This is a genomic window from Leclercia sp. UBA5076, from assembly GCF_002416465.1.
In the GTDB taxonomy this organism is placed as follows: domain Bacteria; phylum Pseudomonadota; class Gammaproteobacteria; order Enterobacterales; family Enterobacteriaceae; genus Enterobacter.
This window is the reverse complement of the sequence record NZ_DIAO01000011.1, coordinates 55,954-249,747: the sequence shown is the minus strand read 5'-3', so window position 1 is coordinate 249,747 and position 193,794 is coordinate 55,954. Positions and strand designations below refer to the sequence as shown.

Sequence of the window (193,794 nt, the reverse complement as noted above, 5' to 3'; positions counted from 1 at the left end):
TTCGCCTTACCCGGCCTACGGCTATCCCTTTCTTGAAACTTTCTCACCTTTCACATGCAGACTCGACATTTGCCCGATTCCTGGTTATTGTCAGCTATCTGGATGTCTAAACGTTTATACGTATGCTGTGAGGATGTAAGGTTATGCCGATTCGGGTGCAGGACGAGCTACCAGCCGTCAATTTCTTGCGTGAAGAAAATGTCTTTGTCATGACGGCTTCGCGCGCTACAGGTCAGGAAATTCGCCCTTTGAAGGTGCTTATCCTGAACCTGATGCCAAAGAAGATTGAGACGGAAAATCAGTTCCTCCGCTTGCTCTCAAACTCCCCGCTGCAGGTCGATATTCAGCTGCTGCGTATTGATGCGCGCGAGTCCCGTAATACGCCTTCTGAGCATCTCAATAACTTCTACTGCAACTTTGAAGATATCCGTAACGAAAACTTTGATGGCTTGATCGTTACCGGTGCGCCGCTTGGCCTGGTTGAATTCAACGACGTGGCCTACTGGCCGCAAATCAAGCAAGTGCTGGAGTGGGCCAAAGATCATGTCACTTCAACCCTGTTCGTCTGCTGGGCGGTCCAGGCGGCGCTCAACATTCTGTACGGCATCCCTAAACAAACCCGTACCGAAAAGCTCTCTGGTGTCTATGAGCATCATATTCTGCATCCTCATGCGCTGCTGACTCGCGGGTTTGATGACTCCTTCCTGGCGCCGCATTCGCGCTATGCCGATTTCCCGGCTGCATTGATTCGTGACTACACCGATCTTGAGATCCTCGCGGAAACCGAAGAGGGCGATGCCTATCTGTTTGCCAGCAAAGACAAGCGTATTGCCTTTGTCACCGGTCATCCGGAATACGATCCCGATACCCTGGCGAGCGAATATTTCCGCGATGTGGAAGCGGGTTTAAATCCGGACGTACCGTACAACTATTTCCCGCAAAACGATCCGCAAAACAAACCGCGTGCCACCTGGCGCAGCCACGGCAATCTGCTGTTTACCAACTGGCTTAACTACTACGTCTACCAGATCACGCCGTACGATCTGCGCCACATGAATCCGACGCTGGATTAATCTTCTGACGATCCTCATCCTGTAGCGTTTCAGCTCTCCAGTTAAGGCACCTTTGGGTGCCTTTTTTATTTCCGAAATTAACCCCGTCTGTAGATATATTTTTAAACTCATCTTTATCAGTAAGTTACATAGCATTTTAATTAAAAATGGAAATTGTTTTTGATTTTATCGTAGAGCGAGATAGTCTTAACTCTGCTGAACGAAAACTACACAAGGATCTTTCGTTCGCGTGGGGGAAATAAATTCGGATCAATGACGAGGAGCAGCGCAATGAATCAACAGGCAACCATTATCGATGAACTGTCCTTTACTCAACCGCATGGTGAGCAGGAGAAGCAGATCCTGACCGCCGATGCCGTAGAGTTCCTTACCGAGCTGGTGACCCGCTTCACGCCAAAACGCAATAAATTACTGGCGGCACGCATTCAGCAGCAGCAAGACATTGATAACGGCAAGCTGCCTGACTTTATTTCGGAAACTGCTTCCATTCGAGAAGGGAACTGGACGATCCGCGGTATCCCGCAGGATCTGCAGGACCGACGCGTTGAAATCACCGGCCCGGTAGAACGCAAGATGGTGATCAACGCGCTGAACGCCAATGTGAAGGTCTTTATGGCCGATTTTGAAGATTCACTGGCACCCGACTGGAATAAAGTGATTGATGGGCAGATCAACCTGCGTGATGCGGTTGATGGCACCATCAGCCACACCAACGAAGCGGGCAAAATCTACCAGCTTAAGCCCAACCCGGCGGTACTGGTTTGCCGCGTACGTGGCCTGCATTTACCGGAAAAGCATGTCACCTGGAACAATGAGGCGATCCCCGGCAGCCTGTTCGATTTTGCGCTCTACTTCTTCCATAACCATAAAAACCTGCTGGCAAAAGGCAGCGGACCTTACTTCTATCTGCCAAAAACCCAGTCATGGCAGGAAGCGGCCTGGTGGAGTGAGGTCTTTAGTTACACTGAGGACCGTTTTGAACTGCCGCGCGGCACCATCAAGGCCACGCTGCTGATTGAAACGTTGCCTGCGGTCTTCCAGATGGATGAGATTCTGCATGCCCTGCGTGACCACATTGTTGGTCTGAACTGTGGCCGCTGGGATTACATCTTCAGCTACATCAAGACCCTGAAGAACCACCCGGATCGCGTTCTGCCCGATCGTCAGGTGGTGACGATGGATAAATCTTTCCTCAATGCCTATTCGCGTCTGCTGATCAAAACCTGCCACAAACGCGGCGCCTTCGCGATGGGCGGAATGGCAGCGTTTATTCCCAGCAAAGACAGCGAACGTAACACCCAGGTGCTGAATAAAGTGAAGGCTGATAAAGAGCTGGAAGCCAGCAACGGCCATGACGGCACGTGGGTGGCGCACCCCGGCCTGGCAGATACCGCCATGGAGGTGTTCAACCGCATCCTGGGCGATAACAAAAACCAGCTGCACGTAACCCGCGAAGATGATGCGCCCGTTACCGCTGCACAGCTCCTCGAGCCGTGCGAGGGCGAGCGCACCGAAGAGGGGATGCGCGCCAACATCCGCGTGGCCGTGCAGTACATCGAAGCGTGGATCTCCGGTAACGGCTGTGTACCGATTTACGGTCTGATGGAGGATGCCGCCACCGCCGAGATCTCCCGCACCTCTATCTGGCAGTGGATCCATCATCAGAAAACGCTCAGCAACGGCAAGCCCGTCACCAAAGCCCTGTTCCGCCAGATGCTGTCGGAAGAGATGCTGAACATTCAGGAAGAGCTGGGCGAGCACCGCTTCAGCAGCGGCCGCTTCGACGCCGCCGCGCGCCTGATGGAACAGATCACCACCTCAGATGACTTAATCGACTTCCTGACGCTGCCGGGCTACCGCCTGCTGGCCTGATTTCACCACATAACAATATGGAGCATCTGCACATGAAAACCCGTACCCAACAGATCGAAGCATTACAGAACGAGTGGACTCAGCCGCGCTGGGAAGGCATTGAACGCCCTTATAGCGCTGAGGATGTGGTGAAGTTGCGCGGCTCGGTAAACCCGGAATGCACCCTGGCGCAGCTGGGTGCCGCCAAAATGTGGCGTCTGCTGCACGGCGAGTCGAAGAAAGGCTACATCAACAGCCTCGGCGCGCTGACCGGTGGCCAGGCGTTGCAGCAGGCGAAAGCGGGCATTGAAGCGGTCTATCTGTCAGGCTGGCAGGTGGCGGCAGATGCCAACCTCGCGTCCAGCATGTACCCGGATCAGTCCCTCTATCCGGCGAATTCCGTCCCGGCCGTGGTGGAGCGAATCAACAATACCTTCCGTCGTGCGGATCAGATCCAGTGGGCATCCGGTATTGAGCCAAACGATCCGCGCTTCGTAGATTACTTCCTGCCGATTGTGGCCGACGCCGAGGCGGGCTTTGGTGGGGTTCTGAATGCCTTTGAGCTGATGAAATCGATGATTGAAGCCGGTGCAGCGGCTGTCCATTTCGAAGATCAGCTGGCGTCCGTGAAGAAGTGTGGACACATGGGCGGCAAAGTGCTGGTTCCGACTCAGGAGGCGATCCAGAAACTGGTAGCTGCCCGTCTGGCCGCTGACGTCATGGGCGTCCCGACGCTGGTGATTGCCCGTACCGATGCCGATGCCGCAGATCTGATCACCTCCGACTGCGACCCTTACGACAGTCAGTTTATTACCGGCGAACGCACCAGCGAAGGGTTCTACCGTACCCATGCCGGCATTGAGCAGGCGATCAGCCGCGGTCTGGCGTATGCTCCCTATGCTGACCTGGTGTGGTGCGAAACCTCCACCCCGGATCTGGCGCTGGCGAAACGCTTTGCCGATGCCATCCATGCGAAATACCCGGGCAAGCTGCTGGCCTACAACTGCTCGCCCTCCTTTAACTGGCAGAAAAACCTGGACGATAAAACGATCGCCAGCTTCCAGCAGGAACTGTCGGAGATGGGCTACAAATACCAGTTCATCACCCTGGCCGGCATTCACAGCATGTGGTTCAACATGTTCGACCTGGCGCACGCCTACGCGCAGGGCGAGGGCATGAAGCACTACGTCGAGAAGGTCCAGCAGCCGGAGTTCGCGGCAAGCCAAAAGGGCTATACCTTCGTCTCGCACCAGCAGGAGGTGGGAACAGGCTACTTCGACAGAGTGACCACCATCATTCAGGGCGGTGCCTCCTCCGTCACCGCCCTGACCGGGTCGACCGAAGAAGCGCAGTTCTGATAACGGAAACGCCCGGTGGCGCTGCGCTTACCGGGCCTACGGTTCTGTTTCCTGGGGTGAGGGACATCTATGTCGCGTGGCCTGGAATTGCTGATTGCGCAGACCATTTTGCAGGGCTTTGATGCTCAGTATGGCCGTTTTCTGGAAGTGACGGGCGGGGCGCAGCAGCGCTTCGAGCAGGCAGACTGGCACGCCGTGCAGCAGGCCATGAAACAGCGTATTCATCTCTACGATCATCATGTGGGTCTGGTGGTAGAGCAGCTGCGCTGCATCACCGGCAGCATCGATATCAATGCCGCTTTTTTGCTGCGGGTGAAAAGCCATTACACCCAGCTTATGCCGGACTATCCGCGCTATGAGATTGCAGAAAGCTTTTTTAACTCCGTCTACTGTCGGCTGTTTGATCACCGCTCGCTGTCACCGGAGCGGCTTTTTATTTTCAGCTCTCAGCCGGGGCAACGTTTCCGCACCCTGCCGCGTCCGCTGGCGAAAGATTTCTATCCTGAACAGGGATGGGAGGCGTTGTTAACCAAAGTGTTAGCCGACCTTCCCCTGCGCCTGCCGTGGCAAAATCGCCCTCGAGATGTCGGGTATATCATCGCCCATCTTTGCGAAACGCTCGGTGCAGACAACCTGCGCAACTGCCATCTGCAGGTGGCTAACGAACTTTTCTACCGCAACAAAGCCGCCTGGCTGGTGGGGAAACTGATTACCCCGGGCGCCACGCTGCCGTTTTTACTGCCCATTCACCGCAGCGATGAAGGTGAACTGGTGGTGGATACCTGCCTGACTACCAGCGCCGAAGCGAGCATTGTTTTCGGCTTCGCCCGTTCCTACTTTATGGTTTACGCCCCCCTGCCAGGCGCGCTGGTGGAGTGGCTGCGTGAGATCCTGCCCGGTAAAACCACCGCTGAGTTGTATATGGCGATAGGGTGCCAGAAACATGCGAAAACCGAGAGCTACCGGGAATATCTGCACTATATCACCCATGCGGATGAGCAGTTTATCGAGGCGCCAGGCATTCGCGGCATGGTGATGCTGGTCTTTACCCTGCCGGGTTTTGACCGGGTGTTTAAGGTGATAAAGGATAAATTCGCCCCGCAGAAAGAGATGTCTGCCGCCCATGTGCGCGCCTGCTACCAGCTGGTTAAGGAGCACGATCGCGTCGGGCGCATGGCGGATACCCAGGAGTTTGAGAATTTTGTTCTCGATAAGCGACAGATTGCGCCGCAGCTGATGGCGCTGTTGCTCCAGGAAGCGCCAGAAAAAATCAGCGATCTGGGGGATAAAATCGTCATCAGCCATCTCTACATTGAACGGCGCATGGTGCCGCTCAATATCTGGCTGGAGCAGTCAGAGGGGCAGGCGCTGCACGATGCGATTGAAGAGTACGGCAATGCCATCCGGCAGCTGGCGGCAGCCAATATCTTCCCGGGCGACATGCTGTTTAAAAACTTTGGCGTCACCCGTCACGGGCGGGTCGTATTCTATGACTACGACGAAATCTGCTACATGACGGAAGTGAATTTTCGTGAAATCCCGCCGCCGCGCTACCCGGAAGATGAGCTCGCCAGCGAGCCGTGGTACAGCGTCTCGCCGGGGGATGTCTTCCCGGAGGAGTTTCGCCACTGGTTATGCGCTGACCCGCGTATCGGAGCTCTGTTTGAAGAGATGCATGCCGATCTGTTTCGCGCCGATTACTGGCGTGGCCTGCAGACCCGCATTAAGAACGGGCATGTGGAAGATGTTTATGCTTACCGGCGTAAGCAGCGGTTTAGCGTGAAGTATGCGGCTTAACGCCGGGTGGCGGCTGCGCCTTATCCGGCCTACAGAGTTTTGTAGGCCCGTGCAAGCGTAGCGCCGCCGGGCATTGAAGACTTAACGAATCCCACCATACGCCAGCGTCACCTCTTTCGCCGCCTTAATCACCAGCGCTCCCAGCTCTGTCACCCGGTCGTCGGTCATGCGTGAGATAGGCCCGGAGATGGAGATAGCGGCAAACGGCTCGCGGTGCTCATCATAAATGCAGGCGGCAATACAGCGCAGGCCGAGAGCATGCTCTTCATCATCGAAGGAGTAGCCACGCTTGCGCGTCAGGGCTAAATCCTCTTTCAGATGGACCGGTGATACCAGCGTGGCATGGGTATAGGCGTGTAAACCTTTGCGGTGCAGCAGACCCGTTACCTGCTCTTCGCTGAGCTGGGATAAAAACGCTTTTCCCGCCCCGGAGGCGTGCATCGGCAGCTTGCCGCCAATCGGGGCCGACATGCGCATCAGTTGGGTACACTGCACCTGGTCGATAATAATCGCCTGGTGATCGCTCTGATCGAGCACCGCCAGGTTGACCGTCTCGCCGGAGTCTTCCATCAGCTTGCGCAGGATCGGATGGACAATGGCGAGCAGGTTACGGCTCTGCAAAAAGCTGCTGCCGACAATAAACGCGTGGGCACCCACGGACCAGTGCCCGAGCTCGCCCACCTGACGAACAAAGCCCAACTGCTGCATAGTGGTCAGCAGGCGATGGGTGGTGGAGTTTGGCAGACCTGCCTGCTGGGCCAGCTCCGTTAGCGCCACGCTGCTGTGCGACTCGGCTATCCATTCAAGGAGCTTTAACCCCCGTGTCAGGGACTGGACTTGACCGCCCGCCTGGGCGGTCGCGGCGGCGGGTTTTCTGCCGCGTTTAGCGGGAACGGTGGCGACCATGGCAGGCTCCTTTTTTCTGTATCGTGGAAATCATTTTCGTTTTATTTGGATGTTTTGCAACCGTTATCCTGACTGATCGGATGAGTCATGCTGAACATGTCTCATGTTACCGCGGTGTGACTTTTCCCCTTAGCAAGATTATGCCAGTATGGACTGCTGGCCTTTTGGCCTGGTTGAGCGTTGTCGGGAGCAAGTGTGAGCAGCAAAGTAGATCAACTGCGTGCGCAGTTAAATGAACGCATTCTGGTACTGGATGGCGGTATGGGCACCATGATCCAGAGCTATCGTCTGAGTGAAGACGACTTTCGCGGCGACCGTTTCGCCGACTGGCCCTGCGATCTGAAAGGTAACAATGACCTGCTGGTACTCAGCAAGCCAGAGATTATCGCCGCCATTCACTACGCCTATTTCGAGGCGGGTGCGGATATCGTTGAAACCAACACCTTTAACTCGACAACCATCGCCATGGCGGATTACGAGATGGAATCCCTGTCGGCGGAGATCAACTACGAGGCAGCGAAGCTGGCCCGCGCCTGCGCCGATGAGTGGACGGCCCGCACGCCAGAGAAACCGCGCTATGTGGCGGGCGTACTTGGCCCGACCAACCGCACCGCCTCTATCTCGCCGGATGTGAACGATCCGGCTTTTCGTAATATCACCTTTGACCAGCTGGTGACCGCGTACCGCGAGTCCACCAAAGCGCTGGTGGAAGGCGGTGTCGATCTGATCATGATTGAAACGGTCTTCGATACGCTCAACGCCAAAGCCGCCATCTACGCGGTGAAAGAGGAGTTCGAAGCCCTGGGTGTCGACCTGCCGATTATGATCTCCGGCACCATCACCGATGCCTCTGGCCGTACCCTTTCCGGGCAGACGACCGAAGCCTTTTATAACTCCCTGCGCCACGCCGATGCGCTGACCTTTGGTCTGAACTGTGCGCTGGGGCCGGACGAACTGCGCCAGTATGTGCAGGAGCTGTCGCGCATCGCGGAGTGCTACGTCACTGCCCACCCGAATGCCGGTCTGCCAAACGCATTTGGTGAGTACGATCTCGATGCCGCCACCATGGCGGCGCAGATCCGCGAGTGGGCTGAATCCGGGTTCCTGAATATCGTCGGCGGCTGCTGCGGCACCACGCCAGAGCACATTGCTGCCATGAGCAACGCGGTGGCGGGCCTGGCACCACGTAAGCTCCCCGACCTGCCGGTGGCCTGTCGACTGTCTGGTCTTGAGCCGCTGAACATTGGCGATGAGAGCCTGTTTGTGAACGTTGGCGAACGTACCAACGTGACCGGCTCCGCGAAGTTCAAACGCCTGATCAAAGAAGAGAAGTACAGCGAAGCGCTGGACGTTGCCCGCCAGCAGGTTGAGAGCGGGGCGCAGATTATTGATATCAACATGGATGAGGGGATGCTCGACGCCGAAGCGGCGATGGTGCGTTTCCTCAACCTGATCGCCGGTGAGCCGGACATTGCCCGCGTGCCGATTATGATCGACTCCTCGAAGTGGGAAGTGATCGAAAAAGGGCTGAAGTGCATTCAGGGTAAGGGGATTGTTAACTCCATCTCCATGAAAGAGGGGGTTGAGCCCTTTATCCATCACGCGAAGATGGTGCGCCGCTACGGTGCCGCCGTGGTGGTGATGGCCTTTGACGAAGTGGGCCAGGCGGATACCCGTGAGCGCAAAATTGAGATTTGCCGCCGCGCATACCAGATTTTGACCGAAGAGGTCGGCTTCCCGCCGGAAGACATCATCTTTGACCCGAACATCTTCGCCGTCGCCACCGGGATTGAAGAGCACAATAACTACGCCCAGGACTTTATCGGCGCGTGTGAAGACATCAAACGTGAGCTGCCGCATGCGCTGATCTCCGGCGGTGTCTCGAACGTGTCGTTCTCGTTCCGCGGCAACGACCCGGTACGTGAAGCGATCCACGCCGTATTCCTCTACTACGCCATCCGCAACGGGATGGACATGGGGATCGTCAACGCTGGCCAGCTGGCGATTTATGACGACCTGCCACTGGAGCTGCGCGACGCGGTTGAGGATGTGATCCTGAATCGCCGCGACGACGCCACCGAGCGCATGCTGGAGCTGGCCGAAAAGTATCGCGGCAGCAAAGCTGATGACAGCGCCAACGTTCAGCAGGCGGAGTGGCGTACCTGGGATGTGAAAAAACGCCTCGAATATTCGCTGGTAAAAGGGATCACCGAGTTTATCGAGCAGGATACCGAAGAGGCCCGCCAGCAGGCCACGCGCCCGATTGAAGTGATCGAAGGGCCGCTGATGGACGGCATGAACGTGGTTGGCGATCTGTTCGGCGAGGGCAAAATGTTCCTGCCGCAGGTGGTGAAGTCCGCCCGCGTAATGAAGCAGGCTGTAGCGTATCTGGAGCCGTTTATCGAAGCCAGCAAAGAGAAGGGCTCCAGTAACGGCAAGATGGTCATCGCCACCGTAAAAGGCGACGTGCATGATATCGGCAAAAACATCGTCGGCGTGGTGCTGCAGTGTAATAACTACGAGATTATCGATCTGGGCGTGATGGTGCCGGCGGAGAAAATCCTCAAAACCGCACGCGAAGTGAATGCCGATCTGATTGGCCTTTCCGGACTGATCACCCCGTCGCTGGATGAGATGGTCAACGTGGCAAAAGAGATGGAGCGCCAGGGCTTTACCCTTCCGCTGCTCATTGGCGGGGCGACCACCTCAAAAGCGCATACCGCGGTGAAGATTGAGCAGAACTACAGCGGGCCGACGGTCTACGTGCAGAACGCCTCGCGCACGGTTGGCGTGGTTTCGGCGCTGCTGTCCGAAACCCAGCGCGACGACTTTGTTGCCAGAACCCGCAAAGAGTATGAAACGGTGCGCATTCAGCACGGGCGTAAAAAGCCGCGCACCCCGCCGGTAACGCTGGCTGCGGCGCGGGATAACGACCTGGCCTTTGACTGGTCGAGCTATACGCCGCCGGTCGCCCATCGCCTCGGCGTGCAGGAGGTGACGGCCAGCATCGAGACCCTGCGCAACTACATCGACTGGACGCCGTTCTTTATGACCTGGTCGCTGGCCGGGAAGTACCCGCGCATTCTGGAAGATGAGGTGGTAGGCGAGGAGGCGAAGCGCCTGTTTAAAGACGCCAACGACCTGCTCGACAAGCTCAGCGCCGAGAAAACCCTTAACCCGCGCGGCGTGGTGGGGCTGTTCCCCGCTAACCGCGTAGGCGACGATATCGAAATTTATCGCGATGAGACGCGTACTCACGTGCTGACCGTAAGCCATCATCTGCGTCAGCAGACCGAGAAGGTCGGGTTTGCCAACTACTGCCTGGCCGATTTCGTCGCGCCGAAGCTGAGCGGTAAAGCGGACTACATCGGTGCCTTCGCCGTGACCGGCGGGCTGGAGGAGGACGCGCTGGCGGAGGCCTACGAAGCGCAGCATGATGATTACAACAAAATCATGATCAAAGCGATTGCCGACCGTCTGGCCGAGGCGTTTGCGGAATACCTGCACGAGCGGGTGCGTAAGGTGCACTGGGGTTACGCGCCTACTGAGAATCTCAGCAATGAGGATCTGATCCGCGAGAACTACCAGGGGATCCGTCCGGCGCCAGGCTACCCGGCCTGCCCGGAGCATACCGAGAAAGGCACTATCTGGCAGCTTCTGGATGTCGAAGCCCATACCGGCATGAAGCTCACCGAGTCCTTCGCCATGTGGCCGGGTGCATCGGTTTCCGGCTGGTACTTCAGTCACCCTGACAGCAAATACTTCGCCGTGGCGCAGATCCAGCGTGACCAGGTGGAAGATTATGCCCTGCGTAAAGGGATGAGCGTGGCGGAGGTGGAGCGCTGGTTAGCGCCAAACCTCGGCTACGACGCCGACTGACCTGACTGCGCCGCCGACGGTCAGGGCCCGGCTCACGTCACGTTTCCTTACAACAAACAGGGCACCCAATGGGTGCCCTGTCTCTTTCTTACATTTAAGCCCTTATACTGGAAGAAGGCTCAGCGATCCGCGCCACAACGTAGGCCGGATAAGGCGTAGCCGCCATCCGGCAATACCGCGCGCAATGAGCCTCAGGACAACGCATAACGAAAAGGAGAACCTGTATCCGTGCTGACTCTGCTACATCTGCTTTCTGCCGTGGCGTTGCTGGTCTGGGGCACCCATATTGTCCGTACCGGCGTAATGCGCGTTTTTGGCGCCCGCTTACGTACCGTTCTCAGCCGCAGCGTTGAGAAAAAGCCGCTCGCGTTCTGCGCAGGCATTGGCGTCACCGCGCTGGTGCAAAGCAGTAATGCCACCACCATGCTGGTCACCTCGTTTGTGGCCCAGGATCTGGTGGCGCTGACGCCTGCGCTGGTGATTGTTCTCGGTGCCGATGTAGGGACCGCGCTGATGGCGCGGGTATTGACCTTTGATCTCTCCTGGCTGTCGCCGCTGCTGATCTTTATCGGCGTGATATTTTTCCTTGGCCGTAAGCAGACCCGGGCCGGACAGCTGGGGCGCGTGGGGATCGGCCTTGGGCTGATTCTGCTGGCCCTGGAGCTGATCGTTCAGGCCGTCACCCCCATTACGCAGGCGAGCGGCGTCCAGGTTATCTTCGCTTCGCTGACCGGCGACATCATGCTGGATGCGTTGATTGGTGCGGTGTTTGCGCTTATCAGCTACTCCAGCCTGGCGGCGGTACTGTTAACCGCGACCCTGACCGCGGCGGGGATCATCTCCTTCCCGGTCGCCCTCTGTCTGGTGATTGGTGCGAACCTTGGCTCCGGCCTGCTGGCGGTACTAAACAACAGCGCCGCCAATGCCGCAGCGCGCCGCGTAGCGCTTGGCAGTCTGCTGTTTAAGCTGGTGGGAAGCCTGATTATTCTGCCGTTCGTTAAGCCGCTGGCGGACCTGATGGATAACCTGTCGCTGCCGGAATCGGAGATGGTCATCTACTTCCACGTCTTCTATAACCTGGTGCGCTGCGTGGCGATGGTGCCCTTTGCTGGGCCAATGGCGCGCTTCTGTGAACGTATCATCCGTGATGAACCGGAGCTTGATACCCGTCTGAAACCGAAACATCTTGATACCAGCGCGCTGGATACCCCGGCGCTGGCACTGGCCAATGCCGCCCGCGAAACGCTGCGCATGGGCGATGCAATGGAGTTAATGCTGGAGGGGCTGAAAAAGGTGGTGCATGGCGAGCCGCGGGAAGAGAAAGCGCTGCGTAAACTCGCCGACGATATCAACGTGCTCTATACCGCCATCAAACTCTATCTGGCGCGGATGCCAAAAGATGAGCTGGCGGAAGAGGAGTCCCGCCGCTGGGCGGAGATCATCGAAATGTCGCTCAACCTGGAGCAGGCCTCCGATATCGTCGAGCGCATGGGGAGCGAAATCGCCGACAAATCGCTGGCGGCCCGCCGGGCATTCTCCCTGGAAGGGGTTAAAGAGCTGGATGCACTGCACGATCAGCTGCTCGCTAACCTTAAGCTGGCGATGTCGGTCTTTTTCTCCGGCGACGTACCCAGCGCCCGCCGTCTGCGCCGTAATAAACACCGGTTCCGTATTCTCAACCGTCGCTATTCCCACGCGCACGTTGACCGTCTGCACCAGCAGAACGTGCAAAGCATTGAGACCAGCTCCCTGCACCTGGGGCTGCTTGGCGACATGAAGCGCCTTAACTCCCTGTTCTGCGCGGTGGCTTACAGCGTCATGGAGCAGCCGGATGAGGACGATGATCGGGATGAGTATTGATCTGGAAAGCGCCTCGCAGAACGGAGCGGCGAGGCGTGAGTAAACACATCGCCTGGTTTAATGTTATGCCATGGATGATATGTATAAAATTTTATACAGGGATGTGTTATGCTGCCAGAAAGACCGACCCTGCGCCCGATAGCCTGGGTAGGGAGTGCGTTCGATGATTTGCTCTGTTTTCCCGAAGAGGTCCGCCGGGAGGCTGGCTATCAGTTGCACCGCCTGCAGGCAGGGTTAGAGGCGGCAGACTGGAAGCCAATGACAGAGATTGGCAGAGGCGTGGAAGAAGTCAGATTGCGCAGTAGTTCAGGGGCTTACCGTATCCTCTACCTGGCCCGTTTTGAAGAGGCTGTTTATATCCTGCACTGTTTTATAAAAAAAAATCCGACGTACATCCGAGCACGATAAGCGTATCGCGAAAGCGCGTTTTCAGAGCGTAATGGAGGAGCTAAGGAGTGGAAAATGAGTCAGGCCATTGATTGTAAAATTCGCCATATCACCCCTACAGAGGCAAATATTTTTGCCGAACTCGGCTTTAACGAGCATGAATCTAAACATCTGCAGGAGGATGCCCAGAAAGAAGTCGAACAACTGTTGCTGCTTAAACGACAGCTGATGCAAGAAATTTCAGCATGGATTGCTGAGCATAACCTTCGTCAGGCGGACGCCGCGGAGAAGCTCAATGTCTCACGACCGCGTGTGTCAGATGTCGTGAATCTTAAAACCAGCAAGTTTACTCTTGATACCCTGGTGATGATGCTCAGCAAACTTGGGAAACCTGTCTCAGTGACGGTAGGCTGATCTTTTTACCAGCCGAAACCTAAGGTATATTTCGCCTCTACAGGAGAAATTATGCTGCCAACTCAATCCACCCGATTAAACAAATACATTAGCGAGAGCGGGATCTGCTCGCGCCGCGAGGCTGATCGTTACATCGAACAGGGCAACGTGTTTATCAACGGTAAACGCGCCACCATTGGCGATCAGGTCGTTCCTGGCGATGTGGTCAAAGTGAATGGTCAAACGATCGAGCCCCGTAACGCAGAAGACCTAGTGTTTATCGCGCTGAATAAACCGGTTGGCATTGTCAGTACCACGGAAGATGGCGAGCGTGACAACATCGTGGATTTCGTCAACCACAGCAGCCGTATCTTCCCGATTGGCCGCCTGGACAAAGACTCCCAGGGGTTGATTTTCCTCACCAACCACGGCGATCTGGTGAACAAGATCCTGCGTGCCGGTAACGACCACGAAAAAGAGTACATCGTCACGGTTAACAAACCGGTGACGGACGACTTTATCCGCGGCATGGGGGCAGGCGTTCCGATCCTCGGCACGGTGACGAAAAAGTGCAAGGTGAAGAAAGAGGCGCCGTTCGCGTTCCGCATTACCCTGGTTCAGGGGTTAAACCGGCAGATCCGCCGCATGTGCGAATATTTCGGTTACGACGTGACGAAGCTGGAACGTACGCGCATCATGAACGTCAGCCTCTCCGGCATCCCGCTGGGCGAGTGGCGCGATCTGACCGATGATGAACTGATTGAGCTCTTTAAGCTGATTGAGAATTCATCCTCGGAAGCAAAACCCAAAGCCAAAGCCAAACCGAAAACCCAGGGCATCAAACGCCCGGTGGTTAAGGCTCCGCAATCGGAAGAGAAAAGCCGGGCGAAGCCTGCCGGAAACGGAAAGCGCTTTACGTCGCCAGGCCGTAAAAAGAAAGGGCGCTAATCAGCGCCTTCCACGGGTTGGGGTATTCGCCGACCAGGAAAACGTCGCCTCTTTATCTACTTTATAAGCCTGCTCTTTTCGAAGTTTGCGGGCTTTTTTGGCATCCAGCTCACGCTGCGCCATCAGTTTGTCGATGTACTCTTTTTTGAGGTGATTGGTTTCGGCGTTGGTCAGCAGACGGCCATGGGCGATACGCGCGCGGTCGAGCAGAGTTTTCAGTTCGCGCTGCTCGCTTTCCGTCATCTCTTTCTGGGTCAATCTTGGTGTGGACATACCTGAAGCCTCCTGTGAAAGAGGCTTCAGTGTAAAGCATGCCTTCGCTGCGGCGAAGTGAATTAACCTTCCTTCACCACATCGCTTTTCTTTTGTCCCTCGAGCGGCTTACCCGACCAGTAACCCGCCAGCAGCGAGCCGGAAAGGTTATGCCATACCGAGAAGAGCGCGCCCGGCAGCGCAGCCAGCGGCGAGAAGTAAATTTTGCCGAGGGCCGCGGCCAGGCCGGAGTTCTGCATCCCCACTTCAATCGCCAGCGTGCGGCAGGTGGATTCGTCAAAGCCGAACAGCTTCCCGCCCCAGTAGCCGCCCATCAGGCCAATAATGTTGTGCAGCACCACGGCGATAATCACCACAAAACCGACAGAGGCAATATGCGCCGCAGAACCGGCGACCACGGCGCTGATGATCGCCAGAATGCAGACCATGGAAAACGCCGGCAGGTACGGCTCAACGGCTTTCACCAGCCGTGGGAACAGATGATGAATCACCAGCCCCAGCGCAATCGGGATCACCACGATTTGCAGAATGCTCAGGAGCATTCCCATCACATCCACCTGAATGTGGGCATCCACATACAGACGGGTCAGCAGTGGAGTGGCGACCACGCCAACCAGGGTGGAGACGGAGGAGATAGTCACCGACAGCGCCACATCTCCTTTCGCCAGATAGATCATCACGTTGGAGGCGGTACCGCTGGCCACGCTGCCCACCAGCACCATCCCGGCGGAGAGGTCTGGCGGCATCTTAAAGGCGATAGCGAGCGCCCATGCTGCCAGGGGCATCACCAGATAGTGCAGAAAGATCCCCGCCGCGACCGGGGCGGGACGTGACAGGACGCGTTTAAAATCGTCGATTTTCAGGTGCACGCCCATGCCGAACATAATCAGCATCAGCAACGTAGTGACCCACGGGCCGACAGGGGTAAACGTGGTGGGCGTATAATAGGCTATAACAGAGAGCAGCAGCGCCCATAGCGGGAACAGCCGGGTGATGGCGGATAACATACAGATTCCTTGCGATTTGTTGTGTTGTGTCGTTATTAAAAAAGCCGGGATCGAGCCCGGCTTAGAGGTATTGTTTATCGTGCTAAGTAATTTTGTTCAATCAAATAATATTCATGATCGCTGACGTACGCTCTCCCAGCTCAGGCCAAAGCGGGCCAGATATTTGCGGAGCCTGTCGGCATCGTTAGGATTCGCTTTTTTCAAACGCGAGACGGCAAAAAGTTCGCGTCCGGCCTCAGACAAGGAGGCACTGCGGCGACATACCTCCAGCACGGTTTCCAGTTGACGCAAATCGAAAAGGTCGATCGCCATTTCTGCCGTAGCCGGTAGCGAAACAGCCTGCCAGTCACTAAGCAGACGGGCAATTTCCTCCTCAACCAATGCCAGCGTGATGCGACCCTGCTCGGCAAGCGTGGCCATTCGCGCCACAGAAGAGCCCAGTTCACGAAAGTTACCGCGCCATAACGCCTGCGGAGAGTCAGCAAAACGCAGATAGCGCTCGCGCGCCTCTTTGTCGAAGCGAACCTGAGATTGTGCTTCGGTCGCAAAGCGTTGCAGTTCGTACTCCACGTTGGGGGCGATATCTTCCCGGCGCTGCGCCAGGCCGGGCAGGGCAAAACTCCACATATTGATACGGGCGTAGAGATCTTCGCGAAAACGACCTTCCGCCACCCACTGGCGCATATCCCGGTGCGTGCCGGCAATCAGCTGAAAATCGCTCCTGACCTCTTTATCGGAGCCAAACGGGAAGAAGGTTTTTTCTTCGATAGCTTTTAACAGCATGGCCTGTTCATCGAGACCCAGTTCGGCAATCTCATCTAAGAACAGCACGCCGCCGTCGGCCTCACGCAGCAGCCCGGCGCGGGCGGCGACTGCCCCGGTAAATGCCCCTTTAACATGGCCAAAAAGAGTCGACATGGCGTTGTCGCCCCGCAGCGTAGCGCAGTTTACCGCCACCAGCCTGCCGGAAAGCTGATGACGAGATTGCTTAAGCTGGTAAATACGATTGGCGAGAAACGATTTTCCGGCCCCCGTTGGGCCAGTCAGCAGGAGAGGAGCGGTTGAGCGCAGCGCCACACGCTCAATCTGATCGATCAGGGCGTTGAAGGTGGCATTGCGGGTATCAATCCCGGCTTTCAGGAACGAAACGGATTCCTGCTGTTCACGCTGAAAGCGGCTGGTCAATGTGGCATAACGGCTTAAATCCAGGTCGATGATCGAATAACGTCCGACGGGGACGGCCTCTTCTGGCGCCTCCCTGCTGGCAGGGCCGGTCTGGATCAGGCTGGCGGGGAGATACCGCGCTTCGGTCAGCAAAAACCAGCAAATCTGCGCCACGTGCGTGCCGGTGGTGATATGGACCAGGTACTCTTCATGTTCGGTGTCAAACTGATAGCGTGTGGCGAAGTCGAGGAAGGCGGCGTAGACCTCTTCAAAATCCCAGGGATCGGCTATGGTGACGGGACATGCGCGCACGGTGGTATGTGGGGAAAGCTGGCTGATATCTTCCGTTATCTGTTCCGCCATCCCCCGGTCCTGCGGCTGGTGGAGTAGTTCAAGCCTGTCGACGGGGAGATCGGGCTGCAGACAAAGTGCGACCGTTGGGCGCCATTTACGTAAGCGGTTAGCCCGCTTGCCGCCCTTATCCATCACCGTACCCAGTACCCCAATAACCACTCGCCGCTTTTTCATGTTTATCCTGAAAGATAAAAACTGATATTGAAAGATAAAAATATTCTGTGGATTAAGCAATGTCCGTGAAGGGCTTCTAAGTTAATTTCATTTTAATCAATGAGATATATTTAATCGGTGCTGGCTGTACCTTTTGGCACGCTTCTGGCAATACCTGTTACTAACAGACAAAGTAAATGGGTTGGCCGTGAAAGTTTCAGGCGACCCTGAGGGTGAGTACCATGAAACAGACTGATTTTGATGTTTTAAGCGCGCAGCACAGCGCACCGGTAAAAATGTGGACGCACGGGGTGCCCGTTGAGCCAGAGGCGCGCGAACAGTTGCTCAATACCGCAAAGATGCCGTTTATTTTTAAGCATCTGGCGGTGATGCCGGATGTGCATCTCGGAAAAGGCTCCACCATTGGCAGCGTAATCCCCACTAAAGGGGCGATCATTCCCGCGGCGGTGGGGGTGGATATTGGTTGCGGGATGATTGCCGTGCGGACATCTCTGCTGGCAGGCGATCTGCCGGATAACCTTCACGGACTGCGCAGCGCCATTGAACAGGCGGTGCCGCACGGGCGGACCAACACCCGCTCCCGTCGCGACAAGGGAGCATGGGCAAAGACGCCGGATGAGGTGGATAACCACTGGGCCCGGCTGGCGCCGCGCTTCAAACGGCTGACGGATAAATATCCGCAACTGCTGAAAACCAATAACCATCAGCATCTGGGGACGCTGGGCACCGGGAACCACTTTATCGAGATCTGCCTGGATGAGCAGCAACGCGTCTGGGTCATGCTGCACAGCGGTTCGCGTGGCGTGGGCAATGCCATCGGCAACGTGTTTATCACGCTGGCGCAGAAGGATATGCAGCAGCATATTGCCAACCTGCCTGACAGAAACCTGGCCTATTTCCAGGAGGGGAGCCGGCACTATAACGACTACATCGAAGCCGTGGAGTGGGCACAGGATTTTGCGCGCCATAACCGCGAGGTGATGATGTCCCGCGTGCTGGCCGCGCTCTCGCGCATTGTGCCAAAGCCTTTCCTCACGCAGCAGGAGGCGGTGAATTGCCATCACAACTATGTCCAGAAAGAGCGTCATTTTGGTGAAGAGGTTCTGGTGACGCGCAAAGGGGCGGTGTCGGCGCAGAAGGGCGAGATGGGGATCATCCCCGGGTCGATGGGGGCGAAAAGCTTTATCGTGCGCGGCCTGGGCAATGAAGAGAGCTTCTGCTCCTGCAGTCATGGGGCAGGGCGGGTGATGAGCCGCACGGCGGCCAAAAAACGCTTCACCGTTGCCGATCAGGTTCGTGCCACGGCCCACGTCGAGTGCAGAAAAGACAGCGAGGTCATCGATGAGATCCCGATGGCCTATAAAGATATCGATGCCGTCATGGCGGCGCAGGCGTCGCTGGTCGAAATCGTCCATACCTTGCGCCAGGTGGTCTGTGTAAAAGGATAAAAGAGATGGCTGATAACGGTGTAGATGCCGCCATGCGCGAGCGCGTGCGGCAGCAACTTAACGAGATAGAGCAACGGTTCAATGTGTCCGTGCTGTACGCCTGTGAGTCGGGCAGCCGGGGCTGGGGCTTTGCGTCGCCGGACAGCGATTATGACGTGCGCTTCCTGTATGTGCATAAACCTGACTGGTATTTGCGCGTCGAACCGCAGCGGGATGTGATCGAGCTGCCCATAGACGACGAACTGGACATAAGCGGCTGGGAGTGGCGCAAGGCGCTGGGTTTGCTGAAAGCGGCCAACCCCACGCTTATCGAGTGGCTGGATTCGCCGGTGGTCTATCAGCAGAGCGACACGGTAATCACGGAGCTGCGCGCGCAGGTACCCGCCTGGTTTTCACCCGTGCGTGCGCGCTGGCACTACTACTCTATGGCGCGTAAAAACTTCCGCGGTTATTTACAGGGCGAAGAGGTGCGGCTGAAGAAGTACTTTTACGTCCTGCGTCCGCTGCTGGCAGTGCGGTGGGTGGAGGCCGGAAAAGGGATGCCGCCGATGCGTTTTGCTGAACTGCTGGCGGGAAGCGAGCTTGATGCGCCATTACGTCAGGAAATCGATGCCCTGCTGGCAATAAAACAGCGTGCCGGGGAAGCGCAATATGGTCCCAGACGCCCTTTGCTGCACGCTTTCATCACCCAGGAGCTGGCGCGGGGCGAAAACCCGCCCACGCTGCCGGACAGCCGTCATGGCAAGTTAGCCTCGCTGGATGCGCTGCTGATGAGAACGGTGCTGGCAGGATAAAAAAAGGGCCCGGTTGTCCGGGCCCTTTTTTGTTATTCAAACAAGTTATGATGCAGTTTCTGCACGACCTGCTCGGCTTCATGGCCTGGTACCAGGAAGCAGAGGTTGTAGCTGGATGCGCCATAGCAAATCATGCGGATGTTAAACGGATCCAGCACGCCAAACACCTCTTTGCCCACGCCGCTGGCGCGGGACAGCTCGTTACCGATGATCGCCACCAGGGCGAGATCTTCTTCCACCTCGACGCGGCACAGCTCAGAGAGCTCCATCAGCAGAGATTGCGTCAGTAGGGTATCGCCGGTGGAGGTTGAGCCGGTGGTGTCCAGCGTCAGGGCGATGTTCACCTCTGAGGTGGTGACCAGATCAACCGAGATGCTGTGGCGCGCCAGAATGCTGAATACCTCGGCCAGGAAGCCGCGGGAGTGCAGCATGCTCAGGCTGTGCAGGGTCAGCAGGGTCTGCTTGCGACGCAGGGCGATGGCGCGGAACAGCGGTGGGTTTTCGGTGGTGTTGCACACCATGGTGCCGCCCGCTTTTGGATCCTTGCTGGAGCCGACGAACACAGGAATGTCGCTGCGCACTGCCGGCAGTAATGTCGCCGGGTGCAGCACTTTCGCGCCGAAGGTCGCCATCTCGGCGGCCTCTTCAAAGGCGATCTCGTCAATACGTTTTGCCGCCGGCACCACGCGCGGGTCGGTGGTGTAAATGCCCGGCACGTCCGTCCAGATATCCACGCGGGAGGCGCGCAGCGCCTCGCCCAGCAGGGCTGCGGTGTAGTCGCTGCCGCCACGGCCCAGCGTGGTGGTGCGGCCTTTCGCTTCGCTACCGATAAAGCCCTGGGTGATGACAATCCCCTCCGCCAGGCGCGGCGCCAGCTGTTGGGTGGTTAGCTCGGCAATGGCCTCAATATCCGGCTCGGCACGGCCAAAGCGATCGCTGGTGCGCAGCACTTTACGCACGTCAAACCACTGCGACTGAACGTTACGCTCGCGCAGCACTTCGACAAACAGCAGGGTCGACATCAGCTCACCGTGGCTGACCAGCTCGTCGGTCAGGGCGGTGGAGGTGGCCAGAGAGGCGGCTTCGGCCAGGGTGATGATATTTTCCAGCAGGCGCTCAATCTCTTCGCTGATGACGCTCGGATCGCGCAGACGGCTAAGGATATCGAACTGAATTTTGTGCAGCGCTTCCAGCTTCGCCTGGCGCTCGCTCGCTTCCAGCCCTTCTGCCAGGGCTACCAGCAGATTAGTGACGCCCGCCGAAGCGGACAACACCACCAGCCGGGTATTCGGATCGGCCAGCACCACATCGGCGCTGCGGTTCATGGCATCAAAATCGGCCACGCTGGTACCGCCAAACTTGGCGACAACAAAACTCGTCATAACAACCTCGTGTCAGGGAAGGAAAAAAGCGACCATGGCACAAGGACAAAATAGTTTTATCGGTGCAGGCGCAAATACCGTGTGTATAAATAAAATGTGCAGGGGATCCTGTCAACGCTGGGATTATGCGGATTTTTCATGCTGCATTCCATATGAGAAACAGGACTTATAACAGCTATACTTTTGGAGCTTTTGCACTGCACTTGATGCAAGCCAGGCCAATGGCATAAAAACCATCACAATTTTTAGCGGCAGAGGCTACAATCGACCGAGGTCACAATTCTCAATTCAGAAGAGTATTGCTATGAAAAATATCAACCCAACGCAGACTGCAGCCTGGCAGGCATTACAGAAACACTTTGATGAGATGAAAGACGTTACTATCGCGGAGCTGTTCGCGAAAGACGGCGATCGTTTCAATAAGTTCTCCGCGACGTTTGACGATCAGATGCTGGTCGATTTTTCCAAAAACCGCATCACTGAAGAGACGCTGGCAAAACTGCAGGATCTGGCGAAAGAGACCGATCTGAGCGGTGCCATCAAGTCCATGTTCTCTGGCGAGAAGATCAACCGTACTGAAGATCGCGCCGTACTGCATGTTGCACTGCGTAACCGTAGCAATACTCCAATCATCGTTGACGGCAAAGATGTGATGCCTGAAGTGAACGCCGTGCTGGAAAAGATGAAAACCTTCTCGGAAGCAATCATCTCAGGTCAGTGGAAAGGCTACACCGGCAAACCGATCACCGATGTGGTGAATATTGGTATCGGCGGCTCCGACCTTGGCCCATTCATGGTGACCGAAGCGCTGCGCCCGTACAAAAACCACCTCAACATGCACTTTGTCTCTAACGTCGATGGTACTCACATCGCCGAAGTGCTGAAAAAAGTGAACCCGGAAAGCACCCTGTTCCTGGTGGCGTCCAAAACCTTCACCACCCAGGAAACCATGACCAACGCCCACAGCGCGCGCGACTGGTTCCTGCAGAGTGCCGGTGACGAGCAGCACGTGGCGAAACACTTCGCGGCGCTCTCCACCAACGCTAAAGCGGTCGGCGAGTTCGGCATCGACACTGCCAACATGTTCGAGTTCTGGGACTGGGTTGGCGGTCGTTACTCCCTGTGGTCCGCTATCGGTCTGTCCATCATCCTCTCCGTGGGCTACGACAACTTTGTTGAGCTGCTCTCCGGCGCGCATGCGATGGACAAACATTTCTCTACCACTCCGGCGGAGAAAAACCTGCCGGTACTGCTGGCGCTGATCGGTATCTGGTACAACAACTTCTTTGGTGCAGAAACCGAAGCGATCCTGCCGTACGACCAGTACATGCACCGTTTCGCAGCCTACTTCCAGCAGGGCAACATGGAATCCAACGGTAAATACGTTGACCGTAACGGCAACGCCGTGGATTACCAGACCGGCCCAATCATCTGGGGTGAGCCAGGCACCAACGGCCAGCACGCGTTCTACCAGCTGATCCACCAGGGCACCAAAATGGTACCGTGCGATTTCATCGCCCCGGCTATCACTCATAACCCGCTGTCTGACCACCATCCGAAGCTGCTGTCGAACTTCTTCGCGCAGACCGAAGCGCTGGCGTTCGGTAAAGCGCGTGACGTGGTTGAGCAGGAGTATCGCGATCAGGGTAAAGATCCGGCGACCCTGGATCACGTGGTGCCGTTCAAAGTGTTCGAAGGCAACCGTCCAACTAACTCCATCCTGCTGCGTGAGATCACCCCGTTCAGCCTGGGCGCGCTGATTGCCCTGTATGAGCACAAAATCTTCACCCAGGGCGCGATCCTGAACATCTTCACCTTTGACCAGTGGGGCGTTGAGCTGGGCAAACAGCTGGCTAACCGCATCCTGCCTGAGCTGGGTGACAATCAGGATATTAGCAGCCACGACAGCTCTACCAACGGTCTGATTAACCGTTATAAAGCCTGGCGCGCATAATTCTGCTGCGGTCTGTCTGCCCGGTGGCGCTACGCTTACCGGGCCTACAAAACCCCCGTAGGCCGGGCAAACGGAGTGCCGCCCGGCAGATCTGCACAAAATATAAACAAAAAATATAGATCCCCGTCACATTTTTGCGTTATACAGGAATCTCGTCCCGGAGAATGAGGTGCTGTATGACATCCCTGACTCGCCCGCGTGTTGAGTTTATCTCAACCATTCTGCAGACCGTGCTGAACCTGGGTCTGCTGAGCCTTGGCCTGATCCTGGTCGTCTTCCTCGGTAAAGAGACGGTGCATCTGGCTGATGTGCTTTTCGCCCCTGAGCAAACCAGCAAATACGAGCTGGTTGAAGGGCTGGTGGTTTACTTTCTCTACTTCGAATTTATCGCCCTGATCGTCAAGTACTTTCAGTCTGGCTTTCACTTCCCGCTGCGCTACTTTGTCTACATTGGTATCACCGCGATTGTGCGACTGATCATCGTCGATCATAAATCGCCCCTCGACGTGCTGCTCTACTCGGCGGCTATCCTGCTGCTGGTGGTCACCCTCTGGCTGTGCAACTCGAAGCGACTGAAGCGGGAATAAAAAAAGGGCGGCCCGAGGGCCGCCGAAAACAGTCACAAGTTTGGATCAAGACATCAAGGCAAAGTTGAGGGTTGCAGTGGAATAACAATGAAACTTAACCTTTCACGCCTCCCGCGGTCAGGCCGTTCACCAGCCAGCGCTGGGCCAGCAGGAAGACGACGGTGATCGGGATAGCGGAGAGGACAGCGGCTGCGGCAAAGTCGCCCCACAGATAGTTTTGCGGGTTGAGGTATTGCTGCATCCCTACCGCCAGGGTGTAGCTGTTCACATCACGCAGCAGCAGTGAGGCGACCGGCACTTCGGTAATGGCGGCGATAAACGACAGAATAAAGACCACCGCCAGAATCGGCACGGAGAGCGGCAGCAGCACCAGGCGGAACGCCTGCCACGGGGTGGCGCCATCCAGCGACGCGGCCTCTTCCAGCGAGTTGTCGATGGTTTCGAAATAGCCTTTGATGGTCCAGACGTGCAGCGCAATCCCGCCGAGGTAGGCGAAAATCACCCCACCGTGGGTGTTCAGACCGATAAACGGCACATACTGGCCGAGGCGGTCAAACAAGGCGTACAGCGCCACCAGGGACAGGACTGCCGGGAACATCTGGAAAATCAGCATCCCTTTCAGCAGCGTCGCTTTCCCTTTGAAGCGCATACGGGCAAAGGCGTAGGCGCAGGTGGTGGAGAGCGTCACGATACCGATGGCGGTGATGGTGGCGACTTTCACCGAGTTCCACAGCCACAGCAGCACCGGGAACGGCGGCGGGGTGACGCGGCCATCAGCATGTTCCACGCTGAAGCCCAGCGCTAACTTCCAGTGCTCCCAGGAGATTTGCTCCGGGATCAGGCTACCGGTGGCGAAGTTACCCGAACGCAGGGAGATGGCGATAACCATCAGCAGCGGGAACATGATTGCCGCGATAAAAATCAGCAGACCCAGGTGGGTGATCAGTAAACGTAATTTCTGCGATTTGGGTTGGACCATAGCCATTTTCAGTACCCTCCTTAGTCAAACTTCATGCGGGTTGCTTTCAGGTTCACGATTGCCAGCGCGCCCACCAGCAGGAAGATCAGGGTGGCAATCGCCGCCGCCAGACCGAAGTCCTGACCACCGCCGCCTTCGAAGGCGATACGGTAGGTGTAGCTCACGAGCAGGTCGGTATAACCGGCTGGCGTAGTGGTGCCGAGACGGTCCGGGCCACCGTTGGTCAACAGCTGAATCAGCACGAAGTTGTTAAAGTTAAAGGCGAAGCTGGCAATCATCAGCGGCGTCAGCGGCTTGATCAGCAGCGGGAGCGTAATCTTAAAGAAGTTCTGGAACGGGGTGGCTCCGTCCATGGCCGACGCTTCATACAGGTCATCCGGGATCGCCTTCAGCAGCCCCATGCACAGGATCATCATGTACGGATAGCCGAGCCAGGTGTTGACGATGATGATCATGCTGCGGGCGGTAGTCGGGTCGCTGAACCACGCCGGTTTGATACCAAACAGGCTGCTCAGCATCATGTTGATTTCACCAAAGCTCTGGTTGAACAGCCCTTTGAAAATCAGAATCGAAATGAACGACGGTACGGCGTAGGGCAGGATCAGCAGGACGCGGTAAATCGCTTTGCCTTTCAGGGCTTCCCACTGCACCAGGCAGGCCAGCACCATGCCAACGGCCACGGTCAGGATCACGGTCAGTATCGAGAAGACCACGGTCCAGACAAAGATGGCGAAGAACGGTTTCTGAATGCCTTCGTCGGTAAAGACGCGGGTAAAGTTATCCCAGCCGATGGTGACGGTATAGCCCGGGCTGAGCTTATCGTCGCCCCAGGTGCCGTCAGCATTCACGGACTGGTAGAAGCCGATGTCGTTATTCGGGCGGTACTTCACGCCGGTCTGGTTGTTGGTGAGTGTGCTATCATCGCCCAGCGTGTACAGCGGGCGGGTGCCGGAGAACTGGCGCAGCGAGCTCATAATGACTTTGCTTTCGTCCGGCAGTTCAGCGGTAATCTGGGTCAGCGCCTGACGGTTCTGGGTGATGACGCGCAGGTTGGCGCGTTCCCCATCCGGCAGGGCATCAGCTTCTTTCAGGGCCAGTTTCTGCTCGCCGCCAAATTTAAAGGCGTCGGAGACGTAATATTTGCCTGCGGCATCGTCGGTCAGCGCCAGCTTCCATTCGTCACCTGCGGGATAGAGACCAAAGTTAAAGGTCTTACCGGCCTGATAGGAACGATCCATCAGTACCTGCTGGGCGCGCTCCTGGGCGAGCTGGTTGGTGCTGCTGTAGTTGGTGAAAGCGATGGCGATGGTGCAAATAAGCGGGAACAGGACAAACAGCCCCATCCCGGCAACGCCTGGATAGACATAGCGCCAGGCGTAGGCTTTGCGGTTAGCAAAAATATAGAGGCCGACCGAGCTTAAAATCAGCGTCATGGCGGCAAACAGGTACTCCCCCTGGGCGTACATCAAAACAATAAGGTAACCCACCAGCAAACCCAGCAGACCAATCACTGACCATTTCAGCGTGTCGCTTTGCCACCAGTGTTTCTTTTTAACGACATCCATGGGGATCTTCCTCTACAACTGTGAAAACTTATTGTCAGGTGGCGCTCCGCTTACCTGACCTACGGCTCAAACCGTAGTTGTAGGGCGGGTAAGCGAAGCGCCACCCGCCGCTTTTACTTACTTAGTGATACGACCCTGAGCATCTTTCAGCGCAGCATCCACAGTCTGACGACCGCTGGCGGCGTTGATCACCGCGGTACGGGTGGCGTACCAGAAGGCAGCCATCTGCGGGATGTTAGGCATGATTTCGCCCTTCTCGGCGTTGCTCATGGTGGCGGCGATACGTGGATCTTTCGCCAGCTGCTCCTGGAAGGATTTCAGCGCGACGGCGCCCAGCGGTTTGTCCTTGTTCACTTCGTCCAGACCCTGATCGGTCAGCAGGTAGTTTTCGAGGAACTCTTTCGCCAGCTCTTTGTTCGGGCTGGCGGCGTTGATACCGGCACTCAGCACGCCAACGAACGGTTTAGACGGCTTGCCTTTGAAGGTTGGCAGCACCGCGACGCCGTAGTTGATTTTGCTCTTGTCGATGTTGGACCACGCCCACGGACCGTTGATGGTCATCGCGGTTTCACCCTTGTTGAAGGCCGCTTCGGCGATGGAGTAATCGGTATCCGCGTTCATCTGTTTGTTCTTGATCAGGTCAACCAGGAAGGTCAGACCCGCTTTCGCGCCCGCGTTGTCCACGCCGACGTCTTTCACGTCGTATTTGCCGTTTTCAAACTTGAACGCATAACCGCCGTCGGCTGCAATCAGCGGCCAGGTGAAGTACGGCTCTTGCAGGTTGAACATCAGCGCGCTCTTACCTTTCGCCTTCAGCTCTTTATCCAGCGCCGGGATCTCTTCCCAGGTTTTTGGCGGGTTCGGTACGAGGTCTTTGTTGTAGATCAGGGAGAGCGATTCAACCGCAACCGGGTAAGCGATCAGCTTGCCGTTGTAGCGCACGGCGTCCCAGGTGAACGGGAACAGCTTGTCCTGGAAGGCTTTATCCGGGGAGATCTCGGCCAGCAGGCCAGACTGAGCATAGCCGCCGAAACGGTCATGGGCCCAGAAGATAATGTCAGGGCCGTCGCCGGTTGCAGCAACCTGTGGGAATTTCTCTTCCAGCTTGTCCGGGTGTTCAACGGTGACTTTAATGCCGGTATCTTTCTCGAATTTTTTACCCACTTCAGCCAGGCCGTTATAGCCTTTGTCGCCGTTAATCCAGATTACCAGCTTACCTTCTTCAATTTTGGCGAGCGCAGGTGCGGAAATCATCATTGCTGCAAGGGCGGACAATGCGAAAACGCGTGCGCCAGTCTTGATATTCATATCTGCCATCCTTTTTGGTGATGTGCTGTGGATACATTGAGGTGGTTCAACGTCGCTCAGTCTCCTTATTTGACATCCTCTTTCCATCCTCCTGGCCCCTACGCCCCACCCCCTCTTTATGTGATCTGCGTTGCATAAATTTCAGTTATGTGTCCTGGCGCACACAAAAGAGCGATGAATTTTGCCGGTGACATCACGAATTTTGCCTCCGCCCCCGGGGGGCGCTGGCGGAGTCCACTCTCTCATCCTCCCGCCTCCTCCCCCATAAAAAAGGCTGGGGGTGGAGGATTCGCGAAATGCCCCGATACCGCATAGTCAGCCCATATTGAATGTTTCTGTTGATGACAGGCTGTAACGAAGGGAGTAGGGCATGGCGAGCGTAGAACTGCGTAACGTAACGAAAGCCTGGGGTGACGCGGTGGTATCGAAAGATATCAATCTCGATATCCAGGAAGGTGAATTCGTGGTTTTTGTTGGCCCGTCAGGCTGCGGTAAATCCACGCTGCTGCGTATGATTGCCGGTCTGGAAACCATCACCAGCGGCGATCTGATGATTGGCGATACCCGCATGAACGATATTCCGCCTGCGGAGCGTGGCGTCGGGATGGTCTTCCAGTCCTATGCGCTTTATCCCCACCTCTCCGTTGCCGAGAACATGTCGTTCGGCCTCAAGCTGGCGGGCGCCAAAAAAGAGACCATCAACCAGCGCGTGACCCAGGTTGCAGAAGTGTTGCAACTGGCGCATCTGCTGGACCGTAAGCCGAAGGCCCTGTCCGGTGGTCAGCGCCAGCGCGTGGCGATTGGCCGTACGCTGGTGGCAGAGCCGCGCGTGTTCCTGCTCGATGAGCCGCTGTCGAACCTCGACGCCGCGCTGCGCGTGCAGATGCGTATTGAGATTTCCCGTCTGCACAAGCGTCTTGGTCGCACCATGATTTACGTCACCCACGATCAGGTCGAAGCGATGACTCTCGCCGACAAGATTGTGGTGCTGGATGCCGGTCGCGTGGCGCAGGTGGGTAAACCGCTGGAGCTCTATCACTACCCGGCAGACCGCTTTGTTGCGGGCTTTATTGGCTCGCCAAAGATGAACTTCTTGCCGGTAAAAGTCACCGCCACTGCCATCGATCAGGTTCAGGTTGAGCTGCCGAACCGCCAGCAGGTGTGGCTGCCGGTAGACAGCGTAAACGTCAACGTGGGGGCCAACATGTCCCTCGGGATCCGTCCTGAACATCTGCTGCCAAGCCACATCGCTGATGTGACCCTGGAGGGCGAGGTTCAGGTGGTTGAGCAGTTAGGTCACGAAACACAGATTCATATCCAGATCCCAGCCATTCGTCAGAACCTGGTCTACCGCCAGAACGACGTGGTGTTGGTAAAAGAGGGTGCCACATTCGCTATCGGCTTGCCGCCAGAGCGCTGCCATCTGTTCCGTGAGGATGGCACCGCATGTCGTCGGCTGCATCAAGAGCCCGGCGTTTAAGCAATCCCAATAATAAGCACGAAACCATCAGGTGAAGTGTTCAAAGAAAAGCAATGATCTCAGGAGATAGAATAATGATTACTCTGCGCAAAGTCCCTCTGGCACTCGCCATTGCGGCAGGCATCCTGTCTGCCCAGGCCGGCGCTGTAGACTTCAAAGGTTATGCTCGTTCTGGCATTGGCTGGACCGGGAGTGGTGGCGAACAACAGTGTTTCCAGGCAACAGGTGCACAGAGCAAATACCGTCTTGGTAACGAATGTGAAACCTATGCCGAACTGAAACTGGGTCAGGAAGTGTGGAAAGAGGGCGACAAGAGCTTCTACTTCGACACCAACGTAGCCTACTCTGTTTCTCAGCAGAACGACTGGGAATCAACCAGCCCGGCCTTTCGCGAAGCTAACGTGCAGGGTAAAAACCTGATTGAATGGCTGCCAGGTTCCACTATCTGGGCCGGTAAGCGCTTCTATCAGCGTCATGACGTTCACATGATCGACTTCTACTACTGGGATATCTCCGGTCCTGGTGCAGGTATCGAAAACATCGATCTGGGCTTCGGTAAACTCTCTCTGGCAGCGACCCGTTCTTCTGAGTCCGGCGGCTCTTCTGCATTTGCCGACTTCGATGCAAATGGCGACCGTATTTACGACAATATCGTACCAAACGATGTCTTTGACGTTCGTTTAGCCGGTATGGAAATCAACCCAGGCGGTACGCTGGAGCTGGGCGTTGACTACGGTCACACCAACATTCCTGACGACTACTACCTGCAGCCTGGCGCCTCTAAAGATGGCTGGATGTTCACCGCTGAACATACTCAGAGCATGCTGAAAGGCTTTAACAAGTTTGTTGTTCAGTACGCAACAGACTCCATGACTTCTAACGGTAAAGGTATTCCGCAGGGTGCGAGCCTGAACAACGACGGCTCCATGATCCGCGTTCTTGACCACGGTGCTGTCACCCTGGCTGACCAGTGGGATCTGATGTACGTCGGTATGTACCAGAACATCGACCTGGACAATAACAACGGTACCGAGTGGTGGACCGTCGGTGTTCGTCCGATGTTCAAATGGACGCCAATCATGTCCACCTTGCTGGAAGTGGGCTACGACAACGTCAAATCTCAGAAAACTGACGACACCAACAGCCAGTACAAAATCACCCTGGCCCAACAGTGGCAGGCTGGCGACAGCATCTGGTCCCGTCCGGCTATCCGCGTCTTCGCAACCTACGCCAAGTGGGATGAGAAATGGGGTTACGCGAACAATGGCGATGCAGGCTACACCTCTGGCGTAGCGTACAACGACACCTCCGCGAAAACCTTCAGCCGTGGCGACAACGATGAGTGGACCTTCGGTGCCCAGATGGAGATCTGGTGGTAAGTCGTAACACCTGATGTATTGACCTAAAAGAGGGGCGCAAGCCCCTCTCTTCATAGGGTGCTGCGCGCTATTGCCTGGCCACCGCAGTGCTAACGCAATCTGAGGTAAACATAATGAAAATGAAAAAAAGTCTCGTCGCGCTGTGCCTCTCCGCAGGTCTGCTGGCAGGAGCTCCTGCCATCACGCTTGCGAACGTCAATTTCGTCCCACAAAACACCAGCGCTGCGCCTGCGGTTCCGGCAGCCGCGCTGCAACAGCTGGTCTGGACGCCTGTCGATCAGTCCAAAACCCAGACCACCCAACTTTCTACCGGCGGCCAGACCTTAAACGTGGCGGGGATCGCCGGCCCGGTGGCGGCGTACAGTGTGCCGGCTAATATCGGCGAAATCACCCTGACGCTGACAAGCGTGGTGGAGAAACAGACCAGCGTATTTGCACCGAACGTGCTGATTCTGGATCAGAACCTGACGCCGTCTGCCTACTTCCCAAGCGAATACTTCACCTACCAGGAGCCGGGCGTAATGAGCGCCGATCGTCTGGAAGGGGTCATGCGCCTGACGCCAGCCCTGGGTCAGCAGAAACTGTACGTCCTGGTCTTTACCACCGACAAAGATCTGCAGCAAACCACCAAACTGATCGATCCGGCGAAAGCCTATGCCAAAGGCACCGGCAACGCCGTACCGGATATTCCGGACCCGATTGCCCGTCATGTGACGGATGGCCAGCTGAAGCTGAAAGTCTCCACTAACAGCACCTCCAGCGTGCTGGTCGGTCCGCTGTTTGGCTCCTCCGGTCCTGGCCCGGTCACCGTAGGCAATACCGCGGCACCGGTCTATGCTGCGCCAGCGGTTGCACCTGCTGCGGCTCCGGCTGCCGCGCCAGCCGTTGCCCCGGCCCCGGCGAAGAAGAGCGAGCCGGTACTGACCGATACCGAAGCCTACTTTAATCAGGCCATTAAGCAGGCAGTCGCAAAAGGTGATGTCGATAAAGCGCTGAAACTGCTGGATGAAGCAGAGCGTTTAGGCTCGACCACTGCCCGTTCCACCTTTATCAGCAGTGTAAAAGGCAAGGGGTGACCGTCTCCCCACAATGCTGATTTTGTCAGTAGTTTGGTGCGCCCCTGTGGGCGCACTTTTTTTTGTGATTTACACCGCTGTTGCATCTCTGTTGCGATAATGTTCGCTAACTCACGTTTGCCCGCCCCCATTAGGCGTTTCTGCGATACAATAGCTTTACGTTATGTATTGGAGAGACTGGCATGTCACACCCCGCGCTTTTGCTCCTGCGTGCGCTGCGTTATTTTGACGAAATCCCTGCGCTGGAACCGGAGCAGCTCGACTGGCTGCTGCTGGAAGATTCCATGACTAAACGTTTTGAGCAGCAGGGCAAGAACGTCACCGTTACCCTCATTCAGGAGGGATTCGTCACGCCTGACGCGGTGGCGGATGAGCTGCCATTATTGCCGAAAGAGGCGCGCTACTGGCTGCGGGAGATCCTGCTCTGTGCCGACGGCGAGCCGTGGCTGGCCGGGCGCACGGTGGTGCCAGAATCCACTCTTACCGGGCCGGAGATGGCGCTGCAGCAGATGGGCAAAACCCCACTGGGACGCTATCTGTTCACCTCCTCCGAGCTGACCCGCGATTTTATTGAAATTGGACGCGATGCCGGATTATGGGGACGCCGTTCCCGCTTGCGCTTAAGTGGTAAACCCTTAATGCTGACCGAGCTGTTTTTACCGGCGTCACCGTTGTACTAAGAGGAAGAGAAAATGGAGTGGAGTCTGACGCAGAACAAGCTGCTGGCGTACCACCGCCTGATGCGAACGGATAAGCCGATCGGTGCGCTACTGCTGCTGTGGCCGACCCTGTGGGCGCTGTGGGTAGCAACCCCCGGGCTGCCGCCGCTGTGGATCCTGGCGGTATTTGTGGCGGGTGTCTGGTTGATGCGAGCCGCGGGCTGTGTGGTTAACGATTATGCCGATCGCAAATTTGACGGCCACGTGAAACGCACCGCGAATCGTCCGCTGCCGAGCGGTGATGTCACGGAGAAAGAGGCGCGGACGCTGTTTGTGGTGCTGGTCCTGCTCTCCTTCCTGCTGGTGCTGACCCTCAACACCATGACCATCCTGCTCTCCGTGGCAGCGCTGGCCCTGGCCTGGGTCTACCCGTTTATGAAGCGCTATACCCATCTGCCCCAGGTGGTGCTGGGCGCCGCCTTTGGCTGGTCGATCCCCATGGCCTTTGCCGCCGTCAGCGAAAGTGTGCCGCTGAGCTGCTGGCTGATGTTCCTGGCCAATATCCTCTGGGCGGTGGCCTACGATACCCAGTACGCGATGGTTGACCGCGACGATGATCTGAAGATTGGCATTAAATCGACGGCCATTCTGTTTGGTCGTCAGGACAAGCTGATCATTGGGATTTTGCAGGTCGCGGTGTTGGCACTGATGATGGCAATTGGTTACCTGAACCAGCTGAACGGGGCATTTTACGGGGCGGTTGCGGCGGCGGGTGTGCTCTTTATCTACCAGCAAAAGCTCATTGCCAACCGCGAACGCGAGGCCTGTTTTAAAGCGTTTCTGAACAATAACTACGTTGGTCTGGTGTTGTTTGTCGGGTTAGCGATTAGCTATTGGGCATAAAAAAGCCGGGTGGTGGCTTCGCCTTACCCGGCCTACGATTTGGCAGAATATGTAGGCCGGGTAAGCGTTAGCGCCACCCGGCTTTTTTACGCACTATTCTCCCTGCGTCGCGCTCTCAATCGTTAAGCGCACGTCAGAGGTGATCAGCTCTGCCAGCATCTGGTAAACCTTCATCGTCTCTTCCGGCTCGGCATCACCGCTGTCACTGATATAACCCTCATCACGTAGCGTCAATACCAGCGAACTGAAGACCGCTTTGTCGAAGAACTCCGGCGCGTTGATACCGTGCAGCATCGACAGACGCTGGGCCAGAGTACGGCTCTCTTTCTCCAGCGTACCGCGGTTGATCGACGGGTTGGCGCTCAGCAGCCAGAAGGTGATGGCGTAGCGCTGCACAGTCTCGCGCGCACCCGCCGCCAGCAGCTGTAGCGTGCGTGAGCGGGACGGGTTGATCACCAGAACGTCCTCTTTCTGCGTCATCAGCCCCTGGCGGACCAGCTCTTCAGTATGCTTATCCAGCACCTCTGCCAGCTCGTCGCTGTTCCAGCGCAGGAACAACTCGGCTTTCAGCATCGGGTAGAGAGCGGTGACATGCTCCAGCAGCGCCTGACGGCTGATCTGGCGATGCTGGGTCACGATGGCGGCCATCAGCGAAGGCAGCATCAGCATATGCGCGATGTTATTGCGGTAGTAGGTCATCAGCACCGCCTGCTCGCGCGGCAGAATGATGATATCGCCGATCGTGTCTTTCTCGACCTCGAACTTGTTCATCTGCAATGCGTGATCGATGAGCTCGCTGGCGCTGGCCGTCGGCACCGTGGCATCGGCGGCGTAGGGCACGTTGCGCATCAGGTTCAGGTAGCAGTCGATCTGCTCGGTCAACTGCTCGCGGGTGAGCGAGCGCTGGCGTGAGGCAAGCAGGGCGGTACAGCACAGGTTCATAGCGTTCGCCGCCCCGGCGTTGTTAATGCGCACCATCAGATCGGCAGCAATGGCGTTCACCGTCGGCGTCAGCCAGGCCGGACGCACCGCTTCGATCGGATCGATGGACTCACGCCACTCCGGTACACGGTGGTTGAGGTAGGTCATCAGCGGCATCGGCTCGCCGAAGTTAACATACCCCTGGCCGAGGTTACGCAGCTTGCTCAAACCACGCAGCATCTGCAGCAGGCTCTCTTTCTCTTTGGTGGCGCCGCGCAGCTCTTTGGCGTAGGTGCCCACTTCCATCACGTGCTCGTAACCGATGTAGATCGGCACCAGGGTGATAGGACGCGTACCGCCGCGCAGCATCGCCTGGATAGTCATCGACAGGGTGCCGGTCTTCGGATCGAGCAAACGCCCGGTACGGGAACGGCCACCCTCCACAAAGTACTCGACGGAATAGCCGCGGCTGAACAGCTCGCCCAGATATTCACGGAAGACGGTGGAGTAGAGCTTGTTGCCTTTAAAGGTACGGCGAATAAAGAACGCACCCAGACGGCGGAAGATCGGCCCTGCCGGCCAGAAGTTAAGGTTAATGCCCGCCGCAATGTGCGGTGGCACCAGCCCCTGGTGATAGAGCACGTACGAGAGCAGCAGGTAGTCCATGTGGCTGCGGTGGCAGGGCACGTAGACAATTTCATGGCCGTCATGGGCCAGCTGGCGCACACGCTCGGCGTTGTGCACGTTAATCCCCTGATAGAGACGGTTCCAGGTAAAGCTCAGGATACGGTCGCTGAGGCGGATCATCTCGTAGGAGAAGTTGGCGGCAATCTCTTCCATCAGGGCGATGGCGTTTTGCTGCGCCTTCTCATGGGAGATCTTTTTGCTGCGCGCTTCGTCTTCGACGGCACGGGCAATGGCTTTCGACGCCAGCAGCTTATTGAACAGATCCTGGCGAGCAGGCAGGCGCGGGCCTACCGCGGCAAGACGCTGGCGGGCAAAGTGCATACGCGCCACGCGGGCCAGCTTCTGGGCGATGGTTTTATCCGTGCCGTGCTCATCGGCCATGCGGCGCAGGGAGACGGAAGGTGAAAAACGGACAAAGCTGTCGCGGCCCAGCCAGTTGACGGCGAAAAACTTCTGCACCCCGTTGAGCATGCGCAACGGCGGATTCTCTTCGCCTTTATCGCGCCCCGGACGACGGCCAAACATCACCGATACCGGCACCATCTGCACATCCAGCAGCGGGTTGCTGCGGTGCAGGTCGAGGTAATCATGGAACAGCTTAATGGACTCTTCTTTCGGCGTGTACCAGGTGAATACGCGAGGTCCGCCGTGGATAAAGATGTAGCGTGGCAGTTGGGTGCCGTCGATCTCCAGCGGCTCCAGCGGATCCGGGAGATCGTGCGCCAGGCATTGGGCGCGGAGCGTCAGCAAGTCGGCCTTCGAGTTGTAAGGCAAAACGTACATAATAGGACGCGAGGTATCGAGTCCCAATTCCAGCGTGGGAACCGCCGGAATAGACTTGCTTTTTACCAGGACGCTTAATGGTAAATTAAGTAATTTGTAGTAAATTCGTGGCCAGCCAGACATAAACGATGTAAAGCCTCTGGTTAAAAATGCAATTGCGGCGCAAGGATAACAGAAAGCGCGCAAAATTTCTGTTGTTACCCGTCATACTTCCGGCGGCAGCGCAGCGCGCTTAAGCCACCGTTTCTGACGCTATTTTCGAAGAAAGGTTTCTTTTAATGGCCAACAATACCACTGGGTTAACCCGAATCATTAAAGCTGCCGGCTATTCCTGGAAAGGCATTCGTGCTGCCTGGATCAATGAAGCCGCTTTTCGCCAGGAGGGGGTAGCAGTCATCGCGGCGATTATTATTGCCTGCTGGCTGGACGTTGATCCCATCACCCGCGTACTCCTGATTGGATCGGTAATGTTGGTGATGATAGTCGAAATTTTGAACAGTGCGATCGAGGCGGTGGTCGACCGCATTGGCAGCGACTTCCATGAGCTTTCGGGCCGGGCGAAAGATATGGGCTCTGCCGCTGTGCTGATGGCGATTATCGTTGCCCTGTTTACCTGGGTCACGCTGCTTTGGGGACATTTGCGATAAGCCTTCAGAAACCGAACAAGTCTCTGGTTTTTTATGCGGTTTGTGGTTCCAAAATCGCCTTTAGCTGTATATACTCACAGCATAACTGTATATACACCCAGGGGGCGGAATGAAAGCGTTAACGACCAGGCAGCAAGAGGTGTTTGATCTCATTCGGGATCATATCGGCCAGACGGGTATGCCGCCGACGCGTGCAGAAATCGCGCAGCGTCTGGGCTTCCGTTCTCCAAACGCCGCTGAAGAGCACCTTAAAGCCCTGGCGCGTAAGGGTGTGCTTGAGATTGTCTCCGGCGCGTCTCGTGGTATTCGTCTGCTCGTTGAAGCAGAAGAGGGCCTTCCGCTTGTCGGTCGTGTCGCCGCCGGGGAACCGCTGCTGGCGCAACAGCATATTGAAGGCCACTATCAGGTCGATCCGGGCATGTTCAAACCGAGCGCGGACTTCTTGCTGCGCGTCAGCGGGATGTCCATGAAGGATATCGGCATTCTCGACGGCGATCTGCTGGCGGTACATAAAACGCAGGATGTGCGCAACGGCCAGGTCGTTGTGGCGCGCATAGATGATGAAGTGACCGTTAAGCGTCTGAAAAAACAGGGCAACACGGTACAGCTGCTGCCGGAAAACAGCGAGTTTTCCCCGATTGTTGTCGATCTGCGTGAACATAACTTTTCCATCGAAGGGCTGGCGGTAGGCGTCATCCGCAACGGTGAATGGTTATAACCTCTTTCTGACAGACTGCGGCAACGCCGCAGTCTGCTTTTCTTTTTTCTCCCGGTCATACACATGTCTCTGCTGACTGCTTCAGACAAGGCGTTGTGGCGTCTTGCCCTCCCGATGATCGTCTCCAATATCAGCGTCCCGCTGCTGGGGCTGGTGGATACCGCCGTTATCGGCCATCTTGACTCTCCGGTCTATCTGGGCGGTGTCGCCATCGGCGCCACGGCAACCAGTTTCCTGTTTATGCTGCTGCTCTTTTTGCGTATGAGCACCACCGGTCTCACCGCTCAGGCCTATGGCGCGAAAGATCCGCTGCGTCTGGCCCGGGCGCTGGTGCAGCCGCTGATCCTCGCGCTCGGCGCCGGTCTGCTGATTGTGCTGCTGCGCACACCGCTTATCGATCTGGCGCTACATATCGTGGGTGGCAGCGAGGATGTCCTGCATCAGGCGCGGCGCTTCCTTGAGATCCGCTGGCTCAGCGCCCCGGCATCGCTGGCTAATCTGGTGCTGCTCGGCTGGCTGCTGGGGGTGCAGTATGCCCGGGCACCGGTGATCCTGCTGGTGGTGGGTAATCTGCTCAATATCGTGCTGGATCTGTGGTTGGTGATCGGGCTGAAAATGAACGTGCAGGGGGCCGCTCTCGCGACCGCTGTCGCCGAATATGCCACCCTGCTGCTTGGCTTGTGGATGGTCTGGCGGGTGCTGGCTCTGCGCGGCATTTCCCTGGCGCTGCTGAAAGCGAGCTGGCGCGGCAATATCCGCAAGCTGCTGGCCCTGAACCGGGACATTATGCTGCGCTCGCTGCTGCTGCAACTCTGTTTCGGCGCGCTGACGGTGCTGGGCGCGCGTTTGGGGCCGGAGATTATCGCCGTTAACGCCGTGCTGATGACGCTACTCACCTTTACCGCCTACGCGCTGGATGGTTTTGCCTATGCGGTTGAAGCGCACTCCGGGCAGGCCTATGGCGCCCGGGAAAGCGGCCAGCTGCGCGAAGTATGGCGGGCAGCCTGCCGTCAGTCTGGCATGGTGGCGCTGGCCTTCGCGTTTGTCTATGCCCTGGCGGGTAACCCGATCGTGGCGCTGCTGACTTCGCTGCCAGAGCTGCGCGCGCTGGCGAGCCATTATCTTGTCTGGCAGGTGATTTTGCCGGTGGTGGGGGTCTGGTGCTATTTGCTCGACGGCATGTTTATCGGCGCAACCCGTGGCGCAGAGATGCGCAACAGTATGGCCGTCGCGGCCGCCGGGTTTGGTCTGACGCTGTTCACCTCGCCCTGGCTGGGTAATCACGGCCTGTGGCTGGCCCTGAGCGTGTTCCTGGCCCTACGGGGGCTCTCTCTGGGCTGGATCTGGCGCCGGCACTGGCGCAACGGCACCTGGTTTCAATAACGGCTTCACCTTACTGAATGGTAAAAGATTCCGAATAACAAACCCAACGCCGCACGCTTATCTATAATTATTATCACGTCCAGCACGAAATCTATTTCAGGACGAACTTATCCTTAACGACCGAGCGAAGAGGAATCGATGATGAATAAAGACCAAGTCGGCGGTAACTGGAAGCAGATCAAAGGTAAAGTAAAAGAACAGTGGGGCGACCTGACTGACGATGACATGACCGTTATCGAAGGTAAACGTGACCAGCTGGTGGGGAAAATTCAGGAACGCTATGGTTATGAGAAAGACCAGGCGGAGAAAGAAGTTGGTGACTGGGAAACCCGTAACAACTATCGCTGGTAATTCAGCTCTACCCGCAGGTACAGGGATGTGCACCCAGGGCGACCTTCAGGTCGCCCCTTTTTTTATGCTCAACGCGGCTTCTTTTTCAGCTGGATAGAGTGGTCATGCTGGCAATTTTCCTGATGGCGGCAGGCCTCGACTTCTACGCAGTTGCGGCACAGACCGTGCGCTTCAATCACGTTGTGACGCAGGGCAAATCCCATCTTCGCCGCCAGAGTATGCATGATGTCTTCCACCCCTTCCGCGCCTTCTTCCTTCACGCTGCCGCAGCGATCGCAAATAAACATCGCTGAGGTGTGGGTAGGCTGATCGAACAGGTGGCACAGCACATAGCTGTTGGTCGACTCCACTTTATGCACAAAACCCTGCTCAAGCAGAAAATCGAGCGCCCGGTATACGGTAGGGGGTTTCGCCTGCGGCTCGCTTTCGCGCAGCAGATCGAGCAGGTCGTAAGCGCTGATGGCCCCGTTTTGCAGGCTCAGCAGGCGCAACACTTCAAGGCGCTGCGGAGTCAGGCGCACATTGCGTTGCGCACAGAGCTTTTCGGCTTGTGCTAACAGTGCCTGCATTGTGGTCGTTTCCATTTTGCACCTCGAATAACGTGGAATAACAAACCGCCAGTTTACCATGTTCTGGCCTAAACGCCGAGATCCAGCAGGTGTGCTACCCTGACGAAAAACCACGGGGAACCAAAAGATGAAAAGACCGGACTGTATTCGACACTGGCGTGAGGTAGAAGGGGCCGACAATTCAACCTATCCCGATAGCACAGAGCGTTTCTCCATTGGCGCGCCCCTGGCTCGAGCGCTTGGCTTAGGCCGCCTCGGTATTCACCATGAACGCCTGCCGCCTGGGCGTCGTACCTCCTATCCACATGCCGAAAGCGATGAAGAGGAGTTTATCTTTGTGCTGGAGGGTTATCCCGAAGCCTGGATCAACGGGTATTTATGGAAGCTGGAGCCGGGGGACAGCGTAGGATTTCCGGCCGGGACGGGGGTTTGCCACACCTTTATTAATAATACCACTGAAGAAGTGCGGTTATTAGTGGTGGGCGAAGCCAATAAAAAATATAACCGAATTTATTATCCGCTAAATGCAGTATATGCCGCCACCCGTGAAGATCGCTGGATCGATCACCCGCCACAATTTTTTGGTCCGCATGATGGAAAACCCGGGCGAAAATAAATTCTTGTTCTATACCTATTTAAAGCCATAAGGAAATCAATAGCTTATCTAATACTAAAGTTTAAGACATATTTAGCTTCTAATACTTTTTTCACAGAGGACGTATTTCCCTGCGCGGCGTATAGCCGCCGGGGTTAATTTACCCAAAATAAGTCAGGTGTCCTGTGAAAATAAAACTCAAACTTTCTGTGGCGGGAATTGCCACCGGTATTCTTTTGTCTCATCAGGCTGGAGCCGCAAATACCTGGACGGAAGCACGCGGCGATGCAATGGGCGGAACAGGCGTTGCATCGGCCCATTATGGCAGCGGGGTGTTAATTAACCCGGCGCTGTTGGCAAAATCAAAAGAAGAGGATGACGTCGCCATCATTTTCCCCTCCGTGGGAGCGCAAATTAGCGATAAAGACAATTTGCAGGATAAGATCGATGAAATCAGCGATGAGATCACCGACGATCGGCAGATGATCGACGATCTGACCGTGGCGCAGATCGCCGCCGATCCGCAAGGCACGCTTAGTGAGCTGCAGAGAGCCGCCGGCAGCCTTGCCGATCAGCTGGAATTTCTTGATGGCAAAACGGCGCATGCCAACGCCGGCGGTGGGATAGCCGTGAGCATCCCGGGTTCCGGCCTGTCGCTGGCGTTTGTCGCCAAAGCTAATGCCCATGCCCGCGTCAGCTCAGAAATCGATCCTCAGGACATCGATTTTTTACGCCGATTGCAGGGTAGCCCGGGAATGACCAACCAGATGGCGCTGAGCGCGGCGCGCAACGGCAGCGACGTGATTACCCGCAATCTTAACTCTGTTGCCATGGGCAGAGGGGCCATCGTCTCCGATTATGGCGTGGCGATTGCCCGTCAGTTTACGGTAAGCGACCTGCCGGTTTCGGTGGGCGTCACGCCGAAACTGCAGCAAACCTGGCTCTATAACTACACCACCTCCATTTATACCTACGACAGCGGCGACTTTAACAGCAGCCGCTACCGTAACGACGATACCAGTTTTAACGTCGATGTCGGCGTGGCGGTGGACTTTGGTGAGAACTGGACGGTGGGCCTGAGCGGGCAGAACCTCTTATCACGTGATATTGATACCAATGACATCCGCATTCTCAACGGGCGTACCGGGCAGGTGGTGAGCTATCAGGACACATACCAGATCCGCCCGCTGGTCACGGCGGGTGTCGCCTGGCATACCGGCCTGCTGACCCTCAGCGCCGATGGCGATCTGACCGAAACCCGCGGCTTTAAGAGTGAAGAAAACGCGCAGTATGTCGGCGTGGGGGCAGAAGTGACCCCGCTGAGCTGGCTGGCGGTACGCGCAGGCTTTCGCGGTGACGTGAGGGGCACCGACAGCAACGTCTTCACGGGCGGGTTAGGCTTTGCGCCGTTTAATACCGTGCATATCGATTTGACCGGTATTTACGGGGAAGATGAAACCTGGGGGGCCGGGGCCCAGTTGAGCCTGACCTTCTGAAGGCATCCGGAGGCGCTCGGCCTCCGGCGAATATGTGCTATAGTAGCGCCCCATTTTCACCAGATGCTTAAAACTTCGCCATGTCGTCAGAAAACTCGTCCCGCTATCCTGCCCACCGTTTTTCCATCGCGCCGATGCTCGACTGGACAGACAGACATTGCCGCTACTTCCTGCGTCTGCTGTCGCGCCACACCCTGCTCTATACCGAGATGGTGACCACCGGGGCGATCATTCACGGCAAGGGTGACTATCTCGCCTACAGCGAAGAGGAGCATCCGGTGGCGTTGCAGCTGGGCGGCAGCGATCCGGCGGCGCTGGCGCACTGCGCGAAGCTGGCTGAGGCGCGTGGCTACGACGAGATTAACCTCAACGTCGGCTGCCCTTCCGATCGTGTGCAGAACGGCATGTTTGGCGCCTGCCTGATGGGTAATGCGCAGCTGGTGGCCGACTGCGTGAAAGCGATGCGTGACGTGGTCTCCATTCCGGTGACGGTAAAAACCCGCATCGGCATCGACGATCAGGACAGCTACGAATTTCTCTGTGATTTTATCGGTACGGTGGCTGGTAAGGGGGAGTGCGAGATGTTTATCATCCATGCCCGCAAAGCCTGGCTCTCTGGCCTGAGCCCGAAAGAGAACCGTGAGATCCCGCCGCTGGATTACCCGCGCGTGTATCAGCTGAAGCGCGATTTCCCTCAGCTGACCATGTCCATTAACGGCGGCATCAAGTCCCTTGAAGAGGCGAAAGGGCATCTGCAGCATATGGACGGCGTTATGGTGGGCCGTGAGGCGTACCAGAACCCGGGCGTGCTGGCGGCGGTAGATCGCGAAATCTTTGGTGTGGACGTTGCCGATCGTGATCCGGTGGCGGTGGTGCGGGCGATGTACCCTTACATTGAGCGCGAGCTGAGCAACGGCACCTATCTGGGCCACATCACCCGTCATATGCTGGGGCTGTTCCAGGGTATTCCGGGGGCGCGCCAGTGGCGCCGTTACCTGAGTGAAAACGCCCATAAAGCGGGTGCCGATATCGAGGTGCTGGAGCAGGCGCTGCGTCTGGTGGCAGACAAACGATAATTTTCACCAATACTTCGTCAAATTCACCACGCCCGGCACCGCATTGCCGGGCGTTTTTTTTCAATATCAATAGGTTATTTTTGGCACGGATCTTGTAAATATCACATCAGCGTATCGTTGTGATGCATTTGGGAGAGAGCCATGCTGGAACTACTTTTTGTGATTGGATTTTTTGTCATGCTGTTGGCAACCGGCGTCTCGTTGCTGGGGATCATCGCCGCACTGGTGGTTGCGACAGTGGTGATGTTTATTGGGGGACTGTTTGCCCTGATGTTGAAACTGTTGCCGTGGTTGCTGTTAGCCGTGGCGGTGGTGTGGGCAATACGGGCGATTAAATCGCCAAAACTTCCACGCTATCAGCGCAATAACCGTTTTCGTTACTAAGGTATTGAGCGGTTCGTCACATCCTTGCAACTTTTACGGCATCATCACTTAGAACAGAATAGGATTTAGTTATCGAATCTGTCACTATGACCGCCGTTAAAGAATTCATCGCGCTGTACCCTACATACAGCCGAACTAAAAAAAAGCAAAGCAAGAAAGGGCTTCCCAAGGGAAGCCCAATTTTTTATCAAGGGATAAGCAAACTCGATCCCTGCGTCGCCCGACTCTCCAGCGCTTCATGCGCGCGTTGCGCATCACTCAGCGGATACTTCTGCGCCTCGGCCACATCCACCTTAATGACCCCGCTGGCAATCAACGAGAACAGCTCGTTGCTGGCCTCGACCAGTTCGTCATGGTTGGTGATATAGCCCTGCAGCGAAGGACGGGTGGCAAACAGCGACCCCTTCTGGTTAAGAATGCCGAGGTTAACGCCGGTCACCGGGCCGGAAGCATTGCCGAAGCTGACCATCAAGCCGCGACGTTGCAGGCAGTCCAGCGAAGCTTCCCAGGTGTCTTTCCCCACCGAGTCATACACCACACGCACCTTCTTGCCGCCGGTGATCTCTTTCACCCGCTCAACAATGCTCTCTTCACGGTAGTTAATCACCTGCCAGGCACCCGCCTGGAGCGCGCGCTGCGCCTTTTGCGCATTGCCGACCGTACCGATAAGTTTAGCCCCCAGCGCTTTCGCCCACTGGCAGGCGATCAGGCCCACACCGCCGGCGGCAGCGTGGAACAGAAACTGTTCGTCAGGTTTGATTTCGTAGGTTTTACGCAACAGGTAGAAGACCGTCAGCCCCTTCAGGAAGGAGGCGGCTGCCTGCTCACAGGAGATGGCGCCGGGCAGAATCGCTGCTTTATCTGCCGGGACGTTATGGACCGAGCTGTAGGCGCCGAGAGCCGATTGCGCATACACCACGCGATCGCCCTCTTTAATATGTTTTACCGCACTACCGACTTTCACCACCACGCCCGCCGCCTCGGTACCCAGACCGCTCGGCAGAGCAGGGGGCGGATAGAGCCCGCTGCGGATGTAGGTGTCGATGTAGTTAATACCAATGGCTTTGTTTTCGACCTGGACTTCGTTCTCCCCAGGCGCGGTGGGAGTGAACTCTACCGCCCTGAGAACGTCCGGGCCGCCGTGTTTATGAAATTCAATACGCGTTGCCATGCTCCCTCCATTAGAATTAGAAAATATGGTAATCTTTCGACCCACTCTCTATCTCGGTAACTCCATTCACTATGGCAGGAAACAAACCCTTCAACAAACAGACTGAACCCCGGGAACGCGATCCCCAGTTAGCCGGATTAAAGGTCCCGCCTCACTCGATCGAAGCGGAACAGTCGGTGTTGGGCGGTTTAATGCTGGATAACGAACGCTGGGACGATGTCGCCGAGCGCGTGGTCACTGACGATTTCTACACCCGCCCGCACCGCCATATCTTTACCGAAATGGCGCGTTTGCAGGAGTCAGGCAGCCCTATCGACCTGATCACGCTCGCGGAATCGCTGGAGCGTCAGGGGCAGCTGGAGTCGGTAGGCGGCTTCGCTTATCTGGCTGAACTGTCAAAAAACACCCCAAGCGCGGCGAACATCAGCGCCTATGCGGACATCGTGCGTGAACGTGCGGTGGTACGTGACATGATTTCCGTTGCCAACGAAATCGCCGAAGCTGGTTTCGATCCGCAGGGGCGTAACAGTGATGAACTGCTCGACCTGGCCGAATCCCGGGTCTTTAAAATTGCCGAAAGCCGGGCCAATAAAGACGAAGGGCCGAAGAACATCGCCGACGTGCTTGATGCCACCGTGTCGCGTATTGAGCAGCTGTTCCAGCAGCCGCACGATGGGGTGACGGGCGTTAACACGGGTTATGACGATTTGAATAAAAAGACGGCCGGTTTGCAGCCGTCGGATCTGATTATCGTCGCCGCCCGTCCGTCGATGGGTAAGACGACCTTTGCGATGAACCTCGTCGAAAACGCGGCGATGTTGCAGGATAAACCGGTGTTAATCTTCAGTCTGGAGATGCCCTCCGAGCAGATCATGATGCGTTCTCTGGCCTCGCTGTCCCGCGTGGACCAGACCCGGATTCGTACCGGGCAGCTGGACGATGAGGACTGGGCGCGGATCTCCGGCACCATGGGTATTCTGCTGGAAAAACGTAATATCTATATTGATGACTCCTCCGGCCTGACGCCAACGGAAGTGCGCTCCCGTGCGCGCCGTATCGCCCGCGAGCACGGCGGCATTGGCCTGATCATGATCGACTACCTCCAGCTGATGCGCGTCCCGTCGCTCTCTGATAACCGAACGCTTGAGATCGCCGAAATCTCCCGCTCGCTGAAAGCGCTGGCGAAAGAGTTGCAGGTGCCAGTGGTTGCGCTGTCGCAGCTTAACCGCTCCCTGGAGCAGCGTGCCGACAAACGTCCTGTTAACTCCGACCTGCGTGAATCCGGCTCTATCGAGCAGGATGCCGACTTAATCATGTTCATCTATCGTGACGAGGTTTATCACGAGAACAGCGACCTGAAAGGGATCGCGGAAATTATTATCGGTAAGCAGCGTAACGGCCCCATCGGTACGGTGCGGCTTACCTTTAACGGCCAGTGGTCGCGTTTCGACAACTATGCTGGCCCGCAATACGATGACGAATAACTCTCCGACCTTCTTTTAACAAGGATTTGCAATGCAAGCGGCAACAGTTGTCATTAACCGCCGCGCTCTGCGACACAACCTGCAACGCCTGCGTGAACTGGCGCCCGCCAGCAAGCTCGTTGCAGTCGTGAAAGCGAACGCTTACGGACACGGTCTTATTGAGACCGCGCGAACGCTCCCTGATGCCGACGCCTTTGGCGTCGCCCGTCTCGAAGAAGCCCTGCGTCTGCGCGAAGGGGGGATCACCCAGCCGATTCTGCTGCTCGAAGGCTTCTTTAACGCCGCCGATCTCCCGACTATCACCACGCAACGGCTGCATACCGCCGTACACAATCTTGAGCAGCTCGAAGCGCTGGAAAACACGGTGCTCAGCGAGCCCGTCACCGTTTGGATGAAGCTCGACACCGGCATGCACCGTCTGGGCGTGCGTCCGGAGCAGGCGGAGGCGTTTTACCAGCGCTTAAGCCAGTGCAGGAATGTACGTCAGCCGGTCAATATCGTCAGCCATTTTGCCCGCGCCGATGAGCCTGACTGTGGTGCCACCGAGCAGCAGCTCGATATCTTCAACACCTTCTGCGAAGGCAAGCCGGGCATGCGCTCGATTGCGGCATCCGGCGGTATTTTGCTCTGGCCGCAGTCTCATTTCGACTGGGCACGTCCAGGCATAATCCTGTACGGCGTCTCGCCGCTGGAGGGTAAGCCCTGGGGGCCGGACCTCGGTTTTCAGCCGGTAATGTCGCTCACCTCCAGCCTGATTGCGGTGCGTGAGCACAAAGCCGGGGAGCCGGTCGGCTACGGCGGGACCTGGATCAGCGAGCGCGACACCCGTTTAGGCGTGGTGGCGATGGGCTACGGCGACGGCTATCCGCGCGCGGCGCCATCCGGGACGCCAGTGCTGGTGAATGGCCGGGAAGTGACCATCGTTGGCCGTGTGGCGATGGATATGATCTGCGTCGACCTCGGGCCAGAGGCCCTGGAGAAAGCGGGCGATCCGGTGACGCTGTGGGGTGAAGGTTTGCCCGTGGAGCGGATCGCGGAAATCACGAAAGTAAGTGCTTACGAACTTATCACGCGACTGACGTCGCGCCTGGCGATGCGATACCTGGATTGAGCGTGACTTTGCTTGTAGGGATGAGAGAGCGCCAGTAATTTTCGCCCGGGTCGCCAGGGTGGTGGCGATGGAGCCACCCTGGCACGTTCACCGGTTCAGATGTATCAGAGAAGCAAGGAACGTAAGGTGAACGGAACCACCACCTGAGTCGCAGGTTCCCCCTCATCCTCAGGTTGAAGAAGCCGACTGTGCCCGTTTTTTATGAAGTGCCACGCAACGTGTCGACCATACCCCATCTTCATTAACATCCTCTCGATCTTCTTCCACTTCCGGTTTATTGTTGAATTCCCTGCCTCATTATTATCCGGAGAACCATCGCGTGTTCCAGAAAGTCGACGCCTATGCTGGCGACCCTATCCTCTCCTTAATGGAGCGTTTCAAAGACGATCCGCGTGGCGATAAAGTTAACCTCAGTATCGGTCTTTACTACAACGAAGCGGGCATCATCCCGCAGCTGCAGGCCGTTGCCAAAGCCGAAGCGCGTCTGAACGCCACGCCACACGGTGCGTCGCTCTATCTGCCGATGGAAGGGCTTAACAGCTACCGTCACACCATCGCCCCGCTGCTGTTTGGCGCAGACCATCCGGTGCTGGCACAGAATCGTGTTGCAACCATCCAGACGCTGGGCGGGTCAGGCGCGCTGAAGGTCGGTGCCGACTTCCTGCACAAATATTTTCCGGAGTCGGGTGTCTGGGTGAGCGATCCGACCTGGGAAAACCATGTCGCCATCTTTGAAGGCGCGGGCTTCACGGTGAATACCTATCCGTGGTTCGACGACCAGACTAACGGCGTACGCGTTGGCGCCTTGCTGGAAAAACTGAGCACCCTGCCGGAACGCAGCATCGTGCTGCTGCATCCATGCTGCCATAACCCGACCGGTGCCGATCTGACGAATGCGCAGTGGGATGCGGTTATCGAGGTGCTGAAAGCCCGCAACCTGATCCCGTTCCTCGACATCGCCTACCAGGGCTTTGGCGCCGGGATGGAAGAGGATGCTTACGCCATCCGCGCCATTGCCAGCGCAGGTCTGCCGGCGCTGGTCAGCAACTCCTTCTCCAAAATCTTCTCGCTGTATGGCGAACGTGTCGGCGGTCTGTCTGTGGTCTGCGAAGATCAGGATGCAGCCGGGCGCGTGCTGGGCCAGCTGAAGGCGACCGTGCGTCGTATCTACTCCAGCCCACCAAACTTTGGGGCGCAGGTGGTGGCGACCGTGCTCGGCGATGACGAACTCAAAGCCGAGTGGCTGGCAGAGGTGGAAGCGATGCGTACCCGCATTCTCGCCATGCGTCAGACGCTGGTGGATGTGCTGAAGGATGCCGTTCCGGGGCACAACTTCGACTACCTGCTACAGCAGCGCGGCATGTTCAGCTATACCGGCTTCAGCGCACAGCAGGTAGACCGCCTGCGCGACGAGTTCGGCGTCTATCTGATTGCCAGTGGACGCATGTGCGTTGCAGGCCTGAATAGCGGCAACGTTCAGCGTGTGGCGAAGGCCTTTGCCGCTGTAATGTAAGCACTTACTCACGACCTCCTTCTTTAGCGAAGGGGGTCGTTAAGAAGTACAGCCGCGCTTTGTGATATCCCTCTTTCTATTGCGACGGAGAGAGAAATTCTCCTTTCCTTCCCCTCCCGCTGCGGTTATTTTCGATGGGGCTTTTGACCATCTGCTCAAAAATAAAACAACAATCTGAATATTCTGGGGAAAAAATGCGCAAGATCCTACTGGCGCTCAGCGCTGCCTGCTTATTGCTCTCGCTCAGCAACCCAGCCGTGGCTCGCCCCTCTTCACCTCCACCGTTATATCCAGGCACAACCGCCGCCAGATTGGCTGAGCAGGCGCCCGTCCACTGGGTTTCCGTCGCGCAAATTGAAAAAAGTCTGCTCGGGCGTCCACCCATGTCGGTGGGGTTTGATATTGATGACACCGTCCTGTTTTCCAGCCCTGGTTTCTGGCGGGGTAAAAAAAACTGGTCTCCGGAGAGCGATGAGTACCTGAAAAATCCGGCATTCTGGGAGCAGATGAATAACGGCTGGGATGCGTTCAGCATTCCCAAAGAGGTGGCGCGGGCGCTGATCGCCATGCACCTGAAGCGCGGCGACAACATCTGGTTTATTACCGGGCGTCATTTCACTAAAACCGAAACGGTCACGAAAACCTTGCAGGACGCCTTTCTGATACCCGCCGTATCTATGAATCCGGTGATTTTTATTGGCGGAAAGGGGGAGAGGACCAAAACGCCGTGCATTGCCCAGAAACAGATTAAGATTTACTACGGCGACGCGGATAGCGACATCAACGCGGCGCGTGAAGCGGGTGCCAGGGGGATTCGGGTTTTGCGGGCGTCGAACTCCACCCAAAAACCGCTGCCTCAGGCGGGAGACTTTGGGGAAGAGGTGATCGTTAACTCAGAATATTGAGTCTCTTTTGGCGCAGGAAAGAACACTTTTTAAGCAGATTTACCTGCTGCGGGTTTTACCTTTCGTCGTATTGCTGCACACTTAGAGGGATCAACCTGTAAAACGGAGCAGCACATGTGGTATCAGCAAACCCTGACCCTGCGCGCCAGGTCTCGCGGTTTTCACCTGGTGACGGATGAGGTCATCGGTCAGATTCGCGATCTTCCCCGCATCAACGTGGGTTTACTTCATCTGTTGCTGCAACACACGTCAGCCTCTCTCACTCTTAACGAGAACTGCGATCCCACCGTCCGTTCCGATATGGAGCAGCATTTTCTCAAATCCATTCCCGATAATGCCCGCTGGGAACACGATGACGAGGGGCCAGACGACATGCCTTCCCATATTAAATCCTCCACGCTAGGCGTCTCTTTACTGCTGCCGGTCAATCATGGCCGTCTGCAGCTGGGCACCTGGCAGGGGATCTGGCTGGGAGAACATCGTATCCACGGCGGTTCGCGCAAAATCATCGCCACGCTACAAGGGGAATAAAGATGACAATTTCGGAGATACTTCAGTACTGCATGAATAAGCCGGGTGCGGAGCAAAGCGTGCACAGCGACTGGAAGGCAACCCAGATCAAAGTCGCCGACGTGCTGTTTGCGATGGTGAAAGATGTGGAGGGGCGTCCGGCGGCCTCGTTAAAAACCAGCCCTGAACTGGCGGAACTGTTGCGCCAGCAGCACAGCGACGTGCGTCCCAGCAAGCACCTGAATAAAGCGCACTGGAGCACGGTCTATCTGGACGGGTCGATTCCTGATTCGCAGATTTATTACCTGGTGGATGCCTCTTACACGCAGGCGGTGGAACTGCTGCCGGAGATGACCCGGCAGCAGCTGTCAGTATAACTACTTCAGAAGCGGTTTAAGGAAGCGGGCGGTGTGCGAGGCTTCGCACTCCGCGACGGTTTCCGGGGTGCCGGAAACCAGTATTTCACCGCCGCCGCTACCGCCTTCCGGACCGAGATCGACAATCCAGTCCGCGGTTTTAATCACGTCCAGGTTGTGCTCAATCACCACGATGGTGTTGCCCTGATCTCTGAGCTGGTGCAGCACGTCGAGAAGCTGCTGGATATCGGCAAAGTGCAGACCGGTGGTCGGCTCATCCAGAATGTAGAGCGTCTGTCCGGTGCCGCGTTTGGAGAGTTCACGCGCCAGCTTCACGCGCTGCGCCTCCCCGCCCGAGAGGGTAGTTGCTGACTGGCCCAGACGAATGTAGGTCAGACCAACATCCATCAGGGTCTGGAGCTTACGCGCCAGCGCCGGAACGGCATCAAAGAACTCGCGCGCCTCTTCGATGGTCATATCCAGCACTTCGTGGATGGTCTTGCCTTTATATTTGATCTCCAGCGTTTCGCGGTTATAGCGTTTGCCTTTGCACTGGTCGCACGGCACGTAGATATCCGGCAGGAAGTGCATCTCAACTTTGATCACCCCATCGCCCTGACAGGCTTCGCAGCGCCCGCCGCGCACGTTAAAGCTGAAGCGGCCCGGCGTGTAGCCGCGTGAGCGCGATTCCGGCACGCCGGCAAAGAGTTCACGTACCGGCGTGAAGACACCGGTATAGGTCGCCGGGTTAGAGCGCGGGGTACGACCAATCGGGCTCTGGTCGATATCGATCACCTTGTCGAAGTGCTCAAGCCCGGTGATGTCACGGTACGGCGCGGGCTCTGCCAGCGTTGCACCGTTCAGCTGAGTCTGCGCAATCGGGAACAGCGTGTCGTTAATCAGCGTCGATTTACCGGAACCTGACACCCCGGTAATGCAGGTGAACAGGCCGACCGGCAGGGTGAGCGTCACGTCTTTCAGGTTGTTGCCGCGAGCGCCGGTGAGCTTCAGTACTTTTTCCGGGTTGGCAGGCACGCGCTGTTTTGGCACCTCAATCTTGCGTTGACCGCTCATGTACTGGCCGGTCAGGGACTCCGGCACCGCCATGATGGCGTCCAGCGGCCCTTCCGCCACTACCTGGCCGCCGTGGACACCCGCGCCCGGCCCGATGTCGATCACGTGGTCGGCGGCGCGGATGGCATCTTCATCATGCTCGACCACAATCACCGTGTTGCCGAGGTTACGCAGGTGGATCAGGGTGCCAAGCAGACGTTCGTTGTCACGCTGGTGCAGGCCGATAGAGGGCTCATCCAGTACGTACATGACGCCCACTAAGCCCGCACCAATCTGGCTCGCCAGACGGATACGCTGGGCCTCGCCGCCGGAGAGCGTCTCTGCGGAGCGGGAAAGCGTCAGGTAGTTGAGGCCAACGTTCACCAGGAATTTCAGACGATCGCCAATCTCTTTCAGCACTTTCTCGGCGATTTTCGCCCGCTGGCCGGAGAGCTTCAGGTTGGTGAAGAAGTCCATCGCATGACCGATGCTCATGTCTGAGATGGCCGGCAGCGGCGTGTTTTCCACATACACATGGCGCGCTTCACGACGCAGACGGGTGCCGTCACAGGTGGCGCAGGAGCGGTTGCTGATGAACTTCGCCAGCTCTTCACGCACGGCGCTGGATTCGGTCTCTTTGTAGCGGCGCTCCATATTGTGCAGCACGCCTTCAAACGGATGGCGACGCACCGAGGTATCGCCGCGATCGTTCATGTATTTGAACTCGATGTTCTCTTTACCGGAACCGAACAGGATCACTTTGTGCACGTTCGGGCTCAGGCTGCCCCACGGCGCTTCAACGTCAAATTTATAGTGCTCTGCCAGCGACTTCAGCATCTGGAAATAGTAGAAGTTACGCTTATCCCAGCCGCGGATGGCGCCGCCAGCCAGCGACAGTTCGGGATTCTGGATCACCCGATCGGGATCGAAGTACTGCTGTACGCCCAGGCCATCACAGGTCGGGCAGGCGCCCGCCGGGTTGTTGAACGAGAACAGACGCGGTTCCAGCTCGCGCATGCTATAGCCGCACACCGGGCAGGCGAAATTGGCGGAGAAGAGCAGCTCCTCCGCTTTCGGGTCGTCCATATCGGCAACTACCGCCGTACCGCCGGAGAGATCCAGTGCGGTCTCGAACGACTCCGCCAGGCGCTGGGTCATATCGTCACGCACCTTAAAGCGGTCGATCACCACCTCTATAGTGTGTTTCTTTTGCAGTTCCAGCTTCGGTGGATCGGAGAGATCGCACACTTCCCCGTCGATACGGGCGCGGATATAGCCCTGGCTTGCCAGGTTTTCCAGCGTTTTGGTGTGTTCGCCCTTACGCTCTTTAATGATTGGCGCAAGCAGCATCAGGCGTCTGCCTTCCGGCTGCGCCAGCACGTTGTCCACCATCTGGCTGACGGTCTGCGCCGCCAGCGGGACATCGTGATCCGGACAACGCGGCTCGCCTACGCGGGCATAGAGCAGACGCAGGTAGTCATGGATTTCGGTGATGGTCCCGACGGTGGAACGCGGGTTGTGGGAGGTCGACTTCTGCTCAATAGAGATGGCAGGCGACAACCCTTCAATATGGTCGACGTCCGGTTTTTCCATCAGCGACAGGAACTGACGCGCATAGGCAGAGAGCGACTCAACGTAACGACGCTGACCTTCGGCATACAGGGTGTCGAAAGCCAGAGAGGATTTGCCTGAGCCTGAAAGCCCGGTGACGACAATCAGCTTGTCGCGAGGGATGACGAGGTTGATATTCTTGAGATTGTGGGTGCGGGCGCCCCGTACTTCGATCTTATCCATTCACCTTTCCCGGTAGGTAGATACACGGAATGCCTGGTTTGTTTGAAGGACAACCGGCATAAACGATTAATTATGACACAAATTGACCTGGCTGGATATACAGTATTGAGATGCAAATTCAGATTCGTTGTGCAAAAATAGACCACGAAAAGAGTTGGGTGGAATCCGCCTCGCAGCTATGAACATGCGGCATGGAAATGGTACACTCGCGCGTTTACACTATTTAGAAATTGTTTTCAGGAGACACGATCATGGCCAGCAGAGGCGTAAACAAGGTGATTCTCGTCGGTAATCTGGGCCAGGACCCGGAAGTACGCTATATGCCGAGTGGTGGTGCAGTGGCCAACATTACGCTGGCTACCTCCGAATCCTGGCGTGATAAAGCGACCGGTGAGATGAAAGAGCAGACCGAATGGCACCGCGTCGTGCTGTTTGGCAAACTGGCCGAGGTGGCCGGTGAGTATCTGCGTAAAGGTTCTCAGGTCTATATCGAAGGCCAGCTGCGTACCCGCAAATGGACCGATCAGTCTGGCCAGGAAAAATACACCACTGAAGTGGTGGTGAACGTTGGCGGTACCATGCAGATGCTGGGTGGCCGTCAGGGCGGTGGCGCGCCAGCAGGCGGCGGCCAGCAGCAGCAGGGCGGTTGGGGTCAGCCTCAGCAGCCGCAGGGCGGCAACCAGTTCAGCGGCGGCGCACAGTCCCGTCCGCAGCAGCCATCTGCGCCAGCGCAGTCCAACGAACCGCCAATGGACTTCGATGACGACATCCCGTTCTGATCTCTTGCAGAACGAAATAAAAACCCTGCCTGGCAGGGTTTTTTTATACCTGAGGGTCAGGAAAGGGTGAGTTACGGCTGTCGCCACTGCCTGATATGCTCGATCAGGGCACGCAGTTTTGGCGCCATATTGCGACGTTGCGGAAAATAAAGATAAAACCCTGCAAATTCAGGCAGGTAATCATCCAGTATGGATACAAGCTGCCCACTTTCAATATAGGGCCTGAATGTCTCCTGAGGAGCAAAAGTGATGCCGCCGCCGGCAAGGGCGATGTTCAGCATAAGACGCAGATCGTTAGTGGTGATCTGCGGATCGATGGCCACATCGAAAGGGACGCCTGCCTCCTCAAATTCCCAGCGATAGGGTGCTACATCCGGGGAAGGGCGCCAGCCGATACAGCGATGGCGAACCAGCTCCCGGGGATGTCGGGGGGCGCTGTTGGCCGCCAGCCAGGAGGGCGATGCAACCACCATTTCCCGCTGCGGCCCCGTCAGAGGCACGGCGATCATATCTTTTTCGATAACCTCTCCCAGCCTCACGCCGGCATCATAGCCCGCCGCCACGATATCGAACTCCTCATCCGACACCAGAATATCAATAGTCACACCCGGATTCGCTGCCGCAAAGGAGGCGAGCAAGGGGCCAGAAAGAAACTCTTCGGCTATTGATGTTACCGCAATCCGCAGAAGCCCGCGCGGCGCGCTGTCCGGGGCGATCTCTTCAAAGGCCGCTTCGATATTTGCTAAAGGCAAAGATAAGGCGTTACGCAGCCGCTCGCCTGCTTCGGTCAGGTTTACCGAACGCGTTGTGCGCATGACAAGCAGGGTTTCGAAAGCATCCTCAAGACGCCTTATACCCTGGCTGACTGCCGACCGGGTGACGCCAAGGCGTGCGGCGGCCGCGCTGAAGCTGTGCTCCTCGGCGACCGCGAGAAAAAGAGGCAGGAGATTAAGATCGACCTTCATTGTTTAGATCTGCTAACCAGTGAGTCAAGTGATAGCAGGATACAAGAAACAATCTAAGGGTTCTATTATCTTCCTGAACTCAACTGAAGGAGCACATCATGAATAAAGTTATCTTAATCACGGGCGCATCCAGCGGTATTGGTGAAGGTATTGCCAGAGAGCTTGGGTATGCTGGCGGGAAGGTATTGCTGGGGGCACGCAGGCTGGATCGCATAGAAGCCATTGCGGCAGAGATCCGCAATACGGGCGGCCAGGCTGAAGCCCATGAGCTGGATGTTACCAGCCGTCAGTCGATGGCTGGCTTCGTCCAGGCGGCAGTCGAAAAGTGGGGGCGCGTTGACGTTTTAATCAACAACGCAGGCATTATGCCGCTTTCACCCCTTGCGGCGGGGAAACAGGATGAATGGGAACGTACCGTTGACGTTAATATTAAAGGTGTTCTCTGGGGAATTGGGGCGGTACTTCCCATTATGGAGGCGCAGGGCAGCGGTCAGATTATCAATATTGGCTCTATCGGTGCCCTTTCCGTTGTGCCAACGGCCGCCGTCTATTGCGCCACAAAATTTGCAGTACGGGCAATTTCGGATGGTTTACGCCAGGAAAGCTCGAATATCCGCGTAACCTGCGTTAATCCCGGCGTGGTAGAAAGCGAACTGGCTTCGACCATCACCCACAAAGAAACCATGGCGGCGATGGACGCCTATCGTGCCATTTCGCTCAAACCCGCTGATATTGCCCGCGCCGTGCGGCAGGTTATTGAGGCACCCGAAAATGTTGATACCACCGAAATAACCATCAGGCCTACTGCGTCAGCAAATTAAAGCTGAATATTGTACGCGTTTCGCTATTAACAGGGCCTGATAAATAAGCGTGATGAAAAAATAACGCTGGTCTTGAGTAAATTCGTCCCATTTGTTTACGGCAGATTTAATTCTGTTAAAAAACGTTCGCTGAAATCAGGTGGGGATAGTATTTCCGTTTCGCTGGAAAGCTATCCAGCCGTATACCGATCCGATTAAAGGAGATCAGACATGAAAAATATGACTGGCTTAATGGCAGGTATTGCTTTATCTGTGATGTCATTCTGTAGTGTGGCACAGACAGTAAGCGCAGTTGACTCCACTCTGGATGGCGCGGAAGCAAAAATAGCGGTCCAGGCGCAAAAGGCTGGTGCGTCATATAAAATCACCAGTGCGCGCTTTAATAATAAGGCTTACGTAACGGCTGAACTGACCAAATAAATTTGCATAAGCATTGCAAAAAAAAGCTGCCCGGCGGGCAGCTTTTTTTGTTTTACCATGGCTGTTCGGTGGGCATAATAAATAGCTCTGCCACGTCCACATGGTCCGGCGCCTGTAACGCGTAGAGAATAGCGTCAGCGATATCGGCAGACTTCAGAAATGTCATCTGCTCTTTTAACTGCTCCATCCGGGCGCGGTAATTCTCGTCACTGATATGCTCAAATAACTCGCTTTCAACCGCGCCAGGCTGTAGCGAGGTAACACGGATATTGAATTCAGGCGATATCTCCATGCGCAAAATATCGCTGAAGGCCGCTACCGCGTGTTTGGTCGCACAGTAGACACCCAGTCCCGGAAAAGTTTTACGCCCGGCGATCGAGGAGGTATTGATAATATGTCCTGATTTCTGGGCCTGCATAACAGGGAGTACCGCTGCGACGGTATTAAACAGGCCCTTAATGTTGACGTCTACCATACGATGCCATTCTTCAAGTTTAAGGCTGGCGATGTCCGAAATGGGCATCAGCCCGGCATTGTTAAAGGCGATATCAATGCGGCCATAGGTTTTGTGCAACGTCGCCACGCCTGCAGATACGGAGGCCTGGTCTGTCACATCCATTTCCAGCGCGATGGCTTTACCGCCAGCAGCCTCAATTTCGCTGACCAGAGCCTGCAGGCGATCCAGGCGGCGCGCGGCGAGGCCAACTTTAACGCCATGTGCGGCTAATTTTTTGGCGGTAGCAGCACCGATGCCGCTTGATGCCCCGGTCACGATGGCGGTTTTACCGTTGAGTTCCATAATTGATCCTCTTGTGAATGGATTTCAGCGCTTCAGAAAGAACCTCTGAAGTACGGAACAATCATGTCTCTTTCACCCGGTCTCTTCGCGCGGCGGATTGCTCAAACTGTCGTGATTTTGCTACGACGATAATCGCTACGATATTTTGAAGGCGATATGCCGGTTACCCGGCGAAATGCTGAGGCAAAATGGCTGGGGCTGTTGTAACCCACGGTCAGGGAGATACTGATAATGGAATCATCTGTTTCGGAAAGCAGGCGACGCGCCTCTTCCATCCGCAGTCGGATAAAATAGTGGGAAGGCGAAAGCCCGGTAGACTGCTTAAAGACGCGGCTGAAGTGAAATTCGCTCAGTCCGGTCAGACAGGCCAACCGCGCCAGGTCAAAGGGCTGAGCCAGATCGTCACGCATCGCCTTAAAGACCCGGTGTAATTTAAACGCCTGCAGGCCGCCGCGATGCCGCTTCGCATCGGTCCGGTAAGTACGTGCCAGATGGACCGCCAGCGCCTGGGCGATACCCTGAATAAACGGGCCGCTGGGTTGATTTTGCTGGTAAAGCTCCGCGCGTATATGTTCCAGCAAAGCGGACAGCGTTTCGTCCCGCTCTCCGGAGACTTCGCGCAATTCAACGCCCTGCATCATGGCTACGCCAATATAGACGTGCATTACGATGAACGGCGCGCCTGGCTCGGCTCGCCATCTCATTTCGGTGGGCGAATCTGCCGTAGTGAGAAAAAAATCCCCTGCGACAACGGGGTTTGCTATCCACCCTTCTCCCGGGGAGCGTTCTTCAACCAGGGCACAGCCTGAAAGTATCCACACAATGAAGGGCTCCGGCACGGCGGGAATAATAATCTTTTCCTGGACCTGGCGACGCGTCAGGATTTGGACAAATACATCCCGGGAGGAGAGCGCCCGGTGTTCCTTCTGCAACTCCCCGGGAATGTATTCTTCGAATGTCTCTGCGGAAGTACGCTGGGTCATGTTAATCGACTAGGCCAGTTTTACCAGGTTCAGGGCTGGCAGAGGACCGCCAGGGAACTGTTGCAGATGACCACCCGTTTCAAGGCTGCCTAAATCTATAGTGGCGAAGCCCATTCGCGCGGCCAATGCTTCCACTTCGGATTTCGCCCCGGCATCGTCTCCAGAGATAAACACGACGCGGCGTCCGCCCGCCTGGGCCGGATCCTGCGCCAGCACGCTGGCCAGAAGCGTGTTGAAGGCTTTGACGACGCGGGCGCCGGGTGCCCACTGCGTCATCACCTGGCTGGAATTTTTTCCACCCAGTTCGGCCAGGGTAAAGCCGGGTAAAATCACCGGATTGGTGGCATCAATCAGGATACGTCCACTCCAGTTTAGACCGCTTAGCGCGGCTTCGGTGCTGCTCCAGTTGGTGCTTACAAAAACTATCCCGGCTTCAGCCGCTTGCTGCACGGTACCCGCGCGAGCCCTGTCGCCTAACGCGTTCACCACTTCCGCCAGGCTGTCGGGGCCACGGCTATTGCTCAGAATAACGTTCAGCCCGGAATTGACAAGCTGTCTGGCAAAAGCCTGCCCGATGGCGCCAGCGCCAATAATACCCACGGTTTCTGTTTTCATCGCTTGTTTCCTTAAATGTATGGTTGAGAAGCTGACCAAATAGTAATCATCGCCATTCCATCTGTGTAGCCTATATAATTAGATGGATCCCATCTAACGGAGCGATACATGCTTGACGGTATGTCTATCGATCAACTGCGTACGTTTATTGCCGCAGTTGATGAGGGCAGTTTCTCGGCCGCTGGGCGCAAATTACGGCGGGCGCAGTCGGTCGTCAGCGCGACGCTGGCGAACCTTGAGTCTCAGGTTGGCTTTCCGTTGTTTGAGCGAACGGGGCGCTATCCCAGACTGACGGAGGCGGGGCTTGCCCTGCTGGAGTCAGCGCGTATTGCAACGGCGGGAATGGACGCGTTCAAGGCTAAGGCACGCACCCTGGCTGAAGGGCTGGAGCCTGAACTTGTGGTATCCGTGGATGTGATGTTTCCTGTTGAAAAATTGACTGCCGCGGTGCAAGCCTTTCAGCAGGCCTTTCCTGCTACGCCCTTGCGTCTGTACGTGGAGGCGTTGGGTGGGGTACTTCAGCCTTTACTGGCCGGTAGCTGCCGGGTGGCGGTAATCGGCTCGCTACCCGATTTACCTGCGGGTTGTGCAGCTGAGTATCTTCTCAGCGTAGGCGCCGTAGCCGTGGTATCGCCAGATCATCCGCTGGCTAAAATAGCCGGCCCTCTCCTTCGTTCGGTTGTGCAGGAGCAGGTGCAACTGGTGTTGGCCGATCGTTCCACGCTCACTGCGGGGCGCAACTTCGGCGTTATGTCGGGCAAGACATGGCGTATAGGGGACATGGGAGCGAAGCATGCATTCTTACGCGCGGGGCTGGGTTGGGGCTATATGCCTTTGCCAATGGTTGAGGAAGATCTTGCCAGCGGTCGGCTGGTCGCTTTGAATTTACAGATGCAGCCTGACGTTGGCGCGGGATTTTCAATGTACGCCGTACATTTGAGGGAATACCCTCCAGGCCCGGCCGGACGCTGGTTTATCAATAAGCTCAAAGCGCATGCAAATGAATAAGGTGAATTAGCGATCTGACAACCAGGCCGGCGATGGTCATAAAAAAACCAGACCCTGGTCTGGTTTTTATCGCTGGAACTAGGTGTACATCATTGGCCAGTCCGGCGGCGTATGGCTCATTGCCTCAACCATGATCGTTTTAACGTTATTCCAGACCGCGGCCATATCCAGCAGGGTGATGCCCAGCAGGCCGGTGGCAAACCAGCATGCCGCCGCCAGACCCAGACAGGTGCTGATCACCGCCAGTACTGCGTAATCCGACTTTTTAAACTGAACGTTCAGGGTGCTGGCCAGAAACATCAGCACCGCGCTCAACAATTCCCAGCGTGCAAAGACAACACCGGTGGTAATAGCTGCCATAAGACCGATCCTCAAAGATATCCGCCGCCGGGTATAGCGCGACGTTGCCCGGACGTGGCAAACTGGCTATCGGCAAGCTCAGACTGACAAAATGAAACGATGTTTTGCGTTACATCATATGTGTGAACTATATCACATTTGTTCTTTTATTCGCCAGTGGGCAAATGCATGAAAATGGCCTTTTTTAACCCTTTATTTAATATGGTTATAGGGCCGCAGGAATATATCTTTAATCAGCTAATTGCTCGGGTTGCGGTAACTTTATCGATAATTCATTGAGATAAGAAAACGTGTACAGGTAACCTGTGGTTGTACAATATTTACAGCCTCAGACCTATGGATTATGCTTCATCCGGTTACGTAATTAGCCCGTAATAAATAAATCAGGCTTTTACTGGTTATTATTTGCTGTACTTTTAATTTTACACACACATCTTTTTTCGACAGGGTCAGACAGCCGTAATAATAGATGCTGGCTGCGTATCCTTTCACTCCTGATTTATTCGTTGCGACATTTTTTATCTCGTTAAATGAGCGACGAATAAAACGATGAAGCAAGCAAATCGAGAGAATATAAATGACAGTACGCGGGCTCTGCACGCATTAGCTAAATTAATGCCAAAATTATCGTCGCAGCAAACCTTAACGGATCTTCTGCAGACGATTAATCATACCTTTGGCGCCCAGACCAGCTGGGTAATGGTGGAGGACGATGCGGGTCAGCAGCAGGTAGTCAGCGTCGGTGAATTAACCTGCCATTCCTCAGAAATTAAAGCCTTTCTTTCCAGCACGTTATTGCAGCGTCACCACCGCGCATGGCGGGTCATCTGTTGGAAAGAGAAGACCGGTACGCTTTTATTTCCTGCCATGCATCCGGGACACAGGCAACTACAGTGTGGCGTGCTGTATAAATTGTCGCTGCAACAGGATCGCTGCAACGGCTACTTCTTCCTCGGCTTTGCGCAACCGCAAAGCAGCATCACCGTGCTGAAACAGGTGGTGGTGATCCTGGTCGAAAAACTGAAGGACTATTTGACCGGTCTCGTTGCCCGTGAGCGCACGGCAAAAGAGATGCAGCGGGTGATCACCCAGTATAAAACCCTGTTTGAGCGGGCGCCGGTACTGATGAACTCCTTTGACCGCCATAGCCGCTGCGTATTGTGGAATGCCGAGTGCGAAAAGGTGTTTGGCTGGACGATGGTGGAGATCAACGCCCATGCCGATCCGCTGGCGCTCTTTTATCCAGACCCGGAGGAGCGCCGCCGGGTGCACGAGTCGGTGAATACCACCCCGCTGAACGATATGTACGAATGGCATCCGCTACGTCGGGACGGGGTTCAGCTGACCATCCTGTGGTCGAATATCTCTCTGCCGGACGGCTCAATCCTCAATATCGGGCTCGATATTACCGCGCGTAAAAAAGCGGAGCAGCAGCTGGAGATGAAGGCGACCACCGACGATCTGACACGCTGTCTGAATCGCTCTGCCATCCTGCAGCAGATTGGCGCTGCGCTGGAGGCCTGCCAGCGCGAAGAGGCGGATAGCCACTTCTCTGTCATGATGCTCGACCTGGATTTCTTTAAACAGATTAATGATAAGTGGGGGCATCTGGTGGGCGATGCTGCGCTGATGCATTTTTGCGACTGCCTGCGGAGGGTGATCCCCTCGGGGGCAGCGCTGGGCCGGGTAGGGGGAGAGGAGTTTTTACTGCTGCTGCCAAAGACCCGCAGTGACGCGGCGGTGCAGCTCTCCATGGTACTCCGTCAGGCGCTCTCTCTCACGCCGCTCAAGGTCGGCAGCCGCACCTTAACACTCTCTTTCAGTGCGGGCGTGGTGGAGGTGAATGGAAAACCACGCGATACCTCATCGCTACTCATTAGCGCAGATAAGGCACTTTACGATGCCAAGCGCGGCGGAAGAGGTAAAACAATCGTCGCGGTTGATTATTTATAAATCACTTCAATCATCCTGACGGGTTAAATAGCACAAAATTTCATGATGAAGTTGCGCTTTTTTCATTCTGTAGGTAGTTTGGCTTAATCGACGATTTTCTGTTGAGTTATCCGGGAGCCTGGCTTCCTGGAACGGTAATTATTTAACTTAATAAACACGAAACGAATACTTTCAGTTTGGCTTACGGACAAATATTATCGGCATAACTCAATATTAGGTTATTGGCGTTAAAAGTCAGTTGCTAACTTCGCATGATTCATGCAACGTAATCACCTGTTTAGCAAAGCATCCGGCCTTCATGACTACAGGCACATAAAAAGCAGGGATAATAGGGCGGAAATGAATCGTAACGCACGGGACAAGGTGCTGAGGATAGTCGGGGTTATCATGGTAGTTTTGCTACCTGTGATGCTTGCGCTATGGTTTGCTCAGCAACGCGCGGTCAACGAAACAAGCAGTCAACTTCGCTCATTTGCCGCACTCGCTTTAGACAAAACCGAACTGGTTATTCAGCAGGTTGAGCTGGCACGTCAGGCGGCTGAAAAATACTCGGGTGATATTTGTACACCGGATCACCGACAATATATGTTAAATATTGTCCGGGGCCGACTCTACATTGCCGACCTGCTGTACGCCGAAGGTAAAGCGTTTCTCTGCTCAACAACCAGCACGCCTGAAAACCCCTATTTAATTTCTGCTGCCAATTACCAACGCGCGCCTGACGTCTCTATCTATTATTACCGCGATACGCCATTTTATGCGGGATATAAAATGACCTATATGCAGGTCGGTAATTATGTGGTGGTGGTTAATCCTCTGACCTATAGCGAAGTCATGTCATCCGACCGCTCCCTGGCGTGGGGGGTATTTGATACGGTGAACAACGACTTTTTCTCCATTAGTGAACAGGCAAAAGAAAATGCCTTAAAAAAGCTGATTGGCGATAACGAAGCTATATTCCAGAAAGAAGGTCGTTTTTACACTATTGTTCGCTCCGAGAAACGCCCGATTGCCGCGATTGTTTCGACCACCAATCAGCGTTTTTATGAAGTTCTCTATTATCAGGCAACGTTAACCCTGCCGCTGGGCATGATCAGCAGTATTATCATTTTACTGATGTGGTCGCGGACGCGACGCGAATTTAATTCACCAGGCCGCTTATTGCACCGGGCATTAAATAAAAGACAACTATGCCTGCATTACCAGCCGATTATCGACATAAAAACAAATGCGTGTGTCGGCGCAGAAGCGCTGTTGCGTTGGCCTGGTTTTAACGGTCCGGTAATGAGCCCGGTAGAGTTTATCCCGCTGGCAGAAAAAGAGGGGATGAGCGAACGCATCACCGATTATGTGGTAGAAGAAGTCTTCAGCGATCTGGGCCATTTCCTGGCCTGTAACCCGCATCTCTATATCTCCATTAACCTCTCGGCAACGGACTTCCACTCTTCACGCCTGATTGCGATGATCACCGATAAAGCCCGACACTATAATGTGCGGGCCCAGCAGATCAAAATTGAAGTGACGGAGCGCGGTTTCATTGATGTTCCCAGGACCACGCCGGTGATCCAGGCATTTCGCCAGGCGGGATATGAAGTGGCGATTGACGATTTTGGTACCGGCTATTCCAACCTGCACAACCTCTACTCGCTGAACGTGGATATCCTCAAAATCGACAAGACCTTCATCGATACGTTGACCACCAACAGCACCAGCCATCTCATCGTCGAGCACATTATCGAAATGGCCCAAAGCCTGCGCCTGAAAACCATCGCGGAAGGGGTAGAAACCGTGGAGCAGGTGATGTGGTTGAACAAGCGCGGCGTTCAGTATTGCCAGGGCTGGCACTTTGCCAAGGCGATGTCACCGCAGGATTTCATGACCTGGCAACATCAGCCCGTCGCGGCAGCCCTTGCTCATAGCCACTAGTTAAGCTGATGGCGATAGTCGCTGGGGGTGCGATCAAATTCGCGGCGGAAGACGCGGGAGAACGTCTGCTGGGAGACATATCCCAGATCCATGGCGATATCAAAAATGGGCCGCTGGGTGGTGCGTAACGCCTGGGCAGCCAGCAATAATCTGCGTTGACGAATGTATTCGCCCAGCGTCTGGTGCGTGACGGCGCGGAACATTCTCTGTAAGTACCACTTCGAGTAACCCGACTTCTTCGCCACCACATCAATACTCAAAGGTTGATCGATATGGTCATCCATCCATTCAATAAGTGTCTGAATAATTTGTTGATGTGACATAGAGCAGCCTCTCTCTGGATACACCTGTATCGGTTGATTCGTCGTTTTGTCTGCGGGCGAGTATAATTCCTCAAGTTAACTTGAGGTAAAGAGGTTTTATGGAAAAGAAATTACCGCGGATTAAACCGCTGCTGTCGCCGGGCGAGGTGGCAAGGCGTAGCGGTGTGGCGGTCTCTGCACTGCACTTCTATGAAAGCAAAGGGTTAATTAAAAGCATCCGCAACGCCGGCAACCAGCGCCGCTATACCCGTGACGTGCTGCGCTATGTGGCGATCATTAAGATTGCCCAGCGTATTGGCATCCCGCTGGCCACCATTGGCGAGGCGTTTGGCATCCTGCCGGAAGGGCATACCCTGAGCGCAAAGGAGTGGAAGGCCCTCTCTTCCCAGTGGCGCGATGAGCTGGACCGGCGCATTCACACTCTGGTGGCGCTGCGCGATGAGCTGGATGGATGTATTGGTTGCGGATGCCTGTCGCGCAGCGACTGCCCGCTGCGTAACCCTGGCGATAAGCTGGGCGAACAGGGTACCGGCGCGCGGCTGCTGGAAGAGGATTAGCCGGACATATAAAAAACTAAAGCGCCACAACAGGGCGCTTTAGTTATTCCCGGTCTTTGTCTTTCTCTCTATCCCGCTGGTTCACAGGAGGGTTTCCCCCGACATCAACACCCCTCAGTCGAGCATCTGGTGGAGGTTCCGGCTTGTGCTGACACTTTAAGTCTAGGCCGCAGCCTTAGCTTTGCCAGCCTCATCGCGCAAAAACTCGGCAAAATTTTTTCGCCAGGTTGTGCAATTTTCTATAGTTAGTGGATACGCCTGACTGGAGATAACAATGATAACGGTCCACCACCTCAATCAGTCCCGATCGCAGCGCGTGCTCTGGGCGCTGGAAGAGCTCTCGCTGCCTTACCAGATCGTTCGTTATCAGCGGGATAAGACCATGATGGCCCCCGCCACGCTGCGTAAAATCCACCCGCTGGGAAAATCTCCGGTGCTGGAGGACAACGGCCTGATCCTGGCGGAATCGGGCGCTATCCTCGAATATTTGCAGGAAACTTACGATCCCGGGGGACAGATGAAGCCGCAGGAGCGTGAGCTAAAACTGCAATACCGTTTCTGGCTCCATTACGCAGAAGGCTCGTTAATGCCGCTGCTGCTGATGAAGCTGGTCTTCGCCAGCCTCGGTAAACCGCCCGTCCCGTTTGGCCTGCGAACGCTCGGCAAGGTGCTGGGGCAGGGGGTAGAGAAGGCCTATCTTAACCGCCAGCTGGAAACGCATGCCCGCTTTCTGGAGTCCTCGCTGGAGAAGCATCGTTGGTTCGCCGGGGATCATCTCAGCATGGCGGACGTGCAGATGAGCTTTCCGGTCTTCGCCCTGCTGGAACGCGGCGGCATAGATAATCTTCCCCGCCTGCAAAACTGGAAGAAAAATGTCGAAATGCGTCCGGCCTGGCAGCGGGCGATCCAGCAGGGCGGGCCGTTCGAGATCCCTGGCGGGTCCTGAAATTGTTATCAAATTGCGCATTCACGATAACGTTTGCGCATACTCTGTTCACTTCTTCACCGCCTCGCACGCATTTTAGCGAAAAACGTCAAAGTTAAGTTGAAAATGCCCGCATTGAGGACGGATAATCGTTTGCCTTCATTTCGACACCCGTTTTGTCAGCGCAAAGCTAAACGTTTGCTTTTTTTATGACTCCCCTTTTTGTCATAAACGCAGCACAAGGATATGACGTTTAGCGGGTCGTGGAGTGTCCGTCACGCTGACAGACGACAATTATAATTTTCAGGGGATGTTTTCTATGTCTACGCCATCTGCGCGTACCGGCGGTTCACTCGACGCCTTTTTTAAAATTTCTGCCCGCGGCAGCACCGCGCGTCAGGAGATCGTTGCCGGTCTGACGACTTTCCTGGCGATGGTCTACTCGGTGATCGTGGTGCCGGGCATGCTGGGTAAAGCTGGTTTCCCACCGGCGGCGGTCTTTGTCGCCACCTGTCTGGTTGCCGGTGTCGGCTCCATCGTGATGGGCCTGTGGGCTAACCTGCCGCTGGCGATCGGCTGTGCCATCTCGCTGACCGCTTTTACCGCGTTCAGCCTGGTGCTGGGTCAGCAGATCAGCGTGCCGGTTGCGCTGGGCGCCGTGTTCCTGATGGGTGTGCTGTTTACCATTATCTCTGCCACCGGTATCCGTAGCTGGATCCTGCGCAACCTGCCGCAGGGCATTGCCCACGGGACGGGGATTGGTATCGGTCTGTTCCTGCTGCTGATTGCCGCCAACGGCGTGGGTCTGGTTATCAAAAACCCGCTGGACGGTCTGCCGGTTGCGCTGGGTAATTTCGCCAGCTTCCCGGTGATCATGTCGCTGATTGGCCTGGCGGTGATCATTGGTCTGGAAAAACTGAAAGTGCCGGGCGGCATCCTGCTGACCATCATCGGCGTCTCCATTGTCGGCCTGATTTTCGATCCTGCCGTACACTTCTCCGGCGTATTCGCCATGCCATCCCTGAGTGACGAAAACGGCAACTCGTTGATTGGCAGCCTGGATATCGTAGGGGCGCTCAACCCTGTCGTGCTGCCAAGCGTACTGGCGCTGGTGATGACCGCGGTCTTCGATGCCACCGGTACCATCCGCGCGGTAGCCGGTCAGGCGAACCTGCTGGATAAAGATGGCCAGATTATCGACGGCGGCAAAGCGCTGACCACCGACTCCCTGAGCAGCGTCTTCTCGGGTCTGGTCGGGGCGGCACCTGCTGCGGTGTATATCGAATCGGCGGCGGGTACGGCGGCAGGCGGTAAAACCGGTCTGACGGCGATCACCATCGGCGTGCTGTTCCTGCTGATCCTGTTCCTCGCGCCGCTCTCGTATCTGGTGCCGGCTTACGCCACCGCCCCTGCGCTGATGTATGTGGGTCTGCTGATGCTGAGCAACGTGGCGAAGATTGATTTTGCCGATTTCGTCGACGCAATGTCCGGCCTTATCACCGCGGTATTTATCGTGCTGACCTGTAACATTGTTACCGGCATCATGATTGGTTTTGCCTCGCTGGTGATTGGCCGTATCGTCTCAGGCGAATGGCGTAAACTGAACATCGGTACGGTTGTGATTGCCGTCGCGCTGGTGGTCTTCTACGCGGGCGGCTGGGCTATCTAAGCCATATGCGGCGTAAAAAGACGGGTGGCTCAGGCCGCCCGTTTTTATTTTCAGGACACATCTCGTTGTCTTATGCGTTACTCTGGGAAAGGTACATTAAGGCACGATGCCAGTGGCCTAAACGAACAGAATTATCGCAAACAGGGAACGCATGGAAATTTTCTTCACAATACTCATCATGACCCTTGTGGTCTCACTTTCCGGGGTAGTTACCCGCGTACTGCCCTTTCAGCTACCGCTGCCGCTCATGCAGATTGCCATCGGTGCTCTGCTGGCCTGGCCGACGTTCGGATTGCATGTCGAGTTTGATCCGGAACTGTTTCTGGTGCTGTTTATTCCTCCTTTGCTTTTTGCCGACGGCTGGAAAACGCCCACGCGCGAGTTTCTTGAGCACGGGCGCGAGATCCTGGGTCTGGCGCTGGCGCTGGTGGTTATCACCGTCATGGGGATCGGTTTTCTCATCTACTGGGTGGTGCCGGGGATCCCGCTGATACCAGCCTTTGCACTGGCGGCGGTGCTGTCGCCAACGGATGCCGTGGCGCTCTCCGGCATCGTCGGTGAAGGGCGCATGCCGAAAAAAATCATGGGCATCCTGCAGGGTGAGGCGCTAATGAACGACGCCTCCGGTCTGGTGGCCCTGAAGTTTGCCGTTGCCGTGGCGATGGGCACCATGATTTTTACCGTCGGCGGCGCCACCGTAGAGTTCTTGAAAGTGGCGATTGGCGGTATCCTCGCCGGGTTTGTGGTGAGCTGGCTGTATGGCCGTTCGCTGCGCTTCCTCAGCCGCTGGGGCGGTGATGAACCCGCCACGCAGATCGTACTGCTGTTCCTGCTGCCATTCGCCTCTTATCTGATTGCCGAGCACATTGGCGTGTCGGGCATTCTGGCGGCGGTGGCCGCGGGGATGACCATCACCCGTTCCGGCGTGATGCGTACCGCGCCGCTGGCGATGCGCCTGCGTGCCAACAGCACCTGGTCGATGCTGGAGTTTGTCTTTAACGGCATGGTCTTCCTGCTGTTGGGCCTGCAGCTGCCGGGCATTCTTGAGTCTTCGCTGGTGGCGGCAGAGGCTGACCCGAACGTCGACACCTGGATGCTCTTTACCGATATCGTGCTGATTTATTCCGCGCTGATGCTGGTGCGTTTCGGCTGGCTGTGGACGATGAAAAAATTCAGCGTCCGCTTCCTGAAAAATAAACCGATGGAGTTTGGCTCCTGGACGACCCGTGAACTGCTGATTTCCACCTTTGCGGGCGTGCGCGGGGCGATCACCCTGGCCGGTGTGCTCTCCATTCCGCTGCTGTTGCCGACCGGCGATGTCTTCCCGGCCCGCTACGAGCTGGTGTTCCTGGCCGCCGGGGTGATCTTGTTCTCGCTGTTTGTCGGCGTGGTGATGCTGCCCATCCTGCTGCAACATATGGAGGTGGGCGATCACGTCCAGCAGCATAAAGAGGCGCGTATCGCCCGGGCGGCCACCGCGGAAGTGGCGATTGTCACCATCCAGAAGATGGAAGAGCGCCTGGCGGCCGATACCGAAGAGAACCTCGATACGCAGCTGCTGAAAGAGGTGAGCTCGCGGGTCATTGGTAACCTGCGCCGCCGTGCGGATGGCCGAAATGACGTAGAGAGCTCGCTGCAGGAAGAGAACCTGGAGCGTCGCTTCCGCCTGGCCGCGCTGCGCGCCGAACGTGCGGAGCTTTATCATCTGCGCGCCACCCGGGAGATCAGCAACGAGACGCTGCAAAAACTGCTGCACGATCTCGATCTGATGGAAGCCCTGTTGGTTGAGAAGCCGTAATGGTTGATTGCCCGGTGGCGCTGCGCTTACCGGGCCTGGTAAACCGTAGGCCGGGTAAGGCGACGCCGCCACCCGGCGCTATTCTCCCACCCAAAACCCTTCACAACATTTCAACCACGCCTGAGCGCTGTGCGACAGATAGACCCCTTCCCGCCAGATCATCCCCAGCTGCCAGTGCAGATCGCTCTGGAGCGGGATCCAGCGCAGGGTCTTTTTATCCAGCCGTTCGCAGATGGGCTGCGGCAGGATGGCAATTCCCACCCCCGCCTGCACCATGGCGGCCAGAAAGTCCCACTGCCCGCTGCGCACCGCGATACGCGGCTTAACGCCGTGCTGGTTGAACAGCTGCATCAGCTGGCGGCTGAGGGCAAAATCTTCGTTGTAGATCAGCAGCGGATGCTCGGCGAGGAGTTCAGGGTTGATGGCGTCGAGCGACAGCCAGCTGCCGGAGCGCGGCACCAGCACACAGAGCGGATGGCTGAACAGCGGCAGCGCTGTCAGACCGCTATCCTCTTCCACCGGCAGGGCGGTCATGGCCAGATCCAGCTCGCCGTTGATCACCGCCTGCTGGACGGTTAAGCCGCCAAATTCAGAAATTTTTAGCTCCACGCCGGGATAACGCTGGCGAAACAGGCCGATGGGTCCCGCCATCATCATTCCCACCATTGGCGGGATGCCGAGGCGCAGTATGCCCTTGTTCAGGTGGTTGATGTCGCCAAGCTCGGCCTCCAGCTGGCGAAACTCCGCCAGGATCGCCAGCCCGCGCTCAAACACCACGCGGCCTGTGTCGGTCAGCAGCAGCTTGCGCCCGTCGCGGATCAGCAGGGTACAGTTGAGTTCATCTTCGAGGTTTTTCAGCATTTTGCTGATGGTGGGCTGGGTAACAAAGAGCTTCTCCGCGGCGCGGGTAAAACTCTGCTGGCGGACCACTTCGACAAAGTAACGCAGCGTGCGTATGTCCATGACTATTCCTCGAAACTATACCTTTGATGATTTTAATTCATTTCAGTCAATTACGGGCGCTGACTATACTGGCGCTCCGTCTCATTTTGAGGAAATCCCCCATGACCGTGGCGTTAGGTCGCGTTACGCCTGCCGTCGTGCAACGACTCCAGGTACCGGTTCAGGTCCTGCTCTATGCCGCTCTTTTTGTCTTCGCTGAATACCTTGTTCGCTGGCTCCATCTGCCGCTGCCGGCCAATCTGGTCGGCATGGTGCTGATGTTCAGCCTGATCCTCTGTCGCGTTATTCCTCTCAGCTGGGTGCGGGCGGGGTCGCGCTGGCTGCTGGCGGAGATGCTGCTCTTTTTCGTTCCGGCAGTGGTGGCGGTAGTCAATTACGTCCAACTGCTGATGGTGGACGGCTGGCGTATCTTTGCGGTGATCGCCCTGAGCACGCTGATGGTGCTGGGCGCGACCGCGTGGGTGGTGGATAAAGTCTACCGCTTTGAAATCAGCAGGCAGAAACATGACTAACTTTCAGGTCAGCGTCCTCTGCCTGGTGGTGACGCTGATTATCTATTTTGCCAACAAGCGCCTCTACCGCCGCTTCCGTAAACTGCCCCTGATGCCGCTGGTTTTCACCCCGATCCTGCTGGTGATGATGCTGGTGTGGGGGCATATCTCGTGGCAGAACTATATTGGCGAAGCGCACTGGCTGCTGTGGCTGCTGGGTCCGGCGACCATCGCCTTTGCGGTGCCGGTCTACGACAACCTCGCGGTGATAAAACGCCACTGGATGTCGCTCTCCGCCGGGGTGATCACCGCCACGGTGGTGGCCGTCACCAGCTCGGTCTGGCTGGCGCGGTTGTTTACCCTGTCGGACGAGATCCAGCGCAGCCTGGCGGTACGCTCCGTCACCACGCCCTTTGCCCTGGCGGCGGCAAAACCGCTCGGCGGACAGCCGGATCTGGTGGCGCTGTTCGTGGTGGTCACCGGGGTGTTTGGTATGGCGGTAGGGGACATGCTTTTTCTGCGCCTCTCCATTCGCGAAGGGATGGCGAAAGGGGCCGGGTTTGGCGCGGCCTCCCACGGGGCGGGCACCGCGCGCTCCTACGAGCTGGGCCAGCAGGAGGGCGTGGTGGCAAGCCTGGTGATGATGCTCTCCGGCGTGGTGATGGTGCTGGTGGCGCCGCTGGTGGCGTGGGTGATGTTCTGATAAATGCCGGGTGGCGCTGCGCTTACCCGGCCTACCGGTTCTGAATGCGGCGCTAACGGTTCAACCGCCGCACAATCCGCTCCACCTTCTGGCGGAAATCCGCCGCGACCTGAGCGGATGCCTGGCCCTGCTCCAGTTTTTCCCGCGCCGAGGTGAACTGGTCGATCACCTGCAAGTCCTCAATATAGGGCGTGGCGACAACTGTGGTGTGCAGCGACTGCGCCTGGCGTAGCCCGGCAATCACCGGATCCTGCGGGTCAATCACCCCTTTCTCCGTCAGCTGCGCCTCCGCCGCCTTGTTGAGCGGAATGCCGCGCTCCAGCCCAAGAGCCTCCACCGACTGCGGATCGTTAAGCAGGTAATTCACCAGAATCGCCGCCTCTTTCGGATGTTTAGTGGATTTTGCCACCGACAGCATCTGTGCCGTTTTGAAGTAGACCCCGGACTCCTCTGTGCCGGGCTGCATCACGTAATCGCCCAGCACCAGTTTCGCCGGTGGCGTCATGTTGTTGGCAAACATGCGAATGGTGATGTTCCAGGTGAAGAGCCCGCCCCACTCACCGTTAATCCACGGCTTCATCTCATAGAGGTTGCCCTTGCCGTAGGAAGAGAGGGTCTTTGGCGACGGCAGAACGTGGTCGTCGCTCAGACGTTTCACAAAATCGAAGGCCTCGACCCACTGCGCGTCGTTCCAGGCGAAGGTGCCATCACTGTTGAACATCGACTTCTGGTGGGTCTGCATCATGTACGCATTGAGCAGCAAAATGACATCCTGATCGACCATGGCGTAGGGGTAGTAGTTGTTGCCCAGCGTCTGCTGGAACACTTTCCCGGCGGCAAAAAAGTCGTCCCAGGTTTTCGGATACGCCAGCCCGGCTTTCTGCCAGGTGACGTCGTTGTAGTAAAAGACCGGGGCGTTGACCGAAATCGGCAGGCCATTGAGCTTGCCTTTCACCGTGGTCGATTGCAGATCCTGCGCCTGGTACTGGCTTAAATCGAGCTCCGCTTTCAGCTTATTCAGGTCGTAATACCCTTCGCCGTTTTTGGAAAAGAGGATCAGCCAGGGCCAGTTGGTCTGCATTACGTCCGGCTCGGTGCCGCTCGCCATCTGGGTGGTCAGGCGCGAAAGATGCCCGTCCCAGCCGGTATATTCGGGCTTCACCTTAATCTCCGGATGCGCTTTTTCGAAGGCTTCCAGCGCTTTCAGTGTCGCCTGGTGGCGGCTGTTGCCACCCCACCACGACATGCGTAGTTCAACGGGCGATTGTGCCCAGACAGAGGTACAGGAAAATAACAGCGATGCGATAACACCTGAAACGAGTTTTTTCATTATTGTCTCCGGAACAGAGGCATAAATATTGTTATTAAACAGGTGAGTAACTGCACAATACTACCGGCGGTTCCGGCGCGGCAGCGGGCCGCGCCGGCGTGAGACGCTTAGCGTTTCGTCAGACGGGATACCAGCTCAAACTCCTTAAAGTTGACCGGACGCTGCTGCTGCATGGAGATATTGCCCGCAATGCCGGTGAGGATAGACATGGCCCCGGCACGGTGGTCGGCTGCGCGCTGCAGCGGATCGTGGCGTGGCGCGCCGAACAGGTCGGCCAGCATCGCGTTGTCGCCGCCGCCGTGCCCCCCTTCACCGAGGCTGAATTCCGCTTTCCAGGGTTCGGCAAACATCGGGAAGACGGTGAGGTCGCACTGCTCCAGGCTGCCCTCATTTTCCCGCTCTCCCCCGGCGTTGACGTAGGACTTCTCGACAATCTTCATCTCCAGACGCCCTTCGGTGCCGTTAAAGACCACATTCAGCCCTTCCCACGGCAGGTAGGCATTGAGGGAGTAGGTGAGCTGAACCTGGTTCTGGTATTTCACCAGCACCGACATCGTATCTTCGATGGTGATCCCGTCGCTGAAGACGCTCTGGTCGCGGAAGTAGCGATCTTCGTGTTCGGCGTCCAGATAGAGCGCCTTAAGTTGCGCATTCTCTTCCATATGCAGCGCAAACGGGTCGTCTTTCGCGTCGGCAAAGCCGTGGGCGCGCGGGTAGAACCGGGTCACGCCGCGCTTCTCCGCATTCTCCCTGCCGTAGAACTGCAGGCTGCCTTCGGCGTAAACCCGTTCCGGGTAGCTGCCCAGCCAGAAGTTCATCAGATCGAAGTGGTGGGTGGATTTATGCACCAGCAGGCCGCCGCTGTTGCGCTTTTCCCGATGCCAGCGGCGGAAGTAGTCCGCGCCGTGTTCGGTGTTAAGCAGCCACTCGAAATGGACCGAGGTGACCTTGCCGATCGTCCCCTGCATCAGCAGTTCGCGCACTTTACTGTGGTGCGGCGCGTAGCGGTAGTTGAAGGCCACGCGCACGCTACGGCCCGTCTCTTCAATGGCATCGAGTATGCGCAGGGCGCGCTGTTCGTCGATGGTCATCGGCTTTTCGGTGATCACATCGCAGCCGGCGTGCAGGGCGCGAACGATGTAGTCGTCATGGGTGCGGTCCATGGTGGTGACAATGACGACATCGGGCTGCGTCTCGCGGATCATCTCTTCAAACTGCGCCGCCTGCCAGGTGGAAACCGGATCCGCCCCTTCGTTTTTTAATAACTGATTGGCGTACTGCATGCGCGTCTTGTTAGTATCACAGAACGCGACCAGTCTGGCATTTTCCCGCCAGGCGCCACCGATGGCGGAAATATATAAACCCGCGCGACCGCCAGTCCCGACCAGAGCATATTTTTTCATGGCATCCTCGATTAAATAACAGAATTAATATCAGCAGGTGACGCAATGAAACGTATTCCCCATCAACTGATGGAGCTGAACAGCACGTTTATCTGGCACTGGCCCTGGTTTATTCAGGGGGTAAAAAGCGCGAAACAGCACGGTTTCACTGGCATCATCCTGCACCAACAGGAACTGCTTTCAATACTTGCGACGCCCTCGCCGTTAAGCCAGAAACTCAACGTCGAGAACCTTATTCATCAGCAAAATTACGCCCTGCACTATTTAAAACGCGTCGACCGTTACCTGGCGGAAAATAATTTATCGTTCTGGCTTCAGGGTGAGGCCGCGCCCAATGACGACATTATTAAGCGTAAATTTCCGGAACTGACGTTCGACGAAAAGCACGCGCCCGATTTCTGGCACCCTTTTTATGCCGCGATACTGCATCCGCTTTTACAGGCGCTGCCCCATCTCGGCGGGCTTATTCTCAGCCTGACGACGCCAGACTTTCAGACCAGCCGCTGGCAGCAAAGCCTGCATGATGTCTGGAGCCTGCTGCGCGCCCAGGGAAAAAAGCTCATCCTGCGCGACTTCATTGACAACAGCTGGCCGCGACAGCAGCTCTCCGGCATTCTGGCGACGCTCCCGGACGACGTGCGCGCCTCGGTAAAAGCCACCGAGCTGGATTACCACCCCGGTTTTGCCAACCATCCCAACATCGCCACCCTGCCGGGTCATAAAAAGTGGATCGAGTACGATCTCTTCGGTATCGGCTACGGCTGGAGCGCACTGCCGTGCTATCTGGCCGATGAGATTGGTGGCCGCTTAAGCTGGGCGCTCAGCGCCACAGAAAACGAAATCGAAGCGATTACCTCCCGCGTGAGCTGGCAGTGGTTACCCGACAGCCGGGTGATGGACTCCGTCAACGCCATCAACCTGTTTGGCCTCTCTGCCGCCAACCATGCCGCCGATGCCGCGCTGCCCGCTACCTTCGAGCGCTGGGCGGAACACCATCAGTTCGGCTTTCGCGCTTTGGCGGACAAACATCAGCTTTCGGCCATCCTCCACGCCAGCTACGACTGGCTGTGCAAAACGCCAAACTTCCTCGGACGGCGGTTGCACTACCAGAGCCAGATCCCGGAGAGCATCGCCCAGGCGCAGCAATTGCTCCATACGGACACCCGTAGCGCTAACTGGCTGCACGCCTGGCAGCCGCTGATGCCCGCCGACGATCCCGCCCTTGGCAAAGAGCAGCGTGAGCGGGTAGCGCTGGAAAAAGAGGCCGCCTGCTTCCTGGCGTCACGTACGCTGCACAACCTGCGTGAACTGATGCCGCGTATGACCTGCCCGGACGACACCCTGGCGATCCTGCTGGCCGCCTGGCGCAGCGCGGAGATCTACAGCCAGATGTTCTCTCACGTCGCCGCCGCCGTGACCGACGTCGTGTGGCTGGATCACTACGGTCCGCAAAGTCTGCCTGCCGACATCCTGAAGCAGCATCAGCAGCGGCTGCTGCACTTCAGCGACACCCTGGATCGCTGGCTGACAGATCCGCCCGCCAGCAGCCCGCTCTTCCTGCCGCTGTTGCTGAGCCCGGCGCGGCTGGAGCGCTTTGCCAGAAGCCTCGGCGAGTCGCTGTAACTAAAGAATAAAAACTGCGGTCGGGGTTGTCTGTATACCGCGGGTAGGGAAAGCGGGGGATCGGCGTGGAATAGGGAAAAGTGTGATGGACGTTGCGGATTGCAGATAAAGCCTGTGATCCGCATCGGCTTTTTCTGTTCTGGCGACGTGATAAACGTCACCAGAAGGGGAAAAAAATGTGATCCCCGACCAGTGGCCGGGGAGGGGGTTTTAGTGCGCGCGGCCCTGTTCGACACCCAGGCCGGTTTGGGAGCGGATAAACTGGGCGCGGAACTTCTCGCGCTCCAGGTTGCCTTCCGGCGAGTTATCAGTTGCCGAGAAGACCCAGATGCCGATAAAGGCCACGGCGATGGAGAAGAGCGCCGGGTACTCATACGGGAAGATGGCGCTTTCGTGGCCGAGGATCTGCACCCAGATGGTCGGACCGAGGATCATCAGGATCACCGCCGTCAGCAGGCCGAGCCAGCCGCCAATCATCGCTCCGCGGGTGGTCAGCTTCGACCAGTACATAGAGAGCAGAATGATCGGGAAGTTGCAGCTTGCCGCAATGGAGAAGGCCAGCCCCACCATAAAGGCGATGTTCTGATTTTCGAACAGGATCCCCAACAGAATGGCGACGACCCCCAGGACCAGAACGGTGATTTTGGAGACCTTCAGTTCGTCGCGTTCAGAGGCGCCTTTACGCCAGACGTTGGCATAGAGGTCGTGGGAGACCGCAGAAGCACCCGCCAGGGTCAGGCCAGCCACCACCGCCAGAATTGTGGCGAAGGCCACGGCGGAGATAAAGCCGAGGAACAGGTTGCCGCCCACCGCGTCAGCCAGATGGACTGCCGCCATGTTGTTGCCGCCAATCAGCGCGCCCGCCGCATCCTTGAAGGCCGGGTTTGCACCCACCAGCATGATGGCGCCGAAGCCGATGATAAAGGTCAGGATGTAGAAGTAACCCATAAAGCCGGTGGCGTAGAAGACGCTTTTCCGCGCTTCGCGCGCATCTGACACCGTGAAGAAACGCATCAGAATGTGCGGCAGGCCCGCGGTACCAAACATCAGGCCCAGCCCTAACGACAGCGCCGAGATCGGATCTTTCACCAGCCCGCCGGGGCTCATGATCGCTTCCCCTTTCGGGTGTACCGCCATCGCTTCGGTAAAGAGGTTATTAAAGCTGAAGCCGACATGCTTCATCACCATAAAGGCCATAAAGCTGGCGCCGAACAGCAGCAGTACCGCTTTGATGATCTGCACCCAGGTGGTGGCGAGCATGCCGCCAAACAGGACATACATCACCATCAGCACCCCCACCAGCACCACCGCGACATGGTAGTTCAGGCCGAACAGCAGCTGGATCAGCTTGCCGGCCCCCACCATCTGGGCAATCAGGTAGAGGGCTACCACCACCAGCGAGCCGCAGGCGGAAAGGGTACGAATCGGCCCCTGTTTCAGGCGATAGGATGCCACGTCGGCAAAGGTATAACGCCCCAGGTTACGCAGGCGTTCGGCGATCAGGAACAGGATGATCGGCCAGCCGACGAGGAAGCCCAGAGAGTAGATCAGCCCGTCGTAGCCGGAGGTATAGACCAGCGCGGAGATGCCGAGGAAAGAGGCCGCCGACATAAAGTCACCGGCGATGGCCAGCCCGTTCTGGAAACCGGTAATGTTGCCGCCCGCGGTGTAGTAATCGTTACGGGAACGCACGCGTTTCGACGCCCAGTAGGTGATGTACAGCGTCAGCACCACGAAGATCAGGAACATCACAATCGCCTGCCAGTTGGTCGGCTGGCGTTCAACCGCGCCGCCAATGGCATCGGCGGCATTTGCCGCGAGGGGGAGGGCGGCGGCAAGCGCCGTCAGGACTCTCTTCATGATGCTTTCACCTCGCGCAGTACCGCTTTGTTCAGACGGTCGAACTCACCGTTAGCGCGCCAGACGTAGACGCCGGTCAGCACAAACGAAACGACGATCACACCGATACCGATAGGGATGCCGCGCGTGACGTTGGTGCCCGCATGCAGCGGCGTGCCCAGCCAGTGCGGCGCAAAAGCGATCAGCAGGATAAAGCCCACGTAGATGATCAGCATGATAATAGAGAGAATGAAGGCAAACCGTTGCCGTTTATCCACCAGCTCCCTGTAGTGCGCACTGTTCTCTATCTGCTGACAAATATTGTCATTCATCACAGAATCTCCAGAGGTATCCCCCTTCGGTTTTCACGCAGCCTGAGCAGTCACGTGCCTGCAACGCGAAATCCTTTGGGGTGGTTTTTATATTCCCCTCTCCCTTTAAGGGAGAGGGCTAAGGTGAGGGTATTACGATGGCATTGCGATGGCCTGCTTCTCTTCGAGCAGTTTGTCCACCACGCCAGGATCGGCGAGCGTAGAGGTGTCGCCTAAATTGCTGGTATCCCCCGCCGCAATCTTGCGCAGAATACGGCGCATGATTTTGCCGGAGCGGGTTTTCGGCAGCGAGTCGGTCCAGTGCAGCACGTCCGGGGTGGCAAGCGGGCCAATCTCTTTCCGCACCCAGTTACGCACTTCGGTATAGAGCTCGGGTGACGGCTCTTCGCCATGGTTTAAGGTGACGTAGGCATAGATCGCCTGGCCTTTGATGTTGTGTGGAATACCGACCACCGCCGCTTCGGCGATTTTCGGATGCGACACGAGGGCTGATTCGATCTCGGCGGTCCCCAGACGGTGGCCGGAGACGTTCAGCACGTCGTCCACGCGGCCGGTGATCCAGTAGTAGCCATCTTCATCACGACGCGCGCCGTCGCCGCTGAAGTACATATTTTTGAAGGTGGAGAAGTAGGTCTGCTCAAAGCGATCGTGATCGCCAAACAGGGTGCGCGCCTGACCCGGCCAGGAGTCGGTGATGACCAGGTTGCCTTCGGTGGCCCCTTCCAGCGGCGTGCCTTCGTTATCCACCAGCGCAGGCTGAACGCCAAAGAACGGACGGGTCGCGGAACCGGCTTTCAGCTGAGTGGCGCCCGGCAGCGGGGTGATCATGAACCCGCCGGTTTCGGTCTGCCACCAGGTATCGACCACCGGACATTTCTCGTTGCCGATCTTCTTCCAGTACCACTCCCAGGCTTCCGGGTTGATGGGCTCACCCACGGAACCGAGGATACGCAGGGAGGAGCGGTCGGTGCCTTCAATCGCCTTATCGCCTTCCGCCATCAGGGCGCGGATTGCGGTCGGGGCGGTGTAGAGAATATTGACCTGGTGTTTGTCCACCACCTGGCTCATGCGCGCCGGCGTCGGCCAGTTTGGCACCCCTTCAAACATCAGGGTGGTGGCGCCGCAGGCCAGCGGACCATACAGCAGGTAGCTGTGGCCGGTGACCCAGCCCACATCGGCGGTGCACCAGTAGATATCGCCCTGATGATAATCAAAGACATACTTAAAGGTGGTGGCCGCATAGACCAGATAGCCGCCGGTGGTGTGCAGGACGCCCTTCGGCTTGCCGGTGGAGCCGGAGGTATAGAGGATAAACAGCGGATCTTCCGCATTCATCGCTTCCGGCTGGTGCTGGTCGCTGGCCTGTTCAATCAGGTCGCTCCACCAGAGGTCGCGCCCCTCATGCCATTCAATGGCGTTGCCGGTGCGCTTGAGCACAATCACACTGTTGACGCTGTTTACATTGGGGTTTTTCAGCGCGTCATCGACGTTCTTTTTCAGCGGAACGGCACGGCCAGCACGCACGCCTTCGTCGGCGGTGATCACCAGTTTGGAGCTGGAGTCGATAATGCGCCCGGCCACCGCTTCCGGCGAGAAGCCGCCAAAGATCACGGAGTGCACGGCGCCGATGCGGGCGCAGGCCAGCATCGCCACGGCCGCTTCCGGCACCATCGGCATATAGATGGCAACCACGTCGCCTTTCTTGATGCCCTGCGCCAGCAGCACGTTAGCAAAGCGGCAGACATCGCGGTGCAGTTCACGGTAGGTGATATTTTTGCTCTGGGTGGCGTCGTCGCCCTCCCAGATGATCGCCGTCTGGTCACCGCGCTCGGCGAGATGGCGATCCAGACAGTTGGCGGCCAGGTTCAGCGTACCGTCTTCATACCATTTAATAGAGACGTTACCTGGGGCAAAAGAGGTGTTCTTGACCGTCTGATAGGGCGTGATCCAGTCAAGGATTTTGCCCTGCTCGCCCCAGAAGGCGTCAGGGTTGGTGATGGAGTGTTGATACTTCTCCTGGTACTGCTCAGGGTTAATCAGGCAGCGGTCCGCAATATTTGCGGGAATGTCGTGTTTATGGACTTGGCTCATGGTTTTTGTTCTCCTTGTAGGATGTTAATAATATGTCGCAAAAACGTTAATTGTAGGGGCTTTGGCAGCTTTGTTTACTATTTGGGCGACAGATCACGCAAATGTTAAAGAGAACAAAAAACGCGCAAATGACACTTTGAAGGAAAATAATTGCTCTTGTAGATTATTTGCTTTTATGGATAAAAAAGCGTTTTCATTACAAAAGGTTATTTATCATCACCAATATAAATTAGCGTAATGACCTTTTTTGTCAGTCAAATGCCTCGTTCTTAAAGGCTTGCGCAGCATGCCGTGCAAATGGTACTGATACCGCGCGTTAAAAAACCCCATAAATGAACGCAACACAATTCATACCCTTTCAGTATGTGTCGTCCCCTTCGTTTTACGAGTACGAACACTTCGTTGAGGAAGTCTCTTGTTATGAAAAATTTGAAAGTCAGCCTGGCCTGGCAAATTTTGCTGGCCCTTGTGCTGGGTATCTTGCTGGGTAGTTATCTGCATTATCACAGTGACAGCCGCGAATGGCTGATCGCCAACTTACTGTCACCGGCCGGCGATATCTTTATTCATCTGATCAAGATGATTGTGGTGCCGATTGTCATCTCGACGCTGGTGGTGGGGATTGCCGGGGTGGGTGACGCGAAGCAACTGGGCCGCATCGGCGCGAAAACTATCCTTTATTTCGAAGTGATCACTACGGTGGCCATTGTTCTCGGCATCACGCTGGCGAATCTGTTCCAGCCGGGGGCGGGCATTGATATGTCGCAGCTGGCGACGGTGGATATTTCGAAATACCAGAGCACAACCGCCGATGTGCAGAGCCACTCTCATGGCCTGATGGGGACGATCCTGTCGCTGGTGCCAACGAATATCGTGGCGTCGATGGCGAAGGGCGAAATGCTGCCGATTATCTTCTTCTCGGTGCTGTTTGGTCTGGGGCTGGCGTCGCTGCCCTCCGCCCACCGCGAGCCGCTGGTGACCGTGTTCCGCTCCATCTCTGAAACCATGTTTAAAGTGACCCACATGGTGATGCGCTATGCGCCGGTAGGGGTGTTTGCGCTGATCTCGGTGACGGTGGCGAACTTCGGTTTTGCCTCCCTGTGGCCGCTGGCGAAGCTGGTGCTGCTGGTGCATTTCGCCATCATCTTCTTCGCGCTGGTGGTGCTGGGCTTAGTGGCGCGCATGTGCGGGCTGAGCATCTGGATCCTGATCCGCATCCTGAAGGACGAGCTAATTCTGGCGTACTCCACCGCCAGCTCTGAAAGCGTGCTGCCGCGCATCATCCAGAAGATGGAGGCTTACGGCGCGCCGGCGTCGATCACCAGCTTCGTGGTGCCGACCGGCTACTCCTTTAACCTTGATGGCTCCACGCTGTACCAGAGTATCGCCGCGATCTTTATTGCCCAGCTGTACGGCATTGACCTCTCCCTGTGGCAGGAGATCGTTCTGGTGCTGACGCTGATGGTGACCTCGAAAGGCATTGCCGGCGTGCCGGGCGTGTCGTTTGTGGTGCTGCTTGCGACCCTGGGCAGTGTGGGTATTCCGCTGGAAGGACTGGCGTTTATCGCCGGTGTTGACCGTATCCTCGACATGGCGCGTACCGCGCTGAACGTGGTGGGTAACGCGCTGGCGGTGCTGGTGATTGCCAAGTGGGAACATAAGTTCGACCGTAAAAAAGCGCTGGCCTATGAGCGCGAGGTGCTGGGGCGGTTTGATAAGACGGCTGACCAGTAAAGTGAAAAGCCGGGTGACGCTTCGCTTACCCGGCCTACATGACCTTAGGCCCGGCAAACATAGTGCCGCCGGGCATTTACTCCCCGCTTAACGCATCAAACTCCTCACATCCGGTATCAAACCCTTCGCTACAGCTCAGATTCAACCAGTAGAGCGCCTTCTGTTTATTGGGGGTGATAAATCCCTCCTCGCCCTGCTTAAAGATCTGGCCCGCCCAGTACTCCGCATAGCCTGTGCGTGACAGCGTGGAGCTTTGCTTAAACCACCGCGCGGCCTGCACATCATCCTGCGCCACTTCCACGCCGTTGGCGTAGATCAGCCCCAGCAACTGCTGGGCATCAACGGCGGCGTCGTCTTCGGTATTCTCAGCGACCTTGTGCAGTAAGCTCAGCGCCTGCGGATAGTCGGTCTTCCCGGCCCGGGTGTTTACCAGCAAACGCGCCAGCATCACCGCGCCCGGCGAGCTGCCCGCCACCGTGGCCTGCTGCGCCAGCCCTTTGGCCTGAGCGAAATCGCCGTGCTTTAACTTGATTTGGGACAGCAGGGCCATGGCATCGATATCGCCGTTTTTCGCTGCTTTTTCGGCCCAGGTTTCGGCCTGCTTATCATCACCCGAGCTGTAATATGTTTCGGCAAGGTAATACTGGGCACGGCTGTCGCCCGCCTCAGCCTGCTTCCGGTACTGGCCGCCAACCTCCTCGGCGCTCGCCAGAGAAGTAAAAAGGATCAACAACAGATAAAGAGGTTTCATGCGTTATTTTCGTAGGAGTAGATACCGGGCAGTATAAGCGCGTGATGTGAAGAAAAAAATGGGTGCATTAAGACCTCAACCTCCCACAAGCCGGGCGGGTCTCCCCGCCCGCTGAAGTTAGCCTGCTGCGCAGGCTAATTTAGCCGCCACTTCGTGTTGTTCACTCTTTATTGTGAGTTCGCATAACTTACCGCGATTAATAAAGGCGAATATCACGATAGTCAGACAAATAATAACTATTATGCCTGCGACATATTTTAATGGCGTCATGCCCTTTACTCCTTGCTAACAAAAGAAGAAGGGGCTATCCTCAACTTGTTGGGTAGTTGAGGGATAGCCCCGGTTAATGGAAACATTTCCGGGGTTTTTCACTTTCTGTCCCTCAATACGGCTTAAGACAGAAAGCCTTAAGCACCCGCCGATAATCTTATCCCTCTGAAGTAAAAAGAAAAGATGTAATTTTTTTTGTGCGAAATTACATTTCTATGGAATACTGCTCGCAAAATAATATTCGGTTTTTAAATTTATATTTCATAAATAAAAGAGGGGTGAATAATTCATCCCTCTTTATTCGCTGTTCCGTTAATTACAGGTTATCCCATCGCGGTTTCCCGTAAACGCTTTTTCAACGCATTATATTCATCGATAACATAGCGCTCGGCGGCAACCTGATCCGCTATCGGCTCGAGGCGCACGGCACAATATTTATATTCCGGCGTTTTGGTTATCGGGCTCAGGTTTTCCGTTACCAGCTCGTTGCAGGCACCAATCCACCACTGGTAGGTCATGTATACCGCACCTTTGTTTGGCCGATCGCTCACCTGGGCCCGGGTGATGACCCGGCCTTTACGTGAGGTGATCCACACCAGGGCGTCATCCTCAATGCCCAGCTGTTTGGCATCCCCGGTGTTGATTTGTACATAGCCGGGCTCATCCGCCAGCGCCGACAGCGCCGCACAGTTGCCGGTCATGGAGCGGCAGGAGTAGTGACCCACTTCGCGCACGGTGGAGAGCACCATCGGATACTCTGGCGACAGCGTATCCATCGGCGCCATCCAGTCGCAGGTGAAGAACTGCGCCAGCCCGTTCGGGGTATCGAATTTCTCGGCGAACAGGTACGAGGTGCCCCGATCTTCCGGCGACTCGTCCCGGCAGGGCCACTGGATATAGCCCAGCTCGCCCATCTTCTCGTAGGTTGCCCCCTTAAAGGCCGGGCAGAGCTGGCGCAGCTCGTCCCAGATTTGCTGGGTGTTGTCGTAGTGCATCGGATAACCCATCCGGGTGGCAATCTCGCTGATAATCTGCCAGTCGGTTTTCAGGTCCCACTTTGGCTCCACGGCTTTGAAGAAGCGCTGGAAGCCGCGATCGGCTGCGGTGTAGACCCCTTCATGCTCGCCCCAGGAGGTGGAGGGGAGGATCACGTCCGCCGCCGCCGCGGTTTTGGTCATAAAGATATCCTGGACAATCACCAGCTCCAGATCGTCAAAAGCTTTGCGCACCGCCGAGAGCTCAGCATCGGTTTGCAGCGGGTCTTCGCCCATGATGTACGCCGCCCGCACCTCGCCGTGGGCCGCGCGGTGCGGCAGCTCGCTGATACGGTAGCCGGGGTTCGCCGGCAGGCTCTCCACGCCCCAGGCTTTGGCAAATTTCTCGCGGTTTTCCGGAAACTTAACGTACTGGTAGCCCGGATAGGTATCCGGCAGTGCCCCCATGTCGCATGCCCCCTGCACGTTATTCTGGCCACGCACCGGGTTGACCCCCACATGGGCTTTGCCGAGATTGCCGGTCAGCATGGCAAGGCTGGTGAGCGCACGCACGGTTTCCACCCCCTGCCAGAACTGGGTCACCCCCATGCCCCACAGCAGGGTAGCGGTGTTGGCCCCGGCATACAGACGTGCCGCCTGACGGATCTCCCCCGCACTTACGCCGGTAATGCTCTCCACCGACTCCGGCGTATAGCGTTCAACGATCTCACGGTACTCATCAAAGCCCTCCGTGCGGCTGGCAACGAAGGCCCGATCGTAGAGCTGCTCGGCAATAATCACGTGGCCGATGGCGTTGAGCAGGGCGATGTTCGAGCCGTTTCGCAATGCGATATGCATATCGGCAATGCGGGCGGTTTCGATGCGCCGCGGATCGCAGACGATGATTTTTGCCCCGTTCTGTTTCGCGCGCAGAATATGGTTGGCGACAATCGGGTGCGAATCCGCCGGGTTATAGCCAAAAATAAAGACTAACGCAGTGTTATCAATCTCGTTGATGGCATTGCTCATGGCGCCATTGCCGACCGACTGGTGCAGACCTGCAACCGAGGGGCCGTGTCAGACGCGGGCGCAGCAGTCGACGTTATTGGTGCCGATAACGGCGCGCGCAAACTTCTGCATCAGATAGTTGGTTTCATTCCCGGTGCCGCGTGACGAGCCGGTGGTCTGGATCGCATCCGGGCCGTGCTTTTTCTTGATGGCGGTGAGGCGACTGGCCACATAATCCAGCGCCGCTTCCCACGAAACAGGCGTCAGCTTGCCGCCGCGCGTTCTGCGGATCATCGGGCTTTTCAGCCGCGGGGTGAGGATTTGGGTATCGTTAATAAAATCCCAGCCGAAGTAACCCTTCAGGCACAGCGTGCCCTGGTTGGTTTTGCCGTTGGCCGCCTCCGCCCGGACGATTGTGCCGTTATCGACCACCAGGTTGATCTTGCAACCTGATGCGCAATAGGGGCAAACCGTGATGACGTTTTTCATCGATCTCGCTCCAGTTTCATATGATGCTGATATGTCGGTTGAGTATGCCGCCTCTAAGCCGCATTCTTGTTGTGGTTTTCCCCTGACTTTACGGGTGAATCCTGGGCAATACCCTGACGAAAAACAGGCCTGCGGCAAAAATTGCGGCGGCGGAAGTGACGGGGGATGTGACGGCGGTTGAAGATTCGTGATGGAAAAAGCGTTTGGGCTGGAGCCTTGCACAGAATGGGCCAGACTGATCTTTATCTTCTCTATGGGGTCCCGTAATGAAACCAGCAATTCTGGTGGTCGATGACGACACCGCGGTCTGCGAACTGTTGCAGGACGTTCTCAACGAGCACGTCTTTACCGTCCATGTCTGCCACAACGGGCAGGATGCGCTGCGTCTGGCCAGCCAGATGCCGGATATTGCACTGGTTTTGCTCGATATGATGCTGCCGGATATCAACGGCCTGCAGGTGTTACAGCAGCTGCAAAAACAGCGTCCTGAGCTGCCGGTCATTATGCTCACGGGTCTTGGTAGCGAGTCGGATGTGGTGGTGGGGCTGGAGATGGGGGCGGACGATTATATCGGCAAACCCTTTAACCCCCGGGTGGTGGTGGCGCGCGTTAAAGCTGTGCTCCGCCGCACCGGCGCGCTGGCGGCAGAGCCTGCGGCGGTCCCGCGGGCGGGCGGGATCGGCTTTAACGGCTGGACGCTGGATACCGCCCGCTGTGAGCTGATTGACGCCGCGCGCAACGTGGTCTCCCTGACCCAGGGCGAATACGGTCTGCTGCTGGCGCTTACCCAGAATGCCCGGCGGGTGTTGAGCCGGGAACAGCTGCTGGAGCTGACCCACAGCGAAAGCGCGGAGGTGTTTGACCGCACCATCGACGTGCTAATCATGCGCCTGCGACGGAAAATCGAAATCAATCCCCATCAGCCGCTGCTGATTAAAACCATCCGCGGGCTGGGCTATGTCTTTGCCGCCGACGTGCAGCATGGCGACAGGGCGGCCTAGACCAGGGGGTTCTCCTCAATAAACAGCTGTAGCTCCTGCAACGTTTTTGCCCCGTCGATGGCGTTGGCGGCCAGCAGGCTGGCCCGGGCGCAGGCGTGCGCCATCTGAATACTCTCCGTCAGCGACAGCGATTCGTGGCAGCCATACAAAAATCCGGCGCAGAAGGCATCGCCAGCCCCGACGCTGCCGACAATCTCCTCCTGCGTAAGCCGCCACGAGGGGAGCCAGCTTCCCGCCTGGCCCGGCTCCTGACCCCACGCCCCCTCCGGGCAGTGGATCACTACCCGTGACGTCACCCCCGCCGCCAGCAGATCTGCCGCCGCCGCGGCAATATTAACGATCACCGGCGTATCCTGGTCATCGCGCATCGGCAGGCCGCTGAACTCGCCCGCCTCCAGCTCGTTGATCACCAGATAGTCGAGATGGCGCAGGGCAGGGAGCACCAGCGGCTGATAGCGCGGATCGCCCTTACGCGACACCAGATCGAGGGACGTTTTAAACCCCAGATCGCGCATCTGCGCCAGCAGCCGCGCGCTGCGGGTGCCATATTCTTCGTCCGGCATATCCAGGCTGTCGAGCAGCAGCAGATAGCCCAGATGGAAGATCTTCATGCTGTAATCGAGCCGGTCAAAGGCGGGCAGATCCAGCAGGCGGTTCGCCCCCGGTGAGTGGAAAAAGGTGCGCTGGCCGCTGGGGTCGATCATTACCTGCGACATGGAGGTTGGGGCAAAGGTGGTGCGCTGTACCCGCTGGCGGTTGACGTGATACTGGTCGAGCATGGCGAGAATGTAATCCCCGTCGTTATCCTCCCCCACCAGCCCGACCGCCTGTAGCGGGATCCCGGTATGCATTTTTGCCACGGTTAACAGCACGTTGAGCGGTGCGCCGCCGGTGGCGCGCTCGCTGTGGGTGATCTCCGCCAGCCAGCCGCGCTCCGGCCACTGCACAATCTGGTGGACATGGTCCACCAGCATATTACCCGCCGCGATAATGCCCCGGCGTTCCATTATGCTTGCCCCGCGCTGCCGAAGATGCGCATCTGCGCGGCGACGGTGTCGGTAATCGCCTCTTCGATGCCCAGCAGCAGCTCAGCAAACTCGTCATACAGCGGCTGCCGGTTGGCCATGCGCTGCTCCACGGCCCCCAGCGCCGCCTGGGACATGCCGGTATAGAAGTTAATTTTGTGGATCCCAAGCTCAATGGCCCGGCGAAAATCGGCGTCACCGATCCCGGAGCCGCCGTGCAGCACCAGCGGCAGGCCGGTTTGCTGGCGGATAGCGTCAAGGCGCGTAAAATCGAGCTTCGGCTCCCCCTTGTACTTGCCGTGGGCATTGCCGATGGCTACCGCCAGGGCATCAATGCCGGTCTGATCGACAAATTCCCGCGCAAGGGCCGGATCGGTGAAAAAGGCTTCGTCGGCGTGACCGTACAGGGCGCCGCCCTCATCGCCCCCCACCGCGCCCAGCTCCGCCTCCACCGACACGCCCACCGCGTGGCACATCTTCACCACTTCCCGCGTCTGGCGGATGTTCTCCTCGTAGCTCAGCGTGGAACCATCGAACATCACCGAGCTGAACCCCAGACGCAGCGCCCGCACCACCGCCTCGAAATGCAGACCGTGATCGAGGTTCAGCACCACCGGGATGTCATGCCGGGCGGCTTCGAACTTCACCGCCTCCACCAGGGAATCGAGCGACACGTACTTAAAGTGCACTTCGGCAATGTTGATGATAAAGGGCGAGCTCTCCTGGCGGGCCGCGGCAAAGAGCGCCCGCAGGAAGTGAGAGTCGAGGACGTTAAACGCCCCCAGCGCGTAACGCTGTTCCCGGGCGTGCGCCAGCCCGTCGGCGAGAGAGATAAGCGGCATGTTCACTCCTTACAGACGAAACAGGCTGTACTCGTTACACAGCACCAGCACGGCCGGTTCGTCTTCATCAATGTTGTTATAGCGGGCGGTGGGGTGCAGGAAGTGGTTGTCGGTGTCGTCATCATTCACCGAGGAGACCTCGCCCACCAGCACATCCCCAAAACCCGCCTCACTCCAGAAGCTGTGGTACAAACCGGGCGGCAGACAGATGCTCTCTCCCGGCGCGAGACGGATATGGCTGCCTGCCGCGTGGGTCTGCTGGCACCCGTCGATGGAGACCGTAATATCGCCATCCTCTTTCTGCTCATTTTCATCGGCGTTCCACAGCTCCAGAATCAGATTGCCGCCGCCGCGGTTAATGATGTCCTCGCGTTTGCGCCAGTGGAAATGCAGCGGCGTGACCTGCCCGTCGCGCACGTGCATGATCTTTTCCGCATAGCATCTGGCCCACGGCTTGCCGCCGGGCGAGCCGTTGCGCAGGGTAAAAAGGGTCAGCCCCTGGGCGGCGAAGTTATCGCCGCCGAAGGCGGTCACGTCCCAGCCGAGGCGAAGATCGAACACCTCGCGCCAGGCCTGTGCGTCGAGCTGCTGCCAGCGGGCAGGGGGAAAGCTGGCAAAGGGGGGCAAATGCACATCGTGCATGGAGAAAAACTGCCGCGTGTGGCCGAGGATTTCGTTAATTTCGGAGCGTTTCATGGTAACTCCTTACGTGATATGCAGAGCCCCTGATAAAGAGGCTCTGCACCGATCTCACTTAACCGTCCAGCCCTTATAGGTGCCGACGTTGTTCTTATCGATCATCGTCACCGGGATCAGCACCGGCTCTTTCGGCGCCGGTTTACCCTGCAGAATGCCATAGCCAATCTCCACCGCTTTCGCCGCCATCACCTGCGGGTCCTGCGCCGGGGTGGCGATAAAGAGGGAGTTTTCGCGCTTCAGCGCCTCTTCCGCATCCGGGGAACCATCCACGCCAACGATAAAGAACTCGTTACGTTGCGCCTGTTTCGCCGCCAGATCGGCCCCGATCGCCGTCGGATCGTTGATGGCGAACACGCCGTCGATCTTCGGATTGGCGGCCAGCAGCGAGGTCATCACCTCCAGCCCGCCTTCACGGCTGCCCTTGGCGTTCTGGTTATCCGAGAGCACCTTGATATCCGGATGTTTTTTAAATTCGGTCTGGCACCCTTCCACGCGGTTCTGTACCGCAGAGACCGGCGGTCCGTTGATGATGACCACGTTGCCTTTGCCTTTCAGACGGTCGGTAATCAACTTACAGGCCATCTCGCCCGCCTGGGTGTTGTTGGAGGTGATGGTCGCATCGGCACCCTCTGCCGCCACGTCAACCGCCACCACCACGATCCCGGCATCTTTCGCGCGCTTCACCGCCGGGCCGATCCCCTTCGAGTCTGCGGCGTTAAGAATGATCATATCGACCTTAGCGGCGATGAAGTTATCAATCTGCGACACCTGCTGGCCGAGATCGTAACCGCTGGAGACCAGCGTCACTTTCACGTTATCTCCCGCCAGTTTGCGTGCTTCCAGCTCCGCCCCTTTGGTGATCTGCACAAAGAACGGGTTGGCCAGGTCACCCACCGTCACGCCGATGGACTTCAGCTCTTTGGCCTGGACAAACGGGGTTGCTGCAAGCAGTGCGCCAGCACAGAGCGCGGTAACAAGAGGTTTTAAACGCATATTTTTCGTCCTCGTTATGTAGGGTATTGTTGTTATGCACTTTGATGGTGTCGGGTACGGTATTTGTCGATCAGTACCGCAATGATGATCACCGCCCCTTTGATCACCAGTTGCCAGAAGTAGGAAACGCCCATCAGCGTCATGCCGTTGTTAAGGGTGGCGATAATCAGCGCCCCCACCAGCGTGCCGGTAATGGTGCCGATGCCGCCGACAAAGCTGGTGCCGCCGAGGATCACCGCGGCGATGGCGTCCAGCTCATAGCCGGTGCCGAGGTTGCCGTTGGCGCTGTAGAGTCGCGAGGCGCTCATCACCCCGCCCAGACCCGAGAGCAGGCCGCTCATGCCGTAGACAAACAGCAGTACCATCCAGACCTTGATGCCCGTTAAGCGCGCCGCCTGCATGTTGCCGCCCACCGCATAAATGTGTACCCCGAGGGTGGTGCGGCGCAGGATGAACCAGCAGATGACGATGACCGCGAGGGCGATCACCACCAGCCATGGCACCGGCCCGAGGTAATTATTGCCGATCCACTCAAAGCTGATGCTGGAGTTAATCACCGTGGTGCCGTCCGCCAGCAGATAGGCCGCCCCGCGCAGCGCCGTGTAGGTGCCGAGCGTGACGATAAAGGGGGGCAATCCGGCAAAGGCCACCAGCGCCCCGTTGATGGTGCCCAGCACCAGCCCGAGCATCAGGGCCGCCGGGACCGAGAGCATGGAGAGCTCCGGCATCAGCGACACCACCATCGCCGCCACTGCGGTGGTGCCCAGAATCGAGCCTACCGAGAGGTCGATGCCGCCGGTCAGAATGATGAAGGTCATCCCCGCCGCCAGCACGATATTGATGGAGGCCTGACGGGTAATGTTCAGCAGGTTGCTTTCGGTGAAGAAGTTCGGGGCGATAAAGCCAAAGACGGCGACAATCAGGATCAATATCGGCAGGATCCCGATGGTTTGCATCAGATCGCCCATCAGCATTTTTTTGGCGGAGGCCGCTTTGGCCACCTGTTGCGGACTATTTTGTTGGCTCATGATTTTACCGCCTGGTGATGAGAGTCGTTAACGCCGGTTGCCAGCGTCATAATGTTTTCTTGTGTGATATCGGCCCGATGCAGCTCGCCGGCGATGCTCCCTTCGCGCATCACATAGACGCGATCGCTCATGCCCACCACTTCCGGCAGTTCGCTGGAGATCATCAGGATCGCCACCCCTTTGCGCGCCATCTGGTTCATGATCCGGTAGATCTCGCTTTTGGCCCCGACATCCACGCCGCGGGTCGGCTCGTCGAGGATCAGAATGCGCGGGCCAATCGCCACCCAGCGGGAGATGAGCAGCTTCTGCTGATTGCCGCCGGAGAGGCCGCCCGCCCGCACCTGGGAATGCGGCACGCGAATGTTAAGCAGGGCGATGGCGTCATCGGAGATCGACTGCGCTTTTTTGCGGTTAAGCATGCCGAAGGTGGCGTCGCGCTCCAGCGTCGCCATGGTGATGTTCTCCTGCGCCGCCAGCTCAAGGAACAGCCCCTGCTCCTTGCGGTTCTCGGTTAAAAAACCGATGCCGTGCTCAATGGCGGCACGCGGGGAGTGGATCACCACCGGCTCGCCATCCACCTCAATCATGCCGCCGGTGGCCTTGCGCACGCCAAAAATCAGCTGGGCCAGCTCTGAGCGTCCGGCCCCCACCAGCCCGGCGAGCCCGACGATTTCGCCGGAGCGCACCAGCAGGCTACAGGGCTGCACCTTGCCACCGTCGGTCAGATGGTGGACATTCAGGCGCGGGCTGCCGAGAGGGATATCGCGCTCTTTATTGAACAGATCGCTCAACGGACGCCCGACCATCATCCGCACCAGTTCAGCGGCGTTGAGCTTGTCGCGGGTCAGGCTGCCGACGTACTGGCCGTCACGCAGTACGCTGACGCGATCCGACAGCTCATATACCTCCGCCATGCGGTGGCTGATGTAGATGATCGCCATCCCTTCATCGCGCAGGCGCAAAATCAGTTCAAACAGACGATGGGTTTCGCGAGAGGAGAGGGCGGCGGTGGGTTCATCCATCACCAGAATGCGGCTGTTGCGGTGCAGCGCGCGGGCAATCTCCACCTGCTGCTGCTCGGCGATGGTCAGCTTCATCACCAGATCGGTGGCCTTAAACTGGGCGCCAAGCCGGTCAATTACCGCCTGGGCCTGGGCCGCCATCTCTTTACGCTGCACCAGCCCGCCGCGCGACAGCTCGCTGCCGAGGAAGATGTTTTCGGCCACGGTAAGGTTTGGTGCCAGCTGCATCTCCTGATAAATCAGGGTGATGCCTGCCGCCAGGGCATCTTTTGGGCCTTTGATGTGAAACGGCTTGCCGTCGATCAGGATCTCGCCGCTGGTGGCGATGTAAGCCCCGGCGAGAATTTTCATCAGCGTACTTTTTCCGGCGCCGTTTTCACCCATTAGCGCGTGGATCTCACCGGGGAAGACCGTCAGATCCACACCCTTCAGCGCGTGAAAGCTGCCAAAGGTTTTGGCAATGCTGCGCATCTCTAAAACCGGGGTCCTGCTCATGGCGGATCTCCTGTGACGTTCGATATCCGCACTTCATCACAGCCCGGTAAATGCAAAATGTCAGAAGTCGTTCATATTTGTCATAGTTATGAATAGTTAATGTGGATCACAGTTACGCCACGGAGCCAACATGCCTTCACGCCGTCCCCCCTTCTTCGCCAGCGCCCGTGGCCGCCTGCTGATCTTCAATCTGCTGGTGGTGGCGGTGACCTTAATGGTCAGCGGCGTGGCGGTGCTGGGCTTTCGCCACGCCAGCCATATCCAGGAGCAGGTGCAGCGCCAGACGCTGGACGACATGACCGGCAGCATGAATTTGTCGCGGGAAACCGCCAACGTGGCGACGGCGGCGGTACGTTTGTCGCAGGTGGTGGGGGGGCTGGAATATAAAGACGAAGCCAACCGGCTAAAGCAGACCCAGACGGCGTTGGGCCATTCGCTGGCGCAGCTTGCCGATGCGCCGCTGGCGCAGCAGGAGCCGGCGCTGGTGGCGCGGATCATTCGGCGCAGCAACGAGCTGCAACAAAGCGTGACTGGGATGCTGGAGCGCGGACAGCGACGCCACCTGGAGCGTAATGCCCTGCTCAGCGCGCTCTACCAGAGCCAGAGCTATCTCCGTCATCTCCAGGAGATCAACCGCCGCTTCGCCAGTAACGTGCCCGATGCCCGCCTCCTCAGCGAGATGGACCGGCTGATCGTCGCCGCCATCGAAACCCCTTCGCCGCGGGCGACCATCCAGCAGCTTGATACGGTGACGGCGATGCTGCCCCCTGGGGCCACTCAGCCGGTGGTGGGCTTTGTGCTGCCCGATTTTAACGCCGAGCTGAACAAGCTCGGCCCGCTCTCCCGGCAGCTGGAAGAGAGCGATCTGTCGATCAGCTGGTATATGTTTCACATCAAAGCGCTGGTGGCGATCCTCAACAGCGATATCAATCAGTATGTGGAGCAGGTGGCGCAGGCATCCCAGCTGCGTACCGCCCAGAGCCATCAGGAGCTGCGCTCCATCAGCGTCTTTATTACCCTTTCCGCCGTGCTGGCGCTGATCATTACCGCCTTTGCCTGCTGGTACATCTACCGCAACCTGGGCACCAACCTGACCGCCATCTCCCGGGCGATGTCGCGGCTGGCCCACGGGGAACAGGATGTCTCGGTGCCTGCGCTGCAACGGCGGGATGAGCTGGGCGAGCTGGCGCGGGCATTTAACGTCTTTGCCCGCAATACCGCCTCGCTGGAGCACACCACCCGGCTGCTGAAAGAGAAAACCTCCCAGATGGAGGTGGATCGCATTGAACGTCAGGGGCTGGAGGAGGCGCTGCTCCACAGCCAGAAGATGAAGGCGGTGGGTCAGCTGACGGGCGGGCTGGCGCATGATTTCAATAACCTGCTGGCGGTGATCATCGGCAGCCTGGAGCTGGCCGACCCCCATTCACCGGATGCGCTGCGCATCAGCCGCGCGCTGAAGGCCGCCGAGCGCGGGGCGCTGTTGACCCAGCGCCTGCTGGCCTTCTCCCGCAAACAGTCCCTGAACCCGCACGCGGTGGAGATGAAACCCCTGCTGGAAAACCTGGCCGAGCTGATGCGCCACTCCCTGCCCGCCACCCTTTCACTGGAGATCGAAGCGCAGACCCCGGCCTGGCCGGCGTGGATTGATATCAGCCAGCTGGAAAACGCCATTATTAACCTGGTGATGAACGCCCGGGATGCGATGGAAGGGCAAAGTGGAGTGATAAAAATCCGCACCTGGAACCAGCGCGTCACCCGCAGCGACGGACGCAGGCAGGATATGGTGGCGCTGGAGGTGATCGACCACGGCTGCGGGATGTCGCAGGCCATTAAATCCCGGGTCTTCGAACCCTTCTTTACCACCAAGCAGACCGGCAGCGGCAGCGGGCTGGGGCTGTCGATGGTGTATGGCTTTGTGCGCCAGTCCGGCGGGCGGGTGGAGATCGAAAGCGCGCCCGGGCAAGGCACCACCGTGCGGCTGCATCTGCCCCGCGCCACCCAGCAGGCACTTCCCCAGCCAGAGACGCTGGCGGCCGCCGCAGCGGTACAAAGCGACCGGCTGGTACTGGTGCTGGACGACCAGAGCGATGTCCGCCAGACCCTGTGCGAACAGCTGCACCAGCTGGGCTACCTGACGCTGGAGGCGGAAACTGGCGAGCAGGCGCTGCAGATGCTGAACGCATCGTCGGATATCGAGATGTTTATCAGCGACTTAATGCTTCCCGGTACCCTGAGCGGCGCGGAGGTGATCCAGCAGGTTCGCCAGCAGTTCCCGCATCTCCCCGTGCTATTGATGAGCGGCCAGGATCTGCGCCCGGCACATAACCCACAGCTGCCGGACGTGGAGCTGCTGCGCAAGCCTTTTACCCGTGCGCAGCTGGCGCAGGCGCTGCAAAAAATCGGTGCCATGTTTAAGAATTAATCAATCGTGTCCGCTGCATGGGTGATGTTAATCTGCGCAAAAATGAGCGGATTAGGATATAAAAGGACTTATGCCGGTACTGACGAGAGGGGACTCACATATGATCGTGATGCCTACAACCTATAGCCCGATGACAGTCGCACGCGCCTTTACGCGGGTGGAAGAGATTGAACTCTCAGGGCGATTGCTGCATGTCATCTATGATCCCCAGACGCCTCGCGCGGCAATCATTGAAGCGGATATCGAAATCTTTGAAGGCATACCGCGACATCGGGTTGTGGCAGCGCTGGATTTACAGCGCAAACCTGCACTCGGTAAAGATATCGTTGCTGTTGAACGCTGCTGGGAAGATGCCCACATCCTTCAGGTTGAAGGCGTCTGTGTTGATCCTGGCGAGCGGGATAAAGGGCTGGCAACCCGACTTTATGAGGCATTAATCCTCCAGTGCGGAATTACGCTAATAAGCGATTTTGAACAGTACGAAGGCGGTAAAATGCTTTGGCAAAAGATTGCCCGTGAATCGGATCAAATCGCTGTGTTCGTACTGGATACCGAGCAAGGCGCATTTTGGCCTTATGATGGCAGTAAAGTGATTTACGATGGCGGCTGTATTCCTGAGGAGCGTATCTGGAGTGTTTCGCCTGACCAAAAATGCCATCGCGTTGTTTTAGTGGCCGAGAACAGGCAACGTGCGAATCACCTTATGGAAGAAACTTCCCCTTACAGAATTTGAGATTCCTCCGCTACTCGCTCCACCCGCTGTTTATTACCGTAAAGCCAGCTCACCTGCGAGACTGGCTTTATGAAACATTACTCTACCGCCCTGTTATTGGGTCTGCTCTCATTAACCAGCCATCTGGCTCACGCTGATATTGTTGACGACACCATCGGCAATATTCAGCAGGCGATTAACGACGCCTACAACCCCAACAGCGACCGCAGTAACGATGACGATGACCGTTACGATCGGCGTCGCAGCAGCGATAACCGACAGTATGAAGAGCGCCAGCGCCAGCTGGACGATCGCCGTCGTCGCCTGGATGAACGTCAGCGCCAGCTGGATGAAGACCGGCGTCGTTTAGAAGATGACGAGCGCAGGCTGGAAGAGGATTACGATCGGCGGTAATGCCAATGCCCGGCGGCGCGCCGCTTGCACGGGCCTACGGTTTTGTAGGCCGGGTAAGGCGAAGCCGCCACCCGGCATTGCGATACCTCAGTCCAGCGCCAGTACCATCCCGTCATACCCCGCTTCAAACCCCACAGGGAGCGGGTTGTCCATCATCCACACGTCAAACTCATGGCTGATATGGGTCAGGATCACCTGCGGGCAGACAATTACCTGATTGAGCGCAATAACCGTATTTAAATCGCAGTGGTTGCGCGGGGGCTCGTCCTGCGGCGCATGGCTACAGTCAATCACGATCGCCTGCGGCTGGTTGTTGAGCAGAAACTTCACCGTTTTCTCCGGCAGTCCGGCGGTATCGGAGAGCCAGGCCACGCGGCTGTGGGCGCTCTCCAGCAGATAGCCAAAAGTCAGCTTCGAATGGTTGAGCGGCAGCGGTGTCACCCGCAGGCCCTGGAGTTCAAAGACCACAAACGGCTCGAGAGTATGGCTAAAGTCGAGAAGGCCGGGATGTTTAAAGAGATCGTCGCACCCGGCTTCATCTGGCGGGCCGTAAACCGGAATGGTCGCCCCCACGCCCCAGCGCAGCGGAAACAGCCCCTGGACATGATCCATGTGGTAATGGGTGAGTAAAATCTGCTGAAAACTGCCCGCAGGCCAGTCGTCCATCAGGTGCGGGATCCCGGCATCCAGCAGCGTCACCGCATCATTGAATTTGACCACCGCGCTACAGGGGCGACGGCGATAATCTTCCTGCAAACGCGCCCGGCGGCAGGCCGGACAGTCGCAGCCAAAAGCGGGCACCAGCTGGGCGCCACCGGTTCCCGTTAACGTAATGGTCAGACTCATGGCGCCTCCTTACAGAGGTTTAGTGAAGCGGAAGTGGCTCTGGGTATACCCTTCACGAAGATAAAAGCGGTGCGCATCGAGACGCTTTACGCTGGTGGAGAGCTCGGTCATCTCCGCCCCGGCGTGGCGGGCCTCTTCTTCCGCCCAGGCCAGCAGCCGGCTGCCGACCTTCAGACCGCGCGCCTGTGGCATCACCACCAGCTCCTGGATCTCGCCGATCCAGTTGGCGTGATGCAGGTGAAACTGCATGTGCAGGCCGATCATCCCGATGATATGTCCATCCTGTTCGGCCAGCTGGTATCGCATATTGTGATCCTGCAGATTGGCCGCGAACCCCGTATGAAACGCCGAACGGTCAAGCTCCGCCTGTTTTAACTCACAGATCAGGCCATAGACCGCATCAACGTCCTCCGCGGTGGCGGGGCGCAACTCACACTCGGGCATGGTTTTTCTCCTTCTGGCTAATGAGTGAAAGGAAGTTGTCGACAGACTGATGCAAACTGCCGTCGTTGTTAAGGATCGGGCAGTCGGACGGCGTATAACGGGCGGCGCGCGCCAGCCGCTGGTCGATCTCTTTAGCGCTCTCCCGCCCACGCGCCTGCAGCCGGCTACGCAGGATCTCCGGCGACACCTGCAGGCAGATCGGCAGCAATGCCCCGGCGTAACGCGCCTGCGCCTGGGGCAGATGGGCGCGCGAGCCGTTTACCACCACGTCGAACCCGGCGTGCAGCCAGAGATCGATCTCCAGACCCACCCCATAATAATAGCCATTAGCGTGCCAGCTCAGGGCAAACAGATGCTGCCCGGCGCGGGTAAAAAACTCCGGCTCGCTGAGGGCGATGTGGTTTTCGCTCCCGGCAGTAGCGGCGCGCGTGATATAGCGGTGCGCCACCAGCAGTTGTGGATGAGGCTGCTCGCGCAACGCCGCCAGCAGGCTATCTTTTCCGGAGCCGGAAGGCCCCATTAACCAGATTAGTCTTCCCATCAGAACACCCGTTTTCCCTGACGCCAGACGTGGTCGATATGAATGTGCTCGCCTTTACGGTGCGCCAGCACCAGGTCCGCCCGCTTGCCTTCGCCAATCACCCCGCGATCGTGCAGGTTGAGCGCCTGCGCCGGGTTGCGGGTCACCAGGCGGATCGCCTGCGGCAGGGTAAAACGATTCTCCTCGTCGCCCGCTACCCGGAACGCCGCATCCAGCAGGCTGGCGGGGTAGTAATCGGAGGAGAGGATATCCAGCAGGCCGAGGGAAGCGAGCTGGCTTGCCGCTACGTTGCCGGAGTGCGAGCCGCCGCGCACGATATTCGGGGCGCCCATCAGCACGTTCATTCCGTGCTGGCGGGAGGCCTCTGCGGCTTCGAACGTGGTAGGAAATTCGGCGATCACACTGCCAAGCTGCCGGGATTCAAGCACATGATTCGCGGTGGCGTCGTCATGGCTGGCGAGGGCGATATTGCGCGCCCGGCACAGCGCAGCAATGGCCTGGCGGTTGGGCTGCGACCAGCGGGCAGCAAGCTGAAGCTGCTCCTCTTCGTAGCGCGCCATCTGCGCGTCGTTGAGGGCATATTTACCCTGATAATATTCACGATACTTTTCGATATTAGCGAACTGGCGCTGGCCCGGAGAGTGATCCATCAGCGACACCAGAGTGACCGGCTCACGGTCCACCAGCTTCTCGAACAGCGGCAGGGTGGTGTGATGGGGTAGCTCGCAGCGCAGGTGCAGGCGGTGCTCGGCGCGGTTGAGGCCGCGCTTCTGCGTCTCCTCCACGGCGTTGATCATCTTCTCCAGATTTTCAAGACGATCGCCGCCGTCGCGCACGTCGCCAATCGCCACCGCATCCAGCACCGTGGTGATGCCGCTGGCGACCATCATCCCGTCGTGGCTGCTCATTGCCGAATGGGCGGGCCAGTCCACTTTGGGCCGCGGGGTGAAGAACTTATCCATGTTGTCGGTGTGCAGCTCAATCAGCCCTGGCAGCAGCCAGCCGCCTTCACCGTCCATCGCTTCCGGCAGGCGGCTTTGGGTTTCGGCAAAGGCGCGAATGATGCCGTCCTGAATGTCGATGGAGCCGTCAACGACCTCGTTTTCCAGCACCAGTTTTACGTTATTGACGATCATGCGGTGATCCCCATCGGGTGCAGACGATCCGCCACGCGATCCCGCACCGCGTCGTCGTGGAAGATCCCGACGATCGCTGCGCCGCGCGCTTTGGCCTCTTCGATCAGTTCAATAACCGCTGCGCTGTTTTTGGCATCCAGCGAGGCGGTCGGTTCATCGAGCAGTAAAATCGGGTAATCGACGATAAAGCCGCGGGCTATATTCACCCGCTGCTGCTCGCCGCCGGAGAAGGTGGAGGGGGCGAGATGCCACAGGCGCTCCGGCACGTTAAGGCGCGTCAGCAGGCTGGCGGCTTTGGCGGCGCAGATGTCGCGCGGTACGCCCAGATCCAGCAGCGGCTGCATCACCACCTCCAGCGCCGGAACGCGCGGGATCACCCGTAAAAACTGGCTGACCCAGCCAATGGTGGTGCGCCTGACGTCCCGCACCTTACGCGCCGGGGCCTGCACCAGATCGACCCATTCGTCGCCGTGGCGCACATGGATATGGCCTTCGTCCGGCAGGTAGTTGGCATACAGCGAGCGCAGCAGGGTCGATTTGCCGCTGCCGGAGTGGCCGTGCAGCACCACGCATTCGCCATTTTTTACCTCAAGGGAGGCGTTTTGCAGCACCGGCAGGCGCACGCCGTTTTGCTGGTGGAGTACAAAGGTCTTACTTACGTTTTGTACGTGGATCATTTTGGCCTCGTGGCGTTTTCTTGCCGGGTGGCGCTGCGCTTACCCGGCCTACAAGGTGCTGGATTCATTGCCGGGTGGCGCTTCGCTTACCCGGCCTACAAAGAGCGCGGTTCGTAGGCCGGGTCAGGCGAAGCCGCCACCCGGCAACAGCAACCTCAATTCTGCAATACGGACGACACCAGCAACTGGGTGTAAGGATGGTGGGGATCGTCGAGTACCCGGTCGGTCAGCCCACTTTCCACCACTTCGCCGCTCTTCATCACCAGCAGACGGTCCGCCAGCAGGCGGGCAACGCCCAGGTCGTGGGTGACAATCACCACCGCCAGGTTCAGCTCCACCACCAGACCGCGGAGCAGATCCAGCAGGCGGGCCTGCACCGACACGTCCAGCCCGCCGGTAGGTTCATCCATAAAGACCAGCTTCGGATGGGTAACCAGGTTGCGGGCGATCTGCAGGCGCTGCTGCATCCCGCCGGAGAAGGTGGTGGGCAGGTCGTCGATGCGCGACGCCGGGATCTCTACCTCCTCCAGCCACTGTTTCGCCGTCGCGCGGATGTCGCCGTAGTGGCGCGCGCCGGTGGCCATCAGCCGTTCGCCGATGTTGCCCCCCGCCGAGACCTGGCGGCGCAGGCCATCCATCGGATGCTGATGCACCACGCCCCACTCGGTGCGCAGCAGGCGACGTCGCTCGGCCTCGCTCATGCCATACAGCGAGTGGCCGTCATAGAGAATGTCGCCGTTCTGCGGCGTCAGGCGCGCCGAGAGGGATTTCAGCAGGGTGGTTTTGCCGGAGCCGGACTCGCCGACAATCCCCAGCACTTCCCCCGGCCACAGGTCAAACGACACGTCGCTGAAGCCTTTGCCCGGCGCATAAAGGTGGGTCAGGTTAGTGACCGAAAGCAGCGGTTTCATTGGCTGTTGGCCTCGCTCTGTTGGCGGCAAAAATCGGTATCGGAGCAGACAAACATCCGTTTGCCGGTGTCATCCAGAACCACTTCGTCGAGATAGCTGTGCTTCGACCCACAGATGGCGCACGGCTCATCCCACTCCTGCACCGTAAACGGGTGATCGTCAAAGTCGAGGCTCTCAACCCGCGTGTAGGGCGGCACGGCGTAGATGCGTTTTTCGCGCCCGGCGCCAAAGAGTTGCAGGGCGGGCATCATGTCCATCTTCGGGTTATCGAACTTCGGGATTGGTGACGGGTCCATCACGTAGCGCCCGTTCACCTTCACCGGGTAGGCGTAGGTGGTGGCGATGTGGCCGAAGCGGGCGATATCCTCATACAGCTTCACCTGCATTACGCCGTACTCTTCCAGGGCGTGCATGGTGCGGGTTTCGGTTTCGCGCGGCTCGATAAAGCGCAGCGGTTCGGGGATCGGCACCTGGAAAATCAAAATCTGATCTTCAACGAGCGGGGTCTCCGGGATGCGGTGGCGGGTCTGGATCAGCGTAGCGTCTTCGGTGCGCTCGGTGGTGTTCACCCCCGTCACGCGCGTAAAGAACTGGCGGATCGAGACGGCGTTGGTAGTGTCGTCCGCCCCCTGGTCAATCACCTTCAGCACATCCGCTTCGCCAATCACGCTGGCGGTGATCTGAATCCCGCCGGTGCCCCAGCCGTAGGGCATGGGCATTTCACGGCCACCGAACGGCACCTGATAGCCGGGGATGGCGACCGCTTTTAAAATGGCGCGGCGGATCATGCGTTTGGTTTGCTCATCCAGATAAGCAAAGTTGTAGCCGCTGAGGTTAGCCATTGTCGCGCTCCTGTTGCAGACGTTTAAGCAGCTCCAGTTCAGCCTGGAAATCGACGTAGTGCGGCAGCTTGAGGTGCGAGACAAAGCCTGCGGCCTCGACGTTATCCGCGTGGGCCAGCACAAACTCCTCGTCCTGCGCCGGGCCTGTAATGTTCTCGTTGTAGTCGGGAGCCTGAAGGGCGCGGTCAACCAGCGCCATCGCCATCGCCTTGCGCTCGCCCATGCCGAACACCAGGCCGTAGCCGCGGGTGAAGTGCGGCGCGTCGTTATCCGGGGTGACGAAGCCGTTCACCATTTCGCATTCGGTTATCAGCAATTCACCGACGTTCACCGCAAATCCCAGCTCTTCCGGCACAATATTGATGTCGATATAGCCGCTGCGGATCTCCCCCGCGAAGGGGTGGTTACGGCCATAGCCACGCTGGGTGGAGTAGGCCAGCGCCAGCAGGTAGCCCTCGTCGCCGCGCATCAGCTGCTGCAGGCGCGATGAGCGTGAACAGGGGTAAACCGGCGGCGTGCGGGTGATATCGTCTGGCTCATCGCCGCAATCCTCTTCCGCTTTCGCCAGCCCCTGGTTGGCCAGCAGGCTAAAAACGTGCGGCGCGGCGTCCTGCTCGGTGTGTGAGGGGGTAAGGCGAGGGGCTTCGCCGTTTGCCAGCAGGGTAAAATCGAGCAGGCGATGGGTGTAATCGTAGGTCGGGCCAAGCAGCTGGCCGCCGGGAATGTCTTTATAGACCGCCGAAATACGGCGCTCCAGGCGCATCTCTGCGGTGTTGATGGGCTCGCTCACCGCCAGCTTCGCCAGCGTAGTGCGGTAGGCGCGCAGCAGGAAGATGGCCTCGACGTTATCACCGCTGGCCTGTTTCAGTGCCAGGGCCGCCAGCTCGCGATCGGCGATGCCGCCTTCGGTCATCACCCGGTCAACGGCCAGGTTCAACTGCTGTTCAATCTGGGCGACGCTCAGCTCGGGGATCTGCTCATCGCCCCGGCGTCTGTGCTCCTGCAACGCGTGGGCGGCGGCGATCGCCTTCTCGCCCCCTTTGACGGCAACGTACATCAGCACACCTCCACGTGGGTGGTTCGCGGGATCGCCAGCAGGCGCTCGCCGCAGGTCAGCAGCAGGTCGATGCCCAGCGGAAACGGGTGCGGGCGCTCGGTCAGCTCGTGAATGATGCACTCCGGCAGCTGCGGGGCGACCATCCGCTCCTCGGCGATGCCGGCCCCGGTCAGGCGCAGCATGCGTCCGCCACTCAGGCTGGAGACCTGCAAAATCAGGGTGGCGCTGGTCTCCGGCGCCACAGCGGTGCCCTCGCTCAGGGCGTTGAGCTGCTCGTGGCCGATCTGCTCGTCGGCGACGGCGAACACCGCCTGCTGCGGCTGCTCCACCAGCGGGGCGCTGGTATGAAAACGCAGGTTGCTGCTGACGATATCGTTGCTGACGGAGCCCGACAGCCAGACCGGGGTGTCGTTATCGGCCAGGGTCAGCAGCACGCTGGTGGTGGCGAGGTTCAGCGGCTGCCAGCCATGCTTAAGCTGATGCAGCGAGACGATGACGCCCGGCTCGCTCATCGCTTTCAACAGACGACGAAAGCTGTGCTGGGCATCCTGCACGGCAAGGGTAAAAGCGGGGTGAAGTGTCATGCGTTGTCTCCGCGAACGAGCGTAAAGAAGTCGACCCGGCTGGTGTTCACTTCGGCCTGACGGGCGGCAAGGCGTGCGGCGCGGTCGGCTTCCAGCGGGGCAATAACGGTTTCCATCAGGGCCTGAAAATGGGGCGCTTCCTGCAGCAGGGCGTCCACAACGGCGCACTGCTCGGCGTGGGGTTTGTTACGCCCGAGCAGGTAGCTGTAGCCGAGGGTGCCGCTGGCAAGCCGCACTACGGCGCGGGTCAGGGTGGCATCGCCAGCAAAGTAACGTGCCCCGGTGCCGCCCATCCGCGCCTGGATCTGCACCAGTCCGGTTTCAGGCGCGCGGATCAGTTCATAAGCGGGCGACAGGCTCAGCGCCGACATCCGCGCGGCAAGCGCCGCAGGCTGGCTGTGGGCGAGCACCGCCATCCAGTGCTGGCGGGTGGAGGTATCGAAATGCATTCAGTGCTCCATGGTGAATTCAATCATGTCGGCGCGGGTCAGGCTGACGGAGTACTCCGTCGCGTTCACCTCGCCGTCACGGTGGTTAAGGGTGCGCACGCAGAGCAGGGGCGCCATGTTGGGGATCTCCAGCACCTTGCTCTCTTTGGCCTGGGCGCGGCGGGCGCTGATGCGCGTCTGGGTGCGTTTGAGCGCAACCCCCGTAGCATCCTGCAGAAAGTCATGCAGCGAGCCGCTGGTGAAATGTTGCAGCACCGGCCAGAGGGCCAGGTCCGCGAAGTAGTGATCGATCTGGCACACCGCCACGCCATTGACCCGGCGCAGGGTACGCAGGTGGATGACGTTGTCCCCCTCCTGGATCCCCAGCGCATCCGCCACGTGGCTGGAGGCCGGACGCAGCACCGAGAGCAGTTTTTCGCTGGTGGGGTGGCTGCCCTGATCCAGCAGGTTCTGGCTGAAACGCGCCTGGGCGTTGAGCGGGTAGTCGAACGGGCGCATCAGCACCAGCACGCCGACGCCCTGGCGGCGCTGTACCCAGCCGCGCTCCACCAGCTGGTCAATGGCCCGCCGCAGGGTGTGACGGTTGACTTCATAGCGATCGGCAAGCTGCTGTTCCGCAGGTAGATAGTCCCCGCAGCGGTAGTGCGTGCGCAGCTCTACTTCGAGCTTCGCCGCAATCTCTTGCCAGCGGGTAGGGTAACTGGTCGGATGTCTGGATAAGTGCATACAAATCAAAGCCTCGCTTCTCAGATGAAGTGCTTACGCAAACGTTGAGAGAGGAAGTCCAGCAGGCTGACGGTGATGATGATGAGCACCATCAGGGCGCAGGTTTGCTGGAACTGGAAACCGCGAATCGCTTCCCACAGGGTGACGCCAATCCCACCTGCGCCCACCATGCCGACAACGGTGGCGGAGCGGACGTTAGACTCAAAGCGGTAGAGGGAGTAGGAGATGAGCAGCGGCATCACCTGGGGCAGCACGCCGTAAAGGATCTCTTCAATTTTGTTGGCACCGGTGGCGCGAATGCCTTCGACCGGGCCGGGCTCAATGGCTTCTACCGCTTCCGAAAGCAGCTTGGAGAGTACGCCGGTGGTGTGAATAAAAAGCGCCAGCACCCCGGCGAAGGGACCGAGACCGACGGCGACCACGAACAGCATCGCAAAGACCATTTCGTTGATGGCGCGGCAGGCGTCCATCAGGCGGCGCACCGGCTGGTAAACCCACCACGGCACAATGTTGTCGGCACTCATCAGGCCGAAGGGAATGGAGAGCACCACGGCCAGGGCGGTGCCCCAGACGGCAATTTGCAGCGTGACGGCCATTTCGCTGAGGTAGTCCTGCCACTGGCTGAAGTCCGGCGGGAAGAAGTCGGCGGCGAAGGTCGCCATGTTGCCCGAGTCCTGGATCAGCGTCAGCGGGGCCATTTCCGCGCCCTTCCAGGAGATAACCAGCACCGCCAGCAGGATGGCCCAGCTTATTAGCGAGAACCAGCTGCGTTTTGGCGGTGGGAGGGTGATGGTTTGCATGTGTGCTCCTTAATCTGTTCTCCCTCTCCCTTAAGGGAGAGGGGACTTAATCACTGCACCGCTTTGGTCACGCTGGTCATCGCGCCCAGCGCGGCGGTCAGGCGGTCGAGATCGTCCAGCTGCGCCTGAATTTCAGACAGCTTGCTGTTCTTCTCTTCCTCTTTCAGCGTCTTGTTGTCCTTTACGCCCTGGATCTGTTTGAACAGCGCCAGCTGGCGAATCGGCACCAGCTGCAGGTCGCTGGAGGCGCGGAACGGCGCCCAGCCCAGGCGTTCCAGCACGGTTTTCTCTTCCGCGGTTTTGCCGTAGTTCATAAAGAAGTCGTACACCTTCTCCTTGGTGCTTTCGGAGAGGTTCTTACGCCACACAATCGGGTCGCCCGGGATCAGCGGGGATTTCCAGATCACCTTCAGTTGTTTCAGCTTGTCTGGCGCGGAGGTCTTCAGCTTGTCGAGGTTTTCGGTGTTGTTGGTGGCAACATCCACCTGTTTGTTGGCGACGGCCAGGGCGTTGGTTTCATGCCCGGCGTTGACCGTGCGTTTGAATTCGCTGGTGGAGACATTGTTTTTGGCAAAGACGTAATAGCCCGGCACCAGGAAGCCCGACGTGGAGTTGGGATCGCCGTTGCCAAAGGTGAGCTCTTTACGTTTGGCGAGCATGTCGTTGAGGTTGTTAATTGGACTGTCTTTATTGACGATCAGCACGCTCCAGTAACCCGGGGAGCCGTCGGCGGCCACGGTTTGCGCAAAGACCTGACCGTTGGCACGATCCACCGCTTCCATCGCCGAGAGGTTGCCGTACCAGGCGATATCCACTTTATTGAAGCGCATCCCCTGGATGATGCCCGCGTAGTCCGGGGCGAAGAAGGCGTTCACTTTGATCCCCAGTTTGGTTTCCATATCTTTCAGGAACGGTTCCCACTGAGGCTTCAGGTTCTGCTGTGATTCCGTCGAAATAATGCCGAAATTCAGCGCTTTTTCCTGCTCCTCTGCAAACGCAGGGCTGAACAGGGTGCTGATGCTGAACATGCTGGTGAAGGCCAGCGCGGCAACCGTCTTATAGCTCATTTCCATTCCTCATTGTGGGGACGTTAAGCAGCCTGCGCGCGCTCTTCGACGCGGTTAATGCTGCGGTAGAGATGATCAAAGCGTTCGTTATCAAACTGATGGCTGGCGCCATCGAAGAAGACGTGCCCCTGACGCAGGGCGACGATGCGCTCGCAGTAGCGCAGGGCGTAATCCACCTGGTGCAGCGTGACCACCACGGTGATGCCGTCCTTGCGGTTAATGTCGCGCAGGGTTTCCATGACGATGCGGGCCGACTCCGGGTCCAGCGAGGCGATCGGCTCATCGGCGAGAATGATTTTGGCTTTCTGCATCAGCGCCCGGGCAATGGCCACGCGCTGCTGCTGACCGCCAGAAAGGGTGGAGACGCGCTGGTGGGCGAAGTGGGCCATGCCGACGCGGGTGAGCGCCTGCAGCGCCTCCTGCTTCTGAGCTGGCGAGAACCAGCGCAGACAGGTGCGCCAGAACGGGGTGCTGCCGAGCGCACCAATCAGCACGTTCTCCAGCACCGTCAGGCGGTTTACCAGGTTGAACTGCTGGAAGATGTAGCCGGTCTGGGCGCGGCTTTTGCGGATATCACTCGCCAGACGGCCCGCGCGCTGCACGGTATTACCCAGCAGCTCAACGTGGCTTTCTGAGGTTTTGTCGCAGGTGATGAGGCCGCTTAAGTGGCGCAGAAGAGTGGATTTACCTGAACCGGATGGCCCGAGCAGCGCTACCATTTCGCCCTGCTGGACGGTCAGATCAACGGCATGCAGAGCCTTGTTGTGATGGAAGGTCTTGCTGAGTTTCTCGACACGGATGACAGTGTGCATGGGTAAGGCCTCAATTCAAATGTGGCCTCATGCTGGCGGATCAATGTGACATTTAGGTTAAGTGTTGGTTGCGAGAGTTTGAAGAGTTGAGGTGAAAGCGATGACAGGCGATCAACGAGAAGGGGGAGGTATTTGTAGGCCGGATAAGCGAAGCGCATCCGGCAAAAGTGCCCGGCGGCGCTGCGCTTGCCGGGCCTCAAAAGACAACGACAAATCAGTTCTTCTTCACGAACTCGGATTTGAGCTTCATCGGGCCGAAGCCGTCAATTTTACAGTCGATATTGTGGTCGCCCTCGACCAGACGGATGCCCTTCACTTTGGTGCCGATCTTCAGCATTGAAGAGCTGCCTTTGACCTTCAGATCTTTAATGACGGTGACGTTGTCGCCATCCGCCAGCAGGTTGCCGTTGGCATCTTTAACGATCAGCTCATCGCTCTCGGCTACGGGTTCTGCGTTGTTCCATTCGTAAGCGCATTCCGGGCAGATGAACATACCGTTATCTTCATAGGTGTATTCAGAGTTGCATTTAGGACAGTGTGGAAGCTGCATGGTGTTCTCCTCAAAATAGTGCGAACCGGCGGCAATGAGGCCCGCCAAAAATCGACAGGTTGTCGAAAAAGGCGGCAAGTATAGCGCATGTCCTTACTTTTGTCGGTGATATTATTTTTCGCTTTTGGCTAAAAAAAGCGTTTCTGATGACAGGGTCTGTCAGTGACTCAGGTAATGATAAGTACCCGGCGCGAGAATGAAACGCTTGCGAATGAAAGCAATAATATTTTATTGCGGCAAATTGATACGCCGTGTCATTTCGGATAAGGTTAAGGTGCTAATGATATTCACCGTAAATGTTTTTATAGCCATCCCCGGGCTTGCAGGGATGATTACCCCCTCATTTTTGGTGGGCGATTAAAGATGGTTTATCCTGAAATTTATTAAATTTGAGCTACGCTCTTAGTCTTTCGGTTTCCCTGACCGAAGGAGCGCGCTCCGCTGCTTTCAGCGCTTAAAGAATATATTTGATTGTCATCAGGCAATTATTTTGCGTCGAACATATTTGCTACACGGAATCATATAAGCCGATCCTTCATTCTTAAAATAATTCGGTTATATAAAATTTGTGTTAAGGGAAGGCTTTTTACTATGCATACACAAACAATATTTGAGTTAAGCCAGGAAGCTGAAAGACTGCTGCAACTCTCATTGCAGAATCTCGAGTCACTAAGCGCCATGCCTGTTGCGATGCTGGACAATGCAACATCGGCCATTACCGGCGAAACCAGCAACGTTTTACCTCTACATTTTAGTACCCGTGGTTTAGAAGCGCAGCAGTCCATGCTGAATAATGAACTGCGCAAAATTACCCGTCTGGAGATGGTGCTGGCGATTGTGGGCACCATGAAAGCCGGTAAATCGACGACGATTAACGCCATTGTGGGAACGGAGGTGTTGCCCAATCGCAACCGTCCCATGACCGCCTTGCCGACGCTGATCCGTCATACGCCTGGTCAGAAGGAGCCGGTGCTGCATTTTTCTCACGTGGCGCCGATCGATACATTAATAAAACAAATGCAAAAGAAGCTGGCCAATTACGATCGCGGCAAGCTGGCCCAGCAACTTGAAATTGATAAAGATATGAATGCGTTGCTGGGGCGCATTGAAACCGGCGAAGCGTTTGAAAAACATTATTTAGGCGCGCAGCCGATATTTAATTGTTTAAAAAACCTGAATGATTTAGTGCGACTTTCTCAGGCACTGGGAACAGATTTTCCCTTCTCCGCCTATGCAGCGATTGAGAATATCCCGGTTATTGAGGTGGAGTTTGTCCATCTGGCCGGGCTGGATGGTCATTTGGGGCAATTAACCCTGCTGGATACCCCCGGGCCGAATGAGGCCGGGCAACCGCATCTGCAAAAAATGCTTACTGAGCAGCTCGCCCGCGCTTCGGCGGTGCTGGCGGTAATGGACTATACGCAACTGAAGTCGATTTCGGACGCCGAAGTGCGGCTGGCTATTTCTGCCGTCAGCAAATCGGTACCGCTCTACGCGCTGGTCAACAAATTCGATCAGAAAGACCGCAACAGCGATGATGAAGAGCAGGTGCGGGCGATGATCTCCGGCACCCTGATGAAAGGCCATATCTCTCCGGGGCAGATCTTCCCGGTCTCCTCGATGTGGGGATACCTGGCGAATCGGGCGCGTCATGAACTGAATCAGCACGGCAAGCTGCCGGATCACCAGGAGCAGCGCTGGGTGCAGGATTTTGCCGAAGCTGCGCTGGGCCGCCGCTGGCGGACTGCCGATCTGGACGATATTGAGCACGTTCGCCACTCCGCCGATCTGCTGTGGGAGGATTCCCTCTTTGAGCAGCCGATCCGTAAGCTGATTTATGCTGCCTACGCCAATGCCTCGCTGTATGCGTTACGCTCGGCGTCGCATAAGCTGTTGAACTATGCCCAGAACGCCCGGGAGTATCTCGATTTCCGCTATCAGGGGCTGACGGTCGCCTTCGACGAGCTGGAGCTGAATATCGCCCGCCTGGAAGAGGATATGGCGCTGTTGCAGTCCCGCCAGGCGTCGGTAAGCAATGAGGTGCGGCATGAAGTTGGACAGGCGCTGGCGGCGACCGACCTGTTTATCAGCACGCAGCAGAACGATATCAAACATGCGGTCGCGCACATCTTCAACCCGGATAATTTGCTCGATCTGGCCGGGTTTAAGCCGCACACGCTCCATGCCGAGGCGTTAGCTACCCCGGGACAACTGGTGCTGGACGATGAAGGTCAGGCGCAAATCCTGCTGAGCAAAATCCGCTCCTCCTGTGAAATGATCCTGCTGGATGCACAGGCAAAAATCGGTCGCGAGCTGTCGCTGCGGTTTGACCAGCTGGAAACCACGCTGGCCCGCTCCCTGAACGACGCCATGCGGCCCATTGAAACGCGGATTAAAGAGGAGCTAAGCCATGCCGGATTCCGCGCGCGGATCAGCTTCCCGGCGTTTCAGGCAAACCAGCTTAACTTCAATACCCGGGGGCTGTTCAGCGATGCTATCGCTCAGGAGAGCCTGCCGGCTGGCCAGGGGCAGGGAACCAGCAGTGCGCTGCGCGACACGGTCTCCCGCTGGTTGAATAATCCGGGCTGGGGCTGGGAAGATTATGTAATGACGCGGACGCGCTATGTTATTAACGTGTCAGAGCTTCATGAAAAATTTAAACAGCATATAGATCACTTTTGTGAACAAATTCGTAAAGCTTTGGCTGCGCAGGTCGATGTCTCTGTTACAGCGGGTATGGCGACATTCTTTGCGGAATTCTCTTTATGCCTTGCAGGGTTACAGGAAAGCTTGCGTGATAGCCTCGCAGTGCGTCAGCAAAATGAGCATGCCACACGGGCGCTCAGCCAGCTGTTGCAGCAATGCATTACGACTGCGACGTGGATTCAGGAAGATACCCGACTGTTACGCGATGATATTCAAACGTTATTCGCGGCAGAGCAACCATGACAAAACAACTACTGGACGGTCCCGGACGGACGCTGGAATGTATCCATCCTAAATTTATGGTCGACCTGGTGCAGGGGGCTGACGCGCAGCGTCACACCTCTGTGGTGTCGCAACAGCAGCACTTTCGTGAACGTTTAACCCAGGAGATCATGGCGCAGTCTCATCTTCGTCAGTGGGCCATGGGGGGAATGTTCAGCGAAAATGCTGTGCTGCGACTCGGGCTGGCAGAGAAGCTGGCGGGCATGTTCGACCCCGGCCATCTGGCGCTGACCCGGATGACGCACATTCTCTCCACGCTGCGCCAGCAGGCCAGCCTGCGTAATCAGCCGCCGATTGGCGTGGTGCATCAATACGAAACCCTCTCCGCCCATTTTCAGCAACGTGCGCAGTTCAAAGAGAAGGCGTTAACCCAGCGCGGATTAACGGTGCAGGCAGGCGTTCACAGCGAGCAGATTTTTACCCGCTGGCGCGCCGGGCACTACGACGGCTGGTCGCTGGCCGGTCGCGGTTATGTGGCGCTGGAGGAGCTGCGCTGGGGGGCGTTCGGTGATGCCTGTCGGCTGGCGAATGCGGACGTCAGCGCCATGTTGAAAGATAACCTGTGCAGCATGGTGGCTAACTATCTGGCGCAGGGGATCAACGCTGCACCTAATACCCGCCATTTTTATCACCAGTGGCTCACCACGCCCAGTACGCCGGGGATTATCGACCATAAAGATATGCTGGGCTGGCTGGGTGACTGGTGTGATGTGGAGAGGCATCCGGTGTGCTGGTCGGTGACGCAAAGCTGGCAGAATGTGGCGCTGGGGATGCCGAGATTGTGTTCGGCGGCGAGGCTGGCGAAAGCGATGGTGGAGGAGGTTTTTGGGGAGTAGGGGATTCCCTCTCCCGTGAGGGGCTGAGGAACCCTCAGTCATTTTCTTATGCTTAACGCAATGAAATAATTAGAGAGTAATAAAAGACTTACAGCGACTCCCTGGTCCGGCTGAAAATCGCTGAGGCGTTGACCGTAGGCCGGGGCGAGGCGCAGGGATGCGCCGAGAGGGCGTGACCTACATGGATGTAGGATCACGCCCGACCCGATAGCCGAAGGGAATAAGCCGAAGGAACCGCGAAGCGGCGATTTTCTTTGCCGGGAGCCGGGGTAGCCAGGGGGGAGGCGGCGAGCCCCCCTGGCACGTTCACCGGTTCAGGTGTGACAGAGAGGCAAAGAACGTAAGGTGAACGGAACCAACAACGGAGTTGCATGTTCCCCCTCACCCTAACCCTCTCTCAAGGGAGAGAATAGTCCGGGCGAGGGCTTATATCTCAGTGGTGCAGTGATTCAACCGGGCGCTGTTCTTCGGTCGTGGTTGGGACGTTGCCAAAGCGTTTGGCGTACAGCGCGGTAATAATCGGCACCAGAATCGCGGTGACGATGACGCTTGCAGCAACCAGCGCGGTAGCGGAGGCGGCAACCGGTTCGAACGCCGGGTTAATCTGGGCGATAATCACCGGGTTTGCCACCGCAGCGCCTGCTGCGGAAGAGGCGGCGACACCCGCAGTACCATTCCCGCCGCCGATAACGCGGTCGGCAATAATCAGTGGGATACCGGTGATAACGATAACCGCCACACCCAGCACGATACCCAGCAGACCCGTATCGAGGATAACGTTCAGGTTGATGGTGTTACCCAGCGCGAAGCCGAAGAACGGGATCAGAACCGGGGTCGCTTTGCTGAAGAAGTCGCGCAGATCGTGGTCCAGGTTGCCGAGGGCAAAACCGATCAGGAACGGCAGGACGGCGCCGACAAAGTGGTGCGGTTCAAAGGAGGCCAGACCGGCGGAGCCGAGGATCAGCATGGTCATCAGCGGGCCAGATTCCAGAGACATCAGCACGAACGCGCCGGACTCCTCTTTGGTGCCGTACTGGTTCATCAGGCTGGCATACAGGCCACCGTTGGTCATGTCCATTGCAGAAACAATGGCCAGCACCGAGAGGCCTGCGAAGAAGCCGGTCTGAATACCGTTTTCCGGAATAAACATGGCACAAACCATCGCCACAATCCACGCCACGGCAATTTTGGTAATTACCAGCGTACCGGATTTACGTAATACCGTACCCGTTGCACGTAAATTTATGGAAGCGCCAATACAGAAGAACCAGACCGCAAGGATCGGTACTGTGCCGGTAATCATGCCTTTGGTGAATCCACCAAAATAGGCTCCAGTATTAGGCGCTAAGGTATTTAAAATTGCACCCAGAACCAGCGGAACCAGCATCATCCCTCCGGGGATGCGTTCTATCGCGGCTTTAATCTTCATCATCAACCCTCACATCTCATCGCGCATCGCCAGCGGACAAGTGATATTTAATAATCTAATGAATTCAACGAATTGTGACCTGGTGGCGTCAGCGGATTCGTCATTCATACAGCAGATATAACCAGTTTGGTTTTTTTAAGCCTTCACTCAAAGGCCACCAGACTCGTTGTAACGGGCTTATGATGCGATCGTTGGAATTGTGATTCAATCAAAATAAAACAGTGTTTTAGTTATCTTCGTCACATATTTTAAGGAAACACGATATTTGCCTCTTGATTATTAAAACCGCTGTAAATGCATTGTAAAATAATGTCGTTCTTTTTTAATTTCACAGCAAATAATAACGTTCGAAAGGGTATTTACAGAACCAGACATAAGAAACAACTGATGGGCATGTATTTACAGTTTTGACACTTCTGGTGATAACCATAAAAAAATATGTGAAGTTGATCACACATATAAACGCTGGTAGGGTAAAGGCTGTCATTCACAGCCCAGACAGGCGTCAACAGGTTCGGTTGTACCGGTCCGAAAGGTCAGTGTAAGTAAACCTGCTACGCTTGAGAGACGAGAATGCGCATGAAGCGCTTCCCGGGTTCCATAGAGCGCATTTTTCAGCGCTGTGGTGAGGACTGGGCTTAGTCTATGAGGATAGCAATGCTTAAAAGGAAAAAAGTTAAACCGATCACCCTGCGCGACGTCACCATTATTGACGACGGCAAACTGCGTAAAGCGATCACCGCCGCCTCGCTCGGTAATGCGATGGAATGGTTCGATTTTGGTGTGTATGGCTTCGTGGCCTATGCGCTAGGTAAAGTCTTCTTCCCCGATGCCGATCCCAGCGTGCAGATGATTGCCGCCCTCGGGACCTTCTCTGTTCCTTTCCTTATCCGACCGCTGGGTGGCCTGTTCTTCGGGATGCTGGGGGACAAGTATGGCCGTCAGAAAATCCTCGCCATCACGATTGTGATTATGTCGGTCAGCACCTTCTGTATTGGTCTGATCCCGTCGTACGCCAGTATTGGCATCTGGGCGCCGATCCTGCTGCTGCTCTGTAAGATGGCACAGGGCTTCTCGGTCGGGGGTGAATATACCGGGGCGTCGATCTTCGTCGCCGAATACTCCCCGGACCGTAAGCGCGGCTTCATGGGCAGTTGGCTCGACTTTGGCTCCATTGCCGGGTTCGTGCTGGGCGCGGGCGTAGTGGTGCTGCTCTCCACCGTGGTGGGCGAAGAGAACTTCCTCTCCTGGGGCTGGCGTATTCCGTTCTTCCTGGCGTTGCCGTTGGGCATTATCGGCCTCTACTTGCGTCACGCCTTAGAAGAGACCCCGGCGTTCCAGCAGCATGTTGATAAGCTGGAGCAGGGCGATCGCGAAGGGCTGCAGGATGGACCGAAAGTCTCGTTCAGAGAAATTGCCACCAAACACTGGCGCAGCCTGCTGACCTGTATCGGTATGGTGATCTCCACCAACGTGACCTATTACATGCTGCTGACCTATATGCCGAGCTATCTGTCGCATAACCTGCACTACTCGGAAGATCACGGCGTGTTGATTATCATCGCCATTATGGTGGGCATGCTGTTTGTCCAGCCGATCATGGGTCTGCTGAGCGACCGCTTTGGCCGTCGCCCCTTCATTATTTTTGGCAGTGTCGCGCTGTTCGCGCTGGCTATCCCTGCCTTCATTATGATTAACAGCAATGTGATCGGGCTGATTTTTGCCGGCCTGCTGATGCTGGCGGTGATCCTTAACTGCTTTATCGGCGTGATGGCCTCCACCCTGCCGGCGATGTTCCCGACGCACATTCGTTACAGCGCACTGGCGGCGGCGTTTAATATCTCGGTGCTGATCGCCGGTCTGACCCCTACGCTGGCGGCGTCGCTGGTGGAGAGTACCCAGAACCTGATGATGCCAGCGTACTACCTGATGGTGATTGCGGTCATCGGTCTGGTAACCGGCATTTATATGAAAGAGACGGCGAACCTGCCGCTGAAAGGGGCGACGCCTGCTGCGTCTGACCTTCAGGAAGCGAAAGAGATCCTGCGTGAGCACCACGACAACATTGAGCAGAAGATAGAAGATATCGATGCTGAAATTGCGCAACTGCAGGCGAAGCGTTCCCGACTGGTCGATCAACATCCCCGCATCAATGAGTAAATAACAAAACCCGGCTTCGGCCGGGTTTTGCGTCTTTTGTCACCATAACGTCACAGCATATAAGGTAGATCATATTTTCTATGGTTTTCCTGATTTTGCCTGCGTAATCGTTTTTTTTCATACCGAAAAGGAATACGACTAAAGTTTATTGGCGCTTTGATTGAATAGTGCTTACGCTGTATACAAGCAGATGCCTCTAAAAAATCGACGCTTTGAGCGCTATGAGAGAAGTGTATGCCGGGTTCAACACCAATGTAGTTGTGAATGCAGACAGACCCTGAGATGCTGAATCTTTTCGGTAACGTATCCTTGCGCGAAACAGCATTTTATTATTTTTATTACGCTTACTAGTGCAATTAGCACAAAAAAATAATACCGATGCTTAATTATAAGTAGGTCAGGACATGCTGAGAAATTCGCAGAAGATCATCCATGGAGGTTACTCAGTATTCATTAAATTAATTGATTTCTTCTCAATTAATTTAATTTTGATGCTGAGTGGTTGGTGGTTGAAAATGGAGTCTTTCGACACTGTGATTTTGATCAGCTTGTTGTACTCCATCTCGTTTTTACTGTTTGGTGAGTACACAGAGTGTTATCTGTATCGGCCTAAAAACAACAAATTACGCAACCAGCGGCGTCTTCTTCTGACGGCGTTTCTGGCCATCCTGTTTATCGGCATGGTGCGCCTTTTAGTCGCGAAATTATATTCTTTAGGTTATCTGAGCTTTATTGATGTGCGCAATATCCCGGCAATGCCGCTCTGGTATGCCTCGCCGATCCCTTTTCTTTACGTGAGCCGGCTGATTATCTTTAAGCTGTCGACTAAAAAACGTATCAGAGTGGCGATTATCGGTATCACCGATAACGGCCTGGCGGCGGAAAAGGCCCTGCGGCTGGAATATGCGGACGTGCAGCTGGAGCTGGCCTTCTATGATGAACGTGGCCCGGAGCGGCTGGGTGAACTGGCGAAAAGAATTACCAGTCCTTATAACGGGCCGGTGATCAAGCTGGTAGAGGAGGCGAAGGCGGGCAGAGTGGATGAAATCTACATCGCCCTGCCGATGGTGGCGCTGCAGCGTATACGCCATTTTTTAGCCATGATGTCTGATACCACTGTCAATACCTACATCGTGCCAGACTTTTACGCTTACAGTACCAATACATCGCAGATACGCTCTATCCATAACTTACAAACGATCGGTATTTTCACTTCGCCGCTGGATGGCGGAGGTTCGTTTATTAAACGCGCAGAAGATCTGGTGCTGGGCAGCGCGATTATGGTAATGATTGTCTCGTTAATGATCGTCATTGCCATCGGTATCAAGCTCACCTCGCGCGGCCCGGTTTTCTTTAAACAGGATCGTTATGGTCTGAGCGGGCAGAAGATCAAAGTCTGGAAGTTCCGGACCATGAAAGTCATGGAAAATACCGACACGGTGATACAGGCGACACGAGATGACCCCCGGGTCACGCGCTTTGGAGCATTCTTACGTCGGACGTCTCTGGATGAACTACCGCAGTTCATCAATGTTATTCAAGGAAATATGTCGATTGTCGGCCCGCGGCCTCATGCTGTGGCGCACAACGAGCTTTACCGTAAGCAGGTCGAAAACTACATGATTCGCCATAAAGTAAAGCCTGGGATCACAGGTTTAGCGCAAATTAATGGCTATCGTGGCGAAATTGATGCGCTATATAAAATGGAAAAGCGAGTCCAGTACGACATTGAATATATTCAGAACTGGTCCTTTTGGTTAGATATAAAAATCATCATTAAAACCATTTTTAAGGGATTTGTCGGTAAGAATGCATACTAAAATAATTATTATCGCTGGGATGATAGCGTCTCCGGTCGCGTTAGCAGAATTAACGCCAAAATCACACATCGGCTGGGCGGGCATCGACTTTCAGAGCAACGTCGCTGTGGATTATGGGCATAACGATAACGTGACTTTCCAGCCTCACGACAGCGACGAAAAAGGCTCCGACTTCCAGGGGCTCAAGCCGGTCCTGAGCATGAACGGGGAGCGGGGCCAGGATAAGTACCTGCTGATGTACTCCGGGGATTATCGCCACTACTCGAGCGATTCTGCGGATGATTATGACGATCACTTTTTTCGCTTTAAAGGCGACTGGCGATTTGGGCTGATGCATGGCCTGACCCTGAATCTGGAAGATTCCCTTGGCCATGAGGAGCGCGGGCGCGGCGTGACGGAAGGGTTCCTGCCCGAACAGTTCCGGCAATTTGGCGTGAGGTCACCGTTAACCACCAATTTGTTCAACGGTGAGCTGCGCTATAGTTACGGTGCGCCAGATGGCCGTGGAAGAGCAGACCTGGCGTTGATACACCGCAAGTGGACCTTCGGCAATACCGGCCAGGTTGAAAGCAAGGATGAGGACTTTGCACAGTATATCCGCGAACAGGAGTGGGACGAAAATACGCTGATCGCAGAAATTTTCGATCAATACACATCTAAGACGCGTTTTCGCTATAGTTTTATTACCAACCAGTTTCGCTATGGCCATGCGTCAGAAAAAGACAGTAATGAATACTATTTGCGTTATGGCATTCAGTCGCAGCTGACGGGCAAAACGAACGTTGATATGAACGTGTCGTGGCTTTATAAAACCTTTGAAAATAACCCTGGATCGAAGGATTTTAACGGGATTAACTGGGATATTCTGGGTGAATGGCGACCTCTCCAACAGTCACTTTTTACGTTAAGAACATCCCAAAGTATTAAAGACCCTTCCGAAGCGGGAGGATATAATTTAGTCACGGAGTACGGCGTTTCATACAAACATTTTTGGATGAATAACCGGTTAACGACGTTGCTTGATTACGCATACATTACAGAAGACTACAAAGATCAGGACAAGGACCGTCACGATAAGAATGGCGTGTTTTCATTTATTGTAGGTTATGACCTCACACCATCGATTAATTTTGGTGTGGAATATCATCTAGATACGCTTAAGTCTAATAAAGATACCGATACCTTTACCATCGGCCCTAACGACGATCGCGTGGTGACTGAAACGTTGGGCTACGATCAATCTTTGATTATGCTTACAGCTAAGGTTCAGATTTAAAATGAAAATAATGAAACTGTGCGCGTTTTTACTTCTCAGTGTCCTTTTTGCTGGCTGCAAATCACCGCAGCCGACGTTAAAGGACAATAGTGTGGTCGATACAGCAAATTATTTACTGGGCTCAGGGGATATCGTCAACATTAACGTTGCCGGTCAACCTGACCTGACCATGAAAGTAGTACTTGATAATAGTGGGGCTATTAATTACCCCTATATTGGCAAGCTGGAATTAAAGGGCAAAACCGCAAGCCAGGTCGATGCAGAGATTACGCAACGCCTGCGTAATGGCTTTGTGCTTAATCCCATGGTGACCGTAAATATCGCCGAATTCCGTAAGTTCTATATCTCTGGTGAAGTTGAGAACCCCAATGGCTATTCCTATGAGCCGGGTATGACCGTGGAAAAAGCCATCGCGCTGGCGGGGGGTTATACCGACCGGGCAGACCGTACGGATCTCAGCATTCGTCAATCATCCTCCGGTGAGTTACTCGAAAATGTTGATGTTACCCACTCCGTTCTCCCGGGCGATCTCGTAATTATTGGCATAGGGTTCTTCTGACCATGAAACTATCAATAGTGGAAAATGGCAAAAAGCGAGAAAGCGCTATCGATATCGCCAGATTTGCCAGAGAAATTAAAAAGAACTCCTGGAAAATCGTTCTCTCCGGCGTGATTGCCGGGGCGATTGCCTGGCCATTAATGAGTTTGATGTCATCGAAGTATGTTTCCACTGCCACGGTACTGATTAAAGCTCAGCCGGACAATGTTTCACCTTTCCAGAAAGTGGAAGGCTATGACTCCACCCGTAACGGGTACTACGAAACGCAAAACGCGCTGATGCAATCGCGCGTGGTGCTTGAGCAAGCCATCCGCACGCTAAAACTCGATCAAAACCCGGCGTTTAACGGTGAGGGGTCTGGCAGTAGCGCAACGCCTGCAAATGAACAGCAGCGGGTTGATCATGCCCTGAAAACGCTGCAGAAGGATCTGACGATCAGCAACGTGCGTACGACCCATTTGTCTACCGTCTCCTATGAATCCACCTCGCCACAGCTGGCGGCGGATATCGCCAATGGCGTGGCGGAGTCGTTTATTAATTACACCCTTGCGCTCAAGCAGCAAAAAACAGCGAAGGCGAGAGAAGATAACCAGCAGAAGCTGCAGGAACTCCAGCAGCAAATGGTGCAGCAAAAGAGTGCGCTGGATAGCTATCTGGCAAAAGAGGGGCTGCTAACCTTCCGTGGCGTTGATGGCTTTGAAACGGAGCAGATGGGCATTATCACCAACCGCCTGGCAAACGCGACCGAGCGCCGGGTAGCGGCGGAGTCTGTTTATAACGAAATCCGCTCCGGTGGCTCGCGGGGGCAGGTCATTTCACTGCCATCTATCTCAAATCACGCCCAGATCCAGGATCTACGCATTGCCCTGATCCAGGCCAACAGCGAGCTTTCCCAACTGGAGAAATCCTACGGTCCCCAGCATGACAAAGTGATCCAGGCCCGGGCGCGTATCAGTGCCATTCAGGCGCAAACGGCGATGACGCTCAGGGAGCAGGAGGCAGGAATACGCCAGACCTACGAGGCGGCGCTGGCGGACGAAAAAAATTACCAGAAGCAGCTGGAAGAGCAGAAAGCGAACTTCCAGAAGCTCTCCCTGAAGCGTGACGGCTACAACGATCTCAAGCTGGCGCTGGATAAAACCGAAGAGATGTACAAGATGGCCTATCAGCGCACGCAGGAGCTGGCACTACCCGGCTCTTATTCCGATGCGGATGCGGAGATCTACGATCCTGCCGTGCCCGCAGCGCAGCCGGCTAAACCGAACAAGCCGCTGCTGATGCTGATGATTGTGCTGCTGGTGATGCTCTTCTACGTGATGTACATCATGGTGAAAACGGCCACGGACAAGTCGGTGAACAGCCTGAGCCAGATGCAAAAACGGCTGAATCTGATGCCGCTGGGTGAGATCCGCCGCTTCAAGGGGGTGGGAGGACGCAGCAAAATCCGCGATCTGATGATGAGCGATCCGCTGAATGCGGACGTTATTCACAGTATGCGCACCCAGATCATGCTCAGCAGCCATCCGCTGCAGGTGATTACCGTGACGTCGGCGGAGGGTGGAGAGGGACGGACGCTGCTGGCGAATCTGCTGGCGAGCTCCTTCAGCTTCGACCAGAAAACGCTGCTAATCGATATGGACTTCTTTAACAGCGACGGGCTGTCGGGCGAGCTGGGCTCACCGAAGGCGCCAGGCGTGGCAGAAGTGCTGCGCGGCGACAACGCGACCGACAACGTGCTGGTGAAGATCAACGATAATCTCGATTTCCTGCCGCGCGGCAATACGCCGGTCTCGGCGCTGCTGCTGCTGTCGCCTGAACGGTTAAAACCGCTGATTGATTCGCTGCGTAGCCGCTACCAGCGCATCATTGTCGATGTCGCCGCCGTGAATCAGAGCCAGGAAGTGCAGCTGGTTAACCAGGTAACGGACGGCCTGATCTTTGTCCTCAAAGCGGGTCTGAACACCGCCGACACCACTGGACCGGCGATTGAGAAAGCGACCCACCACCACAATGTGATTATCGGCGGCGTGCTGAACCAGGTCGTGGATAAAAATCTGGAGAGTAAAGAGGGACTGCGTTCACTTAACTACCATACGCATGAACTGATGAATAACACAGGCCGGGCATGAGTCTTCTCAAGAGCGCCTCCACGATCGCAGGGTCATCAGTTATTTCACAGCTGATTGGTGCCCTGTCGATCTGGCTCATTTCGCATAAGTACGATCTTGGCGAAGTGGGGCTCTACGCGCTCAACTACAGTATTGCCCTGATTGGGGCGCAGGTCTGCACCTTTGCCTCGCAGCTGTTGATCCCCAGACAACAGGATGACGAGCTGGCCCAGAATGTGGTGTTTTGTCTCCTGCAAAGCCTGACCATCGCCATTCCTTATGCGGTGCTGACGGGCTGGCTGTTTCACCAGAATATGCTCTTTCTTTACCTGCTCACGCTCTCGAATACCTGGGTGCTGGTCGCCGAGAACCTGTCGCTGCGTACGGCAAACTTTCGCTTTCTGGTGGTGCAACGCATCTCCGTCTCGGTGGTGGTGGTGGTCTCCGTGCTGCTCACCCACCAGGTGATGGCGTTTTACTGGATGTGGGCGATCCTGATGATGGCGCTGACCAGCGCCTGCATTCTGCGGGCGTTTGATATTCGCACCGTCACCCTGCATCACCTGTGGCCCTCCAGTAACCTGGCGTTCCTGAAAAAAAATATCCACCACATTACCAAAGTGGGCAGTGCCGAAGTGCTGGCGATGGCTAATAACAACCTGCCGATTATGCTCATCAACTTCTGGTTCTCGGCCTTAACGGCGGGCTATTTCTCGGTGGTGAGCCGCTTCTGTCTGGCCCCGGTGGTGATTGTCGGCAATGCGGTGCGGAACACCATTTTCTCGAAATGGTCGATAGATTTCAGAAACAACGTCTTCAACTACGAAGAGTACACGAAGGTCCGTCTGCTGCTGTTGGTGCTGGGGGTGATCTGCACGCTGGGGGTCTTCATCTTCTACCCGATTGTGATGAATCTGGGCTTCAGCGAGGAGTGGATCGCCTCCGTGCCGACCTCGCGCTATATGCTGCCCTACCTCTTCCCGGCGCTGGCGGTCTGTCCGCTGACGGTGATTGAACTGATTTTCGGCTCGCACCGCTACTTCCTGCGGATCCAGCTTGAACAACTGGCGATTGTGGTTATCGCGTTCCTCGTTGTGCCCTATTTTTACAATGACTATGCGACCTCCATCATCTTATTTTCGATTCTGACGTTCATTCGCTACGCCTTCATCTACCTGAAGGTGAATAAGCGCGCCGACATTCTGAAAAACGGGTCAGTGGCATCATGAATCTTAATACCGGACATTACTTACAAACCTTCACCCTGCTGACCCTCATCTTCATCGGGCTGGTGCAGTACTTCACCGGTGAGTTGGCGGTGCTGTGGCTCCCCTTCTTCATGACGATGCTGATGGCCGGTTTCCTCGTGCTGCAAACCCGCCATGAACCCGTGCGGCTGGATGCGCAGGAAGCGATTGTTCTGACGTTGTATCTCTCGTTTATCGTGCTGGCGGGGATTTCGACCCTGTTCCAGGGCGGGGCGCTGATTACCCTTATCGGGTTTAAGAATGAGATTGCGCTCTCGCTGGTGATGCTCTGCCTTCTGCTGGGCTTCTGCCGGGAATCGCAGATCTATCAGGTGACGCGCGGCCTGTACTGGATTTTTTATATCCAGTTCCCGGTTGCGCTCTACCAGCTCCTCTTTGTGGTGCCGCAGCGCGTGGCGTTACACGGCGAAGAGGAAAAATGGGACTCCGTGGTGGGGACGTTCGGTGGTGACCCGATGGGTGGCGGCAACACCGCGGCGATGGGGCTGTTCTGTCTGCTGATCATGCTGCTGAAGGTCTCGGAGTATAAGCATGGGCTGACCAGCTTTAAAAACATGGCGTTGCATATCGCGCTGGGGTTTGTGATGTGCATTATTGGTGAAGTGAAATTCGTGATCCTGCTGTCGCCGTTGCTGCTGGGCTGGGTGTGGCTTATGCCCTCCTGGGTCAAAGAGGCGAGTCGGGTGAATTTAGCCGTGCTGCTCTCCATTCTGGTGGCGATGGTGTTGTTAATCGGGCTGGCCATTGTCATTCTCGCCTACAGCTATACCGCCGCTTATGGCATCGATATGTCGGAGAACCCGTTCACGGTTTTCTTTGGTTCACTCAGCTATATTTTCGACCCGAATTTCATCTTGCCAGGCGGGGAGATCGGGCGTTTTACTACCCTGACGTTCTGGCTCCAGCATAACGACCTGTCGGGGTTGCCGGGCACGCTGTTCGGCTACGGGCTGAATGCCACCAACAGCGGTAGCTTCCTCTCGCCAGGTTTCCTGAATCAGGTCTATAACCTGATCCTCGACAGTACCGCCATGAGTATGCTGCTCTGGGAAGTGGGCGTGGTGGGCACGCTTATATTTATTGGGCTATTTGTTTATATACTGAAAGTGGTTCAGCCTGAACCTCTGTTATCCGTTGACCAAATTGATAAACAAGATCTCCAGCTTCTGAGCTTTGCACCGGCATTTAATGTTTTTGCCATCGCCTGTCTGCTTAGTCTGCCCTACAGTCAGATACTGATGATCGTGCCAATGCTGCAATTCTTATTCTATTTATCTTTAGGTTCCAGCTTGATTATCCGCCGGACCGTACGCCGTTATACGGGGCTCTATTGATGTACAAACCGTTTATTACCGTAAGTATTAAAACGTTTAACGAAGCCGAGTGTATTGAGAAAACCATCGACAGTATTCGCAGCCAGATCGTTGAGTATCCGCATAAAATTATCGTTGCCGACAGTCTTTCTACGGATAACACCCAGCAGCTGGCCAGCGATAAAGGGGTGATGGTGGTGTCGTTAACCGAACCGGCAGACCGCTGTTGCGGTGTCGGGCATCAGCTGGGCTACCTTCACAGCGAAGGGGAGTTCATTCTGCTGATGGATGGCGATATGGAGCTGGAGCCGGGCTTTATCGATCGGGCGGTGGCGTTTCTGCAGGAAAATCCTGGCTATGCTGGCGTGGCCGGCACGGTGGAGATGGACGACGCCTCAAACTATGAGTTTACCTCCCGCAAACAGCGCATCAATAAGATCTATCCGCTGGGCGACTGCGACCATTTAGGTGGTGGCGGCCTGTATCGCCTGTCGGCGATTGCCGACATCGGTTATCTGACCAACCGCAGCCTGCACGCCTATGAAGAGGCGGAGCTGGGCATTCGCCTGCTGACCGCGGGCTACAAACTGCATCGCCTGAACGTGCCCTATTTCCGCCATACCTCCTACACCATGCCGACCTTTAAAATGCTGCGCTATCGCTGGAAAAGCGGGTTTCATCAGGCGCCGGGAGAACTGCTGCGCAGCGCATGGGGCAAGCCCTGGTTTCGCGATGCGCTGATGCTAGTGAAAAACGAAGTGATTTTCGCAAGTTACATCTTTATCGTTCTGATTGTGTTCTTCACTTTCGACGTCAGCCTGATCGACATTGCGCTGCTGCCGTTGCTGGCCTTCATCCTGCTGAAAACCATTCGCAACCGCTCATTAAAAAACGGCCTCAACAGCGTGATTAATCTGGCGGTGCTCTCTGCCGGGCTGGTTAAAGGCCTTTTCCACCCCCTTCGCGATCCCAGGGTGCCACCGGGCAATAAAGTTATTCATGAGCAGGTAGAGTAATGAAAGTCTTACTGGTGAATAAGTTCTTCTTTATTAAAGGAGGAGCTGAAACGGTCTATTTTCAGGAACGTAACATGCTGAAAGAGGCCGGGGTGGAGGTAATTGATTTCTCAATGCAGCACGAGAAAAATTTTCCCTCTGACTATGCGGACTACTTCGTCACTAATGTGGATTACCACAAAGAGGGCGGCCTGCTGGCGGGAGCAAAAACCGCCATCAGCTTTATTCACAACCGGGAGGCGTGCAAAAAAATGCTAGCGCTGCTGCAACAGACGCGCCCGGAGATCGTCCATTTCCACAATATTTATCATCAGTTGACGCCTGCGCTGATTAAAGTCGCCCGGGATTTCGGCTGTAAGACGGTGCTAACCGCTCACGACTATAAAATTATGTGTCCCTCCTACTCTATGCTGCGTGACGGCAAGGTGTGTGATGCCTGCGTGACGGGCAGCGTGTTTAATGCGTTTCGCTATCGCTGCCAGGAGGGCTCGGCGGCGAAGAGTTTGCTGCTGTCCTTAGAAGCGACCTGGCAGTACATCGCGCAAAATTATCAGGCGCTGGATGTGATTGTCTCCCCGAGCGAATTTCTGCGTAACGAGCTGAGGCGCTCGCTGCCGGACTCCCGTATCGATGTCATCGTGAACGGTATTGACGATAGTCAGCAGCCGGAAGAGGGCCCGGACGAAGGCTATCTGCTCTACGTTGGCCGCCTGAGCCGTGAAAAAGGGGTGCCGACGCTGACCCAGGCGCATCAGCTTATGCGGAATAAAATGCCGTTAAAGGTGGTCGGCCACGGGCCGCTGTATGACGACATGGTAAAAACCTTCCCCCATGCGGAGTTCCTCGGCTATGTGCAGCAAGGGCCGGAGCTGGATGCGCTGATTAAACATGCCCGGGCGGTGGTGCTGCCTTCTGAATGTTATGAGAACTGCTCCATGGCGGTACTGGAGGCGATGTCGTTCGCCCGCCCGGTGGTGGGGGCCCGAATTGGCGGCATCCCGGAGCAGATACGACACGGTATTGAAGGATTGCTGTTTGAACCTGGCAACGCTCAGGATCTGGCCGATGCGCTGGACGAGATCGCGGAAAACCCGCAGCAGGCCCGGGAGATGGGGCAGAAAGGCCGCGAAAGACTTTGCCAGAAATACTCACTGCGTAAGCACATGGAGACGTTGCAGGCGCTCTACCGCGAGCTGCTCGACGGGCGATAACATGGCAAAAAAAATCACGGTGTTGGGTACCCGCGGCATCCCGGATGTCTTAGGCGGCGTCGAAACCCATTGTCAGAATCTCTACCCGGCTATCCGCCAGCAGTGTGAGGTGGAGATTTGCGTTATTGCCCGGTCACCCTACGTACCCTACCGGCGCTCACGCTACAAAAACGTGGAGACCCTGGCGCTGTGGGCGCCCAAAAAACGCAGTTTTGAGGCCATTGTGCACTCTGTTATTGCTGCGTTGAGGACATTCGTCGATCGATCCGATATTGTTCATGTTCACGCCATCGGGCCGGGTCTCGTGGTGCCGCTGTTACGCCTGCTGGGTAAACGCGTAGTCTTTACCCATCACGGGCCGGATTACGATCGCCAGAAGTGGGGCAAGATGGCGAAAAAAATCCTGATGCTCGGCGAGAAAGTGGCGGTGAAGTATGCCCACGAAGTGATTGTGATCTCCGAGGTGATCAACCAGCTGATCCAGCAGAAATACCACCGTTATGATGCACATCTGATCTACAACGGGGTTAACGTGCCGGGCCCGCTGGATAAAGAGACGATCGATAAGATCCTCGGGCGCTACGAGCTGCAGCCCGAGCGCTATATCGTGATGGTCGGGCGCTTTGTGGAAGAGAAGGGGATGCATGATGCCATCGCCGCATACCAACAGTCGGGCCTGACGCTGCCGCTGGTGCTGGTGGGAGATGCGGATCATCCCTCGGAGTACAGTTTGCGTTTGAAACAGCTCGCGTTTGACACGCCTGGCGTGGTGATGACGGGGTTTTTAAAGGGCGAGGCGTTGCAGGTTGTCTTCTCTCAGGCGTCGCTCTTTGTGATGCCATCGTACCATGAGGGTTTACCCATTGCGCTGCTTGAGGCGATGTCCTATTCCCTGCCAGTGGTGGTGAGCGATATCCTGCCGAACCTCGAGGTCGGTTTGCCGGATGAAACCAGTTTTAAGCTGGGAAACGTTGCTGATTTAGCAGCAAAAATGGCAAGCCAGGCGCATTTGCCCCGCGTTGATTACGGCGATTTTCTGAAGCGTTACAACTGGGATGAAATCGCCAGGAAAACCGTCTCCATTTACCACAAATTAGACAAATCAATAGGTTAAAATTGACCAGTAAGCCCAGAAACCCGATCGTTATCGATCGTTTTTACGAAGTGCTTGATAAGAACGTGACCGCTCAGCTGACGCCTGAGCAAAAAGAGGAGATCGAGAGCGCGATCGTCTCGATCACCCTGGCGTCGCGGCACCGGATCGATATCCGTAAAAGTTTCCCTTTCTTCGGCAAACGCCTCTATATGGTGTTTTTACTGGGGCGGGATCTCCGCACGCGGTCGCGCCCGGAGTCAAAGCTGTCGCGTATCGTGGTCACTTTTCTCATTCTGTTTGCCACGCTGTTCCTGCTGTGTTGCGTGCTGCTGACGCTCTATATGATCAAATCAGCCCTGGGGATAGACCTGTTCCAGCACTTTCACGTCGGGATCTGGGACTGGTGGCTCAACCTGAAATATCAGTAATTAACAGGAGCCATATGGCCCCTGTTTACCCTGCCGGTAGTCAGGCGTTGTAGCCGTCGGGGTTGTTCTTCTGCCAGTTCCAGGCGTCGCGCATCATTTCATCTAAATTGCGCGTCGCCTGCCATCCGAGAAGCTGGCGCGCCAGCGATGAATCTGACCAGCACTCTGCCACATCGCCGGATCGCCTGCCAACGATGCGGTAATTGATTCTGGTCTGCGCCGCTTTTTCGAATGCTTTGATCAGGTCAATCACCGAATAACCGACGCCGGTACCGAGGTTGATGACCTTGAAAGCGTCCCCTTCGTCTTTATGATCCAACGCCGCCAGGTGGCCGTGGGCCAGGTCCATCACATGAATATAATCACGGATGCCCGTTCCGTCAGGCGTGGGATAGTCATCGCCAAAGACGGTCAGACACGGCAGCTTGCCGATAGCAACCTGAGAAATATAGGGTACAAGATTATTAGGGATCCCGTTTGGATCTTCTCCCAGGCGCCCGGAAGGGTGCGCCCCCACCGGATTAAAATAGCGCAGGCAAGTGATCCTGAATTGCGGTTGCGCCGCCGCGAAATCTCGCAAAATCTGCTCCACCATCAGCTTGGAAGTGCCGTATGGGTTAGTTGTACCGCCGGTAGGGGACTTTTCGCTTAAGGGAACGGTATCGGGATTGCCATAAACCGTGGCCGAGGAGCTGAAAATAAGGCTGGCGACACCCGCCTGCTGCATTTCCTGTAGAAGCACCATCGTCCCGGCCACATTATTTTCATAATAGGCGAGAGGATGTGCAATAGATTCAGATACCGATTTAAGGCCAGCGAAGTGAATGACGTCGGTGATGCTGTGTTGAGTGAAAAGGCTTTTTAAAGAGTCGCGATCCAGAATGTCAGCAATACAGACTATTGGCCGTTTGCCCGTTAATTCTGCGACCCGGATTAATGACTCCTGCGAGGCATTTGAAAGGTTATCAATGACAACGACCTCTTCTCCCCGCTCGAGTAATGCCAGTACCGTATGTGAACCAATATAGCCTGCACCGCCCGTAACCAGAATCGCCATATTAACGCCCTCAAAAAGCCAGCAGTGGCCCGCGCACTGACGTGGCGGAGCAGGGGAGCTCTTTTACAGTGTTTATCCTGTCACTCTGGTTAGATTAGTTCTGAATACCGCTATTGTCACTTAGCTAAAAAGACGCTTGCGGTGATTCACCATCACTTTATAGGCCAGCTTTTTAAGGGTGGAAAGTAGGCTGAAAGTCAGGTGTTTTGTATCGTAGACAATATAGTTATCGGTAAAGTTTAACGTGTGGATACCGTCACTGTTATTAATCGACGGGCTTATTTTACCGACCAACTTTTCTTCATATTTATGCGGCGTCAGATTGGTCAATTCCTTGATGAATATGGATTTTCCATAAAACCCAGCACTGCACTCCTGGGTAAAGAGGTAGGTTTTATCGTTGATCGAGTAGGGCTTTCCGGCGCCTCTGGCATGCATATTACAGATATCCAGGTCAGGAGAAATTTGCTGCCAGTCACCGAGAATAGCGTCTGAGGTGTGGATCACTAGCTCATTGTCCATGGTGGTGGAGGCCATGAAATTCACGCCATTCAGCTCAAAGATTACGTTATCCGTCACGGCCATATCGGAAACCAGGACTTTCACCTTTTCCCAGCGCGCGGGAAAATCAACCGACTGGAACAAAATGACCTCTTTCCGCTCTGCCGATTCCGGGATCATAAACAGTTTGCCGTCGAGTTCGAACAGGAAGGGAAAGGAGAGATGACATTTTAAGTCGTCAAACCCCTCGAGCTTAACGTCTTCTATCTCCTCCAGGTCTTTATTAAGGACACGGCAGCGCAGTACCCCCTTTGAGGTGAGGAAGGAGAAAGCTTCATAAAAAACATACAGCCGTTCACCTTTATCGATAATAAAAGGATCGGCCTGGAAAATATATTTTTTATCAAGCTGCCGTGCTTTCGCATTACAGAGAATATCCAGCGTGTTTTCCGGGAAAACATGCTGGCCGTGGCTGTTGATGACCATAATGTCCCAGGACTCATGGAAGAACAGCTTCTTGATTATTCTGTTATTTTTATTGAACATTTTACCATGGTACTCATGAGTAAATATGAATAAACTCAGAAATAAGCGGTGTCTTTAGTCCCAGAAGTATGAAAGGTGAATCATAACACTCGCTCTTCCCGCGCAGTAACATATCAACATTAGCCCAGCGTTTACGCATGGAAATAGTAATATTGGGTGAGTCCGGGAATATATCGTGTGAAATAAAATCTTCTCTGTTGGATGTAACACTCTGGGGAAAGGAGTATTTAATGTGCATTTACAAACTGCCACGCCGTAAAAATCGGTTGTTACTTCTGGTCGCCGGAGCACTGCTATTCCTTTCAGATGGCGCCTGGGCGGAGAGCGCAGACAGGTTACAAACGGTGAATCCGGCCGCCCTTAGCGGTCCTCTGGCAAACCCGGGAAACGGTGTTGCCCGTTTTCACGATCAGGACTTAAGCATTGCCGACTATCCGGCGACGGGTCTTGAGTATCGACGCTACTACTGGCGCGAAGTGGAACCGCGAGAAGGAGAGTACAATTTTGCGCTGGTGGATGAGGGGTTTGCTGCTGCGGCCGCGCATCAGCCGGCCATGAATGTCGGTCTGCGGTTTATGATCCTCGATGGGCCGGAGTCTGGCTCAGAGATCCCCCAGTGGCTTATCGATAAAGGGATCAAAGGCACCTGGACGCCGGATCACAAAACCTTTGCCCCCGATCTGGACGACCCCACCTATATGGCTTATGCCCGGCGCCTGCTGCAGGCGTTTGGCGCGCGCTATAACAATAACCCGGAACTGGCGTTCATTGATATCGGGATGGTCGGCGCATGGGGAGAGTGGCACAACAGCAATTTCCCGAACCTGCCGCCGTTACAGGAGCGCTATCCGCCCGCGCTGCTCAACCAATACGTTGATATGCATTTCAGCGCCTTTCCTGACACACCCAAAATCATGTTGATTAACGGCTATGATTCCGTGGCCTATGCGGCAAAAAAAGGGGCTGGCTGGCGGGCGGACTGCTGGGGAGACTGGCGTAACTTCAGCCCCACATGGAGCCACATGGCCAAAGATTACCCGGAACGTATCGCGGCGACGCAGTCAGCCTGGCCGGGGTTCAACGAGGCATGGAAAAAAGCGCCGGTCAGTCTGGAGATTTGCGGTCATATGGCGGAATGGCTGACCGAGCAGAAGTATACGCGCGAAGAGGTACAGGCCACCTTTGACTGGGCGCTGGCGCAGCATGCCAGCACCCTGAACATTAAATCTACCGAAATACCGAAGGTCTATCGCGATATCGTCGACAAGGCGCTGGCCAAAATAGGCTATCGCTTCCGGGTGGTATCGCTGACCCATCCGGCGAGCGTGCATGCAGGAGAGGCCCTGTCGCTCAATAGCCAATGGTCAAATGAGGGTGTGGCGCCCGTTTATCTGCGTTATACGCTGGCCTGGCGGCTGCAGGACAATCAGGGGAGCACGGTTGCCCAGGGCAGCGCCGGGGATGATATCCGTCAGTGGCTGCCGGGCAGGCACAGTTCGGCTTATCAGCTGGCTACCCCGCGTAACCTTGCGGCAGGACGCTATCAGTTGGATGTGGCATTGGTGGATAAACACAACAAAGCGCGTATTCAGCTGGCTAACGAGGGGAAACGCAATGATGGCTGGTACCGGCTGTCGACGGTGATGATTGAGTGAGGGGCGGTTTGGGTTAGCCAGAACACAGGAAAGCAAAAACCCGCCTTTTGGGCGGGTTCTTTAAATAGTGGTGCCCGGACCCGGACTAACGCCGGAGGCGTTGAACAGCGTGCTTGCCGCGCTGGCCCCGAAGGGGTGAGCCGCTTGCGGCGAATAATCGAACATCGTTCGATGAAGAGTCCGGCTCTCAGAAAGCAAAAACCCGCCTTTTGGGCGGGTTCTTTAAATAGTGGTGCCCGGACTCGGAATCGAACCAAGGACACGGGGATTTTCAATCCCCTGCTCTACCGACTGAGCTATCCGGGCAACGAGGCGCATTAAACCGTAATCACATACAATCGTCAACCTTATTTCGGGAATTGCTGTTCAACTGCTTAAGTTTGCGGCAATCTGTCGGTTTGCGCGTCGATTTTGCACAAATCTTCCAGACAGAAAAACTATCTCAGGCAATGCTGACAGCGAAAAAGGGGGCGCGACGGTGAAAGACTGGCTTGAGCTGCGACAGCATGCGGATACGGGAATAGAAACGATCAAGGCGCACTTTGAAGGGCATGCCTTTGATCCTCACTGGCACGACAGCTATCTGGTTGGTATCACCCTCAGCGGTACCCAGCAGTTCCATTGCCGTCGTGAACGTCATCGTAGCCATCCGGGTGATGCGTTTCTGCTTGAGCCGGGCGAGATCCACGACGGTGATGCCCCTGTTGCGGGGGGCTTCACCTATCTGACGTTCTATCTCGATGAGCGCTGGTTGACCCAGACCCTGCATGGCCTGTATGACTCGACACCCGGAAGCTATTCGCTGCATTTCACGCAGACCTTGACCCGCGAGCCGCAACTGGTCCGCGCCATTGGCGACACCTTTGCGACGCTGCACACTGACGAGATGAAGATCGTCCAGCAAAGCACGATGGATAATCTGCTCTCTCAACTGACCTCCCATTGCTACTGGCGCAGAAAATTGCCCTCACAGTTGCAGAGCGCGGCGGTGGCGCACCGGGCGCGGGACTATCTCTATGCCCACCTGGGCGACAATATTGGCCTCTCCGATCTGGCACGGGAGACCGGCACCGATCGCTTCACACTCACCCGTTGCTTTAAGCGCGAGTTTCACCTGGCACCCCATGCCTGGCTGATTCAGCTGCGGCTGGCGAAAGCGCGGCAGTTTCTGGCGCGTGGGGATCAGCCCGTCGATGTAGCGGCAGCGCTGGGGTTTGCCGATCAAAGCCATTTAGGGAGCTGGTTCCAGCGCGCCTATCGCATTACGCCTGCCCACTACCGTAGGTTGTGCACAAACCTTCCAGACGTTTCCAGAAAATAACGGCAATGTCAGGGCTCTTATAAAAAGGAGCCACCTGTGAATATGTTGCCGTTTCTGTTGTTTGCTTTTGTCGCCTCGATAACCCCAGGCCCCACCAATATCCTTATTCTGACCAACAGTCAGCACTACGGCGTGAAGGCGACCCTGCCTGCGCTGGTGAGCGCCTGCGCGGCAGCGAGCACCATTGTGCTGATTTCGGGGGCCGGAGCGGGCGAGATACTGAGGCAGTATCCACTGGTGCGCCAGGTGATGAGCTGGGCCGGGGTGTTGTGGTTAAGCTGGATGAGCTGGCAGCTTTTTTGCGCGCCTGCGGCAAATTTATCCGGGCATAATTATACCCGCTTCACCGCGCGTGCCGCGGCGCTATTGCAGGTTATCAATCCCAAAACCTGGATGATGGCGCTGGCGGTAGTCAGCCTGTTTGCGCCAGCGGGAGAGGGGACATTACGGGAGATCGCGCTGATGGCGCTCTGCTTTTTACTGATTTCGGTGGCCTGCCTGCTGTGCTGGGCATGGCTGGGGCAGGCGGTAAACAGGCTGTTTCGCACCCCTGCCGCCATGGTGCGTTTTCAGCGCCTGATGGCGCTCTGTCTCTTCATTTCCGCCTGGGCGGGGATGCTGGCTTAGGTCAGCGCCCCACCTTTGCGACATTGCGCGAAGTGCAGGATATCTTCCGCCAGTCGCTGGGCAGTATCGACATCGGCCTGGCTTCGATTCACCAGCATCCGGCTAAGACAGCCTTCTATGATCAGATCCATCTGCTTTGCCACCATTGCCGGGTCGTCCACTTCGAGGGTGGTCAGCAGCTCATGCGTAAAGTCATGTGAGGCGCGTTTTTGCTGATCGGCCAACTGGTGGATCGGGTGGCCGGGATCCGGGTAAAAGGTGCAGGCGGCAATAAACAGACAGCCCGGATAGCGGTGATTACGCACGCATTCGGTGAGCGCGGAATAGCGCGCCAGGAGCTTTTGCTCCGCCGAGAGCTCCGTGTTAAGCATCAGTTGCCTGCGCCAGGTGTCCACCTGCTGGCTAAGGTAGCGCAGGGCATCGTACAGGAGCGCTTCTTTATCGGGCCAGAAACGACGTAGTTCATCCAGAGGATAATTGACACGTTCAGCAACCATCTCTAGCGAGGTGCTGGCTATCCCTTGTATTTCAAGCAACTGTAGGGTTGCGCCCAGAACATCTTCACGTTGCACGGTTTATTCCTCCGTCTACTTTCGTACTTTCCCGCTTAAAGTGTCGTTTACGGTTGGCGATTGCGCAAATGCGCACTGAACGCGGCGGCATTCATAAAGCCCGTTACCCGTTGAGCATGCTGCTCTTCACCCTGAGCGTTGAAAAACAGGATGGTGGGCAGACCGAGCACGTTGAGCGCCTTCAGCAGGGCCTTGTCCTCTGGACCGTTCGCCGTGACGTTGGCCTGCAAAAGGACGGTATCGTTCAGGGCGTTTTGCACCTGCGGGTCGCTGAAGGTGTATTTTTCAAACTCCTTGCAGGCGACGCACCAGTCGGCGTAGAGGTCGAGCATCACCGGCTTTCCTTGCGCCTGAGCCAGCGCGCGGTGTAAGTCGTCGACGTTCTTAACCGGCATAAAATTCAGGTGGGCCTGGCTTTGCGCGGCCGGCGCGCCAAATGCCCAGTCCTGTAGCGGACGCACGCTGACCAGCGCGGCGGCCAGCAGCAGAATTTGCACAATGCGGACCCAGGGCTTGCGGGCACTAAGGCTGCTGATAAAGGCCCAGCTAAAGAAGGCCACGCCCAGCATTGCCCACAGGCGCTGACCCCACACATCGCCAATGACGCGCTCGAGCAGGAAGACCGGCAGCGCCAGGATGACAAAGCCAAACGCGGTTTTGACCGTCTCCATCCACGGGCCGCTTTTCGGCAGCAGACGGTTACCGAATACCGTCACCAGAATCAGCGGCAGACCCATTCCCAGGGCATAGAGATAGAGCGTGCCACCGCCGAGCCACATATTGCCGCTCTGGGCGATGTAGAGCAGGATCGCGCTGAGTGGCGCCGTGGTGCAGGGCGAGCAGATCAGCCCGGCGATGGCGCCCATGGCAAACACGCCCCCCACGGAGCCGCCCTGCTGACGGTTGCTCATCAGCGTTAAGCGGGTTTGTAGAGACGAGGGCAACTGCAGGCTGAAGAGACCAAACATCGACAGCGCCAGCAGGATAAAGACGATCGACAGCCCGATGAGCACCCAAGGATGCTGGAGCGCCGCCTGAAACTGCAGCCCAGCCGCCGCGACGATCAGGCCGAGAGCGGTATAGGTGAGCGCCATCCCCTGCACGTAGCTAAACGCCAGCAACAGCGCGCGGGCAGTAGAGAGGCGCTGCTTACCGCCGAGCACGATGCCGGAGATAAGCGGATACATAGGCAACACGCAGGGCGTGAAGGCGATGCCAATGCCGATCAGCAAGGCCCAGAAGGCGGAGAAGGGCAGTTCACTGCCGCTATTGTGTGGGGCCGTTTTCCCCTTCTCAGGAGAGACGGGAGCGGATACAGCAGCCGCTTTGACTTCGCTCAGCGGCACCACTTTCGTCTCTGGTGGATAGCATAGCCCGGCGTCGGCACAGCCCTGATAAGTGACCGTCAGGGTGGCGCCTTTGGCGGCCTGATCCACCGTCACGGGAACTGACAGCTGGCCCCGGTAGATTTCGCTTTTGCCGTAGAATTCGTCTTCGTGGGCGACGCCAGCAGGCAACTGGAGTTTGCCGACCTGCGCCTGAGCGGGGGTGATGCTGATCTGCTTGCGATAGAGGTAATATCCCTCCTTCACATTCCAGTTGAGAGTCAGTTCGTGCTGGTTTTGCTGAAAATCGAAGACGAAAGCCCGATCGGCAGGGGTGAAGTTCGAGCGGCCGGGTGCATCAAACAACCCGGCAAAGACTGATGTGCTGCACAGCAGCAGGATTAGCGTAAGGAAGCGTTGAGCCATGAGAGATAGTCGTTATCGCCGTGAAGCACTGGCAGCACCAGCAGCTCCGGAGTCTGGTAAGGGTGATGCGATTTGAGGCAGTCGAGGAGCGCTTGCTGTTTCGCCACGCTCGATTTGAGCAGCATCTGCACTTCATACTCCTGTTCCAGTTTGCCTTCCCAGTAGTAAAGGGAGGTGGCGCCGGGGAGGATGGTCACACAGGCGGCGAGCTTTTCTGCCAGGACTTTGGCCGCCAGATCCTGAGCGGTCGCTTCATCGGGGGCGGTACAGAGTACAACAACAGTGTCAGGCGTGTTCACAGGTCGACCTCGTTATCGCAAAAAAATCACTATACCACGACGGGACGCTGCTCATTAATGAATCGGGCCGCTAAGCGGCCCGACTTTAACTCTTTTTACAACCAAAAAGGATTTACAGCACAATCCCGCCGATGATGAAGCCGAGGATCACGCACAGGGTAATGGCGATCACGCCCGGGATCAGGAAGGCGTGGTTAAAGACATATTTACCGATGCGGGTTGAGCCGGTGTCATCCATCTCGACGGCTGCCAGCAGCGTCGGGTAGGTAGGCAGCACAAACAGCGCGGAGACGGCAGCAAAAGAGGCAATGGCGGTGAGCGGTGAAACGCCCAGCATCAGCGCCGCAGGCATCAGCGCCTTGGTGGTGGCCGCCTGAGAGTAGAGCAGGGTCGCGGCAAAGAAGAGCACCACCGCCAGCAACCACGGATAGTTATGCAGCAGGTCGCCCGCCACGGTCTGGATGTCGGTGATGTGCGCTTTCACGAAGGTATCGCCCAGCCAGGCCACGCCCAGTACACACACGCAGGCGCTCATACCGGATTTAAAGGTGCTGGCGTTGAGCACTTCGCTGGTGTCGATTTTACAGGTGATACTAATGAGCGTGGCGATGGTCAGCATGAACACCACGATCGCTTCGTTACGCGGCAGGACCGGGTTCTTGATCAGCCCAACGGTATCGCTGATGGCGGTGGCGTAGAACATCACCGCGACAATGCCGATCAGGAACAGCAGCACGGAGCGTTTCGCGTGTGGCTTCAGGATAAACGCCTGGCTGCCGCGCAGCTTCACTTCGCCTTTTGCCAGACGCTCCTGATAGACCGGGTCGTCTTTCAGCTCGGCGCCGAGGAAGTTACAGAACACCGCGGTGATCATCACAGCAATCAGGGTCACCGGAATACAGATCGCCAGCAGCGTCAGGTAGCTCACGCCCAGCGGCTCAAGGATACCGGCAAAGAACACCACTGCCGCCGAAATGGGCGAGGCGGTGATGGCAATCTGCGAGGCGACAACGGCAATAGAGAGCGGACGGGAGGGACGGATGCCCTGCTCTTTTGCCACTTCGGTTATCACCGGCAGGGTGGAGAATGCGGTATGGCCAGTACCGGCCAGAATGGTCATAAACCAGGTGACCAGCGGAGCAAGGAAGGTAATGTATTTTGGATGACGGCGCAGCATACGCTCCGCCAGGCTCACCAGGTAGTCCATACCGCCTGCAACCTGCATGGCTGCGATAGCGGCGATAACGGCCATGATGATTTCAATTACGTCAAACGGAATAGCGCCGGGTTTAATCTGGAGAAAGAGAGTGAGGACAAGTACGCCGAGACCACCGGCGAAACCGATGCCGATCCCCCCGAGTCTTGCGCCTAAGTATATCGCCAACAGGACGATGACGAGTTCTGCTCCGAACATAAGTGCCTACCTTGCTCATTAACAAGTTGATATTAAATTGTTGTGTTTTGGTAACGCCTAAAAACAAAAAAGGCACGTCATCTGACGTGCCTTCATGAAGTTTAACCTGAACTATTATTGTTCACTTTCATCCGTATATCTTTTTGCTTTATAGGCCGGGTGCATTAAGTTTTGCGCCGAGAAGATATCATCCAGCTCGGCTTCTGTCAGCAAGCCACGTTCAAGTACGACCTCTCGCACGCTCTTACCGGTTTCTGCACAGATCTTACCGACGATGTCGCCGTTGTGGTGACCGATGAACGGGTTGAGGTAAGTGACGATACCGATGGAGTTATAGACGTAGCTTTCACATACCGCTTTGTTGGCGGTGATGCCGTTGATGCATTTTTCCAGCAGGTTGTAGCAGGCGTTGGTCAGGATATGAATGGATTCAAACATCGCCTGGCCAATCACCGGTTCCATAACGTTCAGCTGCAGCTGACCCGCCTCGGAAGCCATGGTAACGGTAATGTCGTTGCCGATGACCTTGAAGCAGACCTGGTTAACCACTTCTGGCACTACCGGGTTCACTTTGGCTGGCATGATGGAGGAGCCCGCCTGCAGTTCCGGCAGGTTGATTTCATTCAGACCGGCACGCGGCCCGGAAGAGAGCAGGCGCAGGTCGTTACAGATCTTGGAGAGTTTCACCGCCAGGCGTTTCAGCGCACTGTGCACCATCACGTAGGCGCCGCAGTCTGATGTGGCTTCAATCAGGTCTTCTGCTGGCACCACCGCCAGGTTAGAGACTTCGGCCAGCTTCTGCACCGCCAGCTGCTGATAGCCGTCCGGGGTATTCAGGCGCGTACCGATGGCCGTTGCGCCCAGGTTCACCTCAAGCAGCAGCTCAGAGGAGCGCATCAGGTTTTTGGTCTCTTCATTGAGCAGCACGTTAAATGCGTGGAACTCCTGACCAAGGGTCATTGGTACCGCGTCCTGCAGCTGGGTACGGCCCATTTTCAGGATGTCCTGGAATTCGACGGCCTTGTTCTGGAAACCTTCGCCCAGCTGGTTAATGGCATCAACCAGCTTCACGATGGAAGCGTATACGGCGATACGGAAACCGGTCGGATAGGCGTCGTTGGTAGACTGGCATTTATTGACGTGATCGTTCGGGTTCAGGTACTGGTACTCACCTTTCTGGTGGCCCATCAGCTCAAGGCCGATGTTTGCCAGTACCTCGTTGGTATTCATATTCACTGACGTACCCGCGCCGCCCTGATAGACGTCCACCGGGAATTGATCCATGCACTTGCCGTTGTTCAGCACTTCATCGCAGGCGGCGATGATGGTATTGGCGATACTTTTCGGAATGGTTTGCAGCTCTTTGTTTGCCATTGCTGCCGCTTTCTTCACCATTACCATGCCACGCACAAACTCAGGGATATCACTGATTTTGCTGTTGCTGATGTAGAAGTTTTCAATCGCTCTCAGAGTGTGAATACCATAGTAGGCATCCGCTGGAACTTCCCTGGTACCCAACAAATCTTCTTCGATACGAATGTTGTTTAACATGTGAACCTTCTTTTCAAGCTGCCGATTGATGTACTAAACGCACAGTACATATGTGGTTATGTCTATTTTCTGACCGACGATTATCCCCTGAATCGACCAGATACCCGGAATGATATGCTGATGATAGCGAATTGCCGTAACCTGGATCACTTATTATGGACCCGGTGACATGATATTTATCAATCTGTGAAATGAATCACCGCTTTAATATTTCCAGAAAAAATATCCGTGCAAACCGATTGAATTTTGACTAAACGCCTCCATCTCTGACAAACGCGAATCGCAAATTGTTACCGACAGGGGCCATAACGGCGTCTGCCACACAGGAGAAGCCAGTGCGCTGGATACCGTTAGCTGCAATCTTTCTTTATGTTTATATAGAGATTTCTATTTTTATTCAGGTCGCCCACGTGTTTGGCGTCCTGCTGACCCTGGTTCTGGTCATTTTTACATCGGTGATTGGCATGTCACTGGTGCGCAACCAGGGTTTCAAAAATTTCCTGTTAATGCAGCAGAAGATGGCCGCCGGGGAGAGTCCGGCAGCGGAGATGGTCAAAAGCGTGTCGCTGATTATCGCCGGCCTGCTGCTGTTGCTTCCGGGTTTCTTTACCGATTTCCTGGGGCTGCTGTTGCTGTTACCGCCGGTGCAGAAACACCTGACCCTGAAGCTACTGCCGCATCTGCGTTTTAACCGGATGCCGGGCGGCGGGTTTAGCGCCGGAACGGGCGGTGGGGAGACCTTTGACGGGGAGTATCAGCGTAAGGATGAGCAGCGCGATCGCCTGGACCATAAAGACGACCGTTGATATCAGTAGCCCGGCGGCGCTGCGCTTGCACGGGCCTACGAAACCGTAGATTCTGTAGGCCCGGTAAGCGAAGCGCCACCGGGCGTTAATTAAACCGCACCACGCTTCGGCAAGAACCACCACAATCCCGCCAGCATCACAATGGCGTACAGACTCTTCCATCCCACCATCGCCAGCAGCAGTAAACAGAGTACCCCACCAATCATCGCCAGCACTTTATAGCGTCCTTTTAGCAGGCGACATCCCGCCAGCATGCACAGCAGATAGATCATAATGAAGATGCCGTTGGCATAGACGATAAGCGCGTCGAGGTTGATATCCAGCCAGTAGATTGCCAGGGTGCTTATCACACAGCAGCCCAGCACCGCGTTCAGGGCGTTAAGCGGGAGCTGGCGTCTGGACAGGCGGGCGAGAGGGCTTTTGGGTTTGTACAGCGCCTGGGACCACACTAGCCGGGCAAAGCTCTGAATGTAGATATTCAGGCTGGCGAAGCAGGCGAGGTAACCAATCACGCAGGCAACCCACAGCGCTTTCACGCCAAATAGCTGGACCACGATGGCGGGAAGCGAGGCTGCCGCAGCCATATCGGCACCATAGGCAGTGAAATGAAGCACCAGCACCGTACAGGCCCAGTAGACCGTACCTGCCAGCAGCAGCCCTATCATCAGCGCCCGCGGGAAATCACGTTCCGGCTGTTTAAACTCTGAGGCCAGATGCGCAAAGGCTTCAAGACCGACGAAACACCAGAACATGACGGAAAGGGCTGCGAATAGCTGCAAATGATCGAGATCGGTTAAGGCAGGGAAGGGGATCTGTGTCACCTGAAGATCCCCTGCCCACCAGATAGCGGCAATCAGCGCCACAATCAGCACCGCCACCAGGGTTTGCAGGTTGGCGCTGGAACTGGCGCCGCGTGAGCCGACCCACCAGACGATGGCCAATGTACCCAGCTCAGCCAGTAAGAGCTGCGCGTCATGCCAGCCAAACAGCGCCTGGCCAAACCCCGTCGCAATATGCAGGGCGGCAGGTAAGCCCACGGGGATAACAGAAAGGAACAGCCAGCCGGTGACGCGCTCCAGACGCGGGCCAAATGCCATCCCGACAAAGTGAGCCACCCCACCGGCGCTCGGGAAGTGTCGCCCGAGAAGCGCAAAAACAATCGCCACCGGGAAGACCAGCACGATGAGCACCGGCCACGCCCAGAGACTGTTATCACCCGCCACCAGGGCCGCCAGCGCCGGTACGGCAAACACCCCCGTGCCTAATAAAGAGGTTGAAAGTAAGCCAACACCCTGCGCGAGTCCCAGCTCTTGTTTGAGTCCACTCATTCCATTGTCCTGCCGCCATCAAAAGAGAGGCGATGGTAACACTTTCACAAATTTTTTTTCGACTACCCCTTGAAGGGGTAAAACCCCATCCCCATCTCTCAGGGCACTAGCCGGAAAACCGCTTACGGCCCGGCGTCACCCATAACTGATAATGACTTTCTCAAAGGAGAGCTATCAATGAGTATTCGTCCGTTACATGATCGTGTGATCGTCAAACGTAAAGAAGTTGAAACCAAATCTGCGGGCGGTATCGTTCTGACCGGTTCTGCAGCAGCAAAATCAACGCGTGGCGAAATCATCGCTGTCGGTAAAGGTCGCATTCTGGAAAACGGAAATGTGCAGCCGCTGGACGTTAAAGTTGGTGACATCGTCATTTTCAACGATGGCTACGGTGTGAAATCCGAGAAGATCGACAATGAAGAAGTGCTGATCATGTCCGAAAGCGACATTCTGGCAATTGTTGAAGCGTAATCCGCGAACGACACTGAACATACGAATTTAAGGGAAAGATTAAAATGGCAGCTAAAGACGTAAAATTCGGTAACGACGCTCGTGTGAAAATGCTGCGCGGCGTAAACGTACTGGCAGACGCAGTTAAAGTGACCCTGGGCCCGAAAGGCCGTAACGTGGTTCTGGATAAATCCTTCGGCGCACCAACCATCACCAAAGATGGTGTTTCCGTAGCGCGTGAGATCGAGCTGGAAGACAAGTTCGAAAACATGGGTGCCCAGATGGTGAAAGAAGTTGCCTCTAAAGCGAACGACGCTGCAGGCGACGGCACCACCACCGCAACTGTACTGGCGCAGGCTATCATCACTGAAGGTCTGAAAGCCGTTGCTGCGGGTATGAACCCGATGGATCTGAAACGTGGTATCGACAAAGCTGTCGCTTCCGCTGTTGAAGAGCTGAAAGCGCTCTCCGTACCGTGCTCTGACTCTAAAGCTATTGCTCAGGTTGGTACCATCTCCGCTAACTCCGACGAAACCGTAGGTAAACTGATCGCTGAAGCGATGGATAAAGTCGGTAAAGAAGGCGTGATCACCGTTGAAGACGGTACCGGTCTGGAAGACGAACTGGACGTGGTTGAAGGTATGCAGTTTGACCGCGGTTACCTCTCCCCATACTTCATCAACAAGCCAGAAACTGGCGCTGTTGAGCTGGAAAGCCCGTTCATCCTGCTGGCTGATAAGAAAATCTCCAACATCCGTGAAATGCTGCCAGTTCTGGAAGCCGTTGCGAAAGCAGGCAAGCCGCTGGTTATCATCGCTGAAGACGTTGAAGGCGAAGCGCTGGCAACGCTGGTGGTTAACACCATGCGTGGCATCGTGAAAGTGGCTGCGGTTAAAGCACCTGGCTTCGGCGATCGCCGTAAAGCGATGCTGCAGGATATCGCTACCCTGACTGGCGGTACCGTTATCTCTGAAGAGATCGGTATGGAGCTGGAAAAAGCGACGCTGGAAGACCTGGGTCAGGCGAAACGCGTTGTTATCAACAAAGACACCACCACCATCATCGATGGCGTGGGTGAAGAAGATGCCATCCAGGGCCGTGTTACTCAGATCCGTAAGCAGATCGAAGAAGCGACCTCTGACTACGATCGTGAAAAACTGCAGGAGCGCGTTGCTAAACTGGCAGGCGGCGTAGCCGTTATCAAAGTGGGTGCCGCTACCGAAGTTGAGATGAAAGAGAAGAAAGCCCGCGTTGACGATGCCCTGCACGCGACCCGTGCTGCGGTAGAAGAAGGCGTGGTTGCCGGTGGTGGTGTTGCTCTGGTTCGCGTTGCAGCGAAACTGGCTGGCCTGACCGCTCAGAACGAAGATCAGAACGTGGGTATCAAAGTTGCGCTGCGCGCAATGGAAGCGCCACTGCGTCAGATCGTTTCCAACGCCGGTGAAGAGCCGTCTGTTGTGGCGAACATGGTGAAAGCGGGCGAAGGTAACTACGGTTACAACGCTGCTACCGAAGAGTACGGCAACATGATCGACTTCGGTATCCTGGACCCAACTAAAGTGACCCGTTCTGCGCTGCAGTACGCGGCCTCTGTTGCTGGCCTGATGATCACCACCGAGTGCATGGTCACTGACCTGCCAAAAGGCGATGCCCCTGATTTAGGTGCTGCTGGTGGTATGGGCGGCATGGGTGGTATGGGCGGCATGATGTAATCATGTTGTTCTGCACCTCGCAGAAATGAACAAACCCCCGGTCAGAAATGATCGGGGGTTTTTCTTTTGGTCATCTTTTAGGTATAAGGTTTAGACGCGGGCAGCACGTGCCCAGCTTATTGAAAACGAGGAATAACATGCGCGTTAAAGTGGGTGCAGGGATCATAGCGGCAGCGTTGCTGCTGGCGGGGTGTAGTTCCGGTAACGAACTCTCTACTGGTGGGCAGAGCGTTCGCTTTGTAGAAGATAAGCCGGGCAGTGAATGTCAGCTGGTCGGTACCGCAACCGGTAAACAAAGTAACTGGCTTTCAGGGCAGCATGGCGAAGAGGGCGGTTCAATGCGCGGTGCGGCAAACGCTCTGCGTAATCATGCAGCGGAGATGGGCGGGAACGTGATTTATGGCGTAAGCAGCCCAACCCAGGGTTTACTGTCGAGTTTTGTCCCGACCGCCAGCGAAATGCAGGGCCAGGTTTATAAGTGCCCGAACTGATTTGATTGGTGCCTTTTTCAGTGATGAGAGGCACCTTTTTTATAAAAGCTATCAGGCGCTAATTTGTGCATTTATTTCTGAATAAAAAGACTTTAGATACTGCATGCACTCCTCCAGCGTCATCATTTTACCCGGCTCAGAAGGGAAGTATTTGCTAAATATCTGGCTGGGCTGGCACTGGGTATGAACTTCTATAAGTTTTGGATTTCTTTCAGCCATGCGCATTATAACGCTGTTTTCATGTTCTGATGGATGTGGGGCGCTGGTTTTAATTAAAGCACCAGAAATAATTTTCTTACCCTCGTCCGTATCGCAACAAAAAAGTATGGCCAAAGAGTGCGTAAAAAGATTAAGTTTCCACTCATCTGGAGAATAATATTGGTAGTCGACACCATGAGCTTTTGTCAAATCTACAGCACAAAGCATCAGAAAATCCATCGTTGAACTCAAATAATGAGTTACATCACTATCATCACAATTTTTTAACGTCTGCTGAATTCCTACTAAAAGCGCCTCTACCTGCATATCATCAATACGCAACGAGACTATCTGTTCATTCTGAAGTACCAGGATCAGCGTTGACCAGCTCTCTCCTGGTTTTAATGTAATCGACATTACGCGTTTTTCCGGGTTTGGTTGCTGTATTTCCGAAAGGTCGATCATTGGGGTATTAGATATTAAGCGCTCATTAAAAGCAGTAAGTTCTGTTTTATAAGCCTCGCCTTCATTATTGAGACGCTGCAGTACTGCTACCATTCTGTTCTGAAGGACTAATAGTAAATCAGCCAGCATCTGAACTTGAAAATAATATGTATGGCAAATTTCATTTTGCAGTTTGGTTTTAAGCATGAGAGCCATAAAACGTCCTTCATATTTAATCCCTGCAGTATTGAAACCAATAAATGAACCTTGCATGCGACTCTCCTTGTGTGCTGTTACGCTGAAATTAGTGTATTGGGTTGCGATAAATCAATAATGCGATCGGCTGAAGCAATAGTGGACGGCCGATGAGCAACAATAATTCGGGTAATACTTAAACCAGATATAGACTGGTTAATAGCAGATTCGTTTTTAAGGTCGAGATGGCTGGTTGCTTCATCCATAAATAAAATGCTGGGCTTACGATAAAGTGCACGTGCTATCAAAATACGTTGCTTTTGGCCGCCAGAAATACCTAAGCCAAGCTCACCCACAATGGTTTCATATCCCATCGGCATTTTCATTATTTCGTCATGGATGTTACAGCGACGTGCGCATTCGATAACAAAATCCATATCTGCGTTATCTTCAAAACCGCTGATATTTTCAATAAGCGATCCTGAGAATAGTCTGTCTTCCTGGAGTACGCAGGCCGTTCCCTGGCGAAAATTATTAAGCCCAATTTTCTGAATATCGAGGTTGTCCGCCAGAACATCACCAGTTGTCGGAGACAGCAGGCCACACATAACTTTTAACAGCGTAGTTTTTCCCACGCCGGAAGGGCCAACCAGAGCCACTGATTCACCGGGTTCGACGATGATATTTAAATTTGAGAAAATTGGCTGTGAGAACGGATCGTACTGATAGCTAAGGTTTTTTACCTCTAACTTAACGCCGGAATTTTCTGTAAAGATACGCCGCGAAGGCAACTCTTTTTCTGGTTCACTAAAAACAATCTCAGAAAGACGCTCATTATGTAATGACAGCATACGCAACTGCATGACCAGATCGACCAAACTGGATGCTCGCTGGGAGAATTGCCCACGATAGGCATTAAATGCCATAAACATACCGAGCGTCATATTATTTTCAATCACCATAATAGCGCCAAGCCAAAGCACTGCAACCTGATCGATAGAGGTAATTAAAGTATTGATACCGCCAAACATCATGTCGAAACGAGTCTGTTTTATACCAGCATTACAAGCATCGATATTAATGTTCAACCAGTGCTGTGAACGACGGTCTTTTAAATTCAATGCCTTGATAGTCGAAATACCATATAGTGACTCCATGAAGTGTGAACTGGAGCGAGCACCCTTTATAACCTGCTCTTCAGAAACTCGACGATAGAAACTATAGGTAGCGAATCGCATAATGGCATAGCACAATGTGAAACCTACAACCACCCAAACCAGCCAGCCGCCATAAAGCGTTAACATCACCAACAGGCCAATGGTCATTATTGTGTCGATAATGCCTGTCACAATACTATTAGTAAAAGTTGCACGAATAGTATCCAGCGATGAGAAACGAGACTGAATGTCACCTAAATGCCGTTTTTCAAAAAAGGATAACGGTAAACTCGCCAGATGATCAAAGAGCGTTGTTTTCCACTGAATATTGGTGAGGGTATTCAGCGTCAATGAAGTCCATGCCCGAAGCATGCTGATAAACATGCGGAATAGAGTAAAGAACACCAGACCAATACAGATAACTGACAGTAAGCTCTGATCGTGCGCCATAATAACATGGTCAGTGACCAGCTGTGTTCCAATCGGTAATAATAAACTGATAGCTTCAACCACTACCGAAAAAGCGAAGATTTTTAGCAGGACGGATTTCAAGCCTACAATATTACGCATAAGATCCAGCAGGCGTAGACGAGACTTAGCATGCTCTTGCTGGAAATTTTTGTCCGGCCAAAGCTCCAACGCAACGCCAGTGAAGTTGTTGGACATCTCCTGAATGCCAATAATTCTTTTGCCCAAAGCAGGATCATGCACTATGAAGCTATTCTTACGCACTTTAGTCAGTACAACGTAATGGTTCATACCCCAGTGGATAATGCAGGGGAGCTTTAGTTGTTTTATTTCATCGAGATCGAGAGAAAGCGCCCGGCTTTTCAGTCCAGTATGCTCAGCTGTTTTACTCAGAGACATTAGTGTTACGCCCTGAGAAGGACTGCCGTAACGGTGGCGGAAATTAAATAGATCAATATTGAGTCCGTAGAAGCCGCAAATCATAGCCAGGCAGGCAATCCCGCATTCTGATGCCTCTGACTGAAAAATAACGGGTGTTTTATGACGGATTGAAAAGTTAAGTTTATTTATAATCGTTTTAAAAATCTCTTTATTCATCAATCGGCCCGCTCACGCTTTGCATAATTTTATAGAAAGGGGTAAACATCCACATATAAAGAGGACGTTCCTCCAGGAAAACCACAGCCTGCGCCTTCAAACCATTTGAAAGCGTAAGTACTTTCCCATTATAATTAAATTCTTTATTTTTAATTTTTATAATGGCTTTATAAAGCGCTAAATCTTGCTGGTTAGAACCATTACTTACGTTGGTATATTCAGCCATCTCCTGTCTCGAGGCAGGAACTGATGAAAGCGTAAGAACTTCACCAGGGAACTGACCAAACTTATCCGCCGGGAATGCATCGTAGCGTATATTAATAATATCCCCTTTCTTAATGTAGGGGATTGCGTTATTTGGCAACCAAATTATTAGGTAATATTCAATGTTTCCTGTCGGTTTAATTTGCGCAAGACTGCTGCCATTTTCAACCATCTGGCCTTTAGTAACGGCCAAAGATTCTATTTTACCATCGATTGTTGCTTTGATAATAATATTGCCATTTGCATTTGACTCTACTAATTGGTTTTTAAAATCATTTATTTGATTGTTCTGGCCAGAAATTTGATTGTCAAAGTCGGCCGCTTTAGTAACTTTATCACTGTTCGCTTGTGTAAGCTGAGTTTCAAGCTGCATTTTTTGACTAACAAGAGACTGATAAGCGCTTTGTTGCTGAAAGTATAACGAATGTTGATAGTTATATTGGTCTTTTGTAATCAATCCATCTTTAAGATACTTATCGTAGCTGGCCAGGTTAGTATGCATTTTATTTAACCCTGCCTGAGTGTTTATCAACATGCGGCTAGTTTCTTCCAGTGAATCTTTTATAGTTGCAATTTGTTTTTCGATGGCACGCAATGTTTCTGATTTGTTATGCGAAAGTTTGCTAATTATATTTTCCGCATTCGCTATTTTTTGATCAATAACTTCGATCTGCGCAGTATTTACGTTACCATTAATGGTGCTACGCGAAATGTCCAGTTTATAAAGCGGCTGTCCTTTATTTACAATTTCGCCCACTTTGACATACTGATTAACAACAAAACCTTGCTGAGGAGCAAAGACGTTAACAGAGTGAGGGAGAGTGATAACTTCACCTCGAACATCAATACGTTGGGTAAAGGAGCAAAAAATAAGTGACAAAACAAGTACAGCAATAAAAGTAAAAGCCAGTAGAGTGACTATCCAGGCTGGCATTCCTGCTAATAGTAATGCCTTTCCTTTCCAGTGATTTTTTTTATATTCAATCGCTTCCCTGCGATAAATTTTTCTCAGCATAACTACCACTTATTTCTGCTTTAGTAATAAAGGCCTGAATTATCAGGCCTTATTTAAGTATAAAAGGATTTATACTATTTTTTTATATAACCATTCGGTTATACATTAGCTCCATGGAGCGAAGGTTCCACTAAAGAAACCGTTAGCGCCCGCAGAAGATTGCTCTAAAGCAAAATCCCAACCGCCCATGGCGCCATAAATAGCGCCGCCAATGGCACCGACTACCAGACCCCAAATCATCCCAACACCCTGACCAGCTGCGCCAACGCCAAGCAGACCACCGCCGTTACCGCCCTGGGAGCCGCCAATGATTGAGCCATACATAGCAAATGCTGCTCCAGTAATTAAACCGGAGGCAACCGCTTCAAAACCGTTGCTCACAACACTGGTAATTGCTGAGCCGAGAGAAGAAAAATCCCAGGAATAGCCACCAGAGATAGCTTCCATTTCAAATGTAGTTAAATTTTGCATGTTTAATCCTTTAAGTGGTATGTCAAAATATATTTCTTTTAGGCCATTCACTAATAACTGACCTGCTGAAAATATAACTTTTACTATGAGGTTGAGCAACTAAATTAAATATTAAGATATAATTAAATGGTCGTTTGTTTTCTAAAAAAAAAGAGATTTTCACAATCTCTTTTTTTTAATTTTGGATCTGTTTACTCTTCTTGAATGACAACTTCTAGTATAGCTTTTACATTTCCTGTGGTGATTTCGTTGATATTGCTGCTCGATCTATAATAGTCTGCTGTAAAGGCAAAGGATTGAGATGTTGTTACATTATTAATATAGTATTTATCCATATCATAAAAAACGATTGGTTTGTTATCTTTTTTGAAAATAATGCCTACATTACTTGCTGCATTGGCACCAGTTAACATATTATCAATGATGCCATCACCATATGCGCTGGTTCCTGTTATGGGGTTGAACCAATAGGTTACTTTGTTACCCAGCGCGTTTGCTGGACAAAGTATATTCATAGTAATCGTTTTTTGAGCCGGAGTTATTCCTCCTCTTGATACTGATAGAAGTGTATTTTTTTCAATTCTATTTAGTGTTACCTGACTTGAGCCTGCAACTGATATATCACATGAGCTATCTTTAAAAGTGATATTACTGATTTTAACATTTGCGTTGACTAAAGTCCTCTCTGCAGGTTTTGGGTTAGTGACTAAATTGCCAACAGAGAAATTGATTGATGCATCAGCACTTGTTCCAGATATGTCAATAACAGATTTGGTTTTTATCAACCAAATCGTTATAAATTCATAATCATTATTAGACTTTTCGATCGGTACTATCGTTGATCCCACAACTGCAGGTTTTACCGAACCATTTTTGCTGGCTAAAATATCTGAAACCTGAAAACCGATGCCGTCAATACCGGTCGCATATACGGGCTTCCCTTGTAATCCAGTAACGCCCGGCACTTCAGGGGCGGTAGATGAAATTATATACTGATCACCCAAGACCTTACTACACGAGAAAGTTTTATAATGTCCAGTACCAAATTTCTTGCTGAATAATACCGAACCAACCGGAATAGATGGGTCGGTCGCTATTTTAGGCGATATGGAAAGGGTTAATAATTTGCTGCTGCCGTCATAAGTACACTTTGCCATAGCATCGCTATAACAAAATATAATTCCCAAAAAAAATAATACTTTCTTCATAAATTCAACTCCCTTGAAAGTCATTAGCGGCATATGGCATCAATTTGATTAACTCCACTGACACCCTCTTCCCTTGCCGATAAATCAAATGATGCACGGCATTGCTGAGCGGTGCTTTCTCCCCACTTGACATCGAGAATACCGGTTTGCTTAAGGCCAGAAAAGTAAACCATGCCAGCATCACCCACTATGTTAGTTTGCTTGCTAATATCATTTAACAACAATGCAATGGCACCAAAAGGAACGTTTTTACCATCATTTGTTTTAAGATGGATAAAAGCACGCTGCCCAATTTTTCCTGAATAATTTGTGCGCACTATAGCTCCGCGGGTGGGTACCACCGTTTGAGTTGTTTCCGGTAATTCCATATTATCAGCCAACGTTGAGCTATCCAGCGTAATATCAGTCCGGCGGTAAGGCGTTACATATGGAACAATTGCATAGCCGCGATAATCTGTAGAAATGGTGGCATCGTTAGTCAGTTTTACATCATTTAACCCAGGTGCTTTTACCAGAACTGCAGCGTCGGTTATATCCTGACCAAAAGTGAGGCCATCAGCATGGGCAATAACGCTTCCGCTGGCACCATAATCAATACGCTGACTATTACGATTATAGCTATAACCCGCGTTAATACTACCTCGTGAGCCGTTATAGGTTGCGCGCATATCGCCGCTATAGTAATCCTCTCGGTTGCTGTACCCCTGCTGAATACTCCACTCCAGGCTATCATTTTCGAGCCCGATACCACCGATAGCGACAGATTGATCAGTTGAGCCGGGATTACTGTTGGTTAACTGATAGCTGGTATAGGTGCCAGGCAGCCAGTTACTCAGAGGAACAGTTACTGTCAGATTTACCCGCTGGTCGTCCTGAGCATCTTTGCCTGAACTGTTGCCATTCCAGGTATAGCGGTTATAACTGTAACCGAGATAATAAGTAATGCTGTTCCAGCCACCGTTATAGCCGATGCTTATCGATTTGTTGGTGCGCTTATTATCCCAATAATCTTCAATAAGTCCGCTGATTGATAAACTTCCCAGGCCTTTTCCTAAGTTTTGGTTTACTGTCAAATTTGTTCTGTTGCGCAGTGCGCGGCCAGCTGAGTAGCTACCGTCATTAGAATAGGTATCCAGCACATCAGTTAATGTATTGAAACCTTTTGTAGAGTAACGATAACCCGCAATGGTAATGTTAGTCCCTGTTTCAATAATGTTTTTACCGTAGCGTACCCGCCAAGATTGCCCGGATGTTTTTTCCTGGTCGCGTTTTTTTGACCATGCCTGGATAACATCCACAGAGATGGCACCGAGATCGCCAAGATTATAACCAAGGCCTGCTGAAATGGACTGGTAATGTGAAGAGAACTGGGTTCCCCCATAAACTGTTGTACTACTGGTCGCCCCATAGCTGGCCGTGGCTTGGGTAAACGGTGTTTCATCAACACTGTTATCGTAGGGACGGTATTTACCTGAGGTAATTTCATACTCAACTTGTTTTTCACGAAGCATCAGCGGGAGCGTCGCAAATGGCACGACAAAGTTTTGTGTTGTACCATCGGATTCTTCGACAGTGACATAGAGATCGCCGCTACCACCGCTGGGGTACATGTCGGTAATCTCGAAAGCTCCAGGTGCGACGTAAGTCTGATACACCTGGTAGCCGTTCTGTTTAATCACCACACGGGCATTGGTTTTTGCGATACCGCGTACGATCGGCGCATAACCACGCATACTTTCTGGTAGCATGCTGGTATCTGTCGCTAATTGCAGGCCTGTAAAGGGAACGCTATCAAAAATGTTAGACAGTGAAGAGCTTTCCCCGATTACCAGATTACTGTTAAGTGAACGGATACTGCGTTGCATATAAAGATAGGCAGAATCCCATGCTCCCTCATCACTACGGGTTTTATTCCAGGTACTGAGATTGCGGATACGCCATGCCCCTACATTCAGCCCGGACTGTAGGTTCAGGCTATAATATTCATCCTTGGACTCAAGATCCTCTGAACCGCTGAACTGATAATTCACCAGCAGCGCATTGATGCCGTCATCAAATTGCTCTGGAGGTATATATCCCTGAGCGGTTGTAGACATCGCAGCCTGGGGGATCGAAATATTAAGCCGCTGTGTTGCAAAGTCGAATACGGTTTCAGTATCAGGAATTACATTAAGGTTGGCGCACCCTTGCTTATTTTCCTGTAAAGCGGGAAATGAACTCACTTTGACGCCATACCTGGATAACATCTCCAGGCTTAAACAAGGGGCAAGTTTAAGTTGGTCGTCATTAGCGTTGGCATTGCTGTCAATAACAAAATTAATGCTTTTTGTCTCAAGGTAACGACCATTAAAGATGATATCTACACGGTACTCCCCTGGTGCCTGGGCATGTCTGTTCTGAAAAACTGATAAATCTGGAATATCTAAGGGACTGCCATTATTTGCAGAGTTAATAAATGCGGGATCAAAGAAATCGCGTGCATATGCCTTATTGTTTAATTCGTGGTACAACGCACAAAGCATTGCCAAACACAGAGTTGATAACTTTAATAGCCCTTTATTTTTATTTTTCATAGACACATCCCTTTTTATTGCTAACATCTATCACAAAGGTGAAGAGTATAAAGATCCTGCTCCGCCATAATCATTTACTATCTTCCAGCTAATACTGGATGCATTGATGTCTTTAATATCAATTTTCTTAGTCGAGAATGGCGATATTGTTCTCACATCAAGGTTTATATCTGTATTTCCAAGATTAACCATATTAAAGTAGTAAAAAAATGGAGTAGGATTCTTAAGCGTTATGGTTTTACCGGACTTACGCCATTCCAGTTTTTTTGCTTCAGTGTTCGGCGATAAACTATTTATTGATTTCGGCCGATAAATGAGGCGCATACGATGACGAACTGCAAGCTGAATGGTGTTATTATTAGCATAGGTATTATCAGAAGGGGGAATCGCCATCACGTTGAAAAAGAATAAAGATTCGCGGTCATCTGGTGCATCAACTTTAGTTGTAGCAAAAAGACGTACCGTATTTTGCTGTTTAGCTTCCAGACGAAACAACGGAGGAGTGGCTAGAAATGAAGGTGATTTCCCTGCCGGAGTCTCAACCCATGATTTAATTAAATAAGGCATGTCATCTTTGTTTTCAATTTGTGCGGTGATTTCACGCGAACCTTCTTTGTAAAGATAGCGAGTTGACTCAATTACAATGCCAGCATGAGCGAGATTACTTACTAATAATGTGCACGCCAGGTTAACGATAAATAGAATAGTTCTGAGCATACGGATTTCTCAAACAGAGAGAGCCTGAGCGCATACGCCCAAGCTCTAAAAGGATATTACTTGGTGGTGTAATCGATAGTAAAGGTTGCTACACCTTTAACCGGACCTTCAGTGACAGAACTTGTTGAGTTAACTTTTACATAACCGGTGGTATAGTTCAAATAGGTCACTTTACCAGCCGTGTAAGATTCATTCATAACATTACCATCGAAGGATACGCGGGAACCATCGCTAACCTTCTGAATACCAATGCCGATACCAGCAGCGCCGTTTTCTGCAATATTGTCCAGGATGTCAGCGCTTGAACTGGTAGTACCGGTTACGGCAACGGTCAGGCCATTTACGTTGGAAGCATTCGAGCTGCCCAGAGCACAGTCTTTAACTTCAAAACCGAACTTCTGTGCTTTAAACAGAGTATTTGCTGCCTGTCCATTTGCTTCACTTGTGGTGACAGTAGCCAGACGAACAATACCGTTGTTCAGGGTACCAGTCGGAGTCACGACGCAAGAAGTAGAGGAGTCAGAAACTTCACCAAGAACAGTCACTTCTGCATTGTTAATTGCCAGAGCCTGTGCGCTTACAACTGCAGAAGCAGCAACCATTACAGCTACGATTGTTTTTTTCATTTGTTTAATCCATTTAAAAGTACTAGGGTCCTAAATAGTTGCCAGCCTTACGGTTATCGTTATTAAGATAATAACTAATACTAATAACAATTTTTATTAATACTAACGTGGTTGACACTATAGTTACTTGCTTGCCATTCCATAAAGCACAAATCGTGTTCGAAACACGTATACTGTTGCCCGGTGGAAGCTACATAAATTAAAAATGTTCTCTCCAAAAAAAGCATGTGAATGTTTCATCATTTTACTTTCGCAATGGTGATTCATATTGTGTTTAGCCAAGGTGAAGAAGGAGATGGTTAATGTGAAATCAGAATTATCATTTTTATCTGGATGTGATAATCTTCATTCATATAAGCCAAAGCACATGCACCTGGTGTTTAAAGTATCTTTTTTCAAAGAGTTATGTATCTATCATGGTTTATGTTTATGGTTTTTGGTGATGTATTGTTATTTTGCATAAATAAAGGGTAGGGAGATTCTTTATGTTATTCAATTCTTACATGATAAATGATAAAGTTATATTTAATGTGAATAAGAGTGAACTTCAGTCATTAACGGATAATGGTGTTACGGTGACCTTAAATGCGCCTACAGCGCGATGTTTGCAGCTATTACTTGATAGTTCCGGAAAAGTGATTTCGCGTGAGAAATTTTTGGATGAGGTTTGGAATGCGAGAGGAGTGGTGGTTTCAGAAAATACGTTTTACCAAAACATTTCACTCCTCAGGAAATCTTTAATCAGAGCCGGGCTCAATAACGAAATAATTATAACGGTAAGAAGACGTGGTTTTGTTATTTCTGAAGGAACGGTAATCAAAATGCTTCCTCCAGACGAGAAGGCAAGTTCTGGGGATCAAATTCTTCATAAGAGAATTATTCAGGATGTAAATAAAAGTCAGTTGCTAGCAATACAAACGGGACTACCAAAGAAAAAAATGGAGGGTTATTCATATAATATATCAAAGCTTTCAGTAAAACTGTCATTTTTAACACTTGTATTAATGGGGTTTATGACAGTAGCTAATATAATAATATGTTTCATTTAAATGAAGGGGGAATGATTTTATAGAAGCTTGTGAGGATCTTTTTTATTATTTATCCCAAGTGTTAATGTGACTGTTTTAAAAACCCAAAGCATGAGATCCCGCTTTTTAACGGGGTGGAGCGTGCGTCGGATGGTGTTACGTTTGAGGCTGCAGGTTGTGGGAGTGCACTTTCTTACTATTGCCTATTAGTGCAAACCCCAATTCCGAACCTTTCATAAACTTTTTTGCTGAAGTGAAGATAGCATCAACGGATATTGCCCACTGTTTCATATGATGGGTCCTTTTTAATAATATTCAGCCAGCCCCCATACTTCTGAAAGGAGATAGGGGGCTACCGGTATTTGTTACGGCCGAAAGAAGGCTCAGGAACGCTGCTTCAGGCCCAAATCCAGCGGCGTCTTACTGGGCTCCCCCCCAATCTCACGCGCCAGCTTAGGCACCATATAACCGGACACCAGGGTTAACAATTCACGCATTATGGCGCGCGCTTCTTCATCATCGACCATAAAGTGCGCCGCACCCTGCACCTTATCCAGTACATGGATGTAATAGGGCATTACCCCGGCATCAAACAGGGCATTACTCAGGTCGGCCAGCGTTGCCGCACTGTTATTCACACCACGCAGGAGAACGCTTTGATTGAGTAATGTCACGCCAGCACGTCGCAGTTTTGCCATTGCAGCCCGAAACGTATCGTCAATCTCGTTGGCATGGTTGATATGGTTGACCAGCAAGATTTGCAGCGAAGAACGCGCCAGCCGGTGAGTCAGCTCATCGGTAATACGTGCCGGGATCACAATGGGTAAACGGCTGTGAATGCGTAGCCGCTTGATGTGCGGGATCGCTTCCAGCTGCGTAATTAACCACTCCAGCTCATGATCTTTCGCCATCAGTGGGTCACCGCCAGAAAAGATGATCTCATCCAGCTCCGGATGAGCGGCGATGTAATCAAGCGCCGTCTGCCAGTTACGCTTGTTCCCCTGGTTATCGGCATAGGGGAAGTGGCGACGGAAACAGTACCGGCAATTTACCGCGCAGCCGCCCTTAACCAGTAACAGTGCGCGATTACGGTACTTGTGCAGTAAACCGGGCACCACGCTGTTCTGCTCTTCAAGGGGATCGGTGCTGAAGCCGGGGGCGGCGATAAACTCATCCTGCGCGGTCAGCACCTGTTTTAAAAGCGGATCGTCAGGGTTGCCTTTTTCCATTCGCGCAACAAAAGCGCGGGGAACACGCAGCGCAAACAGACGTTTTGCGTCACGCCCGGCAAGGAGTTTTTCGTCAGCGTCTACATTCAAAAGACGGAGTAGTTCATCAGGACTGGTGATTACATCGGCAAGTTGCAATAACCAATCTTCTCTGGACGGGGTATTTAGGGTTACAATATGCGCCATTTTGTGGCTTAGCTACCAGTTAACAATTTCAGAGGGCCTTATGGCGACTTACTATAGCAACGATTTTCGTGCCGGTCTTAAAATCATGATGGATGGCGAACCGTACGCGGTTGAAGCCAGCGAATTCGTTAAACCAGGTAAAGGTCAGGCATTCGCACGCGTTAAGCTGCGCCGCCTGCTGACCGGTACCCGTATCGAGAAAACCTTCAAATCCACCGACTCTGCCGAAGGCGCAGACGTTGTTGATATGAACCTCACCTACCTCTACAACGACGGTGAATTCTATCACTTCATGAATAACTCTACTTTCGAACAGCTCTCTGCTGACGAGAAAGCCGTTGGCGACAGCGCGAAATGGCTGCTGGATCAGGCGGAGTGCATCGTGACCCTGTGGAACGGCCAGCCTATCGCTGTGACCCCACCAAACTTCGTTGAGCTGGAAATCGTTGAAACCGATCCAGGTCTGAAGGGTGACACCGCAGGTACTGGCGGCAAGCCAGCTAAACTCTCTACCGGTGCTGTGGTTAAAGTTCCACTGTTCGTCCAGACTGGCGAAGTGATCAAAGTTGACACTCGCTCTGGTGAATACGTTTCTCGCGTGAAGTAATTCATTTCGGGATGTTGGGCGCAGCACTCTGCTGCGCCTTACCATTCTAAAGAAGGGTCATGGAAGATGTCGCGTCCACTCAAAATTATCCTGATGACAATGATTGCCAGCGCTCTGCTTTCCGGCTGCAACACCGCCCGTGGTGTTGGGGAAGATATCAAAAGCCTGGGTAACGCAATTTCGCACGCCGCCTCCTGATACTTTCTACTTTTCCTAAAAATTCTTCCTTTTCCGTCACTCGTCGGGATCCTGGCTATGCTTATGTTGCTGTACACAATAACTTTGCCTAAAAAAGGAAGACATTATGCTTAAGAAAACATGTGTAGCGATCTTTTCTGTCCTGGTGCTTTCATCTGTATTAACCGCCTGTAATACCACTCGCGGCGTCGGTGAGGATATCTCCTCTGGCGGCAGCGCGATTTCTGGCGCAGCAACTAAAGCACAGAACTAAAGCACAGGCGTAATTTTGGGCGGTACGGTGCTGAATATCCAATCGCCGTACCCTCAGTTTACCGCTCAGGGCAGTGACAGAAACGGCGAGTACCGGGTATCCATGTGCAATTTCATCCGAATATTGCGCTTGTAGGTATAAACCGTTTTTCCATGAATCCTCAGTTTGCTGGCAATGATGTGGTTGCTGGCACCCTCCATCCATAGCATTAACACCTTCTCCTCCTGGCGCGTTAATAGTGGCGTCGCGACGGGCCCTTGCTCACTGACTTCCTGCGCGGCTAAGGCTTTATTAACCGTCTGTGCCAGCATCTCCAGCCGGACCGTTTTAGACAACGATGCCCATAATGGGAACGTATCTAAAAATGCTGACATTTCAGGATGTTCTTCGGAATGCAGCAAAATGAAAGGTATGGTTTCACTGGCGCTCATCACCGAAGAAAGCTGCTGGATGTGCTGAATATCTGACATAAAGCCTTGAAAATCAGCGATGACTAGCGCCGGTTTCCACTGCAGAATATGCTCTCTGGCAAGATAGAGATTGTTAAGGCCCGTCACCAACACGGGTGAAGGAAACAGCCCTGAATGATTGATCCACATTTCCAGGCCCTTACGGGTGTAATGACACCGGTCAATCAAGAGAATTTTGAACATTTTATTTCGCAATTGGCAAAGTAGGGTCGCTTCCTGCTATCAGGAAGAGCCTCATCATAAAGAAGTCGGATGAGTAATAAATGACTGAATTTCGCAGCGAATTGCGTCTATTTCCTGGCTTTAATATCTCAACTATTGAATAAAACAAACGAGTTGAAAAATGAATTCAGGCTCTTCACAATAGGAAATTCCTATCCCTTACAGGACGACCTGTAAGTGTTTCTTTCATCGGGGACGGCCCCAGACTGTTATTTAAGTTAAGGAGCCTCATATGTCCTGGATCATTCTTTTTATTGCCGGTTTACTCGAAGTGGTATGGGCCATCGGCCTGAAATATACCCACGGCTTTACGCGCCTCACCCCCAGCGTGATTACCGTTTCCGCCATGATTGTGAGCATCGTGCTGCTCTCCTGGGCCATGCGTTCGCTGCCGGTGGGCACGGCTTATGCCGTATGGACGGGGATTGGTGCGGTAGGGGCAGCTATAACCGGGATTTTACTGCTGGGCGAGTCCGCGAGCCTGGCGCGTATCGCCAGTCTCGCATTGATTGTTGCCGGTATTATCGGGCTGAAGCTCAGCACCCATTAATGGGTCTGCTCAACCCAGATAAACTTACTGACATCAAATCCCTGACGCGTTGCGGAATTCAGTAACGCTTGTTTCACCTCATCTGAAATCGTCGGTGTGCGGGAGAGGATCCACAGGTAGTCACGATCTGGCCCGCACACCAGCGCATGCCGGTAATCTTTATCCAGCGCAATCACGTTATAGCCGCCATAAAAGGGGCCTATGAAGGAGACTTTCAGCGCTGCGGTATCAGACGCGCCGGTAAAGTACGCCTTGCCCGTCACCTTCTGCCACATGCCGCGTGCAGGATTGTAGCCCCGGTTGATCACCTGAATTCCCCCGTCTTGCATCAGGCTGTAATTCGCCGTCACTTTTTCCAGTCCACGTTCAAAACGGTGGTCAAAGCGGGCAATTTCATACCAGGTACCAAGGAATCGCTGGACTTCAAAAGGACGAACGACCGTCACGCCCCGGGGTGGGGTAGGGGAGCTACAGGCAACAACCAGAAACGCAACGGTAACTGCGGCGATGACAGGCAGGATGCGCATAGGAATATCCTTACAGGATTTTTGTTAAGTGTAGAACCTGTCAGGAATTTTGCTCTCCCACCGGCAGGCGGGAGAGCGGGGGAGAGATCACATAAAGACGACGGCAACCAGCGTGACGACGCTCAGAATAGCCGCCAGACCGTAGAACACCCATTTACCGTTAGGCACGTGGATCTTCAGGTCATGCATGGCGTGATGGATACGGTGCAAACCGCACCACAGCGGCAGAACAATCATCAGGAAGATGAATACCCGACCAATAAAGCTGTGGGCAAAGGCCAGCACCCGCTCGTAGCTCAGCGCATCGCCAGGATAGAGCCCCAGCGGCAGCATAATGCCTACCAGCAGAATAATGACCGGCGCGATAATGGCGCACCACATGCCGCCTGCGCCAAAAAGCCCCCAGAAGAGGGGTTCATCGGAGCGTTTTGGATTTGGATTAATCACGGTGCTCTCCTTACCAGAACAGGGCTACGCCAAGAATCACCACGGTTACTACCGCAGTCACCACCCAGAGTCCTTTAATGACTGGCTCTGGCCCAAGTTTTTCGTTTTTCACGATAATATTTGCTGCTTTTGGCGCCAGTTCAAACCAGGTTTTGGTATGCAACAGCGCCGCCGCCAGTACGATGATATTGAGGATCACCACAATCGGATTCTGCAGGAATCCGACGAAACCGGCCCAGCTTTCCGGACCGTGTTTAAGGGCAAACAGGCCGTACATCAACTCAATACTGAACCACACCGCCGGTACTGCCGTGCCTTCACGCAGCATATAGAAGCGATAAAACGGCAGATTTTTCCACCAGGTGGACGGCATCGGCCGTACATAGGCTTTGCGTTTAGTCGTCATCATGCACTCCTTAGCGTGGTTTCAGGGTGGCAATAAGAAAGTCTTTCGAACTTTCCACCTTACCCTGTTGGATCGCGGCGGCCGGATCGACATGCTTCGGACAGACTTCCGAGCAGTAGCCGACAAAGGTACAGGTCCATACGCCGTTCTGGCCGTTCAGCTGCGTCATACGTTCCTTCTTGCCGTGATCGCGGCTGTCTTCGTTGTAGCGGTGCGCCAGGGTAATGGCTGCTGGCCCGATAAACTCCGGATTCAGGCCAAACTGCGGGCAGGCGGCATAACACAGACCGCAGTTGATACAGCCGGAGAACTGGTGGTATTTGGCCATCTGCGCCGGGGTCTGTTTGTTCGGCCCTTGGTCTGGCGTGCGCGGGTTACCAATGATGTACGGCTTAATGGCTTCCAGGCTTTCGATAAAGTGGGTCATGTCGACCACCAGATCGCGCTCAATCGGGAAGTTCCCCAGAGCTTCGACTTTCATGCCCTTCGGGTATTCACGCAGGAAGGTTTTACAGGCCAGCTTCGGCACCTTGTTGACCATCATGCCGCAGGAGCCGCAAATGGCCATACGGCAGGACCAGCGATAGCTCAGGTCCGGCGCCAGATTGTCTTTGATGTAGCCCAGCGCATCCAGCAGGGAGGTCTGTTCATCGTAAGGCACTTCATAGAAAGCACTGTGCGGGGCGCTATCCACTTCCGGGTTATAGCGCACCACTTCGACTTTCAGGGTTTGCATCTCAGCCATTCGCCGTCTCCTTCTTATCGGCTGCTTCCGCTTCTGCCCCGTAAACGCGTTTCGCCGGTGGCAGCGTGGTGATTTTCACGTCGCTGTAGTCCAGACGGGTCGTGCCGTCCGCATCGCGATAAGCGAGGGTGTGCTTGAGGAAGTTCACGTCGTCACGCTCGGTGCAGCCTTCGTCCAGACGCTGATGCGCGCCGCGCGACTCTTTACGCGCCATGGCGGAGTGCGCCATACATTCGGCCACATTCAGCCCGTGGCCCAGCTCAATGGTGTAGAGCAGATCGGTGTTGAAGACGCTGGAGGTATCCGTCACCCGCACGCGTTTGAAGCGCTCCTGCAACTCAGCCAGCTTATCGATGGTTTTCTGCATCAGCTCCGGCGTACGGTAAATTCCGCAGCCCTCTTCCATAGAGAGTCCCATCTCATCGCGGATCTTCGCCCAGTTTTCGCTGCCTTCCTGATTCACCAGATTTTTCAGGCGCTGCTCGACATCGGCTGCCTGCGCATCAAGCGCGGCGCCGTTCGCCTCACCAGCAGCAGCGGCGCGCGCAACGGCCTGCTCCCCGGCCAGACGGCCAAACACCACCAGTTCCGCCAGCGAGTTTGAACCCAGGCGGTTAGCCCCGTGCAGGCCAACGGAGGAGCATTCGCCCACTGCAAACAGGCCCTGAATGCGGGTTTCACACTGCTGATCGGTTTCAATACCGCCCATGGTGTAGTGTGCGGTGGGACGCACAGGAATCGGATCTTTAACCGGGTCGACGCCGACATAGGCTTTGGACAGTTCGCAGATGAACGGCAGACGTTCCAGCAGTTTTTTCTCACCCAGGTGGCGCAGATCGAGGTAGACCACATCCCCGCGCGGGGTAGAGATGGTGTTGCCTTTGCGCCACTCATGCCAGAAGGCCTGAGAGACTTTATCGCGCGGGCCAAGCTCCATATATTTGTTCTTCGGCTCGCCAAGCGGGGTTTCCGGGCCCATGCCATAATCCTGCAGATAGCGATAGCCGTTTTTATTGACCAGAATACCGCCTTCACCGCGGCAGCCCTCGGTCATCAGGATCCCGGAACCCGGCAGGCCGGTCGGGTGATACTGTACAAACTCCATGTCGCGCAGCGGAACGCCGTGCTGCAACGCCATGCCCATCCCGTCGCCGGTCACGATGCCACCGTTGGTGTTATAGCGGTAGACACGCCCGGCCCCGCCGGTCGCCATCACCACGGCATTGGCGCGGATCTGGACCAGCGTACCTTCCATCATGTTCATCGCCACCAGGCCGCGAGCCTGGCCGTCATCGACCAGAATATCGAGGACGAAATGTTCGTCGAAGCGCTGGATCTGGGGGTACTGGAGTGACGTCTGGAACAGGGTGTGGAGCATGTGGAAGCCGGTCTTATCGGCGGCAAACCAGGTACGCTCAATTTTCATACCGCCGAAGCGCCGCACGTTGACGCTGCCGTCATCCCGGCGGCTCCACGGACAACCCCACTGCTCAAGCTGGGTCATTTCCGTCGGACAATGATGAACGAAATAATCAACGACATCCTGCTCGCATAGCCAGTCGCCGCCGGCCACCGTGTCGTGGAAGTGATAATCAAAGCTGTCATGATCCTGCGCGACGGCGGCGGATCCCCCCTCGGCGGCAACCGTATGGCTGCGCATAGGATATACTTTTGAAATCAGGGCGATTTTAGCGTTCGGATTAGCCTGGGCTGCAGCTATCGCTGCGCGTAATCCTGCTCCGCCAGCGCCTATAATGGCAAGATCGGCTTGAAAGGTATGCACGACATTCCTCCAGATTTTTGATATTCGCATCACGACTACCCTTGGGTAGTGCAGGGCCCAGGAGGGCAAATGCGAAGGCGATTCCACTGCTCCTTTATGGGTAACGCAGTATAGCCGCAGGGAAAGAAGGGAAATTTGACGTGTTCGATTTTTTTGCGGTTATTTCCCTTCATTTATCACTGCAATTGATGAATTGCGTCACGTAATTATTGGAGGTTATGAAAACCCTAAAATTCATTGGGCAAAATTTGTCTCCGCCCTGGGTTGCGAGTAGACTTCGTCCCCTTGTCTGAAATCGGAGAAATTCTCATGAGCGAAACGGCCACCTGGCAGCCGAGCGCATCCATCCCCAATCTGTTAAAACGCGCTGCAATTATGGCGGAGATCCGCCGCTTCTTTGCCGACCGCGGAGTGCTGGAGGTGGAAACGCCCTGCATGAGTCAGGCGACGGTCACGGATATTCATCTGGTGCCGTTTGAAACCCGTTTTGTTGGCCCTGGTCACTCTCAGGGGATGAATCTCTATCTGATGACCAGCCCGGAATACCATATGAAACGCCTGCTGGCAGCCGGGTGTGGCCCGGTGTACCAACTGTGCCGCAGTTTCCGCAACGAAGAGATGGGGCGTCATCACAATCCGGAATTCACCATGCTGGAGTGGTACCGTCCGCACTATGACATGTACCGCCTGATGAACGAGGTGGACGACCTACTGCAACAGGTGCTGGAGTGCCCGGAAGCGGAAACGCTCTCTTATCAGCAGGCTTTCCAGCGTCATCTGGAGATTGATCCGCTCTCGGCTGACAAAACGCAACTGCGTGAAGCGGCAGCGAAACTGGATCTCAGCAATATTGCCGATACCGAAGAAGATCGCGACACGCTGCTGCAGATGCTCTTTACCTTTGGTGTTGAGCCGCAGATTGGCAAAGATCGTCCGACCTTCGTCTATCACTTCCCGGCAAGCCAGGCGTCACTGGCGCAAATCAGCACGGAAGATCACCGCGTGGCGGAGCGCTTCGAGGTTTACTTTAAAGGTATTGAACTGGCGAATGGTTTCCATGAGCTGACCGATGCCCGGGAGCAGCAACAGCGTTTCGAACAGGATAACCGCAAGCGTGCCGCACGCGGCCTGCCGCAACAGCCTATCGACCACAACTTACTGGGTGCGTTAAAAGCGGGCCTGCCGGACTGCTCCGGTGTGGCGCTGGGTGTCGATCGTCTGGTGATGCTGGCGCTGGGCGCCGAGCAACTGGGTGATGTGATTGCGTTTACCGTAGATCGCGCCTGAGATGTTGTTTGCCCGGCGGCGCTGCGCTTGCACGGGCCTACGGATTTTGTAGGCCGGGTAAGCGTAGCGCCACCCGGCATTTGCACTACAAACTCCCCGCCGGGCGCTGCTTCGCCGCCGACGTCAAGGTTCTTCCCGTCTTACGTCCATCCAGCGTTTCCAGGCGCATCTGGAACGGTGGGAACGGCATATCGATGCCGTGTTCACGGAAGCCCGCCAGAATCAGCTGGTGGATCTCATGACGCAGCGGCATACGATGGCCCATCTCCGCCGCGTAAATACGCAGTTCGAAAATCTGGATCCCCTGCTGTAAATCCACCAGGAACACTTCCGGCTCCGGGGTGCTGATCACCAGCGAGCAGCGCTCGGCCGCCGTGTAGAGGATCTGCGTTACCTCTTCGCTGTTGGCATCCGACGGTGCCGGCACGGTCAGGACCACACGCGTGACGGAGTCAGACAGCGACCAGTTAATAAACTGCTCGGTGATAAACGCCTTGTTTGGCACGATGATCTCTTTGCGGTCCCAGTCGCTGATGGTGGTAGCGCGGGTGTTGATTTTGGTGATGCTCCCGGTCAAATCGCGGATCGTCACGGTATCGCCAATACGAATCGGCTTTTCAAACAGGATGATCAGGCCGGAGATAAAGTTGGCGAAGATCTCCTGCAAACCAAACCCGAGCCCCACCCCGAGCGCAGCCACCAGCCACTGCAACTTCGACCACTCAATGCCGATCATCGAGAAGCCCACCAGCCCGCCAAAGAGCATCAGCAGGTATTTGGTGATGGTGGTGATGGCGTATCCGGTTCCTGGGGTCAAATCCAGATGCTGCAACAGGGCCAGCTCCAGCAGCGCCGGGAAGTTCCGGATCAGCTGGGTGGTGATGATGAAGACCAGAATGGCAATCAGGACTGCGCCGAGCGTAATCGGCTCCAGACTCTCCACGCCCTGTACCGTCGAGGTTACATCCCAGAGGGTGATGTTCTCCAGGAAGCCAAACGCCGAATGAATTTCCGACCACAGGAAGATAACGGAGAGCAGGGCGATCAGCATCAGGATGGATCGTACCAGCCGCAGTGACTGGGTACTGATGGCATCCAGATCCAGCTCGGTTTCATCTACCTCTACTGCCCCCTCGGTACTGAGCATGTGAGGTGGCTCCTCTTCACCGCGCGCACGCTGGGCGAGGATTTCGGCCCGGCGGTTTTTCGCCCGGTCGAAGGCCAGGCGACGGCGCTGGATCAGCATCCAGCGGCGGATCACGTGGTAGACCACCAGCAGCAGGAACCAGATCGCTACCGAGGTCTCAAGACGCGCCAGCAACGCCTGAGCGGTGGCCAGATAGCCGACGGCCGCCGCGAGGATCGCCGCCAGCGGGGCGCCGAGCAGCAGATTCCACAGCATATGGTTGACCATGTTATCGCCGCTACCCTCTTTGTCGAGATAGAGCGGGATCCCGGCCTTCTTCAGGCTCAGCGTCACCACCGCAAGCGCACCGCAAATCAGCATAAAGCAGAGGCGACCCAGCGAGCCGGAAAACTCCCGATCGTTGAGGTTATCAAACATGATCAGCGCCATAATCAGCGGCACGATAAGCCCGATGCTCATCAGGTAGTAGCGCATGGCCCGCGCCACGCGATTACGCGGCCAGCCAAAGTGGGCGACAAACAGCCCGTTCGGACGCGCGAAGGTGGCGCAGATCATCACCACCCACAGCAGCGGCACGGTAGCCGTTACCCCGAAACCTATCGCCACCGCCAGCGGGTAAGGCCAGGCTTCGCGCAGGCCATAACCCAGGGTCATCCACAGCACCGGCAGCGGTGAGGCAACCAGAATCGACCAGAAAACCGTGCGCAGCGTGAGCCAGAAATGATCCTGCGTCACCTTGCCTACACGGGCGCTGGAGCGGTCAAGGAAGCGGGTGAAATGGCGACGCGAATAAATGCTGAATCCGACCAGGATCAGCGCCCCCAGCAGCGGGAAAATCGTCTCCTTGCTGGTGAGCATCATAATGCTGGCTTTGCCAAGCTGGCTGAAGGTATCCAGCGAAATCAAGCGGCGCAGGTCCTGAACAATATCAATCGGCCAGGAGAAGGAGACGGGGCGCACGTCCGAGGTCCAGAACAGATAGCGGTGGGTCGCCTCGTTGACCTCTTTTAACGCATCTTCCAGCTGGCTGTTCGATACTTTCAGTTTGGTCAGTTCAAGCAGCAGCGTATCGCCGCCCTGCAACAGAGAGTTCAGCAGCTCGCGCTGCGTTCTCAGCTGGGCTTCCAGAATCCGGTTTTGTTCGGCGGTCAACGGCTTGCCATCCGGCTGGTGGATCTGGCGCAACTGGGGCTGCTTATTCAGTTGATCCTCAAAGCGCAGTCGCTGTACGCGCAGCTGTGCCATTTCGGTATCCAGCTGCTGCGGTTTTGGCATCTCGGGCAGACGCGCAACCTGAGCGCGCAGCGCCTCGCCCAGCAGATTCGACGAACCCAGCCACTGGGACTGTTCGCGAAGGGTATTCAGCGCCTGGCGCACCTGCAGGGTCTGACTGGTTGCCTGACGTTGCTGCGAGGCCACCAGATCCATACGCTGCGCCTGCTGGTTAAGCGCGGCCGAAAGCTCCCGGTTGACTTTGAATTGCTCCACGATGCCGGACGGCAGGTTCTCGCTATTCTCCGCCAGCATCTCGGTGCTTTCCAGCGCCCGCTCAGCTTCACGCTGGCGCTGGCTGTTCAGCTGATTGCGCAGCGCCTGAAGATAAGCGTCCAGCTGCTCACCCTGCTTTTTCGCCAGCTCAGAGCGCATACGGGCCAGCTCCTGACGGTTGTTAGCCGAGAGTTGCGCCAGCTCCAGTTCATCCACCAGGGCTTTTAATCTGGCGGACTCCGCCTGCATGCCGAGATTCTGTGCCTGGTTAAGGGGGGTATTGCCGGTTTGCGCCCCGGCCCGGCGTTCAACCTCATTGAGCTGGCGGCGGGCGTCGGTTTGCTGCTGTGGTAGCTGATTCAGCGAGTCGGCGATATCCCGGGCACGCTCCTGCTCCTGCTGCGCCTGGCGGGTTTTTTCCAGTAGCTGGCTGCTGACCTGTAGGATCTCCTGGTTGAGCGCGTCAGAGGTTAAGCCCGCGGGCACCTGACGTGGCTCTTCACGGATATCGCTCAGCTGCGCGCGGAGGGTTTGCGAAAGTTTGGGGAAATTATCGATAACCTGCTGATACTGCGTGGCACGCTCAAGGGAGCCTTTACGCTCCTCAAGGGCGTTCAGCGCAGCCTGGAGCACCTCTACGGTTTCTGGCTGGGCGGGTTTTGCCGCCTTTGCCTGCTCCAGTTCTTGCGTGATTTGTTTGGTATCGGGGGCCGTCGCTGCGTAGGCCCCCATACTGAGGCACCAGGCCATCAGAAAAGTGATAATCAGGCGCACGTCAGTTTACCTTTTGCTTAGCTTACGTCTTTTTTATCGTCGACCAGTGGGCTGGCTTCGTGTTCGGCGGCAATCTCTTCTGCTGGCAGTGGCGCAGGCTCTGCATCCGTGGTGACGAAGGGCTCTGTTGATACCGCCAGCGGCTGGCCGAGCTTGGTCACGGACAGACTTTCAAGCTGCTCTACCAGCTTCACTTTACCCTGCGCAAACAGGTTGATAACGGTGGAGCCGAGCTTGAAGCGGCCCATTTCCTGACCTTTAAGCAGCGCCACGGAACCTTCGCTTTCGCCCGCAGGCCACGTCCAGCGTTTGATGATCCCTTCACGCGGCGGCGTAATGGTGCCCGCCCAGACCGTTTCGATGCTGCCGACAATGGTCGCACCCACCAGAATTTGCGCCATTGGGCCAAACTCGGTGTCGAACAGGCAGATAACGCGCTCGTTACGGGCAAACAGGTTCGGTACGTTTTGCGCGGTGAGGTGGTTAACCGAGAAGAGATCGCCCGGTACGTAGATCATCTCGCGCAGGATACCGTTGCACGGCATATGCACGCGGTGGTAGTCACGTGGCGACAGGTAGGTGGTAGCAAAGGTCCCGTTGCGGAACAGATCCGCCATCAGGTAGTTACCGGCCAGCAGGGCTTCCAGGCTGTAGTTGTGGCCTTTAGCCTGCAAAATTTTGTCGTTTTCGATAGCACCCAACTGGCTGATCACGCCGTCGGCAGGCATTACCAGCACGTTCGGGTCAGTGTTCAGGGGGCGTACTTCATCGCGCAGTGGGCGGACGAAGAAATCGTTGAAGGTGCGGTAGCTTGCCGTATCCGGCTTCTGCGCTTCCTGCATATCGACCTTGTAATATTTCACGAACAGATCGATTACCAGCTTAGTCAGCCAGCCCGCTCGTTTGCTTGCGCCCCAGCCCGCCAGGCGAGTGAGCCACAGTTTCGGCAGAATGTATTGAAGCGAAAGTTTAAATGAGTTTAACAAGGTAGCCTCCAGGCCATTGTTTTGTCGTTCCTGAGCCGGCTGTTAAACAGCCGGAACCTGAAAAAAGGGGACGATTTTAGCGACGCTTAGCTTAGTTGTCAGTCATCAGATTCAGAAAAGCTTTTACGCGTTTTTACCTGAGCCATGCTTTCGAGAATGCGGTGGTAGTTTTCAAAACGGGTTTCCGCAATTTCACCGTTTTCGACCGCTTCACGAATGGCGCAGCCCGGGTCGTTGTCATGCTTACAGTCGCGATATTTGCACGCGCCTAGGTAGTCGTGGAATTCGACAAAACCGTTAAAGATTTGTTCCGGTTCAAGATGCCAAAGACCAAATTCACGCACTCCAGGGGAGTCGATCACATCGCCGCCGTGCGGGAAGTGATAGAGGCGTGAAGCGGTAGTCGTGTGCTGGCCAAGACCGGAGGTGTCGGAGACATCGTTAGTCAGGATCTCCTGCGGCAAGCCAAGCAGATTATTCAGCAGGCTGGATTTGCCCACCCCGGACTGGCCCGCAAAAATGCTGATGCGGTCGGTCAACGCCTCTTCAAGCGGCTTCAGGCCATCCTGAGTGCGGCTTGAGACCATCAGTACGCGATAGCCAATCTTGCGATAGATATCCATCTGCTCGTTAACAAATGCGGTGCCTTCGGCGTCGAGCAGATCAATCTTATTCAGGACGATCAGCGGCTCAACCTGCAGGGTTTCACACGCGACGAGATAACGGTCGATAATGTTCAGCGACAGTTCGGGCAGAATGGCCGAGACAATGACAATCTGATCGATATTGGCGGCAATCGGTTTTACGCCGTCATAAAAGTCGGGGCGGGTTAATACCGACGAGCGCTCGTGCACGGCTTCGACGATACCTTTCACCGTCACGCCTTCAGCAGCGGCTTTACCGGGGCGCCATACCACGCGGTCACCGGTTACCAGCGAGCGGATGGTGCGACGAATATTGCAGCGGTGAACGTCGCCGTCGGCAGACTCTACATCAGCATGCATACCGAAGCGGCTAATCACGATGCCTTCCGCGGGCTCGCCAAACAGGTTGTCGTCGTAGTCGACCTTTTCTGAAGTGGTTTTAAGGCGGCGCTGATGGTTAGCTTTAACGCGGCGCTGCTGCCCTTTGGAGAGTTTATTTTTACTCAATCGTGCTGGCTCCTGGTCGCCCATATTGGGCAAAACCTCTATGATACACACTAATTAATAGTAGTTAACCTGCCACGGCCGGTTATGCGAGAAGGGTGGAAAATAACATGAGTGCAGATGAAAACAATCTGATTTGGATCGATCTGGAGATGACCGGGCTCGATCCTGAGCGCGATCGCATTATTGAGATCGCCACGCTGGTCACTGACGCGAACCTGAATATCCTGGCGGAAGGGCCGACCATTGCCGTGCACCAGTCCGACGAACAGCTGGCGCTGATGGATGACTGGAACGTGCGCACCCACACCGGCAGCGGGCTGGTGGATCGCGTGAAAGCCAGCACCCAGGGCGACCGCGAAGCCGAGCTGGCGACAATCGAATTTCTGAAGCAGTGGGTACCGCAGGGAAAATCACCGATTTGTGGCAACAGCATCGGCCAGGATCGCCGCTTCCTGTTTAAGTACATGCCGGAGCTCGAAGCGTATTTCCACTACCGTTACCTGGACGTCAGCACCATGAAAGAGCTGGCGCGTCGCTGGAAGCCGGAAATTCTCGACGGCTTTAAGAAGCAGGGCACCCACCAGGCCATGGACGACATCCGTGAGTCGGTGGCGGAGCTGGCCTACTACCGCGAACATTTTATTAATTTATAAGCGATCTTTCCGGCAGGCGTGCGCCTGCCGGGGCATAACGCTTTAAATCTGCACAATGTGACGAATATTGCAGCACTTGAACTAAATTTATAAAAAAACGCTTTTTGGGGGGTTGCAGCAGAAAGGATTTCTCGTATAATGCGCCTCCCGTAACGACAGAGAATTCATCGTTACGACAGCACAGATTTTGCGGGAATAGCTCAGTTGGTAGAGCACGACCTTGCCAAGGTCGGGGTCGCGAGTTCGAGTCTCGTTTCCCGCTCCAAATCTGTTTGCTGAGAAGTAAGACCACCAATCGCAGGATTTTGAGTTGCAACAGCAGCTTGAAAGACGAAGATTAAGCGGGAATAGCTCAGTTGGTAGAGCACGACCTTGCCAAGGTCGGGGTCGCGAGTTCGAGTCTCGTTTCCCGCTCCAAATTTGTTCGCAAAGAAGTAACACCACCCAAGCGGGAATAGCTCAGTTGGTAGAGCACGACCTTGCCAAGGTCGGGGTCGCGAGTTCGAGTCTCGTTTCCCGCTCCAAATTTTTTCTCCTCCTCCAGATATCCACCGCGGAAAGCCCCGCCGGGGACGACTTGTTTCATTTCTGACAAACTCTTCTTAACAGACTTATCCACAGGTTAATCTCTTTTTACCGAATATTCAGAAACTTCGCCTGATGAATAGTAACGTTTTAATGTATTGAAATTTATAAAGAAAATTTCATTTCAAAATGTTAGCTCGATCACTTGACCAATAGCCAGAACCAGACTCTCTCTGCCTTTTAATTTTTATTCACAGGCTGTGGAAACATCATGCATCTCTCGGAAGCCCTTTTTCGACGACCCTTACCAGCCTGAGTTTCTGCGGAGATTGCACCTCAACCACGCAGGCATTTCGTTTGGCGATTTGCTGCGCAACCGCCCACTCTATGTGTTCATCGAGAAGTGGGTGCTCACCTCGGCGACTTTCCAGCGCCCGGAGATTGGCTTCATCCCAGGGGGCATTTCCCAGCGCAACGGCGATATTACGCAACCAGCGCAGGTGACCAATACGGCGAATCGCCGATCCTTCCGTCACTTTCAGGAACCAGGCTTCGCTCCAGGCAAACAGCTCTGTCAGCGGCGGCGCGTGTAACGCCTTGCGCGGGCTGAAGTCGTCCTCTTCCGTTAGCTGTGAATAACGGTTCCACGGGCAGATCAGCTGACAATCATCGCAGCCGTAAATGCGATTGCCGATTAACGGCCGAAACTCTTCCGGGATCGCCCCTTCCAGTTCAATGGTCAGGTAGGAGATGCAGCGGCGGGCATCGACGGTATAAGGCTCGACAATGGCACCGGTAGGGCAGATGGTCATACAGGCCACACAGCGGCCACAGCCTTCTTCGACCGGCTTATCCACCGGCAGGGGAAGATCAATCAGCAGTTCTCCGAGGAAGAAGAACGACCCGGCGTCGCGGCTGAGGATAAGTGAGTGCTTACCTGTCCAGCCGAGCCCGGCTTTTTCCGCCAGCGGGCGCTCAAGAACAGGCGCAGAATCGACAAAAGGTCTAAAATTCAGCGTGGCGCACTGCTCCTGAATCATTTCCCCAAGCTTTTTGAGCCGGTTACGCAACAGTTTATGATAGTCACGCCCCAGGGCATAACGGCTGACATACCCCAGAGAGGGGTTCTTCAGCGTACTGGCAAAAGCGGCTCCGGTGGGAAGGTAGTTCATACGCACGCTGATCACGCGCAGGGTTCCCGGCAACAGTTCATGCGGGCGGGCGCGCATCATGCCGTGACGCGCCATCCACTCCATCTCGCCGTGGTATTGATTATCCAGCCATGCCTGCAGTTTGGGCTCGCTGGCAGAGAGATCGGTATCGGTGATACCCACGTGTTGAAAACCAAGCTCAGCGCCCCACTGTTTAATGTTTTGCGCTAACTGATTGAGATCGAGGGGCTGTGACATGACGGACCATACTGTGAAGAAAAACCCCGCAAGTATACCACACTCTGTCTGGCCCGCGGACGACCTGCGGCGCGCCGAAAAAGAGGCGGCAGACAGTCTGGGCATTACCCTTTATGAACTGATGCGGCGTGCGGGTGAGGCAGCGTTCACCGTTGCCCGTACCGCTTACCCGCAATCCCGCCACTGGCTCATCCTGTGCGGTCATGGCAATAACGGTGGCGATGGCTATGTTGTCGCCCGACTGGCGCTTGCCGCAGGCATTACCGTTACGCTGCTGGCGACAGAGAGCGACAAACCGCTTCCGGAAGAGGCCACAGACGCGCGGCAAGCCTGGCTGGATGCGGCAGGGATTATCCACGCTGCGGATACCCCCTGGCCGGAAGGCATCGACCTCATCGTTGACGGCCTTCTGGGAACAGGTTTGCGCAGCGCGCCTCGCGACGAGGTCGCCGGATTGATCGCCCACGCTAACCAGCATGCGGCCCCCATCGTTGCGCTGGATATTCCCTCCGGGCTGGTTGCTCAGACGGGCACCACGCCAGGCGCGGTCATAAATGCCGACCATACGGTGACGTTTATTGCCCTTAAACCGGGCCTGTTGACCGGTAAAGCGCGCGATGTGGTGGGCACGTTGCATCATCACGCGCTTGGGCTGGAGGGCTGGCTCGCCGGGCAGGAGACCGCCATCACCCGCTTTGATGCCTCGCATCTGGCGCAGTGGTTGCCGCCACGCCGTCCAACTTCCCATAAGGGCGATCATGGCCGGCTGGTGATTATCGGCGGCGACCATGGCACAGCGGGCGCTATTCGCATGACCGGCGAAGCGGCACTGCGCACGGGGGCTGGGCTGGTGCGCGTCCTGACCCGCCGCGAAAATATTGCCCCGATCGTTACCGCCCGGCCTGAACTGATGGTGCATGAACTGACGCCGAAGGCGCTGGATGACAGTCTGCAATGGGCCGATGTGGTGGTGATTGGCCCCGGTCTCGGTCAGGAGCCGTGGGGGAAGGAGGCACTACGCAAGGTCGAAAACTTTCGCCATGCGATGCTATGGGACGCTGACGCGCTGAACCTTCTGGCAATCAACCCGGATAAACGTCACAATCGCATCCTGACGCCGCACCCCGGCGAGGCCGCGCGGCTGCTTAACTGCAGCGTTGCAGAAATTGAAAGCGATCGCTTACATTCTGCCCAGCGTCTGGTAAAACGTTACGGTGGTGTTGTGGTGCTGAAAGGCGCCGGTACCGTCGTCGCCAGCGAGAGCGGAGAGACAGGCATCGTGGATGTCGGCAATGCCGGAATGGCGAGCGGCGGCATGGGCGACGTGCTTTCCGGTATTATTGGCGCGTTGCTTGGACAGAAACTGGCGCTTTATGATGCCGCCTGCGCAGGCTGCGTCGCGCATGGTGCAGCTGCCGATCGGCTGGCTGACCACTATGGCACGCGCGGCATGCTGGCAACCGATCTTTTTGACACGCTAAGGCGTGTCGTTAACCCGAAAATAACTGACGTAGAAAATGATTAATCGCGTGATCCCTTTACCCGACGAACAAGCAACTTTAGATCTCGGCCAGCGCGTGGCGCAGGCCTGCCAGGGCGCAACAGTCATCTATCTGTATGGCGACCTTGGCGCGGGTAAGACCACCTTTAGCCGGGGCTTCTTACAGGCGCTGGGACATCAGGGTAATGTGAAAAGCCCGACCTACACGCTGGTCGAGCCCTACACCCTGGAAAACCTGATGGTCTACCACTTCGATCTTTATCGCCTTGCCGATCCTGAAGAGCTGGAATTTATGGGGATCCGTGACTACTTTGCCAACGATGCCATTTGCCTGGTCGAGTGGCCGCAGCAGGGGACCGGTGTTTTACCTGAACCCGATGTTGAAATTCACCTGGAGTATCAGGCGCAAGGGCGTGAAGCCCGCGTGACTGCTCTCTCCGCATCAGGAAATTCGATACTGGCGCGTTTAGCCGGTTAAGTTAAGAGATAACGGGATGATTAATCGCGTTAAAAGTTGGCTGATAGCTGCAACGGTGCTGTTTTGCGCACAGGCCGGGGCGGCAACCTTGTCCGATATTCAGGTTTCCAACGGAGACACTCAGGCCCGGATCACCTTCAGCTTTATGGGCGATCCTGAGTATGCGTTTTCGCAGGACGATAAGCGCAGCGTCGCGCTGGATATTAAACAGACCGGCGTTATCAAGGGGCTGCCGTTACAGTTCAGCGGCAACAACCTGGTGCGCAGCATTCGTTCCGGTACGCCAAAAGATGCGCAATCCCTGCGTCTGGTGGTGGATTTAACGCAAAACGGCAAGACCCGGGCGGTGAAGCAACAAAACGGGGCGAACTATATGGTGGTCTTTACCATCAACGCCGATGCACCACCGCCACCTCCGCCGCCACCGGTCGTGGTCAAGCGGGTGGAAGAGCCTGTCGTTGCACCGCGCCCTTCGGAGCCCGCACGAAATCCGTTTAAATCCGGCAGCGATCGTATTACCAGCGTCACCAGTAGCAACACGGTGACCCGTCCCGCGGTGCAGGCGCGCCCGGCAAGCGGCGATAAAGTTATTATCGCCATCGATGCTGGACACGGTGGCGATGATCCTGGCGCCATCGGGCCGGGGGGAACGCGTGAGAAAAACGTGACCATTGCCATTGCCCGTAAGCTGCGGACCTTGCTGAACGACGACCCGATGTTTAAAGGCGTGTTAACCCGTGACGGTGACTATTTTATCTCGGTCATGGGCCGTTCTGACGTGGCGCGTCAGCAGAATGCCAATTTCCTGGTCTCAGTGCATGCCGATGCAGCTCCCAACCGCAACGCGACGGGGGCGTCCGTATGGGTACTTTCCAACCGTCGCGCCAACAGCGAAATGGCAAACTGGCTTGAGGAACATGAAAAGCAATCCGAGCTGTTAGGCGGGGCGGGCGACGTGCTGGCGAACAGCCAGTCGGATCCCTACCTGAGCCAGGCGGTACTGGATTTACAGTTCGGCCATTCCCAGCGTGTCGGGTATGATGTAGCGACTAACGTCCTGAATCAGCTGCAAAGTGTCGGTTCCCTGCATAAGCGCCGCCCGGAACATGCCAGCCTCGGCGTGCTGCGTTCGCCGGATATTCCGTCCATTCTCGTGGAGACGGGCTTCATCAGTAATAACGGTGAAGAGCGCCTGCTGGCCAGTGACAGCTACCAGCAGCAGATTGCCGAAGCGATTTATAAAGGCCTGCGTAAGTACTTTGATGCGCATCCGCTCCAGTCTGCCCCACAGGGTGGCGCGGGGCAGACCGCCAGCGCCATGTTACCGGGCGAGTCAACCTCGACCAATTAAGGAGCTATCATGCCGATTCAGGTTCTGCCGCCGCAGCTTGCGAACCAAATCGCCGCCGGTGAGGTGGTAGAACGACCTGCGTCGGTAGTGAAAGAGCTGGTGGAAAACAGCTTTGATGCGGGCGCCACCCGCATCGATATCGATATCGAACGCGGCGGAGCGAAGCTCATTCGGATCCGTGATAACGGCTGCGGCATCAAAAAAGAGGAGCTGGCGCTGGCGCTGGCTCGTCACGCAACCAGCAAAATCGCCTCCCTCGACGATCTTGAAGCCATTATCAGCCTCGGTTTCCGCGGCGAAGCGCTGGCCAGTATCAGCTCCGTCTCCCGCTTAACGCTCACCTCCCGCACGGCGGAACAGCCGGAGGCCTGGCAGGCTTATGCCGAAGGCCGGGATATGGACGTGACGGTCAAACCTGCTGCGCATCCGGTGGGAACGACGCTGGAGGTGCTGGATCTCTTCTACAACACCCCCGCGCGGCGCAAGTTTATGCGCACCGAGAAAACCGAATTTGGCCATATCGACGAGATTATTCGCCGCATCGCCCTGGCGCGCTTCGATGTCACCATCAATCTGAGCCATAACGGCAAGATGATGCGCCAGTATCGCGCCGTGGCGCAGGGCGGGCAGAAAGAGCGCCGGTTGGGTGCCATCTGCGGTACGCCGTTTTTGGAAAAGGCGCTGGCCATTGAGTGGCAGCATGGCGATCTGACCCTGCGTGGTTGGGTGGCCGATCCGAAAGCGAGCAGCGCGGCTTTTGCAGAGATCCAGTATTGCTACGTGAACGGACGCATGATGCGTGACCGTCTTATCAACCATGCGATCCGCCAGGCGTGCGAGGATAAACTCGGTGCCGGTGAGCAGCCCGCTTTTGTGCTCTATCTGGAGATCGACCCGCACCAGGTGGATGTCAATGTCCATCCGGCGAAACATGAGGTGCGTTTTCACCAGTCCCGGCTGGTGCATGACTTCATCTACCAGGGGGTGCTGAGCGTATTGCAGCAGCAGGCCGAACCGAGCCTGCCGTTGAGCAAAGAGGTGCCTGCGCCGCGTCAAATCCCGGAGAACCGCATCGCGGCGGGTAGAAACCAGTTCGCTGAGCCCGCTGTGGCGCGGGAACCTGCCGCACCGCGTTTCTCGTCTGGCGGATCAGCTTCCCGGGCGTCCGGGGCGAATTATCCACATGCCCAGCCAGGCTACCAGAAGCAGGCAGGCGCGGTGTATCGCACCTTGCTGGACACCCCGGCTCCGGCACAAAAAACGGCTGAGGCTGCTCCCACAGCACCTGCCCTGATGGGCCATAACCAGAGTTTTGGTCGGGTGCTGACCATCATAGCACCCGATGCCGCGCTGCTTGAGCAGGACGGTCATCTGGCGCTGTTATCCCTGCCGGTCGCCGAACGCTGGCTGAAACAGGCGCAGCTGGCGCCCGGTCCCCATCAGGCCTGCGCCCAGCCGCTGTTGATCCCGGTGCGGATTAAAATCTCGCCGCAGGAGACGCAGGTGGTGCAGCGTCATCAGGCTGCCCTTGCTGAAATGGGTATCGAAATGGTGCTCGAATCGCATCATGTGACGCTTCGTGCCGTGCCTTTACCCTTACGCCAACAAAATTTACAAAACTTGATTCCTGAACTGATAGGCTACCTGGCGCAGCAGACAACGTTTGATGCCGCCAATACTGCACAGTGGATCGCCCGCCAGCTGGCCAGCGATCACCCAGCGTGGAGTATGGCGCAGGCTATCACCGTGCTGGCGGAGGTTGAACGCCTCTGCCCGCAGCTGGTGAAGGCTCCGCCGGGTGGTTTATTACAACCTGTTGATTTACAAACGGCTAAGGCCGCCCTGAAAAATGAGTGATGTAAGCAATACCCGCCTGCCTAAGGCGATATTTTTGATGGGGCCAACGGCCTCGGGTAAAACCGCGTTAGCCATTGAGTTACGTAAAGTTTTGCCAGTAGAGTTGATTAGCGTTGATTCCGCCCTTATTTATCAGGGGATGGATATTGGTACGGCAAAGCCTAACGCAGACGAGTTGCGCGCGGCGCCGCACCGATTGCTGGACATCCTTGACCCGGCGCAGGCTTATTCGGCGGCTGATTTTCGTCGCGATGCGCTGGCGCATATGGCTGAGATCACAGCAGCAGGGCGTATCCCGCTGCTGGTGGGCGGAACAATGCTCTATTTCAAAGCGTTACTGGAAGGGTTGTCGCCGTTACCTTCGGCAGACCCGGCCATTAGAGCAAAGATTGAGCATCAGGCAGCAGAGCAGGGATGGGGCGCACTGCATGCGCAGCTGGCAGAAATTGATCCGGTTGCGGCAGCACGTATTCATCCAAATGATCCGCAAAGGCTTTCCCGGGCACTGGAAGTTTTTTTCATTTCGGGTAAAACTTTAACGGAACTGACGCAAACGTCAGGAGAGGCTCTGCCGTATCAGGTGCATCAGTTCGCCATCGCCCCGGCGAGCCGTGAACTGCTCCATCAGCGAATTGAGCAGCGTTTTCATCAGATGTTGGCTTCAGATTTTGAAGCAGAAGTGCGGGCGCTATTTGCCCGTGGAGATTTGCATACGGATATGCCTTCCATTCGTTGTGTGGGTTATCGCCAGATGTGGTCATACATTGAAGGTGAGATTTCGCATGATGAAATGGTTTATCGAGGTATTTGCGCCACGAGACAGTTAGCGAAGCGCCAGATTACCTGGTTGCGCGGTTGGGAGGGAGTTCACTGGTTAGACAGTGAAAAACCGCAACAGGCGTTACACGATGTATTACAGGTTGTTGGTGATATCGCAGACTGAATGTGTACAATTAAGCCGTATCGTGCGCAATTTTTCAGAATCGCAAGGTTCTAAGTACAAAACAAGCATATAAGGAAAAGATAGAATGGCTAAGGGGCAATCTTTACAAGATCCGTTCTTGAACGCACTGCGTCGGGAACGTGTTCCAGTTTCTATTTATTTGGTGAATGGTATTAAGCTGCAAGGTCAGATTGAATCTTTCGATCAGTTCGTGATCCTGTTGAAAAACACGGTCAGCCAGATGGTTTATAAGCACGCGATTTCTACTGTTGTTCCGTCTCGCCCGGTATCTCATCACAGCAATAACGCTGGCGGCGGTTCCAGTAACTACCATCATGGCAGCAACGCGCAGGGTTCTTCTGCGCCTGCGCAGGACAGCGAAGAGACCGAATAAGGTTACTGGCTGTTATTTCCATATCGGGGAGCCAGGTTTTCTGCGTTCCCCGCTGATCTTTTTTGAGAGGTTTACGCTTGTTTGACCGTTACGATGCCGGTGAGCAGGCGGTGCTGGTACACATCTATTTTTCGCAAGACAAAGATATGGAAGATCTCCAGGAGTTTGAATCTCTGGTCTCTTCCGCCGGTGTCGAAGCAATGCAGGTGATTACCGGTAGCCGTAAAGCGCCGCACCCAAAGTTTTTTGTTGGTGAAGGTAAAGCAGTAGAGATTGCGGATGCCGTAAAAGCGACTGGCGCATCGGTCGTGCTGTTTGATCACGCCCTGACACCGGCCCAGGAACGCAACCTGGAACGTCTGTGCGAATGTCGTGTTATCGATCGGACGGGTTTGATTTTAGACATTTTTGCCCAACGTGCACGTACCCATGAAGGGAAATTGCAGGTTGAGCTGGCGCAGTTGCGCCATCTGGCGACGCGCCTGGTGCGTGGCTGGACACACCTTGAACGACAAAAGGGCGGGATTGGTTTGCGCGGCCCGGGTGAAACCCAGCTCGAAACCGACCGTCGCTTGCTGCGTGGCCGTATTACCCAGATCCTCTCTCGGCTGGAAAAAGTTGAGAAGCAACGTGAGCAGGGGCGCCGCTCCCGACAGAAAGCAGACATCCCGACGGTGTCGCTGGTCGGTTATACCAACGCCGGTAAATCCACCCTGTTTAACCAGATTACTGAGGCCCAGGTTTACGCCGCAGACCAGCTGTTTGCGACCCTGGATCCGACGCTGCGCCGCATTGATGTGACGGATGTCGGAGAAACCGTGCTGGCGGATACCGTTGGGTTTATCCGTCATCTGCCGCACGATCTGGTGGCCGCGTTTAAAGCTACCCTGCAGGAGACCCGTCAGGCGACGTTGCTGTTGCACGTTATCGACGCTGCGGATGTACGCGTTCAGGAAAATATTGATGCAGTGAATATCGTGCTGGAAGAGATTGATGCCCACGAGATCCCGACGCTGCTGGTGATGAACAAGATCGATATGCTGGACAATTTCGAACCGCGTATCGACAGGGATGAAGAGAACATACCGATTCGGGTCTGGCTTTCTGCGCAGACCGGTGTCGGTGTACCACTGCTTTTCCAGGCTTTAACAGAACGTCTTTCCGGTGAAGTGGCTCAGCACACGCTGCGTCTGCCACCCGAGGAAGGCCGACTGCGCAGCCGTTTTTATCAGCTTCAGGCGATAGAAAAAGAGTGGATGGAGGATGACGGCAGCGTGGGGTTGCAGGTGCGTATGCCAATCGTCGACTGGCGTCGCCTCTGTAAACAAGAACCTGCGCTGGTCGACTACGTCGTCTGACCGGAAAGGAGATGCCTGAAGGATTTTGCCCTTTGGGATACCCGAACCGCTGCGAATGCTCCGGCATGCCAGGCGTTTGAGGGTATATCACCGCATAACAAATATGGAGCACATACATGGCGTGGAATCAGCCCGGTAATAACGGACAAGACCGCGACCCGTGGGGGAGCAGCAATAATCAAGGCGGCAACTCCGGGGGAAATGGCAACAAAGGTGGTCGCGAGCAGGGGCCACCCGATCTGGATGATATCTTCCGCAAGCTGAGCAAAAAGCTGGGCGGACTCGGCGGTGGTAAAGGCACTGGCGGCGGTACTGGCCAGGGGCCGCGTCCTCATATGGGCGGTCGTGTGGTGGGCATTGTTGCCGCAGCGGCGGTGATTATCTGGGCTGCCAGCGGGTTCTACACAATCAAAGAAGCCGAGCGCGGTGTTGTCACCCGTTTTGGCAAATTCAGCCATCTGGTTGAGCCGGGCCTGAACTGGAAGCCGACCTTTATCGATGACGTCACGGCGGTGAACGTTGAATCGGTACGCGAACTGGCGGCATCCGGCGTGATGCTGACGTCAGACGAAAACGTGGTTCGCGTTGAGATGAACGTGCAGTATCGTGTGACCGATCCTGAACGTTACCTCTTTAGCGTGACCAGCGCCGATGACAGTCTGCGTCAGGCGACCGACAGCGCCCTGCGTGGCGTGATCGGTAAATACACCATGGACCGCATTCTGACCGAAGGTCGTACCGTTATTCGTAGCGATACCCAGCGTGAGCTGGAAGAGACCATTCGTCCGTATAACATGGGTATCACCCTGCTGGACGTCAACTTCCAGGCTGCTCGTCCGCCGGAAGAGGTCAAAGCGGCGTTTGACGATGCGATTGCTGCCCGTGAAAACGAACAGCAGTACATCCGTGAGGCTGAAGCTTACACCAACGAAGTTCAGCCGCGTGCGAACGGTCAGGCACAGCGTATTCTGGAAGAGGCGCGAGCCTATAAGACCCAGACCGTGCTGGAAGCCCAGGGTGAGGTGGCTCGCTTTGCGAAAATCCTGCCGGAATATAAAGCCGCGCCGGAAATTACCCGTGAGCGTCTCTATATCGAAACCATGGAGAAAGTGCTGAGCCATACCCGTAAGGTGCTGGTCAATGACAGCAAAGGTGGCAACCTGATGGTTCTGCCGCTGGATCAGATGCTGAAAGGCGGTAACGCGCCGGCGACAAAAAATGACAACAGTGGTGCCAACAACCTGCTGCGTCTGCCACCTGCGTCTTCCGGAAACGCCAGCGCAAACACCCGCTCTTCTTCAAGCGATGGTGACATCATGGACCAACGCCGCGCCAACGCGCAGCGTAACGACTACCAGCGTCAGGGGGAATAACGATGCGTAAGTCAGTAATTGCGATCATTATTATCGTGCTGGTTGTGCTTTACACCTCAATTTTTGTGGTTAAAGAGGGCGAGCGTGGGATTAAATTCCAGTTCAGCAGCGTCGTGCGTGACGGCGACAAGCGTCCGGTTATTTATGAGCCAGGCCTGCACTTCAAAGTGCCGTTTATTCAGTCTGTGAAAACGCTTGATGCGCGTATCCAGACGATGGATAACCAGGCCGACCGTTTCGTGACTAAAGAGAAAAAAGACCTGATCGTTGACTCCTATATCAAGTGGCGTATCAGCGACTTCAGCCGTTACTTCCTGGCAACCGGCGGCGGCGACGTCTCTCAGGCCGAAGTGCTGCTGAAACGTAAGTTCTCTGACCGTCTGCGTTCTGAGATTGGTCGTCTGGATGTCCGGGACATCGTAACCGACTCCCGCGGTCGTCTGACCTCTGAAGTACGCGATGCGCTGAACTCCGGTTCTGCCGGCACGGAAGATGAAGTGACAACCCCAGCGGCTGACGATGCCATCGCCAAAGCGGCTGAACGCGTTCAGGCTGAAACCAACGGTAAAGTGGCGGTTATCAACCCGAACAGTATGGCGGCATTGGGTATCGAAGTGGTTGACGTGCGTATCAAGCAGATCAACCTGCCAACGGAAGTCTCTGAGGCGATCTACAACCGTATGCGTGCCGAGCGTGAAGCGGTAGCCCGTCGTCATCGTTCACAGGGTCAGGAAGAGGCTGAAAAGCTGCGTGCAACCGCAGACTATGAAGTGACCAAAACCCTGGCAGAAGCGGAGCGTCAGGGCCGTATCCTGCGCGGTGAAGGCGATGCCGAAGCGGCGAAGCTGTTTGCGGATGCCTTCAGCCAGGATCCAGACTTCTATGCCTTTATCCGTAGCCTGCGTGCCTACGAGAGCAGCTTCCAGAGCAATCAGGACGTTATGGTTCTCAGCCCGGATAGCGATTTCTTCCGCTATATGCGCTCGCCTACGACACCACGATAAGCAGCGTTAAAAATGGCGCCATAAGGCGCCATTTTTTTATCTTAATTACCCAGCAGCTTGCTAAACAGCCCGCCGATAACAGGCAGCGATCCCAGCGTAGACTCAATGGTATAGCCGACAGTCGAACCCACCGATTGACCTAATTTTTCGCCCAGAGTGGGAGCAATTTGCCCAAGGTTAATGTTACCGATCAGGGGAACATCCACGCTCAGCAGATCGCCTGCGGTGGTCCAGGCAAAGTTACCGATCTTGCCACCCAGCGAAGCGATGCCATCCTGCAACCAGCCCGCGCCGCTTACAGCTTCAATTTCTAAAAGAGTCAATTCTTTCATTTTCATCATCCTAATTAGTGTAATTACAACAACAACTCATATTTGAGATGCGGGCAAAGGGTGACAATTTTTAAAATAAGCGGCAAGGCCAGAATTTATGAATTTTTAACTTCACATACGGAATCATATAACCGCTCCGCCGGTAACCCGATAAAAGGCCTTTGTTAAAAAACTCACATCAATTTGCCAGGTGCTTCGCCATGATTAGTGATGTGATTCGTCTCGCTCCACAACATATTGAGGTAATCGTTTAACTGCGCATAAAGCAGTCCGTTTCGCCGAAATTTGTATACAAAAAAAGCTGAACATCATCAAAACCGATGGTAGAATCCATTTTTAAGCAATCGGTGATTTTGAAAAATGGGTAACAACGTCGTCGTACTGGGCACCCAATGGGGTGACGAAGGTAAAGGGAAGATCGTCGATCTTCTGACTGAACGTGCTAAGTTTGTTGTACGTTATCAGGGTGGTCACAACGCAGGCCATACTCTCGTAATCAACGGTGAAAAAACCGTCCTCCATCTTATTCCATCAGGCATTCTTCGTGACAATGTGACCAGCATCATCGGTAACGGTGTTGTGCTGTCTCCTGCTGCGCTGATGAAAGAGATGAAAGGTCTGGAAGACCGTGGCATCCCGGTTCGCGAGCGTCTGCTGCTCTCTGAAGCCTGTCCGCTGATCCTCGACTACCACGTTGCGCTGGATCTGGCGCGTGAAAAAGCACGCGGCGCGAAAGCGATCGGTACCACCGGCCGTGGTATCGGCCCGGCTTACGAAGATAAAGTCGCCCGTCGCGGTCTGCGTGTTGGCGATCTGTTCGATAAAGCCACCTTTGCTGAAAAACTGAAAGAGGTGATGGAATATCACAACTTCCAGCTGGTGAACTTCTACAAAGTTGACGCCGTTGACTACCAGAAAGTGCTGGATGACGTCATGGCGATCGCTGACATCCTGACCGGTATGGTTGTTGATGTATCCGATCTGCTGGACCAGGCGCGCAAGCGTGGCGATTTCGTCATGTTCGAAGGTGCGCAGGGTACGCTGCTGGATATCGACCACGGTACCTATCCGTATGTAACCTCTTCCAACACCACCGCAGGTGGCGTGGCAACCGGTTCTGGCCTGGGTCCGCGTTATGTGGATTACGTTCTGGGCATCATCAAAGCTTACTCCACTCGCGTGGGTGCGGGTCCGTTCCCGACCGAACTGTTTGATGAAACCGGCGAGTTCCTGTGCAAGCAAGGTAACGAGTTTGGCGCGACCACCGGTCGTCGTCGTCGTACCGGCTGGCTGGATGCGGTTGCTGTGCGCCGTGCGGTGCAGATCAACTCCCTGTCTGGCTTCTGCCTGACCAAGCTGGACGTCCTGGATGGTCTGAAAGAGGTGAAAATCTGTGTTGCCTACCGTATGCCGGATGGCCGTGAAGTGACCACCACTCCACTGGCCGCTGACGACTGGCAGGGCATTGAGCCGATCTACGAAACCATGCCAGGCTGGTCTGAAACCACCTTTGGCGTGAAAGAGCGTAGCGGTCTGCCGCAGGCAGCGCTGGATTACATCCAGCGTATTGAAGAGCTGACCGGCGTGCCGATTGATATCATCTCTACCGGCCCGGATCGTTCTGAAACCATGATCCTGCGCGACCCGTTCGACGCATAATGAGGGTTTCGCCCGGCGGCGCTACGCTTGCCGGGCCTACAACACCCATCACAGGCCGGAAAGCGATGCGCATCCGGCTTTTTCGTTCTCCTTTCCCCCTTTCAGTTTAAATAAATTCGCCGTTGACTATCTGGCTGGTTTATCATCATTAATGAATATCTCTGCGGATATACCGCGTTTTACCCTTTTCCTGAGGTTGATGTGCAGTTAACAAGTTTCACCGATTACGGATTGCGTGCGCTGATTTACATGGCGTCGTTACCCGCTGGACAGATGACCAGTATCTCTGAGGTGACAGAGGTCTACGGTGTGTCCCGTAATCATATGGTCAAAATAATCAATCAACTTAGCCGAGCCGGATATGTTGCTGCCGTCCGCGGGAAAAATGGCGGCATCCGCCTCGGTAAACCGGCACAGAGTATTCGTGTTGGTGATGTGGTGCGCGAACTGGAGCCATTGTCTCTGGTGAACTGCAGCAGTGCGTTCTGCCACATTACCCCCGCCTGTCGACTGAAACAGGCGCTTTCAAAGGCTGTGCAAAGTTTTCTCATGGAACTGGATAACTACACGCTGGCCGATTTGGTTGAAGAGAATCAACCGCTATATAAATTATTGCTGGTGGAATGAAGAAAACGTCCACCGGAGATGACAACGGAGGAACCGCTATGTCACAAGATCCTTTCCAGGAACGCGAAGCCGAAAAATACGCGAACCCTATCCCCAGCCGCGAGTTCATCATTGAACACCTCACAAAACGTGAAAAACCTGCCAACCGTGAAGAACTTGCCGCTGAACTGAACATTGAAGGCGAAGAGCAAATTGAAGCCCTTCGCCGCCGCCTTCGCGCAATGGAGCGCGACGGACAACTCGTCTTTACCCGCCGTCAATGCTATGCCCTGCCGGAGCGTCTCGATCTGCTGAAAGGCATGGTAATTGGCCACCGTGATGGTTACGGCTTCCTGCGCGTCGAAGGCCGCAAGGACGACCTCTACCTCTCATCTGAACAGATGAAAATGTGCATTCACGGCGACCAGATCCTGGCCCAGCCGCTGGGTGCAGACCGCAAAGGGCGTCGTGAAGCGCGCGTTGTGCGTGTGCTGGTGCCAAAAACCAGCCAGATCGTAGGCCGCTACTTCACGGATGCCGGCGTGGGTTTTGTGGTGCCGGATGATAGCCGCCTGAGCTTTGACATCCTCATTCCGCCTGAAGAGGTGATGGGCGCGCGGATGGGCTTTGTGGTGGTGGTTGAGCTGACTCAGCGTCCAACCCGTCGTACCAAAGCGGTCGGTAAGATTGTGGAAGTGCTGGGCGATAACATGGGCACCGGCATGGCCGTGGATATGGCACTGCGCACCCATGAAATCCCCCACGTCTGGCCAAAAGCCGTTGAAGAGCAGGTTGAAGGGCTGAAAGAGCAGGTACCGGAGTCGGCAAAAGCGGGCCGCGTGGATCTGCGCAGCCTGCCGCTGGTCACCATTGATGGCGAAGACGCCCGTGACTTTGATGACGCCGTCTACTGTGAGAAAAAACGCGGCGGCGGCTGGCGTCTGTGGGTAGCGATTGCCGATGTGAGCTATTACGTCCGGACCGGTACGCCGCTGGATGGCGAAGCGCGTAACCGCGGCACCTCGGTCTACTTCCCGTCCCAGGTGGTACCGATGCTGCCGGAAGTGCTCTCCAACGGCCTGTGCTCGCTTAACCCGCAGGTTGACCGTCTCTGCATGGTTTGTGAAATGACCATCTCCAGCAAGGGGCGTTTAACCGGCTACAAATTCTATGAAGCGGTGATGAGTTCACATGCGCGCCTGACCTATACCAAAGTGTGGCATATGCTGCAGGGGGATCGGGATCTGCGTGAACAGTACGCTCCGCTGGTGAAGCACATCGAAGAGCTGCATAACCTCTATAAAGTGCTGGAGCAGGCGCGTGAAGAGCGCGGCGGGATCTCATTTGAGAGTGAAGAGGCGAAGTTCATCTTTAACGCTGAGCGTCGCATTGAGCGTATCGAACAGACCCAGCGTAACGATGCCCACAAGCTGATTGAAGAGTGCATGATCCTGGCGAACATCTCCGCGGCACGCTTCGTTGAGAAAGCCAAAGAGCCTGCGCTGTTCCGTATCCACGACAAACCGACCACCGAAGCTATTACCTCTTTCCGTACCGTACTGGCGGAGCTGGGTCTTGAGCTGCCGGGGGGCAACAAGCCGGAGCCGCGCGATTACGCCGAGCTGCTGGAATCGATTAGCGATCGCCCTGACGCGGAAATGCTGCAAACCATGCTGCTGCGTTCCATGAAGCAGGCAATTTACGATCCTGAGAACCGCGGCCACTTTGGTCTGGCGTTGCAGTCTTATGCGCACTTTACCTCGCCGATCCGCCGTTATCCGGATCTGTCACTGCACCGTGCCATTAAGTATCTGCTGGCACATGAGCAGGGCCACAAAGGCAACACGACCGAAACCGGGGGTTATCACTACTCCATGGAAGAGGTCCTGCAGCTGGGCCAACACTGTTCCATGACCGAACGCCGCGCTGATGAAGCGACGCGCGACGTGGCGGACTGGCTGAAGTGTGACTTTATGCTGGATCAGGTCGGGAACATCTTTAAGGGCGTGATTGCCAGCGTCACCGGTTTTGGCTTCTTTGTACGCCTTGATGAACTCTTTATCGATGGTCTGGTGCATGTCTCATCCCTGGATAACGACTACTACCGTTACGATCAGGTTGGGCAGCGCCTGACCGGCGAGTCCAGCGGCCAGACCTACCGTCTGGGCGATCGCGTGGAAGTGAAGGTCGAAGCCGTCAACATGGACGAGCGTAAGATTGATTTCAGCCTGATCTCCAGCGAACGCGCGCCACGTAACGTAGGTAAAACCGCGCGGGATAATGCGAAGAGAGGGGCCGCCGGAAAAACCAGCGGCAAACGCCGTCAGGCCGGTAAGCGGGTAAACTTCGAGCCGGACAGCGCCTTCCGTGGTGAGAAAAAACAAAAGCCGAAGGCCGCGAAGAAAGAAGCCAGAGCCGCCAAAAAACCGTCGGCCAAAACCCAAAAAATAGCTGCGGCGACCAAAGCGAAGCGCGCGGCAAAGAAAAAAGTGGCGGAGTAATTCTCCCCTGACCTTGATCCTCTCCCGGCAGGGAGAGGTGAACAGTAATTAATGAGAACCATCAATGAGTGAAATGATTTACGGCATCCACGCGGTGCAGGCCCTGCTGGAGCGCGCACCGGAGCGTTTTCAGGAAGTCTTTATTCTGAAAGGGCGTGAAGATAAACGCCTGATGCCGCTGATCCATGCCCTGGAAGCGCAGGGCGTGGTGATCCAGCTGGCGAACCGTCAGTACCTGGATGAGAAAAGCGAAGGGGCAGTACACCAGGGCATCATCGCCCGCGTGAAGCCGGGCCGCCAGTATCAGGAGAACGATCTGCCGGATCTGATCGCCGCGCTGGATAACCCGTTCTTCCTGATCCTCGACGGCGTGACCGATCCGCACAACCTCGGTGCCTGCCTGCGTAGCGCCGATGCGGCGGGCGTCCATGCGGTGATTGTGCCAAAAGATCGCTCCGCGCAGCTCAACGCGACGGCCAAAAAAGTGGCCTGCGGCGCGGCGGAGAACGTACCGTTGATCCGCGTGACCAACCTGGCGCGCACCATGCGTCAGTTACAGGAAGAGAACATCTGGATCGTCGGTACTGCGGGTGAGGCAGACCATACCCTGTTCCAGAGCAAAATGACCGGTCGTCTGGCGCTGGTGATGGGGGCGGAAGGTGAAGGCATGCGCCGTCTGACGCGGGAGCATTGCGACGAACTGATCAGCATTCCGATGGCGGGCAGCGTCTCGTCCCTGAACGTTTCCGTAGCAACCGGCATCTGCCTGTTCGAAGCGGTACGCCAGCGCGGGTAGTCTGTTGTGCCCGGTGGCGCTGCGCTTACCGGGCCCACGGTCCGTGCTGTTGTAGGCCGGGTAAGGCGAAGCCGCCACCCGGCACTATCACTCCTCCAGCGACCGCAAATGGTCATCCTTCTTAAGCGTCATCAGCGCCACAATACTCACCACCGCCGTGACCATCACGTAATAGGCCGGAATATCCAGGTTCCCCGTCTCTTTTATCAGCCCGGTAATGATTAGCCCCGCACAGCCCGAGAAGATGGCGTTCGACAGCGAATAGGCCAGCCCCAGTCCGGTATAGCGCACCCTGGTCGGGAACATCTCTGACAGCATGGCCGGGCCTGGCCCTGCCAGCATCCCCACCAGGCCACCGGCAATCAGCACCACTATCGCTTTCACCGCCAGGGTGCTGGACTCCGCCTGCAAAATTTTCAGCAGCGGCAGGGCAAGAATCAGCAGCAGCGCGGCGGCGATAACCATCACCGTGCGGCGTCCGATGCGGTCGCTGAGGATCCCCGATGGGATAATGGTCAGCGCAAAACCGATATTGGAGATGACCGCAATCAGCAGCGCCTGGTTAAAGCCCGTATGCAGGGCCGATTGCAGGTAGGCGGGCATGATCACCAGATAGGTATAGCCGGCGGCAGACCACACCATCACCCGGCCAATTCCCATCCCGATGGCTTTCAGCGTGTCGCTGGTGCGCGCCTTCACGGCCACCGGTTTGGTTTGTTGCTTCACGAAGCTGGGCGTCTCTTCCATGCTCACCCGCAGCCACAGGGCCACCGCCCCCAGCGGCAGGGCGATAAAGAAGGGAATGCGCCAGCCCCAGTCGTGCAGGGCGTCTGGCGTCAGCAGCGCGGAGAGCAGCGCCACAATGCCCGCGCCGGCCAGCAGACCCAGCGCGACGGTAAAGGACTGCCATGCGCCGTAGAGCCCACGTTTACCGCGCGGGGCGAACTCGGTCATCAGCGACACCGCACCGCCATACTCTCCCCCGGCGAAAAGCCCCTGCAGGATCCGCAGACCGGTGATGATGAGCGGGGCGGCAATGCCGATGCTGGCATAGACCGGCACGATGCCGATTGCCGCGGTTGCCAGGGTCATCATCACCAGCACGATAATCAGTGTGGGTTTGCGGCCGATGCGATCGCCAATCCGGCCAAATATGATGGCCCCCAGCGGACGAAAGAAGAAGGCGATGGCGAAAGAGGCGTAGGTGAGGATCAGGCTGGTCAGTCCCGCCTCACCGCTGAGCTGAAAGAAGTTCTTCGCGATCACGGTGGCGAGAAAGCCGTACACCGCAAATTCGTACCATTCGATGAAATTACCAATTGAGCCAGCAATTAAAGCGCGTTTATGGGCATCCGGCGCCCGTTGAGTGGTTTGCATCGTCATCTCTCCATGAGGGTAAGAATAAATTATTCACCATAACAAACGATAAGAAATTTATTATTCGTTCATTGTGTGACCAGATTCACGCTTGAGCGTGGCGATATTGTGCGCCCGCTGCTGTGCAGCGCCTGCCCGGTTTGTCCATACTTATTCCATTGCCATAGAAGGAGGGATACGTTATGCACTGGCAGACGCACACTGTTTTTAATCAGCCTGCGCCACTCACCAACAGCAACCTGTTTCTTTCCGATCGCGCGCTGTGTGAAGCGGTCAATCGTGAAGGTGCCGACTGGGACGCCGGGCTGCTCGCCAGCATCGGTCAACAGCTGGGTACGGCAGAATCCCTGGAGCTTGGCCGCCTGGCCAACGCCAATCCCCCTGAACTGCTGCGCTATGATGCCAGCGGAACCCGGCTGGATGATGTGCGCTTCCATCCCGCCTGGCACCTGCTGATGCAGGGGCTTTGTGCCAACCGGGTACATAACCTGGCGTGGGAGGAGGAGGCGCGAAAAGGGGCCTTCGTGGCCCGGGCGGCACGTTTTATCCTCCATGCGCAGGTTGAGGCCGGCACGCTTTGCCCCATCACCATGACCCACGCCGCTACGCCGCTTTTGCAGCAGGCGCTACCGCGCGCGTTTCACGACTGGCTGGCGCCGTTACTGAGCGACCGGTATGACTCGCATCTGGCGCCGGGTAACCAGAAGCGCGGCCTGCTTATCGGGATGGGAATGACGGAAAAGCAGGGCGGATCGGATGTTCTCAGCAACACCACCCGGGCAGAACGCTGCGGCGACGGGAGTTATCGGCTGGTGGGGCATAAGTGGTTTTTCTCGGTGCCGCAAAGCGATGCCCACCTGGTGCTGGCGCAGGCCAAAGGCGGCCTGTCGTGCTTCTTCGTCCCCCGTTTTCTGCCCGACGGTCTGCGCAATGCCGTGCATCTGGAGCGCCTGAAAGAGAAGCTGGGTAACCGCTCGAACGCCAGCAGCGAAGCCGAGTTCCTCGATGCCACCGGCTGGCTGCTGGGCGAAGAGGGGGAAGGGGTGCGCCAGATCCTGAAGATGGGCGGCCTCACCCGTTTCGACTGCGCGCTCGGCAGCCACGGCCTGATGCGCCGGGCCTTCTCGGTGGCGTTGTACCATGCCCACCAGCGGCAGACTTTTGGCAAAAACCTGATCGACCAGCCGCTGATGCGCGATGTGTTAAGCCGCATGGCGCTCCAGCTGGAGGGGCAGACGGCGCTCTTGTTCCGCCTCGCGCGGGCCTGGGATCGCCGGGACAATGAACACGAAGCCCTGTGGGCGAGGCTGTTTACTCCGGCCGCGAAACTGGCGATCTGCAAAGCGGGGATACCCTTCGTCGCCGAAGCGATGGAGGTTCTTGGCGGCATTGGCTATTGCGAAGAGAGCGAGCTGCCGCGCCTGTACCGTGAGATGCCGGTTAACAGCATCTGGGAAGGCTCGGGCAATATCATGGGGCTGGACGTGCTGCGGGTGCTGGCGAAGCAGCCTGGCGTGATCGATCTGCTCTTGGCAGATTTTGCCGAGGTTAAAGGTCAGGATCGTCATTTCGATCGCAGCTGGCGGCAGCTTCAGCAAAAACTGCGTAAACCGCAGGAGGCGCAGGGCAGAGAGATCGCCCGGCAGATTTACCTGCTGGGCGCAGGGGCGCAGATGCTGCGCCACGCTTCTCCGCCACTGGCGCAGGCCTGGTGCCGTGAAATGCTCGACGCCCGTGGCCGATCGTTGCTCAGCGAGCAGGTCCAGGACGACCTGCTGCTGCGCGCCACGGGCGGCGTGGCCTGATCCTTACAGGCGGAACAGGCTGACCAGCTCGGTCAGGTGTGAACCCTTCTCCCGCAGGGTTTGCGCCGTCTGTTCGCTGCGTGAGACGCGGTCGGCGTTGATATGCGACGCTTCGCCGATATGGGTCATCGCCAGATTCACCTGACCGATACCCGCCGACTGCTCGTGGGAGGCATGGTTAATCTCGGTTACCAGCGCCTTGATGTTATCGATGTGCGCGATGATGCTCTCCATCGCCTGGCGGGTCTGCTCCGACAGGGCGTGGCCTTCGCTCACCTTGCTGAGCGTATCGCCAATCAGCTGCTCAATCTCCTTCACCGCGTTGGCGCTGCGCGCTGCGAGGGCGCGGACCTCCTGGGCTACCACGGCGAAGCCTTTACCGTGCTCGCCCGCCCGGGCGGCTTCGACGGCGGCGTTGAGCGCCAGAATATTGGTCTGGAAGGCGATCCCCTCAATCACCCGGGTAATGGCTTCGATACGTTTCGATGCCTCGCGAATATCATCCATGGTGGAGACAGCATTGCTGACGGTCTTCCCGCCCTGGTGCACCGCCCGGGAGGTTTCGCCGACCAGATGCTGGGTCTGCTCCATATTGGCGGCGTTCTGCTGCACGGTGGCCGCCAGCTGCTCCATACTGGCGGATGTCTCCTCCACGCTGCTGGCCTGCTTATTGATCTGCTCGGAGATCTCGCCGGTATCCGCCGCCAGGGCGTTGGTCCCCAGATGAATATCGCCCGCAGCTTCCCGCACCTGGAGCACGATTTTTTGCAGCCCGCCGCCAATGCCGTTGATGGCGCCGATCAACTGACCTACCTCATCCTGACGGGTGGCGGGCAGGGTGGCGCGCAGATCGCCTGCGGCATACTGTTCGGCCAGGCCAATCACATCGCGCAGCGGGCGCGTGAGCCAGCGGCGGATAATAAACACGAACAGCATGGCAAAGAGCGCGGAAAGCGCCACGCCCGCCAGCAGGAAGCGGTCGCGCATGTTGGTCACATCAGCCAGCAGTACGGTTTTATCCACCTCGCCCACAATCGTCCAGTTCCAGCCCGGTAGCGGTGTCCAGGCCATGATCAACGTGCGGCCATCAGCGCTCTGGCGTTCCAGAGTGCCGGATTGATCCCCCAGCAGCTGTTGCTGAACGGCGTTATCCCACTTCGGCAGCTCTCCCTCCTCTGCGCTATGGAACAGGTACTGGCCGTGGTTCTTGCCGTTACTGCGGTTCAGTACAAAGAAGTGACCGCTCTCGCCCAGACGGCGGCTAAGGATCTTCTCGCGCATGACGTTCCAGGAGTGGGTAATGTCGACCCCAACGAAGATAATGGCGATCACCTGCCCGCCCGCATCTTTTACCGGCTGGTACTGGGTGATATAGCGCTTACCGAACAGCAGGGCGAGGCCGCGATATACCTCGCCTTTGTTGACCACTTCCCATGCCGGGCTGGCATGGTCGAGTACCGTACCGATGGCCCGGTCGCCGTTCTCTTTACGCAGCGAGGTCGCCACGCGGACAAAATCGTCGCCGCTACGGACAAAGAGCGTAGAGATCGCGCCGGTGCGATTCAGAAAATCATCGGGGGTGGTGTTGTTCTCATGCAGTTCCGTATCGCCGCCTTTCAGCAGGGGGACGCTCTGGTCGTTGATGACGCGGGTCTGGCTGGCATCAATACTCAGCGGCTGCGGTAAAAAGGTGGTGAACAGGCGGGTGTAACTTTCTACCTCTTCGGTGAGGCTGGTATTGAACATCTGCACCATATCCACCACGCCGGTAGACTGGTTATGCAGGTCTTCTACGGCCAGCGATTCAAGTTTTTGACTGGCGTTGTAGCTCAGGAGAAAGGTGAAAAGTAAAAAGAGAGTGGCAACACTCAAGCCGGTAAGCAGCGATAGCTTTGTGCCCAGACCTGCACGGCGGAAAAAGTTGATCATAAATTGCTCATTGTTAAAAAGGTATCGCTTTTCAACGGCAGAGCGGGGATAACATTTATTGGCTTTATGTAACAAAATGTTACAAAGTTATCTCGGAGGAGTTATGGCAAGGATAATAGAATTGTAAAGATTAAAAAGCCACTCTTTTTTAGTGGCTTTTATTGACGATTTTCAGACATAAAGTATGGCCTGCGCCCGCCAGCGATCGGCATGGCTCTCTTCCTGCATTTTTATGATGCGATACCATGAGGCACCCTGCTCATCGGCCTTCAGCGCGATCATGCGCTCTACGTCCTGCGGGCTCCCTGAGATATCACTCACAGAGATCAATCCAATTTCGTTTAAACCCGTCACACAATCAGCGCTGGCAAATTCAGCTGACTGTGCTGCCGTACTCACCAGACCGGCTGAGAGTAGCAGTGTGGTCAAAGCAAGAGATCGTTTCATCGTCAGCTCCATTTTACGTGTCCCCGGTATCCGCCGGGCAATCCTTCGCTAATAAACTCATTCCATTGTCACTGGCTGGAGTTTATTGTGGACAGGAAAACGTCTATGGACGCAAAGCAGTGTAAATGTCGTTTAAATACCGCGCGTTATTTACGGTATAAAATGGCTTGCGAATACCATTGTCCCGTCACGATGGTTTCATCGATAAGGACAATGACGTAATAATCTGCTTTCGCGGCGACAGCTTTTGCTTTAATGGCCTCTGCCGCATCATCGGGAGAGCCTCGCTCGAGTGCGGTCACGGTACCCATTCGCTGTAATCCTTCCGTTTGATTACGACGTATCTCCTGGGGGTGATCGGCGACCGGTGGCGCAGGCTGCGGCGTACCTTGCAATACGCTACATCCGCCCAACAACACCATCAGCGTTAAAGCAGCAAACTTTCGCATAAACCTGTCTCGTTTCCTGATAGCCATAGTGTAGATCTCTGTTGATTTGACATTGGGGGAATGTTCCCAAATTGTTAGCTATAGCGTAAATTTCGAATGAAAATTGTGTGAAAGCGTAAGCCAGTTCTCAACATTATGATTCACCCATAAGTATGAGGCCCAATAATGATTGAACTTGAAGTACGGCAGCTTGGCGACCATGAGATTGTACATGCTGTTCCGGCAGGAAAAGGGGCTAAACCGCTTCCGGTTGTTATTTTTTATCATGGTTTTACCTCATCAAAACTGGTCTACAGCTATTTTGCGGTGGCGCTGGCGCAGGCAGGTTTTCGGGTGGTAATGCCGGATGCCCCCGATCACGGGGCCCGTTTTAGCGGTGATGAGCAAGCCCGCCTGGGACAGTTCTGGCCGATCCTGCATGGCAACCTCACCGAGTTTGCCCCGCTGCGGGATGCGCTATATCAGGCCGGGCTGGTGGCCGATGAACGGCTCGCGGTGGCCGGGGCTTCAATGGGGGGAATGACCGCGCTGGGCATTATGGCGCGCTATCCGGAGGTCAAATGTGTGGCAAGCCTGATGGGCTCGGGCTACTTTACCTCGCTGGCCCGCACGCTGTTTCCGCCGCAGCAACCCGGGTCATTCGCGTCGATGGTCGCACCGCTTGCTGACTGGGAGGTAACGACCGCGCTACCGCGTCTGGCTGACCGCCCGCTGCTGCTGTGGCACGGTGAGGAGGATGATGTGGTGCCCGCCGGGGAGACGTTCCGCCTGCAACAGGCGTTGCAGCAGGAAGGGCTGGATAAAAATCTGACCTGTCTGTGGGAGGCGGGAGTCAAACACCGTATTACGCCGGGTGCGCTCGACGCCACGGTCGCGTTTTTCCGCCAGCACCTTTAAACGCGCAGGATCTTCACACCCTGATCTTCCAGTTTCTGGAGGATCTGTGGATTAGCGTTTTTACCCGTGATCACCATGTCTATCTGCTCGGCACGGCTGAAGAGCATGCCCGCACGTTCCCCAACCTTGCTGCTGTCGACCAGGACCACCAGCTTGCCGACCACGTTCAGCATCTTCTGCTCCGCCATCGCCGTCAGCATGTCGGTTTTATACAGCCCTTCGGCGGTGAGCCCCTTGCCGCTGGTAAACATCCAGTGGCCGGCATAGAGCGTGTTCTCGCTGTCCTGCGGGCTTAGGGTGATGGACTGGCTCTTGTTGTACTGCCCGCCCATGATCACCACGCTTTCGTGCTCCTGGTCGATCAGGTAGTTGGCCAGCGGCAGGTAGTTGGTGATGATCTGCACCGGTTTGCCGCACATCTCACGACCCAACAGAAAGGCGGTGGAACCGCAGTTGATCACCACGCTTTCGCCAGGATTAACCAGCTGGGAGGCGGCTCTGGCAATACGCACTTTCTCGTCGTGGTTCTGCGCCTGATGGATATTCATCGGCGACCAGCGTGGGCGCTGCTGGCTGATCCCTTCCGCGCCGTTACGCACCTTTTTCAGCTTGCCGCTCTCATCAAGTTTGTTGATATCCCGGCGTGCCGTGGCGGGAGAAACGCCCAGCCGGGCAATCACCTGCTCAACGGTAACAAACCCC

Annotated in this window: 173 protein-coding genes, 4 tRNA genes and 1 pseudogene (1 of these 178 only partly in view); 95 read left to right on the top strand and 83 right to left on the bottom strand. The window is 55.6% G+C overall.

All coding sequences use genetic code 11. The features are described 5' to 3' along the window. The first annotated feature begins 143 nt into the window (after nucleotides 1-143). From metA to aceK, 4 genes are all read left to right on the top strand, one after another. Complete coding sequence (gene metA, locus B3X29_RS11660) at nucleotides 144-1,073, top strand: homoserine O-acetyltransferase MetA (protein ID WP_103177818.1); 930 nt, start codon at nucleotides 144-146, stop codon at nucleotides 1,071-1,073. 270 nt (nucleotides 1,074-1,343) lie between these two features. Continuing rightward, the gene (aceB, locus tag B3X29_RS11655; RefSeq protein ID WP_103177819.1) at nucleotides 1,344-2,945 is read left to right on the top strand and encodes a malate synthase A; all 1,602 of its coding nucleotides are present in this window, start codon (nucleotides 1,344-1,346) and stop codon (nucleotides 2,943-2,945) included. Nucleotides 2,946-2,977: 32 nt separating this feature from the next. After that, nucleotides 2,978-4,282 (top strand): isocitrate lyase, encoded by a 1,305-nt coding sequence (aceA, locus tag B3X29_RS11650; RefSeq protein ID WP_103177820.1) that lies wholly within the window; start codon nucleotides 2,978-2,980, stop codon nucleotides 4,280-4,282. Between the two features lie 69 nt (nucleotides 4,283-4,351). Next, the gene (gene aceK / locus B3X29_RS11645; RefSeq protein ID WP_156653714.1) at nucleotides 4,352-6,079 is read left to right on the top strand and encodes a bifunctional isocitrate dehydrogenase kinase/phosphatase; all 1,728 of its coding nucleotides are present in this window, start codon (nucleotides 4,352-4,354) and stop codon (nucleotides 6,077-6,079) included. An 81-nt stretch (nucleotides 6,080-6,160) separates the two neighbouring features. Here aceK and iclR read toward each other — a convergent pair whose 3' ends face one another. Beyond that, a complete protein-coding gene (iclR, locus tag B3X29_RS11640; protein ID WP_103177822.1) occupies nucleotides 6,161-6,985 on the bottom strand; it encodes a glyoxylate bypass operon transcriptional repressor IclR in 825 nt (274 codons plus the stop codon). 195 nt (nucleotides 6,986-7,180) lie between these two features. Between iclR and metH the strand changes: the two genes are divergently transcribed. From metH to rluF, 5 genes and pseudogenes are all read left to right on the top strand, one after another. Continuing rightward, complete coding sequence (gene metH, locus B3X29_RS11635; RefSeq protein WP_159340277.1) at nucleotides 7,181-10,864, top strand: methionine synthase; 3,684 nt, start codon at nucleotides 7,181-7,183, stop codon at nucleotides 10,862-10,864. Nucleotides 10,865-11,092: 228 nt separating this feature from the next. Further along, entirely contained in the window at nucleotides 11,093-12,724 is a 1,632-nt protein-coding gene (locus tag B3X29_RS11630; RefSeq protein ID WP_156653716.1) for a Na/Pi cotransporter family protein, read from the top strand. Nucleotides 12,725-12,832: 108 nt separating this feature from the next. Next, nucleotides 12,833-13,190: pseudogene (locus B3X29_RS11625) on the top strand (type II toxin-antitoxin system RelE/ParE family toxin). Next, a complete protein-coding gene (locus B3X29_RS11620; protein WP_103177826.1) occupies nucleotides 13,187-13,525 on the top strand; it encodes a helix-turn-helix domain-containing protein in 339 nt (112 codons plus the stop codon). The pseudogene B3X29_RS11625 and the gene B3X29_RS11620 overlap by 4 nt, the downstream one beginning before the upstream one ends. Nucleotides 13,526-13,576: 51 nt before the next feature. Continuing rightward, entirely contained in the window at nucleotides 13,577-14,452 is an 876-nt protein-coding gene (gene rluF, locus B3X29_RS11615) for a 23S rRNA pseudouridine(2604) synthase RluF (RefSeq protein ID WP_103177827.1), read from the top strand. Here rluF and B3X29_RS11610 read toward each other — a convergent pair whose 3' ends face one another. From B3X29_RS11610 to rtcR, 3 genes are all read right to left on the bottom strand, one after another. After that, the gene (locus B3X29_RS11610; protein WP_103177828.1) at nucleotides 14,453-14,725 is read right to left on the bottom strand and encodes a DUF3811 domain-containing protein; all 273 of its coding nucleotides are present in this window, start codon (nucleotides 14,723-14,725) and stop codon (nucleotides 14,453-14,455) included. Between the two features lie 62 nt (nucleotides 14,726-14,787). Beyond that, nucleotides 14,788-15,732 (bottom strand): ketopantoate/pantoate/pantothenate transporter PanS, encoded by a 945-nt coding sequence (gene panS, locus B3X29_RS11605; protein ID WP_159340276.1) that lies wholly within the window; start codon nucleotides 15,730-15,732, stop codon nucleotides 14,788-14,790. 111 nt (nucleotides 15,733-15,843) lie between these two features. Next, nucleotides 15,844-17,424: an RNA repair transcriptional activator RtcR gene (gene rtcR / locus B3X29_RS11600; RefSeq protein ID WP_290539997.1), complete on the bottom strand. Its 1,581-nt coding sequence runs from the start codon at nucleotides 17,422-17,424 to the stop codon at nucleotides 15,844-15,846. 221 nt (nucleotides 17,425-17,645) lie between these two features. Here rtcR and B3X29_RS11595 point away from each other — a divergent pair, with 221 nt between their 5' ends. After that, a complete protein-coding gene (locus B3X29_RS11595) occupies nucleotides 17,646-18,872 on the top strand; it encodes an RtcB family protein (protein WP_103177831.1) in 1,227 nt (408 codons plus the stop codon). A gap of 5 nt (nucleotides 18,873-18,877) precedes the next feature. Continuing rightward, nucleotides 18,878-19,666: a nucleotidyltransferase domain-containing protein gene (locus B3X29_RS11590; protein WP_159340275.1), complete on the top strand. Its 789-nt coding sequence runs from the start codon at nucleotides 18,878-18,880 to the stop codon at nucleotides 19,664-19,666. Nucleotides 19,667-19,698: 32 nt separating this feature from the next. Here B3X29_RS11590 and lysC read toward each other — a convergent pair whose 3' ends face one another. Next, nucleotides 19,699-21,048, bottom strand: coding sequence for a lysine-sensitive aspartokinase 3 (gene lysC / locus B3X29_RS11585; protein ID WP_114388200.1), 1,350 nt, complete (start codon nucleotides 21,046-21,048; stop codon nucleotides 19,699-19,701). Between the two features lie 304 nt (nucleotides 21,049-21,352). Here lysC and pgi point away from each other — a divergent pair, with 304 nt between their 5' ends. Both pgi and psiE read left to right on the top strand, forming a co-directional pair. Continuing rightward, nucleotides 21,353-23,002 (top strand): glucose-6-phosphate isomerase, encoded by a 1,650-nt coding sequence (pgi, locus tag B3X29_RS11580; RefSeq protein WP_156653718.1) that lies wholly within the window; start codon nucleotides 21,353-21,355, stop codon nucleotides 23,000-23,002. Between the two features lie 176 nt (nucleotides 23,003-23,178). Beyond that, entirely contained in the window at nucleotides 23,179-23,589 is a 411-nt protein-coding gene (gene psiE, locus B3X29_RS11575) for a phosphate-starvation-inducible protein PsiE (RefSeq protein ID WP_103825384.1), read from the top strand. Nucleotides 23,590-23,683: 94 nt separating this feature from the next. Here the strand turns inward: psiE and malG are convergent, their stop codons facing one another. The 3 genes from malG to malE all read right to left on the bottom strand — a co-directional run bounded on the left by malG (nucleotide 23,684) and on the right by malE (nucleotide 27,441). After that, entirely contained in the window at nucleotides 23,684-24,574 is an 891-nt protein-coding gene (gene malG, locus B3X29_RS11570; RefSeq protein WP_032615951.1) for a maltose ABC transporter permease MalG, read from the bottom strand. 14 nt (nucleotides 24,575-24,588) lie between these two features. After that, on the bottom strand, nucleotides 24,589-26,133 hold the full coding sequence (gene malF / locus B3X29_RS11565; protein ID WP_159340274.1) for a maltose ABC transporter permease MalF: 1,545 nt from the start codon (nucleotides 26,131-26,133) through the stop codon (nucleotides 24,589-24,591). 117 nt (nucleotides 26,134-26,250) lie between these two features. Continuing rightward, nucleotides 26,251-27,441: a maltose/maltodextrin ABC transporter substrate-binding protein MalE gene (malE, locus tag B3X29_RS11560; protein WP_139156313.1), complete on the bottom strand. Its 1,191-nt coding sequence runs from the start codon at nucleotides 27,439-27,441 to the stop codon at nucleotides 26,251-26,253. Nucleotides 27,442-27,811: 370 nt separating this feature from the next. On the opposite strand from malE, the gene malK reads away from it, so the two are divergent. From malK to ubiA, 5 genes are all read left to right on the top strand, one after another. Beyond that, nucleotides 27,812-28,921, top strand: coding sequence for a maltose/maltodextrin ABC transporter ATP-binding protein MalK (gene malK, locus B3X29_RS11555; RefSeq protein ID WP_159340273.1), 1,110 nt, complete (start codon nucleotides 27,812-27,814; stop codon nucleotides 28,919-28,921). Nucleotides 28,922-28,992: 71 nt separating this feature from the next. Beyond that, nucleotides 28,993-30,300 carry a maltoporin gene (locus tag B3X29_RS11550; protein ID WP_103181013.1) on the top strand — a complete coding sequence of 436 codons (1,308 nt, stop codon included), beginning with the start codon at nucleotides 28,993-28,995 and terminating at the stop codon, nucleotides 30,298-30,300. Between the two features lie 113 nt (nucleotides 30,301-30,413). Continuing rightward, complete coding sequence (malM, locus tag B3X29_RS11545; RefSeq protein WP_159340272.1) at nucleotides 30,414-31,376, top strand: maltose operon protein MalM; 963 nt, start codon at nucleotides 30,414-30,416, stop codon at nucleotides 31,374-31,376. A 182-nt stretch (nucleotides 31,377-31,558) separates the two neighbouring features. Further along, entirely contained in the window at nucleotides 31,559-32,056 is a 498-nt protein-coding gene (gene ubiC, locus B3X29_RS11540) for a chorismate lyase (RefSeq protein ID WP_156653720.1), read from the top strand. Nucleotides 32,057-32,068: 12 nt separating this feature from the next. Beyond that, the gene (ubiA, locus tag B3X29_RS11535; protein ID WP_159340271.1) at nucleotides 32,069-32,938 is read left to right on the top strand and encodes a 4-hydroxybenzoate octaprenyltransferase; all 870 of its coding nucleotides are present in this window, start codon (nucleotides 32,069-32,071) and stop codon (nucleotides 32,936-32,938) included. 93 nt (nucleotides 32,939-33,031) lie between these two features. On the opposite strand, the gene plsB is transcribed toward ubiA, so the two are convergent. After that, complete coding sequence (gene plsB, locus B3X29_RS11530; protein ID WP_103177842.1) at nucleotides 33,032-35,452, bottom strand: glycerol-3-phosphate 1-O-acyltransferase PlsB; 2,421 nt, start codon at nucleotides 35,450-35,452, stop codon at nucleotides 33,032-33,034. 155 nt (nucleotides 35,453-35,607) lie between these two features. On the opposite strand from plsB, the gene B3X29_RS11525 reads away from it, so the two are divergent. The 4 genes from B3X29_RS11525 to B3X29_RS11510 all read left to right on the top strand — a co-directional run bounded on the left by B3X29_RS11525 (nucleotide 35,608) and on the right by B3X29_RS11510 (nucleotide 38,428). After that, a complete protein-coding gene (locus B3X29_RS11525) occupies nucleotides 35,608-35,976 on the top strand; it encodes a diacylglycerol kinase (protein ID WP_103177843.1) in 369 nt (122 codons plus the stop codon). Nucleotides 35,977-36,085: 109 nt separating this feature from the next. Then, nucleotides 36,086-36,694 carry a transcriptional repressor LexA gene (gene lexA / locus B3X29_RS11520; RefSeq protein WP_103825393.1) on the top strand — a complete coding sequence of 203 codons (609 nt, stop codon included), beginning with the start codon at nucleotides 36,086-36,088 and terminating at the stop codon, nucleotides 36,692-36,694. 63 nt (nucleotides 36,695-36,757) lie between these two features. Next, entirely contained in the window at nucleotides 36,758-38,077 is a 1,320-nt protein-coding gene (gene dinF / locus B3X29_RS11515; RefSeq protein WP_159340270.1) for an MATE family efflux transporter DinF, read from the top strand. A 141-nt stretch (nucleotides 38,078-38,218) separates the two neighbouring features. Continuing rightward, on the top strand, nucleotides 38,219-38,428 hold the full coding sequence (locus B3X29_RS11510; RefSeq protein WP_103177846.1) for a CsbD family protein: 210 nt from the start codon (nucleotides 38,219-38,221) through the stop codon (nucleotides 38,426-38,428). 68 nt (nucleotides 38,429-38,496) lie between these two features. On the opposite strand, the gene zur is transcribed toward B3X29_RS11510, so the two are convergent. Beyond that, a complete protein-coding gene (gene zur, locus B3X29_RS11505; RefSeq protein ID WP_039031935.1) occupies nucleotides 38,497-39,012 on the bottom strand; it encodes a zinc uptake transcriptional repressor Zur in 516 nt (171 codons plus the stop codon). A gap of 112 nt (nucleotides 39,013-39,124) precedes the next feature. On the opposite strand from zur, the gene B3X29_RS11500 reads away from it, so the two are divergent. The 4 genes from B3X29_RS11500 (at nucleotide 39,125) to pspG (ending at nucleotide 42,548) form a co-directional block, all read left to right on the top strand. Then, nucleotides 39,125-39,613, top strand: coding sequence for a cupin domain-containing protein (locus B3X29_RS11500; RefSeq protein WP_180209705.1), 489 nt, complete (start codon nucleotides 39,125-39,127; stop codon nucleotides 39,611-39,613). A gap of 164 nt (nucleotides 39,614-39,777) precedes the next feature. After that, a complete protein-coding gene (locus tag B3X29_RS11495) occupies nucleotides 39,778-41,088 on the top strand; it encodes a conjugal transfer protein TraF (RefSeq protein ID WP_159340269.1) in 1,311 nt (436 codons plus the stop codon). Nucleotides 41,089-41,168: 80 nt separating this feature from the next. Beyond that, nucleotides 41,169-42,164 (top strand): tRNA dihydrouridine(20/20a) synthase DusA, encoded by a 996-nt coding sequence (gene dusA, locus B3X29_RS11490; protein WP_103177849.1) that lies wholly within the window; start codon nucleotides 41,169-41,171, stop codon nucleotides 42,162-42,164. A gap of 141 nt (nucleotides 42,165-42,305) precedes the next feature. Continuing rightward, nucleotides 42,306-42,548 (top strand): envelope stress response protein PspG, encoded by a 243-nt coding sequence (gene pspG, locus B3X29_RS11485; RefSeq protein WP_039031939.1) that lies wholly within the window; start codon nucleotides 42,306-42,308, stop codon nucleotides 42,546-42,548. Between the two features lie 187 nt (nucleotides 42,549-42,735). On the opposite strand, the gene B3X29_RS11480 is transcribed toward pspG, so the two are convergent. After that, complete coding sequence (locus B3X29_RS11480) at nucleotides 42,736-43,719, bottom strand: quinone oxidoreductase (protein WP_159340268.1); 984 nt, start codon at nucleotides 43,717-43,719, stop codon at nucleotides 42,736-42,738. Between the two features lie 71 nt (nucleotides 43,720-43,790). On the opposite strand from B3X29_RS11480, the gene dnaB reads away from it, so the two are divergent. From dnaB to B3X29_RS11450, 6 genes are all read left to right on the top strand, one after another. Beyond that, nucleotides 43,791-45,203: a replicative DNA helicase gene (gene dnaB, locus B3X29_RS11475; RefSeq protein WP_103177851.1), complete on the top strand. Its 1,413-nt coding sequence runs from the start codon at nucleotides 43,791-43,793 to the stop codon at nucleotides 45,201-45,203. 31 nt (nucleotides 45,204-45,234) lie between these two features. After that, on the top strand, nucleotides 45,235-46,314 hold the full coding sequence (gene alr, locus B3X29_RS11470) for an alanine racemase (protein ID WP_159340267.1): 1,080 nt from the start codon (nucleotides 45,235-45,237) through the stop codon (nucleotides 46,312-46,314). 319 nt (nucleotides 46,315-46,633) lie between these two features. Continuing rightward, the gene (gene tyrB / locus B3X29_RS11465; RefSeq protein WP_159340266.1) at nucleotides 46,634-47,827 is read left to right on the top strand and encodes an aromatic amino acid transaminase; all 1,194 of its coding nucleotides are present in this window, start codon (nucleotides 46,634-46,636) and stop codon (nucleotides 47,825-47,827) included. A 194-nt stretch (nucleotides 47,828-48,021) separates the two neighbouring features. Next, nucleotides 48,022-48,732 carry an acid phosphatase AphA gene (aphA, locus tag B3X29_RS11460; RefSeq protein ID WP_159340279.1) on the top strand — a complete coding sequence of 237 codons (711 nt, stop codon included), beginning with the start codon at nucleotides 48,022-48,024 and terminating at the stop codon, nucleotides 48,730-48,732. A gap of 114 nt (nucleotides 48,733-48,846) precedes the next feature. Beyond that, a complete protein-coding gene (locus B3X29_RS11455; RefSeq protein WP_103177855.1) occupies nucleotides 48,847-49,263 on the top strand; it encodes a secondary thiamine-phosphate synthase enzyme YjbQ in 417 nt (138 codons plus the stop codon). 2 nt (nucleotides 49,264-49,265) lie between these two features. Next, complete coding sequence (locus tag B3X29_RS11450) at nucleotides 49,266-49,619, top strand: MmcQ/YjbR family DNA-binding protein (protein ID WP_103177856.1); 354 nt, start codon at nucleotides 49,266-49,268, stop codon at nucleotides 49,617-49,619. Here B3X29_RS11450 and uvrA read toward each other — a convergent pair whose 3' ends face one another. After that, on the bottom strand, nucleotides 49,620-52,445 hold the full coding sequence (uvrA, locus tag B3X29_RS11445; protein WP_159340265.1) for an excinuclease ABC subunit UvrA: 2,826 nt from the start codon (nucleotides 52,443-52,445) through the stop codon (nucleotides 49,620-49,622). Nucleotides 52,446-52,696: 251 nt separating this feature from the next. Between uvrA and ssb1 the strand changes: the two genes are divergently transcribed. Next, complete coding sequence (gene ssb1, locus B3X29_RS11440; protein ID WP_103177858.1) at nucleotides 52,697-53,224, top strand: single-stranded DNA-binding protein SSB1; 528 nt, start codon at nucleotides 52,697-52,699, stop codon at nucleotides 53,222-53,224. Nucleotides 53,225-53,295: 71 nt separating this feature from the next. On the opposite strand, the gene B3X29_RS11435 is transcribed toward ssb1, so the two are convergent. Beyond that, entirely contained in the window at nucleotides 53,296-54,189 is an 894-nt protein-coding gene (locus tag B3X29_RS11435; protein WP_159340264.1) for a LysR family transcriptional regulator, read from the bottom strand. Nucleotides 54,190-54,287: 98 nt separating this feature from the next. Between B3X29_RS11435 and B3X29_RS11430 the strand changes: the two genes are divergently transcribed. After that, complete coding sequence (locus B3X29_RS11430) at nucleotides 54,288-55,010, top strand: SDR family oxidoreductase (protein WP_159340263.1); 723 nt, start codon at nucleotides 54,288-54,290, stop codon at nucleotides 55,008-55,010. A 210-nt stretch (nucleotides 55,011-55,220) separates the two neighbouring features. Then, on the top strand, nucleotides 55,221-55,430 hold the full coding sequence (locus tag B3X29_RS11425; RefSeq protein WP_159340262.1) for a DUF1471 domain-containing protein: 210 nt from the start codon (nucleotides 55,221-55,223) through the stop codon (nucleotides 55,428-55,430). A 52-nt stretch (nucleotides 55,431-55,482) separates the two neighbouring features. Here the strand turns inward: B3X29_RS11425 and B3X29_RS11420 are convergent, their stop codons facing one another. The 3 genes from B3X29_RS11420 to B3X29_RS11410 form a co-directional block, all read right to left on the bottom strand. Then, nucleotides 55,483-56,229, bottom strand: a complete 747-nt coding sequence (locus B3X29_RS11420; protein ID WP_156653728.1) for an SDR family oxidoreductase — start codon at nucleotides 56,227-56,229, stop codon at nucleotides 55,483-55,485. A gap of 101 nt (nucleotides 56,230-56,330) precedes the next feature. Continuing rightward, the gene (locus B3X29_RS11415; protein ID WP_103177863.1) at nucleotides 56,331-57,212 is read right to left on the bottom strand and encodes a helix-turn-helix domain-containing protein; all 882 of its coding nucleotides are present in this window, start codon (nucleotides 57,210-57,212) and stop codon (nucleotides 56,331-56,333) included. 9 nt (nucleotides 57,213-57,221) lie between these two features. After that, nucleotides 57,222-57,866 (bottom strand): NADPH-dependent F420 reductase, encoded by a 645-nt coding sequence (locus B3X29_RS11410; protein WP_259935564.1) that lies wholly within the window; start codon nucleotides 57,864-57,866, stop codon nucleotides 57,222-57,224. A 69-nt stretch (nucleotides 57,867-57,935) separates the two neighbouring features. Between B3X29_RS11410 and B3X29_RS11405 the strand changes: the two genes are divergently transcribed. After that, nucleotides 57,936-58,835 (top strand): LysR family transcriptional regulator, encoded by a 900-nt coding sequence (locus B3X29_RS11405; protein WP_156653731.1) that lies wholly within the window; start codon nucleotides 57,936-57,938, stop codon nucleotides 58,833-58,835. A 78-nt stretch (nucleotides 58,836-58,913) separates the two neighbouring features. Here B3X29_RS11405 and B3X29_RS11400 read toward each other — a convergent pair whose 3' ends face one another. After that, nucleotides 58,914-59,195, bottom strand: coding sequence for a YjcB family protein (locus B3X29_RS11400; RefSeq protein ID WP_103177866.1), 282 nt, complete (start codon nucleotides 59,193-59,195; stop codon nucleotides 58,914-58,916). Nucleotides 59,196-59,744: 549 nt separating this feature from the next. On the opposite strand from B3X29_RS11400, the gene B3X29_RS11395 reads away from it, so the two are divergent. Both B3X29_RS11395 and B3X29_RS11390 read left to right on the top strand, forming a co-directional pair. Further along, nucleotides 59,745-61,148 (top strand): sensor domain-containing diguanylate cyclase, encoded by a 1,404-nt coding sequence (locus B3X29_RS11395; RefSeq protein WP_103177867.1) that lies wholly within the window; start codon nucleotides 59,745-59,747, stop codon nucleotides 61,146-61,148. 339 nt (nucleotides 61,149-61,487) lie between these two features. Then, nucleotides 61,488-63,074, top strand: a complete 1,587-nt coding sequence (locus tag B3X29_RS11390) for an EAL domain-containing protein (RefSeq protein WP_159340261.1) — start codon at nucleotides 61,488-61,490, stop codon at nucleotides 63,072-63,074. Here B3X29_RS11390 and soxS read toward each other — a convergent pair. Next, nucleotides 63,071-63,397, bottom strand: coding sequence for a superoxide response transcriptional regulator SoxS (soxS, locus tag B3X29_RS11385; protein ID WP_103177869.1), 327 nt, complete (start codon nucleotides 63,395-63,397; stop codon nucleotides 63,071-63,073). The two genes, B3X29_RS11390 and soxS, sit on opposite strands and share 4 nt — an antisense overlap. A 98-nt stretch (nucleotides 63,398-63,495) precedes the next feature. Here soxS and soxR point away from each other — a divergent pair, with 98 nt between their 5' ends. The 4 genes from soxR to B3X29_RS11365 all read left to right on the top strand — a co-directional run bounded on the left by soxR (nucleotide 63,496) and on the right by B3X29_RS11365 (nucleotide 68,346). Next, nucleotides 63,496-63,954, top strand: coding sequence for a redox-sensitive transcriptional activator SoxR (gene soxR / locus B3X29_RS11380; protein WP_103177870.1), 459 nt, complete (start codon nucleotides 63,496-63,498; stop codon nucleotides 63,952-63,954). 274 nt (nucleotides 63,955-64,228) lie between these two features. Beyond that, nucleotides 64,229-64,900: a glutathione S-transferase family protein gene (locus tag B3X29_RS11375; protein WP_159340260.1), complete on the top strand. Its 672-nt coding sequence runs from the start codon at nucleotides 64,229-64,231 to the stop codon at nucleotides 64,898-64,900. Nucleotides 64,901-65,198: 298 nt separating this feature from the next. Continuing rightward, the gene (ghxP, locus tag B3X29_RS11370) at nucleotides 65,199-66,548 is read left to right on the top strand and encodes a guanine/hypoxanthine transporter GhxP (RefSeq protein WP_103177872.1); all 1,350 of its coding nucleotides are present in this window, start codon (nucleotides 65,199-65,201) and stop codon (nucleotides 66,546-66,548) included. 151 nt (nucleotides 66,549-66,699) lie between these two features. Further along, on the top strand, nucleotides 66,700-68,346 hold the full coding sequence (locus B3X29_RS11365) for a Na+/H+ antiporter (RefSeq protein ID WP_103177873.1): 1,647 nt from the start codon (nucleotides 66,700-66,702) through the stop codon (nucleotides 68,344-68,346). A gap of 78 nt (nucleotides 68,347-68,424) precedes the next feature. On the opposite strand, the gene B3X29_RS11360 is transcribed toward B3X29_RS11365, so the two are convergent. Further along, nucleotides 68,425-69,309, bottom strand: a complete 885-nt coding sequence (locus tag B3X29_RS11360) for a LysR family transcriptional regulator (RefSeq protein WP_103177874.1) — start codon at nucleotides 69,307-69,309, stop codon at nucleotides 68,425-68,427. 101 nt (nucleotides 69,310-69,410) lie between these two features. On the opposite strand from B3X29_RS11360, the gene B3X29_RS11355 reads away from it, so the two are divergent. Both B3X29_RS11355 and B3X29_RS11350 read left to right on the top strand, forming a co-directional pair. Next, nucleotides 69,411-69,821 carry a CidA/LrgA family protein gene (locus B3X29_RS11355; RefSeq protein ID WP_103177875.1) on the top strand — a complete coding sequence of 137 codons (411 nt, stop codon included), beginning with the start codon at nucleotides 69,411-69,413 and terminating at the stop codon, nucleotides 69,819-69,821. Then, entirely contained in the window at nucleotides 69,814-70,503 is a 690-nt protein-coding gene (locus B3X29_RS11350; RefSeq protein ID WP_103177876.1) for an LrgB family protein, read from the top strand. Before B3X29_RS11355 ends, B3X29_RS11350 begins: the two co-directional genes overlap by 8 nt. A 52-nt stretch (nucleotides 70,504-70,555) precedes the next feature. Here the strand turns inward: B3X29_RS11350 and B3X29_RS11345 are convergent, their stop codons facing one another. Further along, the gene (locus B3X29_RS11345) at nucleotides 70,556-71,833 is read right to left on the bottom strand and encodes an ABC transporter substrate-binding protein (protein ID WP_159340259.1); all 1,278 of its coding nucleotides are present in this window, start codon (nucleotides 71,831-71,833) and stop codon (nucleotides 70,556-70,558) included. Between the two features lie 107 nt (nucleotides 71,834-71,940). Continuing rightward, entirely contained in the window at nucleotides 71,941-73,236 is a 1,296-nt protein-coding gene (locus B3X29_RS11340) for a Gfo/Idh/MocA family protein (RefSeq protein WP_103177878.1), read from the bottom strand. Nucleotides 73,237-73,281: 45 nt separating this feature from the next. On the opposite strand from B3X29_RS11340, the gene B3X29_RS11335 reads away from it, so the two are divergent. After that, nucleotides 73,282-74,859: a hypothetical protein gene (locus B3X29_RS11335; RefSeq protein WP_156653736.1), complete on the top strand. Its 1,578-nt coding sequence runs from the start codon at nucleotides 73,282-73,284 to the stop codon at nucleotides 74,857-74,859. A gap of 210 nt (nucleotides 74,860-75,069) precedes the next feature. Here B3X29_RS11335 and actP read toward each other — a convergent pair whose 3' ends face one another. The 3 genes from actP to acs form a co-directional block, all read right to left on the bottom strand. Beyond that, on the bottom strand, nucleotides 75,070-76,719 hold the full coding sequence (actP, locus tag B3X29_RS11330) for a cation/acetate symporter ActP (protein WP_103177880.1): 1,650 nt from the start codon (nucleotides 76,717-76,719) through the stop codon (nucleotides 75,070-75,072). Then, a complete protein-coding gene (locus tag B3X29_RS11325) occupies nucleotides 76,716-77,030 on the bottom strand; it encodes a DUF485 domain-containing protein (protein ID WP_103177881.1) in 315 nt (104 codons plus the stop codon). Before B3X29_RS11325 ends, actP begins: the two co-directional genes overlap by 4 nt. Nucleotides 77,031-77,162: 132 nt before the next feature. Continuing rightward, nucleotides 77,163-79,121 (bottom strand): acetate--CoA ligase, encoded by a 1,959-nt coding sequence (acs, locus tag B3X29_RS11320; RefSeq protein WP_103177882.1) that lies wholly within the window; start codon nucleotides 79,119-79,121, stop codon nucleotides 77,163-77,165. A gap of 420 nt (nucleotides 79,122-79,541) precedes the next feature. Between acs and gltP the strand changes: the two genes are divergently transcribed. Then, on the top strand, nucleotides 79,542-80,855 hold the full coding sequence (gene gltP, locus B3X29_RS11315; RefSeq protein WP_103177883.1) for a glutamate/aspartate:proton symporter GltP: 1,314 nt from the start codon (nucleotides 79,542-79,544) through the stop codon (nucleotides 80,853-80,855). 76 nt (nucleotides 80,856-80,931) lie between these two features. Here the strand turns inward: gltP and B3X29_RS11310 are convergent, their stop codons facing one another. The 3 genes from B3X29_RS11310 to fdhF all read right to left on the bottom strand — a co-directional run bounded on the left by B3X29_RS11310 (nucleotide 80,932) and on the right by fdhF (nucleotide 84,347). After that, complete coding sequence (locus B3X29_RS11310) at nucleotides 80,932-81,606, bottom strand: tetratricopeptide repeat protein (RefSeq protein ID WP_290539965.1); 675 nt, start codon at nucleotides 81,604-81,606, stop codon at nucleotides 80,932-80,934. Nucleotides 81,607-81,723: 117 nt separating this feature from the next. Continuing rightward, a complete protein-coding gene (locus tag B3X29_RS11305) occupies nucleotides 81,724-81,876 on the bottom strand; it encodes a Hok/Gef family protein (protein ID WP_103177885.1) in 153 nt (50 codons plus the stop codon). A 323-nt stretch (nucleotides 81,877-82,199) separates the two neighbouring features. Then, a complete protein-coding gene (gene fdhF / locus B3X29_RS11300; RefSeq protein ID WP_159340257.1) occupies nucleotides 82,200-84,347 on the bottom strand; it encodes a formate dehydrogenase subunit alpha in 2,148 nt (715 codons plus the stop codon). A 266-nt stretch (nucleotides 84,348-84,613) separates the two neighbouring features. On the opposite strand from fdhF, the gene B3X29_RS11295 reads away from it, so the two are divergent. Further along, the gene (locus tag B3X29_RS11295; protein ID WP_103177887.1) at nucleotides 84,614-85,348 is read left to right on the top strand and encodes a response regulator; all 735 of its coding nucleotides are present in this window, start codon (nucleotides 84,614-84,616) and stop codon (nucleotides 85,346-85,348) included. Here B3X29_RS11295 and B3X29_RS11290 read toward each other — a convergent pair. Genes B3X29_RS11290 through B3X29_RS11265 form a run of 6 tightly spaced genes read right to left on the bottom strand, consistent with a single transcriptional unit; the run spans nucleotide 85,345 to nucleotide 91,452 of the window. Continuing rightward, nucleotides 85,345-86,358 carry a carbohydrate kinase family protein gene (locus tag B3X29_RS11290; RefSeq protein ID WP_159340278.1) on the bottom strand — a complete coding sequence of 338 codons (1,014 nt, stop codon included), beginning with the start codon at nucleotides 86,356-86,358 and terminating at the stop codon, nucleotides 85,345-85,347. The two genes, B3X29_RS11295 and B3X29_RS11290, sit on opposite strands and share 4 nt — an antisense overlap. Then, nucleotides 86,355-87,215, bottom strand: a complete 861-nt coding sequence (locus tag B3X29_RS11285; protein WP_159340256.1) for a ketose 1,6-bisphosphate aldolase — start codon at nucleotides 87,213-87,215, stop codon at nucleotides 86,355-86,357. The genes B3X29_RS11290 and B3X29_RS11285 overlap by 4 nt, the downstream gene beginning before the upstream one ends. A gap of 9 nt (nucleotides 87,216-87,224) precedes the next feature. Then, nucleotides 87,225-87,911, bottom strand: a complete 687-nt coding sequence (locus B3X29_RS11280; protein ID WP_103177890.1) for a D-lyxose/D-mannose family sugar isomerase — start codon at nucleotides 87,909-87,911, stop codon at nucleotides 87,225-87,227. Nucleotides 87,912-87,965: 54 nt separating this feature from the next. Beyond that, nucleotides 87,966-88,907 (bottom strand): ABC transporter substrate-binding protein, encoded by a 942-nt coding sequence (locus B3X29_RS11275; RefSeq protein ID WP_103177891.1) that lies wholly within the window; start codon nucleotides 88,905-88,907, stop codon nucleotides 87,966-87,968. A 32-nt stretch (nucleotides 88,908-88,939) separates the two neighbouring features. Next, on the bottom strand, nucleotides 88,940-89,935 hold the full coding sequence (locus B3X29_RS11270) for an ABC transporter permease subunit (RefSeq protein WP_103177892.1): 996 nt from the start codon (nucleotides 89,933-89,935) through the stop codon (nucleotides 88,940-88,942). Further along, nucleotides 89,932-91,452 (bottom strand): sugar ABC transporter ATP-binding protein, encoded by a 1,521-nt coding sequence (locus B3X29_RS11265; RefSeq protein WP_156653742.1) that lies wholly within the window; start codon nucleotides 91,450-91,452, stop codon nucleotides 89,932-89,934. Before B3X29_RS11265 ends, B3X29_RS11270 begins: the two co-directional genes overlap by 4 nt. Nucleotides 91,453-91,582: 130 nt before the next feature. On the opposite strand from B3X29_RS11265, the gene B3X29_RS11260 reads away from it, so the two are divergent. From B3X29_RS11260 to yjdP, 3 genes are all read left to right on the top strand, one after another. Then, nucleotides 91,583-93,874, top strand: a complete 2,292-nt coding sequence (locus B3X29_RS11260; RefSeq protein WP_290539959.1) for a hybrid sensor histidine kinase/response regulator — start codon at nucleotides 91,583-91,585, stop codon at nucleotides 93,872-93,874. Between the two features lie 100 nt (nucleotides 93,875-93,974). Continuing rightward, nucleotides 93,975-94,607 (top strand): N-acetyltransferase, encoded by a 633-nt coding sequence (locus B3X29_RS11255; RefSeq protein ID WP_103177895.1) that lies wholly within the window; start codon nucleotides 93,975-93,977, stop codon nucleotides 94,605-94,607. A 69-nt stretch (nucleotides 94,608-94,676) separates the two neighbouring features. Next, nucleotides 94,677-95,000, top strand: a complete 324-nt coding sequence (yjdP, locus tag B3X29_RS11250) for a DDRRRQL repeat protein YjdP (protein ID WP_103177896.1) — start codon at nucleotides 94,677-94,679, stop codon at nucleotides 94,998-95,000. A gap of 87 nt (nucleotides 95,001-95,087) precedes the next feature. Here the strand turns inward: yjdP and phnP are convergent, their stop codons facing one another. The 15 genes from phnP to B3X29_RS11175 all read right to left on the bottom strand — a co-directional run bounded on the left by phnP (nucleotide 95,088) and on the right by B3X29_RS11175 (nucleotide 106,442). Next, complete coding sequence (phnP, locus tag B3X29_RS11245) at nucleotides 95,088-95,846, bottom strand: phosphonate metabolism protein PhnP (RefSeq protein ID WP_159340254.1); 759 nt, start codon at nucleotides 95,844-95,846, stop codon at nucleotides 95,088-95,090. A 9-nt stretch (nucleotides 95,847-95,855) separates the two neighbouring features. Further along, entirely contained in the window at nucleotides 95,856-96,290 is a 435-nt protein-coding gene (gene phnO, locus B3X29_RS11240) for an aminoalkylphosphonate N-acetyltransferase (protein WP_159340253.1), read from the bottom strand. Then, entirely contained in the window at nucleotides 96,277-96,834 is a 558-nt protein-coding gene (gene phnN / locus B3X29_RS11235; RefSeq protein ID WP_103177899.1) for a ribose 1,5-bisphosphokinase, read from the bottom strand. The genes phnO and phnN overlap by 14 nt, the downstream gene beginning before the upstream one ends. Further along, nucleotides 96,831-97,967 (bottom strand): alpha-D-ribose 1-methylphosphonate 5-triphosphate diphosphatase, encoded by a 1,137-nt coding sequence (phnM, locus tag B3X29_RS11230; protein WP_159340252.1) that lies wholly within the window; start codon nucleotides 97,965-97,967, stop codon nucleotides 96,831-96,833. The genes phnN and phnM overlap by 4 nt, the downstream gene beginning before the upstream one ends. Beyond that, nucleotides 97,964-98,644: a phosphonate C-P lyase system protein PhnL gene (phnL, locus tag B3X29_RS11225; RefSeq protein ID WP_159340251.1), complete on the bottom strand. Its 681-nt coding sequence runs from the start codon at nucleotides 98,642-98,644 to the stop codon at nucleotides 97,964-97,966. Before phnL ends, phnM begins: the two co-directional genes overlap by 4 nt. A gap of 155 nt (nucleotides 98,645-98,799) precedes the next feature. Beyond that, entirely contained in the window at nucleotides 98,800-99,555 is a 756-nt protein-coding gene (gene phnK, locus B3X29_RS11220; RefSeq protein ID WP_156653748.1) for a phosphonate C-P lyase system protein PhnK, read from the bottom strand. Continuing rightward, a complete protein-coding gene (phnJ, locus tag B3X29_RS11215; RefSeq protein WP_103177903.1) occupies nucleotides 99,552-100,397 on the bottom strand; it encodes an alpha-D-ribose 1-methylphosphonate 5-phosphate C-P-lyase PhnJ in 846 nt (281 codons plus the stop codon). Before phnJ ends, phnK begins: the two co-directional genes overlap by 4 nt. Next, a complete protein-coding gene (locus B3X29_RS11210; RefSeq protein WP_159340250.1) occupies nucleotides 100,390-101,454 on the bottom strand; it encodes a carbon-phosphorus lyase complex subunit PhnI in 1,065 nt (354 codons plus the stop codon). Before B3X29_RS11210 ends, phnJ begins: the two co-directional genes overlap by 8 nt. Beyond that, nucleotides 101,454-102,038, bottom strand: a complete 585-nt coding sequence (gene phnH / locus B3X29_RS11205) for a phosphonate C-P lyase system protein PhnH (RefSeq protein ID WP_103177905.1) — start codon at nucleotides 102,036-102,038, stop codon at nucleotides 101,454-101,456. Before phnH ends, B3X29_RS11210 begins: the two co-directional genes overlap by 1 nt. Further along, a complete protein-coding gene (gene phnG / locus B3X29_RS11200; protein WP_103177906.1) occupies nucleotides 102,035-102,487 on the bottom strand; it encodes a phosphonate C-P lyase system protein PhnG in 453 nt (150 codons plus the stop codon). The genes phnH and phnG overlap by 4 nt, the downstream gene beginning before the upstream one ends. Beyond that, nucleotides 102,488-103,213 carry a phosphonate metabolism transcriptional regulator PhnF gene (gene phnF, locus B3X29_RS11195; protein WP_103177907.1) on the bottom strand — a complete coding sequence of 242 codons (726 nt, stop codon included), beginning with the start codon at nucleotides 103,211-103,213 and terminating at the stop codon, nucleotides 102,488-102,490. Between the two features lie 20 nt (nucleotides 103,214-103,233). After that, a complete protein-coding gene (phnE, locus tag B3X29_RS11190; protein WP_159340249.1) occupies nucleotides 103,234-104,013 on the bottom strand; it encodes a phosphonate ABC transporter, permease protein PhnE in 780 nt (259 codons plus the stop codon). A 50-nt stretch (nucleotides 104,014-104,063) separates the two neighbouring features. Beyond that, entirely contained in the window at nucleotides 104,064-105,080 is a 1,017-nt protein-coding gene (gene phnD / locus B3X29_RS11185) for a phosphonate ABC transporter substrate-binding protein (protein ID WP_159340248.1), read from the bottom strand. Between the two features lie 23 nt (nucleotides 105,081-105,103). Beyond that, nucleotides 105,104-105,892 (bottom strand): phosphonate ABC transporter ATP-binding protein, encoded by a 789-nt coding sequence (gene phnC, locus B3X29_RS11180; RefSeq protein ID WP_103177910.1) that lies wholly within the window; start codon nucleotides 105,890-105,892, stop codon nucleotides 105,104-105,106. A gap of 214 nt (nucleotides 105,893-106,106) precedes the next feature. Then, nucleotides 106,107-106,442 (bottom strand): zinc ribbon domain-containing protein YjdM, encoded by a 336-nt coding sequence (locus tag B3X29_RS11175; protein WP_156653751.1) that lies wholly within the window; start codon nucleotides 106,440-106,442, stop codon nucleotides 106,107-106,109. A 591-nt stretch (nucleotides 106,443-107,033) separates the two neighbouring features. Here B3X29_RS11175 and crfC point away from each other — a divergent pair. Both crfC and B3X29_RS11165 read left to right on the top strand, forming a co-directional pair. After that, nucleotides 107,034-109,391: a clamp-binding protein CrfC gene (gene crfC / locus B3X29_RS11170; protein ID WP_156653752.1), complete on the top strand. Its 2,358-nt coding sequence runs from the start codon at nucleotides 107,034-107,036 to the stop codon at nucleotides 109,389-109,391. Then, a complete protein-coding gene (locus B3X29_RS11165; RefSeq protein ID WP_103177913.1) occupies nucleotides 109,388-110,266 on the top strand; it encodes a diguanylate cyclase regulator RdcB family protein in 879 nt (292 codons plus the stop codon). Before crfC ends, B3X29_RS11165 begins: the two co-directional genes overlap by 4 nt. A gap of 433 nt (nucleotides 110,267-110,699) precedes the next feature. On the opposite strand, the gene kdgT is transcribed toward B3X29_RS11165, so the two are convergent. Beyond that, nucleotides 110,700-111,695 carry a 2-keto-3-deoxygluconate transporter gene (gene kdgT, locus B3X29_RS11160; protein ID WP_103177914.1) on the bottom strand — a complete coding sequence of 332 codons (996 nt, stop codon included), beginning with the start codon at nucleotides 111,693-111,695 and terminating at the stop codon, nucleotides 110,700-110,702. Nucleotides 111,696-112,352: 657 nt separating this feature from the next. Here kdgT and proP point away from each other — a divergent pair. The 11 genes from proP to B3X29_RS11105 all read left to right on the top strand — a co-directional run bounded on the left by proP (nucleotide 112,353) and on the right by B3X29_RS11105 (nucleotide 125,950). Continuing rightward, a complete protein-coding gene (gene proP, locus B3X29_RS11155) occupies nucleotides 112,353-113,855 on the top strand; it encodes a glycine betaine/L-proline transporter ProP (RefSeq protein WP_103177915.1) in 1,503 nt (500 codons plus the stop codon). A gap of 404 nt (nucleotides 113,856-114,259) precedes the next feature. Continuing rightward, nucleotides 114,260-115,675 carry an undecaprenyl-phosphate glucose phosphotransferase gene (locus B3X29_RS11150; protein WP_159340247.1) on the top strand — a complete coding sequence of 472 codons (1,416 nt, stop codon included), beginning with the start codon at nucleotides 114,260-114,262 and terminating at the stop codon, nucleotides 115,673-115,675. After that, the gene (locus B3X29_RS11145; protein ID WP_159340246.1) at nucleotides 115,665-116,951 is read left to right on the top strand and encodes an outer membrane beta-barrel protein; all 1,287 of its coding nucleotides are present in this window, start codon (nucleotides 115,665-115,667) and stop codon (nucleotides 116,949-116,951) included. The genes B3X29_RS11150 and B3X29_RS11145 overlap by 11 nt, the downstream gene beginning before the upstream one ends. A gap of 1 nt (nucleotide 116,952) precedes the next feature. Next, nucleotides 116,953-117,510 (top strand): polysaccharide biosynthesis/export family protein, encoded by a 558-nt coding sequence (locus B3X29_RS11140; protein ID WP_103825453.1) that lies wholly within the window; start codon nucleotides 116,953-116,955, stop codon nucleotides 117,508-117,510. Nucleotides 117,511-117,512: 2 nt separating this feature from the next. Continuing rightward, nucleotides 117,513-119,639: a GumC family protein gene (locus B3X29_RS11135; protein ID WP_159340245.1), complete on the top strand. Its 2,127-nt coding sequence runs from the start codon at nucleotides 117,513-117,515 to the stop codon at nucleotides 119,637-119,639. Further along, the gene (locus tag B3X29_RS11130) at nucleotides 119,636-120,847 is read left to right on the top strand and encodes a lipopolysaccharide biosynthesis protein (RefSeq protein ID WP_103177920.1); all 1,212 of its coding nucleotides are present in this window, start codon (nucleotides 119,636-119,638) and stop codon (nucleotides 120,845-120,847) included. Before B3X29_RS11135 ends, B3X29_RS11130 begins: the two co-directional genes overlap by 4 nt. Beyond that, entirely contained in the window at nucleotides 120,844-122,220 is a 1,377-nt protein-coding gene (locus tag B3X29_RS11125; protein WP_159340244.1) for a capsular biosynthesis protein, read from the top strand. The genes B3X29_RS11130 and B3X29_RS11125 overlap by 4 nt, the downstream gene beginning before the upstream one ends. Continuing rightward, complete coding sequence (locus B3X29_RS11120; protein WP_103177922.1) at nucleotides 122,217-123,215, top strand: glycosyltransferase; 999 nt, start codon at nucleotides 122,217-122,219, stop codon at nucleotides 123,213-123,215. The genes B3X29_RS11125 and B3X29_RS11120 overlap by 4 nt, the downstream gene beginning before the upstream one ends. Continuing rightward, nucleotides 123,215-124,426, top strand: a complete 1,212-nt coding sequence (locus B3X29_RS11115; RefSeq protein ID WP_156653756.1) for a glycosyltransferase family 4 protein — start codon at nucleotides 123,215-123,217, stop codon at nucleotides 124,424-124,426. Before B3X29_RS11120 ends, B3X29_RS11115 begins: the two co-directional genes overlap by 1 nt. A gap of 1 nt (nucleotide 124,427) precedes the next feature. Continuing rightward, nucleotides 124,428-125,540 carry a glycosyltransferase family 4 protein gene (locus B3X29_RS11110; protein WP_159340243.1) on the top strand — a complete coding sequence of 371 codons (1,113 nt, stop codon included), beginning with the start codon at nucleotides 124,428-124,430 and terminating at the stop codon, nucleotides 125,538-125,540. Nucleotides 125,541-125,542: 2 nt separating this feature from the next. Further along, complete coding sequence (locus B3X29_RS11105; protein ID WP_103177925.1) at nucleotides 125,543-125,950, top strand: hypothetical protein; 408 nt, start codon at nucleotides 125,543-125,545, stop codon at nucleotides 125,948-125,950. 40 nt (nucleotides 125,951-125,990) lie between these two features. Here B3X29_RS11105 and galE read toward each other — a convergent pair whose 3' ends face one another. Together galE and B3X29_RS11095 are read right to left on the bottom strand one after the other, a co-directional pair. Beyond that, complete coding sequence (gene galE / locus B3X29_RS11100) at nucleotides 125,991-127,007, bottom strand: UDP-glucose 4-epimerase GalE (RefSeq protein WP_103177926.1); 1,017 nt, start codon at nucleotides 127,005-127,007, stop codon at nucleotides 125,991-125,993. 120 nt (nucleotides 127,008-127,127) lie between these two features. Then, a complete protein-coding gene (locus B3X29_RS11095; protein WP_103177927.1) occupies nucleotides 127,128-128,054 on the bottom strand; it encodes a glucosamine inositolphosphorylceramide transferase family protein in 927 nt (308 codons plus the stop codon). A 230-nt stretch (nucleotides 128,055-128,284) separates the two neighbouring features. Between B3X29_RS11095 and B3X29_RS11090 the strand changes: the two genes are divergently transcribed. After that, on the top strand, nucleotides 128,285-129,709 hold the full coding sequence (locus B3X29_RS11090; protein WP_156653757.1) for a DUF4832 domain-containing protein: 1,425 nt from the start codon (nucleotides 128,285-128,287) through the stop codon (nucleotides 129,707-129,709). A gap of 230 nt (nucleotides 129,710-129,939) precedes the next feature. Here the strand turns inward: B3X29_RS11090 and B3X29_RS11085 are convergent. Further along, nucleotides 129,940-130,015, bottom strand: a tRNA-Phe gene (locus B3X29_RS11085). Nucleotides 130,016-130,187: 172 nt separating this feature from the next. Between B3X29_RS11085 and B3X29_RS11080 the strand changes: the two genes are divergently transcribed. Both B3X29_RS11080 and B3X29_RS11075 read left to right on the top strand, forming a co-directional pair. Further along, nucleotides 130,188-131,030 (top strand): AraC family transcriptional regulator, encoded by an 843-nt coding sequence (locus tag B3X29_RS11080; protein WP_159340242.1) that lies wholly within the window; start codon nucleotides 130,188-130,190, stop codon nucleotides 131,028-131,030. Nucleotides 131,031-131,066: 36 nt separating this feature from the next. After that, entirely contained in the window at nucleotides 131,067-131,657 is a 591-nt protein-coding gene (locus B3X29_RS11075) for a LysE family translocator (protein WP_103177930.1), read from the top strand. Here the strand turns inward: B3X29_RS11075 and B3X29_RS11070 are convergent. The 5 genes from B3X29_RS11070 to aspA form a co-directional block, all read right to left on the bottom strand. Next, complete coding sequence (locus B3X29_RS11070) at nucleotides 131,654-132,229, bottom strand: transcriptional regulator (protein WP_103177931.1); 576 nt, start codon at nucleotides 132,227-132,229, stop codon at nucleotides 131,654-131,656. The two genes, B3X29_RS11075 and B3X29_RS11070, sit on opposite strands and share 4 nt — an antisense overlap. Before the next feature lie 47 nt (nucleotides 132,230-132,276). Then, nucleotides 132,277-133,980, bottom strand: coding sequence for a protein-disulfide reductase DsbD (locus tag B3X29_RS11065; RefSeq protein ID WP_159340241.1), 1,704 nt, complete (start codon nucleotides 133,978-133,980; stop codon nucleotides 132,277-132,279). Next, complete coding sequence (gene cutA, locus B3X29_RS11060; protein WP_103177933.1) at nucleotides 133,956-134,279, bottom strand: divalent cation tolerance protein CutA; 324 nt, start codon at nucleotides 134,277-134,279, stop codon at nucleotides 133,956-133,958. The genes B3X29_RS11065 and cutA overlap by 25 nt, the downstream gene beginning before the upstream one ends. Before the next feature lie 112 nt (nucleotides 134,280-134,391). Then, complete coding sequence (locus tag B3X29_RS11055; protein WP_103791334.1) at nucleotides 134,392-135,693, bottom strand: anaerobic C4-dicarboxylate transporter; 1,302 nt, start codon at nucleotides 135,691-135,693, stop codon at nucleotides 134,392-134,394. A gap of 114 nt (nucleotides 135,694-135,807) precedes the next feature. Continuing rightward, nucleotides 135,808-137,244 carry an aspartate ammonia-lyase gene (gene aspA / locus B3X29_RS11050; protein ID WP_103177934.1) on the bottom strand — a complete coding sequence of 479 codons (1,437 nt, stop codon included), beginning with the start codon at nucleotides 137,242-137,244 and terminating at the stop codon, nucleotides 135,808-135,810. Between the two features lie 335 nt (nucleotides 137,245-137,579). Between aspA and B3X29_RS11045 the strand changes: the two genes are divergently transcribed. Continuing rightward, nucleotides 137,580-138,050, top strand: coding sequence for an FxsA family protein (locus B3X29_RS11045; protein WP_103177935.1), 471 nt, complete (start codon nucleotides 137,580-137,582; stop codon nucleotides 138,048-138,050). Between the two features lie 89 nt (nucleotides 138,051-138,139). Here the strand turns inward: B3X29_RS11045 and yjeH are convergent, their stop codons facing one another. Continuing rightward, nucleotides 138,140-139,378 carry an L-methionine/branched-chain amino acid transporter gene (gene yjeH, locus B3X29_RS11040; protein ID WP_103177936.1) on the bottom strand — a complete coding sequence of 413 codons (1,239 nt, stop codon included), beginning with the start codon at nucleotides 139,376-139,378 and terminating at the stop codon, nucleotides 138,140-138,142. Nucleotides 139,379-139,555: 177 nt separating this feature from the next. Between yjeH and B3X29_RS11035 the strand changes: the two genes are divergently transcribed. The 3 genes from B3X29_RS11035 (at nucleotide 139,556) to B3X29_RS11025 (ending at nucleotide 142,031) form a co-directional block, all read left to right on the top strand. After that, on the top strand, nucleotides 139,556-139,849 hold the full coding sequence (locus B3X29_RS11035) for a co-chaperone GroES (RefSeq protein WP_032616151.1): 294 nt from the start codon (nucleotides 139,556-139,558) through the stop codon (nucleotides 139,847-139,849). A gap of 44 nt (nucleotides 139,850-139,893) precedes the next feature. Continuing rightward, complete coding sequence (gene groL, locus B3X29_RS11030; RefSeq protein ID WP_156653763.1) at nucleotides 139,894-141,540, top strand: chaperonin GroEL; 1,647 nt, start codon at nucleotides 139,894-139,896, stop codon at nucleotides 141,538-141,540. A 137-nt stretch (nucleotides 141,541-141,677) separates the two neighbouring features. After that, complete coding sequence (locus tag B3X29_RS11025) at nucleotides 141,678-142,031, top strand: DUF4156 domain-containing protein (protein ID WP_159340240.1); 354 nt, start codon at nucleotides 141,678-141,680, stop codon at nucleotides 142,029-142,031. Between the two features lie 51 nt (nucleotides 142,032-142,082). Here B3X29_RS11025 and yjeJ read toward each other — a convergent pair whose 3' ends face one another. From yjeJ to B3X29_RS10985, 8 genes are all read right to left on the bottom strand, one after another. Further along, a complete protein-coding gene (yjeJ, locus tag B3X29_RS11020) occupies nucleotides 142,083-142,946 on the bottom strand; it encodes a YjeJ family protein (RefSeq protein ID WP_103177939.1) in 864 nt (287 codons plus the stop codon). A 20-nt stretch (nucleotides 142,947-142,966) separates the two neighbouring features. Beyond that, a complete protein-coding gene (locus B3X29_RS11015; protein ID WP_290539938.1) occupies nucleotides 142,967-145,090 on the bottom strand; it encodes a peptidase domain-containing ABC transporter in 2,124 nt (707 codons plus the stop codon). Then, a complete protein-coding gene (locus B3X29_RS11010) occupies nucleotides 145,083-146,369 on the bottom strand; it encodes an HlyD family secretion protein (protein ID WP_156655429.1) in 1,287 nt (428 codons plus the stop codon). The genes B3X29_RS11015 and B3X29_RS11010 overlap by 8 nt, the downstream gene beginning before the upstream one ends. A gap of 105 nt (nucleotides 146,370-146,474) precedes the next feature. Beyond that, nucleotides 146,475-146,840 carry a hypothetical protein gene (locus tag B3X29_RS11005; RefSeq protein ID WP_103177942.1) on the bottom strand — a complete coding sequence of 122 codons (366 nt, stop codon included), beginning with the start codon at nucleotides 146,838-146,840 and terminating at the stop codon, nucleotides 146,475-146,477. Nucleotides 146,841-147,031: 191 nt separating this feature from the next. Continuing rightward, entirely contained in the window at nucleotides 147,032-148,048 is a 1,017-nt protein-coding gene (locus B3X29_RS11000; RefSeq protein WP_103181015.1) for a fimbrial protein, read from the bottom strand. Nucleotides 148,049-148,071: 23 nt separating this feature from the next. Next, nucleotides 148,072-150,621 (bottom strand): fimbria/pilus outer membrane usher protein, encoded by a 2,550-nt coding sequence (locus tag B3X29_RS10995; RefSeq protein ID WP_159340238.1) that lies wholly within the window; start codon nucleotides 150,619-150,621, stop codon nucleotides 148,072-148,074. A 30-nt stretch (nucleotides 150,622-150,651) separates the two neighbouring features. Then, nucleotides 150,652-151,338 (bottom strand): fimbrial biogenesis chaperone, encoded by a 687-nt coding sequence (locus tag B3X29_RS10990; RefSeq protein ID WP_159340237.1) that lies wholly within the window; start codon nucleotides 151,336-151,338, stop codon nucleotides 150,652-150,654. 56 nt (nucleotides 151,339-151,394) lie between these two features. After that, on the bottom strand, nucleotides 151,395-151,964 hold the full coding sequence (locus tag B3X29_RS10985; RefSeq protein ID WP_159340236.1) for a fimbrial protein: 570 nt from the start codon (nucleotides 151,962-151,964) through the stop codon (nucleotides 151,395-151,397). Between the two features lie 485 nt (nucleotides 151,965-152,449). Here B3X29_RS10985 and B3X29_RS10980 point away from each other — a divergent pair, with 485 nt between their 5' ends. Next, on the top strand, nucleotides 152,450-153,013 hold the full coding sequence (locus tag B3X29_RS10980; protein ID WP_159340235.1) for a winged helix-turn-helix domain-containing protein: 564 nt from the start codon (nucleotides 152,450-152,452) through the stop codon (nucleotides 153,011-153,013). A 362-nt stretch (nucleotides 153,014-153,375) separates the two neighbouring features. Here the strand turns inward: B3X29_RS10980 and epmB are convergent, their stop codons facing one another. After that, nucleotides 153,376-154,407 carry an EF-P beta-lysylation protein EpmB gene (gene epmB, locus B3X29_RS10975; RefSeq protein ID WP_103177947.1) on the bottom strand — a complete coding sequence of 344 codons (1,032 nt, stop codon included), beginning with the start codon at nucleotides 154,405-154,407 and terminating at the stop codon, nucleotides 153,376-153,378. 40 nt (nucleotides 154,408-154,447) lie between these two features. On the opposite strand from epmB, the gene efp reads away from it, so the two are divergent. The 3 genes from efp to ecnB all read left to right on the top strand — a co-directional run bounded on the left by efp (nucleotide 154,448) and on the right by ecnB (nucleotide 155,465). After that, the gene (efp, locus tag B3X29_RS10970; RefSeq protein WP_103822981.1) at nucleotides 154,448-155,014 is read left to right on the top strand and encodes an elongation factor P; all 567 of its coding nucleotides are present in this window, start codon (nucleotides 154,448-154,450) and stop codon (nucleotides 155,012-155,014) included. 93 nt (nucleotides 155,015-155,107) lie between these two features. Then, nucleotides 155,108-155,212 carry an entericidin A/B family lipoprotein gene (locus tag B3X29_RS10965; protein WP_371816544.1) on the top strand — a complete coding sequence of 35 codons (105 nt, stop codon included), beginning with the start codon at nucleotides 155,108-155,110 and terminating at the stop codon, nucleotides 155,210-155,212. A gap of 106 nt (nucleotides 155,213-155,318) precedes the next feature. Then, nucleotides 155,319-155,465 carry a lipoprotein toxin entericidin B gene (ecnB, locus tag B3X29_RS10960; protein ID WP_103177950.1) on the top strand — a complete coding sequence of 49 codons (147 nt, stop codon included), beginning with the start codon at nucleotides 155,319-155,321 and terminating at the stop codon, nucleotides 155,463-155,465. Between the two features lie 65 nt (nucleotides 155,466-155,530). Here the strand turns inward: ecnB and B3X29_RS10955 are convergent, their stop codons facing one another. Further along, on the bottom strand, nucleotides 155,531-156,118 hold the full coding sequence (locus B3X29_RS10955) for a helix-turn-helix transcriptional regulator (protein WP_159340233.1): 588 nt from the start codon (nucleotides 156,116-156,118) through the stop codon (nucleotides 155,531-155,533). 271 nt (nucleotides 156,119-156,389) lie between these two features. Between B3X29_RS10955 and sugE the strand changes: the two genes are divergently transcribed. Further along, nucleotides 156,390-156,707, top strand: a complete 318-nt coding sequence (gene sugE / locus B3X29_RS10950; protein ID WP_014882209.1) for a quaternary ammonium compound efflux SMR transporter SugE — start codon at nucleotides 156,390-156,392, stop codon at nucleotides 156,705-156,707. Here the strand turns inward: sugE and B3X29_RS10945 are convergent. From B3X29_RS10945 to frdA, 5 genes are all read right to left on the bottom strand, one after another. Continuing rightward, entirely contained in the window at nucleotides 156,704-157,234 is a 531-nt protein-coding gene (locus tag B3X29_RS10945) for a lipocalin family protein (RefSeq protein ID WP_103177952.1), read from the bottom strand. The two genes, sugE and B3X29_RS10945, sit on opposite strands and share 4 nt — an antisense overlap. 87 nt (nucleotides 157,235-157,321) lie before the next feature. Continuing rightward, nucleotides 157,322-157,681, bottom strand: coding sequence for a fumarate reductase subunit FrdD (gene frdD, locus B3X29_RS10940; RefSeq protein WP_103177953.1), 360 nt, complete (start codon nucleotides 157,679-157,681; stop codon nucleotides 157,322-157,324). Between the two features lie 10 nt (nucleotides 157,682-157,691). Beyond that, nucleotides 157,692-158,087 (bottom strand): fumarate reductase subunit FrdC, encoded by a 396-nt coding sequence (gene frdC, locus B3X29_RS10935; RefSeq protein ID WP_103177954.1) that lies wholly within the window; start codon nucleotides 158,085-158,087, stop codon nucleotides 157,692-157,694. A gap of 10 nt (nucleotides 158,088-158,097) precedes the next feature. Continuing rightward, the gene (locus B3X29_RS10930) at nucleotides 158,098-158,832 is read right to left on the bottom strand and encodes a succinate dehydrogenase/fumarate reductase iron-sulfur subunit (RefSeq protein ID WP_103177955.1); all 735 of its coding nucleotides are present in this window, start codon (nucleotides 158,830-158,832) and stop codon (nucleotides 158,098-158,100) included. Further along, nucleotides 158,825-160,615 (bottom strand): fumarate reductase (quinol) flavoprotein subunit, encoded by a 1,791-nt coding sequence (gene frdA, locus B3X29_RS10925; RefSeq protein WP_103177956.1) that lies wholly within the window; start codon nucleotides 160,613-160,615, stop codon nucleotides 158,825-158,827. Before frdA ends, B3X29_RS10930 begins: the two co-directional genes overlap by 8 nt. Before the next feature lie 309 nt (nucleotides 160,616-160,924). On the opposite strand from frdA, the gene epmA reads away from it, so the two are divergent. After that, nucleotides 160,925-161,902 carry an elongation factor P--(R)-beta-lysine ligase gene (gene epmA, locus B3X29_RS10920; RefSeq protein ID WP_103177957.1) on the top strand — a complete coding sequence of 326 codons (978 nt, stop codon included), beginning with the start codon at nucleotides 160,925-160,927 and terminating at the stop codon, nucleotides 161,900-161,902. 85 nt (nucleotides 161,903-161,987) lie between these two features. Here the strand turns inward: epmA and mscM are convergent, their stop codons facing one another. The 3 genes from mscM to rsgA all read right to left on the bottom strand — a co-directional run bounded on the left by mscM (nucleotide 161,988) and on the right by rsgA (nucleotide 167,448). Continuing rightward, the gene (mscM, locus tag B3X29_RS10915) at nucleotides 161,988-165,311 is read right to left on the bottom strand and encodes a miniconductance mechanosensitive channel MscM (protein WP_103177958.1); all 3,324 of its coding nucleotides are present in this window, start codon (nucleotides 165,309-165,311) and stop codon (nucleotides 161,988-161,990) included. A 17-nt stretch (nucleotides 165,312-165,328) separates the two neighbouring features. After that, nucleotides 165,329-166,297, bottom strand: coding sequence for an archaetidylserine decarboxylase (gene asd, locus B3X29_RS10910; RefSeq protein ID WP_159340232.1), 969 nt, complete (start codon nucleotides 166,295-166,297; stop codon nucleotides 165,329-165,331). Between the two features lie 98 nt (nucleotides 166,298-166,395). Beyond that, on the bottom strand, nucleotides 166,396-167,448 hold the full coding sequence (gene rsgA, locus B3X29_RS10905) for a small ribosomal subunit biogenesis GTPase RsgA (protein WP_168191995.1): 1,053 nt from the start codon (nucleotides 167,446-167,448) through the stop codon (nucleotides 166,396-166,398). Between the two features lie 107 nt (nucleotides 167,449-167,555). On the opposite strand from rsgA, the gene orn reads away from it, so the two are divergent. The 4 genes from orn to B3X29_RS10885 all read left to right on the top strand — a co-directional run bounded on the left by orn (nucleotide 167,556) and on the right by B3X29_RS10885 (nucleotide 168,625). Continuing rightward, on the top strand, nucleotides 167,556-168,101 hold the full coding sequence (orn, locus tag B3X29_RS10900; protein WP_159340231.1) for an oligoribonuclease: 546 nt from the start codon (nucleotides 167,556-167,558) through the stop codon (nucleotides 168,099-168,101). A gap of 189 nt (nucleotides 168,102-168,290) precedes the next feature. Beyond that, nucleotides 168,291-168,366: transfer RNA gene (locus B3X29_RS10895), tRNA-Gly, on the top strand. A gap of 76 nt (nucleotides 168,367-168,442) precedes the next feature. Beyond that, nucleotides 168,443-168,518: transfer RNA gene (locus B3X29_RS10890), tRNA-Gly, on the top strand. Between the two features lie 31 nt (nucleotides 168,519-168,549). Further along, nucleotides 168,550-168,625: transfer RNA gene (locus B3X29_RS10885), tRNA-Gly, on the top strand. Nucleotides 168,626-168,895: 270 nt separating this feature from the next. On the opposite strand, the gene queG is transcribed toward B3X29_RS10885, so the two are convergent. Next, nucleotides 168,896-170,035 carry a tRNA epoxyqueuosine(34) reductase QueG gene (queG, locus tag B3X29_RS10880; RefSeq protein WP_103177961.1) on the bottom strand — a complete coding sequence of 380 codons (1,140 nt, stop codon included), beginning with the start codon at nucleotides 170,033-170,035 and terminating at the stop codon, nucleotides 168,896-168,898. Between queG and nnr the strand changes: the two genes are divergently transcribed. From nnr to hflC, 9 genes are all read left to right on the top strand, one after another. Then, nucleotides 170,034-171,560 (top strand): bifunctional ADP-dependent NAD(P)H-hydrate dehydratase/NAD(P)H-hydrate epimerase, encoded by a 1,527-nt coding sequence (gene nnr, locus B3X29_RS10875; RefSeq protein ID WP_159340434.1) that lies wholly within the window; start codon nucleotides 170,034-170,036, stop codon nucleotides 171,558-171,560. The genes queG and nnr overlap by 2 nt on opposite strands. Next, nucleotides 171,553-172,014, top strand: a complete 462-nt coding sequence (gene tsaE / locus B3X29_RS10870; RefSeq protein ID WP_159340435.1) for a tRNA (adenosine(37)-N6)-threonylcarbamoyltransferase complex ATPase subunit type 1 TsaE — start codon at nucleotides 171,553-171,555, stop codon at nucleotides 172,012-172,014. The genes nnr and tsaE overlap by 8 nt, the downstream gene beginning before the upstream one ends. A gap of 16 nt (nucleotides 172,015-172,030) precedes the next feature. Next, entirely contained in the window at nucleotides 172,031-173,365 is a 1,335-nt protein-coding gene (amiB, locus tag B3X29_RS10865; RefSeq protein WP_159340436.1) for an N-acetylmuramoyl-L-alanine amidase AmiB, read from the top strand. Nucleotides 173,366-173,374: 9 nt separating this feature from the next. Continuing rightward, entirely contained in the window at nucleotides 173,375-175,222 is a 1,848-nt protein-coding gene (gene mutL / locus B3X29_RS10860) for a DNA mismatch repair endonuclease MutL (RefSeq protein ID WP_159340437.1), read from the top strand. Beyond that, nucleotides 175,215-176,165 carry a tRNA (adenosine(37)-N6)-dimethylallyltransferase MiaA gene (miaA, locus tag B3X29_RS10855; protein WP_103177966.1) on the top strand — a complete coding sequence of 317 codons (951 nt, stop codon included), beginning with the start codon at nucleotides 175,215-175,217 and terminating at the stop codon, nucleotides 176,163-176,165. Before mutL ends, miaA begins: the two co-directional genes overlap by 8 nt. Before the next feature lie 85 nt (nucleotides 176,166-176,250). Next, nucleotides 176,251-176,559 carry an RNA chaperone Hfq gene (gene hfq / locus B3X29_RS10850; RefSeq protein WP_032616179.1) on the top strand — a complete coding sequence of 103 codons (309 nt, stop codon included), beginning with the start codon at nucleotides 176,251-176,253 and terminating at the stop codon, nucleotides 176,557-176,559. A gap of 77 nt (nucleotides 176,560-176,636) precedes the next feature. Beyond that, nucleotides 176,637-177,917 carry a ribosome rescue GTPase HflX gene (gene hflX / locus B3X29_RS10845; RefSeq protein WP_103177967.1) on the top strand — a complete coding sequence of 427 codons (1,281 nt, stop codon included), beginning with the start codon at nucleotides 176,637-176,639 and terminating at the stop codon, nucleotides 177,915-177,917. Between the two features lie 116 nt (nucleotides 177,918-178,033). Next, nucleotides 178,034-179,290: an FtsH protease activity modulator HflK gene (gene hflK / locus B3X29_RS10840; RefSeq protein ID WP_103177968.1), complete on the top strand. Its 1,257-nt coding sequence runs from the start codon at nucleotides 178,034-178,036 to the stop codon at nucleotides 179,288-179,290. Nucleotides 179,291-179,292: 2 nt separating this feature from the next. Then, the gene (gene hflC / locus B3X29_RS10835; RefSeq protein WP_103177969.1) at nucleotides 179,293-180,294 is read left to right on the top strand and encodes a protease modulator HflC; all 1,002 of its coding nucleotides are present in this window, start codon (nucleotides 179,293-179,295) and stop codon (nucleotides 180,292-180,294) included. A gap of 41 nt (nucleotides 180,295-180,335) precedes the next feature. On the opposite strand, the gene B3X29_RS10830 is transcribed toward hflC, so the two are convergent. Beyond that, the gene (locus tag B3X29_RS10830; RefSeq protein ID WP_103177970.1) at nucleotides 180,336-180,626 is read right to left on the bottom strand and encodes a hypothetical protein; all 291 of its coding nucleotides are present in this window, start codon (nucleotides 180,624-180,626) and stop codon (nucleotides 180,336-180,338) included. Nucleotides 180,627-180,986: 360 nt separating this feature from the next. Between B3X29_RS10830 and B3X29_RS10825 the strand changes: the two genes are divergently transcribed. The 4 genes from B3X29_RS10825 to rlmB all read left to right on the top strand — a co-directional run bounded on the left by B3X29_RS10825 (nucleotide 180,987) and on the right by rlmB (nucleotide 186,188). Further along, nucleotides 180,987-182,285: an adenylosuccinate synthase gene (locus B3X29_RS10825; RefSeq protein ID WP_039028486.1), complete on the top strand. Its 1,299-nt coding sequence runs from the start codon at nucleotides 180,987-180,989 to the stop codon at nucleotides 182,283-182,285. Nucleotides 182,286-182,486: 201 nt separating this feature from the next. Next, nucleotides 182,487-182,912 (top strand): nitric oxide-sensing transcriptional repressor NsrR, encoded by a 426-nt coding sequence (nsrR, locus tag B3X29_RS10820; protein WP_032616184.1) that lies wholly within the window; start codon nucleotides 182,487-182,489, stop codon nucleotides 182,910-182,912. A gap of 38 nt (nucleotides 182,913-182,950) precedes the next feature. Continuing rightward, nucleotides 182,951-185,392: a ribonuclease R gene (rnr, locus tag B3X29_RS10815; protein WP_156653768.1), complete on the top strand. Its 2,442-nt coding sequence runs from the start codon at nucleotides 182,951-182,953 to the stop codon at nucleotides 185,390-185,392. A 64-nt stretch (nucleotides 185,393-185,456) separates the two neighbouring features. After that, nucleotides 185,457-186,188: a 23S rRNA (guanosine(2251)-2'-O)-methyltransferase RlmB gene (gene rlmB / locus B3X29_RS10810; protein WP_039028446.1), complete on the top strand. Its 732-nt coding sequence runs from the start codon at nucleotides 185,457-185,459 to the stop codon at nucleotides 186,186-186,188. A gap of 87 nt (nucleotides 186,189-186,275) precedes the next feature. Here the strand turns inward: rlmB and B3X29_RS10805 are convergent, their stop codons facing one another. Further along, complete coding sequence (locus B3X29_RS10805; protein WP_103177972.1) at nucleotides 186,276-187,565, bottom strand: MFS transporter; 1,290 nt, start codon at nucleotides 187,563-187,565, stop codon at nucleotides 186,276-186,278. Nucleotides 187,566-187,747: 182 nt separating this feature from the next. On the opposite strand from B3X29_RS10805, the gene B3X29_RS10800 reads away from it, so the two are divergent. Continuing rightward, nucleotides 187,748-189,370 carry an isovaleryl-CoA dehydrogenase gene (locus tag B3X29_RS10800; protein WP_159340438.1) on the top strand — a complete coding sequence of 541 codons (1,623 nt, stop codon included), beginning with the start codon at nucleotides 187,748-187,750 and terminating at the stop codon, nucleotides 189,368-189,370. A 3-nt stretch (nucleotides 189,371-189,373) separates the two neighbouring features. On the opposite strand, the gene B3X29_RS10795 is transcribed toward B3X29_RS10800, so the two are convergent. From B3X29_RS10795 to bsmA, 3 genes are all read right to left on the bottom strand, one after another. Further along, the gene (locus tag B3X29_RS10795; RefSeq protein WP_159340439.1) at nucleotides 189,374-191,299 is read right to left on the bottom strand and encodes a methyl-accepting chemotaxis protein; all 1,926 of its coding nucleotides are present in this window, start codon (nucleotides 191,297-191,299) and stop codon (nucleotides 189,374-189,376) included. Nucleotides 191,300-191,470: 171 nt separating this feature from the next. Further along, complete coding sequence (gene yjfN / locus B3X29_RS10790) at nucleotides 191,471-191,758, bottom strand: DUF1471 family protease activator YjfN (RefSeq protein WP_103177975.1); 288 nt, start codon at nucleotides 191,756-191,758, stop codon at nucleotides 191,471-191,473. A gap of 134 nt (nucleotides 191,759-191,892) precedes the next feature. After that, nucleotides 191,893-192,222, bottom strand: a complete 330-nt coding sequence (gene bsmA / locus B3X29_RS10785) for a biofilm peroxide resistance protein BsmA (protein WP_159340440.1) — start codon at nucleotides 192,220-192,222, stop codon at nucleotides 191,893-191,895. A 138-nt stretch (nucleotides 192,223-192,360) separates the two neighbouring features. Here bsmA and yjfP point away from each other — a divergent pair, with 138 nt between their 5' ends. Continuing rightward, a complete protein-coding gene (gene yjfP / locus B3X29_RS10780; RefSeq protein WP_103177976.1) occupies nucleotides 192,361-193,092 on the top strand; it encodes an esterase in 732 nt (243 codons plus the stop codon). On the opposite strand, the gene ulaR is transcribed toward yjfP, so the two are convergent. Then, nucleotides 193,089-193,794, bottom strand: partial view of an HTH-type transcriptional regulator UlaR gene (gene ulaR, locus B3X29_RS10775; protein ID WP_103177977.1) — the 3' portion only. Its footprint extends 50 nt past the window's final position; only the last 706 of its 756 coding nucleotides appear in the window; its start codon lies off the right edge, out of view — the gene reads right to left on this strand; its stop codon occupies nucleotides 193,089-193,091. The genes yjfP and ulaR overlap by 4 nt on opposite strands.

Bases quoted from the DNA above. Each gene is read 5' to 3' on its own strand.
- phnE (WP_159340249.1), bottom strand. From the start codon at position 104,013: ATGCAAACCATCACCCTCCCACCGCCAAAACGCAGCTGGTTCTCGCTA.
- ubiA (WP_159340271.1), top strand. From the start codon at position 32,069: ATGGAGTGGAGTCTGACGCAGAACAAGCTGCTGGCGTACCACCGCCTG.
- B3X29_RS10995 (WP_159340238.1), bottom strand. From the start codon at position 150,621: ATGAAAAATAAAAATAAAGGGCTATTAAAGTTATCAACTCTGTGTTTG.
- B3X29_RS11090 (WP_156653757.1), top strand. From the start codon at position 128,285: ATGTGCATTTACAAACTGCCACGCCGTAAAAATCGGTTGTTACTTCTG.
- B3X29_RS10955 (WP_159340233.1), bottom strand. From the start codon at position 156,118: ATGTTCAAAATTCTCTTGATTGACCGGTGTCATTACACCCGTAAGGGC.
- B3X29_RS11450 (WP_103177856.1), top strand. From the start codon at position 49,266: ATGACAATTTCGGAGATACTTCAGTACTGCATGAATAAGCCGGGTGCG.
- B3X29_RS11415 (WP_103177863.1), bottom strand. From the start codon at position 57,212: ATGACCCAGCGTACTTCCGCAGAGACATTCGAAGAATACATTCCCGGG.
- B3X29_RS10825 (WP_039028486.1), top strand. From the start codon at position 180,987: ATGGGTAACAACGTCGTCGTACTGGGCACCCAATGGGGTGACGAAGGT.
- hfq (WP_032616179.1), top strand. From the start codon at position 176,251: ATGGCTAAGGGGCAATCTTTACAAGATCCGTTCTTGAACGCACTGCGT.
- panS (WP_159340276.1), bottom strand. From the start codon at position 15,732: ATGTTATCCGCCATCACCCGGCTGTTCCCGCTATGGGCGCTGCTGCTC.
- B3X29_RS11350 (WP_103177876.1), top strand. From the start codon at position 69,814: ATGACTAACTTTCAGGTCAGCGTCCTCTGCCTGGTGGTGACGCTGATT.
- B3X29_RS11110 (WP_159340243.1), top strand. From the start codon at position 124,428: ATGGCAAAAAAAATCACGGTGTTGGGTACCCGCGGCATCCCGGATGTC.
- actP (WP_103177880.1), bottom strand. From the start codon at position 76,719: ATGAAGAGAGTCCTGACGGCGCTTGCCGCCGCCCTCCCCCTCGCGGCA.
- B3X29_RS10800 (WP_159340438.1), top strand. From the start codon at position 187,748: ATGCACTGGCAGACGCACACTGTTTTTAATCAGCCTGCGCCACTCACC.
- B3X29_RS11405 (WP_156653731.1), top strand. From the start codon at position 57,936: ATGCTTGACGGTATGTCTATCGATCAACTGCGTACGTTTATTGCCGCA.
- B3X29_RS10805 (WP_103177972.1), bottom strand. From the start codon at position 187,565: ATGCAAACCACTCAACGGGCGCCGGATGCCCATAAACGCGCTTTAATT.
- B3X29_RS11345 (WP_159340259.1), bottom strand. From the start codon at position 71,833: ATGAAAAAACTCGTTTCAGGTGTTATCGCATCGCTGTTATTTTCCTGT.
- B3X29_RS11025 (WP_159340240.1), top strand. From the start codon at position 141,678: ATGCGCGTTAAAGTGGGTGCAGGGATCATAGCGGCAGCGTTGCTGCTG.
- B3X29_RS11355 (WP_103177875.1), top strand. From the start codon at position 69,411: ATGACCGTGGCGTTAGGTCGCGTTACGCCTGCCGTCGTGCAACGACTC.
- aceB (WP_103177819.1), top strand. From the start codon at position 1,344: ATGAATCAACAGGCAACCATTATCGATGAACTGTCCTTTACTCAACCG.
- B3X29_RS11015 (WP_290539938.1), bottom strand. From the start codon at position 145,090: ATGAATAAAGAGATTTTTAAAACGATTATAAATAAACTTAACTTTTCA.
- B3X29_RS11390 (WP_159340261.1), top strand. From the start codon at position 61,488: ATGAATCGTAACGCACGGGACAAGGTGCTGAGGATAGTCGGGGTTATC.
- B3X29_RS11005 (WP_103177942.1), bottom strand. From the start codon at position 146,840: ATGCAAAATTTAACTACATTTGAAATGGAAGCTATCTCTGGTGGCTAT.
- soxR (WP_103177870.1), top strand. From the start codon at position 63,496: ATGGAAAAGAAATTACCGCGGATTAAACCGCTGCTGTCGCCGGGCGAG.
- B3X29_RS11125 (WP_159340244.1), top strand. From the start codon at position 120,844: ATGAATCTTAATACCGGACATTACTTACAAACCTTCACCCTGCTGACC.
- phnP (WP_159340254.1), bottom strand. From the start codon at position 95,846: ATGAGTCTGACCATTACGTTAACGGGAACCGGTGGCGCCCAGCTGGTG.
- B3X29_RS11285 (WP_159340256.1), bottom strand. From the start codon at position 87,215: ATGCCGCTTATCTCTCTCGCCGACGGGCTGGCGCACGCCCGGGAACAG.
- aphA (WP_159340279.1), top strand. From the start codon at position 48,022: ATGCGCAAGATCCTACTGGCGCTCAGCGCTGCCTGCTTATTGCTCTCG.
- ghxP (WP_103177872.1), top strand. From the start codon at position 65,199: ATGTCTACGCCATCTGCGCGTACCGGCGGTTCACTCGACGCCTTTTTT.
- iclR (WP_103177822.1), bottom strand. From the start codon at position 6,985: ATGGTCGCCACCGTTCCCGCTAAACGCGGCAGAAAACCCGCCGCCGCG.
- phnC (WP_103177910.1), bottom strand. From the start codon at position 105,892: ATGCACACTGTCATCCGTGTCGAGAAACTCAGCAAGACCTTCCATCAC.
- ecnB (WP_103177950.1), top strand. From the start codon at position 155,319: ATGCTTAAGAAAACATGTGTAGCGATCTTTTCTGTCCTGGTGCTTTCA.
- B3X29_RS11150 (WP_159340247.1), top strand. From the start codon at position 114,260: ATGCTGAGAAATTCGCAGAAGATCATCCATGGAGGTTACTCAGTATTC.
- B3X29_RS11140 (WP_103825453.1), top strand. From the start codon at position 116,953: ATGAAAATAATGAAACTGTGCGCGTTTTTACTTCTCAGTGTCCTTTTT.
- aceA (WP_103177820.1), top strand. From the start codon at position 2,978: ATGAAAACCCGTACCCAACAGATCGAAGCATTACAGAACGAGTGGACT.
- pgi (WP_156653718.1), top strand. From the start codon at position 21,353: ATGAAAAATATCAACCCAACGCAGACTGCAGCCTGGCAGGCATTACAG.
- phnO (WP_159340253.1), bottom strand. From the start codon at position 96,290: ATGCCCGAGTGTGAGTTGCGCCCCGCCACCGCGGAGGACGTTGATGCG.
- B3X29_RS10795 (WP_159340439.1), bottom strand. From the start codon at position 191,299: ATGATCAACTTTTTCCGCCGTGCAGGTCTGGGCACAAAGCTATCGCTG.
- B3X29_RS10945 (WP_103177952.1), bottom strand. From the start codon at position 157,234: ATGCGCATCCTGCCTGTCATCGCCGCAGTTACCGTTGCGTTTCTGGTT.
- mutL (WP_159340437.1), top strand. From the start codon at position 173,375: ATGCCGATTCAGGTTCTGCCGCCGCAGCTTGCGAACCAAATCGCCGCC.
- malG (WP_032615951.1), bottom strand. From the start codon at position 24,574: ATGGCTATGGTCCAACCCAAATCGCAGAAATTACGTTTACTGATCACC.
- phnK (WP_156653748.1), bottom strand. From the start codon at position 99,555: ATGAAACCGCTGCTTTCGGTCACTAACCTGACCCACCTTTATGCGCCG.
- B3X29_RS11265 (WP_156653742.1), bottom strand. From the start codon at position 91,452: ATGAGCAGGACCCCGGTTTTAGAGATGCGCAGCATTGCCAAAACCTTT.
- sugE (WP_014882209.1), top strand. From the start codon at position 156,390: ATGTCCTGGATCATTCTTTTTATTGCCGGTTTACTCGAAGTGGTATGG.
- queG (WP_103177961.1), bottom strand. From the start codon at position 170,035: ATGTCACAGCCCCTCGATCTCAATCAGTTAGCGCAAAACATTAAACAG.
- B3X29_RS11595 (WP_103177831.1), top strand. From the start codon at position 17,646: ATGAAACAGACTGATTTTGATGTTTTAAGCGCGCAGCACAGCGCACCG.
- B3X29_RS11175 (WP_156653751.1), bottom strand. From the start codon at position 106,442: ATGCAGCTTCCACACTGTCCTAAATGCAACTCTGAATACACCTATGAA.
- ssb1 (WP_103177858.1), top strand. From the start codon at position 52,697: ATGGCCAGCAGAGGCGTAAACAAGGTGATTCTCGTCGGTAATCTGGGC.
- hflK (WP_103177968.1), top strand. From the start codon at position 178,034: ATGGCGTGGAATCAGCCCGGTAATAACGGACAAGACCGCGACCCGTGG.
- soxS (WP_103177869.1), bottom strand. From the start codon at position 63,397: ATGTCACATCAACAAATTATTCAGACACTTATTGAATGGATGGATGAC.
- B3X29_RS11420 (WP_156653728.1), bottom strand. From the start codon at position 56,229: ATGGAACTCAACGGTAAAACCGCCATCGTGACCGGGGCATCAAGCGGC.
- B3X29_RS10965 (WP_371816544.1), top strand. From the start codon at position 155,108: ATGACAATGATTGCCAGCGCTCTGCTTTCCGGCTGCAACACCGCCCGT.
- lysC (WP_114388200.1), bottom strand. From the start codon at position 21,048: ATGACGAGTTTTGTTGTCGCCAAGTTTGGCGGTACCAGCGTGGCCGAT.
- B3X29_RS11525 (WP_103177843.1), top strand. From the start codon at position 35,608: ATGGCCAACAATACCACTGGGTTAACCCGAATCATTAAAGCTGCCGGC.
- B3X29_RS11430 (WP_159340263.1), top strand. From the start codon at position 54,288: ATGAATAAAGTTATCTTAATCACGGGCGCATCCAGCGGTATTGGTGAA.
- B3X29_RS10985 (WP_159340236.1), bottom strand. From the start codon at position 151,964: ATGAAAAAAACAATCGTAGCTGTAATGGTTGCTGCTTCTGCAGTTGTA.
- B3X29_RS11295 (WP_103177887.1), top strand. From the start codon at position 84,614: ATGAAACCAGCAATTCTGGTGGTCGATGACGACACCGCGGTCTGCGAA.
- rluF (WP_103177827.1), top strand. From the start codon at position 13,577: ATGCTGCCAACTCAATCCACCCGATTAAACAAATACATTAGCGAGAGC.
- B3X29_RS11365 (WP_103177873.1), top strand. From the start codon at position 66,700: ATGGAAATTTTCTTCACAATACTCATCATGACCCTTGTGGTCTCACTT.
- B3X29_RS11130 (WP_103177920.1), top strand. From the start codon at position 119,636: ATGAGTCTTCTCAAGAGCGCCTCCACGATCGCAGGGTCATCAGTTATT.
- B3X29_RS11400 (WP_103177866.1), bottom strand. From the start codon at position 59,195: ATGGCAGCTATTACCACCGGTGTTGTCTTTGCACGCTGGGAATTGTTG.
- yjfN (WP_103177975.1), bottom strand. From the start codon at position 191,758: ATGGAGCTGACGATGAAACGATCTCTTGCTTTGACCACACTGCTACTC.
- phnJ (WP_103177903.1), bottom strand. From the start codon at position 100,397: ATGGCTAACCTCAGCGGCTACAACTTTGCTTATCTGGATGAGCAAACC.
- B3X29_RS11375 (WP_159340260.1), top strand. From the start codon at position 64,229: ATGATAACGGTCCACCACCTCAATCAGTCCCGATCGCAGCGCGTGCTC.
- efp (WP_103822981.1), top strand. From the start codon at position 154,448: ATGGCGACTTACTATAGCAACGATTTTCGTGCCGGTCTTAAAATCATG.
- B3X29_RS11395 (WP_103177867.1), top strand. From the start codon at position 59,745: ATGAAGCAAGCAAATCGAGAGAATATAAATGACAGTACGCGGGCTCTG.
- uvrA (WP_159340265.1), bottom strand. From the start codon at position 52,445: ATGGATAAGATCGAAGTACGGGGCGCCCGCACCCACAATCTCAAGAAT.
- crfC (WP_156653752.1), top strand. From the start codon at position 107,034: ATGCATACACAAACAATATTTGAGTTAAGCCAGGAAGCTGAAAGACTG.
- B3X29_RS11055 (WP_103791334.1), bottom strand. From the start codon at position 135,693: ATGTTCGGAGCAGAACTCGTCATCGTCCTGTTGGCGATATACTTAGGC.
- B3X29_RS11275 (WP_103177891.1), bottom strand. From the start codon at position 88,907: ATGCGTTTAAAACCTCTTGTTACCGCGCTCTGTGCTGGCGCACTGCTT.
- yjeJ (WP_103177939.1), bottom strand. From the start codon at position 142,946: ATGCAAGGTTCATTTATTGGTTTCAATACTGCAGGGATTAAATATGAA.
- B3X29_RS11135 (WP_159340245.1), top strand. From the start codon at position 117,513: ATGAAACTATCAATAGTGGAAAATGGCAAAAAGCGAGAAAGCGCTATC.
- aspA (WP_103177934.1), bottom strand. From the start codon at position 137,244: ATGTTAAACAACATTCGTATCGAAGAAGATTTGTTGGGTACCAGGGAA.
- amiB (WP_159340436.1), top strand. From the start codon at position 172,031: ATGATTAATCGCGTTAAAAGTTGGCTGATAGCTGCAACGGTGCTGTTT.
- galE (WP_103177926.1), bottom strand. From the start codon at position 127,007: ATGGCGATTCTGGTTACGGGCGGTGCAGGCTATATTGGTTCACATACG.
- ubiC (WP_156653720.1), top strand. From the start codon at position 31,559: ATGTCACACCCCGCGCTTTTGCTCCTGCGTGCGCTGCGTTATTTTGAC.
- gltP (WP_103177883.1), top strand. From the start codon at position 79,542: ATGAAAAATTTGAAAGTCAGCCTGGCCTGGCAAATTTTGCTGGCCCTT.
- hflC (WP_103177969.1), top strand. From the start codon at position 179,293: ATGCGTAAGTCAGTAATTGCGATCATTATTATCGTGCTGGTTGTGCTT.
- B3X29_RS11115 (WP_156653756.1), top strand. From the start codon at position 123,215: ATGAAAGTCTTACTGGTGAATAAGTTCTTCTTTATTAAAGGAGGAGCT.
- frdC (WP_103177954.1), bottom strand. From the start codon at position 158,087: ATGACGACTAAACGCAAAGCCTATGTACGGCCGATGCCGTCCACCTGG.
- phnL (WP_159340251.1), bottom strand. From the start codon at position 98,644: ATGATCCACGTACAAAACGTAAGTAAGACCTTTGTACTCCACCAGCAA.
- rnr (WP_156653768.1), top strand. From the start codon at position 182,951: ATGTCACAAGATCCTTTCCAGGAACGCGAAGCCGAAAAATACGCGAAC.
- epmB (WP_103177947.1), bottom strand. From the start codon at position 154,407: ATGGCGCATATTGTAACCCTAAATACCCCGTCCAGAGAAGATTGGTTA.
- B3X29_RS11510 (WP_103177846.1), top strand. From the start codon at position 38,219: ATGAATAAAGACCAAGTCGGCGGTAACTGGAAGCAGATCAAAGGTAAA.
- B3X29_RS11425 (WP_159340262.1), top strand. From the start codon at position 55,221: ATGAAAAATATGACTGGCTTAATGGCAGGTATTGCTTTATCTGTGATG.
- B3X29_RS11270 (WP_103177892.1), bottom strand. From the start codon at position 89,935: ATGAGCCAACAAAATAGTCCGCAACAGGTGGCCAAAGCGGCCTCCGCC.
- metA (WP_103177818.1), top strand. From the start codon at position 144: ATGCCGATTCGGGTGCAGGACGAGCTACCAGCCGTCAATTTCTTGCGT.
- rlmB (WP_039028446.1), top strand. From the start codon at position 185,457: ATGAGTGAAATGATTTACGGCATCCACGCGGTGCAGGCCCTGCTGGAG.
- nnr (WP_159340434.1), top strand. From the start codon at position 170,034: ATGACGGACCATACTGTGAAGAAAAACCCCGCAAGTATACCACACTCT.
- yjeH (WP_103177936.1), bottom strand. From the start codon at position 139,378: ATGAGTGGACTCAAACAAGAGCTGGGACTCGCGCAGGGTGTTGGCTTA.
- B3X29_RS11435 (WP_159340264.1), bottom strand. From the start codon at position 54,189: ATGAAGGTCGATCTTAATCTCCTGCCTCTTTTTCTCGCGGTCGCCGAG.
- tsaE (WP_159340435.1), top strand. From the start codon at position 171,553: ATGATTAATCGCGTGATCCCTTTACCCGACGAACAAGCAACTTTAGAT.
- dnaB (WP_103177851.1), top strand. From the start codon at position 43,791: ATGGCAGGAAACAAACCCTTCAACAAACAGACTGAACCCCGGGAACGC.
- B3X29_RS11255 (WP_103177895.1), top strand. From the start codon at position 93,975: ATGATCGTGATGCCTACAACCTATAGCCCGATGACAGTCGCACGCGCC.
- B3X29_RS11610 (WP_103177828.1), bottom strand. From the start codon at position 14,725: ATGTCCACACCAAGATTGACCCAGAAAGAGATGACGGAAAGCGAGCAG.
- B3X29_RS11065 (WP_159340241.1), bottom strand. From the start codon at position 133,980: ATGGCTCAACGCTTCCTTACGCTAATCCTGCTGCTGTGCAGCACATCA.
- proP (WP_103177915.1), top strand. From the start codon at position 112,353: ATGCTTAAAAGGAAAAAAGTTAAACCGATCACCCTGCGCGACGTCACC.
- pspG (WP_039031939.1), top strand. From the start codon at position 42,306: ATGCTGGAACTACTTTTTGTGATTGGATTTTTTGTCATGCTGTTGGCA.
- B3X29_RS11335 (WP_156653736.1), top strand. From the start codon at position 73,282: ATGAAACGTATTCCCCATCAACTGATGGAGCTGAACAGCACGTTTATC.
- aceK (WP_156653714.1), top strand. From the start codon at position 4,352: ATGTCGCGTGGCCTGGAATTGCTGATTGCGCAGACCATTTTGCAGGGC.
- B3X29_RS11340 (WP_103177878.1), bottom strand. From the start codon at position 73,236: ATGAAAAAATATGCTCTGGTCGGGACTGGCGGTCGCGCGGGTTTATAT.
- alr (WP_159340267.1), top strand. From the start codon at position 45,235: ATGCAAGCGGCAACAGTTGTCATTAACCGCCGCGCTCTGCGACACAAC.
- groL (WP_156653763.1), top strand. From the start codon at position 139,894: ATGGCAGCTAAAGACGTAAAATTCGGTAACGACGCTCGTGTGAAAATG.
- phnH (WP_103177905.1), bottom strand. From the start codon at position 102,038: ATGACACTTCACCCCGCTTTTACCCTTGCCGTGCAGGATGCCCAGCAC.
- acs (WP_103177882.1), bottom strand. From the start codon at position 79,121: ATGAGCCAAGTCCATAAACACGACATTCCCGCAAATATTGCGGACCGC.
- B3X29_RS11210 (WP_159340250.1), bottom strand. From the start codon at position 101,454: ATGTACGTTGCCGTCAAAGGGGGCGAGAAGGCGATCGCCGCCGCCCAC.
- B3X29_RS11500 (WP_180209705.1), top strand. From the start codon at position 39,125: ATGAAAAGACCGGACTGTATTCGACACTGGCGTGAGGTAGAAGGGGCC.
- psiE (WP_103825384.1), top strand. From the start codon at position 23,179: ATGACATCCCTGACTCGCCCGCGTGTTGAGTTTATCTCAACCATTCTG.
- kdgT (WP_103177914.1), bottom strand. From the start codon at position 111,695: ATGAAGATTAAAGCCGCGATAGAACGCATCCCCGGAGGGATGATGCTG.
- phnD (WP_159340248.1), bottom strand. From the start codon at position 105,080: ATGAGCTATAAGACGGTTGCCGCGCTGGCCTTCACCAGCATGTTCAGC.
- B3X29_RS10990 (WP_159340237.1), bottom strand. From the start codon at position 151,338: ATGCTCAGAACTATTCTATTTATCGTTAACCTGGCGTGCACATTATTA.
- B3X29_RS11035 (WP_032616151.1), top strand. From the start codon at position 139,556: ATGAGTATTCGTCCGTTACATGATCGTGTGATCGTCAAACGTAAAGAA.
- miaA (WP_103177966.1), top strand. From the start codon at position 175,215: ATGAGTGATGTAAGCAATACCCGCCTGCCTAAGGCGATATTTTTGATG.
- malE (WP_139156313.1), bottom strand. From the start codon at position 27,441: ATGAATATCAAGACTGGCGCACGCGTTTTCGCATTGTCCGCCCTTGCA.
- B3X29_RS10980 (WP_159340235.1), top strand. From the start codon at position 152,450: ATGTTATTCAATTCTTACATGATAAATGATAAAGTTATATTTAATGTG.
- dusA (WP_103177849.1), top strand. From the start codon at position 41,169: ATGTCGTCAGAAAACTCGTCCCGCTATCCTGCCCACCGTTTTTCCATC.
- malF (WP_159340274.1), bottom strand. From the start codon at position 26,133: ATGGATGTCGTTAAAAAGAAACACTGGTGGCAAAGCGACACGCTGAAA.
- B3X29_RS11280 (WP_103177890.1), bottom strand. From the start codon at position 87,911: ATGAAACGCTCCGAAATTAACGAAATCCTCGGCCACACGCGGCAGTTT.
- B3X29_RS11360 (WP_103177874.1), bottom strand. From the start codon at position 69,309: ATGGACATACGCACGCTGCGTTACTTTGTCGAAGTGGTCCGCCAGCAG.
- lexA (WP_103825393.1), top strand. From the start codon at position 36,086: ATGAAAGCGTTAACGACCAGGCAGCAAGAGGTGTTTGATCTCATTCGG.
- yjfP (WP_103177976.1), top strand. From the start codon at position 192,361: ATGATTGAACTTGAAGTACGGCAGCTTGGCGACCATGAGATTGTACAT.
- B3X29_RS11305 (WP_103177885.1), bottom strand. From the start codon at position 81,876: ATGACGCCATTAAAATATGTCGCAGGCATAATAGTTATTATTTGTCTG.
- yjdP (WP_103177896.1), top strand. From the start codon at position 94,677: ATGAAACATTACTCTACCGCCCTGTTATTGGGTCTGCTCTCATTAACC.
- bsmA (WP_159340440.1), bottom strand. From the start codon at position 192,222: ATGGCTATCAGGAAACGAGACAGGTTTATGCGAAAGTTTGCTGCTTTA.
- malK (WP_159340273.1), top strand. From the start codon at position 27,812: ATGGCGAGCGTAGAACTGCGTAACGTAACGAAAGCCTGGGGTGACGCG.
- B3X29_RS11145 (WP_159340246.1), top strand. From the start codon at position 115,665: ATGCATACTAAAATAATTATTATCGCTGGGATGATAGCGTCTCCGGTC.
- phnM (WP_159340252.1), bottom strand. From the start codon at position 97,967: ATGATCGTCAATAACGTAAAACTGGTGCTGGAAAACGAGGTCGTTGAC.
- orn (WP_159340231.1), top strand. From the start codon at position 167,556: ATGAGTGCAGATGAAAACAATCTGATTTGGATCGATCTGGAGATGACC.
- B3X29_RS11000 (WP_103181015.1), bottom strand. From the start codon at position 148,048: ATGAAGAAAGTATTATTTTTTTTGGGAATTATATTTTGTTATAGCGAT.
- rtcR (WP_290539997.1), bottom strand. From the start codon at position 17,424: ATGAAAAAGCGGCGAGTGGTTATTGGGGTACTGGGTACGGTGATGGAT.
- B3X29_RS10930 (WP_103177955.1), bottom strand. From the start codon at position 158,832: ATGGCTGAGATGCAAACCCTGAAAGTCGAAGTGGTGCGCTATAACCCG.
- epmA (WP_103177957.1), top strand. From the start codon at position 160,925: ATGAGCGAAACGGCCACCTGGCAGCCGAGCGCATCCATCCCCAATCTG.
- B3X29_RS11620 (WP_103177826.1), top strand. From the start codon at position 13,187: ATGAGTCAGGCCATTGATTGTAAAATTCGCCATATCACCCCTACAGAG.
- B3X29_RS11260 (WP_290539959.1), top strand. From the start codon at position 91,583: ATGCCTTCACGCCGTCCCCCCTTCTTCGCCAGCGCCCGTGGCCGCCTG.
- phnF (WP_103177907.1), bottom strand. From the start codon at position 103,213: ATGCACTTATCCAGACATCCGACCAGTTACCCTACCCGCTGGCAAGAG.
- zur (WP_039031935.1), bottom strand. From the start codon at position 39,012: ATGGAAACGACCACAATGCAGGCACTGTTAGCACAAGCCGAAAAGCTC.
- phnG (WP_103177906.1), bottom strand. From the start codon at position 102,487: ATGCATTTCGATACCTCCACCCGCCAGCACTGGATGGCGGTGCTCGCC.
- B3X29_RS11455 (WP_103177855.1), top strand. From the start codon at position 48,847: ATGTGGTATCAGCAAACCCTGACCCTGCGCGCCAGGTCTCGCGGTTTT.
- B3X29_RS11590 (WP_159340275.1), top strand. From the start codon at position 18,878: ATGGCTGATAACGGTGTAGATGCCGCCATGCGCGAGCGCGTGCGGCAG.
- malM (WP_159340272.1), top strand. From the start codon at position 30,414: ATGAAAATGAAAAAAAGTCTCGTCGCGCTGTGCCTCTCCGCAGGTCTG.
- B3X29_RS11480 (WP_159340268.1), bottom strand. From the start codon at position 43,719: ATGGCAACGCGTATTGAATTTCATAAACACGGCGGCCCGGACGTTCTC.
- B3X29_RS11010 (WP_156655429.1), bottom strand. From the start codon at position 146,369: ATGCTGAGAAAAATTTATCGCAGGGAAGCGATTGAATATAAAAAAAAT.
- dinF (WP_159340270.1), top strand. From the start codon at position 36,758: ATGTCTCTGCTGACTGCTTCAGACAAGGCGTTGTGGCGTCTTGCCCTC.
- B3X29_RS10830 (WP_103177970.1), bottom strand. From the start codon at position 180,626: ATGAAAGAATTGACTCTTTTAGAAATTGAAGCTGTAAGCGGCGCGGGC.
- B3X29_RS11095 (WP_103177927.1), bottom strand. From the start codon at position 128,054: ATGTTCAATAAAAATAACAGAATAATCAAGAAGCTGTTCTTCCATGAG.
- B3X29_RS11310 (WP_290539965.1), bottom strand. From the start codon at position 81,606: ATGAAACCTCTTTATCTGTTGTTGATCCTTTTTACTTCTCTGGCGAGC.
- B3X29_RS11325 (WP_103177881.1), bottom strand. From the start codon at position 77,030: ATGAATGACAATATTTGTCAGCAGATAGAGAACAGTGCGCACTACAGG.
- B3X29_RS11165 (WP_103177913.1), top strand. From the start codon at position 109,388: ATGACAAAACAACTACTGGACGGTCCCGGACGGACGCTGGAATGTATC.
- plsB (WP_103177842.1), bottom strand. From the start codon at position 35,452: ATGTCTGGCTGGCCACGAATTTACTACAAATTACTTAATTTACCATTA.